Source organism: Methylobacterium sp. Leaf102, assembly GCF_001422425.1.
Classification (GTDB): domain Bacteria; phylum Pseudomonadota; class Alphaproteobacteria; order Rhizobiales; family Beijerinckiaceae; genus Methylobacterium.
In genome coordinates this window covers 1-209726 of the sequence record NZ_LMMX01000040.1, presented here as the reverse complement: position 1 = coordinate 209726, position 209726 = coordinate 1, and the positions used below count along the sequence as shown (strand labels likewise).

The 209726-nt window shown below is 67.9% G+C and carries 186 protein-coding genes, 3 tRNA genes, 7 pseudogenes and 1 riboswitch; of the genes and pseudogenes, 103 read left to right on the top strand and 93 right to left on the bottom strand.

The window, feature by feature from the left end:
- Window positions 1-559 (top strand): hypothetical protein (locus tag ASF27_RS22930; protein ID WP_210166288.1); only part of this gene is annotated, 559 nt, incomplete at its 5' end.
- Between the two features lie 23 nt (window positions 560-582).
- On the opposite strand, the gene ASF27_RS20725 is transcribed toward ASF27_RS22930, so the two are convergent.
- The 3 genes from ASF27_RS20725 to ASF27_RS20715 form a co-directional block, all read right to left on the bottom strand.
- Window positions 583-2094, bottom strand: coding sequence for a hypothetical protein (locus tag ASF27_RS20725; RefSeq protein ID WP_244481080.1), 1512 nt, complete (start codon window positions 2092-2094; stop codon window positions 583-585).
- 236 nt (window positions 2095-2330) lie between these two features.
- The gene (locus ASF27_RS20720) at window positions 2331-2996 is read right to left on the bottom strand and encodes an ankyrin repeat domain-containing protein (protein WP_056363104.1); all 666 of its coding nucleotides are present in this window, start codon (window positions 2994-2996) and stop codon (window positions 2331-2333) included.
- Between the two features lie 1217 nt (window positions 2997-4213).
- Window positions 4214-5008 carry a hypothetical protein gene (locus ASF27_RS20715; protein WP_056363100.1) on the bottom strand — a complete coding sequence of 265 codons (795 nt, stop codon included), beginning with the start codon at window positions 5006-5008 and terminating at the stop codon, window positions 4214-4216.
- A gap of 282 nt (window positions 5009-5290) precedes the next feature.
- On the opposite strand from ASF27_RS20715, the gene ASF27_RS22535 reads away from it, so the two are divergent.
- On the top strand, window positions 5291-5563 hold the full coding sequence (locus ASF27_RS22535) for a hypothetical protein (protein WP_156467595.1): 273 nt from the start codon (window positions 5291-5293) through the stop codon (window positions 5561-5563).
- 40 nt (window positions 5564-5603) lie between these two features.
- On the opposite strand, the gene ASF27_RS20710 is transcribed toward ASF27_RS22535, so the two are convergent.
- Complete coding sequence (locus ASF27_RS20710) at window positions 5604-5837, bottom strand: hypothetical protein (protein WP_056363097.1); 234 nt, start codon at window positions 5835-5837, stop codon at window positions 5604-5606.
- Window positions 5838-5959: 122 nt separating this feature from the next.
- Entirely contained in the window at window positions 5960-7777 is a 1818-nt protein-coding gene (locus ASF27_RS20705) for a DUF262 domain-containing protein (protein ID WP_056363094.1), read from the bottom strand.
- Window positions 7778-8325: 548 nt separating this feature from the next.
- Here ASF27_RS20705 and ASF27_RS22530 point away from each other — a divergent pair.
- From ASF27_RS22530 to ASF27_RS22525, 3 genes and pseudogenes are all read left to right on the top strand, one after another.
- Window positions 8326-9276 carry a hypothetical protein gene (locus ASF27_RS22530; RefSeq protein ID WP_156467594.1) on the top strand — a complete coding sequence of 317 codons (951 nt, stop codon included), beginning with the start codon at window positions 8326-8328 and terminating at the stop codon, window positions 9274-9276.
- Between the two features lie 142 nt (window positions 9277-9418).
- Window positions 9419-9612 (top strand): annotated as a pseudogene (locus ASF27_RS23320) (helix-turn-helix domain-containing protein); the annotation flags it as partial.
- A 128-nt stretch (window positions 9613-9740) separates the two neighbouring features.
- Window positions 9741-9995, top strand: coding sequence for a hypothetical protein (locus ASF27_RS22525; RefSeq protein WP_156467593.1), 255 nt, complete (start codon window positions 9741-9743; stop codon window positions 9993-9995).
- 72 nt (window positions 9996-10067) lie between these two features.
- Here the strand turns inward: ASF27_RS22525 and ASF27_RS20690 are convergent, their stop codons facing one another.
- The 8 genes from ASF27_RS20690 to ASF27_RS20655 form a co-directional block, all read right to left on the bottom strand.
- A complete protein-coding gene (locus tag ASF27_RS20690) occupies window positions 10068-11612 on the bottom strand; it encodes an E2 ligase fold family C protein (RefSeq protein WP_056363084.1) in 1545 nt (514 codons plus the stop codon).
- A gap of 2 nt (window positions 11613-11614) precedes the next feature.
- Window positions 11615-12034, bottom strand: coding sequence for a Mov34/MPN/PAD-1 family protein (locus ASF27_RS20685; RefSeq protein WP_244481081.1), 420 nt, complete (start codon window positions 12032-12034; stop codon window positions 11615-11617).
- A gap of 65 nt (window positions 12035-12099) precedes the next feature.
- Window positions 12100-12720 carry a putative metal-binding protein gene (locus ASF27_RS20680; RefSeq protein ID WP_056363077.1) on the bottom strand — a complete coding sequence of 207 codons (621 nt, stop codon included), beginning with the start codon at window positions 12718-12720 and terminating at the stop codon, window positions 12100-12102.
- Window positions 12717-13415, bottom strand: coding sequence for a multiubiquitin domain-containing protein (locus ASF27_RS20675; protein ID WP_162238661.1), 699 nt, complete (start codon window positions 13413-13415; stop codon window positions 12717-12719). Before ASF27_RS20675 ends, ASF27_RS20680 begins: the two co-directional genes overlap by 4 nt.
- Window positions 13416-13523: 108 nt before the next feature.
- The gene (locus ASF27_RS20670) at window positions 13524-16886 is read right to left on the bottom strand and encodes an ATP-dependent helicase (RefSeq protein ID WP_056363071.1); all 3363 of its coding nucleotides are present in this window, start codon (window positions 16884-16886) and stop codon (window positions 13524-13526) included.
- Window positions 16887-16890: 4 nt separating this feature from the next.
- Window positions 16891-17490: a hypothetical protein gene (locus tag ASF27_RS20665; protein ID WP_056363068.1), complete on the bottom strand. Its 600-nt coding sequence runs from the start codon at window positions 17488-17490 to the stop codon at window positions 16891-16893.
- Window positions 17487-18143, bottom strand: coding sequence for a hypothetical protein (locus ASF27_RS20660; protein WP_056363065.1), 657 nt, complete (start codon window positions 18141-18143; stop codon window positions 17487-17489). Before ASF27_RS20660 ends, ASF27_RS20665 begins: the two co-directional genes overlap by 4 nt.
- 568 nt (window positions 18144-18711) lie before the next feature.
- Window positions 18712-22440 (bottom strand): vitamin B12-dependent ribonucleotide reductase, encoded by a 3729-nt coding sequence (locus ASF27_RS20655; RefSeq protein WP_056363062.1) that lies wholly within the window; start codon window positions 22438-22440, stop codon window positions 18712-18714.
- A gap of 474 nt (window positions 22441-22914) precedes the next feature.
- Here ASF27_RS20655 and ASF27_RS20650 point away from each other — a divergent pair, with 474 nt between their 5' ends.
- The 3 genes and pseudogenes from ASF27_RS20650 to ASF27_RS23315 all read left to right on the top strand — a co-directional run.
- Window positions 22915-23331: an NADH:ubiquinone oxidoreductase subunit NDUFA12 gene (locus tag ASF27_RS20650; RefSeq protein WP_056363059.1), complete on the top strand. Its 417-nt coding sequence runs from the start codon at window positions 22915-22917 to the stop codon at window positions 23329-23331.
- 157 nt (window positions 23332-23488) lie between these two features.
- Window positions 23489-24109 (top strand): DUF2155 domain-containing protein, encoded by a 621-nt coding sequence (locus ASF27_RS20645; protein ID WP_056363168.1) that lies wholly within the window; start codon window positions 23489-23491, stop codon window positions 24107-24109.
- A 154-nt stretch (window positions 24110-24263) separates the two neighbouring features.
- Window positions 24264-24415 (top strand): annotated as a pseudogene (locus tag ASF27_RS23315) (IS481 family transposase); the annotation flags it as partial.
- Window positions 24416-24495: 80 nt separating this feature from the next.
- On the opposite strand, the pseudogene ASF27_RS23310 reads toward ASF27_RS23315, so the two are convergent.
- The 3 pseudogenes from ASF27_RS23310 to ASF27_RS20635 all read right to left on the bottom strand — a co-directional run.
- Window positions 24496-24927: pseudogene (locus tag ASF27_RS23310) on the bottom strand (IS3 family transposase); the annotation flags it as partial.
- Window position 24928: 1 nt separating this feature from the next.
- Window positions 24929-25329, bottom strand: a pseudogene (locus tag ASF27_RS23305) (transposase); the annotation flags it as partial.
- Between the two features lie 67 nt (window positions 25330-25396).
- Window positions 25397-26020: pseudogene (locus ASF27_RS20635) on the bottom strand (aldehyde dehydrogenase family protein); the annotation flags it as partial.
- Window positions 26021-26374: 354 nt separating this feature from the next.
- Here ASF27_RS20635 and ASF27_RS21895 point away from each other — a divergent pair.
- On the top strand, window positions 26375-29131 hold the full coding sequence (locus ASF27_RS21895; protein WP_082479397.1) for a PAS domain-containing protein: 2757 nt from the start codon (window positions 26375-26377) through the stop codon (window positions 29129-29131).
- Between the two features lie 87 nt (window positions 29132-29218).
- Here the strand turns inward: ASF27_RS21895 and ASF27_RS20620 are convergent, their stop codons facing one another.
- The 3 genes from ASF27_RS20620 to ASF27_RS20610 are packed head-to-tail and all read right to left on the bottom strand — an operon-like array spanning window position 29219 to window position 33665.
- Window positions 29219-31354: a peptidase domain-containing ABC transporter gene (locus ASF27_RS20620; protein ID WP_056265644.1), complete on the bottom strand. Its 2136-nt coding sequence runs from the start codon at window positions 31352-31354 to the stop codon at window positions 29219-29221.
- Entirely contained in the window at window positions 31354-32781 is a 1428-nt protein-coding gene (locus tag ASF27_RS20615; protein ID WP_056363048.1) for an HlyD family efflux transporter periplasmic adaptor subunit, read from the bottom strand. Before ASF27_RS20615 ends, ASF27_RS20620 begins: the two co-directional genes overlap by 1 nt.
- Window positions 32778-33665 carry a hypothetical protein gene (locus ASF27_RS20610; RefSeq protein WP_056174342.1) on the bottom strand — a complete coding sequence of 296 codons (888 nt, stop codon included), beginning with the start codon at window positions 33663-33665 and terminating at the stop codon, window positions 32778-32780. The genes ASF27_RS20615 and ASF27_RS20610 overlap by 4 nt, the downstream gene beginning before the upstream one ends.
- 717 nt (window positions 33666-34382) lie before the next feature.
- Here ASF27_RS20610 and ASF27_RS20600 point away from each other — a divergent pair.
- The 7 genes from ASF27_RS20600 to ASF27_RS20570 all read left to right on the top strand — a co-directional run bounded on the left by ASF27_RS20600 (window position 34383) and on the right by ASF27_RS20570 (window position 42608).
- Window positions 34383-34730 (top strand): acyl carrier protein, encoded by a 348-nt coding sequence (locus ASF27_RS20600; RefSeq protein ID WP_082479396.1) that lies wholly within the window; start codon window positions 34383-34385, stop codon window positions 34728-34730.
- The gene (locus tag ASF27_RS20595) at window positions 34727-35920 is read left to right on the top strand and encodes a beta-ketoacyl-[acyl-carrier-protein] synthase family protein (RefSeq protein ID WP_056265654.1); all 1194 of its coding nucleotides are present in this window, start codon (window positions 34727-34729) and stop codon (window positions 35918-35920) included. The genes ASF27_RS20600 and ASF27_RS20595 overlap by 4 nt, the downstream gene beginning before the upstream one ends.
- A gap of 30 nt (window positions 35921-35950) precedes the next feature.
- Window positions 35951-36475, top strand: a complete 525-nt coding sequence (locus ASF27_RS20590) for a MaoC family dehydratase (RefSeq protein ID WP_056265657.1) — start codon at window positions 35951-35953, stop codon at window positions 36473-36475.
- Window positions 36476-36739: 264 nt separating this feature from the next.
- Entirely contained in the window at window positions 36740-38092 is a 1353-nt protein-coding gene (locus ASF27_RS20585) for a TolC family protein (RefSeq protein WP_056363042.1), read from the top strand.
- A 203-nt stretch (window positions 38093-38295) separates the two neighbouring features.
- Window positions 38296-38721, top strand: a complete 426-nt coding sequence (locus ASF27_RS20580; protein WP_244481079.1) for a hypothetical protein — start codon at window positions 38296-38298, stop codon at window positions 38719-38721.
- A 114-nt stretch (window positions 38722-38835) separates the two neighbouring features.
- Complete coding sequence (locus tag ASF27_RS20575) at window positions 38836-40368, top strand: DUF2252 domain-containing protein (RefSeq protein ID WP_082479395.1); 1533 nt, start codon at window positions 38836-38838, stop codon at window positions 40366-40368.
- Between the two features lie 77 nt (window positions 40369-40445).
- Window positions 40446-42608, top strand: a complete 2163-nt coding sequence (locus tag ASF27_RS20570; RefSeq protein ID WP_056363035.1) for a helicase-related protein — start codon at window positions 40446-40448, stop codon at window positions 42606-42608.
- On the opposite strand, the gene ASF27_RS20565 is transcribed toward ASF27_RS20570, so the two are convergent.
- The 4 genes from ASF27_RS20565 to hemB all read right to left on the bottom strand — a co-directional run bounded on the left by ASF27_RS20565 (window position 42577) and on the right by hemB (window position 45432).
- Window positions 42577-43323, bottom strand: a complete 747-nt coding sequence (locus ASF27_RS20565) for an arginyltransferase (protein ID WP_056174352.1) — start codon at window positions 43321-43323, stop codon at window positions 42577-42579. The two genes, ASF27_RS20570 and ASF27_RS20565, sit on opposite strands and share 32 nt — an antisense overlap.
- Window positions 43324-43430: 107 nt before the next feature.
- The gene (locus tag ASF27_RS20560) at window positions 43431-43856 is read right to left on the bottom strand and encodes an RDD family protein (protein ID WP_244473134.1); all 426 of its coding nucleotides are present in this window, start codon (window positions 43854-43856) and stop codon (window positions 43431-43433) included.
- A gap of 146 nt (window positions 43857-44002) precedes the next feature.
- Complete coding sequence (locus tag ASF27_RS20555) at window positions 44003-44377, bottom strand: hypothetical protein (protein ID WP_056363030.1); 375 nt, start codon at window positions 44375-44377, stop codon at window positions 44003-44005.
- Window positions 44374-45432 (bottom strand): porphobilinogen synthase, encoded by a 1059-nt coding sequence (gene hemB / locus ASF27_RS20550; RefSeq protein WP_056174358.1) that lies wholly within the window; start codon window positions 45430-45432, stop codon window positions 44374-44376. The genes ASF27_RS20555 and hemB overlap by 4 nt, the downstream gene beginning before the upstream one ends.
- A 194-nt stretch (window positions 45433-45626) precedes the next feature.
- Here hemB and ASF27_RS20545 point away from each other — a divergent pair, with 194 nt between their 5' ends.
- The 3 genes from ASF27_RS20545 (at window position 45627) to ASF27_RS20535 (ending at window position 47849) form a co-directional block, all read left to right on the top strand.
- Entirely contained in the window at window positions 45627-46691 is a 1065-nt protein-coding gene (locus ASF27_RS20545) for an enoyl-CoA hydratase/isomerase family protein (RefSeq protein ID WP_056363026.1), read from the top strand.
- Window positions 46692-46704: 13 nt separating this feature from the next.
- A complete protein-coding gene (locus tag ASF27_RS20540; RefSeq protein WP_056174363.1) occupies window positions 46705-47172 on the top strand; it encodes a DUF6163 family protein in 468 nt (155 codons plus the stop codon).
- Window positions 47173-47336: 164 nt separating this feature from the next.
- Complete coding sequence (locus ASF27_RS20535; protein WP_056174365.1) at window positions 47337-47849, top strand: winged helix DNA-binding protein; 513 nt, start codon at window positions 47337-47339, stop codon at window positions 47847-47849.
- A gap of 139 nt (window positions 47850-47988) precedes the next feature.
- On the opposite strand, the gene pqqA (ASF27_RS20530) is transcribed toward ASF27_RS20535, so the two are convergent.
- Together pqqA (ASF27_RS20530) and pqqA (ASF27_RS20525) are read right to left on the bottom strand one after the other, a co-directional pair.
- Complete coding sequence (pqqA, locus tag ASF27_RS20530) at window positions 47989-48078, bottom strand: pyrroloquinoline quinone precursor peptide PqqA (protein ID WP_056092902.1); 90 nt, start codon at window positions 48076-48078, stop codon at window positions 47989-47991.
- Between the two features lie 60 nt (window positions 48079-48138).
- On the bottom strand, window positions 48139-48228 hold the full coding sequence (pqqA, locus tag ASF27_RS20525; protein ID WP_055952695.1) for a pyrroloquinoline quinone precursor peptide PqqA: 90 nt from the start codon (window positions 48226-48228) through the stop codon (window positions 48139-48141).
- 523 nt (window positions 48229-48751) lie between these two features.
- Between pqqA (ASF27_RS20525) and mgtE the strand changes: the two genes are divergently transcribed.
- The 13 genes from mgtE (at window position 48752) to ASF27_RS20460 (ending at window position 60507) form a co-directional block, all read left to right on the top strand.
- On the top strand, window positions 48752-50122 hold the full coding sequence (gene mgtE / locus ASF27_RS20520) for a magnesium transporter (protein ID WP_056306658.1): 1371 nt from the start codon (window positions 48752-48754) through the stop codon (window positions 50120-50122).
- Between the two features lie 241 nt (window positions 50123-50363).
- The gene (petA, locus tag ASF27_RS20515) at window positions 50364-50906 is read left to right on the top strand and encodes a ubiquinol-cytochrome c reductase iron-sulfur subunit (RefSeq protein WP_056174967.1); all 543 of its coding nucleotides are present in this window, start codon (window positions 50364-50366) and stop codon (window positions 50904-50906) included.
- A 48-nt stretch (window positions 50907-50954) separates the two neighbouring features.
- Window positions 50955-52241 carry a cytochrome b N-terminal domain-containing protein gene (locus tag ASF27_RS20510; RefSeq protein WP_056174369.1) on the top strand — a complete coding sequence of 429 codons (1287 nt, stop codon included), beginning with the start codon at window positions 50955-50957 and terminating at the stop codon, window positions 52239-52241.
- Window positions 52242-52263: 22 nt separating this feature from the next.
- Complete coding sequence (locus ASF27_RS20505) at window positions 52264-53160, top strand: cytochrome c1 (protein WP_056306660.1); 897 nt, start codon at window positions 52264-52266, stop codon at window positions 53158-53160.
- A gap of 107 nt (window positions 53161-53267) precedes the next feature.
- A complete protein-coding gene (locus ASF27_RS20500) occupies window positions 53268-54143 on the top strand; it encodes an S-methyl-5'-thioadenosine phosphorylase (protein ID WP_056174373.1) in 876 nt (291 codons plus the stop codon).
- Window positions 54144-54280: 137 nt separating this feature from the next.
- Complete coding sequence (hisB, locus tag ASF27_RS20495) at window positions 54281-54868, top strand: imidazoleglycerol-phosphate dehydratase HisB (RefSeq protein ID WP_056174374.1); 588 nt, start codon at window positions 54281-54283, stop codon at window positions 54866-54868.
- Between the two features lie 28 nt (window positions 54869-54896).
- Window positions 54897-55382 carry a DUF2628 domain-containing protein gene (locus ASF27_RS20490; protein ID WP_056363023.1) on the top strand — a complete coding sequence of 162 codons (486 nt, stop codon included), beginning with the start codon at window positions 54897-54899 and terminating at the stop codon, window positions 55380-55382.
- Window positions 55379-56041, top strand: coding sequence for an imidazole glycerol phosphate synthase subunit HisH (hisH, locus tag ASF27_RS20485; RefSeq protein ID WP_056174379.1), 663 nt, complete (start codon window positions 55379-55381; stop codon window positions 56039-56041). Before ASF27_RS20490 ends, hisH begins: the two co-directional genes overlap by 4 nt.
- Before the next feature lie 47 nt (window positions 56042-56088).
- Window positions 56089-56835 (top strand): 1-(5-phosphoribosyl)-5-[(5-phosphoribosylamino)methylideneamino]imidazole-4-carboxamide isomerase, encoded by a 747-nt coding sequence (gene hisA, locus ASF27_RS20480; RefSeq protein WP_056363161.1) that lies wholly within the window; start codon window positions 56089-56091, stop codon window positions 56833-56835.
- 23 nt (window positions 56836-56858) lie between these two features.
- Complete coding sequence (gene hisF / locus ASF27_RS20475) at window positions 56859-57635, top strand: imidazole glycerol phosphate synthase subunit HisF (protein ID WP_056174381.1); 777 nt, start codon at window positions 56859-56861, stop codon at window positions 57633-57635.
- Between the two features lie 97 nt (window positions 57636-57732).
- Complete coding sequence (locus tag ASF27_RS20470; protein ID WP_056174383.1) at window positions 57733-58056, top strand: phosphoribosyl-ATP diphosphatase; 324 nt, start codon at window positions 57733-57735, stop codon at window positions 58054-58056.
- On the top strand, window positions 58053-59072 hold the full coding sequence (gene coaA, locus ASF27_RS20465) for a type I pantothenate kinase (protein WP_056174385.1): 1020 nt from the start codon (window positions 58053-58055) through the stop codon (window positions 59070-59072). The genes ASF27_RS20470 and coaA overlap by 4 nt, the downstream gene beginning before the upstream one ends.
- Window positions 59073-59247: 175 nt before the next feature.
- Window positions 59248-60507: a hemolysin family protein gene (locus ASF27_RS20460; protein ID WP_056363158.1), complete on the top strand. Its 1260-nt coding sequence runs from the start codon at window positions 59248-59250 to the stop codon at window positions 60505-60507.
- A gap of 12 nt (window positions 60508-60519) precedes the next feature.
- Here the strand turns inward: ASF27_RS20460 and thpR are convergent, their stop codons facing one another.
- Window positions 60520-61062 (bottom strand): RNA 2',3'-cyclic phosphodiesterase, encoded by a 543-nt coding sequence (gene thpR, locus ASF27_RS20455; protein ID WP_056306664.1) that lies wholly within the window; start codon window positions 61060-61062, stop codon window positions 60520-60522.
- A complete protein-coding gene (locus tag ASF27_RS20450) occupies window positions 61062-61691 on the bottom strand; it encodes an arylesterase (RefSeq protein WP_056306751.1) in 630 nt (209 codons plus the stop codon). Before ASF27_RS20450 ends, thpR begins: the two co-directional genes overlap by 1 nt.
- Window positions 61692-61873: 182 nt before the next feature.
- Here ASF27_RS20450 and ASF27_RS20445 point away from each other — a divergent pair, with 182 nt between their 5' ends.
- The 3 genes from ASF27_RS20445 to ASF27_RS20435 all read left to right on the top strand — a co-directional run bounded on the left by ASF27_RS20445 (window position 61874) and on the right by ASF27_RS20435 (window position 66150).
- Entirely contained in the window at window positions 61874-62593 is a 720-nt protein-coding gene (locus tag ASF27_RS20445; RefSeq protein ID WP_056174979.1) for an ABC transporter ATP-binding protein, read from the top strand.
- 2 nt (window positions 62594-62595) lie between these two features.
- A complete protein-coding gene (locus tag ASF27_RS20440; RefSeq protein WP_056363019.1) occupies window positions 62596-65178 on the top strand; it encodes an FtsX-like permease family protein in 2583 nt (860 codons plus the stop codon).
- Between the two features lie 204 nt (window positions 65179-65382).
- The gene (locus tag ASF27_RS20435) at window positions 65383-66150 is read left to right on the top strand and encodes a Bax inhibitor-1/YccA family protein (RefSeq protein WP_056268553.1); all 768 of its coding nucleotides are present in this window, start codon (window positions 65383-65385) and stop codon (window positions 66148-66150) included.
- 74 nt (window positions 66151-66224) lie between these two features.
- Here ASF27_RS20435 and ASF27_RS20430 read toward each other — a convergent pair whose 3' ends face one another.
- Complete coding sequence (locus ASF27_RS20430) at window positions 66225-66599, bottom strand: DUF2794 domain-containing protein (RefSeq protein WP_056363016.1); 375 nt, start codon at window positions 66597-66599, stop codon at window positions 66225-66227.
- A gap of 427 nt (window positions 66600-67026) precedes the next feature.
- Here ASF27_RS20430 and bluB point away from each other — a divergent pair, with 427 nt between their 5' ends.
- Both bluB and ASF27_RS20420 read left to right on the top strand, forming a co-directional pair.
- A complete protein-coding gene (bluB, locus tag ASF27_RS20425; protein WP_056174395.1) occupies window positions 67027-67674 on the top strand; it encodes a 5,6-dimethylbenzimidazole synthase in 648 nt (215 codons plus the stop codon).
- Between the two features lie 186 nt (window positions 67675-67860).
- Window positions 67861-68370 (top strand): L,D-transpeptidase, encoded by a 510-nt coding sequence (locus tag ASF27_RS20420; protein ID WP_056174396.1) that lies wholly within the window; start codon window positions 67861-67863, stop codon window positions 68368-68370.
- A gap of 18 nt (window positions 68371-68388) precedes the next feature.
- On the opposite strand, the gene ASF27_RS20415 is transcribed toward ASF27_RS20420, so the two are convergent.
- The gene (locus tag ASF27_RS20415) at window positions 68389-68616 is read right to left on the bottom strand and encodes a DUF1674 domain-containing protein (protein WP_244481078.1); all 228 of its coding nucleotides are present in this window, start codon (window positions 68614-68616) and stop codon (window positions 68389-68391) included.
- 88 nt (window positions 68617-68704) lie between these two features.
- On the opposite strand from ASF27_RS20415, the gene ASF27_RS20410 reads away from it, so the two are divergent.
- From ASF27_RS20410 to ASF27_RS20395, 4 genes are all read left to right on the top strand, one after another.
- Window positions 68705-70075 (top strand): RsmB/NOP family class I SAM-dependent RNA methyltransferase, encoded by a 1371-nt coding sequence (locus ASF27_RS20410; RefSeq protein WP_056363010.1) that lies wholly within the window; start codon window positions 68705-68707, stop codon window positions 70073-70075.
- 254 nt (window positions 70076-70329) lie between these two features.
- Window positions 70330-71868 carry a DUF4173 domain-containing protein gene (locus ASF27_RS20405; RefSeq protein WP_056363007.1) on the top strand — a complete coding sequence of 513 codons (1539 nt, stop codon included), beginning with the start codon at window positions 70330-70332 and terminating at the stop codon, window positions 71866-71868.
- 38 nt (window positions 71869-71906) lie between these two features.
- Window positions 71907-72608, top strand: a complete 702-nt coding sequence (locus tag ASF27_RS20400; protein ID WP_056363005.1) for a response regulator transcription factor — start codon at window positions 71907-71909, stop codon at window positions 72606-72608.
- Window positions 72605-74215, top strand: coding sequence for a HAMP domain-containing sensor histidine kinase (locus tag ASF27_RS20395; protein WP_244481077.1), 1611 nt, complete (start codon window positions 72605-72607; stop codon window positions 74213-74215). Before ASF27_RS20400 ends, ASF27_RS20395 begins: the two co-directional genes overlap by 4 nt.
- Before the next feature lie 125 nt (window positions 74216-74340).
- Here ASF27_RS20395 and ASF27_RS20390 read toward each other — a convergent pair.
- Window positions 74341-74416: transfer RNA gene (locus ASF27_RS20390), tRNA-Ala, on the bottom strand.
- A gap of 122 nt (window positions 74417-74538) precedes the next feature.
- On the opposite strand from ASF27_RS20390, the gene ASF27_RS20385 reads away from it, so the two are divergent.
- Together ASF27_RS20385 and ASF27_RS20380 are read left to right on the top strand one after the other, a co-directional pair.
- Window positions 74539-74841, top strand: a complete 303-nt coding sequence (locus tag ASF27_RS20385; RefSeq protein ID WP_056174402.1) for a YggT family protein — start codon at window positions 74539-74541, stop codon at window positions 74839-74841.
- 133 nt (window positions 74842-74974) lie between these two features.
- Window positions 74975-76021, top strand: coding sequence for a MaoC family dehydratase (locus ASF27_RS20380; RefSeq protein ID WP_056362999.1), 1047 nt, complete (start codon window positions 74975-74977; stop codon window positions 76019-76021).
- A gap of 15 nt (window positions 76022-76036) precedes the next feature.
- On the opposite strand, the gene ASF27_RS20375 is transcribed toward ASF27_RS20380, so the two are convergent.
- Both ASF27_RS20375 and ASF27_RS20370 read right to left on the bottom strand, forming a co-directional pair.
- Entirely contained in the window at window positions 76037-76840 is an 804-nt protein-coding gene (locus ASF27_RS20375) for a TSUP family transporter (RefSeq protein WP_056174405.1), read from the bottom strand.
- 99 nt (window positions 76841-76939) lie between these two features.
- Window positions 76940-77509, bottom strand: coding sequence for a L,D-transpeptidase (locus tag ASF27_RS20370; RefSeq protein WP_056174407.1), 570 nt, complete (start codon window positions 77507-77509; stop codon window positions 76940-76942).
- Between the two features lie 426 nt (window positions 77510-77935).
- Between ASF27_RS20370 and ASF27_RS20365 the strand changes: the two genes are divergently transcribed.
- The 3 genes from ASF27_RS20365 to ASF27_RS20355 all read left to right on the top strand — a co-directional run bounded on the left by ASF27_RS20365 (window position 77936) and on the right by ASF27_RS20355 (window position 83086).
- Window positions 77936-78226, top strand: coding sequence for a hypothetical protein (locus tag ASF27_RS20365; protein ID WP_156467592.1), 291 nt, complete (start codon window positions 77936-77938; stop codon window positions 78224-78226).
- Between the two features lie 405 nt (window positions 78227-78631).
- Window positions 78632-79918: an efflux RND transporter periplasmic adaptor subunit gene (locus tag ASF27_RS20360; protein WP_244481076.1), complete on the top strand. Its 1287-nt coding sequence runs from the start codon at window positions 78632-78634 to the stop codon at window positions 79916-79918.
- A 3-nt stretch (window positions 79919-79921) separates the two neighbouring features.
- Complete coding sequence (locus ASF27_RS20355; protein WP_056362996.1) at window positions 79922-83086, top strand: multidrug efflux RND transporter permease subunit; 3165 nt, start codon at window positions 79922-79924, stop codon at window positions 83084-83086.
- A gap of 75 nt (window positions 83087-83161) precedes the next feature.
- Here the strand turns inward: ASF27_RS20355 and ASF27_RS20350 are convergent, their stop codons facing one another.
- From ASF27_RS20350 to ASF27_RS20320, 7 genes are all read right to left on the bottom strand, one after another.
- Complete coding sequence (locus ASF27_RS20350) at window positions 83162-83965, bottom strand: succinate dehydrogenase iron-sulfur subunit (RefSeq protein ID WP_056094958.1); 804 nt, start codon at window positions 83963-83965, stop codon at window positions 83162-83164.
- A 64-nt stretch (window positions 83966-84029) separates the two neighbouring features.
- Window positions 84030-85853 (bottom strand): succinate dehydrogenase flavoprotein subunit, encoded by a 1824-nt coding sequence (gene sdhA, locus ASF27_RS20345; RefSeq protein ID WP_056362993.1) that lies wholly within the window; start codon window positions 85851-85853, stop codon window positions 84030-84032.
- 31 nt (window positions 85854-85884) lie between these two features.
- The gene (gene sdhD / locus ASF27_RS20340) at window positions 85885-86289 is read right to left on the bottom strand and encodes a succinate dehydrogenase, hydrophobic membrane anchor protein (protein ID WP_056268519.1); all 405 of its coding nucleotides are present in this window, start codon (window positions 86287-86289) and stop codon (window positions 85885-85887) included.
- A gap of 11 nt (window positions 86290-86300) precedes the next feature.
- A complete protein-coding gene (gene sdhC / locus ASF27_RS20335) occupies window positions 86301-86702 on the bottom strand; it encodes a succinate dehydrogenase, cytochrome b556 subunit (RefSeq protein WP_056268517.1) in 402 nt (133 codons plus the stop codon).
- A 169-nt stretch (window positions 86703-86871) separates the two neighbouring features.
- The gene (locus ASF27_RS20330) at window positions 86872-88191 is read right to left on the bottom strand and encodes an SLC13 family permease (protein WP_056362989.1); all 1320 of its coding nucleotides are present in this window, start codon (window positions 88189-88191) and stop codon (window positions 86872-86874) included.
- 127 nt (window positions 88192-88318) lie between these two features.
- On the bottom strand, window positions 88319-90541 hold the full coding sequence (locus tag ASF27_RS20325; protein ID WP_244481075.1) for a glycosyltransferase family 2 protein: 2223 nt from the start codon (window positions 90539-90541) through the stop codon (window positions 88319-88321).
- 71 nt (window positions 90542-90612) lie between these two features.
- Window positions 90613-91113 carry a hypothetical protein gene (locus ASF27_RS20320; protein WP_056362986.1) on the bottom strand — a complete coding sequence of 167 codons (501 nt, stop codon included), beginning with the start codon at window positions 91111-91113 and terminating at the stop codon, window positions 90613-90615.
- Between the two features lie 195 nt (window positions 91114-91308).
- Here ASF27_RS20320 and argC point away from each other — a divergent pair, with 195 nt between their 5' ends.
- Window positions 91309-92247, top strand: coding sequence for an N-acetyl-gamma-glutamyl-phosphate reductase (argC, locus tag ASF27_RS20315; RefSeq protein ID WP_056362983.1), 939 nt, complete (start codon window positions 91309-91311; stop codon window positions 92245-92247).
- 89 nt (window positions 92248-92336) lie between these two features.
- Window positions 92337-93380 carry a cytochrome c peroxidase gene (locus ASF27_RS20310; protein WP_056362980.1) on the top strand — a complete coding sequence of 348 codons (1044 nt, stop codon included), beginning with the start codon at window positions 92337-92339 and terminating at the stop codon, window positions 93378-93380.
- Window positions 93381-93482: 102 nt separating this feature from the next.
- Here the strand turns inward: ASF27_RS20310 and ASF27_RS22780 are convergent, their stop codons facing one another.
- Window positions 93483-93668: a hypothetical protein gene (locus ASF27_RS22780; protein ID WP_210166289.1), complete on the bottom strand. Its 186-nt coding sequence runs from the start codon at window positions 93666-93668 to the stop codon at window positions 93483-93485.
- 267 nt (window positions 93669-93935) lie between these two features.
- Between ASF27_RS22780 and ASF27_RS20305 the strand changes: the two genes are divergently transcribed.
- Window positions 93936-94973: a hypothetical protein gene (locus ASF27_RS20305; protein ID WP_056362977.1), complete on the top strand. Its 1038-nt coding sequence runs from the start codon at window positions 93936-93938 to the stop codon at window positions 94971-94973.
- A gap of 61 nt (window positions 94974-95034) precedes the next feature.
- Here ASF27_RS20305 and ASF27_RS20300 read toward each other — a convergent pair whose 3' ends face one another.
- Window positions 95035-95331 (bottom strand): hypothetical protein, encoded by a 297-nt coding sequence (locus tag ASF27_RS20300; protein ID WP_244473128.1) that lies wholly within the window; start codon window positions 95329-95331, stop codon window positions 95035-95037.
- 327 nt (window positions 95332-95658) lie between these two features.
- Here ASF27_RS20300 and ASF27_RS20295 point away from each other — a divergent pair, with 327 nt between their 5' ends.
- Window positions 95659-98451, top strand: a complete 2793-nt coding sequence (locus ASF27_RS20295) for an EAL domain-containing protein (protein WP_056362974.1) — start codon at window positions 95659-95661, stop codon at window positions 98449-98451.
- A gap of 16 nt (window positions 98452-98467) precedes the next feature.
- Window positions 98468-100474: a matrixin family metalloprotease gene (locus tag ASF27_RS20290; protein WP_056362971.1), complete on the top strand. Its 2007-nt coding sequence runs from the start codon at window positions 98468-98470 to the stop codon at window positions 100472-100474.
- A gap of 59 nt (window positions 100475-100533) precedes the next feature.
- On the opposite strand, the gene ASF27_RS20285 is transcribed toward ASF27_RS20290, so the two are convergent.
- Window positions 100534-101373, bottom strand: a complete 840-nt coding sequence (locus ASF27_RS20285) for a glycosyltransferase family 2 protein (RefSeq protein ID WP_056362968.1) — start codon at window positions 101371-101373, stop codon at window positions 100534-100536.
- 326 nt (window positions 101374-101699) lie between these two features.
- Here ASF27_RS20285 and ASF27_RS21890 point away from each other — a divergent pair, with 326 nt between their 5' ends.
- The 3 genes from ASF27_RS21890 to ASF27_RS21885 all read left to right on the top strand — a co-directional run bounded on the left by ASF27_RS21890 (window position 101700) and on the right by ASF27_RS21885 (window position 104815).
- Window positions 101700-102830, top strand: a complete 1131-nt coding sequence (locus ASF27_RS21890) for a glycosyltransferase family 61 protein (protein WP_082479401.1) — start codon at window positions 101700-101702, stop codon at window positions 102828-102830.
- 111 nt (window positions 102831-102941) lie between these two features.
- Window positions 102942-103826, top strand: a complete 885-nt coding sequence (locus ASF27_RS22520; protein ID WP_156467591.1) for an acyltransferase — start codon at window positions 102942-102944, stop codon at window positions 103824-103826.
- Between the two features lie 299 nt (window positions 103827-104125).
- Window positions 104126-104815 (top strand): class I SAM-dependent methyltransferase, encoded by a 690-nt coding sequence (locus tag ASF27_RS21885; protein ID WP_244473843.1) that lies wholly within the window; start codon window positions 104126-104128, stop codon window positions 104813-104815.
- A gap of 14 nt (window positions 104816-104829) precedes the next feature.
- Here the strand turns inward: ASF27_RS21885 and ASF27_RS20280 are convergent.
- A tRNA-Thr gene (locus ASF27_RS20280) sits at window positions 104830-104905 on the bottom strand.
- 220 nt (window positions 104906-105125) lie between these two features.
- Here ASF27_RS20280 and ASF27_RS20275 point away from each other — a divergent pair.
- The 3 genes from ASF27_RS20275 to ASF27_RS20265 are packed head-to-tail and all read left to right on the top strand — an operon-like array spanning window position 105126 to window position 106716.
- Complete coding sequence (locus tag ASF27_RS20275; RefSeq protein WP_056362964.1) at window positions 105126-105593, top strand: TerB family tellurite resistance protein; 468 nt, start codon at window positions 105126-105128, stop codon at window positions 105591-105593.
- Between the two features lie 14 nt (window positions 105594-105607).
- A complete protein-coding gene (locus tag ASF27_RS20270; protein WP_056268499.1) occupies window positions 105608-106003 on the top strand; it encodes a CidA/LrgA family protein in 396 nt (131 codons plus the stop codon).
- Window positions 106000-106716: an LrgB family protein gene (locus tag ASF27_RS20265; RefSeq protein ID WP_056362961.1), complete on the top strand. Its 717-nt coding sequence runs from the start codon at window positions 106000-106002 to the stop codon at window positions 106714-106716. The genes ASF27_RS20270 and ASF27_RS20265 overlap by 4 nt, the downstream gene beginning before the upstream one ends.
- 7 nt (window positions 106717-106723) lie before the next feature.
- Here the strand turns inward: ASF27_RS20265 and ASF27_RS20260 are convergent, their stop codons facing one another.
- Window positions 106724-108826 (bottom strand): ABC transporter ATP-binding protein/permease, encoded by a 2103-nt coding sequence (locus ASF27_RS20260; RefSeq protein WP_056363148.1) that lies wholly within the window; start codon window positions 108824-108826, stop codon window positions 106724-106726.
- A gap of 133 nt (window positions 108827-108959) precedes the next feature.
- Window positions 108960-109298, bottom strand: coding sequence for a hypothetical protein (locus ASF27_RS20255; RefSeq protein ID WP_056362958.1), 339 nt, complete (start codon window positions 109296-109298; stop codon window positions 108960-108962).
- 132 nt (window positions 109299-109430) lie between these two features.
- On the opposite strand from ASF27_RS20255, the gene ASF27_RS20250 reads away from it, so the two are divergent.
- The gene (locus ASF27_RS20250) at window positions 109431-110063 is read left to right on the top strand and encodes a 2OG-Fe(II) oxygenase (RefSeq protein ID WP_056174444.1); all 633 of its coding nucleotides are present in this window, start codon (window positions 109431-109433) and stop codon (window positions 110061-110063) included.
- A gap of 262 nt (window positions 110064-110325) precedes the next feature.
- Here the strand turns inward: ASF27_RS20250 and groL are convergent, their stop codons facing one another.
- Window positions 110326-111981 carry a chaperonin GroEL gene (gene groL, locus ASF27_RS20245; protein ID WP_056362955.1) on the bottom strand — a complete coding sequence of 552 codons (1656 nt, stop codon included), beginning with the start codon at window positions 111979-111981 and terminating at the stop codon, window positions 110326-110328.
- A gap of 99 nt (window positions 111982-112080) precedes the next feature.
- Entirely contained in the window at window positions 112081-112368 is a 288-nt protein-coding gene (groES, locus tag ASF27_RS20240) for a co-chaperone GroES (protein ID WP_056094907.1), read from the bottom strand.
- Window positions 112369-112581: 213 nt separating this feature from the next.
- On the opposite strand from groES, the gene ASF27_RS20235 reads away from it, so the two are divergent.
- The 4 genes from ASF27_RS20235 (at window position 112582) to ASF27_RS20220 (ending at window position 117997) form a co-directional block, all read left to right on the top strand.
- Entirely contained in the window at window positions 112582-113592 is a 1011-nt protein-coding gene (locus ASF27_RS20235; RefSeq protein WP_056174448.1) for a magnesium transporter CorA family protein, read from the top strand.
- Between the two features lie 103 nt (window positions 113593-113695).
- Window positions 113696-115186 (top strand): lipopolysaccharide biosynthesis protein, encoded by a 1491-nt coding sequence (locus tag ASF27_RS20230; RefSeq protein ID WP_056362951.1) that lies wholly within the window; start codon window positions 113696-113698, stop codon window positions 115184-115186.
- Window positions 115187-115245: 59 nt separating this feature from the next.
- Window positions 115246-116448 (top strand): FAD-binding protein, encoded by a 1203-nt coding sequence (locus ASF27_RS20225; protein WP_056362948.1) that lies wholly within the window; start codon window positions 115246-115248, stop codon window positions 116446-116448.
- 193 nt (window positions 116449-116641) lie between these two features.
- Window positions 116642-117997 (top strand): heterodisulfide reductase-related iron-sulfur binding cluster, encoded by a 1356-nt coding sequence (locus ASF27_RS20220; RefSeq protein WP_056362945.1) that lies wholly within the window; start codon window positions 116642-116644, stop codon window positions 117995-117997.
- A gap of 9 nt (window positions 117998-118006) precedes the next feature.
- Here ASF27_RS20220 and ASF27_RS20215 read toward each other — a convergent pair whose 3' ends face one another.
- Window positions 118007-118975 (bottom strand): MBL fold metallo-hydrolase, encoded by a 969-nt coding sequence (locus ASF27_RS20215; protein WP_082479400.1) that lies wholly within the window; start codon window positions 118973-118975, stop codon window positions 118007-118009.
- Window positions 118976-119066: 91 nt separating this feature from the next.
- On the opposite strand from ASF27_RS20215, the gene ASF27_RS20210 reads away from it, so the two are divergent.
- Complete coding sequence (locus ASF27_RS20210) at window positions 119067-119825, top strand: AraC family transcriptional regulator (protein WP_056362942.1); 759 nt, start codon at window positions 119067-119069, stop codon at window positions 119823-119825.
- A 5-nt stretch (window positions 119826-119830) separates the two neighbouring features.
- Here ASF27_RS20210 and ASF27_RS20205 read toward each other — a convergent pair whose 3' ends face one another.
- The 3 genes from ASF27_RS20205 to fumC are packed head-to-tail and all read right to left on the bottom strand — an operon-like array spanning window position 119831 to window position 121696.
- The gene (locus tag ASF27_RS20205; RefSeq protein WP_056362940.1) at window positions 119831-120055 is read right to left on the bottom strand and encodes a ribbon-helix-helix domain-containing protein; all 225 of its coding nucleotides are present in this window, start codon (window positions 120053-120055) and stop codon (window positions 119831-119833) included.
- Window positions 120056-120068: 13 nt separating this feature from the next.
- Window positions 120069-120257 (bottom strand): DUF4169 family protein, encoded by a 189-nt coding sequence (locus ASF27_RS20200; protein WP_056362937.1) that lies wholly within the window; start codon window positions 120255-120257, stop codon window positions 120069-120071.
- Window positions 120258-120268: 11 nt separating this feature from the next.
- Window positions 120269-121696 (bottom strand): class II fumarate hydratase, encoded by a 1428-nt coding sequence (gene fumC, locus ASF27_RS20195; protein WP_056362934.1) that lies wholly within the window; start codon window positions 121694-121696, stop codon window positions 120269-120271.
- A 139-nt stretch (window positions 121697-121835) separates the two neighbouring features.
- On the opposite strand from fumC, the gene ASF27_RS20190 reads away from it, so the two are divergent.
- Window positions 121836-123233 (top strand): cytochrome P450, encoded by a 1398-nt coding sequence (locus tag ASF27_RS20190; RefSeq protein WP_056362930.1) that lies wholly within the window; start codon window positions 121836-121838, stop codon window positions 123231-123233.
- A 57-nt stretch (window positions 123234-123290) separates the two neighbouring features.
- On the opposite strand, the gene ASF27_RS20185 is transcribed toward ASF27_RS20190, so the two are convergent.
- Window positions 123291-123965, bottom strand: coding sequence for a ClpXP protease specificity-enhancing factor SspB (locus tag ASF27_RS20185; RefSeq protein WP_056174465.1), 675 nt, complete (start codon window positions 123963-123965; stop codon window positions 123291-123293).
- Window positions 123966-124265: 300 nt separating this feature from the next.
- On the opposite strand from ASF27_RS20185, the gene ASF27_RS20180 reads away from it, so the two are divergent.
- The 6 genes from ASF27_RS20180 to ASF27_RS20155 all read left to right on the top strand — a co-directional run bounded on the left by ASF27_RS20180 (window position 124266) and on the right by ASF27_RS20155 (window position 130601).
- Window positions 124266-125075: a CPBP family intramembrane glutamic endopeptidase gene (locus ASF27_RS20180; RefSeq protein ID WP_244481074.1), complete on the top strand. Its 810-nt coding sequence runs from the start codon at window positions 124266-124268 to the stop codon at window positions 125073-125075.
- Between the two features lie 90 nt (window positions 125076-125165).
- On the top strand, window positions 125166-125960 hold the full coding sequence (locus ASF27_RS20175) for a thymidylate synthase (protein ID WP_056362926.1): 795 nt from the start codon (window positions 125166-125168) through the stop codon (window positions 125958-125960).
- Entirely contained in the window at window positions 125960-126457 is a 498-nt protein-coding gene (locus ASF27_RS20170; protein ID WP_056174469.1) for a dihydrofolate reductase, read from the top strand. The genes ASF27_RS20175 and ASF27_RS20170 overlap by 1 nt, the downstream gene beginning before the upstream one ends.
- Window positions 126458-126824: 367 nt before the next feature.
- Window positions 126825-127985: an FtsH protease activity modulator HflK gene (gene hflK, locus ASF27_RS20165; protein ID WP_056174470.1), complete on the top strand. Its 1161-nt coding sequence runs from the start codon at window positions 126825-126827 to the stop codon at window positions 127983-127985.
- On the top strand, window positions 127982-128929 hold the full coding sequence (locus ASF27_RS20160) for a protease modulator HflC (protein WP_056174472.1): 948 nt from the start codon (window positions 127982-127984) through the stop codon (window positions 128927-128929). The genes hflK and ASF27_RS20160 overlap by 4 nt, the downstream gene beginning before the upstream one ends.
- Window positions 128930-129065: 136 nt before the next feature.
- On the top strand, window positions 129066-130601 hold the full coding sequence (locus ASF27_RS20155; RefSeq protein ID WP_082479388.1) for a DegQ family serine endoprotease: 1536 nt from the start codon (window positions 129066-129068) through the stop codon (window positions 130599-130601).
- Window positions 130602-130659: 58 nt separating this feature from the next.
- On the opposite strand, the gene serB is transcribed toward ASF27_RS20155, so the two are convergent.
- On the bottom strand, window positions 130660-131556 hold the full coding sequence (gene serB / locus ASF27_RS20150) for a phosphoserine phosphatase SerB (protein ID WP_056362923.1): 897 nt from the start codon (window positions 131554-131556) through the stop codon (window positions 130660-130662).
- A gap of 17 nt (window positions 131557-131573) precedes the next feature.
- On the opposite strand from serB, the gene miaA reads away from it, so the two are divergent.
- Window positions 131574-132536 (top strand): tRNA (adenosine(37)-N6)-dimethylallyltransferase MiaA, encoded by a 963-nt coding sequence (gene miaA, locus ASF27_RS20145; RefSeq protein ID WP_056362921.1) that lies wholly within the window; start codon window positions 131574-131576, stop codon window positions 132534-132536.
- On the opposite strand, the gene ASF27_RS20140 is transcribed toward miaA, so the two are convergent.
- Window positions 132514-133380: an NAD(P)-dependent oxidoreductase gene (locus ASF27_RS20140; RefSeq protein WP_056362918.1), complete on the bottom strand. Its 867-nt coding sequence runs from the start codon at window positions 133378-133380 to the stop codon at window positions 132514-132516. The genes miaA and ASF27_RS20140 overlap by 23 nt on opposite strands.
- A gap of 77 nt (window positions 133381-133457) precedes the next feature.
- Window positions 133458-134600, bottom strand: coding sequence for a GTP 3',8-cyclase MoaA (gene moaA, locus ASF27_RS20135; protein WP_244474396.1), 1143 nt, complete (start codon window positions 134598-134600; stop codon window positions 133458-133460).
- A gap of 96 nt (window positions 134601-134696) precedes the next feature.
- Here moaA and ASF27_RS20130 point away from each other — a divergent pair, with 96 nt between their 5' ends.
- The 7 genes from ASF27_RS20130 to ASF27_RS20100 all read left to right on the top strand — a co-directional run bounded on the left by ASF27_RS20130 (window position 134697) and on the right by ASF27_RS20100 (window position 140387).
- The gene (locus tag ASF27_RS20130; protein ID WP_056174480.1) at window positions 134697-135188 is read left to right on the top strand and encodes a DUF971 domain-containing protein; all 492 of its coding nucleotides are present in this window, start codon (window positions 134697-134699) and stop codon (window positions 135186-135188) included.
- A 24-nt stretch (window positions 135189-135212) separates the two neighbouring features.
- The gene (locus ASF27_RS20125) at window positions 135213-136589 is read left to right on the top strand and encodes an MATE family efflux transporter (protein WP_056363135.1); all 1377 of its coding nucleotides are present in this window, start codon (window positions 135213-135215) and stop codon (window positions 136587-136589) included.
- A gap of 198 nt (window positions 136590-136787) precedes the next feature.
- Window positions 136788-137360, top strand: coding sequence for an iron transporter (locus ASF27_RS20120; RefSeq protein ID WP_244481073.1), 573 nt, complete (start codon window positions 136788-136790; stop codon window positions 137358-137360).
- Window positions 137361-137371: 11 nt separating this feature from the next.
- Window positions 137372-137704: a cupredoxin domain-containing protein gene (locus ASF27_RS20115; RefSeq protein WP_056363128.1), complete on the top strand. Its 333-nt coding sequence runs from the start codon at window positions 137372-137374 to the stop codon at window positions 137702-137704.
- Window positions 137705-137733: 29 nt separating this feature from the next.
- Window positions 137734-139134 carry a 4Fe-4S binding protein gene (locus tag ASF27_RS20110; protein WP_056363126.1) on the top strand — a complete coding sequence of 467 codons (1401 nt, stop codon included), beginning with the start codon at window positions 137734-137736 and terminating at the stop codon, window positions 139132-139134.
- A gap of 40 nt (window positions 139135-139174) precedes the next feature.
- The gene (locus ASF27_RS20105) at window positions 139175-139999 is read left to right on the top strand and encodes an FTR1 family protein (protein WP_056362915.1); all 825 of its coding nucleotides are present in this window, start codon (window positions 139175-139177) and stop codon (window positions 139997-139999) included.
- Window positions 140000-140015: 16 nt separating this feature from the next.
- On the top strand, window positions 140016-140387 hold the full coding sequence (locus ASF27_RS20100) for a tRNA-binding protein (RefSeq protein ID WP_056362913.1): 372 nt from the start codon (window positions 140016-140018) through the stop codon (window positions 140385-140387).
- A 1-nt stretch (window position 140388) separates the two neighbouring features.
- Here ASF27_RS20100 and ASF27_RS20095 read toward each other — a convergent pair whose 3' ends face one another.
- Entirely contained in the window at window positions 140389-140724 is a 336-nt protein-coding gene (locus ASF27_RS20095) for a DUF167 domain-containing protein (protein WP_056362910.1), read from the bottom strand.
- Window positions 140721-141110, bottom strand: a complete 390-nt coding sequence (locus ASF27_RS20090; RefSeq protein WP_056268459.1) for a tautomerase family protein — start codon at window positions 141108-141110, stop codon at window positions 140721-140723. Before ASF27_RS20090 ends, ASF27_RS20095 begins: the two co-directional genes overlap by 4 nt.
- Before the next feature lie 202 nt (window positions 141111-141312).
- Here ASF27_RS20090 and ASF27_RS20085 point away from each other — a divergent pair, with 202 nt between their 5' ends.
- On the top strand, window positions 141313-142197 hold the full coding sequence (locus tag ASF27_RS20085; protein ID WP_056174490.1) for a CoA ester lyase: 885 nt from the start codon (window positions 141313-141315) through the stop codon (window positions 142195-142197).
- A gap of 25 nt (window positions 142198-142222) precedes the next feature.
- Here the strand turns inward: ASF27_RS20085 and ASF27_RS20080 are convergent, their stop codons facing one another.
- Complete coding sequence (locus tag ASF27_RS20080) at window positions 142223-142528, bottom strand: hypothetical protein (RefSeq protein ID WP_056362906.1); 306 nt, start codon at window positions 142526-142528, stop codon at window positions 142223-142225.
- Window positions 142525-144822, bottom strand: a complete 2298-nt coding sequence (locus ASF27_RS20075) for an FdhF/YdeP family oxidoreductase (protein WP_056362903.1) — start codon at window positions 144820-144822, stop codon at window positions 142525-142527. The genes ASF27_RS20080 and ASF27_RS20075 overlap by 4 nt, the downstream gene beginning before the upstream one ends.
- A 237-nt stretch (window positions 144823-145059) precedes the next feature.
- Here ASF27_RS20075 and ASF27_RS20070 point away from each other — a divergent pair, with 237 nt between their 5' ends.
- Complete coding sequence (locus ASF27_RS20070; protein ID WP_056268452.1) at window positions 145060-145350, top strand: hypothetical protein; 291 nt, start codon at window positions 145060-145062, stop codon at window positions 145348-145350.
- Here the strand turns inward: ASF27_RS20070 and ASF27_RS20065 are convergent.
- Both ASF27_RS20065 and ASF27_RS20060 read right to left on the bottom strand, forming a co-directional pair.
- Complete coding sequence (locus ASF27_RS20065) at window positions 145347-146426, bottom strand: quinone-dependent dihydroorotate dehydrogenase (protein WP_056362898.1); 1080 nt, start codon at window positions 146424-146426, stop codon at window positions 145347-145349. The genes ASF27_RS20070 and ASF27_RS20065 overlap by 4 nt on opposite strands.
- Window positions 146423-146776 carry a DUF952 domain-containing protein gene (locus ASF27_RS20060; RefSeq protein WP_056362895.1) on the bottom strand — a complete coding sequence of 118 codons (354 nt, stop codon included), beginning with the start codon at window positions 146774-146776 and terminating at the stop codon, window positions 146423-146425. The genes ASF27_RS20065 and ASF27_RS20060 overlap by 4 nt, the downstream gene beginning before the upstream one ends.
- A gap of 211 nt (window positions 146777-146987) precedes the next feature.
- On the opposite strand from ASF27_RS20060, the gene ASF27_RS20055 reads away from it, so the two are divergent.
- The 4 genes from ASF27_RS20055 (at window position 146988) to ASF27_RS20040 (ending at window position 152884) form a co-directional block, all read left to right on the top strand.
- Entirely contained in the window at window positions 146988-147620 is a 633-nt protein-coding gene (locus ASF27_RS20055; RefSeq protein ID WP_056174501.1) for a helix-turn-helix transcriptional regulator, read from the top strand.
- 170 nt (window positions 147621-147790) lie between these two features.
- Window positions 147791-148906 (top strand): ATP-binding protein, encoded by a 1116-nt coding sequence (locus ASF27_RS20050; protein WP_056362892.1) that lies wholly within the window; start codon window positions 147791-147793, stop codon window positions 148904-148906.
- A 112-nt stretch (window positions 148907-149018) separates the two neighbouring features.
- On the top strand, window positions 149019-150038 hold the full coding sequence (locus ASF27_RS20045; RefSeq protein WP_056362889.1) for a TIM44-like domain-containing protein: 1020 nt from the start codon (window positions 149019-149021) through the stop codon (window positions 150036-150038).
- Between the two features lie 527 nt (window positions 150039-150565).
- Window positions 150566-152884, top strand: a complete 2319-nt coding sequence (locus ASF27_RS20040) for an EAL domain-containing protein (protein ID WP_244481072.1) — start codon at window positions 150566-150568, stop codon at window positions 152882-152884.
- A gap of 35 nt (window positions 152885-152919) precedes the next feature.
- Here ASF27_RS20040 and rsmA read toward each other — a convergent pair whose 3' ends face one another.
- From rsmA to lptF, 5 genes are all read right to left on the bottom strand, one after another.
- Window positions 152920-153795, bottom strand: a complete 876-nt coding sequence (gene rsmA / locus ASF27_RS20035) for a 16S rRNA (adenine(1518)-N(6)/adenine(1519)-N(6))-dimethyltransferase RsmA (protein ID WP_056362885.1) — start codon at window positions 153793-153795, stop codon at window positions 152920-152922.
- Window positions 153792-154814, bottom strand: coding sequence for a 4-hydroxythreonine-4-phosphate dehydrogenase PdxA (gene pdxA / locus ASF27_RS20030; protein WP_056362883.1), 1023 nt, complete (start codon window positions 154812-154814; stop codon window positions 153792-153794). Before pdxA ends, rsmA begins: the two co-directional genes overlap by 4 nt.
- A gap of 72 nt (window positions 154815-154886) precedes the next feature.
- Window positions 154887-157589: an LPS-assembly protein LptD gene (locus ASF27_RS20025; RefSeq protein WP_056362880.1), complete on the bottom strand. Its 2703-nt coding sequence runs from the start codon at window positions 157587-157589 to the stop codon at window positions 154887-154889.
- Window positions 157589-158683, bottom strand: a complete 1095-nt coding sequence (lptG, locus tag ASF27_RS20020; protein ID WP_056268429.1) for an LPS export ABC transporter permease LptG — start codon at window positions 158681-158683, stop codon at window positions 157589-157591. The genes ASF27_RS20025 and lptG overlap by 1 nt, the downstream gene beginning before the upstream one ends.
- Before the next feature lie 3 nt (window positions 158684-158686).
- On the bottom strand, window positions 158687-159832 hold the full coding sequence (gene lptF, locus ASF27_RS20015) for an LPS export ABC transporter permease LptF (protein ID WP_056306728.1): 1146 nt from the start codon (window positions 159830-159832) through the stop codon (window positions 158687-158689).
- A gap of 272 nt (window positions 159833-160104) precedes the next feature.
- Here lptF and ASF27_RS20010 point away from each other — a divergent pair, with 272 nt between their 5' ends.
- The 4 genes from ASF27_RS20010 (at window position 160105) to msrP (ending at window position 165179) form a co-directional block, all read left to right on the top strand.
- Window positions 160105-161598 carry a leucyl aminopeptidase gene (locus ASF27_RS20010; RefSeq protein ID WP_056362878.1) on the top strand — a complete coding sequence of 498 codons (1494 nt, stop codon included), beginning with the start codon at window positions 160105-160107 and terminating at the stop codon, window positions 161596-161598.
- Entirely contained in the window at window positions 161595-162311 is a 717-nt protein-coding gene (locus tag ASF27_RS20005) for a hypothetical protein (RefSeq protein ID WP_056362875.1), read from the top strand. Before ASF27_RS20010 ends, ASF27_RS20005 begins: the two co-directional genes overlap by 4 nt.
- Window positions 162312-162396: 85 nt before the next feature.
- Window positions 162397-164106, top strand: coding sequence for an AMP-binding protein (locus tag ASF27_RS20000; RefSeq protein WP_244481071.1), 1710 nt, complete (start codon window positions 162397-162399; stop codon window positions 164104-164106).
- A gap of 122 nt (window positions 164107-164228) precedes the next feature.
- Window positions 164229-165179 carry a protein-methionine-sulfoxide reductase catalytic subunit MsrP gene (msrP, locus tag ASF27_RS19995; RefSeq protein WP_056174521.1) on the top strand — a complete coding sequence of 317 codons (951 nt, stop codon included), beginning with the start codon at window positions 164229-164231 and terminating at the stop codon, window positions 165177-165179.
- A gap of 19 nt (window positions 165180-165198) precedes the next feature.
- On the opposite strand, the gene ASF27_RS19990 is transcribed toward msrP, so the two are convergent.
- The 6 genes from ASF27_RS19990 to carB form a co-directional block, all read right to left on the bottom strand.
- Window positions 165199-166089: a LysR family transcriptional regulator gene (locus tag ASF27_RS19990; RefSeq protein WP_056175021.1), complete on the bottom strand. Its 891-nt coding sequence runs from the start codon at window positions 166087-166089 to the stop codon at window positions 165199-165201.
- 206 nt (window positions 166090-166295) lie between these two features.
- Complete coding sequence (gene trxB, locus ASF27_RS19985; protein ID WP_056174523.1) at window positions 166296-167270, bottom strand: thioredoxin-disulfide reductase; 975 nt, start codon at window positions 167268-167270, stop codon at window positions 166296-166298.
- A 14-nt stretch (window positions 167271-167284) separates the two neighbouring features.
- The gene (locus tag ASF27_RS19980) at window positions 167285-168319 is read right to left on the bottom strand and encodes a mitochondrial fission ELM1 family protein (RefSeq protein WP_056174525.1); all 1035 of its coding nucleotides are present in this window, start codon (window positions 168317-168319) and stop codon (window positions 167285-167287) included.
- A gap of 60 nt (window positions 168320-168379) precedes the next feature.
- Entirely contained in the window at window positions 168380-168892 is a 513-nt protein-coding gene (locus ASF27_RS19975) for a hypothetical protein (protein ID WP_244473847.1), read from the bottom strand.
- Window positions 168893-168900: 8 nt separating this feature from the next.
- Window positions 168901-169377: a transcription elongation factor GreA gene (gene greA, locus ASF27_RS19970; RefSeq protein ID WP_187272944.1), complete on the bottom strand. Its 477-nt coding sequence runs from the start codon at window positions 169375-169377 to the stop codon at window positions 168901-168903.
- A 126-nt stretch (window positions 169378-169503) separates the two neighbouring features.
- Window positions 169504-172989, bottom strand: coding sequence for a carbamoyl-phosphate synthase large subunit (carB, locus tag ASF27_RS19965; protein ID WP_056362870.1), 3486 nt, complete (start codon window positions 172987-172989; stop codon window positions 169504-169506).
- 381 nt (window positions 172990-173370) lie between these two features.
- On the opposite strand from carB, the pseudogene ASF27_RS19960 reads away from it, so the two are divergent.
- A pseudogene (locus ASF27_RS19960) lies at window positions 173371-173747 on the top strand (pseudoazurin).
- A 51-nt stretch (window positions 173748-173798) separates the two neighbouring features.
- Here the strand turns inward: ASF27_RS19960 and ASF27_RS19955 are convergent.
- Complete coding sequence (locus ASF27_RS19955) at window positions 173799-174176, bottom strand: hypothetical protein (RefSeq protein ID WP_056174531.1); 378 nt, start codon at window positions 174174-174176, stop codon at window positions 173799-173801.
- Window positions 174177-174367: 191 nt separating this feature from the next.
- Window positions 174368-175615 (bottom strand): glutamine-hydrolyzing carbamoyl-phosphate synthase small subunit, encoded by a 1248-nt coding sequence (gene carA, locus ASF27_RS19950; protein ID WP_056362867.1) that lies wholly within the window; start codon window positions 175613-175615, stop codon window positions 174368-174370.
- A 203-nt stretch (window positions 175616-175818) separates the two neighbouring features.
- On the opposite strand from carA, the gene ASF27_RS19945 reads away from it, so the two are divergent.
- The 3 genes from ASF27_RS19945 (at window position 175819) to rpoD (ending at window position 180485) form a co-directional block, all read left to right on the top strand.
- Window positions 175819-176280 carry a GatB/YqeY domain-containing protein gene (locus ASF27_RS19945; RefSeq protein WP_056174535.1) on the top strand — a complete coding sequence of 154 codons (462 nt, stop codon included), beginning with the start codon at window positions 175819-175821 and terminating at the stop codon, window positions 176278-176280.
- 80 nt (window positions 176281-176360) lie between these two features.
- Window positions 176361-178286 (top strand): DNA primase, encoded by a 1926-nt coding sequence (gene dnaG, locus ASF27_RS19940; RefSeq protein WP_056362864.1) that lies wholly within the window; start codon window positions 176361-176363, stop codon window positions 178284-178286.
- A gap of 198 nt (window positions 178287-178484) precedes the next feature.
- A complete protein-coding gene (rpoD, locus tag ASF27_RS19935; protein ID WP_056174540.1) occupies window positions 178485-180485 on the top strand; it encodes an RNA polymerase sigma factor RpoD in 2001 nt (666 codons plus the stop codon).
- A gap of 103 nt (window positions 180486-180588) precedes the next feature.
- On the opposite strand, the gene ASF27_RS19930 is transcribed toward rpoD, so the two are convergent.
- The gene (locus ASF27_RS19930; RefSeq protein ID WP_056362861.1) at window positions 180589-181725 is read right to left on the bottom strand and encodes a hypothetical protein; all 1137 of its coding nucleotides are present in this window, start codon (window positions 181723-181725) and stop codon (window positions 180589-180591) included.
- A gap of 304 nt (window positions 181726-182029) precedes the next feature.
- On the opposite strand from ASF27_RS19930, the gene ASF27_RS19925 reads away from it, so the two are divergent.
- The 5 genes from ASF27_RS19925 (at window position 182030) to ASF27_RS19905 (ending at window position 186364) form a co-directional block, all read left to right on the top strand.
- On the top strand, window positions 182030-183280 hold the full coding sequence (locus tag ASF27_RS19925) for an adenylate/guanylate cyclase domain-containing protein (RefSeq protein WP_056362859.1): 1251 nt from the start codon (window positions 182030-182032) through the stop codon (window positions 183278-183280).
- Window positions 183281-183327: 47 nt separating this feature from the next.
- Window positions 183328-183457, top strand: a riboswitch (TPP riboswitch).
- Window positions 183458-183533: 76 nt separating this feature from the next.
- Window positions 183534-184742 carry a glycine oxidase ThiO gene (thiO, locus tag ASF27_RS19920; RefSeq protein WP_056362855.1) on the top strand — a complete coding sequence of 403 codons (1209 nt, stop codon included), beginning with the start codon at window positions 183534-183536 and terminating at the stop codon, window positions 184740-184742.
- The gene (gene thiS / locus ASF27_RS19915) at window positions 184739-184951 is read left to right on the top strand and encodes a sulfur carrier protein ThiS (RefSeq protein ID WP_056174546.1); all 213 of its coding nucleotides are present in this window, start codon (window positions 184739-184741) and stop codon (window positions 184949-184951) included. Before thiO ends, thiS begins: the two co-directional genes overlap by 4 nt.
- A gap of 4 nt (window positions 184952-184955) precedes the next feature.
- Window positions 184956-185735, top strand: a complete 780-nt coding sequence (locus tag ASF27_RS19910) for a thiazole synthase (RefSeq protein WP_056174548.1) — start codon at window positions 184956-184958, stop codon at window positions 185733-185735.
- On the top strand, window positions 185732-186364 hold the full coding sequence (locus ASF27_RS19905; RefSeq protein ID WP_056362852.1) for a thiamine phosphate synthase: 633 nt from the start codon (window positions 185732-185734) through the stop codon (window positions 186362-186364). The genes ASF27_RS19910 and ASF27_RS19905 overlap by 4 nt, the downstream gene beginning before the upstream one ends.
- Window positions 186365-186431: 67 nt before the next feature.
- On the opposite strand, the gene ASF27_RS19900 is transcribed toward ASF27_RS19905, so the two are convergent.
- From ASF27_RS19900 to map, 6 genes are all read right to left on the bottom strand, one after another.
- Complete coding sequence (locus ASF27_RS19900) at window positions 186432-187187, bottom strand: hypothetical protein (protein WP_056174552.1); 756 nt, start codon at window positions 187185-187187, stop codon at window positions 186432-186434.
- Between the two features lie 37 nt (window positions 187188-187224).
- A complete protein-coding gene (locus ASF27_RS19895) occupies window positions 187225-188052 on the bottom strand; it encodes a transglutaminase family protein (protein WP_056268596.1) in 828 nt (275 codons plus the stop codon).
- 143 nt (window positions 188053-188195) lie between these two features.
- Window positions 188196-189140, bottom strand: coding sequence for an alpha-E domain-containing protein (locus ASF27_RS19890; RefSeq protein ID WP_056174553.1), 945 nt, complete (start codon window positions 189138-189140; stop codon window positions 188196-188198).
- Window positions 189141-189267: 127 nt separating this feature from the next.
- Complete coding sequence (locus ASF27_RS19885) at window positions 189268-190722, bottom strand: circularly permuted type 2 ATP-grasp protein (RefSeq protein ID WP_056174555.1); 1455 nt, start codon at window positions 190720-190722, stop codon at window positions 189268-189270.
- Between the two features lie 180 nt (window positions 190723-190902).
- A complete protein-coding gene (gene radC / locus ASF27_RS19880; protein WP_056268593.1) occupies window positions 190903-191610 on the bottom strand; it encodes a DNA repair protein RadC in 708 nt (235 codons plus the stop codon).
- A 39-nt stretch (window positions 191611-191649) separates the two neighbouring features.
- Window positions 191650-192480, bottom strand: coding sequence for a type I methionyl aminopeptidase (map, locus tag ASF27_RS19875; RefSeq protein WP_056362848.1), 831 nt, complete (start codon window positions 192478-192480; stop codon window positions 191650-191652).
- A gap of 223 nt (window positions 192481-192703) precedes the next feature.
- Here map and ASF27_RS19870 point away from each other — a divergent pair, with 223 nt between their 5' ends.
- The 3 genes from ASF27_RS19870 (at window position 192704) to ASF27_RS19860 (ending at window position 194290) form a co-directional block, all read left to right on the top strand.
- On the top strand, window positions 192704-192958 hold the full coding sequence (locus ASF27_RS19870) for a zinc-finger domain-containing protein (protein WP_056362846.1): 255 nt from the start codon (window positions 192704-192706) through the stop codon (window positions 192956-192958).
- Window positions 192959-192963: 5 nt separating this feature from the next.
- Window positions 192964-194151 (top strand): FAD-dependent monooxygenase, encoded by a 1188-nt coding sequence (locus ASF27_RS19865; RefSeq protein WP_056268590.1) that lies wholly within the window; start codon window positions 192964-192966, stop codon window positions 194149-194151.
- 52 nt (window positions 194152-194203) lie between these two features.
- A tRNA-Leu gene (locus ASF27_RS19860) sits at window positions 194204-194290 on the top strand.
- Window positions 194291-194530: 240 nt separating this feature from the next.
- Here ASF27_RS19860 and ASF27_RS19855 read toward each other — a convergent pair.
- From ASF27_RS19855 to ASF27_RS19830, 7 genes are all read right to left on the bottom strand, one after another.
- Window positions 194531-195400 carry a DUF4336 domain-containing protein gene (locus ASF27_RS19855; protein WP_347379642.1) on the bottom strand — a complete coding sequence of 290 codons (870 nt, stop codon included), beginning with the start codon at window positions 195398-195400 and terminating at the stop codon, window positions 194531-194533.
- A gap of 94 nt (window positions 195401-195494) precedes the next feature.
- Window positions 195495-196394 (bottom strand): WecB/TagA/CpsF family glycosyltransferase, encoded by a 900-nt coding sequence (locus ASF27_RS19850; protein WP_244481070.1) that lies wholly within the window; start codon window positions 196392-196394, stop codon window positions 195495-195497.
- An 11-nt stretch (window positions 196395-196405) separates the two neighbouring features.
- Entirely contained in the window at window positions 196406-197893 is a 1488-nt protein-coding gene (locus ASF27_RS19845) for a GumC family protein (RefSeq protein ID WP_162238660.1), read from the bottom strand.
- 268 nt (window positions 197894-198161) lie between these two features.
- Window positions 198162-198986, bottom strand: coding sequence for a polysaccharide deacetylase family protein (locus ASF27_RS19840; RefSeq protein ID WP_056303339.1), 825 nt, complete (start codon window positions 198984-198986; stop codon window positions 198162-198164).
- A gap of 4 nt (window positions 198987-198990) precedes the next feature.
- On the bottom strand, window positions 198991-199140 hold the full coding sequence (locus ASF27_RS22615) for a hypothetical protein (RefSeq protein ID WP_162238659.1): 150 nt from the start codon (window positions 199138-199140) through the stop codon (window positions 198991-198993).
- A gap of 200 nt (window positions 199141-199340) precedes the next feature.
- A complete protein-coding gene (locus ASF27_RS19835; RefSeq protein WP_056362841.1) occupies window positions 199341-200297 on the bottom strand; it encodes a DUF6492 family protein in 957 nt (318 codons plus the stop codon).
- Window positions 200298-200374: 77 nt separating this feature from the next.
- Window positions 200375-201736, bottom strand: coding sequence for an oligosaccharide flippase family protein (locus ASF27_RS19830; protein WP_056174568.1), 1362 nt, complete (start codon window positions 201734-201736; stop codon window positions 200375-200377).
- A gap of 248 nt (window positions 201737-201984) precedes the next feature.
- On the opposite strand from ASF27_RS19830, the gene ASF27_RS19825 reads away from it, so the two are divergent.
- The 3 genes from ASF27_RS19825 to ASF27_RS19815 are packed head-to-tail and all read left to right on the top strand — an operon-like array spanning window position 201985 to window position 205414.
- Window positions 201985-203046 carry an endo-1,4-beta-xylanase gene (locus ASF27_RS19825; RefSeq protein ID WP_244481069.1) on the top strand — a complete coding sequence of 354 codons (1062 nt, stop codon included), beginning with the start codon at window positions 201985-201987 and terminating at the stop codon, window positions 203044-203046.
- Window positions 203043-203999, top strand: a complete 957-nt coding sequence (locus tag ASF27_RS19820) for a glycosyltransferase (RefSeq protein WP_244481068.1) — start codon at window positions 203043-203045, stop codon at window positions 203997-203999. Before ASF27_RS19825 ends, ASF27_RS19820 begins: the two co-directional genes overlap by 4 nt.
- Window positions 203996-205414, top strand: a complete 1419-nt coding sequence (locus tag ASF27_RS19815) for an O-antigen ligase (RefSeq protein WP_244481067.1) — start codon at window positions 203996-203998, stop codon at window positions 205412-205414. The genes ASF27_RS19820 and ASF27_RS19815 overlap by 4 nt, the downstream gene beginning before the upstream one ends.
- Window positions 205415-205529: 115 nt before the next feature.
- Here ASF27_RS19815 and ASF27_RS19810 read toward each other — a convergent pair whose 3' ends face one another.
- From ASF27_RS19810 to ASF27_RS19800, 5 genes and pseudogenes are all read right to left on the bottom strand, one after another.
- Window positions 205530-206717 (bottom strand): glycosyltransferase, encoded by a 1188-nt coding sequence (locus ASF27_RS19810; RefSeq protein ID WP_244481066.1) that lies wholly within the window; start codon window positions 206715-206717, stop codon window positions 205530-205532.
- 54 nt (window positions 206718-206771) lie between these two features.
- Window positions 206772-207725, bottom strand: coding sequence for a hypothetical protein (locus ASF27_RS19805; protein WP_244481065.1), 954 nt, complete (start codon window positions 207723-207725; stop codon window positions 206772-206774).
- A 544-nt stretch (window positions 207726-208269) separates the two neighbouring features.
- Entirely contained in the window at window positions 208270-208482 is a 213-nt protein-coding gene (locus ASF27_RS22515) for a hypothetical protein (protein WP_156398821.1), read from the bottom strand.
- 308 nt (window positions 208483-208790) lie between these two features.
- A pseudogene (locus ASF27_RS23300) lies at window positions 208791-208886 on the bottom strand (IS5/IS1182 family transposase); the annotation flags it as partial.
- Window positions 208887-208896: 10 nt separating this feature from the next.
- A complete protein-coding gene (locus ASF27_RS19800; RefSeq protein ID WP_056362832.1) occupies window positions 208897-209706 on the bottom strand; it encodes an IS5 family transposase in 810 nt (269 codons plus the stop codon).
- Window positions 209707-209726: the final 20 nt, after the last annotated feature.

Sequence of the window (209726 nt, the reverse complement as noted above, 5' to 3'; positions counted from 1 at the left end):
CGCCTGTCACCCTCCCGGATCTGGCCTTCCGGCTACCCATGGCCGCCACCATGCAGTAGCCTTCCAATTGGCTCGGTCCAAAATACCGGTCAGGTCACGTGAGGTAGCGCTCACTGGCTGCCTCGATGACGGGCTGACACCGACAGACTGGTATGTCACCCTCAATCAGCGCGTCTTTTTCTGGCCTTTGCGCACTAGATTGCGGGGACTGCTCGAGGCACGGGCATATCGAAAAGATGTTCAGACCGTCCTGACCCTCGACACGCGCAGCATCGTCGACGCCTACGCGGACGTGATCCAGCTGAGCCCGATCAACAGCGGCGCGACGATCATGAGCATTGCCCGACGGGGCAATCACACCTTCGCGCCGATCGCGGAATTTCCGCTTGAGCCTCACAGACGCCGTCAGGGCCATAAACAGTCCGTCGCCGAGGTCGTGATCCCGGACCGCGTCGTACCCATCCTCGATCACGTTCTGACCGTGCACCGGATCAAAGCGGACGAGGTTCTAGAAGAACTTTGGCGAAGCCCGCGGGCGCAGCCCGACGATGGTCCGTGAACGCCGTTCGGCTGTCCTGAGGTTCAGGCCGGCTGCCGTTTGACGATCTGCGTCGGCACCCCTGCCTTACGCAAAAGATCGGCAATATGGCTCGTAGCGTTGACGACACCAAGGAGCCGCAACCCGGTATTCGGCGGTAGCGAGGCCAAGTGCTGACGAAGCTCGTGCAGCGGAGTCTGCGCGTCGAGTTCCATCCAGTTCTGAGCCTCTCCAGGGACGAGAGCGTCCGGCAGCGATACGGTTGCACCGACGTGTAGCTGCACGATCCAAAGACGTACGCCGTCGTACACCCATTCGAAGCGCACCGGACCCAGGAGCCGTTCGGCCTGCGCATAAGCTGTGGTGACGGCATCCCGCACCGTCTGAGGCAGCATTTCGGGCAGTTGCTCGCCCAGCATCAGACGATCGCCCTCACCGGCCAAGCCTTCGACGACGAGAGTGCCGTCTCCGCCTACGATCGCGGCTCCGGAGTAGCGGGCCGGAACTGCATCCTGCCGCAGGACCGACATGATGCGATCGCCGTTTGGATCTTCCTCAGCGAGAAGGCGGTAGGGATCGCGCCAGCCTTTGAAAGTCGAATAGCGTCCGGGTTCGGGCTCAGTCGGGCAGGTCCGGATCCAGACCTCTGTCTCGCCTGTCCGCGTACCGAACGAGAATGGCGGCACGCGCCGGCCGATGACGGTGGTCCACGGCACCAGAAGGCCGGCCTCGTGAGCGACGAGTAGGCCGAACGCTTTGTCGCCGATCAGACGGCTGAACCGGTTCGGCCAATGTAGCGACGGCTTCGCCGCGCTGGTATGGTCGTCCTCATATTCCCAGACGAGCGTGTGATCCTGACGCCAGCCGCGGCGTTCAGGATGGATGCTGAACTCGAGCCGTCCGGCACCGGCATCGAGCGCCGGAGCAAAGCCGTAAACGGTCTGCAGCAGGGAGCGGCCCCACGCGAGAGGCAGTGACGCTACACCTGGCTTCTCGACGCAACGCGGTGTATCGTCTGGGGCAAATTCGATCATGTCACTCAGGACGACCCCTGAGACACCGCCGTCGTGAATGTCGATGGTCTCGTTCGCGATGACATAAAGCCCCTCGCCCGCAAGACCTTCGGCGGCCTCAAGCGCGGCGTCCGCGTCGGTGAGTCCATACAGGAAGGTCCGGCTCCGCGGACTGTCCGGCGTGTAGCTGCGCAGATTGATGCTTCGCGCTGGGCTGCGCTCGAGTAGGACGCGCAACGCTGTTGCAACGTCGGGAAAGGGATAATCGGCTGCAAAGCCCGCGACCCGCGAGTAGGCCACGTCCAACGACCCTTGGGGTGTGGGAACGAAGCTCACGAACTGGGCGACGTTACCGCCCCGGTCGGCCAGAGCAATCAGAGCCTTATCTTTGCGTAGGCCTTCCGTAGCGACGGCGGGCGTCGGCGACGGGCTTTTTGAAGGAGCCATCGAGACACTCTCGTTCTGCTGCCCGTCACATGCTGCGTCAGCGGGATGCCAGTCTTTGGCTAGGTCCTCACGTGGACGCTGAGACAGGGTATCCATGATCGAGTCCAAATCAGGTCGGGGTGGGAACGAGAATCGCCAAGACGGTGCCGTCCGAAGCTTAACATTTCGGCGGAGGCACCGCAGAGGGTTCGCCTATGGTGACGGCTGCGCTGGTTAGCATCCCGCAATCCGCAGGCCTCACTGCGATCCTGGCGTCGATGTCAGTGGATCAGCAGGATTCTGCCCCGGTTGCTCGATGGCGCGTCGGTACGGGGTCACCCCGCGCATACTATTTACACGAAGCCTTCCTCAACTAATCGGCTGCCGCTCGACGTGATCTCGTGCCTCTGCCCCGAGCCGCCGACGACGCGGGACCAGCTCGTTGAGATGAGAAGCGCATCGACGCCATCGGAGCGAAGCTCGTGGGCAAAGCCGCCGTACATTCCCGGTACGGCGAACCAGATCGGCTCCTCCCCGGCCGGCATTTCCAGCAGGGGCGCAAGCTCGGGCAGCCTGAGGCGAGCGCGGTCAACGAGATCGGCCGCACGCCCGCGGATTACGTCGTGGAAATGCGCCTGGATCGTCGCTAGCACGCCGGCAGGAACGCGCCGCCGCAGAACCGGGCGCAGAGCGGCGACCGCTCTGGTGTTCCCGCATCGCTCGGCGACATCGACTGCTCGCTCGCCGCGGGCATTCTGCAACATGCGCCATGCACCGAGGCGGACGAGCTCCTCGCAGACAGCGTCTGGCGCATTCCCATGTGCTGCCTGGTGGAGAGGGGCAAACAGGGACGAACCGCCCGGGCGGGTCGTGTTGATCAAGGCAGGATGCTCGCGCAGGATCCCCAACACCGTAGGCCAGTCATAAATCTTCGCGGCGTCAGCAAGCTGGTGGCGAATGGCAGTGCCGCCCTCGCTGACCGTACCACTTTGGGTGATGCCGTCCCAGACCTGTCCCAAGTGTCGATGCCCCCGTCGCTGCAGCGTACCCGATGCGGACCCCGTCTCGCCACGCGGCTTTCGTCATCCATGTTTCAGCACAAATCGAGCACCTGCCATAGGCCCCAAGCGGGTGTGGAGCATTTCCTTGTCGCAACCGCTAAAATTCGAGAGACTATACGAGACGCGAATTTAGATTTTTCGTGGAAAAGTTCCTCATGCCGAGGAGCTACCCATGTTCGTGCGTTTTCTGATCGGTCTCACCACGGTCGCGTTGTGCACGCTACCGTTCCCGGCGGACGCAAGAGCTGGCCGGGGTGGTGGATCCCTTGGCTCGGTTCCCGTCCGAGGCTACGTCACACAGCGGGGTACATACGTCGCTCCCCACGTGCGGACCCGACCAGACGGCATTCGCACGAACAACCTTTCTTACCGCGATGGCGGTGTCATCGGGCTCGGTGCCGCCGGCGCTGCCGTCACGCTCCGTGGCGTTCACAAGGCCGATGTCTCCAGGTCGGGATCAAACGCGGTTCCGGGTCCCATCGCCTTAGCCAATGGCGAGGATGCCGAACGCGAACACGGGCCGTGGTGCCCGGCGAGCCAGCGGGTTGGCTCCGGCGTTGGGTTTTGCCTGATCAATTAGCGTAGCGGCGCGTTTGAAGGTGTGGAGGCGCGCGCGAGCAGCCACTCAGGATGCCGTACAGCCGGACGAGCATACCGACATCAGCCCGAGGCGCGAGCATCAGGGCACGGTCGCAATGAGGGCTCGACCCAATGCAAGGTCGCGTCCTTCATCGGCGTCCCTGTCATTCGTATCCGGATGCCGGCAACGGTCACGACCACGCCGCATGATTCTATGGCGTCGACGGCCGGTATCCCCGCTGGCTGGGCTACACGCTGGGCTGCCGGATTGTCGGGGATTGGCCGGAAACTGAGGCAGAGATCGGCGGCAATACCTGGATCGCTGCTCCAGCGCACGAGGTCCTTGAGGCAGCCCGCGGGCGCACGTTGTCAAACCTCTGATGCATTTCCCGGAGGGGTCGCGCACAACCAAACCCAGCCGCCTGGTTCACCATGATCGCTTCAAATAAAAGGAGAATCGCAACCTTTAGCGCTGGGAGCGATCCGTTCGATGCGTCCGGTTGGTCTCGAGGCGAACACAGAAGGCGGATGTCGACCTTGACACGCCGATCTTTGCGCGGATCGACGTGCCAAAGCCGGCGTCCTGAGGTAGCCGCTTACAGGCAGAAGCTACCGCGATCGCCGAAACAGAGCGGAGGAACCTCCAGCGCCGCGACTGTGTCGAGACGCTTTTTTCGGCAGGCGAAGAACTTGTCGGTGGCGACTTGAAGCCAGACCCCCTTCTGGCGCTCAAGCCAACTCGTCGCACAAGCTTCTCCAGCCATCAGGCCAGCGTTTGAGCAGCGGATCCAGCGGTCCGCATCAGCTGTCGGCCACAGAGCGACATGGATCGACAGCTCGTCCCAGCCGGCGTCCGAGACCGAGGCAATGGCCGGGATGTCTCCGATTGTGAAGCGGTAGACGTGGGTCGGCCCGAAGCCCCGCTCATCGGATCCAACTGCATCCGGCCAGCGGTTATCTCCTGGTCGGATCGTGAAGAGCCGTTGCGCGATGCCAGCATTGATGGCGGCGACCAGTAGATTGCGCCAGCCCCGATCGCGTTTTGATCGGTATCTCACCGTGTCCCAGCGGGAGGACCGAGTCCGGAAGATACCGTTCTCCGGCTGGTGATGCTGGCGCGCAAACTGGTCGGTGATGATTTTGGTGTCCGTGACCGAGGTGCCGGTGAGTTGGTTCAATCTGGAGGCAAAGGCTTCCTCGTTCAGGAGGATATGGTCGGGATCACTCTCACTGGTCTCCGTGATGCGAGCGAGGAGTGAAGCCTGTGTGCGAAACCCGAGACCTGCAGCCAGGGCTTCGCTTAGGTGAGATGAGCCGCAGGCTGGGAAGCTCGGGGCCAGGGCGCGTTTCATCGTGCGCAGACCATGCTGCGTGAGTGCAATGGCTGTCATGGGTCGATCCTTGCCCGTTACGGGTCGATGTCCGTCGATTACGCATCGACCCCGCAGCGGAGGATCGAGCAAGCAACATATGTCCACTTTGACCCGACGGCAGGTCTGGCGAGACGGCCAGAACGAATGCTGATTGCTTCGCTTCAGCCCGACAAGTGCCCAAGCACGCAATTCACAGCAGATCTCCGCAAGGATCCATCATTTTTCCTGAGCCATACACTGCTTGATCGGTACGGGTGGCGTCATGCGGCCTAAAGCGGCTTTCAGAGCCATCGGACAGCCATGCAGTCGCTCAATGGCGGCCGCGAAGGCGGCGCAGCGATCGGTCTCCCACGCCAGGGGACACGACCCCTCGCCATCCCCGATCCCGCTGTCATTGAGGCTCACCACGGCAATCGGACCGTCATCGCGGGCCGATATGGTACCGTGTTCCGGAACGCCTTCACGGTCGTCTGCCCCGTCGCGCCGGAACGCATCCGCTCGGTGAGGTCGCCACCAGAGCGCTTCGCGGTTCCGCAAGCGGAGTTCTCCTTGAGCGACATGATCCGGCGTTGAGACGATCCCGGGCCGGTTAGCGCTGTCCGGTGGGCGCGGGTCAAGCAACCTGCACGATTTCCGCGGCCGCGATCAGGTTGACCTGTCCGCTCCGCTCGCCGCGCATGCGCAGCAGGAACCCGCGCCGCAGGTAGGCGACGACCTCGTCCTCGCGCACGGCGATCTGGTTGGCGGCGTGGTGCTTGACCTTGCCGAGGGCCGGATCGGCCACTCGCAGGAGGCCGTCGCGGAAGCGGTGCGGCACGAAGCGCTCGCCGTCCGCAGCGATGCGCACGAGGTCTCCCGGTCCGCACGCCGTACCCGGCAGTGCGACGAGCGCAGGTTGCGGCGAGCTCGGTGGGTCAGTTCGTGCGATGGCAGCGGTGATGCCGGGGGTGGTCTCGGCATCACCGCTGATCAGTTTCCCGCCGCACTCCCGGTCGTGGTGACGGGTGCGGGCGGCACGATGCCGGCCGGATCGAGGTCGAGCCCCCGCAGGCGCTGCCGGATCAGCTCCTCGCGCGCGGCGACGAACTCTGGCAGCGCGCCCACCTGCCAGAGCGCCGGATCCCTCGGGATCAGGTGCCGGTCGAGGAACGTCCCATCGCGGGTGCGCAGCCACTGCTCGAACGGCAGGTTGCTCTTCTCGAGGTTCTCGCGCGCGAGCAGCAGCTCCAGGTTCCCGAGCCGGTTCACGCTGTCGAGGATGCGTTGGATCAGCGGCTCCGACAGGTTCTGCGCCATCAGCGCCTTCCGGTCGGCGAGCGAGCGCGGGATGATGTGGTCGACGTGGTGCGGCGTCGAACCCCAGGCCTGCGTGTCGTAGAGGAGCGACAGCGCCAGGAAGCAGGTGCGCTTCCCGTAGCCGACGTCGAGGACACCCTCGATATTGTTGTCGTCGAAGGCGATCGCCCGCCCGCGCGAGGCGAGACCCTGCACGAGGGCGCGGTGGGGGAAGTCCCGCCCGTCCTTCAGCGCCTCCTGCAGGATCGCGCGCGCCGCGCCGATCGTCCGGTCGGAGCTGCCGCCGAACACGCCGTTCAGCAGGCTGCCGAGCAGCCACCGGTGGATATGCCGGGCGTTTGCCGCCTCGAACGGCGTCGTGCCGTCCAGGCTGCCGCCGCCGACCCCGTGGAGGTAGTAGGCGATCGGCAGGAGCGCGTTGAGCGACGTCAGCGTCTCCCCGTCGATGCCTAAGCGGTTCACGAGCCGCAGCGTCGCCTCGAGGCTCGCTTTGATGCGCGTCCAGTTTGCCTCGATGCGGGCGAGGTTGGAGGTCGTGAAGTTGGCAACCTTGTAGCGCTGGTCCAGGTCGCAGAGCACGAGGCAGGACTTCATCACGAAGTCCTTGTCGAGCCGGTTTTTCGCGCCGAGCCCCTCGTTGAGGTGGTCGACGAAGCCGTAGATCTCCTGGCGGGCGCTGACGCCCTGCCACTGCGCGGTGATCATCGACAGGAGGAGGTCGGACTTACTCAGCTTCGTTCCGCCGTCGTTGGCGCGGATGAAGATGTCGAGCACGCGGTCGTAGGACTGGTCCTTCTCCGTGTAGTAGGCGATGACCCCGTCCTTCCACACCATGCGGTAGAGCCGGTCGAGGGTCTTCTCGACGATCCTGCCCTGCGCCTTCGTGGACGCGTCGGGCAGGGCATCGACCACCTCGTCCCTCAAGCGATCGAAGGCATCGTCGCCGATGCAGTCGAGGATGCGCCCGACCTTGAACCAGTGGTGCCGTGCGTCGCTCTTTGGCTCGGTCTCGAAGAAGCGCAGGCCGTAGGTGATGCCGAGGTCCTCGTCGTCGGACACCTCGTCGTCGACCGCAGGGTCCTTGAGGAGGTCTAGGTAGAGGCGCTGCCTGCTCCAGGCGTCGGGGTTGTGCCGCCGGCCGTACCTGGTGCGCACCGAGTACGTGCCGCGCAGGCCGATGAGCAGCGAGGTCAGGCGCTGCTGCCCGTCGAGCACGAGCTTGACGTCGCGCCCATCGGGCTCGGCCATCTCGTTGTGGGTGTCGCCGTGGCGGAAGTTCTCGATGAACTTGTAGATCTCCCAGTCGGCCCGGCGTTCGGGCCGGATCTCCCAGAACAGGAAGGAGGAGATCGGGTAGCCCTTCAGGAGGGAGTCGAACAGGGCGACGATCTGCTCGGGCTGCCAGACGTACGGTCGCTGTATGGCCGGCAGGAAGTAGCTGCGGTTGATGTCGTCGAGCACGCGGCCGATGGTGGACGAGACGTAGGACATGGCAGGAGGGTACGTTCCATGCGGAGCTGCGCCATGGGTGCCAAGGTTCGTGCATCGCGTCCATCGGACATCGCCGATTCAAGGTCCGTGTGGCTTTCCGGTAGTGCCTGAATCGGAGAGCCGAGTGCAGGTCGATTGCCCGCGCTAAAATCCAGGACGACAGGGTTGGGTGGGTCTGAGACGGTCCGCATCCGCGTGGCAAGACGCTGAAGCGAAGATCTCTTCCTCTCCCTGCCGTGATCCTCTCAGTCCTCTGGCGGTGAGCTCGGATATCGCCGTGCTGGGGGAAATGCGCACCGCAGGCCGCTCCAGGGACAGCAAGTGGCGTTCAAGTGTAGTCGAGGACAGATCGAAGAACGCTCGCGCTCCCACACATCGAAAGGCGGTTGAATCGAAGGTGCAGGATCGCTCGGGTCGGATGGGGTTGTCTCGGGCGAGCACGCGACGCACGGTGCTCGTCGACCTTGAGGCAGAGCCGGGACGCGATCATGCAACTAGTAACCGATCAGTCCCGATGCGATGCTGCTTTCCGGCATTGGGCCGACACGTTGACCGCCAATGCCAAGCAAGTCGATGATGGTTGGCATATCGAGGGAAGTGGCGTTTATTTCACCAACTACGGACATGGGCAGCCGGGGGAAATCACCAACCAGATCATGCTGGGATACGACCCGGATACCGGTTCGTCCGCAGTAAAGATCGTGACGCCCAAGGGCCCAAGGGCGGACAAGGGGCCAACCACGGTGCTTGCCGTCGACGACGACGGACGATCGCACCTCCTCCGGGAAGGCCGCCTGCAACCCAACAAGATATCGGGCTTCATCAAGGACCATTTCGAGGAACTGACCGGATTGCGGCCGAGCCCTCTGACCGTCGATGGAGCTGATTCCGAGAGACGCTATTACGTGGTCGCCAGTTTAAGTTCGGACCCAAAGACGATCCTGACACAAACGGCTGCTTTCGCGAATGCCTGCATGCAGGCTCGAAGCCTTGCTGACGGCAGAACGTCACCCGGCCCTGATCCGATCGGCAATCGGAAGAGACCGACCTATGGTGCAGACGAAAAAGGCTCGATTGTAACTTATGAGGTTACTGGCGGATTGAAAGAAGTCGTCAAACTGCAGGGCTATGTCTACGAAGAAATCAAAAAGATCATCGGCGTCGATCTCACAAAGCCAGCAGAAGGCGGATATTGCGTCGATGGCATGATCGGACCGGCGAACTTGCTGATCGAGATCAAGACGGGCACGTCTGCGCAGTGCATCTACGAGGCTGTCGGGCAGCTCCTCCTCTACCCCAGACTGACCAGTATCAAAACCTGCCCGGCGCAAGCGCTCCTCATACCGGAGAGTCCCACCCTCAATCCCAAGTTGAGTGCAGCGGTCACGAATCTGGGCATTCTGATTTTTACATACGGCGTCAAACAGGGAAAGAACAAGCCCAATATCGTCTTATCGCGAGCATTCGTTGAGCGATGCTTGGAGTATTGTCCGAAATAACAAGCCAAAATCATGAAATCTTTATTCTAGTGAAGTGATCCGGACGGAGGATTCTCGCTGACAGCGAGCCATGCGAGTCTAGGCGATGGCTTAGACAGTATGCGTTCTCCTAAATGCAACCGACACGGCACGGCTAGCTGCGATCGCCAAGTACCGCTCCTGTCCCATCAAGCACATCCAGCGCGCCCGCAGAGTTCTGCTTTGGGCCGAGCGCCTGAGTGTCGAGGATGTCGCCCGACGGGCGGGCGTCAGCCGCCGGCCGTGTGGCGCTGCCAGCAGCGCTACGCCGAGGCGGGTGTCGAGGGCCTGCTACGCGACAAGACGCGCCCGCCCGGTACGATGCCCCACCCGGGTCGTTCGCAAGCACAGCGAGCAGGTGGGTCTGCAAGTCGTACACGGCCGGTGGGACCGCCGCGGGAAGCCGATCGCGATGCGCGACATCGAACCTGCACGCGTGGCAGGTGTTGCCGGACAGCATCTGCGACCCACATCGGGTTGCGGACGGCGGCGTCACGGTTGGCACCCTGTTCACCGAGATCTGCAACATGACGCCCGCAACGGTCGCGCGCGTCTCCGAGGCTCTCGTCGGGTTGCGCGCGGCGAAAGGGGTGCAAATCTACACCCCCAACGGCAAGGAGAGGCCGCGGAGCCTGGGCTGCGACTGGGGCGATGTGATCCTCCCCGCCGTGCAGCGGTCTATGTTCAGCCCGTACACGTGATCGCGTCTCCGCGGCAGCTTCGAGTCCGGTCCGTTTCGTCCGGCAACACCCGCACGACCTCCACCGGTAGACTCACCCCGCTGAACGGTGGGCAGATGAGTACTTGGCCTCAAAAGCAGCCCTGAAGTCAGCATCTCCGCAGATGCAGCGGCCGGTGGTATCGCGCGCGTGTGGGTCGGCAAGGTGGGTGCCGAGGCGTTTGAGCAAATTGATGCGCGTGGCGACCGTTGGCTCATCGGGTTCGCCCCGGGCATGCTTCACGAGGTCGGCAGCGAGCATGATTCCGGCGAGCGCCGACTGGAACGCCATCGGTACCGTGGCTCCGACCGGCCGTCTGCCATCGGTCAGTTGGAACACCACGCCGCCGCACAGGGCGTGCTGATAGAAGCTTCGCAATGGCTGCCCCGCGAAGGGTCGTAGTGGATTAGGTGGAACGCCCAGCGCTGCGGCGATCCGCTCGACGAAAACTTCAGTCACGGGTTCAGAGGTCTGCAGCATCCGGCGCACCTCCGGCTGCGCCTCGGGCATACCCAGTTCCTCAGCGATGCGATCATCCTCGTCTTTCACCGCGCCGGCGGGGAGATAGAGGCAGGAGAGGCAGGGCTTGCCGTTCGCGAACCCGTGGCGTGAGACGCCAAGGTCGCCCTCCTGGGTCCAGGCGTTGACGATCCACCGGGGAAGGGCACCCTGGACCGCGACGCGGTCGCGCGCCGTGTCCAGGGCGACGGCAACCCGATCCAGTCGCCAGTCGTCCCGCGCGGCGAGATACTCGGCCCACGTCGCGCGGTGAGGTGCCACGCGCAGCCCCGGGCGAGCCAGCACGCTGGCGGCGACTTCGACCTTCGCGCGTTCGACGTCGGTCTGCACCGCCATTGCGTAGCGCTGCAGGTTCGACAGGTCGACGGCCTCGTGGTCGACCAGATGCAGCGTTCCAGTCAGGGCGGGCAGTCGGGCGAGCGCCCACACGGCCCCGTTGCCGATGGCCCCGAGGCCGACGAGATGTGCCTCGCCCAGGTCGACGGGGCCGACCTCGCAGCCCGCGGCCCCCGGCGCGGCCGGGCGGTAATCGCGCAGGTCAAGGGCGATCTCTCCGTCAAGGCCCCCGCCAGGGATCTGGTCGGCGAACACGGCCCGAAACACGTTCGCGGCCGCTATGCAGGCCGCGCCCCCCGCACCGAACGGGTTAGCGCTAGGCCCGCACCCGACCGGGGCGGTCGGGGAGAAACGCGCGATCCAGCCGTCCGACCCCGCGAACAGCGCCCGGCCCGGGATGGCCAACGCGGTGCGGCCGACGCAGACGGTGACGCTCGCCCGCCCGACATCGCTCCCCAAATCGATGGCGGGGTTGATCGCTCGCGCGAGGCCGGACAGCTCGGCGACGCGTTCGGCGGCGTTGCCGTCAAGGGCGTGGATCATGAGAATCGGGTACAGGCGGGCGAGCAGGCGGACCGTAAGGTCGAGCAGGGCCGCGCCTTCCTGCGAGCGCGCGGCCTCCCCGTCGAAGGCGAGACCGACGACTTGCGCCCGAAGCCGCTCCGAGAAGGCGGCCGTGCCGAAGCCCGCCAGGACCTGCGAAGCGGCGGTGGCGGCGCGGTCGAAGAAGTTTGCGAGGGCCATGATCAACCCGTGATGGTGATGAGTTGCGCCAGCGCGCCCGCGGGGACCCGCGCCCAATGGGCGCGGGCGTCGAGCCGGTAGGCGGCGGTGTCGGCGAGCGCGAACGGGCGGGCCGCGTAGTTGGGCACGACGAGTGACAGGCTGCCGATTGCGGTTGCGATCGCGAAGGCGTCGTCGGTGTCCGAGTGGTAGGCCCGGCCCGGGTGGCTGTGGACCTGCCCCAGGAGGACGAGCTTCTCGCGGTGGAGCCGGACGTTGATGCGGTGGAGTTCGTCCGGGCCGATGCAGACGCAGACGCCGTCGTCAGTGCGGACGTGGCGCTGGGCTGGGACCCAGGTCTCCTCGACCGCGAACCGCTCGCCGTCCTGGCGGCCTACCCAAAGAGCCAGCCCTTCATGGCCAGTGCGGCCGACCAAGCGCATGTGCTCCTGGGCCGCGTCCGCGCATGCCCGGGGGAGCGAGACCGCCCGCACCGCCGCGAGCCCGCTCATTCTGGGACGCGTTCGAGGTTTAACCCCATCCCGATTGCCGGCATCTGCGCGACCAGCTGGTAGTGCTCGATCGGGTTGACCCCGTGGCTCCAGATCGTGTCGAGGATGAAGGCCAAGGAGCCTTCGCCAGAGCGGCGGTGCAGAAGCCATGCGTCACCTGTGTGCGCGGGGTTGTCGTGGTATTCTCGGACGCGGGGCAGGCACAGGAATGGCGGGTCGTCGGGCGAGTTGAACTGCATCAAGTCCGTCGGCGTCATCTGGCCCATCTGCATGAGCTGGAGGTACATCTCCTTTGGCATCCCCGGCGGCATCGGTGGCCGGCGCAGCATGTTGATGCTGAGCTCGCTCGCCTTGATCGGCGCGCGGGTGAAAGGGTCGACAAAGCGCACCGACAGCGGCTGGACGTCATAATCAGTGAAATCGACGACCACGCAGGCGACGATGGGTGACGGGCGCAGCTTGGGGGTTGCGAACATCACGCATACCTCGGGGAACTCAGCGTCGAGCAGGATCTGGCCGCGCTTGCGGTAGGTCCCGTCCAGGGCCCGATAGGCGGTGACCTCCCGCGCGAACTTCGCGCGGGAGACCGCGGGGTCGACGGTCTGCGGGCCGCTCACCCGGCGACCCCTGCCTTGAGGCTCAACCAAACGAGGTCGCCATCGTGCAGCCCGACGCCAGCGACGGTCTGCGTCAGGTCGTACGGGGTGCCGTGCTCGTCTTTAAGCTGCCACTCGTCCTCGGGCCGTCCGACGTTCTCGGACTTCCGCAGCGCCTCGGTGCGGACCTGCGTGAGCGGTGTGGCCGGAAGGACCTCGAGCGCGATCTCGGTGCCGTTGACGACCACCTTGAGGGTGATGTCGCGGGCGGCGGGGGGCCGCCGCTCTACCGCTTGAAAGTGCTCGACCCCCTCCCGCGCGAGGTCGAACATCTCGTGATCGGCCACGCGGACGTCGTCGGCCCCGGGCAGGACGAGGTACACATCGAAGGCGGCGGGATCGACACCGGCGAGCGTCTTCAGGACAACGCCCGTGATCCGGCGGACGGGCCACTCCTGATCCTGCCCGTTGATGAAAAAGCGGTAGAGGGTGTCGCTGCGGCAAACCAGGAACCGCTCGACACCGTGGTGGCGCAGGTCGAAGGTCTCGTCGAGCCGCAGCGGCTCCAGCGCGTTGTCCGGCAACAGGGCGAGGGCGGCGTATTCGTCGACGGGGTGCTTGCCTGCCGCCTTGATGATCTGCCGCCCCGTGGGTACCGGGTCCGTGAGGCGGACCTCGGTGAAGTTCAGGTTCTCGTCGCCGATCTGGACCGCCACGCGGTCCTCTCCGTGTCCGTGCATCGCACTCTCGCCGCCCGTGGGCGGCCCTGCGGCCGCCCTTCTGATCCCTCCAGCGCGGCCGGGGACGGCGATTCGGTAGTCGGGCTAAAAAGAATCTTCGGCGGTGCAGACGAAGTAGAACCGGCAGGTGGGACAATCCCCCGAAGGGGTCGGCGGGAAGCGACCGGCCCCAATCCCGGCGATGGCATCGGCGTACGCGGCGAGGCCCGCGCCGCCCTGGTCCGGGTCGATGTCCACCGCCTCGGGGGTGGCCGGGTAGACCGCCTGTAGCCTGACCGTGCGGTCGGGGTGAGCCTGACGGAGTGCCTCGCCCAGGAGCTCCCAGATCGCTTTCTGCGCCTCGCTCTTCGACTTGCGTCCCGTCCGGTAGACCTGCGCTACGATGCTCCCGTCTGGGCGTTCCACGACGCGGTCCGCGCGCACGCCGATCGTGCCGCCTGCGGTGGCGGCATGCCACCGTCGGTCTACAGCCCGACCACCGTCGTCGAGCAGCGCGAGGGCGTTCTCGACCATGGTCTCGGCGGCGGCGCGGTAGACCGGCTCGAAACCGTGGTCGACGGGCCCGCGCTCGGCCCAGACCTCGGTGAGGCGCTGGCGAGCTGCGGCCGGATCCACGGCCTCGCCCCCGGCTTGCTGGGTGGAGATCCAGTCGATGGTCGCCCGCACGCACCGGTGGAACGCGAGGTAGGCCCCGGCCGCGCTCCGGTCGCCGAGGTCATCCAGCACCTCGTAGCGGTAGCGCGCCGGGCACTTCGTCCAGATCAGCAGGTCGCGCCCGTCGTGGGCGTCCACGGGTACGACGGCCACAACCTCGACAGGCCGCGTCCCCGGGGCGACCGTCGGCGCGGCCCGTAGCTTCGGCAGCCGCGCCCCGAGGCCCTTGAGGTACTTCGACGGGTTGCAGGTCGCCTTCGCCGTATAGCGCTTGGCGCTCGTAATCGAGAGGACGTCCCGCGCCCGCGACAGGGCGACGAAGAAGAGGCACTCCTCTTCGGCGTCGTGGTCAGTCGGACCAATCGCGAGATGCTCCATTCCGGCCGGGGCGGGGCAGCGCACACTCTGGCGTTTGCCCGGCACGTAGCGCGTGGCCACTTGAGGCAGGTGCACGGCCTCGAACTCCAAGCCCTTGGCCGCGTGCACGGTCATCATGCGCACCGCGGGGATTCCGTCGGCCTCCGGCGGCACGACGCGGAACGCGCGATCGTCGTCGAGGCGCTCGATGCGGCGGATCCGCTCCAGGAACGCGCGCCGCCCGCCCCGCCCGCCGGTGGCGTCGGCGTGCTCGCGGGCGAACTTGAGCAGTTGGTAGATCGCGACGAGGCACTGCTGTGACCGGACGCTCGGGTCTTCGACGAAGCGCCGGAGATAGCCGCTACCCTCGAACAGGTAGCCCACAAGCATACGCCAGGCCGTCGTACCCCGGTTGACCCCCGTGAGCTGACCGGCCAGCCGAATCAGGCCCGCGCGACCCGCATCCGTGAACCCCTCGATCGCCTCGGCCCGCGCGCACACCGCGAGGATATCCTGGCGCGCGGCGTCCGCCTCCCGGATCGCTACGAGCGCGTCCGCGCGCGTCGCGCCATACTCCGGCAGCTGCGCCACGCGGATCAGCCCGGCCGCGTCCGCGTCGGCCCCGAGCGACACGACGGAGAGCAGGTCCCGAATCTCCGGCCGCTCGAACAGGTCGCCGAGGTAGAGGATCGGGACGTCGAACTCCTGGAGCAGCCGGCCGAACCGGGCGAGGCACAGGTGGGTCCGCGCCAGGATGGCCTGCCGGTCGTAGGGGATTTCCTCGGCCTTGAACCGTTCGATCTGGTCGCGCACTGCGTAGGCTTCCGAGCGCAGATCCTCGGCCTGCAGATGGTCGACGTACCCCACCGCCCCCCGGTGGGGATGCCATTCGACCGGTGGCTTGGGGGCCGCAGCGATGTCCCGCCCGTAGTGTTCGAACAGCTTCACCACCGCCTCGCCCGAGCGGTAGTTCGTGGTGAGCGAACGGCTCTGCCCGTCCGGGTAGCGGGACGCGAAGCCAGCCGCGTTGGCCGGGGCCGCGCCGCGGAACCGGTAGATCGATTGCCGCGGGTCGGCCACGGCCCAGACGCGCCGCCCGTCGACCGCAATCTGGTCCAGCAGCGCGGTGCCGGCCGCGTTCACGTCCTGGTACTCGTCCACGAGGATCCACCGGTGGCGGTCCCGGACGGTCGCCCTCGCCCCTGCATGGTCGGCGAGGACCCTGGCCGCCTTGCCGACGAGGTCGCCGAAGTCGACCGCGCCCCTGGCATCGAGCGCCTCTTGGTACGCCGTGTAGACGCCGCCGACCTCGACCGCCTTCTCGGCCGCCTCGACGGCCTCCTGTGTCTCGGCCGCAGCCAGCGCCGCCTCGGCCGCCGCAAGGTACGCGGCTGGGCCGACCATCTCGTCCTTCGCGCGCGAGATCGCCCGGAGGATCGGGCGCAGCTCGAGCGTCGGATCCCACAGATTCTGAAAATGCCGGAGCTTGAGGTCCGGCAGTATATCTTCGAGCAGGCCAAGCCCGTGCGCCTCGTCGAGGACGTCGAAGTCGGCGCGCAGCCCCGCCTGCGCCGCATACAGGCGCAGGATCTCCAGGCCGAACGCGTGGAAGGTGCCGATCCACATCTGCGCGGCCGCGGCCGCGTCGAGGCGCTCGACCCGCTCGCGCATCTCCGCAGCCGCCTTGTTCGAGAAGGTGAGCGCGAGGATCTCCCACGGCTGAACGCCGATGCCGAGGAGGTACTCGATCCGCCCCACGAGCGTGCGCGTCTTACCGGTGCCCGGCCCGGCGTCGAGGATGAGGGGCCGCTCGTCCCATTCCGCGGCGGCCCGCTGGTCCGGGTCGAGCGGGATCGCCGGCGGCGGTTCCTCTGCCGCGCCGGGGGCAGGCAACGGCGGCAGCAGCAATGCCCGGATCGCCTGCATCGTCACGAACGGCAGTGGAAGCCCGACCTCTCCCGCGATCTGCGAGGGCGTCTGCCGGTCGCGCACCAGGCGCTGGCGCAGCAGGTCGGCCGGCAGCAGAAACTCCTGTGCGAATACGTCGGCCTGTGTCTCGCGCCGCTCGCGCGGCGAGTAGGCAACGATCCGCTCCACCCCGGTCTCGAATGCCTGGCCGCCGAAACCGGGCTCGGCTGTGCGCACGAGGGATTGTCGCTCGTCGTGCAGGTGGAAGTGCCCGATCTCGTGCGCGGTGACGACGGTGCGCCATCCCGCGTCGAGGCCCACGGCGAGGCGGACGAACCCATCGCCCCGCTCAAGGACGCCGACTACCTCGGGGCCGTACACGGCTCCAGGTTCGAGCGTATCGACCTCGAGGTCGGCCAGTTCGAGCGCCGCCGCGACGAGCGCTGCCGCCGTCCCATCGACCGCGCGCGCGGCGGCGTCGGCGTGCACCTGCCGGGCGATGACCCGGATGCCGCGCCAAGCGTCCACCCGCCTACGCCTCGTCCGCGAGCCAGAACGCCTTGCGGTCCTCCGGCATACTCGACGCGCGAATCGCTTCCTCCCAGGTCCGCGCCCGCCCCGTCGTGGGGAGGTCGGACGCCTTGAACGCCGCCGTTATGGTGCGGGGCTGAGAGTTCTCTAAGACGGCCTCGAACCACGCGCGGGCGCATCCGAGGCGTTCGGCACCCAAGCGCCGGAATCGCGGCTTGATCGTCGATGGGACGATCTGCCCGGTGCTGATGTCGGCGATGATTGATCGTGCGATGCCAAGTGTGCCGGCGAAGGTCCGCACGTCTGTATGGTGCTGATCGAGGGCTCCGCGCAGATCCGGCACGTCGACGGGGTCCGCACGCTCGGCCGCGCGGCGGGCCGCGTTGCGGACCTTGCCCACATAGTCACGCACGGCGGGCTTGGCGACATGTGGAAGCCCTCCGTGGTCGAGATCGAGGATCTCCAGCGCCTCGGCCCGGATTGCGTCGGCAAAGTGCGGATAGCGCGTCGTCCAGGCTCGGATCAACTCCGGGGTGACTGCCTCGACCGCTTCGTGGAAGCGGATCAGCACGTCCTCCAGGTCCTCAGGGCGTTTGCTCATGGCGTGCGACCGAGTTCATGGGCGATGCGCTCCCTCGCGCGATCGACCCATTCTTTCGCAGTCTTCGGCGTGATATTCAGCATTCCGGCGATGCTCTTGTCCGCCTTTGAGCTAAAGTCAAACCCTTGGCGAAACAGCTTGAACGCCAAGCGATGCTTTTCCGGCAGCTGGGCGAGGACCGACTGGATCATGGCCTCGTCCTCCGGCCCAAGCGACGATCCATCGATGGGATCGACCGGCTGGCCCTCGGCGTCGCAGACGGCGGGCTGTTCGATGTCACGGCGAACCTTACCCCGGCGAATTTTGTCGATAAGGCGGTGCTGCAGCTTGCCGCGAAACGACTGCTCGAAGCCAGCCCCGTCCGCCGAGCTCGGGTCGAGGACGGCCTCGACCATCGCGTCCACGACGTCGCCGACCGGATCTTCGCCGCCGTGCCGCAGGCCGGCTCCCGCGAGGGCGCGGAGGACGCGTTCGGCCCGCTCCGCGAGATGGATAACCAGGTCGCCGCGGAGGCGCTCATGCCTCCGCGGGTGAAGCCGACGGCAACCGGCCACGATCTGCCGCGGGTCCTGCCTCGCCAGGCCGCCGCGCTCGACGATCCCCGTCCAAAACTCACGCAGTCGCTCCTGCGATACACCGATGTCGGCGTTCATACGTGCCCTCGTCATGCGAGAGCCTGCCCCGGTAGCGCAGGGGCCGGCTACGATCCGGTAGCGGCGGCGCTGGAAAAAACAGCGCCGCAGCGGCGAGACCTCGAACCCAAGGTCCGAAGAGAGCGGCCCGAAACGCTGGCCAGTACAGGTTGATCTCTGCGGGGTTTGCGCCCCCGCAAGCAGTATGAACGATCCGCCTGACAGACGGTGGGGTCATCGGGGCTCCTTCTCCGGCCCCGCGATACAAGTCTGCCCCGGAATCGATGCGGCAGACAGACCGCTGAGTCTGCCCGCCGATCACCGTTCGACGTAACCTATTCTACTGATGGCCGGGCGAGCGTCGCCCAGGCCTCTCTCAATCGCGCTTTCCCACTACTATGGTTCGTTCGAACACCAACTTAGCGTCCGAGGACTAATACTATCTGTCGCCGGACACTTACAATGCTTCGAAATGACCCCGACTATGGTTCCGTAGGTCAATTCTATGGTTCGCTTCACATTAATAGTCAGAAACACCGCGAAAAACGAAATGTTATGCTGCTCGTCATGAGTCATGTCCGTCACGACGTCACGAGCAACCCGTGGTCGAGCCGCACGTGTCGCATTTGAGGCAGGTTCCGTTTCGCACGAGGGTGAAGTTCGCGCATTCGGGGCAGGCCTCGCCGACATAACCCTTCATTTTCGCCTCCGCGCGGCGGTCGGAGACCGTACGCTCGGGTTTGGCGAAGGGTAGTGCCTCGACCAATGTCTCTGCGATGCCGGCCGGGATCGGTTCGGACTTCAACGCCGTGGCACCGCGCATTGCATGGACCACGCCGCCTGCCGGAGTTGTGACGCCGGCCGAGGACGCTCCCACCCCGACCGCGCCGCCGGCCGGACCGCCCTGGATCAGGGTGAGCCGATCGGCCGATCCACGCAGGAGGCCACGGGAGACCACGTTGGCCGCGACGGCGTCGGGCTTGTCGCCGCGCGCACCCTCGCCCTCGCCCTTGCCCATGACCGTGTTGCCGATCTCGGACGGGTCGACATGGGCGAGATCCATGCGGCCGAGATACGAGATGGCGAGCTCGCGGAAGACGTAGTCGAGGATCGAAGTGGCGTTCTTGATGGCGTCGTTACCCTGCACGAAGCCCGCCGGCTCGAATCGGGTGAAGGTGAAGGCGTCGACGTATTCTTCCATGGGCACGCCGTACTGGAGGCCGATGGAGATCGCGATGGCGAAATTGTTCATCAACGAGCGGAAGGCGGCGCCCTCCTTGTGCATGTCGATGAAGATCTCTCCGATGCGGCCGTCATGATACTCGCCAGTGCGCAGATAGACCTTGTGGCCGCCGACCACCGCCTTCTGGGTGTAGCCCTTGCGACGGTCGGGCAGCTTTTCGCGCGACCGGATGCGCTCGACGCGCTCGATGACCCGCTCGACGATCTTCTCCGCGAGCTGCGCCGCCTTCGCCGTAGCCGGCTGGGCGACGAGCGCTTCGATCACCTCCTCGGCATCCTCCTCCTCGTCGGCGATGAGCGCCGAGTTCAGGGGCTGGGACAGCTTGGAACCGTCGCGGTAGAGGGCGTTGGCCTTCAGCGCTAGGGTCCAGGACAGCTTGTACGCGTTCTTGCAATCCTCGACGGTGGCGTCGTTCGGCATGTTGATGGTCTTGGAGATGGCGCCCGAGATGAAGGGCTGCGCCGCCGCCATCATGCGGATGTGGCTCTCCACGGAGAGGTAGCGCTTGCCGATGCGGCCGCACGGGTTGGCGCAATCGAACACGGCGTAGTGCTCGATCTTGAGGAACGGGGCGCCCTCCAGGGTCATGGCACCGCAGATATGGGTGTTGGCCGCCTCGATGTCCTTCTTCGAATAGCCGAGGAACGGCAGGATCTCGAAGGTCGGGTCGGAGAGCTTATCAGCCGGGACCTCGAGCACGTCCGTGAGAAAAGCGTCGCCCAGCGTCCAACGGTTGAACACGAACTTGATGTCGAAGGCCTGCTTCAGCCCCGCCTCTATGGCCGAGAGCTTCTCGTCGGTGAAGCCCTTGGCGCGCAAGCTGCCCGGGTTGATGGCCGGGGCCTGGCCCATGGAGCCGTGGCCGACGGCGTAGGCCTCGATCTCGGCAATCTCGGATTCGCGGTAGCCCAGGGTCCGCAAGGCGTCCGGCACGGCGCGGTTGATGATCTTGAAGTAGCCGCCGCCGGCGAGCTTCTTGAACTTCACGAGGGCGAAGTCGGGCTCGATGCCTGTCGTGTCGCAATCCATGACGAGGCCGATGGTGCCGGTGGGCGCGATCACGGTCGCCTGCGCGTTCCGATACCCATGCTCCTCGCCGAGCTTGAGGGCGCGGTCCCAGGCGTGGCGGGCACGCTCCGCAAGATCGGCTTGGGGGATGTTGGCGAGATCCAGGGGCACCGGGGCGATCGACAGGAACTCGTAGCCCTCGGCCTCGCCGTAGGCGGCGCGGCGATGGTTGCGGATCACCTTGAGCATGGCGTCGGCGTTCTCCTCGTAGGCCGGGAAGGCCCCGAGTTCGCCGGCCATCTCGGCCGAGGTCGCGTAGGATACACCCGTCATGATTGCGGTGAGCGACCCGGCGAGCGCCCGGCCCTTATCAGAGTCGTAGGGCAGGCCCATGCTCATCAGCAGGCCGCCGATATTGGCGTAGCCCAGACCCAGCGTCCGATAGCGGAACGAGAGCTCGGCGATTTCCTTCGAGGGGAACTGCGCCATCATCACGGAGATCTCGAGGACCACCGTCCAGAGGCGGTTGAGATGCTCGAAGGCGGCAACGTCGAAGTGGTTCGTGGCGCGGTCGTACATCGTCAGCAGGTTGGCCGAGGCCAGGTTGCAGGCGGTGTCGTCGAGGAACATGTACTCCGAGCACGGGTTCGAGGCGCGGATGCGCCCGCCCGCCGGGCAGGTGTGCCAGTCGTTCATGGTGGTGTTGAAGTGCAGGCCTGGGTCGGCGGAGGCCCAGGCGGCTTCGCCGATCTTGTCCCACAGCTCACGCGCCGGCAGGGTTTTCGTGGTCTTTCCCGTCGTGCGGGCCTTCAACTCCCAAGGGGCATCCGCTTCAACCGCGCGCAAAAAGTCGTCGGTGAGGGAGACGGAGTTGTTCGAGTTCTGGCCGGCCACCGTGAGGTAGGCCTCCGAGTCCCAATCGGTGTCGTAGACGGGGAACTCGATCTTGGTGAAGCCTTGGCGGGCGAACTGGATCACCCGCTTGGTGTAGGAATCCGGCACCATGTCCTTGCGGGCGGCCTTCACGGCCTTCTTCAGGACCGGGTTGCGCTCGGGATCGAAGCAGGCGTCGCCCTCGGCCTCGCACTGGGTGCAGGCCTTCATGACCGCGGTGAGGTGCTTGGAGACGATCTTGGAGCCGGTCACCAAGGCGGCGACCTTCTGCTCCTCCTTCACCTTCCAGTCGATGTAGGTCTCGATATCCGGGTGGTCGATGTCGACGATGACCATCTTGGCCGCGCGCCGCGTGGTGCCGCCGGACTTGATGGCGCCGGCCGCCCGGTCGCCGATCTTCAGGAACGACATCAGGCCCGACGACTTGCCGCCGCCGCCGAGCTTCTCGTTCTCGCCGCGCAGCATGGAGAAGTTCGAGCCGGTGCCGGAGCCGTACTTGAACAAGCGGGCTTCGCGGACCCACAGGTCCATGATCCCGCCCTCGTTGACGAGGTCGTCCTGCACGCCCTGGATGAAGCAGGCGTGCGGCTGCGGATGCTCGTAAGACGAGGCGGATTTCGTCAGCTCACCGGTGCGATAATCAACGTAATAATGACCCTGCGCCGGACCATCGATGCCGTAGGCCCAATGCAGTCCGGTGTTGAACCATTGCGGGGAGTTCGGCGCCACCATCTGGCGGGCGAGCATGAAGCGCAGCTCGTCGAGGAACGCGGAGGCGTCGTCTTCGCTGGTGAAGTAGCCGCCCTTCCAGCCCCAATAGGTCCAGCAGCCGGCGAGGCGATCGAAGACCTGCGTCGACGACACTTCCGAGACGTAGCGCTCGGCCTCGGGCACCTCGGTCAAAGCCGCCTCGTCGGCCACGGAACGCCATAGGAAGGACGGGACGTCGTTCTCCTCGACCTTTTTCAGGCGAGCCGGCACGCCAGCCTTGCGGAAGTACTTTTGAGCCAGCACGTCGCTGGCGACCTGGCTCCAGCTCTCGGGCACCTCGATGCCCTCCAGGCGGAACACCACCGAGCCGTCCGGATTGCGGATCTCGCTCAGGGTCTTGCGGAATGGAATCGTGGCGTAGGGGGATTGCCCGGCCGTGGTGAGGCGACGCTCGAACCGCATGAAACCTGTCTCCCGCCAAGCGCGCGATGGCGCCAGGGTTGTGATGCTGGGCTGGCGAGGACAAGCGACCGCGAACGCCCGCGCCACGCTGTTCAAACCAGACAAAATCGATGAACCGCCGAGGGACCGGATCGCTTCGGCGACATCCGAAAGCTAGCGCGTCGAGGACCCTCACGTCAACAACTTGTGTGCGTCGGCTATGTTCCTGACTAGATGTTGTGTCGGCGCCCTAAATCCTGTGGATATCCGCGGCTTTCGGATAAGTGCTCTTTGGCGCTCGCGGAATCGCCGCGAGGATTCTGATGGCGCACAGGTTGGGACGAGCCGGGCCGGGCATACGCAATGGTTAACGCCGCCGGGGTGTGACAATCCGGGCGCAGGCGGGTACCCCGACTGGACTTGGGGGCAGCGCCTCACCATAGTCCCGCGCGAATGACGGACCGGCGGCCCCCAAGGCCCTTTCAGGCGAACGCGATGGCTCTCAAGGACACGCTCCTGCGGATTTTCACCTGGTGGAACGGGCAGACCATGTCGCTTGCCCTCTACACGGCACGCAAAGGGCAGTTCGTCGGCACGGACGAAGGCGGCAACACCTATTACCGGGCGCTTGGGCCCCTCATCGACCGGTCGGTGGGGCCGGAGCGGCGATGGGTGGTCTATAACGGCTACGCCGACGCCTCGAAGGTGCCCCCCGGCTGGCGCTCGTGGCTGTGCCACAACGCCGACGTACCGCCGAGCGAGGAATCCTACACCCCGCGCGAGTGGCAGAAGCCCCACGTGGAGAACCTTACGGGCACCCTCGGCGCCTACCGCCCCAAGGGGTCTCAGCTCAGCACGGGCCAGCGCCCGGCGGCGACGGGCGATTACGCACCCTGGAATCCGGGCGCGTGAGCTTCGGGCCGGACACGGCCCTTTTTCCACCAATGTTGCACGCTTAACCGCGGGTCGCGTCGTCATCGCCTCGTGGCGCGCCGTCACAAGGGAGCGAGCCGTGAGCCGCAGCACCGCACGCGTTTCGCGATCCGGCCTCCTCGCCGCGCTCTTCGCCATTCCGGCCCTGACCTTCTCCGCGCTCCCGGCCGGGGCCGACAAGATCAAGAACCCGACCGCGGTGTTCTCGGGCCTCGACAAAATCACCGGCCGCATCGTGTCGTTCGAGGTGGCGGTGGACGAGACCGTGCAGTTCGGCGCGCTCCAGCTCACCCCGCGCGTCTGCTACAGCCGGCCGCCGACGGAAAGCCCGAAGACCACGGGCTTCCTCGAGGTCGACGAGGTCACCCTCGACAGCAAGTACCGCCGCATCTTCACCGGCTGGATGTTTGCGGCGAGCCCCGGCCTGCACGCCATCGAGCACCCGATCTACGACGTCTGGCTCGTGGATTGTAAAGGCGGCTCCGACGTGATCGCCGAGGCGAAGGAGCAGGAGGATACGCCAGTTCTGGCGTCGAAACCTGAAAAATCCCGGCGCCAGCGCGGTGGTCAGGACGCGACGCGGACGGCCCAGCAGGTCAACCCCAACGGTCAGGTGGACGTCGAAGCGCCGCGCGGCGTGCCGGTCCAGCCGAAGCAGAAGCCCTCGCGAAAGTTCTTCCCATCGAACGAAGGCCCGGCACCGGCCCCCCCGTCGTCGCCGCCGCCACAGAACCTGTTCGACGCACTGTTCCGGTAGGGTGAGACGGAATGGCGTGAGGGACCGCCCCCTCCACCGGAGCGCGAACGCTGCATCCTATTCGAACGGGCGGACAGCTCACTGCGTGCGGTTCGGAAGGTCTTTGATCCCGCGATTTGGCGATACGGTCGAGCACCCTATCGCGAGGGATAGGCTGTGGGGGCGGGTTTTCGATGGAAGCGCCACCGCCACGGCGGCAGTCCGCCGCGCGATTCAGACACGTGCAGAGAGCGTAAGGGCGCTGGCGCGGCGCAAAGACGTCTGCCCGATGACGGTGCTGCGCGGCGCAAACGGACGAGCACAGCCCTCGCGGCGCCAGTGATCCTCCCCCGTTTCGACGGGCGTGGGTTTAGCTCGCGTTCCGCCCGGCCTGCTCGGGTGTGGTCGGTGATGTCCGCCAGCCAGACCGTGTTGGGCAGGGCAGCCGAGAAGAGCTGCTTCAGGAGGTCGGGTGCGACCGGCAGATCGTGACGGCTGTCGGTCGTGCAGGGCCGGAACCGATGCCCAGCCAGGGCCCGGATGCCTTGGCGGCGCATGAGGCGCTCCACGAGTCCGCGACTGGCTGTTCGGCCCTCCGCGCGCAGCGCGGCATGCACCCGAGGTGAGCCGTAGCGCCTATGATGCCCGGCATGGATACGCTGGACGTCGGCCAAGAGCTGACGGTTCGACGCTGACCGGGCGCTCTCGGGGCGTGACCGCCAGCCGTAGTCGCCGCTGGGAGAGACTTCGAGCACGCGGCACATGAGACGCACCGGCCAGGTGCTCGCATGCTGCTCGATGAAGGCAAACGTCACTTGGGCATCTGCGCGAAGATGCCGNAGAGACTTCGAGCACGCGGCACATGAGACGCACCGGCCAGGTGCTCGCATGCTGCTCGATGAAGGCAAACGTCACTTGGGCATCTGCGCGAAGATGCCGATCGCTTTTTCTAGGACGTCGCGCTCCATGCGCGTCCGGTCGAGTTCACGCCGCAGACGGGCGATCTCAGCGGCTTGGTCGGAGGGGGACGCCACCGGGCTCGCAGGCGCGGCTCCCGGTGACCCTGCTCTCCGCGGTGGTGGGGAGCCACCCATCAGCGCCGAGCGCCACAGCCTCAGCATCGAGGGTTGGGTCCAGAACTCGGCTGCGATCTGCATCTGCGGCCGGCCGCTGCTGTCCAGCAGGGCCACCGCCGCGCGTTTGAACTCGGGGGTGAACTCGCGTCTCGTCTTGGCCCTCAAACACCTTCCCGGCCCGCAAGGAGCGTATCAAAGGTGTCCGTGAAAGCGGGGGAGGATCAAACTCGGTCTCCTTGTCGCCGTGGACGACGGAGAACACACCGTCCGGCAAGCCCACCTCCTTGAGCCAGGCGGCGACCAGGAGAGCCGGTGAGGGATCGCGCTCGGAGGGCTTCAGCACGAAGCAATTGCCGCAGGCGAGCGCCACCGGGAACATCCACATCGGTACCATGACGGGGAAGTTGAACGGGGTGATGCCGGCGACCACGCCGAGGGGCTGGCGCAGGGAATGACTGTCGACGCGGGTGCCGACATTCTCCGTCACTTCGCCCTTGAGGAGCTGTGGCGCTGCGGTGGCGAACTCGACCACTTCGAGCCCGCGCTGGATCTCGCCCTTGGCGTCGGACAACACCTTGCCGTGCTCTGCGGTGATGAGGGCCGCGAGCTCGTCGATGCGCTCCTCGGCGATGCGCAGGAATGCGTTGAGGATGCGCGCCCGGCGAAGCGGCGTGGTATGGGCCCAGTCGCGGGCGACCGCCTTCGCGGCCGCCACCGCATCGTTCACATCCGCCGCGTCGGCCAGCGCGACCCGGCCGGTCTCCTCGCCGGTGGCGGGATTGTAGACGGGGGCGGTTCGCGTACCGGTGCCGGGAACGGTCCGGCCGCCGACGAAGTGGTGGATTGCGGTGGGCATGGCTGTCTGGTGTCCTGTTTCTGGGAGATCCGCGAACCGGCGGATCGAGAGCAAAGGGAATGCCTTCGACGGAACGTCGCGACACCCGCGTCAGAAAATGTTCATGTCCCTGCGCGGCCGCGGGGCAGGCCGCGTGCCGAAGACGGTTGCCACGGACCGAAACGGGTGGCGGTGGTTTCCGCTCGTGGGCGTGCCGAGCTTTCCCGCCCCCGATGGCTACCGCCGCGAGGCGGCGGAATTCACCCCGGGCGATTCCAAGCGGCGGCGTCGCCAGAATGTCATGGCTCGCATCATCGCCGGTAATCGTGCCGGACGCCCTCGCCCATAACACAATCACCGGCTAACCCGGTCCGCATGCAGGCCCTATCCCTTCCGGACCCCGAAACCTTGTCCCGCGGGCAGCTCGAAGCCGAAGTGCGCCTGCTGCGTGCCCAGTCGGGCTCGCTCGCACAGATGTTCGAGCAGGCCCCGAGCTTCATCGCCCTGCTCAGTGGCCCGGAGCACCGCTTCACCCTCACCAACGCCGCCTATCAGCGGGCCATCGACCACCGCGACGTGGTCGGTCGCACGGTGGCCGAGGCCTTGCCGGACGCCGCGGCGCAGGGCTACGTCGATCTCCTCGACGACGTGTTCCGCACCGGCCGGATACACAAGGCGACGGGCGCGCGGTTCGATGTCCAGGCCACGGCCGACGGTCCGGTCAACGAACGCTACCTCGACTTCGTCTACCAGCCGATCACCGACGCGCAGGGCACCGTCGTCGGCATCTTCGTCGAGGGGCACGACGTCACCGAGCGCACCTTGGCGGAGACCGCCTTGCGGGCGAGCGAGGCGCGCTACCGGACCCTGTTCGAGAGCATCGAGGTCGGCTTCTGCATCGTCGCGATGAAGTTCGCGGGCACCCACGCCGTCGATTACCGAATCGTCGAAGCCAATCCCGCCTTCGTTCGGCAGACGGGGGCCGATGTCGCCGGCCGGTGGGTGAGCGAGTTCGCCCCCGACCTGGAACGCCACTGGTTCGACACCTACGGCCGCGTCGCCCTCACGGGTGAACCAGCGCATTTCGAGCATTACGCGGACGTGTTCGGGCGCTGGTTCGACGTGCGCGCCCTGCGGACCGGCGATCCGGCCGCACACCACGTCGCCATCTTCTTCTCCGACATCACGGAGCGCCGGAACGTCGAGACCCGCGCGGAAGCCGGTGAACGCGAATTACGTCTCATCACCGACGCGCTGCCGGTCCTGATCTCCTTCATCGGCGCGGACCACGTCTATCGCTTCGCCAACCGGGCATACGAAGACTGGTTCTCGATGCCGGCGGGGGACGTGGTCGGACGGGACGTCAGGGACCTCCTCGGACCGGACGCCTATGCCACCCGCAAGCCCTACATGGACCGGGCGCTGGGCGGCGAATCGGTGACCTTCGAACTCGACTGGCCGCAACGCGACGGGCGGCATCGCGTCGCCGAGATCCGCTACCTGCCGCGGTGGGACCCGGCCGGCACCGTCGACGGTTTCCACGTGTTCGTGCACGACGTGACCGCACGCAAGCAGACGGAATCCGAACTCGCGCGCCAGGTCGCGCTGCGGACCGCGGAGCGCGATCAGGTCTGGCAGGCCTCCTCGGACCTGCTCTGCGTCGCCACCCTCGACGGGTACTTCGTCAGCCTCAACCCGGCCTGGCCACGGACGCTGGGATGGAGCGAGGCCGAGATGAAGGCGCGCCCGTTCCTCGACTTCGTGCATCCGGACGACGTGGCATCCACCCTCGCGGCGGCAGCCGGCTTGGCGCGCGGCGAGCCGCAACTCACCTTCGAGAATCGCTACCGCCACCGGGACGGCACGGACGTGTGGCTGTCCTGGAACGCGGTGCCGCGCGACGGCCTGATCTACGCCTCCGTGCGCGACGTGTCCGAGGCCAAACGTCAGGCCGAGATCCTGGAACGAACCGAGGAGGCTCTCCGGCAATCGCAGAAGATGGAGGCGGTCGGCCAACTCACCGGCGGCTTGGCACACGACTTCAACAACCTGCTCGCAGGTATCTCCGGCTCCCTGGAGCTGATGCAGACCCGGATGGCACAGGGGCGGCTCACCGAGGTCGATCGGTACATGACGGTGGCGCAGGGAGCCGCCAAGCGCGCCGCCGCGCTCACCCACCGGCTCCTCGCCTTCTCCCGGCGCCAGACCCTCGACCCGAAGCCAACGAGCGTGAACCGTCTCGTCAACGACATGGAGGAACTCGTCCGGCGCACGGTCGGCCCCGCGATCCAACTCGAGGTCGTGGGTCTCGCGGGCCTATGGCCGGCGCTGATCGACCCGGGCCAGTTGGAGAATGCGTTGCTCAACCTGTGCATCAACGCCCGGGACGCGATGCCGGACGGCGGCCGCATCACCATCGAGACCGCCAATAAATGGATGGACGAGGCCGGGGCCCGCCAGCACGACATGCCGCCGGGTCAGTATCTCAGCGTCTGCGTGACGGACACCGGAAGCGGCATGTCCGCCGACCTCATGGCCAAGGTGTTCGAACCCTTCTTCACCACCAAGCCCATGGGGGAGGGCACCGGGCTCGGCCTGTCGATGGTGTACGGCTTCGCCCGCCAGTCCGGCGGACAGGTCCGGCTCTATTCGGAGGTCGGACAGGGCACGACGGTCTGCCTCTACCTGCCGCGCCACTACGGTGAGGCCGACGAGGCCGACGTCACGCGACGCCCCCCCGAAGTCGAGCGTGCGGGCCAGGGCGAGACCGTGCTGATCGTCGACGACGAGCCGTCGGTGCGCATGCTGGTCACGGAGGTGCTGGAAGATCTCGGCTACACCGCCATCGAGGCCGGCGACAGCATCGCCGGTCTGAAGATCCTGCAGTCGGATGTCCGGATCGACCTGCTGGTGACGGATGTCGGGCTACCGGGTGGCATGAACGGGCGCCAGATGGCGGACGCGGCCCGTGATCGGCGGCCCGACCTGAAGGTGCTGTTCATCACCGGCTACGCCGAGAACGCGGTCCTGGGAAACGGATACCTTCGCCCGGGAATGCAGGTTTTGACAAAGCCGTTCGTACTGGAGACGCTTGCGTCCCGCATCAGGGATCTCATCGCCAGGACCGTCTGACCCCGGGCATTTCGCGATGCCATGCGCAGCACCCGCCGGAGATTCCATTGGGTCCCCGAGGGGGGCAAGCCGTGCGGGCGTTCGGCGTCACGCCGCCCGCTTCAACCCATCGATCTGCTGCAGCCGCCCGTCCTTCACCTGCAGGATGCGGTCGGCGAACGGCAGCAGGTGAGCGCTGTGGGTCACGAAGACCTTCGACACCGGGATCGCCATCAGGGCGCGGATCAGGGCCTCTTCCGACACGGGATCGAGGTTGGCCGTGACCTCGTCGAGGAGGAGCAGCCGGGGCTGGCGGCACAAGGCGCGGGCGAGGATGAGCCGTCGGCGCTGGCCGGTGGAGAGCAGGGGGCTCTCGTCGGAGAGGAGCGTGGCGAAGCCCTGGGGGAGGGACTGGATCTCCTCCAGCAGCCCCACCACCGACAGCGCGGCCTTCATCTGCTTGTGGGTGACGTCGGGCGAGAACAGGGACAGGTTCTCGATCACGGTGCCGGCAAGCACGCGGTCGTCGGCGAAGACGCAGCCGATATTGGCGCGATACTCGTGGATGCCGAACTCCTCCAGGGGGCTGCCATCCACCATCATCCGGCCGGTCGCACGGACGTTCAGGCTGGACAGGACCTTGAGCAGGGACGACTTCCCGCAGCCCGACGGCCCCACGATGGCGATGGTCTCGGGCTTGTCGATGCGGATGGTCAGATCGAACGGTTCGATGAGCGGCCGGCCGCGGCGGCCGAACTGGATCGACACCTCCTCGAGGCTGACGCTGCGCCGGATCAGGCGGTCGATGCGCAGGCCGGCGCTCGCCGGCTCCGGGCTCTCGTTCAGCACGTCGTCCAGGCGGGCGAAGTGGACCCGCATCACCGAAATCTGCAGCAGGCTCATGATCAGAGTGTTCATGGCGGTGAAGAACGACGCCCGCAGGGCGAAGAACGCGTACAGCACACCCACCGACAGGGTACTCTTCATCACCTCGGTCACGCCCATGAACAGGGTCGCGACGGTGCCGAGCATGAAGATCAGGTGAAGGAACAGATCCGCGTCGATGGAGAGCTTTTTCGCGCGGTAGCCGTAATTGGCGAACCGCGTGAAGTTCTCCAGCCATTTCAAGCCGAAGAAGTTCGTGGTGTTGCCGACCTTGAGGGCGCGGATCTGGGCGAGGCCGTCGAGCAGGCGGGCCTGCTCCTCGGAGCGAGATTCGAGGGTGAGCGCCGTGCTGCGGGCGATACCCGGATAGGTGGCGAAGCGCACGAGGATGGCGGCCGCCAGGGTCACCACGGAAGCGAACGCCATACTGGGCGAGTAGTAGTACATCATCCCGACGAGCAGGATCGACATCGTCCCGTCGGCGATGGACGAGACGAAACCGCCGACGAGGAAAGTCTTGATCTGGTCCACCGACGAGACGCGGGTGACGAAGTCTCCGGGATGCCGGGCCTCGAAGAACGTCATCGGCAGGCGAAAGGCGTGGGAGACGATGTTGCGGGTGAAGTGAATCTCGAACAGCGTCGCTGAGCGCAGGGCCACGAGGTCGCGAAGCCAGCGCGACAGGGCGTCGAGGGCGCTGAAGAGGATGAGGCCGATGACCACGACGGTGAGGAGGTCGAGGTCGTATTGCGGGATCACGCTGTCGACGGCGGTCTGCAGGAAGATAGGCGTCGCCAGGGCGAACAGGGTCGCGGAGAACGACAGCACCGTGATGAGGGCCAGGGTGTGCTCGATGCCCCGACACGAGCGCAGGACCGCCCAGAACAGGGACTTTCGCGACGTCTTCACCGCCTCGAAATCGACCCGCCGCTCGAACTCGAGGGCGATGCCGCCGAAATGGTGCTCCATGTCCTCGCGGGCGTAGAGCCGCTCGCCGAAGGCCGGATCGTGAACGTGGAACGTGCCGCGCACCACCTTCTCGAGCACCACGAAGTGGTTGCCGTTCCAGTGCAGGATCGCCGGGCAGGCGAGCTTCGACAACTCGCCGGTGTTGGAAATGGCCAAGCCCTGCGCGTCGAGCCCGATCTGGCCGGCGACTTCGACGATCTCCGCGAACGTCATGCCCTCCTGCGACGGCGGGAACAGCGCACGCAGGTAGGGCAGGTCGATGTCGTGGCGGTGCGCGTTGGCGACCATCGCCAGGCAGGCGAGCCCGCATTCCATGGTTTCGTTCTGCAGAACGGTCCGGACGGCGCGTTTGCGCTCGCCGAACCCGCCGAACACCGATTGGCCGAACATCAGCGTCCCCTCAAGGCTCGGATCGGATCGAGGACCCAATCGAGCAGGCGGCGGCGCTCCACCACGATATCGGCCGAAAGAGTCGAGCCGATCTTCACGGGAATGCGCTCGCCATAGGCGTCCACGTCGGGCCGGTCGGGCCGGATCTCGATGCGGTAGGCGGATTGGCGCTCCACCGGTCGCGGATCCAGGCCGATATCGGGCTTGTCCTCGCCCGCGAGGCCGCGCACGGCGGCGGTGGAGATGTAGGTGATGGTCCCGTGCTGGATGCCGAAGGTCTTGAACGGGAAGGCATCGTACTTGATGATCACCCGCTGACCGACCTTGGTGAGGCCGACGGCGCGGGCCGGGGCCTCGACGACGACGAGGGGGGCGGCGTTCGGCTCGCCGGTGGCGGCCACGAACTGGCCGGGCTTGACCGAATCCCCGACTTTGGCGGCGAGCGCCAGCACGGCGCCCGCGCTCTGGGCCTGAACCTCGACGGCGGTCTCCGTGCGCAGCATCGCGAGCCGGCTGTCGGTGGATTCGATCTGGTTCTGGGCGCTCGCCTTCTGCGACACCTTGGTGGCGACGAGGAGGTCGAACTCGCGGCGCCGCTCCGAATCCTGGCGCTGCACTTCGAGGCGCTTCAGGCGCAGGTCGGAGAGCTGGCGCTCCAGGTCGAAGGTGCCGCGCTCGTGCGATTCGAGCATGTCGCGGGTGGCGTAGCCGTCGCGCATGTAGGCGGCGATCCGGCGCACCACGGCGCGGCTCTTCTCCGTCGCGGCGGCATGGCGCTGCGCCTGCTCGGCGAGGCCGGCATAGAACACCTCCTGGTCGGCCGCGATCTGCGCCTGCTGCTTCGTCGCGCGGGCAATGAACGCGTCGGCCCGCTCCACCTCGTCCTGCAGGCCCTTGCGGGAGAGTTGGAGGTTGCGCATCTCGGCCTCCACGGCCGATTCCCCACCGGAACTCGCAGAGCCGATGCGCAGGGCGTAGACTGCTTGGCCCGCTTTCACGGGATCGCCCTGGTTGAGGAAGATCCTGGTGATCACGCCGGCCCGGGGCGCATCGAGGCGGGCGAAACCGCCCGTGGCCGCGACCGTGCCCCGCACGGTTTCGGTCTGGGCGAAGTGACCGAACCACAGGCCGCCGATCACCGTGCACACCGTCAGCGCCACGAGCCCCGTCGCCAGAGTCGCGGTTCGGTTCTGACGCAGATCGATGGTCTGGACGATGCGGGGATTCTGGACGATGCCGGGCATCGGCCCGTCATCGGGATTCCCGGAGGTCTCCTCCGGCTGTGCCTCCGGCGGATCATCGTCGACGGGACGCGCATCGGACTCGGCCCGGACCATATGGCGGGCGGCAGCGGCCTCGACGCTCCGAGCCGGGGATTGCGTCGTGTCGTCCTCGGGTGGGCCGGCCCGGGTCACGTCGAAGGTCATGCCTGTCCGCCCTCGTGGAGAAACTCGTGCAGGCGCGGCCACATGAACCATTGGGCGGGGGCCGTCAGCACCGAGGTCTCGATGTGGCGGCGAACCAGACTCGTCACCCGTGCCTTGGTCTCCGGACCGCTATCGGCGACCTCGAAGGGCTGACCGCAACGAACCGTGTCGCCGGCGCAATCCGACGTGATGGAGAGCGGCAGGACCGCCGCCTCCGTCAGGCGGGCGAGGCTGTCGATGCCCATGGCGAGGCGGATCGGTCGGCCGAACAGGGTGGTCTCGACGGGTCCACCGTAGCTCGCCGGCAGGTCGACGAACGACACGATGACGGACCCGGTGCGGGCGAACCGGATCGCATCGATGTAATCCTGCTTGTCGCGGACGTTCAGGAACCGCATCTCCATGCCCATCTCGGAGATGCGCTGCATGACGCGGGTCTCGACGGCGCGGTCCTCGCGCGCCCGCAGGATCAGCATCCGCCGATCGCGGAAGAAGTCGTGGATCAGGCGAGCGAAGGGCAGGGCGAAGCAGCCCATGTGGAGCGGCGCCAGGATCACCGGCTTCCCGCTCGACGCCACCCGGCGGATGAGCTCCGGATCGGCGAACCGCACCGATTGCCAGTCGGCGACGATGTCGGCGTGCGAGCGGGTCACCAGGGACAGCCACTCGAGGCCGTAGAGGTCGTCCGAAAACGCGGTTTCGGCATCGAGGCGACTGGCTTCGGCCCGGGGCAGGCGCAAGGTCTGGCGTAGGATCGGCGCGACGCCGCGTGCGGGCAGCCGGCGCGTCACCCGCTGGGCGAGCCACAGGGTCCGAAGGGCGCGGCGGCGCAGCCTCAGCGGCAGGGCGGCGACCCGCAACTGTAGAGGGGTGACGTCGTTCATCGCCGGGTCCAGTCCATCCACGGGCAATAGACTGATTTGCGTTGACAGTTCTTTAAGTGCGAACGCCGCCCGGGCATCCCAGGCGGCGTTCCATCAATATTCGTGATCGAGGCTTCGGCGGCGAGGCCCGATTTGATCCCGATCGAGACCGGTCCGAGCCGCCCTTACGAGCAGTCTGCGCCCTTGGACGGCGGGCAGTTCGGGGCCGGGGCCGGCTTGCAGTCGACGGGCTTGGTACCGCCGGAGACCTTCTTGAGATCAGTGAGAGCGAGCTTCTTCATGGGATGCATGTCCTGAATGAGAGGGTAGCGAAGTCAGTCGACCGGGCGGTCCGGCGAGTCGGCTTACGAGCAGTCTGCGCCCTTGGACGGCGGGCAGTTCGGGGCCGGGGCCGGCTTGCAGTCGACGGGCTTGGTACCGCCGGAGACCTTCTTGAGATCGGCGAGATTGAGCTTCTTCATGGGGCTACTCCAGATCGAACCCGGCCTGACCTTGAGGCTGCCGGCTGGCTGCTGTTCAGCCATGGACAAACCGTACCCAGCACCCGGGGCCGCATCAATGCAGTCAAACTACGGTGCCGGGCCAATGGTTACCACCCGAGACTATTTCCGGAATTTACCATCAAGAGGGATAGATTTTGTAGAATACGAACCGCGACTTGCGGATTGAATGACCGGATTGATATTTGAGCCTCCTTCAGAGTTGCGAGGCCCACCAATGGTAACGCAGTCATCCACCCCCGCCGCTGCCCAAGACGAGATCGAGACCACCCTGCTCGAAATCTTCCGCACCCATTTGAAGACCGAAGGAACAGGTTGGGACGCCAACACCACCATGGCGGAAGCTCAGGTCGACTCCTTCGATCTGGTCGAATTGGTCTTCGAGATCGAGGACCGGTTCGGAATCGAAGTCAGCTTCAACGCCAATTCGGGCGAGACCGGTACGCTCACCGTCGGACACGTCGCCGAGATGATCCGGGCCGGACTGGCGGCGAAGAAATCCCAGGCCGCCAAATCCACCACCGCCGCCGACATCGCTCCGATGTCCAAGGTCCAGCTGGCGTGACCGCCGTCGTGGTCTCGGGCCTCGGGGTCGCGGCCCCCGGCGGGCTCGATACGGAAACGTTCTGGACGAGCCTCGTCTCGGGACAGAACGTGTTCTCGGCGAGCCGTGCCCTGCCGGATTCGGGGATCGTGGTCGCGCAGATCGACGAGACCGCGGATTTCTCCCGCCTGCCGCTCGCCTCGCAGGCGGCCTGCGACCGCAGCGCGATCCTCGCCGTCGCCGCCGCACAGGCCGCGATGGCGGACGCGAAGCTGAGCCTCGACGCGGTGGCGCCGGAACGCGTCGCCGTCATCCTCGGCAATGGCGGCGGCGGCCTGACCAGCCTCGACGCGCAATACTCGCGCCTGTTCAAGGACGGCAAGCGCCCGCACCCGTTTTCCGTGGTGCGGGCGATGACGAGTTCTTCGGCGAGTTGGGTCTCCCTCGCCTTCGGCGCCAAGGGACCGTGCTTCGTCATCGCCAGTGCCTGCGCGTCGGCAACCCACGCCATTGGGCTCGCGGCGCAGATGATCCGCGCCGGCATCGTCGACATCGCCATCACGGGCGGGACAGAGGCGCCGCTGTCGCACGGCACCCTGATGGCCTGGGATGCCATGAAGATCATGAGCCGGACCCGGTGCCGCCCGTTCTCGCGTGACCGCGACGGCCTCGTCGTCGGGGAGGGAGCGGGGATCCTCGTTCTGGAGCGCGCCGACCACGCCCGTGCGCGGGGGATCACCCGATCGGTCGCGCTCGCGGGTTTCGCCTCCAACGCCGATGCGGGCGACATCGTCGCGCCGACCGTCGATGGAATGGCCCGAGCCATGCGCTCCGCCCTCGCGGATGCCGGCCTCGCGCCAGACGACGTCGCCTACATCAACGCCCACGGAACGGGCACGCGCGCCAACGATCTCACCGAAGGCAACGCCATGGCGGACGTGTTCGGGCCGGGGCGCATCCCGCCGGTCTCGTCGACCAAAGGCGCCACAGGACACGCCCTCGGTGCGGCCGGGGCCCTGGAGGCCGTCGCCACGATCCTGGCCATGGAACGCGGGATCGCGCCGCCGACGGCGAACCTCGTCGAACTCGACCCGGCGCTGGATTTCGACGCCATCCCATGTGTGGCCCGGCCGATGCCCATCCCCGTCGCCATGTCGAATTCCTTCGCCTTCGGAGGTCTCAACGCCAGCCTGATCTTCCGGACGGCCTGAGCCTTTCGCCCGCCATCGGACCAGACAGCCATGAACGCGCACGTGACTCCGCCGGAAACGCTTTCACCCGACCCTGCGGCCTACCTCGACGCCCTGAGGGCGCGGGTCAAAACAACCATCGGCACCTCCGACTGGGTGGTGATCGACCAGACGCGGATCGACCGGTTCGCCGAGGCGACGGGGGATTTCCAGTTCGTCCATGTCGATCCCGTCCGGGCCGCCGCAGAGACGCCGTTCGGCGGCACCATTGCGCATGGCTACCTGACCCTCGCCATGGTGGGGACGTTCGCGGCGGCGGCACTTCCACCCCATCCGGCGGTGCGCCTCATGGTCAACCTCGGTGCCGACAAGGTTCGCCTGCTGGCCCCCGTCCGGGTCGACCACGCGATTCGCGGCGTGTTCACCCTCGCGGGTGTCAGCGTCCTACCGGAGGGGAGGGCCGCCCTGCGGATCACGGTCGCCATCGAGTGCCGGCCGCCGGGTCCCTCTGCGGCCGATCCGGTATTCGCACTGACCGCCGACCTGTCCATCATGCTGATACTCAACGAGGCGTGATGGACAGTCGAAAAATCATCTTGTCCACTTGTCGACCGGACAAGACTTCAGCCCGACCACCGGTAGAAAACCGCTTCTGCGCGGGGACAATTTCTAGAACGAAATTACTTTTTTATCTTTCACAGTATGATTTTCATAAAAAGACTTAGTTGATTATCTTGACTGGATTACGCGCCTGTGAACGGTATGAGTTTCATCGCCGGTTAACCTTGACGGTCTATTCACGACCGACACGCAGCGCATGTCGGGCGACTGGATTTCCACATGGATCGGACGGAGCGGGCAGGGGCGAACGGCGGCCCGTGCGGCACCCTTGGTGGCGGGGTCCGCCGCTCAGTGCGGTACGCCGTGCTCGGCGTTCTGCTCCTCGCCGGTCCGGCGCCCGCGGAAACCCTCGACACATCGATGCACTGGGCCCTGCGCGACAGCTACGACCGCAAGGCCGACGATGCGCGTCAGGCAGCGGCGGAGGCCCGGGTTCTCGGCGGCTACGAAGCCTTCCTGCCGACGGCGGCCTACGTCGTCACCCACCGCCTCGACAGCAACATCCGGTACTCGCCGGACTTCACCAGCACGCCCGAAGCGCCCATCGGGATCGACACGGTGCCGCGGCGCCAGCCCGAGGTCGAGGCGTTCCAGCTTTCCCTGCCCCTGTTCGACGGCCTGCGACGCTACCACGATCTGGAATCCGCACGAAGCGCTGCCGCCGCCGGCCGGGAGCTCCAGAACGACAAGACCCAGCAGATCCTGTACGACACGGCGAGCGCGTATCTCGCCGTCCTGCGTGACCGCACCATCCTGCGTCTGCGCCAAGTCGCCATCGCGGACGTGGCAAAGGTCGCCAAGAGCGTCGCCGTGAAGCTCGAGGTCCACGACGCCACCCTGGCGGACTCGGCCCTGGCCGAATCGCGGGTCACCGCCGCCATCGCTGCGCACGAACAGGCGAAAGCCAACCTGCTTGCCTCGGAACTCGCCCTGGCGCGCCTCGCCGGTCCGACGGCGAACCCGTCGGGCCTGCCTCGCATCCCGAGCGCGTTGCTGCCCCGGTCCCTCGATGAGTTGCGCGACACCCTGCTGCAGACGAATCCGCGGCTGCTCGCTGCCCGTCTCAACGCGGATTCGGCTGCCTCCAGCGCCAAGGTCGCCTATGCGCGCTTCTCGCCGCAACTGAACTTCGTCTTCGCGCATACGCGCCAGGGCGCCGTCTCGAACTATCCCTACAAGGTCCGTGATACGTCGGCGATGCTGCAGGCGCGCATCCCGATCTACGACCCCGGTGAATTCGCCGACGTGGCGCGCGGCCACGCCCTCGCCGATCAGAGGTCCTTCGAAGCCCTCGATCTCGAGCGGACCGTCCTCACCCAGGCCTCCACCGCCTTCGTCCAGCGCACCTCGTTGATCGTCCAGACGAAGCTTGCGGCCAAACGCGTGCGCAGAATCGAGGACGCCGTGCTCGGCCGGAAAATGGAGCTCCGCCTCGGCTCCATGACCATCGTCGATCTGTTGAACACCCTGGCGGAATTGACCGAAGCCAATGTCGCCAAGATCAACATCGAATTCGAGCGCGACAGGATCACGTATTCCCTCGCCTCCGCCATGAACCGGCTTCGGGTTTAGCGACTGCGGGCGCGAGACGCGCGGGCGCAGGATTCGCGCCGCAGAACCTGGGCCACGCGGCCCCGGCGGAGAGGCGTCGCCAGAGAGGGCCGGGCTCTTCCGGCGCGTGGACCTCGGTGTATCCTCGCTCGGCGGACGAAGCGGAGCCGGGAGATCGAATGCGGGGGCGCGAGCAGGTCGGGACGGGTCGTTCGGTCCGACGCGTGACACGGGAGTTGCGCCGCCTGGAGGCGCTGGCGGCCCGCCGGCGCCTGCGGGTCCGACTCCTGCGCGGCCTGCGCGGCACCCTCGGGACGGGAGCGACCCTCGTGGCCCTGGTCAAGTTCAAGCTCGGGGCCTCCCTTGGTCTCAAGGTCGCGCTTGCCGTCCTCGTGGGAATCGGCCTCGCCTGGCCCTTCCTCGTCTTGGCGGTCCTGACCCTCATCGGCTTGGTTCTGGCCCTTGTCAGCGTCTTCGAGGGTGGTCATGCCGGGTCCCTCGATTGCCCCGATGGCTCGGGCTGCGAACGCCGGGAGAAGCGTGCCGAACGGCTCAAGCATCTCATCGCGACGCGAAGGGAATGGCTCGACGCTCAGGCCGTGCCGCCGACACCACCCTGGTCTGTGCCGTCGAAGCGATACCCCTACTGATGCGACATCGCGGACGGCCGCCCATACGGATTGCGGCCGCGCTTTAATCCCCCTGGGGGCAACGATGTGCCGAGGCTCCGGTTGTCCTCGGCACAGCGAGTACGGGTTGCGAACATGGAACGGTCGAACGACTTCATCGAGCGGCATCACCCGCAGGCCGAAGCCTTCGCAGGGCCCGAAGTCCGGGCGGCGGAAGAGCGCGTGCCCGACGCGGAAGTGGCCGAGGATGTCGTCCTCGAACCCCTGGCCGACTACCCCCGGATCGATCTGCGCGGTGCCGGCGAGCCCTGGGAGAAGCGTCGTGCCGCCGGCAAGGTCCTGCGGGATAACGTGCCGCACGAGAGCCATGCACCGCTCTTCCTCCCGGAGAATCGGCCCGATCCCGTGGCCCTCATCGAGGCCGCGCACGAGGGGCGCCAGCCCCATCTCGTCCCCTTGCGCGTGGCGCGCATGGCGAGCTCGCCGTTCGCCTTCCTGCGCGGGGCCGCGCACGTGATGGCCTGGGATCTCGCCCAGTCGCCTCGCAGCGGCATCATGGTGGCGATGAACGGCGACGCCCACATCTCGAATTTCGGTCTGTTCGGCACGCCCCAGCGCGACGTGGTGCTCGACCTCAACGATTTCGACGAAGTCACCATCGGCCCGTGGGAATGGGACCTGAAGCGCCTCGTCGCCAGCATCGAGGTGGCGGCCCGCGGCGATCACGTGGCCCCGGCCGAGCGCCGCGCCGCGGTCGTGGCGGCGGTGGGCGGGTACCAGCACACCATGACGGAATTGGCGCCCCAGGGCCCCCTCGACGTCTGGCAGCACGCCGCACGCGCCGACAACCTCGACTTCTCGGGCATCCGCATCGACGGCGAATCGCAGGGTGTCGTGCGCAAGGCCGTGGAGAAAGCCCGCAAGCGCACCAACCAGACCCTGCTCGCACGGGTCGGCGAGCGCCGCGTCGATGGCGGCTGGCGGTTCCGCGAGGACCCGCCGATCCTCACCCGCGTCGACGACGAGACCCGCGAGGCGATCATCAGCGGGCTCGAGCACTACGCAGACACCCTACCGCGCGAGCGCCGGTTCATGCTGAGCCGCTACCACGTGGTCGACGTCGCCCACCGGGTGGTGGGCGTCGGCAGCGTCGGCACACGCGCCTACGTGGCCCTGCTGTGCGGCAACTCGGACCAGGACGTGCTCTTTCTGCAGGTGAAGGAGGCCGTGCGCCCGGCGCATGCCCCCTACTTGCCCGGCATGCCCGAGCCCTATGCCAGCCACGAGGGCGAGCGCGTGATCTACGGCCAGCGCCTGCTCCAGGCGGTGGGCGACCCATTGCTCGGCTGGACCAGTATCGCCGACCGGCCGTTCTACGTGCGGCAGATGAAGAACATGAAGGGCGAGATTCCGGTGTCGTGCATGACCGGTCAGCCGCTCCTGTACTTCTCCTGGGCCTACGGCGCGCTCCTCGCCCGCGCCCATGCCCGGACTGGGGATGCCGCCGCCATCGCGGGTTATTGCGGCAAGGACCGCCACGCCGACCTGCGCGAGGCCTTGGCCGACTGGGCCAGCGCCTACGGCGAGCGCAACCAGGCCGACTACGAGACTTTTCTCGCGGCCATCGCGGACGGCCGCCTCGAGGCGGCACCCGATCCGCATCTGTGACGATCCGTCGGGCCTTAGCGGTGGGCGGGGCGGCACGGAGCGCTTGATTCTCGGGCGCCCCGCCGGAAGGGTGGAGCATGGCGCGCCGCATTCACCGGACCACTGACTTTCTCGCCGACGCCCTGCACAGGCTCGGCATCGCGGCGGGCGCCGTGGACCGGGAGGCTCTGCGCGAGCGCCTCGGCCTGCCCGAACGCGGCGGCGTCTGCGAAGACGCGGCCGTCGCCCATGCTCTCCAGGCGTCCGATGCGCGCCGGACCTTCGCCCGCGAAGGCGTGCCGCGCCTGACTCAGGCGATCCCGGCCCTGCGCGCGGAGGCTGATCCGGACGGAGCCCTGCGCTGGCGGATACGGGTGTTGTGCCCGCTCCTCGACGACAACCGCCTGGATCTGCGAATCGACACGGCGCCGGATGCCGCGGCCGCCGAGATCCTCGACGAGATGGCCCTCGGGAACGATCCGGATTGGGCGCTCGACACCCTGCGCGCACGGGTGACCCAGGTCGCCGGCCGTACCCGAGGGGCACTGAACCGGACCATCCTGCGCCTGCGCGACCAGATCCGCGCCGACATGACGGAGACCGGGGCCGACGCCGTCACCTACATCGCCCATCTCGACCGGTCCCTGCGCTCGCGGGTCTTCGCCGATGGGCCAGATGTGGCGTCCCACATCCTCGACACCCTGAAGGTCGTGCGGGCCCGCGGGCGGGTGGTGGCGCAGGAAGCCTCCGGGACCCGGCGCCTGCGCGACCGGGCGGGCTTCGGCTCCTACATCGACAAGTTCGCCGCCGCCCGGCGTCTCGGCCGCCGCATCGTCTTCCACATGGGGCCGACGAATTCCGGCAAGACCTACGCGGCCCTGGAGGCTCTCGCGAAAGCCGCAACCGGTACCTACCTCGCACCCCTCCGGCTCCTGGCCCTGGAGAATTACGAGGCCCTCGCGGCGCGCGGCCTGCGCGCCGGCATGGTGACGGGCGAAGAGATCCTGGGTGAATCCGACCCGACCCACACGGCACGCACCATCGAGACCGCGGATCTCCGCCGGCCCATCGAAGTGGCGGTGATCGATGAGATCCAGATGCTGTCCGACCCCGACCGTGGCTGGGCCTGGACGAACGCCCTGTTCGGCATCCCCGCCCGCCTCGTCATCGTCTGCGGCGCTGAAGACGCCCTCTCGGCCGTGCGCCGAGCGGCGGAGGCGGCCGGCGAATCCCTCGACGTGGTCACCTTCACGCGCAAGACGCCGCTGGTCGCCCTCGACGCGCCCGTACCCCTGGAAGCCGTCGAACCGGGTGACGCCGTCGTGGCGTTCTCGCGCCGGGCCGTGCACGAGAACCGGGAGATCCTAGTGGCCGCCGGGCGGTCCGTCGCGACCATCTACGGCGCCCTGTCGCCGGAGGTGCGCCGCGCCGAGGCCGGGCGCTTTCGCGATGGCGAGGCCGAGGTGCTGGTCACCACGGACGCCATCGGGATGGGCCTCAACCTCGGCCCCCTGAAGCGCGTGATCTTCGCGTCCGTTCGCAAGTGGGACGGCACCGAGGAGCGTGCTCTGACCAACGCCGAGATCCGCCAGATCGCCGGCCGCGCCGGCCGCTTCGGCCATCAGGAGGCGGGCTACGTCGCCGCCACCGACGAGGACGGCCTCGGACCGATCCGCGATGCCCTGTCGGGAGCGCCGACGGCCCCGGCCGCCGACACCCGCTTCTTCGTGCGGCCGGATCTCGCCGCCATCGAAGCCGCGGCCAGCGAACTCGGCACCGATTCCCTGAGCGCCGTGATGGCGCATTTCTCCCGCGCGACGTTCTACGACGGTTCGCCGTTCCAGCCCTCGGCGTTCGAAGAGTTCCTGGGCGCGGCCGAGGCGGTGGATCGCGCCGCACTCCCGATCCGCGAGAAGTTTGCCTTCGCGGTGACGCCCATAGACCGGCGCGACCCCATCGCCGTGGGGGTCGTCGAGCGCTGGGTTCAGGCCCGAACCTTGAACGCCACGGTGCCGGCCCTGCGTGCCGACCCACATGGGGACCTCGCCTATCAGGAACGCACCGTGCGGCTCGCCAGCGCCTACCTGTGGCTCGCCCGGCGCTTTCCCGAGACCTTCGATGATGGTGCCGCCATGCGCGGCGTGCGCGAGCGTGCGAATGCGTCCATCGAGCGGACATTGCGGGAGACGGCGACCTTGAAGGTTACGCAGCGCGCGCAGAACAAGGCGCTCAGTCCACTCGCTGCCAGCCAGGGCCGGTGAGGCGTTCCTGGGGCAGGAACTTCGCCTTGTAGTCCATCTTGCGCGAGCCCTCGACCCAGTAGCCGAGGTAGAGGTAGGGCAGGCCGAGGTCCCGGGCGCGGCGGATGTGGTCGAGGATCATGAAGGTGCCCAGCGACCGCGGCGCCTCCTGCGGATCGTAGAACGAGTAGACCATCGACAGACCGTCGGAGAGCACGTCCGTGAGACAGAGGGCGACGGTGGGGCCGATGCCGCGCCCGTTGATCGCCGTGTCGGGCCCGCGTCGGCGATAGGCCACCAGGTGGGTGTCGACGTGGCTGTCCTCGATCATCATGGCGTAGTCGAGGACGGTCATGTCCACCATGCCTCCATCGCCGTGACGGGCATCGAGGTAGCGCCGAAACAGAGCGTATTGCTCGGACGCCGGGCGATTCGGCTCCGGGGTCCCAACGAGGTCGGCGTTGCGCTGGAGAATGCGGCGCTGGCTCGCCGAGGGGGTGAAATCGTCCACCACCACCCGAACCGAGATACAGGCGCGGCAGGTCTCGCAGGCCGGGCGATAGGCGATGGTCTGCGAGCGACGGAAGCCGCCCTGGGTCAGGATTTCATTGAGATCGCGGGCGCGGCGCCCGACGAGGTGCGTGAACACCTTCCGTTCCTCCTGCCCCGGCAGGTAGGGGCAGGCGGACGGCGCCGTCAGGTAGAATTGCGGTGTGTCGCGGGAATGACTCGTCACGCTGTGGGTCGCTCGCGGCCTCGCGGCGCGTCATGCGCCCCGAACGTCGAGTGTATCGACAACATCCGCCGGCTCAACACCCGGAAACGCTCCCGCGCGGAATTTCCTCAGGCCGGACGCACCACGGCGAGGCCGAGGAGGATGTCGTGGCCGAGCCGGCGGTCGGGACGTACCAGACCGATGACGATGTCGAGGGCCCAGAGCAGAAAGGTCGAGATCGCCACGTAGAACAGCAGGGCATGGATCGCCGCCGTGATCATATCCACCCGCGTGCCCGTCTGGTTGACCACGCGCAGGCCCATCATCCGCATGCCCCAGGTGCCCTGGCCGGCGCCGCCGACCGTCACGGCGCTGTAGAGGATGCCGCTCGCCGGCAGCACCGCGAACAAGGTCCAGCCGAGGCCGAACGTGAGGGCGCCCACGACGGTGATCAGGAGGGTCAGGAGGGCCGTGAACCCGAAGATGAACAGGATGTCGAGCAGGTAGGCGACCGCGCGTGCGCCGAGGCTCGCCCTCACCACGGGCAGAGCCATGGGTGAGCCATAGGGGGTCTCGGGGCGGGTGGCGTAACCGGTGGGGGAGTCAAGCATGAGGCGCTCCTCGGGCGGGGCGGCGTTCGGTGATTTCCAAGTGGGCGCGGGACTACCGAATCTCAAGATCAACCGGTCCGAGAGACGCGTCAGGGAGCCGACGCCCCTGGATCGGCGGCGGCGGCCTCCGGCGTGTTCAAGTAATACTGCTTCAGCAGGTAGAGCGCCGCGCCGTTCAGGGGTCCATGCTCGGTGATGACGGTCAGGAGTTCGGCCCCCTGTCCGAAGCCGCACACGATCCAGCGCTGGCGCGCGGCCTGGGTGGCCTGCCCGGTGACGGCGTAATCGACCCGGAGATCGGCGTGCGTCGGCCCGCTGCCGACCCGCAGGATCTTCGGAACGGTGCCCTGTGGCGCCAGGGCCGGGACCGCCCGGCGGCAGAGGGTAGCCCGCTGCCGGTCGACGGAACTCTCGCAGGCCGCGAGAAGAGCGAGAGCGGCGAGTCCGAAGCCGACCCGTCTCACGCCCCGGCGCGGAGCCGCTCGGCCACGCGGGGCGCGTAATACGTCAGCACGCCATCGGCACCCGCGCGCTTGAACGCCAGCAGGCTCTCGACCATGGCGCGCTCGCCGTCGAGCCAGCCGTTGCGGGCCGCAGCCTCGATCATCGCGTACTCGCCCGACACCTGATAGGCGAAGGTGGGCACCCCGAATTCGTCCTTCACCCGCCGGATGATGTCTAGGTAGGGCAGACCGGGCTTCACCATCACCGAATCGGCCCCCTCCGCAAGATCGAGGGCGACCTCGCGTAGCGCCTCGGACGAGTTGCCCGGATCCATCTGGTAGGTACGCTTGTCGCCGATCAGGGCCGCCTGGGTGCCGATGGCATCACGGAAGGGGCCGTAGAAGGCGGAGGCGTATTTCGCCGCGTAGGCCATGATCTGAACATCGCGGAATCCCGCCCGGTCGAGACCGGCCCGGATGGCGCCGACGCGCCCGTCCATCATGTCGGACGGTGCGATGATGTCCGCCCCCGCCTCCGCTTGGATCAGGCTTTGCTCGACGAGCAGCGCCACGGTCTCGTCGTTGAGGATGGCGCCGTCCTGCAGCAGGCCGTCGTGACCGTGGCTTGTGTAGGGATCGAGGGCGACATCGGTCATCAGGCCGAGCTCGGGCACCGCCTTCTTGACCGCCCGCACCGCCCGGCACACGAGGTTGTCCCGGTTGAGGGATTCGGACCCCGTGGGGTCGCGCAGGCTCGGCTCGGTATAGGGGAAGAACGAGATCGCCGGGATGCCGAGCCGCGCGGCCCCCTCGGCCGCGCGCACGATCTCGTCGACGCTGAGCCGCTCGACGCCCGGCATCGACGCGATGGGCTCGCGCCGGCCGGAGCCTTCGATGACGAAGAGCGGCCAGATCAGGTCGTCCACCGTGAGGGTATGTTCGCGCACGAGGCGGCGCGACCACGCGGCCTTGCGGTTGCGGCGCGGGCGCTGGGTGATGCCGAGGCCCGTGGGGCGGGCGCTCTCCGCCGCGGCTTCGACGGCGAGGGGACGCGGGGTCGGCAATTCGTCGGGCATGGGCTTTGGAACTCGGGCTTTGCAACTCGCGGCGTCGCCGGAACGCGGGGTCAGCCGGACTACCACATCCGCAAAAGCCTTCGAAACCCGGCCCATTGCCACAAGCGCGATCGGCACGCGGTTTCACCCGGCGATTGACGCACAGGGCCGAAACTCCGTTAAAGCGACCCGACCGGAAACAGAGAAGGCGGACGATGGCGGGCGAAGGCGAGGCGGACATTCTGTTCGAGCGGCACGGGGCGGTAGGCCTCGTGACCCTGAATCGACCGCGCGCCCTCAATGCCCTGACGCTCGACATGATCCGGGCGATGCATGCGCAGTTGAGCGTCTGGGAGACCGACGACGCCGTCACCAGGATCGTCCTGCGCGGCGCCGGCAAACGCGCTTTCTGTGCCGGCGGCGACGTACGCGCCGTCTACACCTCCGCCAAAGCCGGGGGACACACGGAGGTCGATGCCTTCTGGCACGGCGAGTACGGCCTCGACGGCTTCATCCAATCCTACCCGAAGCCCATCGTCTCCCTCATCGGGGGACTCGTCATGGGCGGCGGCAACGGGCTTTCCGTCCATGGCAGCCACCGGGTCGCTTCGGACGGGTACGGCTTCGCCATGCCGGAAGTCGGCATCGGCTTCTTCCCCGATGTCGGCATGACCTACGTTCTGCCGCGCCTGCCCGGCCGGACCGGAACCTATCTCGCGCTCACCGGAGCGACCATCGGGGCTGGCGACGCCCTCGCCCTCGGCCTCGCCACCCACCATGTCCGCGCGGACGGGTTCGATGCCATCGTGTCAGCGCTCGGCGAGGGAGACAGTATCGATGCGGTCCTCGAGGCGCACGCGGATGCGCCGCCTCCCACGGGACCGATGGTCGCCGAGCGCGCCCTCATCGACGCCTGCTTTGGCGAACCGAGCGTGGCCGATATCCTCGCCCGTCTCGACGGTGCGGCGGCACAGGGCTCGACCTTCGCGGCGGACACTGCCGCTGTGCTACGGAGCCGTTCCCCCACCAGCCTGTGCATCGCCCATGCGCAGATGCGGCGCGGCGCGACCCTGAGCTTTGCCGAGTGCATCGCCGCGGAGACCCGGCTGGCCGCGTTCCTGATGCACGGACACGACTTCTTCGAAGGCGTACGCGCTGCTCTCATCGACAAGGACGGCGCGCCGGCCTGGCAGCCGGCCAGCCTCGACGCCGTCGATCACGCGGCCATCGCGCGCGCGTTCGACCCTACCGGCGGCCCTGCGCCGCGAACCGAACCATAGGGACAGACCGGCCGTGCGGAGCTTGACGAAGGTAGGCGCGACGCGGGATGGCCGTGGGCGCGCGAGCGAGGTCGGCGGCGACCGGATCGAGCGTTCGCCGCGCCCGCACCAGACCGGATGGGACGTGGTGCTGGTGTGGTTCATGCGCTTGACCGCCCTGGTCTGGCTCGCAAAGGCGGTGGCGACCTGGGCGTCGATCCTCGACGTGCTGCCGGGCGCGCGGCCCTTCGAGGCCGAGCCGGTGACCCGCCAGACGGTGATCGTCTACTTCGCCGTCATCGACGCCATGGCGGCGGTGGGCCTGTGGCTGACGAGCGCGTGGGGCGGCGTGGTGTGGCTGCTCGCGGCCAGCAGTGCCCTGACGCTCGCAATCCTCACACCGCATCTACTGCCGATGTCGGTGCCTTATCTTGGACTTCAGGCAAGCATCGTGGTGATCTACTTCATCTTGTCCTGGCTGGCCGCGCGGGAAATCCGGTAAACGAGACCTTACGACAATCACTTCATCTTGCATTTACCGACAGAGGTAAATCGCAAATTCATCCTATCGCTTAAACCGTCTTTCATCCGTGGCGCCTAGGTTGGGTTCATGAGCGGTGGCAACGAACACCGGCCCTGCAACCCAAACATCTGACGAGGCCCGCGATGAAGTCCCAGGCAGCCAAGGTTATCGACACCAATACTGCTTCCGAAGCCGGCTCCGTCCACGGCTCGTACCTCGAAGCCCTCCACCTCGTCGAGCGCCTGCACCGCCGCCTCCTCGACGTGATCAAGGACGAGTTCGAGCGCCGCGATCGTGAGGACGTCAACAGCGTCCAGGCCCTGTTGCTCTATAACATCGGCGACAAGGAGCTCACCGCGAGCGAGCTGCGCACCAAGGGCTACTACCTCGGCTCCAACGTCTCCTACAACGTCAAGAAGCTCGTCGAAGCCGGCTACCTCCACCATGCCCGCTCGACCACGGACCGCCGCTCCGTCCGCATCAGCCTGACCGACAAGGGCCGGCAGATCCACGACATCATCCAGAGCCTCTACGACAAGCACGCCCGCACCATTCAGCCCATCGGCGGCATCTCGGACGACGATTTCGGCCGGATGAACGTGGCTCTGAGCCGGCTCGAGCGTTTCTGGACCGACCAGATCCGCTACCGCCTCTAGGCGAGACCCCGCGGACGCTGCAAGAGACACGAAAAGGCCCGGACCGCATACGGTCCGGGCCTTTTCGTCATGGCGTCCGACGCAATGAAAAAGGGGTGCCGCTTTCTCGAGCGGCACCCCCTTCCGGGCGACGACCTTCTTAGTTGAAGGTGTCGATCTCGGCGGACTCGTAACTGGTGACTTCCATGCCGACGCAGATTTCCTGGACGATGGGGGCAGACCACTTCATGGTGTTTCTCCTAGTTGAGGTTGGGCGGGTTTAGCTGACACCCCGAGGGGCGCCGATCCCTCAGTTGAAGGGATCGATTTCTGCCGACTCGTAGCTGGTGACTTCCATGCCGACGCAGATCTCTTGAACGACGGGGGCGGACCACTTCATGGCTGAACTCCTTCGTGTTCGACGCCCTTGATATGCCGTTACATTGGGCGCAATACAAGTGGGCGCTACACTTATATTTCTCATAGATCGAGACCGGGAGCCCTGGGATCGCCCAGCCCGCCGGCGAAGCGGCAGCCCCGGCGATATGGTGCCACAATGATGCGCGTCCCTGTCCGCGATCCGCGGCCAAATCGCATCGCAACCGGTTCCGGTGAGATTGTATCTCGGTCGAAAGTGTTGGAGCGCTTGGCATCTTCGGCTTGACGGCTGGGGCTCGCGGGCGCACTCACGCGCCGCCCACCGGTCGTGCCGGGACGCGCGACTCATCGCATCCCGGCCGAGCCGATCGGGCACCCCTTCAAGCCAGCCAATGCCCAGCGACACTCCACGACGATCTTCCGCGCCCTGCGCGGCCGCGAGCGGGGTCTCCCCAGAATCCTGAACGGGATCCGGGGCGGCTCACCGACCCCGGTCGTCCAGGGCTGTGTGCCCTTGGCCGTGCGCCCCCGCGCGAGGTGAGCCCATGAACGCGATCCTTTTCGCTCCACCCAACGTCGACCCCTCGGTGCTCGCCGCCCGCCTGTCCGACGAGCGCGCGCCCGACATCGTCGAGGCCCTGAACGAAGAGGCGCCCGAAGTCGCCGCCGCGATTCTGTTGGGGCTGCCGCACGACCGCGCCGTCGAGGTTCTCGATCAACCCGAACTCGACTGCGCCGCCGACATCGTCGAGATGCTGCCGCGCGACCGCGTCGCCTCCTACCTCTCGGGCATGTCGGCCGACCGCATCACCGACATCTTCCGCGAGATCGAGGAGCCCGGACGCTCGGACCTGCGCGCGCGTCTCGACGCAGAGACGCGCGGCGCCGTCGACCGCCTCAGTGCCTACGGCGAGGAGAGCGTCGGCTCGCTGATGACCACCGAATTCGTCACCGTGCCGGGCGACTGGACGATCGGGCAGACCCTCGACCACGTCCGCCACGTCGAGAAGACCCGCGAGACCATCTACGCGATCTTCGTCCTCGATCCGCGCACCCGCGCCCTGACCAAAGCGGTGCCCCTGCGCCGTCTCATCTCGGGCGATCCGCAGGACAATGTGCTGTCCGTCGCCCCTGATCGGCGCCCACTCGCGGTCTCACCAACGGCAAGCCGCGAAGAGGCGGCCCGCCTGATCTCCAAATACGATCTGCTCGCGCTACCCGTCATCGACGCGGTGGGCCACCTTATCGGCATCGTCACCGTGGACGACATGATCGACGCCATGGTCGAGAAGCAGACACAGGACGTGCAGCGCTTCGGCGGCATGGAAGCCCTGCCCGAGCCCTACATGGATATCGGCTTCTTCACGATGATCCGGAAACGGGCCGGCTGGCTCTGTGCCCTGTTCCTCGGCGAGATGATGACCGCCACCGCCATGCAGGGCTTCGAGGGCGAACTCGAGAAGGCCATCGTCCTGACCCTGTTCATCCCCCTCATCATGAGTTCGGGCGGCAATTCGGGCAGTCAGGCGACCTCGCTCCTCATCCGCGCGCTGGCTCTCCGTGAGATCCGCCTGCGCGACTGGTGGCGGGTGGCGGCCCGCGAGTTGCCGACGGGCCTCGTCCTCGGGGCGATCCTCGGCCTCATCGGTATCGTCCGAATCGTCGTGTGGCAGAAGACCGGCCTTTACGATTACGGCGTGCATTGGCCCCTCGTGGCCGCCACCGTCGGCGCGGCGCTGGTCGGCATCGTCACTTTCGGATCGCTGACGGGCTCGATGCTGCCGTTCCTGCTCCAGCGCCTCGGCTTCGACCCGGCGACGGCCTCCGCCCCCTTCGTCGCCACCCTCGTGGATGTGACCGGACTGGTCATCTACTTCTCGATGGCGATGCTGATCCTTAAGGGCACGCTTCTGTGACAAATCCCGTCCGGTGAACTTCCGGTGACGCGGGGTCGCATTGCAAAAAATTGCCGGAGGGTGCTTGCCTCCGGCGGGCTGACTTTCCTTCGAAAGCCTCTAATGTCCCGGCCGGCCAGGGTCCGCTCAACGGGCGGTGGCCGCACCCGTATCCTTGCTCGGAGTCCGACACTTGGCGAACCACTCGGCGACCCCCTTGGCGAACCCCTCGGCGAACCCGGTCGTCAATGCCGACGGGACCGTGCCGGGGACGGACGGCACGCGGCGCGACTTCATGTTCCTCGCCACCGGCGCGGCCCTTGCCGTCGGCGCCGGCGCCCTGGCCTGGCCCTTCGTCGCCTCCATGGCGCCCGATGCCGAGACCATCGCGGCCGGCGCCCCCCTCGAAGTCGACCTGTCGCCGATCCAGGAGGGCCAGATCGTCAACGTATTCTGGCGCGGCAAGCTCATCTTCGTGCGTCACCGGACGGAGAAGGAGATCAAGGAGGCCGCCGCCGTGCCGATGGCCGATCTCATCGATCCGCAGGCCGACGCCGCTCGAGTCAAGGAGGGTCACGCCAAGTGGCTCGTGGTCTACGGCAACTGCACTCATCTGGGTTGCGTGCCGATCGGCCATCAGGGCCAGTACGAGGGCTGGTCGTGCCCCTGCCACGGGTCCCTCTACGACACCTCCGGCCGCGTTCGCCGCGGTCCCGCTCCGACGAACCTGCCGGTCCCGCCCTACGCCTTCGAGACGGACGCAAAGATCCGGATCGGCGAAGAGGGTGGCAAGGCTGCGGCCTGAGGAAGGGCGACGGAATTTCATGCAACAGTTTTCGAAGCGGGTAGCCCCATGAGCGCACACGCCAACACCTACGTTCCGAAGAGCCGCGTGGCGAAGTGGTTCGAATCGCGGCTCCCCTTGGTCGGGCTGGTGCATTCGTCGTTCGTTGCCTTCCCGGTGCCGCGCAACCTCAACTATTTCTGGACCTTCGGCGCGATCCTCATCGCCATGCTGATGTCGCAGATCGTCACCGGCATCTGGCTGGCGATGCACTACGATCCGTCGGCCGCCAACGCCTTCAATTCCGTCGAGCACATCATGCGTGACGTGAATTACGGCTGGCTCCTGCGCTACATGCACGCCAACGGCGCGTCGATGTTCTTCGTCGCGGTCTACATCCACATGTTCCGGGCGCTGTACTACGGCTCGTACAAGGCCCCGCGCGAGATCCTCTACATCCTCGGCGTGATCATCTATCTGCTGATGATGGCCACCGCCTTCCTCGGCTACACCCTGCCGTGGGGCCAGATGAGCTTCTGGGGCGCCACCGTCATCACCAGCATCCTCGGCGCGATTCCGATCGTCGGCGAGACGGTGCAGAGCCTGCTCTGGGGCGGCTACTCGGTCGGTAGCCCGACCCTCAACCGCTTCTTCTCACTGCACTACCTGCTGCCGTTCATGATCCTCGGCGTCGTCGTGCTCCACGTCTGGGCGCTGCATGTCACCGGACAGAACAATCCCGCCGGCATCCCGATCAAGTCGAGCAAGGATGCGGTCCCGTTCACGCCCTACGCCACCGTGAAGGATGTGTTCGCCACCGTGGTGTTCGGCATCTTCTTCGCCTACTGGATCTTCTACCAGCCGAACTACCTCGGCCACGCCGACAACTACGTCCCGGCCAACGCCGCCGTGACCCCGGCCCACATCGTGCCGGAATGGTACTTCCTGCCGTTCTACGCGATCCTGCGCGCGGTGCCGGACAAGCTCGGCGGCGTGATCCTGATGTTCAGCGCGGTGATCATCCTGGCCTTCGCGCCGTGGCTCGACACCTCGCGGGTGCGCTCGGCCAATTACCGTCCGATCTACCGTCAGTTCTTCTGGCTGTTCGTGGTGGTCACGATCCTGCTCGGCTGGCTCGGCGCCAAGCCGCCGGAGGGTGGCTACGTCATCGCCGCACGCCTGTGTACGGCCTACTACTTCCTCCACTTCCTCGTCGTGATGCCCCTCGTCGGCCTCTTCGAGACACCCGACCGACTGCCGGACTCGATCCTCGAGAGCGTCACCGGTCCGGGCAAGCAGGTCTCCGGGTCCGGCATGCCGGCCGGGGCCACGGCCGCACCGTCGTCCAAGGGTTGAGGGCAGGGGACTTTTGAGAACCATGAAAACGACCCGCCTCCTCGCCGCGACCCTCGTCGCGGCCACCCTCGGCATCACCATGGCTTCGGCGGAAGAGGAGCATGGCGCTCCGCAGCCGCCGCGTCAGACGTGGAGCTTCGCCGGCATGTTCGGCCGGTTCGATCAGGCGCAGTTGCAGCGCGGCTTCCAGGTCTACCGTGAAGTCTGTTCGAGCTGCCACGGCATGAGCCTCGTACGGTTCCGCAACCTCGCGGAGCCGGGCGGACCGGGCTTCAGCGCCAGCCAGGTCAAGGCGCTGGCGGCTGAGTACAAGGTCAAGGAACAGAACGATTCCGGTGAGGATGCCGAGCGCCCCGCCCGGGCCGCCGATGCCTTCCCGTCGCCGTTCCCCAACGAGAAGGCGGCCGCGGCCGCCAATGGCGGCAAGGCGCCGCCGGATTTCTCGGTGCTCGCCAAGGCCCGCACCTTCGAGCGCGGCTTCCCGAAGTTCCTCACCGATGCTCTGCCCGTCGTCGGCTACACCGAACACGGCGTCGACTACATCCATGCCGTGCTCGACGGCTACGAGGACCCGCCGGCCGGCAAGGAAGTTCCGGCGGGCACGTACTACAACAAGTACTATCCTGGACATCTCATCGCGATGCCGAAGCCGTTAAGCGACGGGCAGGTCACCTACGCGAAGAACGAAAAGGGCGAGCCGGTGGTACCCGAGACGGTCAGCCAGTACGCCACGGACGTCGCCGCGTTCATGGCCTGGACCGCCGAGCCGCACATGATGGCGCGCAAGGCACTGGGTCTACGGGTGATCCTGTTCCTTATCGTGCTTTCCGGCCTGCTCTACTACGTCAAAAAGAAGATCTGGGCGAAGGTCGGCGGCGAGGTTCACGGCCTCCAGCCGGAACTGCACAAGACCTACTAGCCACGCGCGCCGACCGGGGCTCGACACGAGCCTCGTTCCCACCGAAACACCACAGCGCCGGCGTCCCCCTGGGGGGCGACCGGCGCTCGCTGTATGGAGCCATGAGAATGTCGCAAGCGGTACTCGGCGTGATGGGCGGGTCCGGGGTCTATGATCTGCCGGGTCTGGAAGACGTGCGCGAAGAGGCGGTGCAATCCCCCTGGGGCGAGCCCTCTGATGCGCTCCGCATCGGCCGGATCGGCGAGACCCAGGTGGTGTTCCTCGCCCGCCACGGACGCGGCCACCGCCTGTCGCCCTCCGGCATCAACTACCGCGCCAACATCGACGCCATGAAGCGCGCCGGCGTCACCGACCTCGTGTCGCTCTCGGCCTGCGGCTCGTTCCGCAGCGAACTCCACCCGGGGTTGTTCGTCCTGGTCGACCAGTTCGTCGACCGTACCCATGGCCGCGCGTCCTCGTTCTTCGGTAACGGCTGCGTCGCCCACGTGTCCCTGGCCCACCCCGTCGGCCCGGCCTTGCAGAACCGCATCGCGGAGGCGGCGCAGGCGGAAGAGATCGCGGTCCATCGCGGCGGTACCTACGTCTGCATGGAAGGCCCGCAATTCTCGTCCTACGCCGAATCCACCACCTACAAGGCGCAGGGCTACGACGTGATCGGCATGACCAACATGCCGGAAGCCAAGCTCGCTCGTGAGGCGGAGATCACCTATGCGACCATCGCCATGGTGACGGATTTTGACTGCTGGCATCCGAGCCATGATGCCGTGGACGTCGCTGCCGTGGTCGCCGTCGCGCGTGCCAACGCGGACAAGGCCGCCCGCCTCGTCGCGCGGCTCGCCCGCGACTTTCCACAGGAGCGCGAGGCCTGCCCCATGGGCTCCGACCATGCCCTCGACGGAGCCATCATGACCGCACCGGCCCAGCGCGATCCGGCCCTGCTCGCCAAACTCGACGCCGTCGCGGGCCGGGTATTGAACGGCTGATCCGCCCTCGGGTCCGGGGCGCATTCGATCGAATCGCCCGATGAATCGCGAGCCCGCTCCCTTCACAGGCGGGCCTCGTTGGCTCTAGAAGGCGGGTTCGTTCCCAAGATCCGACGTCACAAGAGCAAATTTCAGGCATGCGCGCCGCCAGTATCGACCGCCGCACGGCGGAGACCGACGTCCACGTCGCGGTCAATCTCGACGGGACCGGCCGCGCCACCATCGCGACGGGCGTCGGCTTTCTCGATCACATGCTAGAATTGCTGGCGCGCCACGCCCTGTTCGACATCGAGGTCCGTGTGACGGGCGACCTCCATGTCGACCAGCACCACACCACCGAGGATGCCGGCATCGCCCTCGGACAGGCCTTCGCCCAGGCGCTCGCCGACAAGCGCGGCATCGCGCGCTACGCGGACATCCACCTGCCCATGGACGAAGCGCTGACACGGGTCGCCGTGGACATCTCCGGGCGGCCGTTCCTCGTCTTCCGCACCGCCTTCCGGGTCGAGAAGATCGGCCAGTTCGACACCGAACTCGTGCGTGAGTGGTTCCAGGCCTTCGCCATGAATGCCGGCATCACCCTCCACATCGAAACGCTGTACGGCGACAACGCCCATCACATCGCCGAAAGCTGCTTCAAGGGTCTGGCCCGCGCCTTGCGGCAGGCCGTCTCCATCGATCCGCGCGAGGGCGGCCGCGTCCCCTCGACCAAGGGCTCGCTCTGACCGGTCAGGTCGCAGGAGAGGACACGCCATGCGCACCTACACGCTGCACCTCGACCGGGACGCCCAGACGGGTGACGCCCATGGTCTCGAGCGCGCGCATCTCGTGCCCGATGGCTTGTCGTGGACGGCCTTCGCCTTCGGACCGCTGTGGTTCCTGTTTCATCGGCTGTGGCTCGCGGCGCTCGGCGTCTTGGCCCTCCTCGTCGCCACGGCCTATCTCGGCCGCATGGCCGCCCTGAACCCATTCGCCGGACTCCTGGTCACCCTGCTGGTGCTGCTTCTGATCGGGCTGGAAGCCTCGTCCCTCCGTCGCTGGACCTACGCCCGCCGGGGCCGACCCGTACGTGACGCCGTCCTGGCCGCAAGCCTGGAAGAGGCCGAGATGAAGGCCGCGAACCGTTGGTTCGACGGTGTCGTCCCGCCGCGTCCGGCGCCGGTCCCTTACGCGAACGCCACCTCCCGCCCGAGCGAGGTCGCCATCGGGATGTTCCCCACGAGTGAGGGCCGGCGGTGAGCGGACAAACCGTCGCGATCATCGATTACGGCTCGGGCAACCTGCATTCGGCGGCGAAGGCCTTCGAACGCGCCGCCCGAGAAGCTGGCCTCGACGACACCCGCATCGTGTTGACCTCGCAAGCCGAGATCGTCGCGGGCGCCGATCGCGTCGTGCTGCCGGGCGTGGGCGCCTATGCCGATTGCCGCGCCGGCCTCGACGCCGTGCCGGGCATGGTCGATGCCATGACACATGCGGCCAAGGTCCGCGCCCGACCGTTCCTCGGTATATGCGTCGGCATGCAGCTCTTGGCGACACGGGGGCTCGAATACGCCACCACGCCCGGGCTCGATTGGATCTCCGGCGATGTCGGCCCGATCCGCCCGTCCGATCCGGCGCTGAAGGTGCCGCACATGGGTTGGAACACCTTGGCGCCCGACCGCGACCACCCCCTGCTATCCGGCATTCCCCTCGGTGAGAACGGCCTGCACGCCTATTTCGTCCACAGCTTCGCATTGCATCCGGCGCAGGCGTCCGACACCGTCGCCCACAGTGATTACGGCGGCCCGGTGACCGCCATGGTGGCACGGGACAACATCGCCGGCACCCAGTTCCATCCCGAGAAGAGCCAGCACCTCGGCCTTGCCCTGCTGGCGAACTTTCTGGCGTGGCGTCCCTGATCGGGGACCGCCCTCATCCACCGAACGATTCGAAAGCGAACCGACGCGTGATCCTGTTTCCGGCCATCGATCTCAAGGAAGGGCGCTGCGTTCGCCTCGTACAGGGCGACATGGCCCAGGCCATCGTGTTCAGCGACGATCCGGCCGCCCAGGCGGCCGTCTTCGAGGAGCAGGGTTTCCCATGGCTCCACGTGGTCGACCTCGACGGGGCGTTCGCCGGCGCGCCGATGAACGCCGACGCCGTGGATGCGATCCTCGCCCGGACCAAGCTGCCTGTGCAACTCGGCGGCGGCATCCGCGAAATGAAGACCCTGGAGGCCTGGCTCGCCAAGGGCGTCAGCCGGGTCATCATCGGAACGGCGGCCGTGCGCGATCCCGCTTTCGTCCATGAGGCGGCCCGGCTCTATCCGGGCAGGATCGCCGTCGGCATCGACGCCAAGGACGGCCGCGTCGCCGTCGAGGGGTGGGCCACCACCTCCAGCATGACCGCGGAGGAACTCGGGCGCCGGTTCGAGGATGCCGGCGTCGCGGCGCTCATCTACACGGACATCGCCCGCGACGGCATCCTCAAGGGCCTCAACATCGAGATGACCCTCGGGCTTGCCCGCGCCGTAACGATTCCGGTGATCGCCTCCGGAGGCCTCGCCTCCATCGACGATGTCCACCGCATCCTTGAGCCGGATTGCGCCCTGCTCGCGGGGGCCATCACCGGCCGTGCGCTCTACGACGGCCGGATCGACCCGCGCGAGGCCCTGGCCGCCATCGCGAAGGCCAAGGGAAAATCGGCGGCCTGACCGCACCGTCAGGAGGGACGCCCATGCTCAAGACCCGCATCATCCCCTGCCTCGACGTCAAGGACGGCCGGGTGGTGAAGGGCGTGCAGTTCCTCGAACTGCGCGACGCCGGCGATCCCGTCGAAGCGGCGAAGGCCTATGATGCGGCCGGAGCCGACGAGCTCTGCTTCCTCGACATCACCGCGAGCCACGAGGATCGGGGCACGCTCCTCGACGTCGTCAGCCGCACGGCCGAAGCCTGCTTCATGCCCCTCACCGTCGGCGGCGGCATCCGCACGGTGACCGACATCCGCACCCTGCTGCTGGCCGGGGCCGACAAAGTCTCCATCAACACGGCCGCCGTCAACGACCCCGATTTCGTCGCACGCGGGGCGGAAAAATTCGGCAGCCAGTGCATCGTCGTCGCTATCGACGCCAAGCGTACGTCGGCTCCAGGCGAACCCGACGCCTGGCAGATCTTCACCCATGGCGGCCGCAAGCCCACGGGGCTCGACGCCATCGCGTTCGCCCGCACGGTGACGGCCCTCGGGGCCGGCGAACTCCTGGTCACCTCCATGGACCGCGATGGGATGCGCTCGGGCTACGATCTCGCCCTGACCCGTGCCATCGCGGATGCCGTGAGCGTGCCGGTGATCGCGTCCGGCGGCGTCGGCAGCCTCGACGACCTCGTGGCCGGAGTGCGCGACGGCCATGCCAGCGCGGTCCTGGCCGCTTCGATCTTCCATTTCGGGCAGCACAGCGTCGGTGAGGCCAAGGCTCATATGGCGGCGGCAGGTCTTTCCATGCGCCGCGACGCTTGACGCGAGGCCTGGAAGCGGCTCTTGCCGCATGATCAGGAATGCAACCGCCCGCCGTCGCGTGGAACGATAAGTCCGGCCCGCCGGAATCCAGGACCGTATGACCCAGTTCACCCTCGCCGATCTGGACGCCCTCGTCGCGGCCCGCGCCGCGGCCCCGGCCGACCAATCCTACACCGCCAAGCTCCTCGCTGGCGGGCCGGCCAAGCCCGCCAAGAAACTCGGCGAGGAAGCCGTCGAGGCGGCCATCGCTGCGGTGCAGGGCGACCACGCCGGTCTCGTGAGCGAGGCGGCGGACGTGCTCTATCACCTCGTCGTGCTGCTGCGGGCCGGTGGCGTTGCCCTCGACGAAGTCATGGCCGAGCTGGAACGGCGCACCGCACAGAGCGGGATCGCCGAGAAGGCGGCCCGGAGGCACACGTGAGCGAGAATGCTGCCGTGGGGCCCTCGCCGGAGCGTGATCCGGCCGTTGGGCAGGACCCCGTCACCGGCTTCGGTCCCGAGCGGCTCTCGCCCTACCGCCTCTTCACCCGCGAGGAATGGGCTCAGCTGCGCGCGGACACGCCCCTCACACTCACCGCCGAGGACGTGACCCGCCTGCAATCCCTCAACGATCCGATCTCGGTGGAGGAGGTCGAGGCGATCTACCTGCCGCTGTCGCGCCTGCTCTCCCTCTACGTCGCGGCGACGCAAGGCCTGTTCAAGGCGACCCAGCGCTTCCTCATGGCCGAGCGCGAGGCCAAGGTCCCGTACATCATCGGGGTCGCCGGTTCGGTCGCGGTCGGCAAGTCCACCACCGCCCGGGTGCTGAAAGCCCTGCTGGCACGCTGGCCCAATACGCCGAAGGTCGACCTCATCACCACCGACGGCTTCCTGCTGCCCAACGCCGAGCTGAAGGCCATGGGCGCCATGGAGCGCAAGGGCTTCCCGGAGAGCTACGACACCGCAGCACTCCTGCGCTTCCTCACGGATATCAAGGCGGGCAAGAAACGTGTCGCCGCCCCGCTCTACTCCCACCTCGTCTATGACGTCGTACCGGGCGAGGAACGGGTTGTGGAATCCCCCGACATCCTCATCGTCGAGGGCCTGAACGTCCTCCAACCGGCGCGCCTGCCCCGCGACGGCACCGCGATTCCGTTCGTCTCCGACTTCTTCGACTTCTCGATCTACCTCGACGGCCACGAGGACGACCTCCACCGCTGGTACGTCAACCGCTTCCTGCGCCTACGCCAGACCGCGTTCCGCGATCCACTGTCCTACTTCCGGCGCTACGCCGAGGTTACGGAGGCCGAAGCCCTGGAGATCGCCGACAATCTCTGGACGACCATCAATTTGCCGAATCTCCGCGACAATATCCTTCCGACCCGCCAGCGTGCGAGCCTGATCCTCGCCAAGGGCGCCAGCCACCGCATCGAGACCGTGGCACTGCGCCGCCTGTAGGGTCGGCACCCGGGGGGAGCTACCGTGCCTCATATTGCTGCGGGTGGACTGTCCGGGGCGATTGGCCCCGTGCGGCACAACTGTTAGATCTCCCGCCACGACCCGAGCGGTGGAGACGACGATTTCCGATCAAGTGTGGGCAACCGGCCTCGGCCTTGTTGCCGTCCTCGTCCTCGTGCTGGCCAACGGGTTCTTCGTGGCCGCCGAGTTCGCCCTCGTTTCCGTCCGCAGGAGCAGGGTGACTGAACTGGTCACCGAGCGCCGGACCAACGCCACCGCCCTGCAGCGCGCCACCGATCAGCTCGATGCGCATCTGGCCGCGACGCAGCTCGGCATCACCATATCGTCCCTGGCGCTCGGCTGGGTCGGCGAGCCGGCGTTGGCCCACCTCATCGAACCCGCTCTGTTCTGGCTGCCGGACTCCGTAAGCGCGGTGGCCGCCCACACCATCGCGGTCGCGATCTCGTTCGTCATCATCACCGCGCTGCACATCGTTCTCGGCGAACTCGCTCCGAAGAGCCTCGCCCTTCAGCGCAGCGAGCGCACGGCGCTGGCCGTGGTGCGGCCCCTCAGCCTGTTCCTGTTCATCTTCCGTCCGGCGATCCTGTCCCTCAACGGGCTCGGCAACGGCGTCGTGCGCCTGTGCGGCCTCAAGGCCGGGCATGGCGAGGGGTCGCTGCATTCGACGGCGGAACTGAACCTCCTGATCCAGGCGAGCCAGGAGGCGGGCCTCATCCGCGAGGCGCAGCAGGAGGCGGTGGAGCGCATCTTCTCCATCGGCGAGCGCAAGGTGCGGGACATCATCACCCCCCGTCACGAGGTCGAATGGGTCGATGCCGACGACGACCGCGAGGCGATCCTGAAGGCCGTGCGCGAGTGCGACCACGCCCAGATCGTGGTCAGCCGAACGCAGGTCGACGAGATCGTCGGTGTGGTGCGCAAGCAGGACCTCCTCAATCAGGTTCTCGATGGGAACGCCATCGACGTTCTGGCCGCGACCCAGCCGCCCATCGTGGTGCACGAGAGCCTGTCGATCCTGGCGGTCCTGGAGATCTTCCAGGCCCAGCCCGTCCGCATGGCCATCGTGGTGGACGAGTACGGCAGCCTGGAGGGCATCGTCACGCAGACCGACCTCCTGGAGGCCATCGCGGGCGACATCCCGGAGATCGGCGACGAGCCGGCGGTGGTCGAGCGCGAGGACGGCTCGCTCCTCATCGACGGGATGATGCCGGCAGGGCAGGCTTTCGAGCGGCTTGCCTTCGCCGAACACCCGGACACAGAGGATTTCGCCACCCTGGCGGGCTTCGTGATCTTCCAGCTCGGGCGCATTCCGTCGGCCGGCGATCATTTCGAAGCCCATGGCTGGCGATTCGAAGTGGTCGACATGGATGGCCGACGCATCGATAAGGTGCTGGCGACACCCCGCCCGGCCTGACCGGCCGGACGGTCATCCGTCGAGGGGGTAGGCCGCCTCGACGAGGTAGGGTCCGCCGCCCTTGGAGGCGCGGGCCGAGAACAGAGCCACCCGCTTCACGGTGAAGCGAAGGGGCGGGAAACCGCCCGTTTCCGTCAGATACTGTGCCACCGCGAACGCATCCGCCTGCCGGTTGAGGCGAGCCAATGTCACGTGTGGCGTAAACCGCCGGGTGTCGGGCGCGGCATCCGCATCCCGGGCGATTCGTTCATGCTCGGCCTGAAGTTCAGCAAGGTCCGGATTCGCTGCGACATTCGCCAGGATCGAACGGGGTTTCGCGCCCCCGAACACCCCGAGCCCATCGAGGACGAGATCGAGGGGCGGGCGCGCCCGGGCTTCGACGAGGCCATCGTGGTAGGCTTCCGCCACGGTCTCGTCCACGTCGCCGAGGAACCGGAGGGTGATGTGATAGTCGCCCGGCTCGATCCAGCGTGAGCCCGGCAGGGCGGCGCGCCGCAGGGCCAGCGTTTCGGCGATGTCGGCCGGGATTTCCAGACCGGTGAACAGCCGCGGCATCAGCGGCCCGCGGCCTGTACCCGGTCGAGAAAGGTCTCGACGCTCGGCAGGATGCCGGTGACGATGGTCTCGACACCCTTCGCGTTGGGGTGGAGCTTGTCCTCAAGGTTGTAGGCCTTGTCGCCGGCGATGCCGGCAAGGAAGAACGGGTAAAGGACGAGACCGTGATCCCGGGCGAGGTCCGGATAGATCGCGTCGAAGCGCGCGACGTAGTCCGGCCCGAGATTCGGCGAGGCCCGCATGCCCGCGAGCATCACCGGAATGTTGCGCGCCTTCAGCCGCGTGATGATGGTCTCCAGGGCCTTGCGGGTCACGGCCGGGTCGGTGCCGCGCAGCATGTCGTTGGCGCCGAGCTCCAGGATCACCCCATCGGTTCCGTCGGGCACGGACCAGTCGAGGCGATCGAGACCGCCCGTGGTGGTGTCGCCGGAGACCCCCGCATTGGCGACGGTGACGGCGCGGCCCTTGGCCTGCAACGCCCGCTCCAGCACGGCGGGGAACGCGGCCGAGCCGGGCAGCCGGTACCCTGCCGTGAGACTGTCGCCGAACGCCACGAGAGTGACGGGCCGCTCGGCCGGGGCGGTCCGTGCCGGGGCTCCAGCCAGTCCGAGTGCGGCAAAGAGTGTCATCAGGACGACCTGCAGAGGGCGGATATGGCGCCGCGCGACCCAACGGACCATATCGGCGAAACGTGACCGCTCGGCTCCGGGAGCCATTTCGGTGGTACGTGACAATGAGCACCGACGCATTCCGGCTGAACCTCGACCCTGACGCTTTCGACCCCAACTCCCTACAGATCGGTTTCCCATCGATGTCCGGCAAGGCCGACCCCGTCCGCGACCCGCACGCCATCGCCCATGCCATTTCACTGGCTGACCTCGATCTCAGCCTCGGACGCGGCGCGGCGCGCGTCCATGTCCTGCGCGGCATCTCCCTCGATGTCGCAAAGGGCGAGGCGGTGGGCCTCGTCGGTCCCTCGGGTTCCGGCAAGTCGACCCTTCTCATGGTGATGGCGGGCCTCGAACGGCCGGATTCCGGCTCCATCGTGGTGGAGGGCACCGATCTCGGACGGCTCGACGAGGACGCCCTGGCGCGGTTTCGCGGCCGGCGCATCGGCATCGTGTTCCAGGCCTTCCACCTCGTTCCCACCATGACGGCCCTGGAGAACGTGGCCCTGCCCCTCGAACTGGCCGACAAGCCGGACGCCCATGCACGCGCCAAGGCCGAACTCGAGGCGGTCGGCCTTGGCCACCGGCTTCACCATTACCCGGCGCAGCTCTCGGGCGGCGAGCAGCAGCGCGTCGCCATTGCCCGCGCCATCGCGCCGGACCCCGCGATCCTCGTCGCCGACGAACCCACGGGCAACCTCGACGAGGCGACCGGCCGCCAGATCGTCGACCTGCTGTTCGCCCTGAAGCGCGACCGGGGCGCCACCCTGGTCCTCGTCACCCACGATCCGGGCCTGGCCCGACTGTGCGACCGGACCGTGAGCCTGCGCTCCGGCCGGGTCGAAGCGGCCCTGGCGGCCTGACCATGCACGGAACCCTCGTCCCCGCGCAGCCCGCGAAGCGCAATTCCGGCTTGGCCTTTCCTCTGACCCTGCGGCTCGCACTGCGCGAATTGCGTGGCGGTCTCGCGGGCTTTGCCGTGTTCCTCGCCTGTATCGCGCTCGGTGTCGCCGCCATCGCGGGCGTCGCCTCCATCGCCCGGTCTCTCACGGACGGGCTCGGGCGCGAGGGCGCGCGGATCCTCGGCGGGGATCTGACCTACAGCTTGATCAACCGCGAGGCGACGCCGGCCGAGCGCGACGCGTTGACAGCGCAGGGCCGCGTCAGCGTGGTGACGACGCTGCGGGCCATGGCGCTCGCCGGCGACAAGGGCGCGGCGTTGGTCGAACTCAAGGCCGTCGACGACGACTACCCGGCCACCGGGGAACTCGTCACAGATCCAGTCGCTCCCCTGGCCAGCCTGGTGGCCCAGGGGGAGGGGGCCTACGGCGCCGTGGTCGATCCGGTGCTGCTCACCCGCCTCGACCTCAAGATCGGCGACCGTATCACCGTGGCGGGAACGCCCATCGTGCTCCGTGCGACCCTGATTTCCGAGCCGGACCGCATCGCCAACGGTATCGGCTTCGGCCCCCGGATGCTGGTCTCCCGCGCGGCCCTCGATGCCACGGGCCTGATCCAGCCAGGCAGCCTCAACCGGTGGAGCTACCGCCTTCAGTTGCCGGACGCGAGCGATGCCGACATCGAGCGCCGGGCCGCCGCCATCGCGGCCGCCGCGCCCGAGGCCGGCTGGGAGATGCGGGCGCGGTCCAACGCCGATCCGCGTTTCGCCAAGAGCATCGAGCGCTTCACCCAGTTCCTCACCCTGGTGGGCCTCACCGCCCTCATCGTCGGCGGTGTCGGTGTCGCCAACGCGGTGGCGGCCTTCGTCGAGCGCAAGCGCGGTTCCATCGCCACCCTGAAGAGCGTCGGTGCGCCGGGCGGGCAGGTGGTCGCCCTGTACCTAACCCAGGTGATGCTCATCGCCGGCCTCGGCACAGCCATCGGCCTCGGCCTCGGCGCGGGTCTGCCTTTCGTCATCGATGCCCTGTTCCACACGTCCTTGCCACTGCCCCTCAACCCCACTCTGGCGCCGGGCGAACTCGTGCTCGCGGCCGCCTATGGTCTGCTGACCGCACTCGCCTTCGCGATCCTGCCCCTGGGTCGCGCCCACGATATCCCGGTCTCCGGGCTGTTCCGCGACGTGGTCGATCCCGGCTCGGTGAAGACACGCCGGCGTTACAAGCTGATCCTCGCTGCGGCCCTCGCGGGACTCGTCGGGCTGGCACTCGCCACGGCCTTCGACCGGCGCCTCGCCCTCATCTTCATCGCCGCGGCCGCCATCGCCTTCGGCCTCCTTCGCATCGTCGCCTTCGGGCTGATGGCGCTGGCCCGCCGCCTGCCGCGCCCGCGCTCGGCCGCGCCCCGGATGGCGCTCGCCAACCTGCACCGGCCCGGCGCGCTCACGCCCGCCATCGTCCTGTCCCTCGGACTCGGGGTGACGCTGCTCGTCACCCTGAGCCTCATCGACGCCAACGTCCGCAACACCCTCAGCAACTCTTTGCCGGCGCGGGCCCCGAACCTGTTCTTCCTCGACATCCCGGCAGCCGATTCGGAGGGTTTCCACGCCTTCCTCGGAACCCAGGCACCGGGGGCCAAGATCGAGCGCGTGCCGATGATGCGCGGGCGCATCACCGCCATCGACGGCGTCCCCGCCGCATCGCTCAAGCCGCCGGAGGACGCCGCCTGGGTCCTCGACGGCGACCGGGGCATCACCTACGCGGAGGATATCCCGGAAGGCTCCCGCCTCGTCGCCGGAACCTGGTGGAATGCCGAGGACGCCCGCACGCCGCTGGTCTCTTTCGACGCCGAACTCGCCCGCAGCCTCAACCTCGCCGTCGGCGGCACCGTCACGGTCAACGTGTTGGGCCGGACCCTGACGGCCAAGGTCGCGAACCTGCGCAAGGTCGAGTGGCGGTCCCTCGGTATCAACTTCGTGATGGTGTTCTCGCCCGGCACCTTCCGGGGCGCGCCGCACTCGGACCTCGCCACCCTCACCCTGGCGACCGGACCGGACATGAAGACCGAGGCAATCATCCTGCGCGATGTCGCGCGCGCCTACCCGTCGGTGACCAGCATCCGGGTCAAGGAGGCCCTGGAGGCGGTCAACGATGTCGTGGGCAAGCTCGTGCTCGCCATTCGCGGCGCCAGCGGCATCGCCGTGGTGGCGAGCCTGTTCGTCCTCGCTGGCGCCCTCGCGGCCGGCCACCGCGCCCGGCTCTACGACGCCGTCGTCCTGAAGACCCTCGGTGCCACCCGCGGGCGCCTGCTCGCCGCCTACACTCTGGAATACGGAGCGCTCGGTTTCGCCACCGCCGTGTTCGGGCTGCTGGCCGGTACGCTCGCCGGTTGGGTCATCGTCACCCGGGTGATGAAGCTCGAATTCACCCTCGACCTTACGGGCGCGCTCGTCGCGGCCGCACTCGCCGTGGTGTTCGCCGTCGTGCTCGGGCTTGCCGGCACCTGGCGCATCCTCGGGCAGAAGCCGGCGCCCTACCTACGACAGTTCTGACGAGCTTGGTTTTAATCCCGAAAAACGCAAATAAAATCAGCCCCCCGGGGGTCGAGATTCCCACGGGTGAAGCTCAGCCGGCCTCTTGTGCGAAGCGGGAGGACGGAACATATTTGTGTCCGAGGCACTCATGGTGCCAGAGGTCCCGTGCGTGAGCCTCCTTCCTGAAATCACACGCTGAGAGAGCTTCCAAAGGAAACTCCCATGGCATTCGACAACAGCCCCTTTCGGGTCGGCGCCCAGCCGACAGGGTATGCCGGCACCCAGGTCGATATCGACCAGGGCCTGCGTACCTTCATGCTCGGCGTCTACAACAACATGGTCATCGGCCTCGGGATCTCCGGTCTCGTGGCGCTCGGCCTCAACATGGCCGCCGTCGCGCAGACGGCGACGGGCCGCGTAGCCCTGACCCCGTTCGGTCAGCTTCTCTACACGAGCCCGCTCAAGTGGGTGATCATGCTGGCGCCCCTCGCCTTCATCTTCATCTTCTCCATGCGTATGGACCGCATGTCGGCGGCCTCCGCCCGCATGACCTTCTTCGCTTTCGCGGCGGTGATGGGGGCGTCCATGTCGTCGCTGCTTCTCGTCTTCACGGGCGCCAGCGTTGTGCGGGTTTTCTTCATCACGGCGGCCACCTTCGGCGGACTCAGCCTCTACGGCTACACGACGAAGCGTAGCCTGTCGGGCATGGGCTCGTTCCTGATCATGGGCCTCATCGGCCTGATCATCGCGTCGGTGGTCAACATCTTCATGGCCTCGTCGGCCCTGCAGTTCGCGATCTCGGTGCTCGGCGTGCTGATCTTCGCAGGCCTCACCGCCTACGACACGCAGAAGCTCAAGGAGATGTTCCTTTACAGCGGCCTCGACGCCGAGGGTGCTGCCAAGATGTCCGTTAACGGCGCCCTGACCCTGTACCTGGACTTCATCAACATGTTCCAGATGCTGCTCTCGCTGCTCGGCGACCGCCGCTAAGTCGAATGGACCGAGCATAAGAAAGGCCCCGGCGGGTAACCGCCGGGGCCTTTTTGTTGCGGGCCTCCAGCCCCCTATACGGCGCGCAGGGGCGGTTCCAGCACGGCGAGCACGCGGGCGAGGTCCTGGCCGCGCTTCAAAACCAGCTCGGACGCCGACAACACCGCGTAGGCGCCCTGGCGCCGGGCGAGCTTGGGGTCCTTCTCGACCCGATAGAGGGGCATCTCGGAGCTGCGCCGGTAGATCGAGAACACCGCCTTGTCGCGCTGGAAGTCGAGGGCGTAGTCGCGCCACTCGCCCGCCGACACCATGCGGCCGTAGAGATTGAACAGCACGCGCAACTCCGCCCGGTCGAACGCAATCTGAGGAGGGACGGGCGCCGAGGGAAAAGGGATGACCCGGGCCGCAGGCTCGGACGATCTGGGTTCGGCGCTTGTCCGCTCGCTCATCGTCGCTCCTGTTTCCGGCTGGCCCAAACCCCGATGATGGTCCTGCGTCGGTGCTCCCGCAAGAGTCGCGGCGCCATCATCGGAGTGCGGGTAAACCGGCAGAGCGGACGGGACGCGACGTCACGCCCGATGCCATGCCGAACTTGCCGCAGTACGGTGCGCCGGCGCACCACCACCATTCCGCCGTGAAGATGCCCTGCCCATGCCGCGTTGGAAGGGCAGACCTGTTGCCGAACCTCGTCGCATCCGCCGGTCGACGCGGTACCCGAAACTTACGCTCCCCAGCGCTCGGGTACCGCCCGACCTCCGCGAATCGACACTCCAGAGGTTTCGAGACCCAAGGACTTCAGGCCGCCTCTCCGGAGCGCGGCCTTTTTTTCGCCCGTCCCCCCGTTGCCCGGTCTATGACGGACCCACGCACTCTGCCGTGGGACGATCGGTCGTGGTCCAGTTCGATGCCGATTTCCGTCAGACCCTCGCGGACCTGTTCGCGTGGCGCCGCGACGTGCGCCGCTTCCGAACCGATCCGGTGGACGACGCCGTCCTGCGCCGCTGCCTCGATCTCGCGGCCCTGAGCCCGTCGGTTGGCAACAGTCAGCCCTGGCGGTTCGTCCGGGTGGCGGACCCGGCCCGGCGCGGAGCCGTTACGGCGAGCTTCGAGCGCTGCAACGCGGCGGCGGCGACGGACTACGCCGCCGAGCGGCGCGACGCCTATATCCGCCTCAAACTCGCCGGGCTCACCGAAGCGCCGGTGCACCTCGCGGTATTCTGCGACGAGGGAACCGAGACAGGCCACGGCCTCGGCCGGGCCACCATGCCCGAGATGCTGCGCTACTCGGTGGTGAGCGCCGTGCAGACGTTCTGGCTCGCCGCTCGCGCCCACGGCCTCGGGGTGGGATGGGTGTCGATCCTGGAACCCGAAACCGTGTGTACGGTCCTCGACGTGCCCTGCGCCTGGCACCTCGTCGCCTACTTGTGCGTCGGGTTCCCCGTCGAAGAGCATGCCGATCCCGAACTCGTCCGCCACGGCTGGCAGGATCGGATCGCGACGGCGGCGGATCTTATCGAGCGCTGAATTCGTCAAGGTTGATCGAACCTTGCGAGAGCCCGTTGCTTCGCGTCGAAACGGCAGGAACGATCCTTTACCGTGACGGCAAGTCCTTCGCAGTTATCCCCCAGCGCTGGCAGGCGTTAAGCGGAACGGCAACCTTGGCCGTCGATTGTCGTCGTCAGCAAAGTCAAGCTGACGGGGACGAGATTCATGATCGGATTCGAAAAGGTTGTATTCGGGGTGCTGGCCGTGGCCGGTGCACTCGCGGCGATGCCGGCCGCGGCAAGGGAAGTCGTGGCGTTCGACGAAGGCATGAGTCCCGGCACCGTCGTGGTCCGCACGGCCGAGCGCCGGCTCTACCTCGTCAACGGCGACGGGACGGCGATCCGCTACCCCGTGGCCGTGGGCAAGCCGGGCAAGCAATGGACCGGCGCGCGCCAAATCGACGGCAAGTACGTGGAGCCGGCCTGGTCGCCGCCCCGCGAGGTCAAGCGCGACAACCCGCGCCTGCCCGATGTCATCGCCGGCGGCTCGCCCCACAACCCCATGGGTTCGGCGGCCCTGACCCTCTCGGGCGGGGAGTACGCCATCCACGGCACCAACCGGCCGAACTCCATCGGCTCCTACGCCTCGTATGGCTGCATCCGCATGTACAATCAGGACGTGGTCGATCTCTACAGCCGCGTTTCCGTCGGTACGCCGGTCTACGTGGTTCGCTGATCCGGCCTTCCGGATCGCTTAGAAGTCGACCGCGATGCCCTTGATCTCCCAATCGTCGTAGCGAACCGGCTCCAGACCGCCGCGGCCCTGGCGCTCGCGCGCGGCGGCGATCTCGGCGGCTCGCGCGTCGATGTCCTTCCGACGCGCTTCGGCCTCGGCCAGGGCCCGGCGAGCGGCGGGGGAGAGGGGCTGGCGCGGCGCCGGATTCGGGGTTTCCGGCTCTCCCTGCATCGGCAAAACTGGCATCACGACTTGCATCTCGGCGGTGAGGGGTGAAAGGGCTGTCTCGAAGATACCCGGCCGGGCCGGGCACCGTGTTGGGAAAGTGGGACTCATGGCGATACGCCGCAATGCGGAGGGGCCGACGACGGCCATCGATCGCACCGTCGCGGGCCTCGCCGCCCGGCAAGTCGCCCACGGCGCCGTGGCCGATCTCCTGGCGAACACCCACGCCTTCGCCCTCGAGGACGCCCTGGCACAGGCCGGGCGCCACGCCGAACTCGATGCCGCCGACACGGCCCTGGCCCGGGCCATCGCCACCGCCACCTTCCGGCGCCTCGGCTTCCTGCGGGCGATCCTCGCCGCGCGTCTGTCGCAGGGCCTGCCGGAGGACCAGCCGCGCCTCGTTGCCCTGCTGGCGACGGGGGCGGCCCAGATCCTCGACCTCAACGTGCCGGACCACGCCGCCGTCGATCTCGGCGTCCGCATCGCCAAGGGCGACCCGCAACTCCTGCACCTGTCCGGCCTCGTGAACGCGGTCCTGCGCCGGATCGTGCGCGAGCGCGCCGAGATCCAGGCCGAGATGAGCGATCCCCTGGCGCAGAACACGCCGGCCTGGCTCGCCGGCCGTTGGCGGGACGCCTACGGCGAGGACACGGCGCGGGCCATCGCCGCCGCCCATCTGGCGGGCGCGTCCCTCGACATCACCGTGAAAGGCGCGGCGGCCGAATGGGCGGACCGCCTCGGCGGCGTCGTGCTGCCGACGGGCAGCGTGCGCCTGCACGATATCCGCTCCCCCGTCGCCGACCTGCCCGGCTACGCCGAGGGCGCGTGGTGGGTGCAGGATGCCGCGGCGGCGATTCCCGCTCGGCTCCTCGCCGTGAAATCCGGCGAGCGGGTGGCGGATCTCTGCGCCGCGCCGGGGGGCAAGACCGCGCAGCTCGCCGCAGCCGGTGCGGACGTGGTCGCCGTCGACCGGTCCGTCCCCCGCCTGGAACGCCTGCGCGAAAACCTCAGGCGCCTTGGCTTGGAGGCGGAGATTCGCGTCGGCAACGCCCTCGAAGTGGACGAGCCGGGTGGGTTCGACGCCGTGCTGCTCGACGCGCCGTGTTCGGCGACCGGCACCCTGCGCCGGCACCCGGACGTGGCTTGGACCAAGGCCGGCAACGACATCCTGCGCCTTGCCGCCCTGCAGCGCCGCCTGTTCGACCGGGCTGCGATGCTGGTGAAGCCCGGCGGCCGGATCGTCTACTGCACCTGCTCCCTGGAGCCGGAGGAGGGTGAGCGCCAGGTACGGGATTTCCTCAAGCGCACCGACGAGTTCGAGCGCGTGCCTGTCACCCCTGAAGAACTCGGCGGCTTGTCCGAGCCCATCGACGCCCAGGGCGACCTGCGCACGCTGCCCTCGCACCTCGATGGCACCACCCCCGAGCAGCGGGGGGGCCTCGACGGCTTTTTCGCGACACGTCTGCGCCGGAAGATCTAACGGAGGCCTACGGCGCTTGCGAGAGTGTGTCGTCGCGCCAGCGGGCCGGGCACGATCTGCAGAGATTCTGCACGCGATTCCTGATCGGCTGCACAGGCTGACCCTCGGGGCTGCACCGTACCGGTTCAGCTTGCGCAGATGAGCACGAACGGGTCCGATCCCGGCGGCCCGGTCGTCCGGATCGCCGGGGCTGGCGCGGCGGCTCTGTCGTGGGAGCGCCAGCCCCGCGGCGGCTCCCACCGGGAATCCTGCCCATGGCTGAGATACGCTCGCCCACCTCGTCCGTCCCCGACATCCTCTGGGCCGATGCACCCCCCGCCGTGGCGCATCCGGCCCCGAAGCTCCTCCTCGCCGCCCTCGTCGCAATCGTCGGCGACCAGCTGCTCTATGAGCGCAACCTCGGCATCTCCGTCGCGCTCTTTCTCGGACTGCTCGGCCTCGCCGTGGCGGTTGCCAATCCTTTGCGCGCCTCGCTGCGCGACCGGTGCGGCGCCATCCTGATCCTGCTTGCCGGGTTGCTGCCTCTCGTCGAGGGTGTCGGGCTCCTGTCGGTCACGTCCGGCATCTTCGGAACGGCGCTGTTCGCTGCGGGGATACGAGGCGCATTCAGCCAGGGCGTCCGATCCGCAGGGCTGACGGTCGGGAATCTCCTCGTGGTCGGGCCGTTCCGCCTCATTCCGGATCTCGCCACGATTTCGCAGCGGATCCCGCTGCGGCGCCTGACGGAGCGCCTCCAGGCCTCGCTGTTGGGCTGGCTCGTGCCGCTGCTGCTCTGCTGCCTCTTCGCGAGCCTGTTCGCCTCGGCCAACCCGATCATCGACGCGTGGCTGGCGGACCTGGAATGGTCGATCCCCGCCGCCGACCTCGATACGCTGCGCCTGCTTGCCTGGGGTATCCTGCTCTCGGTGGCGTGGGCCTTCGTCACCGCCCGCCGCGTCATGGCTCGTGGACAGGGGCCTGGAAATTTCGTCCCGGCTTTGCCCCCGACGGTTGCGACGGGTCTAAACCGGTGGATCGACGTGTCCCTCGTCCTGCGCAGCCTGATCCTGTTCAACCTGCTGTTCGCCCTCCAGAGCGGCCTCGACCTCGCCTACCTCTGGGGCGGCGTCGCCCTACCGTCCGGCATCACCTACGCGTCCTATGCCCATCGCGGGGCCTACCCGCTGATTCTCACGGCGCTGCTCGCCGCCGGCTTCGTCCTCGTGGCCCTCCGTCCGGGCGGTCCCGGCGAGGGGTCCCGCACGATCCGCGGCCTGGTCTATCTCTGGATCGGACAGAACGTGCTGCTCGTGGTCTCGGCGCTCCTGCGCCTCGACCTCTACGTCGCGACCTACTCGCTCACCCTGCCGCGCGCCGCCGCCTTCGTGTGGATGGGGCTGGTCGGGGCCGGGCTGATCCTCATCCTCGCCCGCATCGCCCTGCGTCGCACGAACACCTGGCTGATCGCCGCCAATGGCCTGATCCTGGCCGCGACCCTCTACGCCTGCGCCTTCGTCAACGTCGCCGGGTTCGTCGCCGACTACAACCTCGCTCACAGCCGACGGGCGGGAACGCCGTTCGACGCGTACTACGCCTTGAGCCTCGGTCCCCAGGCGATCCCGGCCGTCGACCGCTGGCTCGTGGATGAGACAACGCGGCAGAACGGTGTGGTCGCCTGGCGCAACGAACTCGCAGCGGCACAGATCGGCCGGATGGCGGATTGGCGCGCCTGGACGTTCCGCGACGGACGCCTCCTGGGCTATCTACAGGGGCACCGGTACGCCCCCACCCCCGGGGGCGCCGGCACGCCGTGATACGCGACCGAAGCGACCCGGCTGAAATGAGTGAGGCGATGGCCCCCAGTATTCTCGTCGTCGACGACGACCCCCACATCCGCGAGGTGATCTGCTTCGCCCTCGGCAAGGCGGGGCACGTGACGCGGGTCGCGGGCGACGGGGAGGAGGCCCTCGCCCGGATCGCCGAGGACGCGCCTCGCCTCGTCGTCCTCGATGTCGGGCTGCCTGGGATCGACGGCCTCGAAGTGTGCCGGCGCGTCCGCCGGACCTCGGAGGTCCCGATCCTGTTCCTGTCATCCCGGGACGAAGAGATCGACCGGGTGCTCGGCCTCGAGATCGGGGGCGACGATTACGTCACCAAGCCCTTCAGCCCACGCGAACTCGTGGCCCGGGTCGGGATCATCCTGCGCCGGATGGAGCAGCGCCCGATCGCGGCAACGAAGCCGGACGTCCTACGGCAGGGCGGCCTCGTGCTGGACCCGCCGCGCCGCGCCGCCGCTTTCGCCGGAGCGGCCGTGCAGCTGACGGCGGTGGAATTCGCGATCCTGCGGGGTCTCGCGGTCCGGCCCGGAATCGTCCTCACCCGCGATCAGCTCATGGACGCGGCCCATGGCGGACGCGTCCACGTCTCGGACCGGACCATCGACAGCCACGTCCGCAACATCCGGGCGAAGCTCGCCGTCGCCGGATGCTCCGACGCCGTCGAGACCGTACACGGCGTCGGTTTCCGGCTCGGCCCGTGCAGGCCCCCGTCGTGAGCGCACGCCGTGGCTCCCGGAAATGGCGACCGACCCTCGGCCTCGTCGTCCTGACGATGCTGGCGACCGTCGCGGCGCTGCCGCTCCTCGGCCTGTCTTTCGTGCGCCTCTACGAGAACCAACTGGTACGCCAGACCGAGGGCGAATTGATCGCCCAGAGCGCCGTGGTGGCCGCCTTCGTCGCCCGTGACCTCGAAACCGATCCGGCCCGGGCCGATCTGCTCGGCGCCGCGGCACCGGACGCATCGCTCCCGATCATCGAGCCGGCCCTCGACCTCACCGTCGACCACAGCCTCGACAGGCGGCCCGACGCCCAGGAGGCCGCGAAGGCCGCGAGTCCCGCCGCCCTGGCCCTCGGCGAGCGGCTCGCCCCCGTGCTGGCGCGGGTGAAGGCGACAACCCTCGCGGGCTTCCGGATCGTCGACCGGGACGGGACGATCATCGCGGGCGGCGATGAAGTCGGCCGCTCCCTCGCCGGGGTCGAGGAAGTCGCCGATGCCCTGCGGGGCCGCTTCCGAGCCGTGTTGCGCGCCCGCGTCTCGAAGCACGCCGTGCCGCCACTCTACTCCCTCAGCCGCGGCACCAGCGTGCGGGTGTTCACTGCGCTGCCGATCCTCGTGGATGGCCGCGTCGCCGGAGCCGTCTACGCCTCGCGGACGCCGAACAACGTCATGCGCCAGCTCTACGGAGAGGGGGGCAAGGTCGCGACGGCCGTGCTCGTGGTGCTGGTGGCCACCCTCGGCATCGCCCTCGTCTTCACCCGCGCCATCGCCCGGCCGATCCACGCGCTGGTGGCCCGCGCCGTCGCGCTCGGTCAGGGCGCGCCCGTCGACCCGGAGCCCGATGCGCGGTTCGGGACGCGGGAGATCGCGCTCCTCGGACACAGTCTCGACGCCATGGCCTTGCAGTTGCGGGAGCGATCCGACTACGTCGCGACCTTCGCGAGCCACGTCTCCCACGAATTGAAGACGCCGCTGACGGCGATCCGGGGAGCGGCCGAACTCCTGCGGGACGATGGCCTCGAGCCCGGCGCAGCCATGAGCGCGGCGGAGCGGAGGCGCTTCCTCGACAACATCGTCGCCGACACGGCGCGGCTGTCCGCCCTGCTGGGGCGGCTGCGCGAACTCGCCCGCGCGGAGCGTCCGGGGGCCGTCGGCATCGCGTCTCTCGCCGCAATCGTGTCGGACCTTCGCCGCAGGTTTCCCGATCTCGATGTTCGAACCGAGAATGCCGACGCGTGGACTCTGGGCCTGTCCGACGAGAAGGCCGGCATCGTGTTCGGGCATCTGGCCGACAACGCCACTCGTCACGGTGCGGCTGTGCTGCAGATCACCGCCAGGGCCACGGCCGGGCATCTGCACGTCCATGTCGTCGACGACGGCACGGGCATCGCCGAGCGGGATCGGGCGCGGGTGCTCGAGCCGTTCTTCACCACCCGCCGCGTGGAGGGCGGCACCGGCATGGGCCTGGGTATCGTCCAGGCGGTCCTGCGCGCCCAGGGCGGCACCCTCGAACTCGCGGCGGCCGGTGGCGTGTCGAGCCTCGGCGGCGCCCGGTTCGAGATCACCCTGCCCCTGGCGAGGGAGGGTGAAACGGAGCACGCGTGAGCGGCGACCATCACAGGATTGTTGGGGATCTGGTCCGGATACCACCCTGGTCCCGTCGGGACCCACTCAGGGCGATGGACCTGATAAACTCTTGACCTCACACACCAATTCCAAGCGGGAAGTGGTGGTGGAGCTGAGCGGGATCGAACCGCTGACCTCCGCAGTGCGATTGCGGCGCTCTCCCATCTGAGCTACAGCCCCGTTCCGGGGTGCGGGCCTTTTAGGCGTGCGCACGCCGGCCTGTCAATTCCGGAAATCCTGCTGCTTTGCGTGCGCGTGACCCGTGCCCGGGGCGCTGGACCACGAGGACATCGATCCCGCGCATGAATGCCTTCATCTGGCTCTTCGACACCGTCGTCCAGCTCTACATCTACGTGCTCATCGCCAGCGCCGTCCTGAGTTGGCTGGTGGCGTTCAACGTCGTGAACGTCCGCAATCCCATCGTCTCCCAGATCGGCGAAGTGCTCTACCGGCTCACCGAGCCGGTGCTGCGGCCGATCCGCAACATCCTGCCGAACCTCGGCGGCGTCGACCTGTCGCCCATCGTGCTGGTGCTGCTGCTTCTGTTCGCAAGCCGCCTGCTCCACGAATTCGTGCCGGTGCAGCCCACGGTCTACGTGCGCTGAGCGCTCCATCTACCGGGCCGTCTCGTGTCGGTGAGCCGCCGTGGGACAGCCCGGATCTCCGATGCCTCGCGGAGGCGCGCCCGCCAACCTGCGCGCCCTCCCGCGAACCCCGATGCGAGGACGATTCGCGCCCATGAAGACCAATCCTGGCCGCTTCTTCGAGGATTATCGCCTCGGCGAGACCATCCGCCATGCCACGCCCCGCACGGTCACCACCGGCGACGTGGCCCTGTACACGGCGCTCTATGGACCGCGTTTCGCCGTGCAGGCGTCCGACGCCTTTGCCAAAGCGCTGGGCTATCCCCAGAGCCCGCTGGACGACCTGCTCACCTTCCACGTGGTGTTCGGCAAGACCGTCCCGGACATCTCGCTCAACGCGCTGGCGAACCTCGGCTACGCCGAGGGTGGTTTCCGCCGGCCGGTCTATCCGGGCGAGACCCTCTCGACGGTCTCGGAGGTGATCGGTCTCAAGGAGAGCTCCAACCGCCAGACGGGAGTCGTCTACGTCCGCTCCACCGGATCGGACGCCAACGGCGAGACCGTGCTGAGCTATTGCCGCTGGGTGCTCGTGAAGAAGCGCGACCCCGAGGCGAAGATCGAGCAGGAGCACGTGCCGACCTTCGCCAAGGTGGTGAACCCGGCCGACCTCGCCGGCGCCCTGCCGCTCCTCGATGTCGGCGCCTACGATCTCGAACTCGCCGGCTCGCCGCACCGCTTCGGCGACTACGTGGCGGGTGAGAAGATCGACCACGTCGACGGCATGACCGTGGAGGAGGCCGAGCACCAGATCGCCACGCGCCTCTACCAGAACACCGCCAAGGTGCATTTCGACGGGTACGCGGCGAAGGACACCCGCTTCGGCCGCCGGCTCATCTATGGCGGGGTGGTCATCTCGCTGGCCCGTGCGCTCAGCTTCAACGGCCTGGGCAACGCCTTCGCGCTCGCGGGCATCAATGCCGGACGCCACGTCGCTCCGCTGTTCGCCGGAGACACGGTCTACGCCTGGAGCGAGGTGCTGGAGACGGCCGAACTGCCGGGCCGGTCCGATGTCGGCCTCCTGCGCCTACGCACGGTGGCGACGAAGAACCAGCCGTGCGGCGCACACCCGGACAAGGCCGGTGAAGGCTACGATCCGTCGGTCATCCTCGACCTCGACTACTGGGCGTTCATGCCCCGCTGACATTTGCCCCGGTGATCAGGGGCCGACGAAGAGACGGACCACGGCGTGCCGAAGCGGGTTCGCCGGGTCGGAGAGCAGGCGGATCGCCATGGCGCATGCGATGGTGACCAGCAGCGGGCGGATGAGGCGCGCCCCGAGGCGGATGGCGAGGCGAGCGCCGATCTGCGCCCCCAGGATCGCGCCCACGGCCATGACGAGGCCGATCGCCCAGACAACGTGCCCCCCGAGCGCGAACAGGGCGAGGCTGCCGAGGTTGCTCGCCGCGTTGGCGAGCTTGGTGTGGGCTGTCGCCCGCACCACGCCGAGCCCCAGCAGGGTCACGAACCCGATCATGTAGAACGCGCCCGCACCGGGCCCGAACACCCCGTCGTAGAAGCCCACCGCCGGCGCCCAGGTCAGGGCGAACAGTGCCGGCGTCATCCGTGCCGTGGCGTCCTCGGCACTCATGCGCCGGGCCGTGGCGAAGTACACGGCGATGCCGATGAGCAGGATCGGCACGCCGGCATCGAGGACGGGGCGCGGCAGCAGGCTGACGCAAAGGGCACCGGCAATGGACGCGATCCCGGCCGAGACGGCGATCTTCCAGGCTGCCGGCCAATGGATCAGGCCGCGCCGCGCGAATGCCACGGTGGACGAAACCGCACCGGCCGAGCCCTGGAGCTTGTTCGTCGCGATGGCGCTCACCGGATCGAGGCCGGCCAGCAGAAGCGTCGGGAGGGTGAGAAGCCCGCCACCGCCCGCGATGGCGTCGACGCAGCCCGCCGCGACCGCCACGGCGAACAGGCCCGCCAGCAGGCCGGGATCGACACCGAAGATCATAGGCCCTCTGGCGGTTGGATCAGATCAAGCCGACCAGAGGCGGGCAGGGGAAGTCGGGCGGTGCGCGCGAGCTCGCGGCGCGCAACGGCCCGGAGGGGGTCAGTTGCGGACGACGACCTTGGTGCCGACCTTCACCCGGTCGTAGAGGTCGACGACGTCCTTGTTGGTCATGCGGATGCAGCCCGACGAGACCGCGGCGCCCATGGTCTCGGGTTCGTTCGATCCGTGGATGCGGTAGAGCGTGGAACCGAGATACATGGCGCGAGCCCCGAGCGGGTTGTCCTGGCCGCCGGCCATGAAGCGTGGCAGGTCCGGCCGGCGCGCCAGCATCTGGGCCGGGGGGCGCCAATCCGGCCATTCCTTCTTCGCGGTGACGGCCTTCTGGCCGGACCAGGAGAAGCCTTGGCGCCCGACGCCGACGCCGTAGCGCACGGCCTGCCCACCGGGGAGCACGTAGAACAGGCGCCGCTGGCTCGTCGAGACCACGACCGTGCCGGGCTTCTCCGCGCCCTTCCACGCCACCGTCTCGCGCGGGATCGCCTGCTCGCGGAAGATGTTCATGAAATCGGCGATGGGGCCGCTGTCGAACGGGTTGCCGGCCTGGGCACCGGGCGCCGTCGCGAGGGTGAGGGCGATCGCGAAAGCGGATGCGGCGAAGCGCGTCTGCATGATGTGGTCCTTCAGCCGAGGCGAGCCCCGTGCCTGCGCGGCGCCGGGTCCGATGGGCAGTTGGTCGAACGGGGGGCCGTGAATCCTCGGATTCGCGATCCCCGAAATCGAAGGGCCGAGCCTTGGCCGCCCGGGATGGACCGGTCAACGGGCGCGAGACCGATGGGGATACCCCTGTGTGATCCCGGCAACGCCCAAGGGACTGCCTCCACCGGGATGGGAGCGAAAGCGCGGAGGACGGCAGAATGCCGCAGGAACTTGTCACGCGCTCCGTGAAACACCAGTCTTGGTGGTGTGAGAGGTTCCGCACAGCACCCGAAGTCGCCCGTGGGCGCAGACGAGACGCGCTCCCGCGGGCGCGCCCTTGGGTCGCTGCCCGGTCGGAATTGGCTCTCTGCCCTGCCGTGCCTTCTCCATCTCATGGTGATGCTTCTGATCTCCTGGCCGTCCGTGACGGACCCGGGACCGAAGATGCCGGCGGCGTCCTTCGCAGAGCACTCCGCGTACGCTTCCGGCGACAGCGCGGCCTCCTCCGACGTTCCGAAGGTGGTACGGGTCGGCAATGACGCCGACGACCTGCGCGAGGACCTTGTAGTGGCCAGCCCCCGGCTGCTGCCGATTTCGCACGCCTCGGCGGCGGTTGCTCTCACTGGCGCCGGCAAGCCGGATACCCGCGACGATCATCCACCGGACCGGCCTCCAAGGCTTGGCGCCTGAGACTATCGCACGAAGCGATCGCCGCATCGGGGGCCGGTCGAAAGAGCCGGCGTCGATCGTGAGCTTCGTCGGGCGCGTCGAGCTGGTCACGCCTTCACGGTTTCTTGTGTCGTGTGCTCCAGGCTAGCGGCCGAGGCGAGGTCCGTCCCGATTGTTGGGTTGTCGTCGGATCGCCAAGATCGTCCGTCAGACAGCCCTGATGACAGCCAAGCCGTCCGGCCCTCCGCCGCTGTTCCCATCGATGCCCTGCGCATCTCTCCGTCCGGGCGTGCTCTCCGTGGCCCGGCGCTTGCCGCGCGATCCCTCCGTTCCACGGGGCGGGCCGGCGTGGTCCTTTGAACACAGCGAGAGCGGTCCGCCCCTGGCGGCCGCCCATCGACCGAATTCCGCAGGAGCGAAGTGATCGTGACGTCCCCCTCCCTACGCGTGTTCTGGGCTCGGCCGGCTTCCGTTGCCGTCGGCATCGTCCTCGTCACCCTGTCGGCTTGCAATCAGAAGCAGCAGGCGGCAGCGCCGGTGCCCGTCCCGCCGCCGGAGGTGAGCATCGTCACCGTGCGCGAGCAACCGATTCCCTACGTGCGGGATCTTCCCGGTCGCGTCGCGCCCATGCGGATCGCCGAGGTGCGCTCGCGGGTCTCGGGCCTCGTCATCAAGCGGACCTTCGAGCAGGGCAGCTTGGTCAAGGAAGGCGACATTCTCTACAAGATCGACCCGGCACCGTTCGAGGTGGAATTGCAGAGTGCCGAGGCGGTGCTCGCGCGCACGGAGGCCGCTCAGGTCCTGGCCGGCCAGCAGGCCGACCGCCTGGAGCAGCTCCTGACGCGCCAGACCGCGAGCCAGGCCCAGTACGACAGCGCCTACGCGGCCCTGAAGCAGGCCGAGGCCGAAGTCGCAGGCGCCAAGGCCGCTCGCAACCGGGCACGGCTGAACCTCGGCTACACCGATGTCCGCGCTCCGATCTCGGGCCGCATCGGCCGGGCCCTCCTCACGGAGGGAACCCTGGTGGAGCAGGGCGCCACCTCGAACCTCGCGACCATCCAGCAGCTCGATCCGATCTACGTCGACATCACCCAGTCGGTGGGCGAGCTGAACAAGCTGCGCCGGGATCTCGCCAGCGGCGAGCTTTCGCGCCTGTCCGGCGATACCGCCAACGTGCACCTCATCATGGACGACGGGTCGCTCTACGGTTCGGCGGGCCGGCTCCTGTTCTCGGACGTCACCGCCGATCCGAGCACCGGGCAGGTGACCCTGCGCGTTCAGTTCCCGAACCCGCACGACGAGTTGTTCCCCGGCATGTACGTGCGCGCCCGCATCAAGCAAGGCATCGATTCCGACGCCCTGGCCGTTCCGCAGCAGGCGATCCAGCGCACCAGCGACGGCAAGCCCGAGGTCTGGGTGGTGCGCGAGGACGACAAGGTCATGCTGCAGCCCATCGAGGTCGGTCCCGTGGTCGACAGCCAGTGGATCGTTCGCGAGGGTCTGAAGGTCGGTGACCGCGTGGTCGTCGAGGGCGTGCAGAAGATCTCCGCCGGCCAGCAAGTGAAGACCGTCGAACTCCATCCGGTCTCAGCGGATACGACGCCGAAGCCCCGCGACACCGATGTGGTCGAGCCGGCTCCGAAGGTGGACGCGAGAGCGGAGATGAAGCAGGAGGCCAAGCCTACGCCCCGCTCCGCCGCGCAGGTGCGCTGACCCATGGCGCGTTTCTTCATCGACCGGCCGGTCTTCGCCTGGGTCGTCGCCCTGTTCATCATCCTGGGCGGCGTGCTCTCGATCCCAATGCTGCCGGTGGCGCAGTACCCGGTGATCGCGCCCCCCTCCATCGCCCTGTCGACGGCTTTCCCGGGCGCGTCGGTGGAGAGTCTCTACACCGGCACGACGCGGCTCATCGAGGATGAGCTCAACGGCGCCGCCAACATCATGAGCTTCGAATCCACCACGGATTCGTTCGGCTCCATCAACATCACGGCGACCTTCCAGCCGGGCACGGACCCGGCGCTCGCCTCCGTCGAGGTGCAGAACCGCCTCAAGCGCGTCGAGGCGCGTCTGCCGGCGGAGGTGCGCCAGCAGGGCATCCTCGTCGAGGAAGCCTCGGCCGCGACCCTGAACATCATCACCCTCATCTCCACCGACGGGAAGATGGACGAGATCGGGCTCGGCGACTTCCTGATCCGCAACGTCATCAACGAGATCCGGCGCGTGCCGGGGGTCGGACGCGCGACGCTCTACTCGACGGAGCGGTCGCTTCGCGTCTGGGTCGATCCCGACAAGCTGCGCGGCCTGTCGCTCAGCCCCGACGACGTGGCCGACGCCATCCGCGCCCAGAACGTCCAGATCGCCTCGGGCGCCGTCGGCGCCCAGCCGAGCCCGGTGAAGAACGCCGTGTTCGCCCCGATCATTGTCAAGGGCCAGCTCAACACCGTCGAGGATTTCGGCGCCATCGTCCTGCGGGCGAATTCCGACGGCTCGAACGTGCGCCTGCGCGACGTCTCGCGGATCGAACTCGGCGGCGACGCCTACCAGTTCTCCACGCGCCTCAACGGCGGCGAGGCAGCCGGCATCTCGGTGACCCTGGCCCCCGACGGCAACGCCCTCGAGACCGCCCAGGCGATCCGCGCCAAGATGGAGGAGCTGTCGCAGTTCTTCCCGCCCGGCCTGAAGTGGGACATTCCCTACGACATCACCCCGGCGGTGCAGGCCTCGATCAAGAAGGTCCTGATGACCCTCGTGGAGGCGGTGATCCTCGTCTTCGTGGTGATGTTCCTGTTCCTGCAGAACATCCGCTACACCCTGATCCCCACCATCGTCGTGCCCATCGCCCTCTTGGGAACGGTGACGGTGATGCTGCTCGCCGGCTTCTCCATCAACGTGCTGACCATGTTCGGCATGGTGCTGGCCATCGGCATCCTCGTCGACGACGCCATCGTGGTGGTGGAGAACGTCGAGCGCATCATGAACGAGGAGGGGCTGCCGCCGAAGGAAGCCACCGCTAAGGCCATGGAGCAGATCACCGGCGCCATCATCGGCATCACCCTGGTGCTGGTGGCCGTGTTCATCCCCATGGCGTTCTTCCCCGGTTCGGTGGGCATCATCTACCGGCAGTTCTCCATCGCCATGGTGACCTCCATCGGCTTTTCGGCGCTGCTGGCCCTATCCCTGACCCCGGCCCTATGCGCGACCCTGCTGAAGCCCGTCGAGAAGGGCCATGCCCACGCCAAGGGTGGGTTCTTCGGCTGGTTCAATCGCATCGTCGACCGGGAGACCGCCCGCTACGGACGCGGCGTCGCCTGGTTCATCAAGGCGTCCGGCCGGATCATGGTGGTCTACCTCGCCCTGCTGGCGGGCGTGGCCTTCGCCTTCATGCGCCTGCCCGAAGGCTTCCTGCCCATCGAGGATCAGGGCTTCTTCACCGTCGACATCCAGACGCCCCCGGGCGCTTCGTTCAACCGCACGCAGACCGCGGTCCGCAAGGTCGAGGAACATCTGCTGGCCCAGCCGGGCGTCGCCACGGTGACGATGCTCAACGGCTTTTCGTTCTCGGGCCAGGGTGCGAACCTGAGTCAGGCCTTCGTCACCCTGAAGCCGTGGAGCGAGCGCGACGCGTCGAGTTCCGCCGCTGCCCTCGTGGCGGGCACGAACACGGCGCTCGCCGGCTACCGCGACGCCATCGTCGACGCCCAGGAGCCGCCCCCGGTGGACAACCTCGGCAACGCGGCGGGCTTCTCGTTCCGCCTGCAGGACCGGGCGCAGCGGGGCTACTCCGCCCTCACGGCGGCGGAAGCCCAGCTCCTGTCGCTCGCCAGGAAGAGCCCGATCCTCCAGAAGATGAAGATCGAGGGTCTGCCGCCGGCGCCCCAGGCGGAACTGATCATCGACCGGGAGAAGGCCGCCGCCCTCGGAGTGAAGTTCGAGGACATCAATACGACGATCCAGGTCAACCTCGGTTCGGTCTACACCAACGACTTCCCGAACCAGGGCAAGATGCAGCGCGTCTACGTCCAGGCGGAGCAGCTCCAGCGCATGCAGGCCACCGACCTCCTGAGCTATGCCGTGAAGAATGCGCAGGGGGCGATGGTGCCGATGTCCTCCTTCGCCGATCTGAAGTGGGGCATGGGACCGAGCCAGATCGTCGGCTTCAACGGCTACCAGTCCGTGCGCATCACCGGCGAGCCGAACCCGGGCTACACCTCGGGCGATGCCATCGCCGAGATGGAACGCCTGATGCAGCAGCTGCCCAAGGGCTTCGGCTACACCTGGACCGGGCAATCGCTCCAGGAGAAGCTCGCCGGCAGCCAGGCGAGCCTGCTCCTCGCCCTGTCGGTGATCATCGTGTTCCTGTGCCTCGCCGCCCTGTACGAGAGCTGGACGATCCCGCTCTCCGTGCTCCTCGTGATCCCGCTCGGCGTGATCGGGTCCGTGGCGGCGGTGTATCTCCGGGGGCTCCCCAACGACGTCTACTTCAAGATCGGCCTCATCACGATCATCGGACTGTCCGCGAAGAACGCGATCCTCATCGTGGAATTCGCCAAAGACCTGTGGAAGCCTGGCAAGAGCCTCGTCGATGCCACCATCGAGGCTTCGACCCTGCGGTTCCGCCCCATCGTGATGACGTCGCTCGCGTTCATCCTCGGCGTGGTGCCGCTCGCAATCGCCACCGGTGCCGCCTCGAAGAGCCAGCAGGCCATCGGCACGGGCGTGCTGGGCGGCATGATCTCGGCGACCATCCTGGCGGTGCTGTTCGTGCCGGTGTTCTTCGTCGTCGTGATGCGCCTGTTCCGGCGCAAGGACGCGACGGAGGGCATCCAGCCCGAAACCAAGGTCGCCGCCCCCGTGGCGCATCATCCCGCGCCGGCCGAATAGGCCGGCCGGCCCACGAAAAAGGGGCGCGCGGTTCACACCGCGCGCCCCTTTTTCGTTTGGTTCGGTCGGAAGTCCTCAGACTTCGCGGGCGACCATCATCTTCTTGATCTCGGCGATCGCCTTGGCCGGGTTCAGGCTTTTCGGGCAGGCGTTGGCGCAGTTCATGATCGTGTGGCAGCGGTACAGGCGGAACGGGTCGTGCAGAGCGTCGAGGCGCTCGCCGGTGTTCTCGTCACGGCTGTCGATCAGCCAGCGGTAGGCCTGGAGCAGGGCGGCCGGGCCGAGGAAGCGGTCGCCGTTCCACCAATAGCTCGGGCACGAGGTGGTGCAGCAGGCGCAGAGGATGCATTCGTAGAGGCCATCGAGCTGGGCCCGGTCCTCCGGGGTCTGCTTCCACTCGCCTTCCGGCGCCGGGGTCTCGGTCTGGAGCCAGGGTTCGATGGAGGCGTGCTGGGCAAAAAAATTCGTAAGGTCGGGGACGAGGTCCTTCAGCACCGGCATGTGCGGCAGCGGGTAGATCCGCACCGCGCCGGTCTTCTTGCCCTTCGCGTGCTCCTGGCACTCGTCGATGCCCATGGTGCAGGCGAGCGCGTTCTGGCCCTCGATGTTCATGGCGCAGGAGCCGCAGATGCCCTCGCGGCAGGAGCGGCGGAACACCAGGGTCGAGTCGACCTTGCTCTTGATCCACAGCAGGGCGTCGAGGACCATCGGTCCGCAATCGTCGCGATCGACCTGATAGACGTCGACGCGCGGGTTCTTCCCGTCATCCGGGTTCCAGCGATAGATCCGGAATTCCTGCAGGTTGTTGGCGCCGACCGGACGGGGCCAAGTCTTGCCCTCGGTCATCTGAGAGTTCTTGGGAAGATTGAACTGAGCCATGATTTGGCGTGCCTAATTCCGTCTCAAGAGAATCATCATCGAAAGCAAGTCTGCGACTGCTTCCTCAATACACACGCGCCTTCGGCTCGATGTACTGGATCTCGTTCGACATGGTGTAGGTGTGGACCGGACGATAATCGATGCTGACCTGCTTGGACGTGTCGTCCATCCAGGCGAGTGTGTGCTTCATCCACTCCTTGTCATCGCGGTCGGGGAAGTCCTCACGGGCGTGGGCGCCGCGGCTCTCCTTGCGGTTGGCCGCCGATTCCATGGTGACGACGGCCTGGCCAATGAGGTTGTCGAATTCCAGGGTCTCGAGCAGATCGGTATTCCAGATCAGCGAGCGATCGTTGACGTGAATGTCGGCGAGGCCGGAGGCGACCTTGTGGATGAGGGCCTTGCCCTCTTCCAGAACTTCGCCCGTGCGGAACACCGCGCAGTTGTTCTGCATGGTCTTCTGCATCTCGGCGCGCAGCTCCGAGGTCGGGGTTCCGCCATCGGCATAACGGAACCGGTCGAGGCGGCTCAGGGCCTTGTCGGCGGAGTCCTTCGGCAGATCCATCTGGCGGTGGCCCGGCTCGACGATCTCGGCACAACGGAGACCGGCGGCCCGGCCGAACACCACGAGGTCGATGAGTGAGTTGGAGCCGAGTCGGTTGGCGCCGTGCACCGAGACGCAGGCCGCCTCGCCGAGCGCCATCAAACCCGGCACCACCGTGTCGGGGTTGCCGTTCTTCAGGGTCAGCACCTCGCCATGATAGTTCGTCGGGATGCCGCCCATGTTGTAGTGCACCGTCGGCAGCACCGGGATCGGCTCCTTGGTGACGTCGACGCCCGCGAAGATCTTGGCGGATTCCGAGATGCCCGGAAGGCGCTGGTGAAGAATCGCCGGGTCGAGGTGGTCGAGGTGCAGGTAGATGTGATCGTTGCCCTTGCCGACGCCGCGACCGGCCCGGATCTCCATGGTCATGGACCGTGAGACCACGTCGCGGGAGGCCAGGTCCTTCGCCGAGGGGGCGTAGCGCTCCATGAAGCGCTCACCCTCGGAATTCGTCAGATAGCCGCCCTCGCCGCGCGCGCCCTCGGTGATGAGGCAGCCGGCGCCGTAGATACCCGTGGGGTGGAACTGCACGAACTCCATGTCCTGCAGGGGCAGGCCGGCGCGCAGCACCATGGCGTTGCCATCGCCCGTGCAGGTGTGGGCGGAGGTGGCCGAGAAGTAGGAGCGGCCGTAGCCGCCCGTGGCCAGGATCGTCTGCTGGGCACGGAAGCGGTGGATCTCGCCGGTGGCCTGGTCGATGGCGATGACGCCGAGGCAGCGACCGTCCTCATCCATGATGAGATCGAGGGCGAAGTACTCGATGAAGAAGTTGGTGTTGTTCTTCACCGCCTGCCCGTAGAGCGTATGCAGCATGGCGTGGCCGGTGCGGTCGGCGGCGGCGCAGGTGCGCTGGGCGGTGCCCTTGCCGTAATCGGTGGTCATGCCGCCGAAGGGTCGCTGATAGATTTTTCCTTCTTCAGTTCTGGAGAAAGGCACGCCCCAATGCTCGAGTTCGTAGACCGCCGCGGGGGCGTTGCGCACGAGGTACTCGATGGCGTCCTGGTCGCCGAGCCAGTCGGACCCTTTCACGGTGTCGTACATGTGCCAGCGCCAATCGTCCGGACCCATGTTGCCCAGCGACGCCGAGATGCCGCCCTGCGCCGCCACCGTGTGCGAGCGGGTCGGGAACACCTTTGAGATACAGGCCGTACGCAGGCCCGCCTGGCTGCAGCCGACCGTGGCGCGCAGGCCCGCGCCGCCGGCTCCGACGATGACCACGTCGAAGGTGTGGTCGTTGATCGTGTAGGCGGGCGCGCCGTTCGATCCGTTCGATCCGTTGCTGGCCATGGACGATGTCCTTATCGGTTTACGGATGCGGTCAGACGAGGCGGGCGAGGCTCACGCGCAGAATCGCGTAGAGGCAGGCCACCGCGACGGCGACGGCATAGGTGGTGTTGGCGAACAGGGCCGCGAACTTCAGGCCCTTGTCGTGGACGTAATCCTCGATGACGACCTGCATGCCGATGCGCATGTGCAGCGTCACCGAGATCACGCCGCCGATGAGGATGAGGGCCGCGGCCGGATGCGACACGAGGGCGACGGCCTCGGGGTAGGGCCGCCCGGCCATCAGGGCGATGATGACGATGAAGCCGATCATCAGGGGCACGTTGGCGGCGGCGGTGACGCGCTGCTGCCACCAGTGTCCGGCCCCGTGCCCGGAGGCGCCGAGCCCCTTCACGCGGGAGCGGGCGGTGCGGAGCGAGGTCTTTGCGGTCTCGGCCATGGGTTCGGTCCTCAGCGCACGAGAAGGGCGACGGCCCAGATCGCCACGGTGGCGATCACGGAAGCGATGAGGGTTCCGCGCGCCAGCCACATCCGCCGCTCGCGGTCGAACCCGTGGCCGACATCCCACACGAAGTGGCGCAGGCCCCCGAGCATGTGGTGCATCAGGATCCAGGTGTAGACGAACAGGACGAGCTTCCCGATGAGGGAGCCGAAGAACCACGCCACCCAGCCGTAGGCCGCCGGGCCGGACGCCAGGGCTACGAGCCAGATCGCCACGAGGGCGGTGCCGCCGTACAGCGCCGTGCCGGTGATGCGGTGGAACACCGACATCGCCATGGTCCAGGTCCAGCGGTAGATCTGGAGATGGGGCGAGAGGGGCGCTGTGACCGTGGGTCGGACGGTGGGAGCCATCGTGTTCCGAATTCCTCGATGGTGGGTTGAGGCGCCGCCTTGGCGCTGCAGTGCAAAAAGATTTTGGATCGTCTCTAATCTGCCCGCGGCCCGGCGCCAATCCGCAACCCGCGACGGCGGAACGGGAGTGGCGACATTGTCCTCGGATCGTAAGTCGGGCGCGAAGCCCTCATGGCAACCTCCCGAGGGCCCGCCACCAGAGGTAATCCAGCGGTGCGACGATGAGCAGCGATACAACCCCGAGCGTAAGGGTCAGCTTCGTCGCGGCGCGCAGGGGCACCCGGCCGAGATCCATCGCCACCACGATGGGCGGTGCCTGGTACGGCAGGAACAGGGTCGCGTAGCCGATCACCTGGATCATCACCACGCTGTAGAGATCGAGGCCGCTGACGCGCGACATCTCGCCGGCCAGAGCGGTGTAGAGGGCCGGTGCGCCGTTGGCCGTGACCACCAGGGCCAGAGCCGCGCTGATGCCGGTCAGGATGCCGAAATTGTAAGCGGGCGCGTCGGGCGCCAGGGGCGCGACGGCCAGGAGCGCGTGGCCGAGGCTGTCTCCAAGGCCGGTGGCATTCACCGTGGCGACGAGACCGAGCAGCGCCGCGACGTAGAAGCAGGTGCGCAGGTTCACGGAAGCGAAGGCTTCGGCCGGCATCACGCCGATCCGCGGCATCAGGCAGATCACCGCCGCCGTGAGACCGATCCAGGCCGGCGCGATGTGGTGCAGGCTGTCCGTGACCCAGAAGCCGAGGGTGGCGAGGAGAATGACGGCGAGGCGTCGCGCCTCCGGCGTCATCGGTGCGACGGCGAGGGCACCGGCATCCACGGCCGTGAGCCGATCCGGAAACAGCCGAACGATACAGGCGACCAGGATCGCGCCCTTTACCAGGGCCAGCACCGGGGCGTGCAGGAGGAGGTAGGGCAGGTAGGCGAGGTGCAGGCCGTATTGGGCCTCGGCCGTCCCGGCCATGACGAGGTTCGGCACGTTGGCCGGCAGGATCGCGGCGGACAGGATCGGCGTCGCGACGCCGACGGCCAGAACCGCGCCGTGGCGTCCGGGCCGCCCGGGGCCGAGGCCGTAGGCATCGCACAGCCCGAGCACCACCGGGACCAGCAGGGCGACGCGTCCGAGATTGGACGGCATGACGAACGCGATCCCGAAGGCGAGCGCCACGAGGCCTGCGATAAAGCCGGTGTAGGATCCCGACAGATGTCCCGAGAGGCTTCGCGCCAGACGATCCCCGAGGCCGGTACGGGTCATGGCGAGGCCCACCACCATGCCGCCAAGCACGAGCCAGAACGCGGAGGAGGCGAAGCCCGAGAACACCACGTTCGGGGGCGCCAGGCGAAACAGCATCGCCAAGGCGAAGAACAGCAGGGCGGTGACGATCTCGGCCACGCGACCGGTGGCCCATAGGCCCATGCAGATCACGAGCAGGGCGCCGGTCAGCCAGACCGTCGCATCGCCCCCCAGGGTGTGAAGTATCTGCATGCCGAACTTCCGATGGCGGGACGCACGCCACGCGTCGCCAGCCGGCGAACAGAACCGCGAATTAGACTGGTTCGCAATTCGGGAGTCAGGCACCGATCCTTCGCGTGCCGCGAAGGCTCAGATGCGTTCAGAACCGTGTCGGGTCGAGTTCGAAGGTCGGCGGCAGCGCCTCGAACCACGGGCTGTAGAACGGATCCTGCGGGATCTTTCTCGCCCAGCGGGCGCGAAACCGTTCGTGCTCGGTTGGATCGACGGTGCGGGCGCGGTTGCGGCTCTCGTAATGGTAGAGTTCGGCCTGAGCGCAGTACACGATCCGCCGGCCCTGCTCCCACAGGCGAAGGCACAGATCGATGTCGTTGTAATTGACGGCGTAGGCCTCATCGAAGCCGCCGAGCCCCGCGAACGCATCCTGCCGCACCATCAGGCACGCGCCCGTCACCGCGAGGTAGTTGCGGTTGCCCACCGTCGAGAAGAAGTGCCCGGGATCGTCGCCGGGGTAACCGCGACGGACATGGTCGGGCGTGGCGTCGACGATGGAAACGCCGGCGTGCTGGATCTCGCCGGTCTCGAACAGCAGCTTCGGTCCCACCGCGCCGACGCCGTCAATCTGGAGCAGCGTCAGCATCGCTTCGATCCAGTCGGGGGTGATCACCGCGACGTCGTCGTTGAGAAACACGAGGATTTCCCCCGTGGCGACGCTGGCCCCGAGGTTCATCTTCGCCGCGACGTTGAAGCCGGGCTCCGCGTAGGTGATCCGCCGCGCGTCGTACCGCTGCAGGGCCGACAGGGTCGCGGGGCGAAGGTCGCCGTTGTCCACGACCACGATTTCGATGTCGCCGTAGGTGCTCGTTCGGCGGATGCTGGCGAGACATTCGGCCAGGAGATCCACGCTGCGGCCGCCGACGGTACTGTCGCGCCCGGCGCTCGGGATCACGAGGGAGACGCGCGGCGTGCCGACGATCTTGCGGCGCAGGAAAAAGCAGCCGGCATAGGGGGAGGGGCGGACGTGATCGAGGGTGCCGGTGCGGCGCGCCCGGTCTTCGAGACCGCGCACGGCCGCCGCGATGACGTAGTCCTTGTTGTCCATGGTCTGGGCGGTGGAGCCCGGAATGGCGCGCCAATGGTAGAGCATCTTCGACACATGGCGGACGTTTCGGACGTGTTCGGTGTAGCGCAGTGCGAAGTCGTAATCCTGGGCGCCGTTGCACTCGTCGCGGAACCCGCCGATGCGCCCGACGATGTCCATGCGGTAGAGGGCGAGGTGTGCCGTGTACATGCACGCCTCCAGGGCCTCGGGCGACCAGTCGGGCTTGAAGAAGGGATCGTAGCGGACGCCCTCGACGGAGATCTTGTCCTCGTCGGAGTAGAGGAAGTCCACGCTCGGGTCCTCGTTGAGGACGCGGACGAACTCGTAGAGCGCGTTGTCGGGGATCGCGTCGTCGTGGTCCATGAGCGTCATGTACGCGCCCGTCGCCAGGGCCATGGCGTCGTTGGAGGCCGCCGCGATGCGCCCGTTGTGCCGGCGCCGGTGGAGCTTGATCCTGGGATCGGCGTCGGCGAAGGCCTGCAGCATCGGCCAGACGTGCGCGCTCGGCGAATTGTCGTCGCAGAGGCAGAGTTCCCAGTTCTCGTAGGCCTGCGCCCGCACGGAGGCGATGGCGGCCTCGAGCCAGACCTTCGGTGTGTCGTAGACCGGCATGACGATGGAGATGCGTGGTGCGAACCCGAACCCGGTGACGGCCGCCCGCATGGCGGGCACGGACAGGCGGCTCGGCGTCTCGACCGCCTCGATCCAGGCGGCGTAGGAGGCCGGCACCGGGCGCGGCTTCGCGCTGTCGAGGAAATCGCGCCACAGGGCACGGGCCGGGCGGCGCCGGATCAGTTCCGCGACGCGGGCGACGAGGCGGGGGAGGGGACGCTCGGCGGCCGGCAGACGGGCCACGAGACGCCGGATGATCTCCGCGTAGGCGGCCGGCACGCCGAGGTGGTCGAAGGTCACATGGCCGAGGGTGAATCCGCCGGCCCCGCTCAGGGGGTCGAGACGCAGGCCGCGCACCCGGCGCGGCAGCCGCACGAGGTTGTCGATCCCGGCCTCGCCCCGCTCGAGGGGAATGGTCAGGCTTTCCCGAAATCCCTTGCCGTCGTCGACATAGAGGAGCGGCACGAGCTTGGTACGGCCCAGCGGAGCGAGGTCGGCCCGGATGCGGACCCAACCGCCGCGATGGCGACGCCGGCCGGCGGGGGGCAGGATGCGAAAGTAAGGGTCCGAGCCGACAGCACGCCACGCCCCGGCCGCGTCGGACACGATCTGATGGACGGGGTCGAGGCGGCAGCGCACCGGTCGCGACACGTGAGGAGCCTTTCCGCGGGCGATGAAATCGCCCGTGGTCTAGGCGCCGCATCCCGGTACGGCAATCGGGCTCAGGCGTGGAGCGCCCGCGCGAGTTCGTCCTTCGACATCTTGGAGCGACCGGGGATGTTCTTGTCCCGGGCCTTTGCGAGGAGATCGGCCTTGGTGTGCCCGCCCGCGTCACGCGCCGTCGCGGCCTTCTTCGCCACGTCGGCGGGCTGCTTCGAGTGCTGCCGGCCTTTGGCCGAGTCCGCGCGCTTCTTCTCCGTCGACCGGGCGTACTCGCCGTACGACAGCTTTTCCCGGGCCGCCTTCGGCAGGTAGCGCTCGCCGGTCTCGCCGCTCTTCCTGCCGGATTTCGTGTCCCAATCCTCCTCGGTCCACTCCTTGAGATGGTTGTCCGACGATTTCTTGCCGGCATAGCCGCCGCCGGCGTCCTTGTAGGCTTTCGTTGCGGCCTGAGCCTTGCGGGCCGACCATTGGCCCGGCTTGCCGCCCTTGTCGGATTCGGTGACCTCTTTCTTCACCTTCTCCCACAGGGCGGGATCGGTCTTCTTGGCGGTGGCGGACATGGTCGCATTCCGAATGACTGGATTCCGAAAACCAACTGGATGGGCAGCCTTGCGTTCCGTGCAGGGCAGCGCATCCACAACTGTCATGAATCCGTCCTTTGGTCCGGCGATAGCATCGCCTCGACAAGGCGGCCGCCAAGTCGCATCACGCGTGGCGACGGACCGGACGGACCGACGGTGAGGAACGAGACGGCAATGAGCGAGCGCGGCGCAGAGCACAAACCCACGGTCTTCATCGACGGCGAGGCTGGCACCACCGGTCTCGGCATCCGCGAACGCCTGGAGCGCGAGGGCCGCGTCGCCCTGAAGAGCATTCCGCACGAGAGCCGGAAGGACATCGCCGTCAAGCGCGCGCTGATGGAAGCCGTCGACCTCGTCGTGCTGTGCCTGCCCGACGACGCCGCGCGCGAGACCGTGGCGCTGGCCGATGCCATGCCGAGCGGCGGACCGCGCATCCTCGATGCCAGTACCGCCCACCGGGTCGATCCGGCCTGGGCCTACGGGTTTGCCGAACTCACCCCCGACCAGCCTGCGCTGATCCGGCGATCCCGCCGGGTGGCGAATCCCGGCTGTTATCCCACGGGCGCCATCGCGCTGATTCGGCCCCTGGTGGAGGCCGGACTGATTCCCTCCGACACGCCCCTGAGCATTAACGCGGTCAGCGGCTACAGCGGCGGCGGCAAGGGCATGATCGAGACCTACGAGGCGGGGGAGGGCGCGCCGTTCCAGCTCTACGGACTCGGCTTCGCGCACAAGCACCTGCCGGAGACGCAACGCTACGGTGGACTGACCCGGCGGCCGATCTTCATTCCGTCCGTCGGCAATTTCCGCCAGGGCATGCTGGTGAGCATCCCGCTCCACCTCGACACGATCCCCGGCAAGCCGCGGGCGGCTGCCCTCGAGGCGGCGCTTCAAACCTACTACGCCGGATCCGACTTGGTCACGGTGATCCCAGGGCCTCATGCCGAACGCCTGGAGCCGGAAGACCTCAACGACACCGATCGTCTCGAATTGCGAGTGTTCGGCGCCGAAGCCCATGGACACGCGGTCCTCGTCGCGCGCCTCGACAATCTCGGCAAGGGTGCGTCCGGTGCCGCGGTCCAGAACATCGGGCTGATGCTGGGGCTCGACTGAGATCGGCCCCCGAGACAACGGCTGGCGGCCAACCGGAGACGTTTTGTTTACTTCCGCGCGGTAGCCTGTCGCGGGCTCAGGAGATTCCAATGCGTTGGAAGGTCGGCGGTGCCTGCGCGGTCGCGGCGCTGGCCGCCTATATGGTGAATCAGGCAACGGGCACAATTCCCGTGCCGGCCCAGGCCGTTGCGGCCCCGGCGGATGCGCGCGCTGCGTTCCAGACCCGGGAGGCAGTGGTTTTCCCCGCCTTCAATCCGTACAGCCCCGAGAAGGCTGCCCTCGGCCAGCGCCTGTTCTTCGATCCGATGCTGTCCGGCGCCGGATCGATGTCCTGCGCCTCGTGTCACGATCCGCAGAAGGCGTGGGGCGAGAACCGGCCGCGCGGGATCGGCGAGGTCGGCATGCCGATGAAGCTGCGGACGCCGACCCTGCTGCACGTGGCGACGGCGCCAATTCTCGGTTGGGACGGAAAATTCCGCTCCCTGGAGAACGTCACGTTCACGCCGATCAGTTCGCCCGTGGTGATGAATTTGCCTGAAAGCGTCCTGATCCAGCGCCTGCGCGGCGACGCCGGTTACGTACAGGACTTCGCAGCGGCCTTCCCCAATGGGGCGATCACCCGCGCCACCATCGAGCAGGCCCTGGCCACCTATCAGCGCACGATCCAGCCTGGCCTCTCGGCCTTCGATCGCTGGATCGCCGGGGATGCGCGCGCGATCTCGCTCCGGGCCCAGGACGGGTTCCGGCTCTTCACCGGCAAGGCGCGCTGCGCCGAGTGCCATAGCGGGTCGGCTTTCACCGATGCATCGTTCCACGATATCGGCGTCGGTCAGGGTGAGGATATCGGACGCGGCGCCTTCTTTCCGTCGTCGCGCATGCTGCGCTATGCCTTCAAGACGCCGACCCTCCGGGATGTCGCCATCCGCGCGCCCTATATGCACGACGGCTCGGTGGCGACCCTCGAAGCTGTGATCGACCTCTACGACCGCGGCGGCATCGATCGGCCGAGCCGGGCGGCCGATGTTCGGCCCCTCAACCTGACGGCGTCCGAAAAGGCCGATCTGCTCGCCTTCCTCAAGACGCTGACGAGCACCGGCCCGGCACCGAAGCTCGAGCCTGCCCCCCGCAACTGATCCGCCCGCCGTGGATCGATCCCACGAGCCTCGCGTCGGCCCATCGGGTACGACCATGCCTGTGTGAGCGCTCGCCGGCGGGAGAGCATGAGTGAGCGTGCGTCAGCGCGCGAGCGGCAGACCCGATCCGATCAGAACGAGGCCCGCGAGCAACAAGCGACCGCCCCACAGTTCGTAATGGTCCGTCCGGGCGGGCGTCCGGGTGGACGCGTAGGACAGGGCTCCCCCGGCGAACAGGCTCGCGGCACTCAGGATGGCGATCATCGGCAGGGGGTCTCCGGCGGTCACGACCCCGACACGCTGAACCAGGGCCGGTTACCGAACCTTAACGGCCAAGCTCCGTTCCCAAAAGCATCGTCACGAATGGTTTCCGAGTCACCCCGGAACGTTTGCCGATTTTCCATCGAATACCGGCGGCGGCGTTAACCAATGGGTCATGTTTGTTAACAAAATCCTTCCACCCTCCATCGAAACTACGTAAGTTCGCTCCTGCCGGGGCCGACCTCCCCCGTGCCCTTCCTTAACTTCCCATATTGTTCGCAAGGGTGTTTCTCCATGCGTATTGCGAGTGCACGGTTGCCGCGCCCGGCAGCCTGGACGGCTGCATTTTGTTTGAGTCTGACGGGCGTCGGCGCGGCCGAGGCGCACGTGAAGTGGTTCTGTGCCTACGACGTCGTCGGAGCACCGCGCGGTCTCGAGACGGTTCTGTGCGAGAATTTCGAGAAGCTCGCGGCTCTCTCCATCCTCGCCCTCGTGGTGGGGGGCCTGTTCGAGGGCACCGTTCTCGGCGCGGCCCTGACCCGTTCCCTCGACCGGGTCACGACCTGGGCGCGAGCGAACACCGAATTGATGTTCCGGGCGGTGGGCGGTGGGTTCTTCGTTGCCCTCTGGGCCCTGGGCGGCATCATTCTGACGCCGGAACTCACGACCACGAATCCGATGCTGTCTTGGCTGCAACTAGCCATCGCGGTGGGTTTCCTGTGGCGCGCCACCCTGCCGTTCTCGGCCGCCGGCATTGTCGCCCTGTTCGTCATCGCGGCGAGCCAGTACGGCGCGTTCCACCTCGCCGATTATCCGGTCTTCCTCGGGTTCGCGGCCTATCTCGCCCTCACGGCCTTTCAGCGCGATCTGTTCGGCCTGCGCCCCCTCGACGTCCTGCGCTACGCCGCCGCCATCACCCTGATGTGGGCGTCCGTCGAGAAGTGGGCCTATCCCCACTGGACCTTCCCGCTCTTCATCGAGCACCCGGCCATGACCATGGGTTTCGACGGCGAGTTCTTCATGAAGGCCGCCGGCGCGGTGGAATTCGTCCTCGCCTTCGCGCTGATCTGCACACCCCTCGTGCGCCGGATTTCCGCGATCCTGCTGGCCGCGGCCTTCGTCTCGGCGATCTTCGAGTTCGGCAAGATCGACGCCATCGGGCACGCCCCGATCATCGTCGCCATGGTCGCCATCGCCGCCGACAACGTGACCGCCCCCCAACGCCTGCGCAACCTGGTGATCATGCCGGTGGGCTATGCCGCTGCCCTCGCGGGTTTCATCGGACTCTATTACGGCGCCCACGCCGTCCTCTACGGATCAACCATCCTCTGAAGCACTGACTCTGCCCGAACGACATCGTGCCGGCGCCTTTCCTCAGGCGTCGGTGTCGGCGTCAATCGACCTGAACCGTGAGTTTCATCTTCGGATGGATGCCGCATAGAACCGCAAAGGTTCCGGCGACGGGAAACACGATCCTGGCCTTCTCGCCGGGCTCCTGGTCGCCGGAGTCGAAGGTGAACTCGGGCGAATCGACATAAGCGTGATGGAGTAGGTCGGCGTCGTCGTTGAGGACTTGTACGGTCTCGCCGCGCTTGATCACGAGGGCGGCCGGCTGGAAGGCGCGCCCCTTCTGCGACACCTCATGGACGCGCGCACCGATGGCCGTGACCGTGATCGCAGTCGTGCCCACGACGACCATCGGCATTATTGCAGCCAAGCGAAGCAGTGCGTGCATAAGGTCTCCGATCAAGCAGGCGGCAAACCGCTAGAAAAAACGGGCATTGGGAAGTGGAAAATGAAGCAGCACACTCCCACGGGGGCGGTAAAAACGCGGTTAAGAATTTAAGCGAAACGGATCTTCGCAAGGTGACCTTAACCTGTGGCTGCCAGACCTTCAGTCTCCATGCCGAGACTCGTAACTTCGGCGACCGGAAACCTGTCGATGAGTCCCCCTACGAACGCTTCTGCTCACCGGCGCGTCCGGTCGCCCCGGGCCGCATTCGAACGCGTCGGGCAGATGCTCGGGACCATCCGTGGCCGCATCACCGTCGCGTTCATCATCACCAGTACGATCACGGCGGTCCTCGGCCTGTCCGCCGCGTCCAGTATCCGGCGCGCGGACGAACTGGTCACCCGGACCTTCGACAACTCGCTCATGTCGATCAACTATGCACGCGCCGCCGCCGCGGACTTCGCCGGGATGCGTGCTGCGGATGCGCGCCGCTGGACGACAACCGATGTCGCCATGCGCAACGCCCTTAATCAGCGCGTCGCCGCCCTTCGACAATCCTACACGGAAAGCCTCGAGATCGCCGTGGACCGGGCCCAGTCGGTCCGCGCGAGCCGGGCCGCCGTCGCGGTGGCGGGCGCCGTCGAGGAATGGCTCGACGCGCGCCTGAAACTCTCGGACGGTCCGGGACAGACGATGGCTTGGGCGACCCTCGATCGGCACGCCGTGGCGGCGGAAGAGAACTTCGATCTCCTCATCAACTACACCGCCGGCGATGGCTTCACCTATCGGCAGGAGGCCCGGGCCGTCGTCGCGCGCGAGACGATGCTCAACCTCATCGGGACCTTCATCGCCATCCTGTTGTCCGGGACGGTCTCCTATGCCTTGGGCCGTCGCATCATCCGTCCCCTCGCCGACGCATCCCAGGTCGCATCCCGCATCGCGGCGGGCGATCTCAGCGGTGCCATTCCCGCCGGCAGCGCCGACGAGGTCGGTCGTCTCCTCGCCTCCATGGGCGTGATGCGCGACAACATCCGAAGCGCCATGGAGCAGGAGGTCGCCCAGCGCCTGACCGCCGAAGCCCATCTCGCCGATGCGCTCGAAACCTCGAAGGAGGGGATCGTGGTGGTCGATGCGGACGGGCGCGTCACCCTCACCAACGGTCAAGCGGAATCGTATCTCGGCGTCGCGCCCGGTTCGCTCCCGCCCGGCACAACCGTAGCGCAGCTCGCCGCGGCATCCCCGGACCCGGCCAACCTCGCCCGCGCCTTGCTGCATCCCTCAGACGAGCACGGCGAGCACCGCCTCGGCGACGGCCGCTGGCTGCGGATCGGCCGAAGCCGGACCCTGGACGGCGGATTCATGGCCGTACTCAGCGACATCACCCTGCTCAAGGATCAGGAATCCCGCCTCGTCTCGACGAACCTACGTCTGGATACGGCTCTCGACAACATGTCGCATGGCCTGTGCATGTTCGACGCGCACGGGCGGCTGACGGTGGTCAACCGCCGCTATTGCGAGATCTTCGATCTGCCGCAGGATGCCGCGATCCTCGGCCTCCGGCACGAGGCCCTCGTCGCCCTGGGCGGCGTCGCCGCCCTCGGTCAGGAAAGCGCACTGAGCAGCGAGGTCGGGACGATCCGGGGGAGGGATCTGAAGCATCTCAAGAACGGCCGGATCATCGCGATCTCGCACAAGGCCGTCGCCGGCGGCGGGATCGTTGCGACCTACGAGGATGTGACCGAGCGTCGTCAGGCGGAAGCGCGCATCGCCTTCATGGCCCGTCACGATGTGCTAACAGGCCTGCCGAACCGTTCGGTCTTCGTCGAACGCATCGACGAAGCCCTGGCCCATCTCGGACGCGGCAGCCGATTCTCCGTGCTCTGCCTCGACCTCGACCGGTTCAAGGAGGTCAACGATACTCTCGGGCATCCGGTGGGCGACGCGCTTCTGCGTGCCGTCGCCGAGCGCTTGAGCGCCTGCGTGCGCGAGGTCGACACGGTGGCGCGCCTCGGCGGCGACGAGTTCGCCATCATCCTCTGCGACATCCGTCGCCCGGACGATGCGACGATCCTTGCCCGCCGCATCGTCGAGGTGCTCAGCGCACCCTACACCCTCGACGGGCATCAGGTCAGCGTCGGCGTCAGCATCGGCATCTGCTTCGCACCGGGCGACGGCACCACCTGCGACAAGCTCCTGAAGAACGCCGATGTCGCCCTGTACCGCGCCAAGGCCGATGGCCGAGGGACGTGGCGGTTCTTCGAGATCGACATGGACATCCGCCTCCAGGCGCGGCGGGCCCTCGAACTCGACTTGCGCGAAGCCCTGGCCAACGGCGAGTTCCAGCTGCATTACCAGCCGATCTACGATTTCCGGGCCGGGCGCATCGGCGGGTTCGAAGCCCTGGTGCGCTGGATCCATCCGACGCGTGGCCTCGTCTCGCCGGGCGAATTCATCACGATCGCCGAGGAGATCGGGCTCATCGTGCCGCTCGGCGCCTGGTGCCTGAAGACCGCCTGCGAGGAGGCCATGCGCTGGCCCGACGGCATCAAGGTCGCGGTCAACGTCTCGGCGGTGCAGTTCCGCGACGAGATCGTCGTCGCCTCCGTGCGCGAGGCTCTGACCGCGAGCCGGCTTCCCCCGGCGCGCCTCGAACTCGAGATCACCGAATCGGTCCTGCTGAAGGACAACGTCGCGACGTTGGCGACCCTGCACGCCCTGCGCCGCCTCGGCGTGCGCATCGCCATGGACGATTTCGGGACCGGCTACTCGTCCCTGAGCTACCTGCGCAGTTTCCCCTTCGACAAGATCAAGATCGACCAGTCCTTCGTGCGCGACATCACGCCCGATTCCGATTCCGGCCTTATTGTGCGGGCAGTGATCGGGCTCGGCGCGAGTCTCGGCATGCGCACGACCGGCGAAGGCATCGAAACGCAGACGCAGTTCGATCGCCTCAAGGCTGAAGGGTGCGACGAGGGACAGGGTTACCTCATCGCCAAGCCCGGCCCGGCCGCCACCGTGCCCGAGGTGATTGCGCGATGGTCGGATACACGCTCGCGCTCCGCTCGGGCCGTGGCCTGAGGCGAGACGGGACGAGATGGCGAACTATGTGCTCGAAGGGCCGAAATTCGGCTCGCCCACCCTCGGGACGACGGGCGGGACGGTGACCTGGGCGGTGGATGCCACCGTGCCCGCCGCCTTCGTCGAGACGCTGACCCGGGCCTTCGCGGACTGGTCGGCCTACGCCAACATCCGGTTCACCCAAGTCGCCTCCGTGGCGAGCGCCACCATCGACGTCGGCTTTGCCGCCATCGACGGTCTGTCCAACGTTCTCGGCGACGCGAACTACAGCTTTCGCGGGCCCCAGATGCTCTCGGCCGCGATCCGCTTCGACAGCGGCGAGGGGTGGCACGCCAGCGGAAGCGGCGTCGTCAGTCAGAGCAACGTGAGCTTCTTCGTCGTCGCGGTCCACGAGATCGGCCACGCCATCGGGCTCGGCCACTCCGACGCGACGCCGTCGATCATGAACACCTACGTGAACCGCACGGTCGCGGACCTGCAGGCCTCCGACATCGACGGCATTCGGGCACTCTACGGCCCGGCGGGCCGGGTCTTCGACGGGACCGCGTCCATGACGGTTGCCCGCGACGAGCCCGTCACCCTGGCGGTGAGCCCCGGAAGCTTCGTCGCCGCCACTGAGGCGGGCGGCGCGGTGACCCTGACCTTCGCGGAGGGCCGGACCCTCACGGTGGGCGGCACGAGCCTCGTCCCGGCGGGCTTGGCCGGCCTCGCCTTCGCCGACGGCGACGTGCGCGTCGGCGGCGATGGGGTCGCGGTGAGCAGCGGCAAGGCGAATGCCCTGATCCTCGGTGGCGCCGGCGGCGGATCGATCAGCAACGTCGTCGATCCGGCCCTGGCGCCCGGCACGCACATCCTCTTCGGCGGCTGCGGCTTTGCCGACCCGAACGACGGGGCCGACACCATCACGTTCGGCGGCAAGGGCTCTTGGGGGGTCTTCGGAAATGCCGGGGCCGACAGCCTGCAGCAGGGCTCGGCCGCCTTCGATGCGCAGAGCTACGTCTCGGTCTTCGGCGGGCGCGACGACGACACCCTCCGCGTCGCCGACACCCGCAACCTCGACGCCAAGATGGCGATCTACGGCGGCGAGGGCACCGACACGATCCGGGTCTTCAACACCGGGGCCGACGCCGCCACCGCCATCTTCGGCGGGCAGGGCGCGGCCGACCCCACGGACGCGGCCGACACCATCGCGTTCGCGGGCGGCGGCCGCGTCACGATCTTCGGCAATGGCGGCGACGATTCCATCACCGTCGGGACGGGCGCCGACCTCGACACCACCACCGTGGCGGCGGTCTACGGCGGCGCCGGAACCGACACCCTCGTGTACGATGCCGGCCAGACCCGGACCGTGGCCTCCCTGTTCGGCGGTGAGGGCGGCGACGGGATCCGGGTTCACAACACCGGCACCACGGTGATCTACGGCGACACCGCCGCCGCCGACCCGGCCGGCGGCAACGACACCATCGTATTCACGGGTTCGGGCACCGTGACGGTCTACGCCACCGGCGGCGACGACACCGTGGCGGTTTCGGTGGAGCGCGCCGACGCGGCCAACGCCTTCGCCATCCACGGCGGCTCCGGCAACGACAGCCTCAGCCTCGCGGCCGCCGCGCCCGGCAGCCTCGCGCAGGGGAGCTTCACCCTCGCGACAGGCGCCGGCGCCGATACCGTCACGCTGCGCACGGACGTAAGTGCCGGCACGAGCGCCACCGTGACGATCACCGACTTCACCCTCGGCGAAGACCGCCTCGCCCTCATCGGTGCCGGCGCGGCCGGCCCCCTGCACGTATCCCTGGCGATACCGGACTCCCTCCAGGACGCCCTCGGCCGCGCCGCCGCAGCGGCGTCGTCCGACGGCGCGAGCGCCAACGGTTTTGGGGTGGTCGTCTATGATGGGGACGCGTATCTCGTGCACAACGTTGCCGCGGACACGCGCTTCACCGTATCGGTCGATCAGGTGATCCGCCTGATCGGGGTGACGGACCTGCCGGGGCTGGCAGGCTCGACGAGTATCGCGGCGTGATCTGATCCGCCTCCGTTAGCCGACTGAGGTTGGCGGGGCCGGATCACCGGCTCCGGCTTTCAGACTGGCAGATCGGCCTGAACAGTCCTGGCGCGCGCCATGATCTCGCGAACAGCGGGCGCGAAACGTAGCGCGCTGTCATCGAAGACTTCATTACGATCGTGCGCCGCGAACATGCTCTGGAAGCGTTGCTCGGAGGCCAACTTCTCATCGTCGACTCCAAAGTAACCCCGTCCCGCTTTCACCCGATACTCCGCTGCCGAGCGTGTATGGTAATGGTTGATCCGCAGGCGGGTGTGACTCGCCGTCTTGTGCTCGAAAAAGCCGTAGGGCGGATCGAGATGGAGAGGACACTTCGCGTCGTCGACCATTCCGGCAGCCGGCGCCACGAGATGGGAGGAGTAGACCTTGACGATCTTCGCCGCGCGGACGACGCTCTTGATATGCCGGTTGAATGTAAAGTTGTCTTCCGCCCGGCGCTGATAGGCCTCGATCACGAGCCCCGGTTGGCCCTCGATATGCCCTGACGAACCGTAGATGTGCCAATGCACGCCGATCCCATCGACATCCGGCATCGCCGCCAGCGTCTCGCGCAAGTCCATTCCGTCAGTGGGGTACAGGAACTCATCGGCATCGATGAAAGCCAGCCACTCGGTGCGGTCGCGGTATCGGGTGGCCACATGCTCGTACATCGCCACCTGCGTGCCGGGGCCGGGCCAATCGATCAGATCGACCTTGTCGGCCGCCCCAAACCCCCGGATTATGTCCGCGGTCCCATCCGTGCTGCCGTTGTCGATGATCACCAACCGATCGAAGCCCGCCGCAATGTGGAAGGCCATCCACTCATGGATGATGGGCGCCTCATCCTTTACGGTGCAGCAGGCGGTGAGGTAATCCATCGAGCAGGCTCCGAAGGCGCCCTTATGGCGCTCAATCCAGTACGCCGACCATAGCCCGCACTTGGCCGATTGTCAGGCCTTGAAAGACGCTTCGCTTAGATAAAGCTGGGTCGCAAAGAGCTGATAAATGTGATCCCGCATGAGATCGAAAGCTTAAAGGAGATATTTTTTTATTTTCGAAGTTGATACGCTCCTTGCAGAAAAAACTCGTCGATGACCACAGAAAGCATGTTTGGGTCCGCTATGTAACTTCCTCCTTACCCGCCAATCAATTATCATAGGCAATCAGCGACGCCTTTCTACGTAGTTTGAAAGTTTTCCATACGATGTCCGCCTTAAGTAAATGCAGCGCCATTCACGGCAATATTTTCTACTCTGCAATAAATCCTCTTGCGGTTGCCTTCGAAAACGCGCTCGTTTCTCCAAGAAACCCGTTAATTTCATTTGACGACGACCATAAATGGGGCGTCTATACGAGTAGTGGCGCCAATATATCATTAGCAGCTTACCGTCGAGGCCCCCATCAAGATAGAGTTGGACAATCACAGACGATCAATTTGGCCGCCGAATCAACTGTCAATACCGGTGAATGTATACATATCTACATCGGTCCACAAATATTTCACCATGGGCATTTTTTATTAACAAGTCTATCTAGACTTTGGCCTTTATTAAAAATTCCGCATAGAAATTTCAAGCTGATTTATCATGGTGATCATGACATAAAAACAATTTGCGATCACATACCAATTGCAAATGCAACCCTAAAAGCGTTTGGCCTAAGTCCAGAACATTTCATTCGACCTATAACACCAACCGTCTTTGAGCAGCTATTCATTCCAGCGCCGAGCTTTGAAGAAACAAATAGTGCTCATCAAATTCATAGTGATGTGGGTACAAAAATTGGCAAATTTCTCAAATCTGGCCAGTCACTTCGAGCATTCATGCGTCCAGTCATGCTGTCAAAAACAAAATTAGCGTCTGGTGTTGGGAGATTTTCGAATGAAGATGAAATCACCAATGTTCTTTCGCGAAAAGGCGTAGAAATTATTTATCCAGAAACTCTTTCATTAGCCGAACAAATAAATGTTTTTGAAACGGCGCCTGCGGTAGTATCCTATGCAGGGTCAGCGTTACACACATCCTTATTAACTGAAAAATCCGCAACAATTATTGGTTTGAATTTAGGTGAAGTTATGGGATCGAGCCAAATTCTAGTCGATGCTCTTAAAGGAAACAATGCCGAATATTTTTATCCAACTCATACGAGGAAATCTTTCTCCGGGACGACCTTCGCCGCAACGCTACGGGTGGATGATCCGATCGGTGTCGCAGACGCAATTTTGCGCGAAATTGATCTGAAAACTAATTGGCGAGCGCGTTTGAAAAATTTCAATCGTAAACTCGATCCATTAAAAAGCCTGGCTTACCCAGGCGTTCAATCTTTATGGCCATGAATTTGTCTTCGAGTTAGAACATGAGAAGCAGGATCGCAAACCAGGAAGACTGCTAAACGACCAAATAGCAGTCGCAAGCTCGTTGAACAAAGAGGATGTGAGGTTGTTAAAGTGAAAGTCGAAGACGTTATCAAACGCCATACAAAAGTAAAAATGATTGGATCTCCGGGATTTCCCCTCCCATTGGGAGAGTACGTTGAGTACTCATCAGAAAAAACCGAAGATCTTGAAGCGTTGAGATCCCTCGGGATCAATGTTTCTGGATCTGGCGGTCACAACACTGTATGGGTAGAGAGCGGCTTTCGAACAAGTTCGTTTGAAATAGGGTTTCACAGTAATTCTGAAAATTACATCGTCATTGGGTCAGGATTCACCCTTGGCGGCAGGATAGATTTTCTGTGCAATCGGAGCACTGCCTTTATTGGAGGCGGAAATGTGCAGCGTATCACTATACTATGCGATGGAAGCGATTCTGTATTCTACTGTGGACCAAACTCGTATATTGGCGACATGACGTGTTGGATTCAGGGACAGTACCGAACTTTATCGATTGGAGAAGATTGTATGTTTGGATGGAAGATAGCCATCCGAACTGGTGACTTTCACGGAATGTATGATTTAGAAACAAAAAAAATACTTAACCCCCCCGATGATACAACTATAGGGCCACATGTATGGCTTACAAACAGTATTCAAATCATGAAGGGAATTACCATTGGTTCTGGCGCCGTGATAGGTGCGGGGTCGATTGTAACAAAAAACATTGCGGGATCATGCCTCGCTGCCGGATCTCCGGTGAAAATACTACGCCGGAACATTGGCTGGTCGCGTGATGCAAACCCGTCGCCTGATTATATGGCCGAGCTTGGATCCCGCCTATACATGGTTACTGCAAAACAGAGTGAAACGACTAAGTTAGCTCGTCCGCTTGGCGTAACAAAGATTATTGCTGCTTTGAAGAAACTTGCTTTTTTTAGAAAAACAGACGTGGCCTAAAATCACTTATTGCTATATCAGACCTATCAAACTAAATAAATTTTACTAATAACAAGAATGATATAAAATACCACGCAAAAGTAAGCTGTCCAATATTCTCAGACAGAAATTTCATATGAAATAAGTCAACACACATTTTCTTCATAAGCACGCGCTTGAACGCGCTCATGCAGCAACCGTTAAACGGTAAATTTTCGAAGGCAAGCGAGGTTGCCTTATCATTCAAAATCGACTGAGATGTCGGACAGTCGCAACGATATGCGGCAGGTTCTGTGAATTGTCTATTTCAAGGAAACTTCATGTCCGAAAAGCCGGCAAATATGCGTCAGCATTTAATCGATACTCTTTGGCGTGGCCAGGATCCATTCGCTGGTTTTCCTCGGCGTCTGTATGCAGATACACCTAACGAGTTGGCTCATGGTCCGCATCCCTATCTCTTGGAAGCTATCGACAACGCCAAGCCAACGGTTGCAGTTGAAATCGGCGTCTGGAAGGGCGCTTCCTCAATCGCAATGGCAAAACGTATGAAGGAGATTGGACTAGTTGGCGGAGTAATGCTGTCTATTGATACTTGGCTCGGTGCCTGGGATCACTGGTTCAACGACGATTGGTATCCTGGACTTGCTTTTGAGCATGGGCAGCCCATGCTTATGCGAACTTTTATGGCAAACGTTCTAGCAACAAATACCGAGGACGTGATTCTTCCGATTCCACTCGATAGCGTCAATGCAAATGAAGTTTTTCGGCGCTCAAATCTTCAGGTAGATGTCATCCATATTGATGGCGGCCATGATTATCGAGCTGTGATGTCCGATCTGGAGGCTTGGTGGCCATTAGTACGCCCCGGCGGTTGGGTAGTCGGAGACGACTACGTTCACGACGGAAACTGGCCCGGGGTACGGCAAGCCTTCGATGAATTCTACGAAAAGAGGGGGTTGTTTCCATTTGAGCACGGCGGCGCCAAATGTCGAATACAAAAGCCAGTTTGAAAAAAAGAAATTAGTGGTGCCGCAAGAGGGATTCGAACCCCCGACCCCCTCATTACGAATGAGGTGCTCTACCAGCTGAGCTATTGCGGCACGAGGCGGTGCGGACCTGAGGGCCGGCGCGGCGTCGTTGAGAGGGGTCATATCCGGCCGGTCCCGGATTGGCAAGACGCTCCGTCCCGCATGGCGCATTGCGCCGCGACGCGATGCAGGGGTGCCACGGTGGGGCGGCATCGTCGTCCGGGGGAGCGGCGTTGCTTGACGGGGGCGGAGGCGACCTCGAAGGGTGGCGCATCGTGTCCGAAGGATCGTCATGTCGCTCATCGCCCGCCTGCGTGCCTATGCCGCCGACGCCTTCGGGCTCGGGCAGCCCGCCGATGCCGCGGAAGGGGCCGACGAGCGCCTCGCGGCCATCGCCCTCCTCGTCCATGTCGCGCGCGCCGATGGCATCCTGGCCCCGGAGGAAACCGAGCGCCTCGCGCATCTCGTCGAAGGGCGCTTCGCGCAGACGCGGGCCGAGGCACAAGCCCTGATCGCGCGGGCGGCCGCCTTCGACGCCCAGACCCGGGACATGGCGGCCCTGGTGGAGATGATCGGCCACGAGGCCGGTCGGGAACAGAAGGCGCGCCTCCTTGCCATGGCGTGGTCGGTGGCCGGGGCGGATGGCGACGTCCACGAGTTCGAGGAGGCCCTGGTCTGGCGTCTCGGCGGGCTCCTCGGGATCGACGAGGCCGGCATCGTGCACGCCCGCGCCGGCGATCCCCTGGCGACCGTTCCGTAGCACCGGGTCCGCCCATGATCATCGGTCTGACGCTGATCCTCGCGGCGCAGCTTCTCGGCGAGGCCCTGGCCCGCGCCTCCGGAATCCCGGTGCCGGGGCCGGTGATCGGGATGGCGCTGCTCCTGGTGTTCCTCGTGGTGCGCGACCGCTACGCCCGTGCCGCCGCCCGTATCCTGCCGCCGCCCCTTGTGAACGGGCAGCTCGAGGGGGCGGGGCGCGGCCTTCTCGCCAACCTCTCCCTCATGTTCGTGCCGGCGGGTGCCGGCATCGTCGGGCGGCTCGATGTGCTCGCGGTGCACGGGGCGGCGCTCGCCGTCATCGTGGTGGTCTCGACCGTGACGACGCTCGCGGCGACGGCCCTCACCTTCGTCGCCGTGTCGCGCTGGCTGCGCGCGGGCGAGGGGGCATGACCGGCGATTTCGCCGTCTGGGTCTACCTGTCGCGCACCCCGCTCCTGTGGCTCACCGTGACCCTGGTCGCCTACGCGGTCGCCGACCGGATCGCCACGGCGACGAACCGCCACCCGCTGGCGAACCCGGTGCTGGTCGCCATCGCGATCACGGCCGCGGTGCTGGAGGTGACGCGCACGCCCTACGCGTCGTACTTCGAGGGCGCGCAGTTCGTGCATTTCCTCCTCGGGCCGGCCACCGTCGCACTGGCGTTCCCGCTCTACGAGTACCGCGCCACGGTCCTGCGGGCGCTCGCGCCGATGCTGGCCGCCCTCGTCGTCGGCTCCGTGGTCGCCCTGTCGTCGGCCCTCACCCTCGGGCATCTCCTCGGGGTGCCGCGCGACGTCATCGTGTCCCTGGCGCCGAAATCCGTAACCACCGGCGTCGCAATGGGTATCGCCCAGACCCTCGGCGGCGATCCGACGCTCGCCGCCGTCATCGTCATGCTCACCGGCATGACGGGGGGCATCCTGGTCACGCCCCTCATGAACATCCTGCGCATCCGCGACATGCGGGCGCGGGGCTTCGCGGCCGGCCTCGCCGCCCACGGCGTCGGCACGGCCCGCGCCTTCCAGGTCGATGTGGTTGCGGGCGCCTTCGCGGGCATCGCGCTTGGGCTCAACGCCTTCCTCACGGCGATGCTCGCGCCCATCGCCGTGAGTTTCCTGCGGTAGGTTCGACTTACCCGGCCGCCACGGGCGTCGGTACGAAGCGTCCGTCGGGGCCGGGCTTCATGTCGATGCGCCGGTCGTGCAGGACGTGCAGGGTCGAGCGGTGGCCGATGGAGACGATGGTGGTCTCCGGGAGGCGCTCGCGCAGCATGCGGTACAGGGCGGCCTCGCTCGGCTCGTCGAGGGCGGCGGTGGACTCGTCGAGGAACAGCCACTGGGGTTTCGCCAGCACCGCGCGGGCGATGGCCAGGCGCTGCTGCTCGCCGCCCGAAAGGCGCTGGTCCCAGGCATCGACCTCGTCGAGGCGGTCGGCCAGCTGCGGCAGCTGCGCCGCCACCAGGGCCTCGCGGATCGCCTCGTCCGAGAACTGGTCGGTGGTGGCCGGATAGACCACTGCGCCCCGCAGGGTACCGAGCGGAATGTAGGGCCGCTGCGGCAGCACCAGGGCCGACTGACCCGGCGGCACCGCGATGCGCCCCTTGCCGAACGGCCAGATGCCGGCGATGGCCCGGAACAGGGTCGACTTGCCGGAGCCCGACGGACCGGTGACCAGGGTGGCGCCGCCCCGCGTGAGGGTGAACCGATCGGCACTGACGATCTCGCGGCCGTCCGGCAGGGCGAGGGTGATGTTCTCGGCAGTGACGTCGCGGCCCGAGGCGTCGGACTGGGCCAGACCGTAGCCGGCGCCCGCCATGGCCTCGGCCTTGGTCATCGCCCGCTTGAACGACGACAGGCGGTTGGTGTTGGCCTTGTAGGCCGCGATGGTGGTGTAGGCGCTGATGAAGAACGACAGCGACGACTGCACGTTGCTGAAGGCGTTCACGGTCTGCTGCAGGGCGCCGAAGCTGAGCTTCTTCGCGAAGTACGAGGGTGCGGCGATGACGAGCGGCACCATGGTGCTCGCCTGGGAATAGCCGAACGAGAAGGCGATGAGCTTGATGCGCCGGAAGATGATCTGCACGTAGTTCGCGATGATCTCGTCGAACAGCGACCGGAGGCGCACGGTCTCGGCGCGCTCGCCGCGCAGGAGCGCGATCTGCTCGCCGTAGATGCGGCTGCGGGCGAGCGAGAACCGGAAATCCGCCTCCACCCGCTCCTGGCGGAAATCGAGGCCGATGAGCGGGCGGCCGATGAGGTGGGCGAGCCAGGTGCCGACGACCGCGTAGGTGATCACGGCCCAGACGAGGAAGCCCGGCACCACCGTGTCGGTGAACGGCAGCACGAAATCCCGCGACAGGGTCCACAGGATGACCATGAACGAGACGAGCTGGGCCGCCTGCGACAGCAGCCGGATCGACAGGCTCGCCGTCTGCGAGATGAAGGCGTTGACGTCGGCCTGGATGCGCTGATCCGGGTTGTCGGCGTGCTCGTCCGTGAAGGGAATGCGGTAATGCGTGCCGTCCCCGAGCCAGCGCTGGTAGAAGCTCCGGGTCAGCCACGTGCGCCAGCGGATGTGCAGGGACTGGTCGACGAACAGGTCGAACATGCCGATGCAGACGTTGAGGATCGCGAGGGGCACGAAGACCCACAGGATCTGGTACCAGAAAACGTCGAGATTGTATTCCTGGATCGCGTTGTAGAGATCGCGGTACCAGAAGTTGAACCGCAAGGTCAGGGCGACATCGGCGAAGCTGACGAAGATCGACAGCGCGACGAGGCGCTGACCGATCTTGCCCTCCGTCCGGCCGAACCAGCGGAACAGGCCGATCTCGCGGGTCGGCTCGTCACGGTTCGCGAAGTAGGGATCGGCAATGAGGGTGATCGCCCGAATCGGCTTCAGGTGCGAGATGCCGAGCACGATGGCGGCGAACACCACGGCACCCGTGGCGGCGAAGGCCGGCGGCAGCAGGGCGGCGAGCGTCGGGGGCAGCGCGCCCAAGGCCGCCAGCAGCTTGGCCCCGGAGAACAGGAGATAGCCGACGCCGTAGACCGAGATGAAGATCTTCAGGTAGGCCGAGATCTTGCCGGAGGCGAGCAGGATGCCCGCCATGGCGAGCCCGCTCAGGGACACGTAGAGGGGCGGTGCGGCGTCGCCGGGAAATGCCAGCAGGACGAGGGCGAACAGCGCCGTCACGGCGGCTTGCAGGCCGAGGCCCGTCCTCAATACGGCCACGTGCGTCTTCTCCCCGTGCTGATCGTCGAGGCACCGCTTCCGCGGCATGCCGGAGCCCGGGAGTGACGGCGGGTCGTGGCGAGATCGTGGCCGGACGGGTGCCTGAGCGGACGAAAATCCTGGCCCGCGTGTTCTATTGCCAATCCCAGTCGCCGTAGCCCGGCTCGCGGCAGCGATAGCCGATGGGGCATTCCGGGTTGTCGCGGGTCGGCATGAAGCGCAGGTCGGCGATCTCCGAGAGCTCGCAGAAGCTGCGGTCGCGCACGAAGCGCTGGAAGGTCTGGTTACCGGTGTCGAGGAGGATCGCCCCCTGGCGCTTCACCAGCGCCATGGCGTCGGCGCAGGCCATGCGGGCGGTCGTCCCGGTGGTCTGGGCGCTCGCCGGCGTCGCCAGGACGACGCAGAGGGCGAGGGCGAAACATCTCGTCACGATGGCGGGGCGCCGTTCCGGTGATTTGCTGAGCCCAAGCATGGCAGTTTCCGCCGGGCGCGAAAAGGGCCGCGCCCCGTCTTGCCGTCCGGTTGCCGCAATCGGGCGCTCTATCCACCGCTGTTGCGCCGGAGCGCGCGCCGATCATCGGACGGAACGGGTACAGAGGCAGCCATGTCGGGACTTTCGATCCTCAACCTCGAAGCCGTGCGCGCCGCGCCCGTGTCGCGCGAGCCCTACACGTTCTTCCTCGGCAACGACGTCCTCGACCGCGCGGCCATCGACGAAATCCGGCAGGACTTCCCGGCGATTGCCAAGCCGGGTTACCTCACCGTGGACGAGGTGGCGCTCAAGGGCCGGTTCAAGGCGCTCATCGACGAATTGGAGAGCGACGAGTTCTCCCGCATCATGGGCGAGAAGTTCGGTATCGACCTCGTCTCGTGCCCGCGCCTCACCACCATCATGAAGAAGAGCCAGCCGAAATACGGATCGATCCACACCGACGGGCCGTCGAAGGTGATGACGATGCTGATCTACATGAACGATGCCTGGGACGCGCCCGCCGCCGGGCGCCTGCGGGTGCTCTACGACGGCCGGAACTACGAACCCTTCGCCGTCGAGGTGCCGCCCACCATGGGCACGATGTTCGCCTTCCTGCGGTCCGACAATTCCTGGCACGGCCACGAGCCGTTCGAGGGCGAACGCCGGGTGGTACAGGTCGCCTGGGTCAAGGACGCGGCCGAACTCGAGCGCAAGAAGAAGCGCAACCGGACGGCGCAGTTCCTGAAGGGCATCTTTGGGCGCTGAAACCCGGGCGGCCGGACACCGGTCGCATCGGACATCGTCTTCCTGGCTCGGACCGCTTCAGGGCGATCCGGGCCATTTTCATGGGTAGGGGGGATCGGCGATACGACAGCCGACGTCGCCCCGCGATCGCCATGCTCCCGGCGTGGACGCGGAGTGGCGACGCCCGAGACTGCCGAGGGCGTGTCCCACGCTCTCGGCCACGAAAAAGGGGCCGCCTCTCGGCGACCCCCTCTATCAAGTTCGGCTCAAGACGCTCGGACTTTTAGAAGTCCATGCCGCCCATGCCGCCGCCCATGCCGCCGCCGCCCGGCATACCGCCGCCGGCGCTGTCCTTCTTCGGAGCATCGGCGATCATGGCTTCCGTGGTCACCAGCAGGCCGGCGATGGAGGAGGCATCCTGCAGGGCGGTCCGCACGACCTTGGCCGGGTCGACGATGCCGGCCTGGATCATGTCCACGTACTCTTCGGTCTGGGCGTTGAAGCCGTAGGTGATCGAAGAGGTGTTGTCGGTGATCTTGCCGACGACGATGGAGCCTTCGACGCCGGAGTTGGCGGCGATCTGACGGATCGGCGCCTCGAGGGCCTTCAGCACGATCTTGATGCCGGCCTGGACGTCCGGGTTGTCGCTCTTGAGGGCGCGGACGGCCTCGCGGGCGCGGAGGAGGGCGGTGCCGCCGCCCGGGACGATGCCCTCTTCCACCGCAGCGCGGGTGGCGTTGAGCGCGTCGTCGACGCGGTCCTTCTTCTCCTTGACCTCGACCTCGGTCGCGCCGCCGACGCGGATGACCGCGACGCCGCCGGCGAGCTTGGCCAGACGCTCCTGGAGCTTCTCACGGTCGTAGTCCGAGGTGGTCTCCTCGATCTGCGCCTTGATCTGGGCGACGCGGGCCTCGATGTCCGACTTCTCGCCGAGACCGTCGATGATCGTGGTGGTCTCCTTCTCGATGCGGATGCGCTTGGCGCGGCCGAGCATCGGCAGGGTGACGTTCTCGAGCTTGATGCCGAGGTCCTCGGCGATCATCTGACCCTGGGTCAGGATCGCGATGTCCTCGAGCATGGCCTTGCGGCGATCGCCGAAGCCCGGAGCCTTGACAGCCGCGACCTTGAGGCCGCCGCGCAGCTTGTTCACCACGAGGGTGGCGAGCGCCTCGCCCTCGATGTCCTCGGCGATGATGACGAGGGGCTTGCCCGTCTGCACCACGGCCTCGAGAACCGGCAGCATCGCCTGGAGCGACGAGAGCTTCTTCTCGTGGATGAGGATGTAGGGGTCCTCGAGCTCGGCGACCATCTTCTCCGCGTTCGTGATGAAGTACGGGGAGAGGTAGCCGCGGTCGAACTGCATGCCCTCGACGACGTCGAGCTCGGTCTCGGCTGTCTTGGCCTCCTCGACGGTGATGACACCCTCGTTGCCGACCTTCTGCATGGCGTGGGCGATCATCTCGCCGATTTCCTTGTCGCCATTGGCCGAGATGGTGCCGACCTGGGCGACTTCCTCGGACGAGGCGACCTTCTTGGCGCGGCCCGTGATGTCCTTCACGGCGGCGGTGGTGGCGAGGTCGATGCCGCGCTTCAGGTCCATCGGGTTCATGCCGGCGGCGACGTACTTGGCGCCTTCACGGACGATGGCCTGGGCCAGGACGGTGGCGGTGGTGGTGCCGTCGCCCGCGATGTCGTTGGTCTTCGAGGCCACTTCGCGCACCATCTGGGCGCCCATGTTCTCGAACTTGTCGGCGAGCTCGATCTCCTTGGCGACGGTGACGCCGTCCTTGGTGATGCGGGGAGCGCCGAAGCTCTTCTCGATGACGACGTTACGACCCTTGGGGCCGAGGGTCACCTTCACTGCGTCGGCCAGGATATCGACGCCGCGCAGCATCTTCTCGCGGGCGTCGGAGCCGAAACGGACTTCTTTCGCTGCCATGTTCAAATCCTCATGCGGTGGGAAGCCCCGAGGCGCTCAGAGTAGAAGCGCGCTCAAAGGGCTCGGGTAGGGGGACGAAGGAAGAGGGCAGATCACCGTTCAGGCGACGACGCCCATGATGTCGGATTCCTTCATGATCAGGAGATCTTGACCGTCGATCTTGACCTCGGTGCCGGACCACTTGCCGAACAGCACGCGATCGCCGGCCTTGACGTCGAGGGGATTGATGCGGCCGGCCTCGTCGCGGGCGCCGGGGCCGACGGCGACGATCTCGCCCTCTTGCGGCTTCTCCTTGGCGGTGTCGGGGATGATGATGCCCCCCTTGGTCTTCTCTTCGCCTTCGATACGGCGAACGACGACACGGTCGTGCAGCGGACGGAACTTCATGAGCTGCCCTCTTGCTCTAAATTCATGGATGGCGTTGATGCGGCGCGGCAGCGCGCTCAACCCAGGCCGTTAGCACTCTCGATCGGTGAGTGCCAACGATGCCGCGGAGGTAGGCGCATGCCTTGCGTGAGTCAAGACTGTCGCAGGTCGGCGCGACGGTTGCGCGACGGCAATTCTCTCCCGATCCGCTCCGCCACGGACCAATCATCCCCGATGATCAGCCTTCATGGACCACAGGGTGCGGTCGGGTCCCCCGCCACCGACGGCGCCGGACCGATGCCTGCCGCCACGGTGTGGATCGACCTCGACGACCCGAGTGCCGAGGAGGCGCAGCGCATCGAGGACGCGACGGGCATCCGCGTCCCATCGCGAAAAGCCCTCAGCGAGGTGGAGAATTCGAGCCGGCTGCGGCGTCTCAAGAACGGCTTCTCGCTGTCGACGCCGATGATCACCTTCGACAAGGTCGATTCGTTGTTGAAGCCCCTGGGGTTCGTCCTGACCAAGGACCACCTCGTAACCGTGCGGTTCCACGATCTGCGCGCGTTCGCGGAGGTGAAGAAGCGCATCGCCGAGGGCGACGGCCCGTCCACCACGAGCACGGAGATCTTCCTCCTGCTCATGGAGGAGTTGGTCGACAGCCTCGCCGATTCCCTGGAGGACATGGGCGCCGATCTCGATGCCCTCTCGACCCGGATCTTCGACTTCGACGTGCGGGGCGGCGCGCCCGCCAGCGACGACAAGCTCAAGACCCAGACGCCGCGACGGCGCGATCTGGCGCTCCGCCGGATCCTGCGCGGCATCGGCCGGCGCGGCAAGGCGCTCGGCAAGATCCGGTCCAGCCTGCTGGGTCTCGAACGCATCGTCCCCTTCGTCGCAAACGAGTGCGAGCACCTGCTCGGCGCCGAGCAGGTGCCGCGCTTCGAGGCCGTGCGACGGGACATCGCCTCCCTCGACGAGTTCGAGATCCGTCAATCGGAGAACGTCCAGTTCCTCCTCGACGCCACCCTCGGCCTCATCAACATGGAGCAGAACAACACCTTCCGGGTGCTGACCGTGGTCTCGGTCGTGGGCATTCCGCCGACCCTCGTGACCTCACTCTACGGCATGAATTTCAAGCACATGCCCGAACTCGATTGGGCCTACGGATATCCCTACGGCCTCGCCCTCGTGGTTCTCAGCGCCCTCGTGCCGATCGTGTTCTTCCGCATGCGGGGGTGGTTCTGAGGATCGTCACGCCGGGCGGTTGACGGATTCTTTGCGCACCTCCGCTTAGGGTCCAGCCAAAGGCGCGAGCGCCCCGCTCGGCGCAAGGCTGCCCGTTCCCGCCATGGCCGTGATCTGCGCCTTCGTCCTCAACGCCGGGCTGAACTTCGTGCTCGGCCTGCTCATCGCGAAGCTGCTGGGCCCGGCGGATTTCGGTCTGTTCGCGCTGGCCACCGCCGGCGCCATCGTGGCCAACACGGTGCTGTTCGAATGGCTGCGCCTGTCGGCGACGCGGTTCTACTCGGCCCGCGTCCGCGATCAGGAGCCGTGGATCCGCCAGGGTCTCGACCGGGCCTACGTCGTACTCGGCGCCGGGCTCCTCGCCGCCGCCCTGGTCTGCGCCGGATTCGGCGTGGAGGCGGGGCCCGAGAGCCGCGCGGCCATCACGGCGGGCGCGGGCGTGGCCGCCCTCGGGATCGGAGTGTTCGACTACCACGCGGCGCTCGCCCGCGCCCGCTTCGACGGTGGCCTCTACTTCCGGCTGGTGGCGATCAAGAACGCCTTGGCCTTCGTGCTCATGGCCGGCACGGCGTGGCTCCTGCCCCAGCCGGCCTGGGTGCTCGCCGCGGCGGGCCTGAGCCAGTTCCTCGCCGCCGCGATCCTATGGCGGCCCATGCGCGATCCCGTGAGCCCGCGCCTGCGCGTGCGCCTCGCCGAGACCTGGCGGCTGTTCCTCGCCTACGGCCTGCCCTTGATCGCCGCCAACGCCATCTATCAGCTGCTGCCGTTCCTCAATCGCGGCACCATCGCGGCCCAGGCCGGGCTGGCCGAGGCCGGCTACTTCGCCCTCGCGGCCGACGTCACCACGCGCAGCATCGGCACGCTGGGCACCGCCCTCGACCTCCTGCTGTTCCAGCTCGCCGTGCGCGTCGAGGAGGAGGAGGGCCGCGCGGCCGCCGAGGCCCAGGTCGGGCGCAACGTCGGCGTGGTGGTCGCCCTGCTGCTGCCCTGCGCCGTCGGGTTCTGGGCGATCCTTCCCGCCCTCCAGGCCCTGGTGGTGCCGGAGGCCTATCGCGGCCCATTCGCGAGCTATGCCGGGCTGATGATCCCGGGCTTCTTCTGCCTCGCGATGATGAACTTCGCCCTCAATCCGATCTTCCAGATCCGCCGCAGGACCCTGCCGGTGATCGCCGCCGCCCTGGTGGGCCTCGCCGTCGACGCCCTCGGCCTGTGGCTGCTGCCGCCGCTCATGGGACCGGAAGGCATCGCGGCGGCGCAGACGGCGGGTCTCGCCGCCGCCACCGGGTTCCTGGCGCTCCGGGCGCTCACGGGGCCGGAGCGCCTGCGCCTGCCGTGGCGCGATCTCCTGATGGCCGGTATCGCCTGTGCGGCCATGGCCCTGTGCCTCGTACCCCTGCGCCATCTCGAGCCCGTGCGGGCCCTCGCGGTCAGCCTGCCCCTCGGCTTCCTCGTCGTCGGAGGGTTCACCTGGGTCCTGGACATCGCCGGCCTGCGCACCCTCATCGCAGCCCGCTTGGCGGCGCGGCGCGCAGGACCGTCGAAAGCGGGAACCGGACGCACCGGACCGGATGCAATCGCGAACGATTCTCATTAGGATCGGAGCACAAAACACGAAGACGGACCGGGCGCGCCGCCCGGCCAGGGCGGGAAACAATGCGGTCATACGAGCCTCACGACGCGGATGCGGCGGCGGACATCGTCCGCGCGGCCGCCGACCGGACGGAGCGCCTGCGCCTCGTCGGCGGCGGCACCAAGGCCGGGATCGGCCGCCCGGCCGGGAATCCCGCATCCGAGGACGAGGCGACGCTGTCCACCGCCGGATTGTCGGGCATCACCCTCTACGAACCGGCCGAGATGGTGGTCTCGGCGCTCGCCGGCACACCGCTCGCCGAGGTGCAGGCCCTGCTCGCCGGGCGCGGCCAGATGCTGCCCTTCGAGCCCATGGACCATCGCGGCCTGTTGGGGACGCACGGCACGCCAAGCTTCGGCGCGGTGGCATCCACGAACAATTCCGGCCCCCGCCGGATCAATGCCGGGGCGGCCCGCGACAGCCTCATCGGCGTGCGCTTCGTCAACGGACGCGGCGAGATCATCAAGTCCGGCGGTCGGGTGATGAAGAACGTCACCGGCCTCGATCTCGTGAAGCTCGTGGCCGGCGCCTGGGGCACCCTCGGGCTGCTCACGGAGGTCACCTTCAAGGTGCTGCCGGTGCAGGAGCGAGTGTCGACCCTGGTGTTCGCAGGCCTCGACGATGACCGGGCCGTCGCCGCCCTCTCGGCCGCCCTCGGCTCGCCGTTCGAGCTCACCGGCGCCGCCCACCTGCCGGCCGGTATCGGCGGCCCCGAAGCCCGCACCGCCATGCGGGTCGAGGGGTTTTCGGATTCGGTCGCCTATCGGCTCGGTGAACTGACGAAGCTGCTCAAGCGCTTCGGTGCGCCCGAGATCGTCGAGGGCGACACCGGCACCGCCCTGTGGACCGGTATCCGCGACGCCGCCCCCCTGGCCGAGCCGGCGGATGCCGCCATCTGGCGTCTCTCCACCGCCCCGACCTGCGGCCCCGCCCTGGCAGCCGCCATCGCGGCGGAGCGCGACGCGCGGTGGTTCTACGATTGGGGCGGCGGCCTGATCTGGCTCGCGACCGCGGCCGAGGGCGATGCCGGGGCCGCGACCGTGCGGGCGGCGGTGAAGGCGCAGGGCGGCCACGCCACCCTGGTACGCGCGCCCGACGCCGTGCGCGCCGCCGTGCCGGTGTTCGAGCCCCTGTCCGAGCCGCTGATGCGGATCACGGCGGGTCTCAAGGCGGCGCACGACCCAATGGGCGTGTTCAATCCGGGCCGGATGTACGCGGAGATCTGACGTCGCCGCGACATTCTTACCCGCAGGCATCGGCCTTGGGTTCCGGCTATCAAAAACCGGCCTGCCAGTGTTTGGAGCGATTCCAAAGGCTCGGCAGACCCTCCGTTCCGCTCTAAGGTACGGGCGAAGACGACGGGGCCGCCATGCCGATGGTGTGAAGCGGCACCGCGATGGGTGGATTCAGGAACACGCCGTGCAGACCAGTTTCAGCCTGACGCAGCTCGCCGATCCCGCCATGGCGGCCTCGGAAAAGATCCTGCGGACCTGCGTCCATTGCGGTTTCTGCACCGCCACCTGCCCGACCTACCTGCTGCTGGGCGACGAGCTCGACAGTCCGCGCGGCCGCATCTACCTCATCAAAGACATGCTGGAGGGCAACAAGCCCGCCGTGCCGGAGGTGGTCAAGCACATCGACCGCTGCCTGTCGTGCCTGTCCTGCATGACGACCTGCCCCTCGGGTGTGCACTACATGCACCTCGTCGATCACGCCCGCGCGCATATCGAGGAAACCTACACCCGTCCCTTCGGGGACCGGGCGCTCCGGGCGGTGCTGGCCTTCGTGCTGCCCTATCCCAACCGTTTCCGACTGGCTTTGCTCGGCGCCAAGCTCGGGAGCCCGTTCCGCCCCCTGGTGGCGCGGGTGCCCGGCCTCGGCAACCGGCTTGCCGCCATGCTGGATCTCGCCCCGGCCGAATTGCCGAACCGCAACCGCACCGACCGGCCCGGCACCTTTCCGGCTGAGACCCGTGCGCTGGAGGCCAGCGCCGCCCTTCAGGGCACCACGGCCCCGGCCCGCACGGGCCGCGTCGCGCTGCTGCGCGGCTGCGCCCAGAGCGTCCTGCGGCCCGACTTCAACGAGGCGGCGATCCGGCTGCTGACCCGCCACGGCGTCGAGGTGGTGCAGGCCAAGGGGGAGGGCTGCTGCGGCGCGCTCACCCACCACATGGGCAAGGCGGACGCGTCCCATGCCCAGGCGAAACGCACCATCGACGCCTGGATCGCCGAAATGGACGGCGCCGGCCTCGACGCCATCGTGGTCACGGCGTCGGGCTGCGGCACCACCATCAAGGATTACGGCTTCATGTTCCGCGACGACCCGGCCTACGCCGAGAAGGCCGCGCGGGTTTCAGGGATCGCCAAGGACGTGACCGAGTACATGGCCGGTCTCGGCCTGATGCCGACGCTCATCGAGAGCGACCTCGTGGTCGCCTACCACTCCGCCTGCTCGATGCAGCACGGCCAGGGCATCCGCACGGAGCCGAAGAACCTCCTGAAGCGTGCGGGCTTCGCCGTGAAGGACGTACCCGAGGGGCATATCTGCTGCGGCTCGGCCGGCACCTACAACATCCTCCAGCCCGAGATCGCCGGCCGCCTCCGGGACCGCAAGGTCGCCAACATCGAGCGCCTGCGCCCCGACGTCATCGCCACGGGCAACATCGGCTGCGCGACGCAAATCGGGAAGGGCACCGCCATCCCCATCGTCCACACGGTGGAGTTGCTCGACTGGGCCACGGGGGGCCCGAAGCCGGCGGCGCTGGCGTCGGCCTGACGCCCCGGCTCACGGATCGAGTTGGTCGGTGAGGGGGATCCAGCGATAGCCGCTCCCCTGCCGCACCACGTAGCCGAGCGACGGGAAGGCGGCGTGATAGGCCGACACGAGGATCCCGTCCGTGGCGGCCATGTCGTAGATGTGCCGGCGCGTGGCGGCCCCTTGCGCCTTGTCCATGTCGAAGACGGCGTGCCACTCCGGGTGGGCCAGGGACGCGACCTCGTGGTGGGCGCAATCCCCCCAGACCAGCATGCGCTGGCCGGCGCTCTCCAGATGGAAGGCGAGATGTCCCGGCGTATGCCCGAAGGCCGCGAGGGCGGTGATCCCAGGCGCCACCGCATCGCCGGGTTTCACGAAGCGGGTGCGGTCGGCGAGGGGAAGCAGGTGGCTGCGAAACACCCGGGCCGATCGGGCCTCGTTGCTCTCCACCGGCGCCGATAGGCGCGCCCCGTCGCGCCAGAACGAATCTTCGGTGGCACCGACCACGTAGCGCGCCCGCGTGAAGACCGGTCGCCCGTCCTCCATGAGGCCGCCGATGTGGTCGGTGTGGCAGTGGGTCAGCACGACGACGTCGATGGTGTCCGGTGCGAGGCCGGCGCGGGCCAGAAGGTGGGCGAGTTGCCCGCCGGCGGGCCTGGGCACGAACCCGACCGCGCCGTTGCCGGTATCGAACAGGATGGTTTCACGGCCGGTCTGCACCAGGGTGGGGGTGAAGCCGGGCTTGAACCGGTTCGGACGCAGGCGATTCTCCCGCATCAGGGCCTCGACCGCGGCTTGCGGGCGATCCTCCCCGACGATGGGCCAGGGGCCGTCGATCGTCGCGCTCGCATCGAGCAGTGTCGTCACCGTGAAATGCCCGAGCCGGATCCGGTGAATCACGGACTGGGCATCCTCCGGGCAAACCTGCGCTGTGGCGGAGCCGGGCAGCGCCAACGCGAGGGTGGCGGCCGCGAGACTGCGGCGGGTGAGATCGGTCATGATGGGCATTCCCCCGCCGGGCCCAATGCGCCAGGATGTTCCCGGGTCGCCGGCTGCAGGGCAGGGCTAGCATCGTGACGGAGGGCGGCGCTTGAACGAACCTGCTACGCTCGGCCCGCTCTGGCACGTGGAGGGCCCGCAGACGTTCTTCGCCGGGCCGCTCGCCCACAATGCCAGCCACCAGCACGGCGCGCCGGTCTATCTCGCGGGGCTCTACGGTCGCTTCCGGATCCGCTTCCCGGACACGGACTGGATCACCTGCCGAACCGCCTTCGTGCCGGCCGGCCTGGCGCACGAACTCGATTGCGGCGGCGACCCCCTGGCGGTGCTCTACCTCGAACCCGAGGTGTCGCCGCAGGCCCTGACGGGTCTAATGCGGGGCGCATGCTCCATCGCGGGCGCTCGCGTCGGGGCAGGCGGCGAGATCAACGCCCTGCGGGGCCTCTACGAGGATCGCGAAGCCTGCGCCTGGGCCGGCGAGGCTCTGGCCGATCTCGCACGGTTCTCCCTCCAGCGTGCCGACGAGACCCTGGACCGCCGCATCGCCACAATCGTCTCGCGCCTCGGGACCCACCCGCATCCCGAGCTGTCGGCCGGCACGCTGGCGTGCTCCGTGGGCCTGTCCTCGTCGCGGCTGCAGCACCTGTTCACCCAAGAGATCGGCGTGCCGTTCCGGCGCTACCGCGCCTGGCTCCGCATGCGGCGGGCCATCGCCACCATCGTGGCGGGTGCGAACTTCACGGGCGCCGCCCACGCGGCGGGCTTCGCCGATCAGGCCCACTTCGCCAATGCCTTTCGCCGAACGTTCGGGGCGCCGGCCTCGCGCAGCCTCCTGGGCGTTCGCCGCTGAGCGGCTCAGGCGGGCGCGGACGTACGCAATGCCGCCAGCACGAACACCCGGATCGCGGACGACAGGTTCTGCCCGTCCCGGCCCGCATCGATCTCGCCGATCAAGGCTTGCACCGACTTGCCACGCGCTTCGGCGATCTCCCGCAGGGCGTCCCAGAACGGGTCCTCCAGGGACACGCTGGTGCGGTGCCCGGCGATCATCACCGAGCGCTTGGTGATGCCGCCGGTCACGGGGTGCGCCCCTTCACTCCGAGTCCGGCCCCATGAGCTTGTGGCCCTCGTGGCGCGAGACCTCGATGGCCTTCTTGGCGTCCGCCAGGGTCCTGGCCTTCTTCGGGCGGCCGAAGGCGATGCGGTTGTCCGCCGCCTTCGCCTCCTTCTCGGACCGCGCCTTCGCCTTGCGGACGTCGCGCAGGTTGATGATCTCCGCCATGCGCGTCCCCGTCAGTCGGCGCTGGGCGCCAGCATGGTCTCCGGGCGCACCACGCGCTCGAACTCCTCTTGCGTGACGTAGCCGAGCCGCAGGGCCTCCTCCTTCAGGGTGGTGCCGTTCTTGTGCGCGGTCTTCGCGATCTCGGCGGCCTTGTCGTAGCCGATGGAGGGGGCGAGCGCCGTCACCAGCATCAGCGACCGGCTCATGAGGTCGGCGATGCGGTCTTCGTTGGCCTTGATGCCCACCACGCAATTGTCGGCGAAGCTCACGGCCGCGTCGGCGAGGAGCCGGACCGACTGCAGCACCGCGTTGGCGATGACGGGCTTGAACACGTTCAACTCGAAATGGCCCTGGCTGCCGGCGAAGCTCACGGTGGTGCCGTTGCCGATCACCTGGGCGCAGACCATGGTCAGCGCCTCGCACTGGGTCGGATTGACCTTGCCGGGCATGATCGAGGAGCCGGGCTCGTTCTCGGGCAGCGACAGCTCACCGAGGCCGGAGCGCGGTCCGGACGCCAGCAGGCGGATGTCCTGCGCGATCTTGAACAGGCCGGCGGCGAGCGCCGACAGCGCCCCTTGGGTGAACACCAGGGCGTCGTGGGTGGCCAACGCCTCGAACTTGTTCTCGGCCGAGGTGAACGGCAGGCCCGTCAGCTCGGCGACCTTGGCGGCGAACTTCTCCGCGAAATCAGGGTGCGCGTTGAGGCCGGTGCCGACCGCGGTGCCGCCCTGGGCCAGGGCCAGCACGCCCGGTACGGTCGCCTGGACGCGGGCGCTGCCCAAAGCCACCTGCGCGACGTACCCCGAAAATTCCTGACCGAGGGACACCGGCGTCGCGTCCTGCAGGTGGGTGCGGCCGATCTTGACGATGTCGGCGAAGGCCGTCGCCTTGGCGTCGAGGGCGTCGTGCAGGTGCTTCAGGGCCGGCATCAGCCGGTCGTTGATCTCGCGCGACACCGCGATGTGCATGGCGGTGGGGAACACGTCGTTGGACGACTGGCCCCGGTTGCAATGGTCGTTGGGGTGCACCGGCGACTTGCCGCCGCGCTTAGCCCCCAGCAACTCGTTGGCGAGGCTGGCGATCACCTCGTTGGCATTCATGTTGGACTGGGTGCCGGACCCCGTCTGCCACACCACCAGGGGGAATTCCTGGTCGTGCTCGCCCGCGACGACCTCGGCGGCCGACGCCGCGATGGCCTGGGCGACCTTCGGGTCGAGGCCGCCGAGATCCTGGTTCACCAGGGCGGCGGCCTGCTTGACGAGGCCGAGCGCGTGGACGAGGGGCGCCGGCATCCGCTCGGTGCCGATCTTGAAGTTCTGGATCGAGCGCTGGGTCTGAGCCCCCCAGTAGCGATGCGCCGGAACCTCGATAGGGCCGAACGTGTCGGATTCCGTGCGGGTGGCGGGGGTCTCTTCGCTGTGCGTCTCGGTCGGCGACATCGTGGCCTCTTCGTGTGGCTGCGGCGCACCCTACTTAGACCGGGCGGGTCGAAACCGCGATGGTGCCGCGTGACGGTGCCGTGGATGTCTCAACGCTTTTCGAGCGACCGGCCCCGGACCGAGGATCGATGACACGCCGATGATGGATGCCGCCGCCCCGTGCCCGCCCGACGCCCCCGCGCGCTTCCGCCCGGCCGTGCCGCGCCCCCTGCGCCGGCCCATGGGCCTCCTCGCCTTCCTGAAGGCAGCGCGGGCCAACCCGATCACCACCTGGCTCGACGACCATTTCGAGAAGCCCGTGATGGCCGGTGACGGCGCCATGGGCCGCGTCACCGTGGTGAGCGACCCGGCGCTGATCCGCTATCTCTACGTCGAGAACGCCGCCAACTACCGCAAGGACGACCTGCAGCGCCGGGTGCTGGCGCCGGGCCTCGGCAACGGCCTGCTGACGGCTGAGGACGAGGAGTGGAAGCTTCAGCGCCGCACCCTGGCGCCGATCTTCTCCGCCCGCCACGTGCTCGGCTTCGCCGAACCCATGAACGCGGCCGGCGCTCGCATCGCCCGGCGGCTCGCGCGCCGGGACGGGACCACCATCGACGCCGCCCTGGAGATGACCCGCGTCACCCTCGACGTGCTGGAGCGGACGATCTTCACCCAAGGCCTCGCGAGCGACCCGGATGCGTTGGGCCGGGCGATCACGCGGTTTCTCGAAGCCGTCGGGCCCATCGATCCCCTCGACGTGTTCGGGATCCCGAGCTTCGTGCCGCGCATCGGGCGCCTGCGGGCACGCCCCGCCGTGCGGTTCTTCGCCGAGGTGGTGGACGCGCTCATCGACAAGCGCCGCGCCCTCATCGCGGCCGATCGTGCGCCGGCGGACCTCCTGACCCTGCTGCTGAAGGCGCAGGACCCGGAGACCGGTAAGGGCCTGACGGACCTCGAAGTGAAGGCCAACATCGTCACGTTCATCGCGGCCGGCCACGAAACCACCGCCAATGCCCTGACCTGGGCGCTCTACTGCCTGTCACAGGACGACGGTGCGCGGGCGCGAATCGAGGCCGAGGTCGATGCCGTGCCGGCGGGCGAGGGGTTCGATGCCGAGGCGCTGCCCTTCACCAAGGCCGTCATGGAGGAGACCATGCGACTGTTCCCGCCGGTGCCGTTCCTCAGCCGCCAGGCCATCGCGGAGGATCGCATCGGTCGGGTGAAGATCCCCCGGGGTTCCCTCGTGATGGTGGCACCCTACGTGCTTCACCGTCACCGCTCCTTGTGGGACGATCCCGCCGCGTTCGTGCCGGATCGGTTCCTCGGCGAGGCCCGCAAGGACATCCCGCGCTTCGCCTACCTGCCGTTCGGGGCCGGGCCGCGCGTCTGCATCGGCCAGAGCTTCTCCGTGCAGGAAGCGGTGATCGTCCTCGCCCACATCGTCCGGGCCGTGCGCCTGCGGATGGCGGCGGATCACCCGCCGGTCACGCCTCTGCATCGGGTCACCCTGCGGCCGGAGCATGGCCTTCGCATGGGCGTGGAACGGCGAGCCTGAACGCGGCACCGACAGAGGGGAAAACACCGGCCTCCGAAAGGCCGGTGTTCCGGTGGTTCAGCTCTTCTTACGGAACGCGTCGAGGCTGACGACCTCGGCGCTGGCCTCGGTGCCCTCACCCTCGGCCTTCTTCGAAGCGGACGCCTTGCCGACGGACAGCTTGGCGGCGGGCTTGTCGGCTTCGTCCGCGTCCTTGTCGCTCTGCGCCGGCGCGGTGGCGGGACCGATCTTCGGCACGCTGGAGCCGATGGCCGCCAAACCCGTGCCCTTGGGCTTCAGCTCGCTCGGCTCGGAAGCGGCGCCGCGCGGGGCGGTCTTGCCGGTGGCGAGCGGTGTGACGTCGTCGTCGACGGCCTCGACGGCCTCCTCCATGCCCTCGGTCAGGTCGAACTTCAGGCCGAACTGGACGGAGGGGTCGAAGAAGCCCGAGAGCGCGTCGAACGGCACCAGTAGACGCTCAGGCACGCCCGAGAACGACAGCCCGACCTCGAAGGTGTGCTCGTTGACGCCCAGATCCCAGAACTGGTGCTGGAGCACGATGGTCATGTCCTGCGGGTACTTCTCGCGCAGGCGCTGCGACATCCGCACGCCGGGCGCTTCCGTCCGGAAGGACACGTAGAAATGATGCTCGCCCGCGAGCCCGTCCCGGGCCGCGTCGGTGAGCACCTTGCGCACGACGCCGCGCAGGGCGTCCTGCACCAGAAGATCGTAACGGATCAGATCGTCTGCCATCTGCGGTCGCTTATACCCGGTGCCTGGCCGCCGTCGCGCGCCCAAAGGCGCACCGGGGTCGGATGAAAATCGAGCGGAGCGCCGTTGCCGGGTCACTCCGATAATGCCTGTACGGCCTCGACCTTCCGCTGGAACCCGGACCCTGTCCAGACCGCATGCGATGCGTCCAAAGGCCCATGGTTCTGATGGAAGGTGCCGGGTACCGTCGCGCGGTCGGAACGCCCCTCCGACACGGGGACCACGGCGCGCCATCGCTGACGCGTCGTCTGTCCCCTGAACATAGAGAGAGTCAGGCCGCTTTTGAAGCCCGATCCGCGCGTCCTCGCCGAACCCGACGACCCGGCCGCCATCGGGCGGTGGCCGGCGATCGGGCGGGCCGGGCTCGCGATCGCCGCCATGGTGCTGTGGGTCGCCTTCCTCCTCAGTGCCGCGAGCGTGATCGCCCTGGTGATCGTCCGGGTCGGCGCCGATTGGATCGACGGGCTCGATCCGTTCTCGGCCGCCGGACGCGGTCCCCTGCGCCCGCGCCAGTTCGCCGTCCGGGCCCTCGCCCTCGATGCGGTCCGCCAGGGCATCCTCGCCCTCCTCGTTCTGGCCGCCGCCCGCTGGGCAGCCGGCCCCGACTGGCGCCGGATCCTGGCCCTGTCGGCCCCGCGCGATGCGCGCCTGCCGCGGCGGACCTTCGGGTGGCTCCTCGTCGCCTGGCCCATCGTCCATATCACCTGGGTCACGGGGACCGGGGCGATGTTCGGCGCGCCGGTGGCCCGCCACGCCACCCTGTCGCCGTCCCTGCTCGCCGTGGGCATCGTCCTGTGGCTCGCCACCGTGGTGGTGTTGGCGCCCGTGGCGGAGGAACTGCTGATGCGGGGCTTCGTCTTCGCCCGCGGTCTGACCCGCGCCGGTCCGGTCCTCACCATCCTCACCACCGCCGGGCTGTTCGCGGGTGCGCACATCAACGGTTTCGGCCTCGCCCGGCCGATCTCGCTCCTGCCGCTGGCGCTGATACTCGGCTGGCTGCGCTGGCGTGGCGGCCGGCTGTGGCCGTGCATCCTCCTCCACGCCTGGAGCAACCTCGCCATGATCGCCTGGGTGCTCTGGCCCGAGGGATGAGGATCGTTAGGGACAATCCGCGCGGACGGCGTGGATGATCTCGCCTCGACGACCGGGACCCGTTATTCGAGAGCCACAGTCGGAGCCGCGATGCACGCTTATCACCAGCTTCTCCAGCGCATCCTCGACGAGGGCGTCCGCAAGGACGACCGCACGGGCACCGGAACCCTTTCGGTGTTCGGCCACCAGATGCGGTTCGGTCTCGCGGACGGCTTCCCCCTGGTGACGACGAAGCAGCTGCACCTGCGCTCCATCATCCACGAATTGCTGTGGTTCCTCACGGGCGACACCAACGTGCGGGCGCTTCAGGCCAATGGCGTCACCATCTGGGACGAGTGGGCCGATGCGCAGGGCGACCTCGGTCCAGTCTACGGCCGGCAATGGCGGTCCTGGGCCAAACCCGACGGGGGCAGCGTCGACCAGATCGCCTGGGTGCTCGACGAAATCCGCCGCAACCCGGATTCGCGCCGCCTCGTCGTCTCGGCCTGGAACCCGGCGGACCTCGACCGGATGGCGCTGGCGCCCTGCCACTGCCTGTTCCAGTTCTACGTCGCGGAGGGGCGGCTCTCGTGCCAGCTCTATCAGCGCTCGGCCGACGTGTTCCTCGGTGTCCCGTTCAACATCGCCAGCTACGCCCTGCTGACCGCGATGATCGCCCGGGTCACGGGATTGGAGCCCGGCGACTTCATCCATACGCTGGGCGACGCCCACCTCTACGTGAACCACCTCGATCAGGCCCGCCTGCAGCTCACCCGCGAGGAACGCCCCCTGCCACGCCTCGTGCTGAACCCGGAGGTGACCAGCCTGTTCGATTTCCGCTTCGACGACATCGCCATCGAAGGCTATGCGCCGCACCCCGCCATTCGTGCGCCGGTGGCGGTCTGATGGCGCGGCCCCGCATCACCCTCCTGGCCGCGGTCGCGGAAAACGGTGTCATCGGCCGCGACAACGCCTTGATCTGGCGCCTGCGCAGCGACCTTCAGCGGTTCAAGGCGCTCACCCTCGGCAAGCCCGTGGTGATGGGCCGCAAGACCTACGAGTCCATCGGCCGCCCACTGCCGGGCCGGCGCATCCTGGTGCTCACCCGCGATCCGGGCTTCACCGCACCCGGCATCGAAACCGTGGGGAGCTGGGAGGAGGCCGTGGACGCCGCCGTCCCGGCCGGGGAACTGATGGTGGCCGGGGGCGGCGAGATCTACCGGCTCGCCCTGCCGCAGGCCGACCGCATCCACCTGACGGAAGTCGCCCTGGCGCCGGAGGGCGACACGGTGTTTCCGCCCTTCGACCGCGCCGCCTTTCGCGAGACCCTGCGCGAGGCGCATCCGACGGGCACGCACGACGCCTGCGCCTTCAGCTTCGTCGATCTGGAACGGATCGCGTGAAGCCGGCGGACCGGATCTCGCCCCGCAAAGGCCCGCGATCCCAGACCCCGAGCCCCGCGACCCCGAGCCTCGCGACCCGCGACCCAATGCGCAAAGGTTCCCCCGGCGGTTGTCTTTCGGATCGGCGATGCCCAAGTGCCGTAGAGGTCCGTAACGGCATCGTTCGACCGCCTTCGGTCCAACCTTGACAGGACGGCGGGCGGGCTCGCAGGTGGTGCGGGTCGATCGGGGCCGTCCGACACTCCTGTCCACGCGATGGAGTAGAGTTCGCGCTGGGTGACAGTGTGAACGAACGGCGCGAGTGGGCTTCGTGCCCGGTGAGCTTTGTGCGGCGAACACGCTGCTGGAACGGGAGATATCGGCGAGCATGCCTTGGAGCAATCAGAGCGGCGGCGGTAGCGGCAACGGGGGAGGGCCCTGGGGCCGGGGCAGCGGCGGCAATGGCGGCGGGGGTGGCCCGTGGGGAAGCGGCGGCGGGGGCGGCGGCGGCAAGACGCCCCAGGACCTCGAGGAGTTGCTCCGGCGCGGCCAGGATCGCCTGCGCGGCGTGTTGCCGGGTGGTTCGATGGGTGGCGGACGCGGCATTCTCATCGCGGCCGGACTCGTTGCAGCGGCATGGCTCGTCACGGGCTTTTACACGGTGGCCCCACAGCAGGTCGGCATCGAAACCATGTTCGGGCGCTATACCGGCACCACCGGTCAGGGCCTGAACTACGTATTTCCCTATCCCATCGGGGCCGTGACCAAGCCGAATGTCGGACAGGTCAACAGCATTCAGATCGGTTACCGGGCCGGCCCGCAGGGTCGCAGCACCGATAAGGCCGACGAGAGCCTGATGCTCACCGGCGACGAGAACATCGTCGACCTCGACTTCGAGGTGCAGTGGCGGATCAATCCGCTGAAAGCGTCGGACTTCGTGTTCAATCTCGAAAACCCCGAAGGCACCATCAAGGCCATCGCGGAAAGCGCCATGCGCGAAGTCATCGGCCGCCGCAACATCCAGGCGATCCTGACGAACGAGCAGTCGAGCGTCGCCCAGGAGGTCAAGGAGCTGACCCAGAAGGCGCTGGACGAGTACGGCGCCGGCGTCCGCATCGAAGTGGTCCAGCTCGTCGCCGTGAACCCGCCGCCGGAAGTGCGTCCCGCCTTCATCGACGTCAACGCCGCCCAGCAGGACGCCGAGCGCGCCCAGAACGAGGCCCGCACCTACGCGAGCCGCGAGTTGCCGCAGGCCAAGGGTAAGGCCGCGCAGATCGTACAGGCCGCCGAGGCCTACAAGACCCAGGCCACCGCCGAGGCGACCGGTCAGGCCGCCCGCTTCCAGCAGGTCTACGATTCCTACAAGGTCGCCCCGGTTATCAGCCGCGAGCGCATCTTCCTCGAAACGATGGAGCGGGTCCTGGGCTCGGTGAACAAGGTGATCATCGATCAGAACGGCACCGGCGTGAACAATGCCGGCGCCGGCGTCGTCCCCGTCCTGCCGCTCACCGAGTTCGGCGCCCGTAGCACCGGTGGAGCCGCACGATGAACAACCCCGCAATCCGCACCGGCCTCATGATCGCGGCGGCGGCCGTCTTCGTCCTGCTCTACGCCTCGGTCTTCACCGTGGGCCAGATGCAGCAGGCTCTCGTCCTTCAGTTCGGCCGCGTGCGCGCCGTCCTGAACCAGACCGGCACCGACAAGCCGGGCCTGTATTTCAAGGTGCCGTTCTTCGACAACGTCGTCCTGTTCGACAAGCGGGTCCTCGACCTCGACCTGCCCGTACAGACCCTCCTGACGGCCGATCGCCAGAACCTCGAAGTGGACGCCTTCGCCCGCTACCGGATCATCGATCCGCTGAAGTTCTACCAGTCCGCCAACAACATCCTGCGCGCCAACACCCTGCTCGCCAGCTTCACCAACTCGGCCCTGCGCAACGTGCTCGCCCGCTCGACCCGGGACGCCATCGTGCGGACCCAGCGTTCGGACCTGATGAACCAGATCCAGGGCGACGTGAACCGGCAGGCCAAGGAGCTCGGCGTCGAAATCGTGGATCTGCGCATGACCCGCGTGGATCTGCCGGCGCAGAACAGCACGGCCGTCTATCGGCGCATGACGACGGAGCGCAACCGCGAGGCCGCCGACATCCGCGCCAACGGCGACCAGATCGCCGCGACCATCAAGGCCAAGGCCGACCGCGACGTGACCGTGCTGATCTCCGAAGCCAACCAGACCTCCGAGACCCTGCGCGGCCAGGGCGACGCCGACAAGAACCGCATCCTCGCCGCCGCCTACGGCAAGGACGCCGACTTCTTCAGCTTCTACCGGTCGATGCAGGCCTACGAGACCGGGCTGAAGGGCTCCGACACCCGCCTCGTGATCTCGCCGTCCTCGGACTTCTTCCGCTACTTCAGCGATCCGCAGGGGCGGTCCCCGGCCACCGCCGCGCGTGGTGCGACCGATGCGGGCGCGACGGGTTCGGTCGGGCGCTGAGCCTGCCGATCTCTCGTCGAAGAACGATCAAGCGGCCGGCACCTCAGTGCCGGCCGTTTTCGCAAGGGCACAAGCCCCCTTGATCGTCGGGTCTGGGGGACGATCTAAGAGCAACGTTTCAGCCAAGAGGTCGATCATGGATTCCGTCGCGCGCGCTGCTCCCGCGCCCCGCCTGCGAGCGCTGCGCCGCTCCCTGTGCTCGGTCCTCGTCGCCGTCAGCCTGGCGAGCCCGCTCGGCGTCAGCGGCCTGTCCCAACCCGCCTATGCCAAGGGCCCCGAATCCCTGGCCGACCTCGCCGACCAGGTGACGGACGCCGTGGTGAACATTTCGGCCTCCACCACCGTCGAGGCCCGGCCCAACACCCGCAGCGGCCCGCAACTCCCGCCCGGAACCCCGTTCGAGGACCTGTTCGAGGAGTTCTTCAGCAAGCGCGGCGGTCGCGGTGGCGGCGGTGGTGACGGAGAGGCGCCGCGCCAGCAATCGCGCAAGTCGAACTCGCTCGGCTCCGGCTTCATCATCGACGCGTCCGGCATCGTGGTGACGAACAACCACGTCATCGGCGACGCCAACGACATCCAGGTGATCCTGCACAACGGCACCAAGTTGAAGGCCGAGATCATCGGCAAGGACCCGAAGATCGATCTCGCGGTACTCCGGGTGAAGCCCGATGCCGACAAGCCCCTGAAGGCCGTGCCTTTCGGTGATTCCGAGAAGATGCGGCCGGGCGACTGGGTCATCGCCATCGGCAACCCGTTCGGCCTCGGCGGCTCGGTCTCGGCCGGCATCGTCTCGGCGCGCGGACGCAACATCGAGTCCGGTCCGTACGACAATTACATCCAGACCGACGCCGCCATCAACAAGGGCAATTCCGGCGGACCGCTGTTCAACATGAACGGCGAGGTCATCGGCATCAACACGGCGATCCTGTCGCCCACGGGCGGCTCCGTCGGCATCGGCTTCGCCGTGCCCTCGGCCACGGCGTCCCAGGTCATCGATCAGCTGCGGGAGTTCGGCGAGGTCCGGCGCGGCTGGCTCGGGGTGCGCATCCAGAACGTGGACGACGCCACCGCGGAGGCCCTCGGCCTCAAGGGCGGCGCCCGCGGCGCCCTCATCGCCGGCGTCGACGAGAAGGGACCGGCGAAGGTCTCGGGCCTCGAAGTCGGCGACGTGATCACCAAGTTCAACGGCACGGCGGTGAAGTCGTCGAGCGATCTGCCGCGCATCGTCGCCGCGACCCCCGTCGGCAAGATCGTCGAGGTGATCGTGGTGCGCAAGGGCGCCGAGACGACGAAGTCCGTCACCCTCGGCCGCCTGGAGGACAACGAGAAGCCGCAGCTCGCCAATGCCCGCCAGCCCGAGGCCGAGAGCGCCGTGCGTCAGGCGCTCGGACTGAACCTCTCGAACCTCACCGACGATCTGCGCCGCCGCTACGGCATCAAGGACAGCCTCAAGGGCGTCGTCGTGATGCGGGTCGATCCGAATTCGACCGCCGCCGACAAGCAGATCAAGCCCGGCGAACTCATCGTCGAGGTCGGTCAGGAGCCGGTGAACAGTCCGGCCGAGGTGACGAAGCGCGTCGAGCAGCTGCGCAAGGAGAACCGCAAGTCGGTCCTCCTCATGGTGGCGAGCGCGTCCGGCGACGTTCGCTTCGTGGCCCTCGGCCTCGAATAACCCTCGACGCGGCAAGCCCTCCGAGAGAGGCCGTCGTCCCCCCGGACGGCGGCCTTTTTCAGTTCACGAACTCGCTCGCACCATACCCTTGCAGGTACAGGAGGGCGGTGAGATCGCCGTGGTCGATGCGGACATGAGCCGCGGCCGCGACGGCGGGCTTCGCCCGGAACGCGACCCCGAGCCCCGCCTCGCCAAGCATGTCGAGGTCGTTTGCGCCGTCCCCCACGGCCAGGGTTTCGGCCGGGTCGAGGCCGAAGCGGCTGCGCAAGTTGATGAGGGTGGCCCGCTTCGTCGCCTTGTCGACGATGGGCTCTTGGACGGAACCCGTGAGCCGGCCGTCCGCGACACCGAGCGTCGTCGCATGGGCCTCGTCGAACCCGATTTTTTCCGAGATCGGCCCGGTGAACAGGGTGAAGCCGCCGGAGACGAGGCAGGTGTGGGTGCCGTGCGCCTTGCACGTCTGCACCAGGGTCCGGGCGCCGGGCATGAGGGTGATGCGTTCGGCGATCAGGCTGTCGATGACACCGACCGGCAGATCCCGCAGGAGCGCGACCCGCTCGCGCAGGGCCGGAGCGAAGTCGATCTCCCCCCGCATGGCCCGTTCGGTGATGGCCGACACCTGATCCCGCAGGCCCACGGTGTCGGCGAGTTCGTCGATGCATTCCTGCTGGATCATGGTGGAATCCATGTCCGCGAGGAACAGGCGCTTGCGCCGGTGCGGGCCGGCGGGCAGGACCGCGACGTCGAAGGGCTCGGACGCGAAGGCCGCACGCAGGCGCCGGGCGAGGGCGGGCGCATCGGCGGCGGCACCCGGCACCAGCACCTCGGCGGCGACCTCACCGTGGAGGATGCGCGGCTGATGTTCCGTGCGCAGCACCCGGCGGGTCTCGGCCAGGACCGCATCGGTGATGGCGGGACGCGCCGCGTTTGCTATCAGGATCGCGACGAGGGACATCAGGGAGCTTCCACGCCTTGCCGCCGGTCACGGACACAGCACACGCGCACGGCCGGCCGGCGGCCATCCTCATCGCAGGGCCGACCGCCTCCGGCAAGTCGGGCCTCGCCACCGCCCTGGCGCGCCGGTTCCGGGGCGTGGTGATCAACACCGATTCCATGCAGGTCTATGGCGATCTCAGGCGCCTCTCGGCCCGGCCGAGCGAGGCGGAGGCGGCCCTGGCGCCCCACCGCCTCTACGGCCATGTCGATGGCGCGACCAACTATTCGGCCGGACATTTCGCCAGGGAGGCGGCCGCGCTTTTCCGTGCGGTGCGGGCGGAGGGCCGCCTGCCGATCTTCGTCGGCGGCACCGGACTGTACTTCCGCGCCCTGGAAGAGGGGTTGTCGGAGTTGCCGGCCGTGCCCGACGCCGTGCGGACCGCGATCCGTGCCGAAGCCGAGGGCCGGGCAACCGAGGCCCTGCACGCGGATCTCGCCGCCCGCGATCCCGGCGGCGCCGAGGCCCTGCGGCCGAGCGACCGGGCCCGGATCATGCGGGCCCTCGAGATCCTCGCCGCCACGGGAAAACCCATCGCCAGCTTCCAGGGCAGCCGGACGCCCGGTCCCCTCGCGGGGCTGCCGCTGCTGAAGCTGTTCCTCGCCCCCGAACGCGCGGCGCTCCGCGCGGCCATCGACGCCCGGTTCGCCGCGATGCTCGCGGACGGCGCCCTCGACGAGGTCGCGGCCCTGCGAGAACGCCGCCTCGACCCGCTCCTACCGATCATGCGTGCTCACGGCGTACCGGGCCTGATCGCCCACCTCGACGGGGTCATCGACCGGGCCGAGGCGATCCGGCGCGGACAAGCCGACACGAGGCGCTACGCCAAGCGTCAGTTCACCTGGTTCCGCCACCAGATGGGACCGGACTGGGAATGGACCGCCCCGGAGGCGGCCCAAACCCACGCCGAGGCGCGGCTTACTTTTCCAGACGGGCGATGAGGCTCGACGTGTCCCAACGGTTGCCGCCCATGCCCTGGACGTCAGCGTAGAACTGGTCCACCAGGGCCGTCACCGGCAGCTTCGCGCCGTTGCGGCGCGCCTCGGCCAGCAGGATGCCGAGATCCTTGCGCATCCAGTCCACGGCGAAGCCGAAATCGAATTTCTCCGCGTTCATGGTCCGGCCGCGATTCTCCATCTGCCAAGAGCCGGCGGCGCCCTTGGAGATCACGTCGAGGACGGCGTCGACGTCGAGTTCGGCGCGCTTGGCGAAGTGGATCGCCTCCGACAGCCCCTGCACCACGCCCGCGATGGCGATCTGATTGACCATCTTGGTGAGTTGGCCCGAGCCCGACGGGCCCATGAGGCGGCTCGCCTTGGCAAAGCACAGGATCGCGGCCTCGACGCTGGCGTAGGTCGCGGCGTCGCCGCCGCACATCACCGTGAGGGCCGCGTTCTCGGCTCCCGCCTGACCGCCGGACACGGGAGCGTCGATGAAATGAAGGCCGGCGGCGCTGGCGATCTCGGCGAGTTCACCGGCGACTTCGGCGGAGGCCGTGGTGTGGTCGACGAAGACCGCGCCCTTCGTCATGCCGGCGAACGCGCCGTCGTTGCCGAGGGTCACGCCGCGCAGGTCGTCGTCGTTGCCGACGCAGGCGAAGACCACCTCCTGGCCCTCGGCAGCCTGACGCGGGGTCGGCGCCGCCGCGCCGCCATGGGCCTTCACCCAGGCTTCCGCCTTCGATGCCGTCCGGTTGTAGACGGTGACGTGGTGGCCGTGCCGGGCGAGGTGCCCCGCCATCGGGCCGCCCATCACACCGAGGCCCAGGAACGCGACCTTCGCCATCAACCGTCTCCACCGTTCGAACGCACGCTGGACGGGGGTCTAAGTGGGCGGGGGCGAGGGGTCAAACCCCTCTGTCTTCAGCCGCCGGTGACGCTCATGTGGCGCGGCACCGCCGCCGGGCGGGCCCGCTCGATGACGAAGTCGTGGCCCTTCGGCTTGCGTGCGATGGCATCCACCACAGCCTGCGTGACGAGGGCATCGTCCGGAGAGGCACGGAGCGCCGCGCGCAGATCCGCCGCGTCCTCCTGGCCGAGACACATGTAGAGCTGACCGGTGCAGGTCAGGCGTACGCGGTTGCAGCTCTCGCAGAAATTATGGGTGAGGGGCGTGATGAAGCCGAGGCGCCCACCGGTCTCCTCCACGCGCACGTAGCGCGCCGGACCACCGGTGCGGTCCGGCAGGGGGGTCAGGGTGTAGCGATTCTCGAGGCGCGCGCGGGCCACCGACAGGGGCAGGAACTGATCGGTGCGGTCGCCCTCGATCTCGCCCAGCGGCATGACCTCGATCAGGGTCATGTCCATGCCGTCGCCGTGCGCCCAGGCGATCATATCGGCGATCTCGTCCTCATTGACGCCCTTGAGCGCCACGGCGTTGATCTTGACCTTGATGCCGGCGCGCCGGGCCGTCGCGATGCCGTCGAGCACCACCTTGAGATCGCCGCGACGGGTCACGGCCTTGAACTTGGCGGGGTCGAGGGTGTCGAGGGAGACGTTGACGCGCTTGACCCCGAGGTCGGCGAGTTCGGGCGCGAAGCGGCCGAGCTGCGTTCCGTTCGTAGTCATGGTCAGCTCCTCCAGCGCGCCCGTGCCGAGATGGCGGGACAGGCGGCGGAACAGATGCATGATGTCACGCCGCACCAGGGGCTCGCCCCCGGTGATGCGCAGCTTCCTCACCCCGCGCCCGATGAACACCGCGCACAGGCGATCGAGCTCCTCGAGGCTGAGAAGGTCGCGTTTCGGCAAGAAGCTCATGTCGTCGGACATGCAGTAGACGCAGCGAAGGTCGCAGCGATCCGTGACCGAAATGCGCAGGTAAGTGATCGCCCGCTGGAACGGGTCGATCAAGGGCGCGGGCGCGGACAAGGGCGCAGACGCAGGCTTGGACAAGGGCGCGGGGACAGGCGTCACGGGCGCGTCGTCGGTGCGTGGACCCCACATGCGAAACTCTGAACCCTGGTCTGGGGAAGGCACTGGCGTTTGGTCGCGTGACGAACCTAGCATGAAGAAGCATATGAGGTCTTGCACCCGCGCGGGCAAGCGCGCACCGGGGCGACGTGTCCGCACGTGGAACCACCCCCTCCACAAGGAGACTGCCACATGGACCAGCAGACCCCCGATCAACGAACCCCCGCCCCCGCTCCGGCCGCACTGGAGCGCTGGCCGACGGAGATCCGGCTGTCGGGCGACAAGCGCAGCCTCATCGTCGCCTTCGAGGATGGCGGGCGCTTCACCCTGCCGGCGGAATACCTGCGGGTGTCGAGCCCGTCGGCCGAGGTCCAGGGCCACTCCCCGGCGGAGCGCAAGGTGATCGGCGGCAAGCGCGAGGTCGCGATCCTCAAGGTCGAGCCCATCGGCAACTACGCCGTGAAGCTTACCTTCGACGACATGCACGACACCGGCCTGTTCGGCTGGGGCTACCTCTACGACCTCGGCCGTGAATACCGGAACCGCTGGGCCACCTACCTGTCGGAGCTGGACGAGCGAGGCCTGACGCGCGATCCCGCCATGCGGCCGGCGAAGAAGCCGGCCGGGACTCCGACGGAGAGTTCGGGTGGCGGCAGTTGCGGCACCGGGTGCGGCTGTCATTGAGGGCATATCGATGAGGGCATGCCGATGAGCGTCCGCGGAGCCCATCCCGCACCCGCCACGAACCGGCGCGTCCTGTCCCTCGCCCTGCCGATGACGGTCGCCAACGTCACGACGCCGCTCCTCGGCTTCGTCGGTGCGGCGGTGATCGGGCGGCTCGGCGATGCGGCCCTGCTCGGCGCCATGGCGCTCGGCGCCGTGATCTTCGACGCGATCTTCTGGTCGTTCGGCTCCCTGCGCATGGCGACCGCCGGCCTGACGGCGCAGGCGGTGGGCGCCCGCGACGGCGCGGAGGTCGACCGCACCCTGGCGCGGGCGCTCGCCGCAGGTCTCCTCGTCGGCCTCGTCATCGTGATCCTGCAGGGGCCCATCGGGCAGGGCGCCTTCGCCATCAGCGGCGCGAGCCCGGCGGTGATCGCCGGCCTGTCGGACTATTTCCATATCCGCATCTTCGCGGCGCCCTTCACCCTGGCGAACTACGCCATCCTGGGGTCCGTGCTCGGCCGCGGCCGTACGGATCTCGGGCTCGTGCTCCAGATGGCCATCAACCTCGTCAACATCGCCCTGACCCTCGCCCTCGTGCTCGGCGCGGGCATGAGCGTCGCGGGCGCGGGCCTCGCCACCCTGGTGGCCGAGGCGGTTGGAACCGGGCTGGGGCTCCTCGTCCTCGCCCGACTCGGCTCCTATCCGTTCGGCGTGCCATGGCGGATCGTCGCCGATCCCCTGGCGCTCGCCCGGATGCTCAGCGTCAACGCCGACGTCATGATCCGCACCCTTCTGCTCGTCGCCTGCATCGCGGCGTTCTCGGCCCTCGGCGCACGCTCCGGCGACGTGGTGCTCGCCGCCAACGCCGTCCTGTGGAATCTCTTCATGATCGGCGGCTTCTTCCTCGACGGCTTCGCCACCGCCGCCGAGACCCTGTGCGGACAGGCCGTGGGCGCCCGTGACCAGGCGGGCTTCCGCCGCGCCGCGCGCCTGAGCCTCGCCTGGTGCCTCGCCTTCGGGGCCGCCATCGCGGGCCTGTTCCTCGTGACGGGTGGGGCTTTCATCGACGCGGTGACGACGAACCCCGAGGTCCGCGAGACGGCGCGGGCCTACCTCGTCCCGGCGGCCCTGGCGCCCCTCGTCGCCGCGCTCCCCTTCGCCTTCGACGGCATCTACATCGGCGCCACCTGGACCCGCGCCATGCGCAACCTGATGATCGGGGCCAGCGTCACCTATGGCTTCGCCCTGCTGGCGTTCCACGCGCTGGATCTCGGCAATGCCGGCCTGTGGGCCGCTTTCCTGCTGCTGCTGGGCGGCCGTGGCGTCGGTCAGGCCCTGGCCTATCCGGGCCTGACGGCGCGAACGTTTTCCCCAGCGGTCGAGCCGGGACTGCCCGCGCCCGTACGACAGGTTGCGTGACCGTAATCGCCCCTCGGGCTGAAAGACCAGGAACCAATAGATCGGACGCGAGCACCCGCTTTGTTTCGAAAAGGTCCAACCACCATCGAATTAGAATGATTCCGATGTGACAATGTGACGAAGAAGCCTCTTTGCTTGCTTGTGCGGCTGGTCTACGCGCTCGATACCCTGCGCGAAGCTCCGATGTGCGAGAGATCCATGACCGCCCGCTCCATCACCGCCCGATGCTTGCCGTCCATCCTCGTCGCCGGCTTCCTCGCCGCCGGTGCGGTCCTTCCCGCTCACGCGAAGGAGACGCCCATCGGTCCGCACGTGATCCAGAACGGGCTCGAAGTCGCCGCCGTCTACCTCCAGCCCATCGAGATGGACCCGCCGGACATGATGCGCGCCGCCGCACAATCCGACTTGCATCTCGAAGCCGACATCCGCGCCGCCAAGGACAACCGCAACGGCTTCGCCGAGGGGGACTGGGTGCCTTCGCTCGCCGTCTCGTTCGAGCTGACGAAGCTCGACGGCGAGGCCGCCACGGGGCCGAAGGTGTCCGGCACCCTCATGCCCATGGTGGCCAACGACGGCCCGCATTACGGCGACAACGTCAAGCTGTCCGGGCCCGGCCGCTACCGCCTCAAGCTCACGGTGGCGCCCCCCGGGGCCGGTCAGCATTTCGGCCGCCACGTCGACAAGGAGACCGGGGTCGCCGAATGGTTCAAGCCGTTCGACCTGATCCAGGACTTCACCTTCGCGGGCATCGGCAAGAAGGGCGCGTACTGACCGTGGCCCGGCTGCCGAACCTTCTCGCCGCCGCAGCGGCGGCCGCCACCCTCGCGCTCGGGCAGCCGGCCCGCGCCGAGGACCTGCCGGTCATCAAGGTCGAGATGCGCGACGGGGCGATCATCCCCGAAATCATCGAGGTGCCGGCCAACACCCGGTTCAAGCTCGAGATCACCAACACGGGCAAGACCCCCGTCGAGTTCGAGAGCACCGAACTGAAGCGCGAGAAGGCGCTCGCCGCCGGCGCCACCTCGTCCATCGTGTTCCGCACCATCGATCCCGGTCGCTACGACGTGTTCGACGACTTCCACCCGGATTCCAAAGCCACTCTCGTGGCGAAGTAGGCAGCGAAACGGACCGAATGGCGAACCCCATGGCGGCATCGGCCTCCATTTCACCGGGCGAGGCCTGGGTCGATGCCAAGCTGGCCGGCCTCGGCCAGTGGCTCCAGCGCAACGGCGGCATCATCCGCACGATCCAATGGGTCGTCGTGGCGATCTACCTCGTCCTCGTCGCGGTCCCGGCCTTCCTGCCGCTCCCTGGACGCACGGCGCACCTGTGGAACGACCTCACGGTGTTCGCCCAGTTCGCGTTCTGGGGCATCTGGTGGCCGTTCGTGCTGGTCAGCATGGTGGTGGTCGGGCGCGCGTGGTGCGGCATCCTCTGCCCCGAAGGCGCCCTCACGGAATTCGCCAGCCGGTGGAGCCTCGGCCGCGCCGTGCCGCGCTGGCTCACCTGGGGCGGCTGGCCGTTCGTGGCGTTCGCCGGCACCACGGTCTACGGCCAGATGGTCAGCGTCTACGGCTACCCGAAACCGGTATTGGCCGTGCTCGGCGGTTCCACGGTGGCGGCCATCGCCGTCGGCCTGCTCTACGGCCGCAACAAGCGGGTGTGGTGCCGCTACCTCTGCCCCGTCAACGGCGTCTTCGCGGTCCTGGCCAAGCTCGCCCCCGTGAGCTTCCAGGTCGATCACGCGGCCTGGAGCGCATCGCCGAAGCCGAAGGGCGAGAGCTTCAACTGCGCGCCCCTGGTCCCGGTAAAGACCATGAACGGCGCCGGGGCCTGCCACATGTGCGGACGCTGCAGCGGCTATCGCGGGGCCGTGCGCCTCGCCCGGCGGTCGCCTATCCACGAGATCGTCAACGTCGCCGGCAACGAGCCGAGCCTCGACCAGACCGCCCTTATCCTGTTCGGCATGATGGGCCTCGCGGTGGGCGCGTTCCAGTGGTCGTCGAGCCCGTGGTTCATCGACGTCAAGCAATGGCTCGCCACGATCCTGATCGAGCGCGGCATCTCCTGGCCCCTGGAGACGACACTGCCGTGGTTCGTCCTCACCAACTACCCCGAGCACAACGACGTGCTCAGCCTCCTCGACGGCGTGCTGCTGCTCGCCTACATCGTCGCCTCGGCCCTCATCCTCGGATCGTCCCTGTCGGGCTTCGTGGCCCTCGGCACCCGCGCCCTCGGGGCGTGGTCGACCCAGCGGTTCCACCACCTCACCCAGACGCTGATACCGGTCGCCGGCTGCGGCGTCTTCCTCGGCCTCTCGGCCCTCACCGTGACGTTCCTGCGCGGCGACGGTCTCGTCATCCCCTATGTCTCCGAATTGCGCGGCGGTCTCCTCCTCGGCAGCAGCCTGTGGAGCACCTGGCTCGCCTGGCGGGTGTCGGGGCTCTACGCGGCCGGGGCGCGCCGGATCGCCGCCACCCTCGCCATCGCGGCGGCCTGCGGCCTCTCGGTGTTCGGCTGGGTGCTGCTGTTCTGGATCTGGTAACCCGCGCGGCCCTTCGGCGCGCACACAAGGATATCCGCGCATGATCGGCGCTTTCGTCATCGCCTTCCGCGAGGTCATCGAGGCCGGCCTCATCGTCGGCATCGTGCTCGCCGCGACACGCGGGATCAGTGGGCGCGGCCGCTGGATCGCCCTGGGTATCGTCGGGGGACTGGCGGGCGCCGCCCTCATCGCGCTGTTCGCGGAAAAAATCTCCGACGCCTTCGAGGGTGCCGGCCAGGACATCCTCAACGCCGCCGTGCTCATCGTCGCCGTGCTGATGCTGATCTGGCACAACACCTGGATGAGCAAGCACGGTCGCGAACTCGCCGGGGAGCTGCGCGCGGCCGGCGACAGGGTCCGCACCGGACAGACTACGGCGGCCGCCCTGGCCCTCGTGGTCGGCGCCGCGATCCTGCGCGAGGGCGCCGAGCTCGTGCTGTTCCTCTACGGCCTCGTCGCATCCGGCACCTCCGGGATCGATATCCAGCTCGGGGCGCTCGCAGGCGTCGCGGCCGGTGCCGCCCTGTCGGGGGTGAGCTATTTCGGTCTCGCCGCCATCCCGACCCGCTACGTCTTCTCGGTGACGAGCGCGCTGATCATCTTCCTCGCCGCCGGCCTCGCCTCGCAGGCCGCTCAGTTCCTGGTGAACGCGGGCGTCGTCACCGTTCTCGATCGCCCCCTGTGGAACACCACCGCGATCCTGCGGGAGGACAGCCTCGCGGGCCGCGTGCTCCACGCCCTCGTGGGCTACACCGACCGGCCGAGCGTCCTCCAGGGCCTCGTCTACCTCGGCACCATCCTGGTCATGGTCGCCCTGATGCAATGGTCGTCGGCGGACAAGCGCCGGCAGGTCCGCACGGCCTGAGGCGCGCGAGGTCGTCATGCACGTCAGCCCCACGCCCGACGCCCCGGCGGCCGAGACCATCGCGTTCGACGCGTTCCTCGCCGTGGATATCCGGGTCGGCACCATCGTGTCGGCCGAGCCGTTCCCGGAGGCTCACAAAGCCGCCCTGAAGCTCGTCATCGATTTCGGCGGCAGCATCGGCCGGAAGCGGTCGAGCGCCCAGATCACCGAGCATTACCGGGCCGAGGACCTGCCCGGCCGTCAGGTCGCCGCCGTGGTGAATTTTCCGCCCCGGCAGATCGGGCCGTTCCGGTCCGAGGTGCTGACCCTGGGCTTTCCCGACGCCGACGGGGCGGTGGTGTTGTTCGCGCCGGACAAACCCGTGCCGAACGGCGGGCGCCTGTTCTGACTTATCGGCGCAGGGGCGCGGCCGCGATCCACTCGCCGATGCGGCCGCTCAGAACGACGGGATCGCCCGCGAGCGCCACCACCTTCCGACGAGCCGTCTCGCCCGAGACGATGCGGATCTCGCTGCGCCGCAGCTCCAGGACCTCGGCAAGGTAGCCGATCAAGGCCGCGTTGGCGGCGCCCTCCACCGGCGGGGCAGCGACGCGCAGCTGCACGGCAATCCGTCTGTCAGCCCCGGCGACGAGACCGTCGAGGCCGGACCGCGCGGCGCGGGGGGTGAGCCGGACGGCGAGGCGCACGCCGTCCGCATGGGCGGTATAGGGGAGGGCCGGCGTCACAGCTCGCCCGTGAGGAACTGCGCCCGGCCGTGGCCGAACGACCAATCGGCGTCGCTGTTGACCATGCAGGACACCATCACGTCGGCCGGAGCGATGCCGCAGGCGGCCTCCAACTTCTCCGTGAGCAGGCGATAGAAATCCTGCTTCATCTCCTGCGAACGCGGGCGGGTGAACACCTGCACCACCACCACGTCCTTCGTGCGCGGGATGCCGAGGCCGGTATCCTCGACGATCATCCGCGACGGCTTGTGCTCGGTGACGATCTGGTAGCGGTCGCCGGCCGGCACCCGGAAGGCTTCCAGCATGGCCTCGTGGGCCGCATCGAGCAGGGTCTTCAGCTCGGCCTCGGTACGGCCTTCGATGAGATCGAAGCGGATCAACGGCATGGCACTCTCACTCTTCGGGATCGACGAGCCGCGGCAGAACGGCTGCCTTGCTTGGTTTCGTCGGCGACGTCGGGCGAGATCATAGCAGTCCCTGTCCGCCCGCGTCCCGATTCGGGGAAGGAACTGCCATTCGCGGGGCCGTGCGGGGTGCCCAGGCGCCGATGTTGCATTAAGGTGCGCGGCGATTTCACAGGAACCCGCGATGTCCGACCTCCGCCTCCGCCGCAGCGTGCTGTATATGCCCGGTTCGAACCAGCGTGCTTTGGAAAAGGCCCGGACCCTCGCCGCCGATTCGCTCATCCTCGACCTCGAGGACGCGGTGGCGCCCGACGCCAAGGAACTCGCGCGCGAGCAGGTCTGCGCGGCGGTCAAGGAAGGCGGCTACGGCAAACGCGAGATCGTCATCCGGGTCAACGCGCCCCAGACGCCCTGGGGTGAATCCGACCTCAAGGCGGCGATCCAGGCCCGACCCGACGCGATCCTGATGCCGAAGGTCTCCTCGCCCGCCGTGCTGGAGAGCATCGCCAACCACCTCGAAGCCCTGGAGGCGCCCGACAGCATCGCCGTCTGGGCCATGATCGAGACTCCGGCGGCCATCCTCAACATTCAGGACATCGCGAAAGCCCGGCGCGACCGGCGCACCCGGCTCACCGGTTTCGTGCTCGGCACCAACGATCTCGCCAAGGACACCTGGGCCCAACTCGTGCCCGGCCGCGTGCCGATGCTGCCGTGGATGATGTTCACCCTCGCGGCCGCCCGCGCCGAGGGTCTGATCATCCTCGACGGCGTCTGGAACGACATCGGCGATGTGGACGGCTGCCGCGCCGAGTGCCAGCAGGCGCGCGACCTCGGCTTCGACGGCAAGACCCTGATCCACCCCAACCAGATCGAGCCGGCCAACACCTGCTTCGCCCCCACGGAGGAGGAGGTGCGCCGCGCCCGCATCGTCATCGAGGCGTTCGACAAGCCCGAGAACCTGAAGCGCGGCGCCATCAAGATCGAGGGCCGCATGTACGAGCGGCAGCATATCGGCATGGCCCGCCGGGCGGTGAACTGGTCGGAGGCCATCGCGGCCAAGGGGCAGTAGGGGCGCCTCGCGACGGCCGGGCCACTCAACCGTGAAGGTGGTCGAGGAGCGCCCGGCCCGCTTCGGTGACCGCGTAGTGTGTGCGCTGGGTGCGGGGGGCGCGCTCGATCACCGTCAGCAGCGCCGCCTCGCCGACCAGGACTTCGACGGCCCGCAGCACGAGGGCATGCTCGACGCCGAACACGCGCGAAAAGCTGCGGCTGTCGGCGGCGAGGGCGAGGTGCAGGGCCGCGAGCACGCCCGCTTCCAGGGTCGAGAGCCCAGGCTGCAGGGCGGCGATGGAATCCGTCACCGCCAGGAAGGTTTCGGCGTCGGCCGGGGGTTCGCTCACGCGGCGGCCGGCGCGCGGAGGTGGACGAGCACCGACTTCGAGGTCGGCGTGTCGCTGCCCTCGCCGAAGGTCGAGAGCGGCACGAGGACGTTGAGCTCAGGGTAATAGCCCGCGAGCGAGCCGCGCGGCATGTCGAAGGGCACGAGGCGGAAGCTCTCCGCCACCCGGGTCACGCCGTCGTCGTGGTTGCCGACGATATCGACCCGGTCGCCCATGCGCGCGCGGATCTCCGCGAGGTCGTCGGGATGGGCGAAGACCACCCGGCGTTCGCCGTAGACGCCGCGATAGCGGTCGTCGAGGCCGTAGATGGTGGTGTTGTACTGGTCGTGGCTGCGGAAGGTCTGCAGCACGAAGGTGCCGGGCGTCGTGCTGGCGCGCTGGTGCTCCGTCGTCTCCGGCAGCACGTCGGCCGAGAAGTTGGCGAGCCCCGTCTCGGTCTCGAAGTTGCACTCGGCGGCGAGGTTTCGGAGCATGAAGCCGCGCGGACGCCGCACCCGGACGTTGTAGCCCGCGAACCCCGGGATCGTGCGTTCGATGAGATCGCGGATCCGGTCGTAATCCTCCGTGAGCGACGCCCAGTCGACCCGCTCCGAACCGACGGTCGCCGCCGCCATGCCGGCGATGATGGCGATCTCGGACAGGAGCTCCTTCGAGGCCGGCTTGTTGATGCCGCCCGAGCCGTGGACCATGCTCATGGAATCCTCGACCGTCACGATCTGGGTCTTGCCCCGGGCGTTGCGGTCGATCTCCGTGCGGCCGAGGCACGGCAGCAGGTAGGCGACGCGGCCCGGCACGAGGTGCGAGTGGTTGAGCTTCGTCGCGATGTGGACGGTGAGCTCGCAGGATGCGAGGGCCCTGGCGACGAGGGCCGTGTCCGGCGTGGCGCGGGCGAAGTTGCCGCCGAGCCCGATGAACGCCTTCGACGAGCCGTCCAGCATGGCGCCGATGGCGCCGATGACGTTGTGGCCGTGACGGCGCGGCGCGGTGAAGCCGAACGTGGTCTCCAGGGCGTCGAGGAGGGCGGCGGAGGGCTTTTCGTTGATGCCCACCGTGCGGTCGCCCTGCACGTTGGAATGGCCGCGCACGGGGCACAGGCCGGTGCCGGGCCGCCCGACATGGCCGCGCAGGAACAGCACGTTGGCGAGTTCGCGAACCGTTGCGACGGAATGGCGGTGCTGGGTCACGCCCATGGCCCAGGTGCAGATCACCTTGTCGGCCCCGAGATAGACCTGCGCCGCGACCTCGATGTCGGCACGGGACAGGCCGGACTGATCCTCGATGGCCTGCCAGGTGGTGGCGTCGACGACGGCCCGGTATGCGTCGAGCCCGGCGGTGTGATGGGCGAGGAATGCGCGGTCGAGGACGGACGGCTTGCCGGCGTCGAGCGCCGCATCGTCGGCGGCGAACACCGCCTTGGCGATGCCACGGAAGGCCGCCATGTCGCCGCCGAGGCGCGGCTGGTAATAGTGGCTCGCCACGGGCGCGCTCGCGCCGCGCAGCATCTCGACGGTGTTCTGCGGATCGGCGAAGCGCTCGAGGCCGCGCTCGCGCACGGGGTTGAACACCACCACGCGGGTGCCGCGCTGGGCGGCCTTGCGCAGGTCGCCGAGCATGCGCGGATGGTTGGTGCCGGGGTTCTGGCCAACGACGAAGATCGCGTCGGCCTTCTCGAAATCTTCCAGCAGCACGGTGCCCTTGCCGATGCCGATGGCCGCCTGGAGGGCGATGCCGCTGGCCTCGTGGCACATGTTCGAGCAGTCGGGGAAGTTGTTGGTGCCGTAATGCCGGGCGAACAGCTGGTAGAGATACGCGGCCTCGTTGGATGCGCGGCCGGAGGTGTAGAACTCGGCCCGATCGGGTTGGTCGAGGGCGTTGAGAGCAGCGCCGATGGCCGCGAAGGCCTCGGGCCAGGTGGTCGGCACGTAGCGGTCGCTGGTGGCGTCGTAGCGCATGGGATGGGTGAGCCGGCCCTCGCCCTCGAGGGCGTAGTCGGTCCAGCCGCGCAGCTCGCTCACGGTGTGCTTGGCGAAGAACTTCGGCGGGGTGCGCTTGTCGGTGGCTTCCCAAGACACCGCCTTGACGCCGTTCTCGCAGAACTCGAACGAGGAGCCGTGCGCCGGGTCACCCCAGGCGCAGCCCGGACAATCGAACCCATCGGGCTGGTTGGCCTTCAGCATGGCGCGGGCGCCCGAGAGCGGTGCGCGGCTGCCGAGGAGATGCTTGCCACAGCTTTTCAGCGCACCCCAGCCGCCGGCGGCGGACGAACGCTTGGGAGACGCGACCGGGTGATCCATGGACGATCCTGATGGGAAAGCTTCTGAGGTCGTAGCGACCTGCTTGCGTGAGGGACTACCGCACCGCACAGCGGCGCCTCAATCGGTCAAAAACGCAGGCCAGTCATGCGCTTGCACCGGGAAAGGTTTTACCCGGCTGGGTTTCGCCCGGGTTAAGGCACTGCGCTGCCGCACGCAGGTGGGGTATGCGTCGGCGAGGGGGCCTGCGGGCCTGGAACGGGCGAGGAGATCACCAGGATGCGAACCCCCGTACGGGTCAGCGCGGCCGTCGTCGTGGGCATCGCCGTCGCCGTCGCGATGATGGCGCACGATCGCCAGATGGACGCCGAATGGGCGATCTCGCCGGCGCAGATCGCGGACGCGCGAGGGGCGGGCAAGCCCGGCGTCGAGACCGCCCCGGGCCGGTTCGCGCGCCAGCCCGTGGCGAGCGAGGGCGCCGACCTCCTGCCGGTGAAATGGGGGCTGATCGGCCTGTTCGCCGCCTGCGTGGTCCTGGCCGGAACCGGCCGGCGGCGGTCGCGTCCCTAACCCGGCAGAGCCGCGAGAGCTTCGGCGTCCCGTCCGACGAACCCGGCCAAGCTGCCCGCGCCCTCGGCCGCCATCCGGGCGACGAGGCCGGCCTTGATCGACCCGATCAGGGCCGGCCCCTGATAGACCAGGGCGGAGTAGAGTTGGAGCAGGCTCGCACCCGCCAGGATCTTGGTCCAGGCCGCCTCGGCCGAATCGATGCCGCCGACACCCACGAGGGGGATCCGGCCGCCGACGCGCAGGTAGGTCTGCGCGAGCAGCCGCGTCGCGGGCTTGAACAGGGGTCGGCCGGAAAGGCCGCCGGTCTCGCGGGCGAGCGCCGTCTCGGCGAGGGTCGCGGGTCGCGCGATGGTGGTGTTGGAGACGACGAGGGCCTGCACGCCACGCTTCAGGGCGGTGGCCGTCATGGCGTCGAGGGCCGCGAGGGTGATGTCGGGGGCGATCTTGAGCAGGATCGCCGTACCGGGATGGACCGCGTCGCGGGCTTCCACAACCCGCGCCAGCAGGTCGTCGAGGAAGGCCTCGCCCTGAAGGTCGCGCAGGCCCGGGGTGTTGGGGGACGACACGTTGACGGTGACGAAATCGACGAGGGGCGCGAGGGCGCGGGTGCAGGCGACATAATCGGCGAGGCGGTCCGTCGCCTCCTTGTTGGCCCCGATGTTGACGCCGATCCGGCCGGGCTTGTCCCGCCGGGCCGCGAGCCGGCGACGCACCGTGTCGAGGCCTTCGCTGTTGAGGCCGAACCGATTGATCACGGCACCGTCGGCCTTCAGGCGAAACACGCGCGGGGTGGGATTGCCCGCCTGCGCCTTCGGCACCACGCCGCCGACCTCGACGAAACCGAAGCCGAGGCCGAGGAGCGCGTCGGGCACCTGGGCGCCCTTGTCGTAGCCGGCGGCGAGGCCGACGGGGTTGGGGAAACTGCGGCCGAGGATCTCCACGGCGAGGCGTAGATCGTCGGGCGGCGGGCGGCGCGGCGGCAGCAGGGACAGGCCCCGGATCGTGAGGTTGTGGGCCGCCTCGGCATCGAGGCTGTGCAGCAGGGGTTTGGCGAGGGGAAACAGCGCGCCGATCATGCGGCGTCTCCGAAACGTTCCGGGAAGACGTGGTTGCCGTCGGGTCCGACCGGCAGGTCGTGGACCGCCCGCACGGCCCCGAGTGGGAGGTCGCCGTAGAGGTGCGGGAACAGGTCGCCGCCGCGCGAGGGCTCGAAGCGGAGTGCCGCCCCCAGGGCCTCGGTGTCGACGGCGACGAGTAGGAGGTCGTGCACGCCGGAGAAATGCCGGGCCGCCGTCTCGGCCGCCTGGGGCGCGGTGGAGAAGTGGATGAAGCCGTCGGCGACGTCCACGGGCGCGCCGGTGAAACGTCCTTGCGCCTCCGCCGTCGCCCAGAGATCGCGCGGGCAGATCTTGTAGACGAGGGGCATCGGGTCTCCTTCGCGCGAGGGTCGCTCGCGTCCGGCGATAGAGCGCAGGCCGGTCCGCCGCAACCGAATCCGCTCGGCCGCCCCGATCCTTCGGCGGCTCGCGGGCGGGGCGAAACCCGCCGGGGACCATGCCGTTGCTTTCTGGGTATTTTAGTTCTACTTTCCTACACGTAGGCTGAGCGTCTTACACACTTTCCGTCGCGAGCCTCTCATGCTGTCGCACGAGCAGATCTGGACCGCCATCGATCGATTGGCCGAGCGCCACGGCTTCTCGGCCTCCGGCCTCGCACGCCGTGCCGGCCTCGACGCGACGAGCTTCAACCGCTCGAAGCGCATCGGCCCGGATGGGCGCAAGCGCTGGCCCTCCACCGAATCCATCGCCAAGGTCCTGACCGCCACGGGCGCCAGCCTCGACGAGTTCCTGCGCCTCATCGAAGTCCGGACCGGACCGACCCGATCGATGATCCCCCTCGTGGGCATGACCCAGGCGGGGTCCGGACGGCTCTTCACCGACGAGGGCATGCCCACCGGCGGTCCCGGCTGGGAGGAGATCGAGTTTCCCGATCTCGCCGACGACCGGGCCTTCGCCCTGGAAGTGCAGGGCGATTCCATGGCGCCGCTTTACCGCGACGGCGACGTGCTCATCGTCTCGCCCTCCGCCAGCGTACGCAAGGGCGACCGCGTCGTGGTGCGCCTGAGCGCAGGTGAAGTCCTGGCCAAGGAACTCAAGCGCCGCACCGCCCGCACCATCGAACTCGTGTCGCTCAATCCGGACCATGCTGACCGGGTCGTCAACGTGGCCGAGATCGCCTGGATCGGCCGGGTGATGTGGGTGCGGCAGTAGCGGCCTGGACGAAGCTTTGCCGCTCCGCCGGATCGGTTTATGCCTGAGATCCCGAAGGCGGAACGTGCCTCGCGGAACGCCCGGTCACCCGCGGTTCTCGTGTCGAACCCAGATGGGCCGAGGGCGTTTCGTGAAGAGGCGCCGAGACGCCTCGCACGCGCGGACAGGCCATGGCATCGCCCCCACCGGACGATCAGGCGCCGAACGACCGGCCGGATGCGGCCCCGCAGGCCTACCTCGCGGCGTCGCGGGTGCCGGCACTGCTCGTCGAGGCCGGCCCGGACGGCGAACGGATCGTCTTCGCCAACCCGGCGTTCCTGACGCTCACCGGCTACGGCGCCGAGGCGGTGACCGGCCGCAGCACCCATTTCCTCCTCGGACCGGATACGGACCGGGCGGCGCGGATCGCCCTCGCGACGGCGCTCACCGATACGCCGCCCGAGGGCGTCGAGCTCCTGGCCTACACCCGCGCCGGAGCCGCGTTTTGGGCGCAGATCCTGGTGGCGCCGGTGCCCGGCACCGATCGGCGGCTCGTCCAGATCGTCGACGTCTCCCGCCGTCGCGATGCCGAAGGGGCCCTCAGCCTGTCGCGCCAGCGCGAGGCGCTCGGCCTCCTCACCAACAGCGTGGCGCACGAGTTCAACAATTTCCTCCAGATCCTCATCGGCTACATCGACGGCCTGAAACGGCGTCTGAGCGACCGCGACGAGCCCTTCATCCAGCGCGCCATCCTGCGCTCCACGGATGCGGCGGAGCGGGCGACGATCCTGACACGCCAGCTCCTCGCGTTCTCGCGTCGGATCGCCCCGGACGTCCGGCCCGTGGACCTCAACGCCCTGATCACCGAGTTCGGCGCACGCATGGGTCCGAGTCTGCCGGTGCGGATCAGCCTCGACGTCCGCACCACGCCGGGCCTCGCCTGCGGCCTGAGCAACCCGCGCCAGGTGGAACTCGCCCTCAACCACATCGTGGCCAACGCGTGCGAGGCGATGCCGGGAGCGGGCCGCATCACCATCGCGACCTTCGCGGTACCGGTGGGGGATCGCGCCCTGCAGCGCCCCGGGGACGGTGCCGTCGGCATCACGGTGACGGATACCGGCCACGGCATGTCGCCCGAGATGGCGGCGCGCGCGCTCGCTCCGTTCATCACCAGCCGTGAGGCCGGGCGCGGCACCGGCCTCGCCATCGTCCATGGTCTGGTCAAGCGCCAGAACGGCACGGTGAACCTCGAGAGCAAGCCCGGCGAAGGCACCGTGGTCCGCCTCGTCTTCCCGGCCGTGGCTTGAGGACGGAAAAAAAGCGCGGGGCGAGATGGACTAAAACCGCGCCTCGCCCGTCACCATATAGTGACTGGCGCTTCCGCCAGACTCTCAAACGAACCGCATCAGGGGCGAATCCATGCTCACCACCCCCACGCGCCGCAAGCGCGCGGCCACCATCCTCACGCTCGCCGCCGCGCTGGCACTGGCGGCGCCCTTGGCGGAGGCACGTCCGGGCGGCAGCAGCGGCGGCATGGGTTCGCGCGGCTCGCGCACTCACGATGCCCCCTCGGCCACCACCACGGCCCCCTCGACCGCAGCGCCGATCCAGCGCACGCAGACCCAGCCCGGTCCAGCCATGGGCAATCCCGGCATGAACCCGGCTGCGGCCCAGCGCCCGCGCTTCGGTGGCGGCTTCATGGCGGGCCTTCTCGGCGCCGGCCTCCTCGGCGCGCTCCTCGGCAGCGGCTTCTCGGGCGGGCTCGGCGGCATCGCGTCGTTCATCGGCCTCCTGCTCCAGGTCGGCCTCCTCGTTCTCATCGTCTCCTTCGCCGTGCGTTGGTTCCGCCGTCGCCAGGCGAGTCCGGCCGCGGCCGGTCACGCTCGCTCGGACCTGAGCGGAAACGGTGCGAACGGGACCGGCATGGGTGGGACCGGCATGGGCGGTGGCCTCGGCGGCAATGCCGGCCGCGGCCCCGTGGGTGGCGCCCTCGGCGGAATGGGTCGCGGTCCTGCGCCCGTGCAGCCGGTGCAGGCGCGTCCGGTCCAGATCGGACCGGGTGACTTCGAGAGCTTCGAGATCGCCCTGAACGGGGTTCAGGACGCCTACGGCCGTGAGGACGTGCCCGCCCTGCGCAACCTCGCGACCCCCGAGATGGCCGGCTACTTCGTCGAGGAGCTCCGCGCCAACGAAGCGAAGGGTGTCGTCAACCGCATCTCCGACGTGAAGCTCCTTCAGGGCGACCTGTCGGAATCGTGGGGCGAGGGCAACGCCGAGTACGCCACCGTGGCCATGCGCTACGCCATCAAGGACGTCACCCTGGACCGTCGCACCAACCGCGTCGTCGAGACTGGCGCACCCGAGGCCGTGGAGCTCTGGACCTTCGTGCGCGAGCGCGGCGGTCGCTGGGTACTCTCGGCGATCCAGCAGGGTCACTGAAGCCTTCACCATCCGAATGAAAAGCGAGGGCCGCCCGGGAAACCAGGCGGCCCTTTTTGTTTGGATCGATGGGTCCCGGACACCGAATGGGTACGTTGGTCCATCGTCGTCGCATCACGCTTTGACGGACGCACAAGACTTGCAGGATCTCATTGTGGATTTAATATCCAGGTCAATACTCGCGAATTGCTGATTCCTTAATGCCCAAATTTTGGCGGGCCTCGATATTTGCGTCGCGACGCTAAAACCGACAAATAAAAACAAGACATTTGTAATTTGTACCAAGCCCTATAGGCTAAAAGCAAACATATAAATTCGTTAACCATCCTATTAAGCCACGGGTTTGTGAGGGAACGCCGTTTCGACTTGGAAATAATTATCGCAGATCAAGAAAGGACGCAGCTGGAACTCGCTTGGTCATCGCAATGCTGACAACTCAAGGTTGCATATTCCACGAGCATGACTATCGCCTCGTCGGATTGTCCGCCGTCATTTGTATCCTCGGTTGTTTTGCTGCGACGACGACGATGGCTCAGGTGGAACTGTCGGGTCAGCGCGCCTTCTCGCGCTGGATGCTCGCCTCGGCGGCCGTCTTCGGCTGTAGCGTGTGGTCGCTGCACTTCGTCGCCATGCTGGCGTTCACACCCGCGACCGAGATCGCCTACGAACTCGGCCTTACGGGCGCGTCGATCCTGGTGTGCGTCCTCGGAACCTTGCTCGCGCTCCTCGTGCGGCACCGCCTGCTCGGCACCCCCATGGCCGCAGTGCTCCCCGGAACGATCCTGGGTCTGAGCGTCGCCGGCATGCATTACCTCGGCGTCAGTGCGATGCGGGCCTCCAGCCTCGTCGTGCTCGATCCTTCCTACGTCATCACCTCGGTGGCGCTCAGCGTGGGGTTCGGGATCGTTGCCCTGACCCGAGCCCGGGCGCTTCTCAGCCTCGCGCGGCGCGTCGAGGTGGCGATCTGGCTCACCCTCGCGATCTGTGGCCTACACTTCACCGGTATGGCCGCCGTGTCGATCATCCCCCTGGAGCCCCTGGAGGGGGCCGACCTTCTTCTCGGGTCGACGCAGCTCGGCTTCGCGGTCGGGTCCATCAGCCTGCTCGTCCTCGTCGCCGGCCTGACGGCCCTGCTGCTGCAGCAGCACCTGTCGCGTCGCAACCTCGACGAGATCAGCCGGATGCGGTTGCTCAGCAACCTGGCCTACGAGGTCCTGCTCATTCATCGTGACGGAAAGGTACTTGAGGTCAACAGCGCCGGAACGCGCCTGTTCGGCATGCCGGTCGAGGACATCATCGGCAAGCCGGTCCTCGATCTCTTCTCCCGGTCCGACGCCCCAGCCCTGATCCGGCGCGCGACCCGGCGGTTGGAGGACCTGCATCCCGAGGAGTTCGAGGCGCGTACGGGGGCGGGCGTCCTCGTTCCCGTGGAACTGTCGTGCCGCATCATCGAGTTCGGCGGTCGACCGGCGACCGCGGTCGCCCTGCGCGATCTCACGGCGCTCAGGCGTGACGAAGCCCGCATCCGTCACCTCGCCCTGCACGATGCCCTGACGGATCTGCCCAACCGCTACCTGATGGAGCAGCGCATCGATCACGCGATCGCGACCGCTGCACAGGTCGGGAGCGGTCTGGCGGTGCTCTATCTCGACCTCGATCGTTTCAAGCCGATCAACGACCTGTACGGACATGCGGCGGGCGACGAGCTGCTGGTTCAGGTGTCCCGGCGTCTCCTCGGCGAGCTGCGCCCGACCGACACCCTCGCGCGGATCGGCGGTGACGAGTTCATCGTCGTCCTACCCCAGGCGGCGACGCCGGCGCATGTCTCGGAGGTGGCGACCCAGCTCCTCGCCGAACTCGCCCGGCCGTTCCGGATCGATAGCCACACCGTCGAGATCGGTGTCTCGGTAGGCATCGCGCTCTACCCGGACGACGGCACCACGGTGGAGAGCCTGCTGCGCGCCGCCGATACGGCACTGTATCGGGTGAAGGACGAGGGACGCGGTGGCCTGCGCTTCTTCGAAGCGTCCATGGATGCGCAGCTCCACGCCCGGCGCACCCTCGAGCACGAACTGAGCGGCGCAATCGCCCGCGACGAGTTGCAGCTGTTCTACCAGCCCATCGTGAACGCCCGCACCGGCGAGATCGAGACCTTCGAAGCCCTGATCCGCTGGCAGCACCCGGAGCGCGGCCTCGTCTCACCGGCCGAATTCATTCCCCTGGCCGAGCAGGCCGACCTCATCGCGTCGATCGGGCGGTGGGTGATCGACACGGCCTGCGCCACGGCGGCGACCTGGCCGAAAGCGTGGCGCGTCGCCGTCAACGTCTCTCCGAGCCAGTTCCGGCAATCGGACGTGCCGGCCATCGTCGCCGCGGCCCTCGCCCGGAATGCCCTCGACGCGAGCCGCCTCGTCGTCGAGATCACCGAGAGCGTCTTCATTCAGGACGCCACGAACGCGGTGGACGTGCTCTCGCGCCTGCGCCAGCAGGGCGTCCGCCTGGCCCTCGACGATTTCGGATCGGGCTATTCGAGCCTGAGCTACCTGCAACAGTTCAAGTTCGACAAGATCAAGATCGACCAGTCCTTCGTGCGCCGGCTCGGGCAGGACGCCGACACCCTGACGATCATCGGCGCCATCGTGAATCTCGGGCACAACCTCGGCCTCCACGTCACCGTCGAGGGGGTGGAGACGGCCGATCAGCTCGAAATTCTGCGGGGCCTCGGCTGCGACCAGATGCAGGGCTACCTGTTCGCGCGGCCATCCCCCACGATCACCGGCCGGGAGCTGGAACAGGCCCGTTTGCGCGCGATGTTCGCGGAGACGTTCGTCAGGGCGCGCGCCTGAACGGCGTGCGCCGGCGGGACTACACGCCCGCGGGACTAGGTGCCCGACGCCAGGGCCTGCGCCATGGCGACGAACCCGGCCACCGGCACCTCCTCGGCCCGCGCGGTCTCGGGAATGCCCGCGGCCGCCAGCAGGAGTGCGGGATCGGGGGTCGCGGCCTTGAGGCTCTGGCGCAGCATCTTCCGGCGCTGGCCGAAGGCCGCGCGGGTGACGCGCTCCAGGGTCTCGACGGCGCAGGGCAGGGGGGAGGACCTGGGCGTCAGCCGCACCACGCTCGACGTCACCTTGGGCGGTGGCACGAAGGCGGACGGGGCGACGTCGAACAGGATGTGGGCTTCCGTGCGCCAGCCGCACAGGACGCCCAGGCGACCGTAATTCGCGCGGTCGGATTCGTCCGCCACGATGCGCTCGGCGACCTCGCGCTGGAACATCAGGGTGAGGCTGTCCCACCACGGCGGCCACACCGGCGCGGTGAGCCAGCCCGTCAGCAGGGGCGTTCCGATATTGTAGGGAAGGTTGGCGACGATCCGCACGGGCCCGGTGCCCAGACCCGCTCCAATGAGGGGCACGGGATCGAAGGTGAGGGCGTCGGCATCCACCACGTCGAGGCGGCCCGGGTAATGCGCGGCGATCTCGGCCAGCGCCGGCAGGGCGCGCGGATCGCGCTCGACGGCGATCACCCGGGCGGCGCCGGCACTCAGGAGCGCGCGGGTGAGGCCGCCGGGGCCGGGGCCGATCTCCACCACGGTGACGCCCTCGAGGGGGCCGGCCGACCGGGCGATGCGACCCGTGAGATTGAGATCGAACAGGAAGTTCTGGCCGAGCGCCTTCTTCGGCTCCAGGCCGTGCGCGCGCACGACGTCGCGCAGGGGCGGCAAGCCGTCGTCGGCGCGGTGGTCGATATCGCTCATGACTTGGGGCTTTTCGCGAGGCGGGCGGCGAGGCGCAGGGCCGCCATCAGGCTGTCCGGACGGGCGATGCCCCTTCCGGCGATGTCGAAGGCGGTGCCGTGGTCCGGCGAGGTCCGGATGAACGGCAATCCCAGGGTCACGTTGACCCCGTCGTCGAACGCGATGGTCTTGATCGGGATCAGGGCCTGGTCGTGGGTCGGGGTCAGGGCCACGTCGTAGGTCGCTCGCGCCCGCGGGTGGAACAGGGTGTCGGCCGGGAGCGGACCGCGGATGTCGATGCCCTCGCCCTGGAGTTGCGCCACCGCCGGCTCCAGCACGTCGCGATCTTCCAGGCCCATGGTGCCGTTCTCGCCCGCGTGCGGGTTGAGGCCCGACAGGACGAGGCGGGGGTTCGCGAGGCCGAAGCGATGGCGCAGGTCGTGGGCGACGATGCGGGCGGTGGCGACGACGAGCTCCCGCGTGAGCAGTTCGGGGACCCGGCGCAGGGCCACGTGGATGGTCACCGGCACCACCGCGAGGGTCTCGCTCCACAGCATCATCACCGGAAGCGGCACCGCCTCGCCGGGCTCGACGCTCAGCGCCGCGAGGAACTCGGTATGCCCCGGATGGGCGAAGCCGACCTGGGTCAGGACGTACTTGGCGATGGGGTTGGTCACGAGCGCCGTGGCGATCCCGGCGCGCACCAGGGCGACGCCCGCGGTGATGGATTCGAGGGTCGCGCCGGCGTTGGCCGAGTCCGGACGGCCCGCCACGGCGCCGATGCGGGCGCCGCTCGGCAGGGGCATCACCGGGAGCGCGCGGGGAAACACCTCGGTGGCGTAATCCGGGCCGACCTCCGCGATGGGGATCGAGAACCCGAGTTCGCTCGCGCGCCGCTCGACGAAATCCGGGTCGCCGATGAGGAAGAACGGCGGCAGACCGGGGCTTTCGTCGCGGTCCCGCCAAGCCATCAGGGCGAGTTCCGGCCCGATCCCGGCCGGATCGCCGAGGGTGAGGGCGATCGGTTGGTGATCGGTCACGCGGCGGTCCGTCCTTGCGCTGTCATACCGACCGCGTCGCAGGTCGGGGCCGACAAGGCAAGGCGGCCGGGCTCACCGGATGGTGGCGATCCCGTCGGACGTGGTGGCGGTGCCGAGGTTCTGGCGCAGGTCCGCCTCGCCGAGGGTCTTGAGTTCGACGCGCAGCAGCACCGTGCGGTTGCGCTCCGCCGTGCCCAGCGCCGTGGCGATGGGCGAAACGATGTAGTTCAGGGACACCGTGGTGCACTCGTCCTGATAGCCGGCCCCGAGGCTGATGCCCGAGAGGTAGGACTTGCCGGGATTCACGTAGATCGGCGACGGGCCGACGGGGTTCTGCAGATAGGCGGTGTAGGCGTCGGCGAAGTTGTCGCGCACGTCGAGGTAGTGGCTGAGGTCCACCAGGGCCGAGCCGGTGACGAACCAGTTCGGCGTCACATGGTAGGTGGCGGACGCGGTCACGCCCTCGCGCCGATGTACGAAGCCGAGGGCCGGCTGGGCCTCGTAGTAGGAATAGAACACCGACAGGTCGAGGGGCAGGAACGGGGCGAAGCGGGCCGTCACGCCCGTCTCGAACCGGTTGACGGCAAAATCCCGCTGGTCGAACCGCGCCCGCGAAATGAAGCTGATGTTCTGGTTCGGCGAGAGCTGGAACCGGCCGACGAAGTCGGACCGGCGGTTCTCCAGGCCCGAATCGAGGCCCACATTGGCGATGTCGCCGCGGCGGAACGAGTTGACGCCGGCGATCTGGATCGACTCGCCGAACATCACGTTCGCGTACCAGCCGGCGGGCGTGACAACGGAATATTGCCCGCCGATGTTGGTCCGCAGGCCGCCCTCGACCCGGTCGTACCCTGAGAACTTGTCCCACTGGAACAGGGAGGTGTCGTCGAAGACGAGGCTCTGCGCGTCCTCGTTGGGCAGGCGGCCGATGCGGGTCTCGCTCGGACGGGCGATGACCTGGACGATGGGCTCCAGGGTGTGGACGCCCAGCGGCCCGAAATTCGAGACGAACGGGTAGCGGTAATCGAGGCCGATGGCCGGCATCACCCGGCCGGAAATGTCGGAATCCTGGGTCGTCAGGTTCTGCGCCAGGGCGTTCTGGTAGCCGGAATTACGCGGGTCGACGAAGAACGCGTCGGTGCGCAGGTAGGCGAACGGCGTGAACACCTGACCGGCGTCGTCGATGAAGGTCCGGCGCCAGGACACCTGCGCCGAGGCGCGGGTCGTCGTGCCGGCCAGGCCGCGGATCAGGCAGGTGCTGCGGGTGAAGGTCAGGCAGGTCTCGTAGAGCGGGAAGCTCTGGCCGTTGGCGCTCGGGCTCAGCAGGTACGCGCCCGTGCGGGGAATGCCCTGGAAGTCCGTGGCCTCGCGGGTCAGGCTGGTGATGTTGGATTCGAATCGGACCTCGCCGCCGAGCGGGGCCGGCCCGTTGATGCGCTTGTCGTAGTCGATGACCGGCGCAACGATGGGCTGTTCCTTCTGCCAGTCGAAGCTCGACAGGCCCTTGAAGTAGTAGCCCCGCGCCTCGAACCACGAGCGGTCGCCCTGTCCGATGAGGTAGGCCGTCGAGACCGCCTCGCGGAAATAGTCCGTCGTGATGCTCTGGTTGCGGATGCGGTAGTTGTCCAGGAACCACTTGTCGGTGACGCCGACGAGGTCCCAGCCCGTGCGCCAGCGGTCGTTGATGTAGAACTGGCCCTTCGACTCGACGGCGCCGCGGAAATCGCGGTCCCCGGCGCCCAGCGGCCCGGGCAGGAACGCGCTCGGCGTCGTCTGGAAGATGCCCGAGAGACGCAGGTTGTATGAACCCGTCTCGAGGCGCTGGCGGAACTCGGCCTGGCCCAGCACACCCTGGTTGCTGAGGAAAGCCGGCGACAGGGTCAGGTCGTAATCCGGCGCGAGATTGAAGAAGTACGGCACGGCGAGGCCGCTGCCGAGCGCCGTGGACGAAATGAAACGCGGCGTGAGGAAGCCGGATTTGCGCTTCACGCTCGGATCGGCCGTCTCGAAATACGGCAGGTAGGCGAGCGGGATGCCGGCGATCTCGAGGGTCGATTCCTCGAACGCGATGGTATGGGTCTCGTTGTTGTGGATGATCTTGGTGGCGCGGATCTGCCACAGCGGCGGCGTCTCCGGGTTGTTCTTGCACGGCTCGCAGGCCGTGTAGGTGCCGTACTCGAAGCTCGTCCGGTCGCCCTCGATCCGCTCGGCGCGGGGCGCCGAGAACCGGGTGCGGACGGGCTGGCCCTTCACCTCGATGGTCTGCTGGATGCGCAGCGCGTCGATGAAGCCGTTCTTGAAGTCGTCCGTCAGCTCCATCTTCGCGCCGGTCAGCACCGCCCCGGTCTCGTCGGTGAGGCGGACGTTGCCCTCGGCGAAGACCCGGCTGGTGTTGCGGTCGTAGAGGACGCGGTCGGCCTGCAGGGTGCGCGGACCGTAATGCAGCTCGGCGTTGCCGCGCGCCGCGACGGTGTTCTTGTCGTTGTCGTAGACGAGCTCGGCCGCCTCCACGAGAAGGCGCTCGGCCGGCTTGTTCGAGGCGGGCTTGCCCGAAGCCGGCTTCGCCTTGGCGTCCGTCGTCTTGGCGTCCGTCGTCTTGGCGTCCGTCGTCTTGGCGTCCGTTTGCGCAGCCGGACGGGCATCGGCCGCGGTGGAGACCACGGCCGGGAGCAGCGCCAGCAGACCGGCGGCGAGTGCGATGTCGGCGACCTTACGCAACGCGAGTCCCAACTCCTGCCACGACCCCACCCCGTTTCCCGATCCGGAGATCAGCATCAGCCGTCCTCCTGGTAGAGAAGCGTGAGCGTACCGAGAAGACTTCCTACCACAGCCGGGAACCACGCCGCCACCGCCGGCGTCACGATCCCGGACGCACCCAGTCCCTCGAGGAGCTGCCGGGCGACGTAGAGCGCGAACCCGGCCGCCACGCCGCCGAGCACGAGCTTTCCCACGCCACCAAAGCGGAAGAACCTTAAGGAAACGCTGGCCGCCACGAGCACCATGGCGACGAAGAGAACGGGGCGCGCCATGAGCACGTCATACTGGAGACGGTAGCGCGTGGCATCCAACCCCGCCCGCTCGTTGCGTGCGATGGTCTCGGGAAGTTGCCAGAAAGGCACAGATTCCGGGGGTGTGAAGCGCTGGCGCACCTGTCCGGGGTCGAGGGTGGAGGCGATGAGATATGTGGAAAAGCCCTCCGGCGGCGCGTCCGGGGTGAGGAGGCGGGCCTCCTGCAGCTCCCAGTACCCGTCGTGGAGGATCGCCCGCGCGGCATCGATCTCCGACACGAACGCCCCGGCCTCGTCGAAGGTGTAGGCCGAGACGCCCGCCAGCGTCGTGGTGCCCTCGATGGCCGTCTCGGCCCGCAGGATCGCCTGCCCGTCGACGCTGCGCTGGCGGATCCAGATGTCCTTGCCCGAACCCGCCTTGGTGGAGCGCGCGAAGATCTTCGCCTCGATCTCGGTGGAGCGCTGCTTCAGCAGGGCCGAGACCGGATTGTAGACGCCCACCGTGAAGGCCCCGATGGCGAGCGCCACGAACAGGCCGGGCTGGAGGAACTGCCACGCCGAGATCCCGGCGGCCCGCGCCACCACGAGTTCCAACTTGCGCGAGAGCTGCAGCAGCGAGGCCATCGATCCGAACAGGATCGCGAAGGGCAGCACGCCCTCGGCCACCGCCGGGGTGCGGAACAGGGCGAGCTGGGCCATCAACCCCGTGGACGCGCCCTCGGCGTCGCCGGCGCGGCGCAGGAGCTCGACGAAATCGAGGGTGTAGACCAGGGTGAAGACCGTGAGGAACACGCCCAGGATGGTGCGCAGGAACCGCAGCGCGAAGTAGCGCCCGAGGGTGAGGCCGATGAGTGCGCTCACGGCTCAGGCCCGTCCGAGGCGTCGGCGGCGCAGCAGCCCGGCGAGGCGCGCGTTCCAGGCCCGGACCGCGGGCCCGTGGAAGATCACGACGCTGGACAGCGCGATGGCCAGCAGCGGCACGGCGTAGATCGCCACGACGGCGCCCTGGCTGCGGGTGGCGGCACTGGTGGCGGCGAACCCTGCGATGCGCAGCACCACCACCGCCAGCACCGCTCCGGCGACGGCGAGCCCCCGGCCCTGGCGGGTGGTGCGGGGATCGCCGAGCGCCGCGAAGGCGATGAAGGTGAGCGCCAGCGGGTAGAGCCACGACGACAGGCGGTCGTGCAGCTCGGAGCGGAAGCGGCCCTTCTGGAGCTGGTAGTAGCCCTCCGCCCGATCGGGAAAGAACAGCTGCGTCGTCGAGCGCTCGCGCGGCTTGTAGGTCACCTCCGAATCCGGAGGCGTGAAGGCGGCCAGATCCACGGTGTAGCGCTCGAAGGTGATGATCGAGGAGTCGCGCGAATCCTTCTGCTGCCGGTGCACGCTGCCCTTCTCCAGGGCGAGGTAGCTCTGGCCGCCGTAATCCACCGCCTGGCCGCGCTCGGCGAGGTAGACCACGCTTTTTCCCGCCTCGCGCTTGTCCTGGATGAAGATGCCGAGCAGCGATCCGCCCGGTCCACGCTCGCGGAAATGGAAGGTGATGCCGCTGTCGAGGCTGGTGAACTGGCCTTCCTTGACCACGTTGGCGATGAAGTCGCCCCGCACCCGGGTGAGCACGTCGCGCAGTTCCTGGAACGAGGACGGCATCACCTGGATCGTCAGGAACGCCACGGCGAAGCTGACGGCGAGGCCGAGGGTAAGGAACGGGCGCAGGATGCGGCGTGGCTTCATCCCCGCCGCCGACATGACGATGAGCTCGGAATCGCCGTTGAGCTTGTTCAAGGCGTAGACCACGGCGATGAACAGGGCCACCGGCGAGATCACGGTGACCAGGGTCGGCAGGGACAGGCCGGTGATGAGGAAGAAGATCACCAGGGTCTGGCCCTTGGCGGTGATGAGGTCGAGTTCCCGCAGGGCCTGCGTCACCCAGATCGTACCCGTGAGGCCGACGAGGCAGGCGAGGAAGGCTCCGAACGCGATTCGGAAGATGTAGCGCTCGATCTGCGTCATCGGTTCTCGCGGACGGATCTCCCGGGGGACGTTTGGCCGGGTCACCGATGCGGCGACCCGCCGATGTAGCGCAGGCCCGCAGGTCGCGTCGAGCCACCCCTGAAGCGCACCAAACCGGGCGGTTTGACGGCGTTTTCCGCCGCCGCGCCATCGCGTTGCGTTCTGACGCTCGTCGGGTACACAGGAAACCGATCCGGCGCCGCCCGTCCTTCGCGTGCCGCGCCGCACACACTCGACGCGCGACCTTGGCGCGCCCATGGAAAGCTGCAGGCATGGCGGACGGTATCACGATCGCATTCGGGGCCCTCGGACCGGTGGGCCGGGGCGACCTCGTCGTCTTCGTCGGCGACGATCTCGCCCTCGCACCCGAGGTAGCCCAGGCCGTCGGGCGCGGTGCCGCCGACCTGGTCGTCCGCGCCGCCGCGAGCGAGCGCTTCAAGGGCAAGTCCCTCTCGGCCCTCACCCTGCCGGCCCCCGCCGGCCTCGACGTGGACCGCCTGGTGGTGGTCGGCCTCGGCTCCGAGAAGGACCGGGCCAAGCTCGACTGGCCGGCGCTCGGCGGCTTTGCCGCCAGCAAGGTCACGGGCCGCACCGCCACCCTGGCGCTGGTGCTCCCGGGCGTGACGGTGACGCCCGAGAACGCCGCCGACATCGCGCTGGGCGCCCGCCTGCGTCACTACAGCTTCGACCGCTACAAGACCAAGAAGAAGCCCGAGGGCGAGGAGACCCGCGGCACGACGCTCACCCTCATGGTGACCGATCCGGCCGCCGCCGAGGCCGCCGTCAGGACCACCGATGCGGTGGCCGAGGGCGTGATCCTGGCGCGTGAACTCGTCAACGAGCCGCCGAACGTCCTCTTCCCGGCGGAGTTCGCCCGCCGCGCCGAGGACCTGACGAAGCTCGGCGTCGAGGTCGAGGTGCTCGGCCCCGGCAAGCTCGAAGCCCTCGGCATGGGCGCGCTCCTCGCCGTGGCCCGCGGCTCGGTGCGCGAGCCCCGCGTGGTGATCATGCGCTGGAACGGCGGAGCGGCGGACGAGGCCCCCATCGCCCTCGTCGGCAAGGGCGTGTGCTTCGATTCCGGCGGCATCTCCATCAAGGGGGCGGCCGGCATGGAGGATATGAAGGGCGACATGGGGGGTGCGGCCTGCGTCGTCGGCACCCTGCACGCCCTGGCGTCCCGCAAGGCGAAGGTGAACGTGGTCGGTGCCATCGGCATCGTGGAGAACATGCCCGACGGCGACGCCTTCCGCCCCGGCGACATCGTCACCTCCATGTCGGGCCAGACCATCGAGATCATCAACACCGACGCGGAGGGACGCCTCGTGCTCGCCGACGTGGTCTGGCACGTCCAGGGCGCCTACAAGCCGAAGTTCATCATCGACCTCGCCACCCTCACGGGCGCGATCATCGTGGCGCTCGGCCAGGACATCGCCGGCCTGTTCTCCACCGACGACGACCTCGCCGCCAAGCTCACCGCCGCCGGCGAGGCGACCGGCGAGGCCGTATGGCGGATGCCGCTGATCCCGGCCTACGACAAGGCCATCGACTCTAAGTTCGCCGACATGAAGAACACCGGTGGTCGCCACGGGGGTGCGGCCACTGCCGCGTCCTTCATCAAGCGCTACACCAACGACGTGCCGTGGGCGCATCTCGACATCGCGGGCGTCGCCATGTCGTCCTCGTCGTCGGAGATCAACCGGAGCTGGGGTGCGGGCTGGGGCGTGCGCCTCCTCGATCGCCTCGTGCGCGACAACTACGAGGCGTGAGCCGCGTATCCGCCGCCGCCTGGGCGCTGGCCCCGGCGGCGGCCGCGATCCTCGGCGTGGGCCTGGCCTGGGCGACGGGGTTCAGCCAGCGCATGGTCCTGCCGGGGGTGGTCGAGGCGCGATTCTACGGCTTCTTCCTCGACCGGTACCCGCTGTTCGCCGCCGCCATCCTGTACGGGCTCGCCGCCCTCCTCGTGACGATGATCCGGCCGGGGCCGGGCCGACCCGTCCGGCGCCTCGCCGGCGGCGCGGTCGCGGTCGCGATGCTGCTCGTCGCCGGCCTGTATCCGACCTTCGGCGGCCCGACCCTGCGGTCGGGCTTCGCCACGGGCGGCGTCGCCTTCCTCAACGGGCAGACCATGACGGTGGCCTACGGCCTCGGCGCGGCCTCGGCCGCGTTCGTGTTCGGCCTCGCCCTCGGTTTCGGCGGCCTGCTCATGGCCGGCACTGTCCGAAGGGGTGGAGGCTGGGGCCGATGGCTCCTGGCGGCGGGCGGGCGCGTGCTGGTGCGATACCTGTCGCTCTGGTTCGCCCTCGCGGTACTCGGTCTCGCCCACACCGCCGGGCTCGGCGCCTGGCCGCGCCGCCCGCTCACGGGCGGGGAGGCGGCCCTCGCCGCCGCCCTCGTCCTCCTCGCCTTCCTGCCCCATTCGGCGCTCGCCTGGCTCGACAACCGGGCGCGCCATCGGCCACCATCCGGCGCGGTGGCTTGATCCGGGCCGGCAAATCCGAAAAGATGGTTCAGATGTGAACGAAAGCGGCACCAAGCCGCTGCGCCACATCACAGGGAGGTTCGCAATGCCCCAGGATCGGGTGGCCCCTCGTCGTGGCGCCGAGCGTCCGTGGCTGTCCGCCTACCCGCAGGGAATGCCGGCGGAGATCGACGTGGCGGCCCTCGGCACCCTCGTCGACCTGTTCGAGGACACCCTGCGGCGCCATCCCGACCGGCCGGCGGTGCAGTGCTTCGGCTCCCGCATCACCTACGGCGCGCTCGGCGAATCCGCGCGGGCGGTGGCGGCGTGGCTCGCGGCGCAGGGCTACGGCAAGGGCGACCGCATCGCGATCATGATGCCCAACGTGCCGGCCTACCCGGTGGCGATCCTTGGGGTGTTGCTCGCCGGCTGCACCGTCGTCAACGTCAACCCGCTGTACACGCCGCGCGAACTTACCGCGCAGCTCGCCGATTCCGGCGCGCGCGCCCTCTTCGTCCTCGAGAATTTCGCCCACACGGTGGAGACGTCCCTTGCCGAGGTAAGCCTGGAGCGCATCGTCGTCGCCGGGCCGGGCGACGGCCTCGGCCTCAAGGGGCGGGCCATCGGCTGGGCCAGCCGCACCCTGAAGAAAGCGGTGCCGGCCTATGCCCTGCCGCCCGAGCGGACGGTCCGGTTCGAGCAGGTCCAGCGCCTCGGCCGGACCCTGCCGCGCCCGGTCGTCGCCCTCGCTCCCGACGACCTCGCCTTCCTGCAATACACCGGCGGCACCACGGGGGTCGCCAAGGCGGCGATGCTGACCCACCGCAACATCGTCGCCAACGTCGCCCAGTGCCAGACCTGGTTCTGCATCGACGGCGACGACGGCCACGAGCGGGTGATGATCACGGCCCTGCCGCTCTACCACATCTTCGCCCTGACCTGCTGTTTCTTCCTGTTCGTGAAGCTCGGCGGGTCCTGTCTGCTGATCCCGAACCCGCGCGACGCCGACGGCTTCGTGAAGACCCTCAAGGGCAACCGCTTCACCCACCTCTCCGGGGTCAACACCCTGTTCAACCTGCTGGTGAATCATCCGGGCATCGGGGCGGTGAATTTCGGCCACATCGATTTCGTCATCGCCGGCGGCATGGCGGTGCAGGCCCCCGTGGCGGCCAAGTGGAAGACCATCACCGGCACCACCATCGTCGAGGGCTACGGCCTGTCCGAGACTTCGCCCGTGGTCTGCGTGAACCCGCCGAGCCTCGTCGAATGGTCCGGCACCATCGGCTTCCCGCTTCCGTCGACGGACGTCGCCATCCGCACCGTGGACGGGCGGAGCGCCGGCCCCGGCGAGCCCGGCGAATTGTGCGTGCGCGGGCCCCAGGTCATGGCCGGCTACTGGAAGCGCCCCGACGAGACCGCGCGGGCCACCACGCCGGACGGATACTTCCGCACGGGCGACGTCGCGGTGTTCGAGCCCGACGGGCAGGTCCGCATCGTCGACCGGATGAAGGACATGATCCTGGTCTCGGGGTTCAACGTCTACCCCAACGAGATCGAGGAGGTGCTGGCCGGCCATCCCGGCGTCCTCGAATGCGCCGTGGTGGGCGCGCGCCATGACGAGACCGGCGAGATGGTGGTGGCCCACGTCGTCCGGCGAACCGACGAGACCACGCCCGATCTCCTGCGGGCCTTCGCCCGGACCCAGCTCACGGGCTACAAGGTGCCGCGCCGGGTGGTGTTCCACGAGGCCCTGCCGAAGACCAATGTCGGCAAGGTCCTGCGCCGGGCCCTGCGCGACGATCCGCCCGCTTCGTGAGATCGCGCCGCGTGTAACCAAACGGGCCGCCGGTCCGTATGGTGGGCATCGGGCGGATGCCGAGAATCGACGCCGGGCGTCGAAGTGAAGCGTTCCGGCCGGCATCTGCGAAGGAGCCTCACATGCACATCAAGCGTCCGCGCGGCTGGGAAATCCCGGAGCACCTCGCGACCCCCGAGAGCGTCTTCCTCGACCGCCGCGCCCTGCTCGGCGCCGGGGCCGGTCTGGCCGCATCGGCGCTCCTGGGCGCCCGCGGTGCACACGCCGCCGCCGAGCCCGGCCTGTACCCGGCGCCCCGCAACGAGGCCTACGCCCTCGACCGCGCCGTCACGGCGGAGAAGTACAGCGGCGACTACAACAACTTCTACGAATTCGGCATGTCGAAGAGCGTGCTGCCGGCGGCCAACGCCCTCAAGACCAAGCCCTGGACCATCAAGATCGACGGCCTCGTCGAGAAGCCGTTCGAGATCGGCTTCGAGGACCTCCTGCGCAAGGTGACCCTGGAGGAGCGGCTCTACCGCCACCGCTGCGTCGAGGCGTGGTCCATGGCCGTGCCGTGGACGGGGTTTCCCCTCTCGAAGCTGGTGGCGCTCGCCAAACCCGCCTCGGGTGCGAAGTACATCCAGATGCAGACCTTCCTCGACCCCGCCATGGCGCCGGGCCAGCGCTCGTTCCTGTACCCCTGGCCGTACATCGAGGGGCTGACCATGGCGGAGGCGGCCAACGACCTCGCCTTCGTGGTCACGGGCATCTACGGCAAGGCCCTGCCGAACCAGTTCGGCGCGCCGATCCGCCTCGCGGTGCCGTGGAAGTACGGCTTCAAGTCGGTGAAATCGATCACCAAGATCTCGTTCGTCGCCGAGCGGCCCAAGACCTTCTGGGAAGGCCTGCAATCGGCCGAATACGGCTTCTGGGCCAACGTCAATCCGGCCGTCTCGCACCCGCGCTGGAGCCAGGCGACGGAGCGGGTGCTGGGCACCGACCAGCGCGTGCCGACCCTGATCTACAACGGCTACGGCGAGCAGGTCGCGGGTCTCTACAAGGGCCTGGAGAAGGAACGCCTGTTCGTGTGACGGGGCCCAGGCGCGGCGCTCAGTAGATCCAGCGCTGCGCCTTGGCCACGAGGAAGTCCCGGAACGCCTGCACGCGGGCGACGGTGCGCATCTCCTCCGCGTAGACGAGGTAGCTCTCCATGTGCGGCATCTCGCTGTCGCGCATGACCTGGACGAGGCCGGTCCCGCTCTCCACGGCGTAGTCGGGCAGGATGCCGATGCCGGCGCCCGTCTCCATGGCCTGCTGCAGGGCCGTGATGTTGTTCACCGTGAAGTGGATCGGCCGGCGCTCCTGGCCCTCGCGCCCGACGGTGGCGAGCCAGTGGGTGGCGAGCAGGTAGGACGGCTCGTTGCCGCCGAACGAGATCAGCCGGTGGTTGTCGAGGTCGGCGATGCTCTTGGGCTCGCCGAAGCGCTTGACGTAGTCGGCCGCCGCGTAGGCGTGGTAATGCACCGTGAACAGCCGGCGCTGGATCAGGTCGGGCTGGGCCGGCCGCCGCATGCGGATCGCGACGTCGGCCTCCCGCATGGCGAGGTCGAGTTCCTCGTTGGTGAGGATCATCTCGACGCGGACGTCGGGGTAGAGGTCGAGGAACTCGGCCACGCGCTGGGCGAGCCACGAGGTGCCGAGCCCCACGGTGGTGGTCACCTTGAGGTCGCCGGACGGGCGCTCGCTGGTTTCGACGAGGCGCGCGCGGGTGTTCTCCAGGCGCAGCTTCATGTCCCGCGCGGCGCGGAACAGCAGGTCGCCCTGCTCGGTGAGGATCAGCCCCCTGGCATGGCGGTGGAACAGAGGTGCCTTCAACTCGCGCTCGAGGGCGCTGATCTGGCGGCTGACGGCCGATTGGCTCAGGCCGATGTCGTCGCCGGCGCGCGTGAAGCTGCCGGCCTCGGCGACGTTGAGGAAGATGCGGATCTTGTCCCAGTCCACGGCGTCCACTCCCGTACGCACCCCGGTGCCGTCCCGTTCGCCGTTGCCGGCCCGGACCCTGACACGCGCCGCACGGATGCCCACGGATCACAGTGTGGGTCGTCCATGCGAGAAGCGCCGACGGCCCATGCCGTCAGCGCTCAGGTTAGGACTTCGATCTTGCGATTGTGTTGCGGCCGGGCGCAAGCCGCGGCGGACAAAAATCGCTATTCGGCCGCAGCTTGCTGTGGGGTCTCGCCGACTTCGAGGGCGGCGATGAACTTTTCGGCGTCGAGGGCCGCCATGCAGCCCATGCCGGCCGCCGTGATCGCCTGGCGGTAGATGTCGTCGGTGACGTCGCCGGCGGCATAGACGCCGGGAATCGCCGTGTGGGTCGTCCCCGGCTTGGTCTCGATGTAGCCGCCGTCGCGCATGGCGAGCTGACCCTCGAAGATCGCCGTCGCGGGCTGGTGCCCGATGGCGATGAACACGCCGTCGGTCTTGCGTTCGACGATCTCGCCCGAGCGCACGTCCTTGAGGCGCAGGTGCGTCACCGACGGGGGCTTCTGCGTGCCGCAGACTTCCTCGACGGCGTGGTGCCACAGCACCTCGACGTTGGGATGCTTGAACAGGCGCTCCTGCAGGATGCGCTCGGCCCGGAACTCGCCCCTGCGGTGGACCACCGTCACCTTGGAGGCGAGGTTGGCGAGATAGAGCGCCTCCTCCACGGCGGTGTTGCCGCCGCCGACCACCACGACCTCCTTGCCCCGGAAGAAGAAGCCGTCGCAGGTGGCGCAGGCCGAGACGCCGAAGCCCTGGAACGCCGCTTCGGAGGGCAGGCCGAGCCACTTCGCCTGGGCGCCCGTGGCGATGACGAGGGCGTCGCACGAGTAGGTTTCGCCGGAATCGGCTTCCAGCCGGAACGGCCGGACCTTGAGATCGACCTTGGTGATGTACTCGGACACGATTCTGGTGCCGACATGCTCGGCCTGGGCGCGCATCTGCTCCATGAGCCACGGCCCCTGGATCGCTTGCGCGAAGCCCGGATAGTTCTCCACATCCGTGGTGATCATGAGCTGGCCGCCGGGCTGGAAGCCGGAGATCATCAGGGGCTCGACCATGGCGCGTGCGGCGTAGATGGCGGCGGTGTAGCCGGCCGGCCCCGAGCCGATGATGACGAGCTTGGAATGGGTGTGCGCCATCGGATTCGTCTCCTTCAGGATGGGTCGGCGGAGGCCAGGCGCGCGACATGCGCATCGTAGGCCCGCGCCATCGCCTGCGCGATGGCCGGCGTCGCGTCGAGGGGTTCGTAGCGCAAGGTCTCCAAACGACCGATGAAGGGCTTCAACGCGCCCGCCATGGCGAGGCCCGCGAACAGCCGCCTGTGACGGATATAGGTCTTCGGCAGGTCGAACAGGAGGACCGGGGCGCCCGTGCTCACGGCCTCGCCGACCATGTTCGCCGAATCCGACGTGACCACGATGGACTCGGCGAGCGCCAGCATGGCGACGTAGGGGTTCTCGCCCGTCCCGTCCCAGAAGAACCCGCCCTTGGCCGCGACCAGGGCCTCGAGGGCGTCGCGCAGGTCCGGCGGGGTGCGGCGCGAGACCGTCAACATCAGCGAGCAGCCGCCCTCCGAGAGCTTGGTCAGATCGCGCACGAGGCGGCGCATGTCGGCGTTGCGGTAGGTGAGATGCCGGCTGTCGCCGCCGATGAGCACGGCGATGCGCGGCCAGGGCAAGCCGGCGAGGCGCGGATCGGGCCGGGCGCGCGCGGCGGCGAGGCGCTTGGCGGACACCTGATGCGGCGCGGTGAGGGTGGTGAAGACGTTCTCCCCCCGCAGGTCGTCGTAATCCGGCACCCAAACGAAGTTGGCGGTCTGCGGTCCCGTGCGCGGGTCCTTGAGGAACGCCGTGAAGGTTCGTCCCCCCGAGGCTTCGCGGACGGCCCGCAGGTACGGTACCGACCGCCGACCCGAGGCGACGAGGATGTCGGGCAGCGGCCCCGACAGGGCGCCGCGCGCCCGGCCCGGCCGATCGCCCGGGTCCACCGGCCCCCACGGCGCCATCCAGCCGAAGGGCGGGCGCGGCGTGATGCGCCGGGTCTCGAAGGCGAGGCCGAGGGTCTCGGCGAGGCCGAGGCACTGGTTCTCGTCGCCGGCCTTGCCGTCGGTGACGATCCAGGTCCTAGCCTGGGCGATCTCGCGCGGAGGGGAGGGGGTCGTTGCCGGACGGCCGGACGGTGCATGCATCCGGGACGCTTTCGCCATCGGCGCCGCCACGTCAATCCCGCCGGTCGGTTCGCCCGACGATCACTGCGACGGCAGGGCCCGCCGAAGCCAGCCGGCGTAATGCGCCGCGATGGCGGTCACCCGCCGACGCTCCGATTCGGGATCGTACCAGGCCCCGCCGGAACTCGCCGGGACGACGGACAGCTGGGGATGCCGGGCCAGCACCTCGCCACGGCGACCGACGAGGAGAGCCTCCCCGTCGAGATAGTCGGAATCCATGCTGCCGCCGAAGCCGCTCCGGCCCTGGTTGCCGACATAGGGATTCATCGACAGGCTGCGCAGGCGCACCACCAGGGTCGGGCCGCGCCCACCGGAAACATCGGCGAACTCGGCACGCAGGGCCTGGGTGAGATCGTCCTGAAGCGCCCGGGCGCGGGGTCCGTCCCCCTGGGCGAGGAGGGGTCCGACATCGACGCGGATGCCGGACAGCCGCTCGCCCCCGAGGCTCGGCAGACCCTGGGCCGAAGCCGGGGCGGCGAGGGAGAGGAGGCCGAGAAGGCCTCCCGTCCCGGCCCAGCGCAACAGGCGGCGCACGACGACGCTCAGGCGCCGTACTGGACGGCGACGACCTCGTAGGACTTGCCGCCGCCGGGCGTCGTCACTTCGACGGTGTCGCCCACACCTTTGCCGATGAGGGCGCGGGCAATGGGTGAGGTGATGGACACGAGGCCCGAGCGCACGTCGGCCTCTGGCTCGCCGACGAGCTGGTAGGTCTTTTCTTCCTCGGTGTCCTCGTCGACGAGCTTCACCGTGGCGCCGAACTTGATCTTGGTCCCGGAGAGCTTGGTGACGTCGATCACCTCGGCGCGCGCGATCATGCTCTCGAGTTCCATGACGCGGCCCTCGTTGTGGGACTGCGCTTCCTTGGCGGCATGGTACTCGGCGTTCTCCGACAGGTCGCCGAGGGCTCGTGCCTCGGAGATCGCCTGGATGATGCGCTGGCGCTCCACCTGCTGGCGGTGCTTCAACTCCTGCTCCAGCGCCGCGTAGCCGCGCACCGTCATCGGAACCTTGTCTATGGTCATCGTCTCGCGCCACAATGAAGAGGCCCGAAGGGAGCGCGATCGCTCCCCCCGGGCCAGAATAAGATCGTCCAGAACCTAATGCGTCGCGGCCGTGACGCAAGTCACCCGCAACGCGATGATTCAGGCCGCGAAGTATTCCTGCAAAGCGCGGACTTGGAGATCGCCTTCCAGATAGGCCTTGATCCCCTCGGCCGCCGCCATCGCACCCGCGAGAGTGGTGTAGTACGGCACTTTATGCAAGAGGGCCGCGCGGCGGAGCGAGCGGGAGTCGGAGAGCGCACCCGCCCCCTCGGTGGTGTTGAACACGAGCTGGATGTCGCCGTTCTTGATGGAATCGACCACGTGCGGCCGGCCTTCCAGAACCTTGTTCACCCGCTCCGTCTGCACGCCCTGTTCCGTGAGATAGCGCTGGGTGCCGCTGGTGGCGATGATGGTGAAGCCGAGTTCCGCGAGCAGGCGAATCGCCGGCAGGATCCGGGCCTTGTCGGCATCGCGCACGGAGACGAACACCGCCCCGCCCTTCGGCACCTGGGTGCCTGAGCCGAGCTGGCTTTTCGCGAAGGCGACGCCGAAGCTCGAATCGAGGCCGATGACCTCGCCGGTGGAGCGCATCTCGGGGCCGAGCAGCACGTCGACGCCGGGGAAGCGCGCGAACGGGAACACCGCTTCCTTGACGGCGATGTGATCGAGCACCTTCGCCTTGAGGCCGAAGCTCGCGAGCGGCTCGCCGGCCATGACGCGGGCGGCGATCTTGGCGATGGGCTCGCCGATCACCTTCGCCACGAACGGCACCGTGCGCGAGGCGCGGGGGTTCACCTCCAGCACGTAGATGGCGCCGTCCTTGATGGCGTACTGCACGTTCATCAGGCCGCCGACCCGCAGAGCCAGAGCCATGGCCTTCGTCTGGCGCTCCAGCTCGGCGATGGTCTCGGGCGAGAGCGAGCGCGACGGCAGCGAGCAGGCCGAATCGCCCGAATGGATGCCCGCCTCCTCGATGTGCTCCATGATGCCGGCAATGAACACGTCCGTGCCGTCGCAGATGGCATCGACGTCGATCTCGGTGGCGTCCGACAGGTAGCGGTCGAACAGGAGCGGGTTCTTGCCCAGCACCGTGTTGATCTGCCCCGTCTTGTCGTTGGGGTAGCGCGCCTTGACGTCGGAGGGGATCAGGCTCGGCAGGGTGTCGAGGAGATAATCCGCGAACTGGGTCTCGTCGCGGATGATCGCCATTGCACGCCCGCCGAGCACGTAGCTCGGCCGCACCACGAAGGGCAGGCCGAGATCGGCGGCGATCAGGCGGCTTTGCTCGACCGAATAGGCGATGCCGTTCTTCGGCTGCTTCATCCCGAGCTTGTCGAGGAGGCGCTTGAACTGGTCGCGGTCCTCGGCGAGGTCGATGGCGTCGGGCGAAGTGCCGAGGATCGGCACCCCGGCGGCCTCCAGGGCGCGGGCGAGCTTGAGCGGGGTCTGGCCGCCGAACTGCACGATGACGCCGTGCAGCGTCCCGGCCTGACGCTCGGTCTCGATGATCTCAAGCACGTCCTCCTCGGTCAGGGGCTCGAAGTAGAGCCGGTCGGAGGTGTCGTAATCCGTCGAGACCGTCTCGGGGTTGCAGTTGACCATGATGGTCTCGTAGCCGGCCTGGGTCAGCGCGAAGCAGGCGTGACAGCAGCAATAGTCGAACTCGATGCCCTGGCCGATGCGGTTCGGGCCACCGCCGAGGATGATGACCTTCTTGGCCTCCGTCGGCTGGGCCTCGTCGACGACCGTCCCGGCGAAGGGCGCGACATAGGTCGAGTACATGTAGGCAGTGGGCGCCTTGAACTCGGCCGCGCAAGTGTCGATGCGCTTGAACACCGGGCGGACGCCCAGCGCCCGGCGGTTCCTGCGCACAGACTCCTCGTCGGTCTTCGCCAGCACGGCGAGGCGCGCGTCGGAGAAGCCGGCGGCCTTGAGCTGGCGCAGCGCTCCCGGCGTCGTCGGGATGCCGTGCGCCTTGACCCGGTTTTCGAGGTCGATGATCGCCTGGAGTTGCTCCAGGAACCACGGATCGATCTTGCACGAGGCGTGGACCTCCGCGTGGCTGACGCCGAGGCGCAGGGCCTGGCCGACCTTGAGGAGCCGGTCCGGGGTCGGGGTGCCGAGGGCCGCCTTGATGGCGTTGTGGTCGTCGCCCTTGCCGAGGCCTTCGATCTCGATCTCGTCGAGGCCGGTGAGGCCGGTCTCGAGGGAGCGCAGGGCCTTCTGCAGGGATTCGGCGAAGCACCGGCCGATGGCCATGGCCTCGCCCACCGACTTCATGGCGGTGGTGAGCGTCGGCTCGGCGCCGGGGAACTTCTCGAAGGCGAAGCGCGGAATCTTGGTGACGACGTAGTCGATGGTCGGCTCGAACGAAGCCGGGGTCGCCCCGCCCGTGATGTCGTTTGCGATCTCGTCGAGGGTGTAGCCGACGGCGAGCTTGGCCGCGACCTTGGCGATGGGAAAGCCCGTGGCCTTCGACGCGAGCGCCGATGAGCGCGAGACGCGCGGGTTCATCTCGATGACGATCATCCGGCCGGTGGCCGGGTCGATGGCGAACTGGACGTTGGAGCCGCCGGTCTCGACGCCGATCTCGCGAAGCACCGCGAGCGACGCGTCGCGCATCACCTGATATTCCTTGTCGGTCAGCGTCAGCGCCGGCGCGACGGTGATGGAATCGCCCGTGTGGACGCCCATCGGGTCGATGTTCTCGATGGAGCAGACGATGATGCAGTTGTCGTTCCTGTCGCGAACGACCTCCATCTCGTACTCCTTCCAGCCGAGCACGCTCTCCTCGATCAGGACCTCGTTTGTGGGCGAGGCATCGATGCCGCGCTCGACGATGTCGAGGAACTCCTCTCGGTTGTAGGCGATGCCGCCACCCGTGCCGCCCATGGTGAAGGACGGCCGGATGATCGCCGGCAGGCCGACATCGGCGAGCGCGATGAGCGCTTGCCCGATGGCGTGCTCGCCGTAGCGCTTGCGCCGATCGGATTCGCCCCGGTGCCAGGTCTTCTCGAACGCGGCCAGCGCGGGCGCGCGGGCGTCGCCCTCGGTGGCGGTCTCGATCCGGGCGATCTCGGCGAGGTACTTCTCGCGGTCGACCTTCTTGGCCGCCGACGCGTTGGCCACCGCCGATTTCGGCGTCTCCAGGCCGATCTTGGTCATGGCGTCGCGAAACAGCTGGCGGTCCTCGGCCTTGTCGATGGCCTCGGCGGTGGCGCCGATCATCTGGACGTCGAACTTTTCGAGGATGCCCATCTTCTTGAGGGACAGGGCGCAGTTCAGCGCGGTCTGGCCGCCCATGGTCGGCAGCAGGGCGAAGCCCCCCGGCACCACGTGACGCTCCTTCTCGATGATCTTGGCGACGATCTCCGGGGTGATCGGCTCGACATAGGTGGCGTCGGCCATGTCCGGGTCGGTCATGATCGTGGCCGGGTTCGAATTGACCAGCACGATCCGGTAGCCCTCCTCGCGGAGCGCCTTGCAGGCTTGGGTGCCGGAATAGTCGAACTCGCACGCCTGTCCGATGACGATCGGGCCCGCACCGATGATGAGGATCGTGGAGAGATCGGTGCGTTTCGGCATCGGGGGCCCTGGCTTGCGGGCACGCGCCCAGGCACACGCGGCGCCACCATCGGGGGCTGCCGTGTGCGGGCGCGAGCGGCGTGGATTGTCGTTAGGCTTCGCGTCTACACGCCGCCGCCCGGTTTTGGAAGGGCGGAGCGGTGGGCGCCGTCAGCCATACGCAGGAACCATGCCCACCGCCGGCCCCCAAAATCTTCTTAAGAATAGAACTCTTTGAATTCTTAAGTATCGGCGACTTTGCCTGACATTGTGCGTTGCTATATTTGCGCAAGATCGACGAAATGCGTCGATATTATTCAGAATCATTCGAGGAAACGCATTACGAAGCTCACCCTGCTCGCCGGAACGGTCACCCTGTGCACGACCCTCGGCACGGCCGCGATGGCGGCCGAGTTCACGGTCAAGACCCTCGACAGCGGCGCGGACGACATGATGGTGTTCGAGCCCACCCTGGTGAAGCTGGCGGCGGGCGACAGCATCCGCTTCGCCTCAACGGACAAGGGGTATAACGCCGAGCTGATCAAGGGCATGGCGCCCGAGGGCGCGGCGACGTTCAAGACCGTGGTCGGCAAGGAGGAGGTGGTGACCTTCGACAAGCCGGGCGTCTACGGCATCAAGTGCGCGCCGCACTACATCATGGGGATGATCGGCCTGGTGGTGGGGGGGACCAGCCGGCGAACCTCGACGCCGCCAAGGCCGTCCCCCACAGCAAGATCGCCACGAAGCGGTTCGAGCCGCTGTTCGCGAAGGTGCAATAGGCACGCTCGCGGGCCGGAGGTGATCGTCCGCCTCCGGCAGGTTCGCTGAACTTAAAGGCCGGCGTAGAGGGCGGCGACCGCCCGGTCGATGGACAGGGTGAACACCCCGAAGGCCACGACGGCGGCGGCGGCGAATTCCAGGGCGGCGCTGGATAGCGTCTGGCTGCGGCGCAGGAGTTCGCGGCCGAAGAACAGGCTCACCCAGGCGATGGTGAGAACCGCCGGCAGGACGAATAGGAAGGACAGGGTGCTCTCGACGCGGTCGAGCCCGGCGGCGGGGTCGATGAGGGCCCGGATGTTGCGCACCCACGGCGCGTAGCAGGCCGCGTACAGGGTGGTCATCCAAGACAGGCCGACACCGACGCCGAGATGGAAGGTGAAGAGGCGATGCAGGCGCGAGAAGTCGTCGCGCGCGTCGTCGAAGGTCATGTGGAGATCCCCGCCATCGGTCCGGTTCGGGCCCGCGCGACGAAGCTTCGAGCGTCGTCCTTAGCGGGCCGTTAATGGGGCGGGGATGCCCGGCAATGCCGGACATTTTGTGACGCGCTCCGGTCCATATCGGGGCAGGTGGCTCGCACAGACCGGACTGGAGCGACCCCCGACGCGGCCGGCCGCCGACCTCACTCCGCCACGGCGTGGAGCGTCTCGGGCTTGCCCGCCCGCATCAGGGCGACGAAGCGCTCGAACAGGTAGTGGCTGTCGCGCGGCCCCGGCGAGGCCTCGGGGTGATGCTGCACCGAGAAGGCCGGGCGGTCGGTGAGCGAAAGGCCGCAATTCGAGCCGTCGAACAGCGACACGTGGGTCTCCACCGCGGTTGCCGGCAGGCTCCCCGGATCGACGGCGAAGCCGTGGTTCATCGACACGATCTCGACCTTGCCGGTGGTCTTGTCCTTCACCGGATGGTTGGCGCCGTGGTGGCCTTGCGCCATCTTCACCGTGCGGCCGCCGAGCGCCAGGCCCATGAGCTGGTGCCCGAGGCAGATGCCGAAGGTCGGCACCTTCTCGGACAGGAGTTCGCGGATCACCGGCACGGCGTATTCGCCCGTCGCCGCCGGGTCGCCGGGGCCGTTCGACAGGAACACCCCGTCGGGCTTCATCGCCATGATCTCGGCCGCACTCGTGGTGGCGGGCACCACGGTGACGTCGCAGCCGGCTTGCGCCAGCAGGCGCAGGATGTTGCGCTTCACGCCGTAATCGATGGCCACGACCTTCAGGCCCTGGCCGGCCGGGCGATCGCCGTAGCCGGTCTTCACGCCCCAGGTGGTCTGCGACCAGGCGGAGGTCTCGCGGCTGGTCACCGGCGGCACGAGGTCGAGGCCCTCCATGGGGGCCAAGGCGGCGGCGCGCGCCTTCAGCGCCTCGCGGTCGAAGCTGCCGTCCGGAGCGTTGGCGATGACGGCGTTGGGCATGCCATGGTCGCGGATCAGGGCGGTGAGCGCGCGGGTGTCCACCCCGGTGATGCCCACGATGCCGCGCGCCTTCAGCCAGGCGTCGAGGTGGCTCGACGAGCGCCAGCTCGACGGGTTGGTCACCGCCGAGGCGATGACGGCGCCGCGCACGCCCGAGGCCGGGGCGGCGTCGAGGCTCTCCAGATCCTCGTCGTTGGTACCGGTGTTGCCGATATGGGGAAACGTGAAGGTGACGATCTGTCCGGCATAGGACGGGTCGGTCAGGATCTCCTGATAGCCGGTCATCGCCGTGTTGAAGCAGACCTCGCCGTCGGCGGCCCCGGTCTGGCCGATGCCGAACCCTTCGAGGATCGTGCCGTCGGCGAGAACCAGGAGGGCGGTGGCGACGGGCTCGGCCCAGGGGGCCGGGGAGGGTGCGGGGGTGGCGGGGTGCGCGCGGGCGCCTTCATCTTGCAGCATCGGCGTGATCTCGCTTATGTCCGGCCGATCCCGGCGCCGTGCGACACGGCGCATGCCGTGCGACACGGCACACGCGGGTGGCTTGTCGTGCGGCGCTCATACCGAGCGGGCGGCGATGGGGTCAATGTGGCCCCACGCACCCACCGGCTCAAGGCGCGCGATCCACTCAGCAATTCACAGACCAGCCCGATCAGGAGACTTCCATGCTGCGCGCCCGCCTCACCACCGAGATGAAAGAGGCCATGAAGGCCGGCGACAAGGCGAAACTCGCCACCGTGCGGATGATCCAGGCCGCCCTGAAGGACAAGGACATCGAGGCGCGAGGGCTGGGCAAGGAACAGCCCACCGACGAGGAGATCCTCGCGCTCCTCCAGAAGATGATCAAGCAGCGCAACGAATCGGCCGGCGTCTACGATCAGGGCGGCCGCCCGGAACTCGCCGAGAACGAGCGCGCCGAGGCCGCGATCATTGCCGGGTACCTGCCCCAGCAGATGGACGAGGCCGAGACCCGTGCCGCCATCGAGGCCGCCGTCGCCGAGACGGGCGCAGCCGGCCCCAAGGACATGGGCAAGGTCATCGCGTCCCTGAAGGCGGCCTATGCCGGCCGGATGGATTTCGGCAAGGCGAGCGGGCTGGTGAAAGAGGTGCTGAACGCCAAGGCGTGAGGCGAGGCGGCAGGCCGCGACGCTCGGCGTTCGGGACTCCTTAAGGCCCTTCGGCTAGACTGGGCGGCCGCAGAGGTCCCATGCGCTATCCGCCCCACATCCTCGAAGAGATCCGCGCGCGCCTGCCCGCCTCCGACGTGGTCGGGCGCCGCGTCCGGCTGAAGAAGGCGGGGCGCGAGTGGCGCGGCCTGTCGCCGTTCAACGCCGAGAAATCGCCGTCGTTCTACGTCAACGATCAGAAGCAGTTCTACCACTGCTTCTCGAGCGGAAAACACGGCGACGTGTTCACCTTCCTGATGGAGACGGAAGGGCTGAGCTTTCCCGAGGCCGTCGAGCGCCTGGCCTCGGAGGCCGGCGTCAGCCTGCCGACCCCGAGTGCCGACACCCGGGAAATGGAGACGAAGCGCGCCGGCGCCCTCGAAATCATGGAGATGGCGGCCGCGTTCTACGAGGCGCAGCTCGCGGGGAGCGCCGGGATCGAGGCCCGGGCCTATCTCGACCGGCGCCAGCTCGGACTCGACACCCGCGCGCGGTTCCGCCTCGGCTACGCGCCGAACGACCGCTACGCCCTTCGCGATCATCTGGCCGCCAAGGAGGTGTCCAAGGAAATGATGGCCGAGCTCGGCCTGCTCGTGACCGGCGACGACATCAAGGTGCCGTACGACAAGTTTCGCGACCGGGTGATGTTTCCCATCACCGATTCGCGCGGACGCGTCATCGCCTTCGGCGGCCGGGCGATGCAGAAGGACGCCAAGGCGAAGTACATGAACTCGCCGGAGACGCCGCTCTTCCACAAGGGCCAGCTCCTCTACAACCTGCACGGCGCGCGGAAGGCCGCCCACGATCGCGGCACCATCATCGCCGTCGAGGGCTACGTCGACGTCATCGCCATGACGCTGGCGGGCCACCCCAACGCGGTTGCCGGCCTCGGCACCGCGCTGACGGAGGAGCAGGTCGCGCTGCTGTGGCGCCACGGCGACGAGCCGATCCTGTGCTTCGACGGCGACGGCGCCGGTCAGCGCGCCGCCTTTCGGGCGCTGGACGTCGCCCTGCCGGGCCTGACGCCGGGCAAATCCCTGCGCTTCGCCATGCTGCCCGAGGGGCAGGACCCCGACGACCTCCTGCGCTCCGAGGGCAAGGCCGCCATCGACCGGGTGCTGGAGGGCGCGCGCCCCCTGGTGGAAGTGCTGTGGTCGCGGGCGACCGAGGGCGCGCCCCTCGACACGCCCGAGCGCCGGGCAGGCCTCGCCAAGACCCTGCGCGAGATGGTGGCGGGCATCCGCGACGAGACCGTGCGGGGGTTCTACCGCGACGAGATCGAGGGCCGCCTGCGCGCGCTCTCACCCCAGTCGAACCAGGGCCGACGCGGCCCGTGGGAGCCCCGACAGGGCGGCGGCGGGGGCCGGCCGGCCTACCAGCGGACCCCGCGCCCGGGCGATCCGCCGCCGTCGCCGCGCATCACCACCAAGTTCAACCCGCTCTATGCGGGCGAGACCAACGCCGCCGGCCCCGTGGCGTTTCGCGACCGCGAGGCGATGATCGTCTCGAGCCTCCTCGTCCACCCGGAACTCCTCGGCATCGAGGCGGAGGATCTCGCCGAACTCGAACTCGGCGATTCCGACGCGCAGGCCCTGCGCTCGCTGCTCCTCGACAGCCACGCCGATGCCGGACAGCCCGGCGTCGAGGTCCTGGAGGCCCGCCTGCGGCGCACCGGACTGGTCGAGGCGTCGGAACGACTGGCCACTCATGTGCGCCCCGGGGACCGATGGACCCTTGACGCGCATGCTGATCCCGTGCGTCTCGAAGACGCATTGCGTCAGGCCGTGATCTTGCACCGCAAGTCCGGCGCGCTAAATAGCGAACTTCGCTTGGCGGAACACGCCCTGGCCGAGGACTTCACGGAGGCGAACTTCGCTTGGCTGTGTGACGTGAAGCAACGTATGGCCGTGGTCGCCGGAGCGGAGGCGGAGGAGGACGGGTCCGACGCCGATGCGGCAGCGGGCTAGGCCTTCGAAGGAACGGAATTCTCGCGCCGAAGGCGGCGCATGGTTAACAATCGGTCAAGCGTCTCGCTTGCATACCGGGATCTGAGATCGACGCGGGCGCTTTTCGGCGTTCCGCACACCATATGCATTGCAACGTCGTAGACGCGGAGTGAGCCACACACTCCCGCGCGACATTGCCACGACAACCATAGGCGGACCATGGCGACGAAGGCAACGGAACGGGACGAGACGGATGCTGCCCCCGAGGCACAGACGGACGGGCCGCTTCTCGATCTGACGGATGCCTCCGTCAAGCGGATGGTGAAGCTCGCCAAGAAGCGCGGCTACATCACCTACGAGGAGATCAACGAGGTCCTGCCCGACGGCCAGTCCGATCCCGACCAGATCGAGGACGTGCTGTCCCAGCTCTCCGAGATGGGCATCAACGTCGTCGAGGCGGAGGAGACCGAGGAGACCGCCGGCGAGACCAAGGCCAACGGCGAGGCCGGCGAGGACGAGGACGGCGCGGAGGGGACCGAGGTCGCCGAGATCGCGCCGACCAAGGCCCCGGCCGTGCGCGAGACCACGACAAAGGAGCCCACCGACCGCACGGACGATCCCGTGCGGATGTACCTGCGCGAGATGGGCTCCGTGGAGCTGCTGTCGCGCGAGGGCGAAATCGCCATCGCCAAGCGCATCGAGGCGGGCCGCGAGGCGATGATCGCCGGCCTGTGCGAGAGCCCGCTGACCTTCCAGGCCATCATCATCTGGCGCGACGAACTCGTCGACGGCCGGGTGCTCCTGCGCGAGATCATCGACCTAGAAGCCACCTACGCGGGTCCCGACGCCAAGAACGCGATGCAGATCGCGGAAGGCGGCGAGGAAGCCGAGGAGACCGAGGCCGAAACCCCGGCGGCGCCCGAGGGCGACGACGAGGACGACATGGAGAACAACGTCTCCCTGGCGGCCATGGAGACCGAGATCAAGCCGCGCGTCCTCGAGACGTTCGACAACATCGCGAACAACTACAAGAAGCTGCGCAAGCTGCAGAGCGAGCACGCCGAGGTGAAGGCCTCGGGCGGGACCCTGACGGAGGCGCAGGCCGCCAAGCGCGACGAGTTGAAGGACATCGTCGTCACCGACGTGAAGTCCCTCTCGCTCAACGCCAACCGCATCGAGGCCCTGGTCGAGCAGCTCTACGACATCAACAAGCGCCTCATCTCGCATGAGGGCCGCCTGATGCGCTACGCCGAGACCCACGGCGTCGCCCGCGACGAGTTCCTGCGCCACTACCAGGGCTGGGAGCTCGACCCGAACTGGATGGAGCGCGTCGGCAGCCTCGGTGGCCGCGGCTGGAAGAACCTCGTCGAGAAGGGCCAGAAGGAGGTCGTGCGCCTGCGCGAGCAGATCCTCACCCTCGCCTCCGAGACCGGTCTCGAAATCGGCGAGTACCGCAAGATCGTCAATATGGTCCAGAAGGGCGAGCGCGAAGCCCGTCAGGCCAAGAAGGAGATGATCGAAGCGAACCTCCGCCTCGTGATCTCGATCGCCAAGAAGTACACCAACCGCGGCCTGCAGTTCCTCGACCTGATCCAGGAGGGCAACATCGGTTTGATGAAGGCGGTGGACAAGTTCGAGTACCGTCGCGGCTACAAGTTCTCGACCTACGCCACCTGGTGGATTCGCCAGGCGATCACCCGCTCCATCGCCGATCAGGCGCGTACCATCCGCATCCCGGTGCACATGATCGAGACGATCAACAAGATCGTCCGCACCTCGCGCCAGATGCTGCACGAGATCGGCCGCGAGCCGACCCCCGAGGAACTGGCCGAGAAATTGGCCATGCCCCTGGAGAAGGTGCGCAAGGTCCTGAAGATCGCCAAGGAGCCGATCTCCCTCGAAACCCCCATCGGCGACGAGGAGGACAGCCACCTCGGCGACTTCATCGAGGACAAGAACGTCGTCCTGCCCATCGACGCGGCGATCCAGAGCAATCTGCGCGAGACCACGACGCGCGTCCTTGCCTCGCTGACCCCGCGCGAGGAGCGCGTATTGCGCATGCGCTTCGGCATCGGCATGAACACCGATCACACCCTCGAGGAGGTCGGCCAGCAATTCTCGGTGACCCGCGAGCGCATTCGCCAGATCGAGGCCAAGGCCCTGCGCAAGCTCAAGCACCCGAGCCGGTCGCGCAAACTGCGCAGCTTCCTCGACAACTGAAGTCGTAAAAAGGCGGCCCGGTAGGCCGCCTTTTTCGATTCAATGCATCGCCGTACGTTCAGTCAGCGGCCTTCGGCATGTTGCGCCAAGTCGAACTGTCTCGTCATGCTTTCCGGATGTAACTGATGGCGGCGACCACTCCGCCACGCGGTTCGTTCACCGAGGATTGCAGGAAGTAACCGTCCTTAGTGACTTGCATCGATACTTTCCGGGCATCGTAGAGTCCGCGGAAAACGCTTTCTGGCGTCACGTCGCCGATAATGTCCATGTTTGTTCCATTGTCATTCGTATAGGGGCTCGCGAAGAACAGGGCTATCCGCTTCTTTGTCACCGAGGTGCTGAAAACCATGACGCCCTCGGCGCCGCGTAGCCCGAATTTCTTGTCCGAAAAATAGATCCCGGCGGAAATGAAATTGTCCGGGTCGTCCTTGCCGAAGATGGTGCGATGATTGACCTGCACTTCGGGTGAACTCAAGCCCGACGGATGGTCGGCCATGAAGCTCTTCATGTCGCCATGCGCCATGTAGAGATCGCCTTGGTTGGCACCGGTCAGACCATCGCGCCACTTGTTAACCGTCAGGTTCTCGTCCGTATCGTTCATGACGATTCCGAGGACCTTCTTCGGGTTTTCCAGAAACAGGAACAGGAGCAAACCGACGAGTGCGAAGACGATGACCGAGATGGCAGTCTTCATGCCGAGGCCGGCGATTCCCGCTCGTGCAGCACCGAGGAACGTCGTCCCACCAGCACGATAGGCGTCGATAGCGAGCTTCGTGGCTGCGAGACCGACGCTGAGCACGCCGCCGCCGATGATTTCACCGGCCGCCTGCCCGGGCGTCTTCGCGTTCGAGGCGTTCTCGAACCGCTTCGTCAGCATATAGACATAATCTTTGACGTCGTTCCCCCTGTAACTCAGGATTGTGGGGACGTCCGTGGGTACGATCGTGAAGTTGGGCTCGATGTCCACGTCACTCGCGAGCATCGCGTCCAGGAGCGCGTCTTCGGCTTCGCGGTTGGGGCTGCCCTGATGCCAATCCTCAAGGTAGCCCTCACGCTTCGCCTTATCGAAGATCGCATCGAGCAGTGCCCCGGCGGCACGCTTCTTCTTCTCGGCATATGGGAGATGCGAACGAAGGATAGGTGCGAGGTCGACGTTGAACTGCTTTCGCAGATTGCCGATGACCTCCTCGGCGAACGCAACTTCAGAGAGTTCGAGTAAACGGCTTTCCAATCGAATCATCACACGCTTCCTTACGTTGAGGTTGCGTTATCGAGATGCAGTACAACCTGAAAGAAAACAATCTCAGATTTCATTTCACGTGAGGATTCGACACCGTCGTGATTCGAGGCCTTTCGGGATCGTGCCCATCTCCCCCACCGGAGGTCCTGGGGGAGGCGAGGCGCGGAATTCGAATGGAATTGCAACCGGGGTCCGCAGATTTCACGTTGATCCAACCATCGTTTCCCGGTTGATGGCGGTTCGGAGAGCCGCGCAAAGCGAGCGTCCGGTTGCCGAAGGGCGATCCTTGACCCAACTAGGCCATATGCTCGATCGAGGTCCGCCCCAGTCGCCGCCCACCGCCGAAGCCGACGGATCGGAAGCGAACGACGTTCCGTTCGGCGCCCTGCAGCAATGCGTGGCCCTGCGCGACTGGCTGCTGAGCGAGGGGGCCCGGATGCCCAACGCCGAGGACCTCCTGGCGGGGTTGGCCGAGCGGCTCATCGACCTCGGGGTGCCGGTGGACCGGGCGACCACGGCCATCGACGCCCTGCATTCCGAATATTCCGGCGTCGGCCGTTTCTGGACCCGCGAATCGGGCTCGACGGTGCGGCTGTTCCCCCACGGCGACGCCTCCGACAAGGCCTACCGCGAGAGCCCGTTCCAGACGGTCCACGAGACCGGGGAGTGGCTGATCCTCGATCTTTCCGAGACGCCGTCCGACGCCTACGCGGTGATCCCCGACCTGAAGGCCGAGGGCTACCGCCACTACATCGTGGCGCCGCTGTTCTTCACCAACGGCACCCGCAACGGCATCACGTTCGCCACACGCAGCGAGGATGGATTTCGCGATGAAGACGTGGCGATCCTGCGCTTCGTCATCCCGACGCTCGCCGCCGTGATGGAGATGCGCAGCATCAACAAGCAGCTCGACCACGTGCTGCGGATCTATGTCGGCGACGAACCGCACAAGGCGATCCTGGCCGGCTCGATCCGGCGCGGCCACGTCCAGCGCATCCGCTCGGCGATCCTGTTCGCCGACATGCGCGACTACACCCGCATCTCCGCCGAGATGACCCCGGAAGAAGCGGTGGACCTTCTCAACATCTTCTTCGACTGCCTCGTGCCGGCCATCGAGCGCGAGGGCGGCGAGGTGCTGAAGTACCTCGGCGACGGCCTGCTGGCGATCTTTCGCGAGCGGGGCGACGACCTCGGCGGGGCGGCCAAGGGGGCGTTGACGGCGGCCCAGAGCGCGCTCGCGGCCATCGACGAGGCGAACGGCCTCGGGCGCTTCGCCCAGCCCGTGGCGGCCGGCATCGCGCTCCATCATGGCGAGGCCGCCTACGGCAATGTCGGCTCGGGCGCGCGCCTCGACTTCACGGTCATCGGCCGCGACGTGAACCTCGCGAGCCGCCTCGCCCGCCTCAACAGGACGCTCGGCGAGCCCCTGCTGATGTCAAAGCCCTTCGTGGATTTCCTCTGGGGCGATCCGGTCTCCCTCGGCACCCACGCCCTCGACGGGTTCGCCGAGCCCATGGGGGTGTTCCGCCCCGGACGGCCGGCCGCGACGGTGTGACGAGGCGCGCGGGGTGTTGACCGGAGCGTCGTTGCGGCCCACATCGGTGGTGTTCCAGGGAGATCCCCGGCAAGGGGCTGAGAAACCGATGAGCGGCCTGCGTGCGGGCGGCGGCGCGGAAATCCTTCGAACCTGAACCGGTTCATACCGGCGTAGGGATTGGACCGCCGTGTTTGCCCGCCCGAGTTCGGCGGGCTTCGCTCAGAAGCGCACCGGCCCCACACCCCCTGCGTCCGTCGCGGAGGTTGTCCAGGTGCTCGTTCCCAGCCGACCCATCGATCTCAGGCGCTCACCCGCCGCCGCCCGGGCGCAATCCGCCCTGCCGGCCCGCTGCGATGTCGCCATCGTCGGCGGCGGCCTCATCGGCCTGTCCATCGCCTGGCGCCTCGCGGAACGCGGACGCGCCGTTACCGTCGTCGAGCGCGAGACCGTCGGCGCGGGGGCGAGCCTCGCTGCCACCGGCATGCTGGCGCCGGCCGCCGAGCACGAGCCCGGCTCCGACCAGCTGCTGCCCTTGGCCCTGGTGAGCCTGTCGCGCTGGCCGGGGTTTCGCGACGCCCTGCAGGCGGCGTCGGGCGTCGACATCGACTACCGGGAGGAGGGCACCCTGGTGCTCGCCATCGGCCGCGACGAGGTCGAGCGCCTGCGCTTTCGCCACGACCTGCAGGTCCGCTCGGGCCTCGAGGCCACGTGGCTGTCCGGGCCGCAGGTGAGGGCCCGCGAGCCGGCCCTGCGCCCGGCCGTCACCGCCGGCCTCTACTGTCCCCACGATCATCAGGTCGATCCGAGCCGGGTCATGGCCGCCCTGGTGCGGGCCTGCACGGCCGCGGGCGTCACCATCGTGGAGAATTGCTCCGTCGAAGCCCTGGACTGGGCGGGCGACCGGGTCACGGGGCTCCTGACCGGCCAGGGCCGGCTCGCGGCCGAGACCGTGATCCTCGCCGCCGGCGCCTGGAGCGGGCAGACCGGGCTGCTCCCCGATGCCCTGGCCCTGCCGGTGCGTCCCCTGAAGGGCCAGTCGCTGGCGCTGCGCACCACCGCCCGCACCGGAACCCTCACCCACATGGTCTGGACCGAGCAGGTCCACATGGCCCCGAAGAGCGACGGCCACCTCATCGTCGGGGCGACGGTGGAGGATTGCGGCTTCACCCCCGGCGTCACGGCGGGCGGCCTCTACGCCCTGTTGGAAGGGGCGCGCCGCGTCCTGCCCGGCATCGAGGAGATGGCCGTCGAGGCCGTGTGGAGCGGCTACCGCCCGACCTCCGACGACGACGCGCCGATCATCGACACCCTGGCCCCCGGCCTCGTCGCGGCGACGGGCCACCACCGCAACGGCTACCTCCTGGCGCCCGCCACCGCCGACGCCGTCGCGGCCCTGCTGACGGACGGCGCCGTGCCGGACTACGCCAGCGCCTTCGGCCGCGCCCGCTTCGCCCCGGCCGAGACGAAGGCGCGCGCATGAAACTCATCCTCAACGGCCGGCCCCACGAGAGCGCGGCGCGCGACCTCGACGCCCTGTTCCGGATCGAGGCCGAGGAGACCGGGATCGAGAGCCCACAGGGCATCGCCATCGCCCTCAACGGCGCGGTTATCCGCCGCCGGGACTGGGAAACGACGCAACTCGAAGAGGGCGACCGCGTCGAGATCGTCCGCGCCATGCAGGGAGGCTGAAACCATGACCGAACCCCACGACGATCCCCTCGTCATCGCCGGCATCACCCTGGGCTCGCGCCTGTTCATCGGCACGGCGGGCTATCCCACCCAATCCATCATGGCCGAATCCGTGGCGGCGTCGGGCGCCGAGGTGGTGACCGCCTCGATCCGCCGGGTCTCGCTCCAGGGCCACGGCTCGGACACGGTCAGCAAGCTCAAGGGCTACCGCTTCCTGCCCAACACCGCCGGCTGCGAGACGGCGCGCGACGCCATCATGACCGCCGAACTCGCCCGCGAGGCCCTCGACACGACGTGGATCAAGGTCGAGGTCATCGGCGACCGCGAGACCCTGTACCCGGACGTCGCCGAATTGCTGGAGGCCTGCCGCCACCTCGTGGAGGACGGCTTCACGGTGCTGCCCTATTGCAACGACGATCCGGTGGTGTGCCAGCGCCTGGCCGACATCGGCTGCGCCGCCGTGATGCCCATGGGCTCGCTCATCGGCTCCGGCATGGGTGTGGCGAACCCGGCCAACCTCGAACTGATCTGTCGGCGCTCGCCCGTGCCCGTCATCGTCGATGCCGGCATCGGCACGGCGTCGGACGCCGTCATCGCCATGGAGCTCGGGGCCGCCGGCTGCCTCCTCAACACGGCGGTGGCGAAGGCCGACGACCCCGTACGCATGGCCCGCGCCATGGGCCACGCCGTCGCGGCCGGCCGCCTCGCGCACCGCGCCGGCCGCATTCCTCGGCGCGGCCGGGCCGAACCGTCGAGCCCGCAGCTCGGCCTCGTCGGCTCATGAGGCCGCTGCCGTCGCCGCTCCTCGTGGTGACGGACCGGACCCTGGTCCCCGGTGGAGAGCAGGACCTCGTCGCCCGGATCGACGCGCTTCTCGCGGGCGGCGCCCGCTGGGTCTGGTTTCGCGAGCGCGACCTAGCGCCGGCCCCGCGCGAAACCCTGGCGCGCACGCTGCTGGAGCGGGTGCGCGCCCGGGGCGGTGTCCTGAGCATCGGCGCAAGCGCGGCCCTCGCGGCGGGTCTCGGGGCGGACGGCGTCCACCTGCCCGGCGGGGCGACACCGGCCGATTTCGCGGCGGCGCGGGGTCGGTTGCCCGACGGCTTGATCGGAGTCTCGGCCCATTCGATCGGGGAGGTCGAGGCGGCTGCGCGGCATGGCGCGGACTACGCCACCCTGAGCCCGATCTTCGCGACGTCGAGCAAGCCCGGCTACGGCCCGGCCCTGGGGCCGGAGGCCATGCGGGCGGCGAAAGCGTGCGGGCTGCCGGTCATCGCCCTCGGGGGTATCATGGGCGAGAGGGTCAGGCCCTGCCGGGCGGCAGGGGCCGCCGGGATCGCCGTCATGGGCGGCCTGATGCGCAGCCGCGACCCGGCGGGCGACGTGGGCGCTTTGCTCGGAGCCTGGAAGACCTGACGCGTCGGGGAGCGTCTCCCACCCCCTCGTGGAGGAGGGCCGAACGCGATGCGAAACTCGAAAAAATCTACTTCGGGTCGGCGGCCGGGCCGTAGGGCGGACGCGGGATCGCCCGGTGAGCGGCGCGCAGGGCCGCCGACCAGCGTTCGCGCAGATCGTGGAAGTAGCCTTCGCCCGCCTCGATGCGGTGGTTGACCTCGAGGGTGAGGGCGTCGCGGCGGACCAGGGCGATGTCGATGGGCAAGCCGACGCCGAGGTTGGACCGCATGGTCGAATCCATCGAGACGAGGCCGACCTTGAGGGCGTCGTAGAGATCGGTCTCGTACTTCACCGCCCGGTCGAGGATCGGCTTGCCGTACTTGTGCTCGCCGATCTGCAGGAACGGCGCGTCGCCGCTGCATTCGATGAAATTGCCGGCGGCGTAGATGAGGTACAGCTTCATCGGGTCGGTGCCGATCTGGCCGCCGAACAGCAGCGAAACGGAGAAGCGCAGGTTCGCCGCCTCGAACCCGGCCTTCTCGATCTCGCGCACCCGGCGGATGGCGCGGCCGACGAGCTGGGCGGCCTGGAACATGGTCGGCGCCTCGACGAGCTTCATCTTGGCCTCGCCGGCATCGCCCTCGACGCCCTCGGAGAGCAGGCTCAGGACCGACTGGGTGATGGAGAGGTTGCCGGCGGACGCGAGCATCATCACCCGCTCGCCCGGCACGTTGAAGTGGTGGAGCTTGCGGTAGGTGGAGATGTCGTCGAGGCCCGCGTTGGTGCGGGTATCGGCGATCATCACCAAGCCGTCCTCGACCAGGACACCGACGCAGTAGGTCATCGTTTCAGCTTTCTTCGTGCCCGAACGCCCCGTATCGTCAGGACTGGACCGTCGCCTGTGCTTGCTCGACGCGGAGCTTCACGTCGAGGGTTTCCGTACCGCCACCCATGCGGCTGCCGCGGATCGGAGCCGCGCCGAGGTAGTCGAGCCCCACGGCGACGCGGATATGCGCCTCCGTGGTGGCGATGCCGTGGGCGGGGTCGAAGCCGACCCAGCCGAGGTTCGGCACCAGGGACTCGACCCAGGAATGACCCGCCTCCTGGTCGACCATGCCGTCGTCCCGGTGGAAGTAGCCCGAGACGTAGCGGGTCGGGATCTCGAGGTGGCGTGCCGCGGCGATGAAGATGTGCGTCAGATCCTGGCAGACGCCCTTCGCCTGCTCGAACGACTGCGCCGCCGTGGTGCTGGCGCTGGTCGGGCCGGGCTCGAACACCACCTTGTCGTGCACGGCGGCGAGCAGGCGGTGGAGGCAGGGCAGGGGCGAGGCGTCGCCCGCCTCCCGGACCGCGCGGGCGAAGGCCTGGATCGGCTCGCTCGCCAGGGCGAGATCGGAATCGCGCAGGTAGAACTCGTCGGGCAGTCGCTCGACGGTGCCGCGCACCACGCCGTGCATCTCGTTGGTGTCGACCTCGCCGGTGACCCGGATGGTGAGGGATTCGGCCGGCTCGTCGGCGGTGAACCAGTGCACCACGTTGCCGAAGCCGTCCTCGCGCTCGCTGATCCGGCCGTCGATGGACGGCTCGATGCGCCAGCGCCGGACATATTGGCCGTCATGGTCGCGCGGCCGCAGGCGCAGGACCTGGATCAGGTTCCGGGCGGGATGCTCGTAGGTGTAGTTGGTCTCATGAAAGACGCGGATTCGCATGAGGGCGGCCTTTGCGCGGGTCCGGGCAGAGCCCGCCACCCCTAAGCATCATTCCCCGACGTGTCACACGGTTCGAGGCGAACCGGGATGCGTCGACGGATTTCGAGGCGGGTGTCACGTGGGCGGCGCCACGTGACGCCTGCTCAGACGAGATATTGCTCGATCACCGCCGCGCCGAGGCGGTTGTTCTCGGCGATGAACGCCGTGACGAACTCGTGCAGGCCCGAGGTGAAGATCCGGTCGATGTTCTCGCCCTCCAGCCGCGCCAGGGTGTTGCTGGCGAAACGTTGGCTGGCCCCGCGCCGCCCGTAGGCGTCGGCGATGAGGTCGAGGTGTTCCACGAGCATGCCGTAGCAGTTGTGCAGCGAGCGCGGCATCTGGCGGTTGAGGATGAGGAGATCGGCCACCAACAGGGGCTTCACGCTCTCGCGGTAGACCCAGTGATAGGCGTTGAAGGCCGAGACCTCGCGCAGGATCGTGGTCCACTGGAAGTAGTCGAGGCTGCCGCCGACGCGCTCGGTGGCGGGCAGGAGGATCCGGTACTTCACGTCGAGGATGCGGGCGGTGTTGTCGGCCCGCTCGATGGCGGTGCCGAGGCGAGTGAACCAGTAGGCGTCGTTGCGCAGCATGGTGCGGTAGGCCGAACCGTCGAAGGCCAGGGACACGCCCTTCACCCATTCGAGGAAGCGGGAGAACTCGTCGCGGTTGAGGTCGCGCCCCTCGTAGTTGCGCAGCTCCAGCCAGGCGCCGTTGATGGCGTCCCACATCTCGGTGGTCAGGGCCGTGCGGACGCTGCGGGCGTTCTCGCGCGCCGTCTCGATGCAGGAGCGGATCGAGGACGGGTTGTGCGGACTGAAGGCGAGGAAGTCGCAGACCGTGGCCTCGGTGACGCCGTCGTAGAGCGGCTTGAACACTTCCGGATCGCCGGCCGACGCCAGGGCCGAGGCCCATTCGTTGGTCTCGCCGCCACCGTAACTCGACGGCAGGGCCGCGAGCCGATGCGCCGCGTCGAGGATGCGGGCGACGAACTCGGCCCGCTCGACGTAGCGCGAGAGCCAGTACAGGTTGTCTGCGGTCCGGGAGAGCATGGGCTTCCGTTGAGGCGCGGCCACCCGCGACGCGCGCGGGAACCGTTGGGCTGAAGGGACTATGCGGAGGCGATGACGGGTTGGGAAGCGCGCAGGACCCGTGCCGCATTCGGACGGGAGGGGATTGTCAGGCGTCGAGGACCCAGGTGTCCTTGGTGCCGCCGCCCTGGCTCGAATTGACCACGAGGGACCCTTCCTTCAGGGCGACGCGGGTGAGGCCGCCGGGCACGATGCGGATCTCGTCGGAGCCGCACAGCACGAACGGGCGCAGGTCGACGTGGCGCGGCGCGACCCCGGAGGCGACGAAGGTCGGGCAGGTGGAGAGGGCGAGGGTCGGTTGGGCGATGAAGCCGTCGGGTGCGTGCTTCAGCTTGCGCCCGAACTCCTCGATCTCGCGCTTCGTCGCGTGCGGGCCGACGAGCATGCCGTAGCCGCCCGAGCCGTTGACCTCCTTCACCACGAGGTCCTTGAGGTTGTCCATGACGTAGGCGAACGCCTCCTTCTCGCGGCAGCGATAGGTCGGCACGTTGTGCAGGATCGGCTCCTCGCCGGTGAAGAACCGCACGATCTCGGGCATGTAGCTGTAGACCGCCTTGTCGTCGGCGATGCCGGTGCCGACGGCGTTGGCCAGCGTCACGGTCCCGCGCTCGTAGGCGTTCATGAGGCCGGGCACGCCGAGCACCGAGTCGGGGCGGAACACCAGGGGGTCGAGGAAGTCGTCGTCGAGGCGGCGGTAGAGCACGTCGACCCGGCGCGGCCCCTCGGTGGTGCGCATGTAGACCACGTCGTCCTTGGTGAAGAGGTCGGAGGCCTCCACCAGATCGACGCCGAGCTTGTCGGCGAGGAACGAGTGTTCGTAGAACGCCGAATTGTAGCGGCCGGGCGTCAGCAGGGCGACGGTGGGGTCCCGCGTCGCGGTGGACGGCGCCAGGGATCGCAGGGTCGCCAGCAGGGCGTCGGGATAGTTCTCCACGGGGGCCACGCGGTGGCGTGAGAACAGCTCCGGGAACAGCCGCAGCATCACCTCGCGGTTCTCCAGCATGTAGGAGACGCCGGACGGCGTGCGGGCGTTGTCCTCCAGCACGAAGAAGTCGTTCTCGCCGGTGCGGACGATGTCGATGCCGGCGATGTGGACGTAGAGGTCGTGCGGCACTTTGAAGGCGCGCATCTCCATCCGGTAGTGCGGGTTGCGGTAGACGAGATCGGCCGGGATGATGCCGGCCTTGATGCATTCCTGGGCGCCGTAGATGTCCTTCAGGAACGCGTTGATGGCGGTGACGCGCTGCTTGAGGCCGCGTTCGAGGAAGCTCCACTCCGGCTTGGTGATCACCCGGGGGATGATGTCGAACGGGATCAGCCGCTCGGTGGATTCGTTGGCGCCGTAGACCGCGAAGGTGATGCCGATGCGGCGGAACAGCATCTCCGCCTGGCTGCGACGGGTGTTGAAATGCTCCGGCGGCGTGGTGTCGAGCCACGATTTCAGGCTGTTGTACGCCTCGCGCACGGCCGCATCGTTGAGCGTCCCTTCCTTCAGGATCCCGTCCGGGAACCCGGTCATCTCGTCGAACGCAGCGAGCGCCATGTGCGCCTCCCCTTAAACGCCAAGTTCCAGGCAAGAGGCGCGCCAGGGGCGGACCGACCGGCCGTTCGAGGTCTCGACGGACCCCTTCGAGGGTACGCTAACACGCGGAACGCGAGGCGGCACGGTGTCTCTCACGAAACGTGAAGGCGTCGAGGGCCGGATGTTTCGCGGGGGTGACGGTCAGATCAGCTTCAGGCCCTTGAAGCTCGCGTGGCCCTCGCGCCCGAGGATCACGTGGTCGTGAACCACGATCCCGAGGGGATCGAGCACGCCGACGATGTCGCGGGTCATGCGGATGTCCGCCGCCGACGGGGTCGGGTCGCCGGAGGGATGGTTGTGAGCGAGGATGATGGCGGTGGCGGAGAGTTCCAGGGCGCGCCGCGCCACCTCGCGGGGATAGACCGGCGTGTGGTCGACGGTGCCGCGCCCCTGGACCTCGTCGGCGAGGAGGTGGTTGCGCCGGTCGAGGAACAGCACACGGAACTGCTCGCGCGCCGCGAACGCCATGGTGGCCCGGCAATATTCGAGCACGGCGCTCCACGACGACAGCAGCGGCCGGGCCGCGATGGCGCCCCGCGCCAGCCGATGGCCCGCCGCTTCGATGAGCTTCAGGTCGGCGATGACCCCGGCGCCGATGCCTTCGATTTCGGCAAGCCGGGCCGGTTCGGCCGAGATCACCTCGGCGAAGCTGCCGAACCGGCGGATCAGCGCCTTCGCCAGGGGCTTCACGTCGCGCCGGGGAATGGCGCGAAACAAGGCAAGTTCGAGGAGCTCGTAATCCGGCAGCGCGTCGGCGCCCCCTTGGGCGAAGCGGGCGCGCAGGCGGTCGCGGTGCCCGAGGTAATGCGGCTCGGCCGCCTCGGTCCCGGTCGCCTCGCCGGCCGGCAGGGGAGGGTCGGACGGTCGGCGGGCGCTCACGGGACCGGCTCAGGCCGCCGGATTGACCGGCTGGTGCAGGCCCTTCGGCGAGAAGGTGAAGATCTCGGCCCCCGTCTCCGTCACCGCCACCGTGTGCTCGAACTGGGCCGAGAGCGAGCGGTCCCGCGTCACCGCCGTCCACCCGTCGGACAGCACCTTCACGGCGGGGCGGCCGAGGTTGATCATCGGCTCCACGGTGAAGAACTGGCCGGGCTTGAACGTCACGTCGTAGCTCGGCTCGGCGTAGTGCAGGATGGTGGGCGCGTCGTGGTAGGTGCGCCCCAGCCCGTGGCCGCAGAAGTCGCGCACCACGGAGCAGCGCTCGGCCTCGGCATAGCTCTGGATCGCCCGGCCGATATCCGTGGTCGAGCCGCCGGGCTTGATCGCCGCGATGCCGCGCATGAGGCATTCGTGGGTGATCTCGCACAGGCGCTGGGCCTTGCGCGACACCTCGCCGACATAGGCCATGCGGCTCGAATCGCCGTGCCAGCCGTCGACGATGAGGCAGATGTCGAGGTTGACGATGTCGCCCTCGCGCAGGGGCTTGTCGTTGGGAATGCCGTGGCAGACCACGTGGTTGATCGAGGTGCAGATCGATTTCGGGTAGCCGCGGTACAGCAGGGAGGCCGGGTAGGCGCCGTGGTCCATGGCGAAGGTGTAGGCGAGGTCGTCGAGGGCCTCCGTGGTCACGCCCGGCGCCACGGCCTGCATCAGCACGTCGAGGGCTTCCGCCGTCAGGCGCCCGGCCTTGCGCATGCCCGCGAACCCCTCCGGCCCGTGGATGGGCGGCTCGGGCGAACGTCGTCCGGTCTCGGAGACGGCCTGATCGTTCTGCGTCATGGGCGGGCGTTTCGTGGCTGGCCGGGAAAGATCCTCTGTACGACCCCGCGCTCGCGAGGCCAACCCTTGCGCGAGGCCAACCCTTGCGCGAGGCCAACCCCGCCGCGAAGGAAGACCGGCATTCGGGCCGGGCTAGGCGCCGGGCCGGGGAGGGGCTAGACACCGTGTCTCCACGAACGGGCGCCCGGACGGGTTTCGACGGGCCGGCAGGCAGGACGGGACGATGGCTGACAAGGCGGTGCCGCACTTCCACAACGACCTCGGGGTCGCGGTGATCCATGTCGGGTCGCGGGAGTTCATGTGCATCGGCGCGCGCCCGCCCTTCGACCATCCGCACGTGTTCCTCGACATGGGCACGGACGACGAGATCATCTGCCAATACTGCTCGACGCTCTATCGCCACCGTCCGGGCCTGAAGGCCGGTACCGCCGACCCGGCGGCCTGCGTGTGGGACGAACGGACCCCGGCCGCCGCCTGAGCGCCGTGTCCTCCGTCGGTCCGAGTCGGATCGCCATCGTCGGCGCCGGGATCGGCGGCCTCACGGCGGCCCTCGCCCTGGACGCGGCCGGCCACGAGGTCACCCTCGTGGAGCGCCGCACCGGATTCAGCGAGGTCGGCGCCGGCCTCCAGCTCTCGCCCAACGCCAGCCGCGTGCTCATCGGCCTCGGCCTCGGAGCGGCCCTGCGCCGGGCCGCGAGCGAGCCGCCGGGCGTGGTGGTGCGGGCGCTCGCGGACGGGCGCCAGCTCGGCGCGATCCCCCTCGGCCCCGCGCATCGTGAAAGTTTCGGCGCGCCCTACTACGTGATCCATCGGGCCGATCTGCAGACCCTGCTCCTCGATGCCGTGCGGGGTCGTGCCGGTATCCGCCTGCTCATGGGCCGCGACGTCACCGGCCTCGTCGAGACCCGGGACGGCGTCAGCCTTACCCTGGAAAGCCACCAGGGCGCCCGCTCCGAGACCTACGTGGCCGACCTCGCGGTGGGCGCAGACGGGGTGCGCTCGCGCCTGCGCGGCCACCTCGACGCGGTTCCCCTGCGCCCGTGGCGCGCCGCCGCCTGGCGGGCCCTGGTGCCGCGCGAGGCGGTACCGCCCGAACTCGCCGCCGACGCCACCGGGCTGTGGCTCGGCCGCGACCGCCACGTGGTGCACTATCCGATCCGCGGCGGCAGCCACCTCAACGTCGTCGCCGTGGTGCCCGAGCGCGCCGGGACCGACGATTGGGGCCAGCTCGGCGAACCGGCGGTCCTGCGCGCCCGCTTTCCCGATGCGGCGCCTGCGCTGGCCGCGCTCCTCGGCGTGCCGGATTCGTGGCTGGTGTGGTCGCTCGTCGACCGTCCGCCGGCCAAGCCTCTGGCGCGCGGACGCGTCGCGCTCCTGGGCGATGCCGGCCATCCGATCCTGCCGTTCCTGGCGCAGGGCGCGGCGCTCGCCATCGAGGATGCGGCGATCCTGGCGGCCTGCCTCGGCACGGCCCCGGTGCCGGAGGCGCTCGCCGCCTACGCCAAGGCGCGCCGGGCCCGGGTGCGCAAGGTCCGCGCGGCGGCCCGCGCCAACGGCCGCAGCTACCATGCCGGTCCCCTCGTCGGCCGCGTGCGCAACATGGTGATGCGCCGCCTCGGTCCCGCCGGCATGACCCGCCGCTACCGCTGGCTCTACGGCTGGACGCCGTGAGGGCGAATGCCTTGATCTCGGACGCCCGCCCCGCTACCGCAGGAACCGGTATGCGGACGTGGCGAAACCGGTAGACGCACGAGACTTAAAATCTTGCGGCCGCAAGGCTGTGCGGGTTCGAGTCCCGCCGTCCGCACCATTTCGTAGACATCGTGACAGCCACTCTGGGAAGCCAGGCTCACGCAGGTCGCGGGACGATGACGTCCGACGATCCTTGTTTAGACGGAGACCTCAGGGTCGTACGAGCGTCCAAACGCGAAGTTGATCCGTGCTTGTCCTGCGGGCGGCGCGACGACGTTCCACGCATCGCCATCGCGCGTCGGAAACATGCGTGGGGTGTCGGGTGGGCGAACGGGCGTCGTCGGGGCGGTCGCCCATCTCAGCGACGCCTGCGGTCCGCATAGACCAGCGCGGCGATCATCCCGACGACGGCGACGCTCGCCAGGACCGTGGAGATCCTCGGTGCGGGGCTATGCACGGCGGGGGAGACAGAGGTCCGCGCCGGGCCGCTCGCTTGCCCGAGGGCCCATCGCAGTGAACGCCGCAAATCCCCTGCCGCGTCGTGGCGGAACCACTGCCCGTGCGCGAAGATCACCCGGTCCGGTTCGAAGGCCACGAGCCGCTGGGCGGCCCGCGCCACCGCGCGGCGGTTCGCGCCGAGAAGCAGCCTGAGGTAGAGCGGCGCCCGGCCATCCGGCGCCACGATCCCCAGGGCATGGGCGAGGGGGCGCACCGGGATCGGGAGTAGATCGGCCTCCAGGTTGATCACGAGGTCGGTCAGAAGCAGCGTCCGGCTCGGACGGTGGAACAAGCAGATCTCCCGGAACACCGGCCCGGCGACCAGGACCTGGTCGATTTCGCCCGCCCAGACACGGGGTGGGAAGTTCGACAGATCGGCATCGATCCGGACGCCGGAGCGGCGAACCTGGCCCCGGTCCCGGAGGCCGGGCACTGCCCAGGTGATGGCGTTGGGGCACGCCGCCTGCCAGTTTTGAAGGAACATCCAGTGGCCGACGCTCGGGGCGACGAGATGTCCGATGCGCCCGAGCCGTTCCAAGGCGCGCTGGAGGAGCGGATCGTGGGGAACCGGCGAATGCAGCAGCAGCTCACCGCCTGCGAGGCGCAGCACCGTCATGCGGATCGGCAGCGGCATGCCCCCCGGATGGACGGGCGGCGCGTCGACGATCCAGACGCCTTCGGCGACCTGTTTGGGCGTGTTCAGCGGCGGATAGCTGATTTCGTGCGCCACGCCTCAAGACTCCCGTCGACGTTCCCGGTCCCGAAGAAACGTGGGCTCGCGCCGATGGCTCCGCCAAGCGGCGAAACCCGGCAACGAAACCCGGTCAGGGAACGCGCCCGAGGCTCGGTATGCGGGCGATCACGGCGCGATACAGGCCCGTGCGCGCCCGCAGGAACGGCCGGCTGTGCGCGATCATCAGGAAGATCGCGTGCGGGTTCGTGGTGACGTAGCGCCAGAAAAGCCGCGACGGCTCCTCCTTGATTCGCCAGAGCCATTCCAGGCTCCAGCGCTGCATCCAGTGTGGCGCGCGCGTGCGGCTCCCCGACAGGAAGTTGAACAGCCCCCCGGAGGTCTTGATCATCCCGACATGGATGAGCAGCGGGCTGAACTCGTAGACGAAAAGCTGCTCGCGCGGCACCCCGAGGGCGAGCCAGAGGATGTCCGGCCTGAGGGCGTCGATCTCGCGGACCTTGTTGCGGAGCGCTTCGCCATGGAGATACCCGTGCGAATGTCCGACGATGCGGATGCCGGGATGGCGACGCCGGACGTTCTCGACGGCGCGTTGGTTCTCAGCCTCGCTCGATCCGAACAGGTAGAAGGTCAGGTTCCGGCGGATCGCGCCCTCGGCGACGCTGTGGAAGAGATCCGTCGTCGCCACCCGCTCCGGGAGGGCATGCGTCCCGATGAAGCGGGACGCCACCACCATGGGCTGGCCGTCGGCATTGACGAGATCGGCCTGCGCCATGATGCGGGCGAAGTCGCGATCCCGGGCGAAGCGCGACAGGACCTCGCCGTTGGCCGAGGTCAGAAAAAGCGGAAGGTTCGGGCGCGGGCGTCCCTCGGCGGCGGTGAGCATCAGCTCGGCCGTTTCCGCCATGCTGAGGACGGCGATCGGCATGCCGCCCAGGGGGGTCGTCTGCACTGCTTTCATGGGATCCGTCGCCAGATCCGCTGGTGCGTCGTCGGACAAACCGGGGGCCGGGCCGGTTGCGTACTGTGCCACGGGATCGGATCTCACGGGTGACCTCCGACCGCAGCGGACAGCCGCTTCGTACCGGTGTCGGTGATCGCCCGCGCCGTCGGCGGACGCTGCCGCGCGGCCGTGATCGCGTCGAGCGTACCCGGTTCGGCCTCGGCGGGCGGGCGCATCTCGCCCTTCAGCCATTCTCCCCCGAGGGTGAGGGCGACGCCGACGAGAAGCCCCGCGACGAGCCCGAACAGCGCGAGGGTGATGGCCGGCGGCGGATAGCTTCGGTAGATCGGCTTGACGGCCTGCGTGATCACGCGGGCATTGCCGACATCGAGGCGGGCCTGCTGGCCGATTTCCCGCGCGCGCAGCAGGAATGCCTCGTAGACCGCGCGGCTGGCTTCGACCTCGCGGTCGAGTTCGCGCAGCCGGATCGATGCCTGGGCGAGGCCCACCGTGTTGCCCTTGGCCGCGTCGAAGCTCCTCTCCAAGGCGGTCACCGTCGCGAGGGCGCGGGCGAGATCGGTGCGGGCAGCCTGTCCGTATCGCGTGATCTCCTGTTCGATGAGCTGGCGCGACAGCCGGATCTGCGAGGCGATGGAGGTGACCTGGGGGTGACGGGGCCCGAGGTCGTTGGCGAGTTCGGCCTGCTTGCGCGAGAGTTCGGCATACTGGGCACGCAGGGCGGCGATGGCCGGGGAGGCGAGGGCGGCTTCCGTCGCGCCGGCGTCGATGCGGGCTTCCTTCATGCGCTGGACCCCGTCGACGCGGGCCTGGGCGTCGGCGGCACGCACGCGGGCTCCGGCGAGCTGGGCGTTGAGCTGCGTCAGCTGCTGGTCGGTCACCAGCACGTCGCGGGTGCCGATCAGGCCGTTCTCGGCCTTGTAGGCCTGGACCCGGCTCTCGGCCCGGTTGACGTCCTCGCGCAGCTCCACGAGCCGGGCCGAGAGGCCGGCGGTGGCGCGGTTGGCCGCCTCGGCCCGGTTCGCGGCGCCCACGGCCAGGTAGGACTCGACCACGGCGTTCGCGATCAGGGCCGCCTTGGCGGCCTCGCGCGACGTGGCCTCGACGTCGACGATGAAGGTCTTGCCGGTGCGACGCACGGCGATGCGCTTCGTCAGGGCAGCGAGGGCGGGCGTGGCCCCGGTCTCCGCTTCCGGAGGGAGCGGGGAAGACAGCCCGAGGCCCTCGATCAGAGATCCGAACAAGCCGGGTGCCTTGCTGGTCCCACCGAATTCGGGATCGGCCTCGAGATCGAGCTTCTCGACGACACGGCCGAGCACGCTGCTCGACGTGATCACCTGTGCCTGGCTCTCGACGATGGTGAGGAACCCGGCGGAATCCTGCCCGACCGTCGTCAATTCCTTGTCCATGAGGCGCAGTTCGCGCGGGTCGATGTAGATCTGCGCCACCGCGGTGAAGCGGGGCGTCGCCGCCTTGCCGACCGCGAAGGCGAGCAGGGCGCAGACCAGAGCGCAGCCGGCGATCGCCAACGCCCTCCGGCGCAGCAGGGCGTAGACGTGACGGACGGACAACGGACGGCCACCTGCGTTGCCGGCTTGGCTTCGCAGCGCAGGCCGGCGGTCGCTCGGATGATCTTCGTCGTAGACCAGCATCGAAGGGCTCCGTCGAGACCGGCCGCGGAACATGTCCCGCACCGGATTGCCGGTGTCATTCCCGGACCGATCCGACCCATTCCGGGACGGAAGCCGTTCTCGGGGGATGTCTCACCGAAGAGATCGCAACCGGCGCACCATCGGATGGAAGGAAGGCGGCAGGCCCGACCATCGTACCTCGGGCCGGTTAACGGGTCGGGTGCGTGGGGCGCGGGGATCGGTCGGCGGGCGAAGGGGCGGGGAGGGCGCGGCGCAACCCCTCCGCGACGGTGACGCAGGGGATGCCGCGAGCCGCGGCGAGGCGCAGGGCTGCCGAGAGGAGGCCCGGCGTGCATCCGTAGGGACTGGGACGGTCGACGACGTCGTGTCCGTAGAAGATCAGCCAGGCACGGCGGGCCAGAGCCGCATCCATCAACCCGGCGATCCGCGCCGGATCGGTCCAGACCTCCATGAGCGGGTTCGCGCGCAGGAACTGCAGGTCCGTGCGACCGACGTTGAGGCCCGGCACGATGCCCCGGCTCGAGCGGTAGAGGCCCGCCAGGGTACGCTTGGCCGTCACCGATCCGAATCCGTAGGGGAACGCGAAGCTCTCCAGGGGCAGGCCCGGCACGGTGGCCCGCAGCCGATCGCGGTTGCGGCGGGATTCGGCGACGAGCGCGGCGCGGTCCAGGCCCGGCACGAAGGCGTGACCGTAGGTGTGGCTGCCGATCTCATGGCCGTTCGTGTGTAAAGCCGCGATCTCGGCGTCGTCCGCCACGGTCCAGTACCGGTCACGCTGGCCTATCAGCCCGCCCGAGATGTAGTAGGTGCCCTTGGCGCCATGGTCGTCGAGCATCGCCGCCCCGGTGGTGCAGGCGCAGGTCGGGGCGTCGTCGAAGGTGAAGCTCACCAGCGGCGTATCTGGGGCGACCAGGGCCGGGGCCGTCCGCAGATGCCGTGCAAGGCGCTGCTGCAGACGCGTGCGCACGCTGGCGACGGGTTCGACGGTCCCATCGGGCAGAACCGAAAGCATGGCGCTAGACCGCCGCATGCGGACCGCCCTGCCTGCGCAGGACGAAATCGTCATCGCCGTATCGCGCATTCGTCGGATTCAGGATTTCGGTATCGAAGGAGAGGTCACAGGCGGCAAGTCGTGCTTCGCCTGCCGCCGCCATGATTTGATTCACCGTCCCCTCCGTCGTCGTACAAAGCCTGCCCTGGAATGGGACGACTCCAGGGCCGCAGCGTCCCGTTCCGGACAGATGCCCCACCGTCATTCTTTCCAACGGGGTAGTCATACCCTAAAGGTGCCCAACGGGATTATGCACGACTCGTGGGATAGTTTTACAACTCTCTTTTCTCTGTGACTGATTCAGGGATATTTTACTCACACTTCGACGTTGTTATGCTTAATATCGTTCTGTTTTTCCGTCGCCTCGGCATAGAACGTACTCAGTGCCGCTCGAATCGTCGCAACCGGTGTCGAGCCGAACGACTGTATACAGAACGCCCGCTCGCGCGGGGTCGAAGTCCGCAGCATTGCGAGGATGTCGGGAAGGCTCAGTTCATCGGCTTCCCAGTGGGTCCGCGTGAAACTCTCGTGCGTGACCGCGTGGCGCGATCCGGCGATGGCCGACGCCGCGACGAAGGCGCCGTAGATCATGTACTCCGAGAAATCCCGGTCCCGGCACATGGCCGCCACCCAATCGCGGCCCGACACCGTCTCGATCCGGGCGGTCATGTCCCGAACGGTGGCCTGATCCCAGACGATGATCTGATCGATGTAGTCGTTGGCGGGCAAGGCGGGCACCGGCGTCGCCAGGAGGCGGGCGGCGGTGGCGACCCACAGCTTGTGCCGCGGCCGATCCTGCGTGACCCCGCCGACATGGACATGGAACGGCGTCGGGTTCGGATGCGCGATCCGGCCGAGGTCGAAATCCTTGAAGAAGCAGACATCGGAATCGATGATGCAGAAGCGTGCCTCAGGGAGCGAGCGTGCGGCCTCGATCTTCACGAATTGTTGGACGTGCCAGCCACTGACCGGCCGACCGTGGAGGGACCACCAGTAGCGGCGCCCGCGCCAGCGCAGGCCGAAGATCGGCCGCAGCCAGGAGGGCATGAACTGCGATTTGGGCAGGATCTGCCGATCGGCGCGGGCACAGGGCGCGAAGAGCTGCAGGTCCTCGTCATCGACGATGACGTAGTGCCGGCCGCGTCGCGGCATATGACGGTCGATGCTGTCGAAGAGCACGGTGCAGCGATCGAGATCCCCGCGGTGGCTGATGGTGATCAAGCCGACCGATTCGGGCCGTCCGGGAATGGCGACTTCGCCTTGGTCGCGCATATGTGCCTCCGTCGAACCCGCCCTGCAACCTCGGGCTGGCCCCGTCTCGGAGACCGGGGGCCTCCTGCTCGCGATCATCATGCGGCGTTCCGAGTCAACAAGCCGTACACGGCGAGGAACGAGAGCCCGTAAATCAGCGCGGAGGCCGCATTCAGCCCCAGGGTCCAGGATTCGGGGGCCGGGAACAGGGTGATGAGGGCCGCAACAGAGAGGGCCTTGATCAGCACGAGGGTGCCGGTGATGGCCGCGCGCAGGCCGAGATTGCCGAAGCCGAACAGCAGTTCGCTGTGGAACTCAAGAAGGTTGCGCACCGCCGGTACCACGAGGACGACCGTGAGCATTCCGTAGGCGGCCGAGACGTTGGTCCCGAGAATGTTCGGCCAGATCGACAATAGGGCGATGAGGGCGAGGAGGCCGCCGGTGGAAATGCCGGCGATCACCACCTCGATCCGCATGCTCTCCCGCAGCAGGGCCTTGGTGACCCGACCGGCCTGAATGAGCTTGCGCGAGTACATCATGTACATCGGACGTAGCGGCACCGCGGTGAGATCGATGAGCCGGATGGTGATGGCGTAGATGCCGGCCATGCGCTCGCCCGCCAGGGACAGGATGATGATCTTGTCGATCTCACCCTGGGAGAGGAACAGGAAGTGCGACAGGGTATAGTACAGCCCGTCGCGGAGCTTGCCCCGCACCAGCTTGGGCCGCAGGCGCATCCGGACGCGCGGATGGAAAACCACCACCAGCACGACGACGGCGACGAGGTTGCCGACGAGATAGTACAGGCTCCACCTCTCGGCATCGCCGCCGCCCATGGCCCAGAACGCCACCGCCGCGGCGGCGCGAAAGCCGACCGGCAGCGACACCAGGGTCGAGGCGGCCCCGAATCGGCCCAGACCGCTGTTGACCTGGACGAGGAGCTCGATCTCGCGCCACAGGGCGATCTCGACCACGATGATCGCGAGATAGCCCGGCAGCGCGATCACCTCGCGGAAGAGCACGAGGTAGAGCAGGCCCGCCAGCGCCAGCATGATCGGCAGGGCGAGGGCGGAGCAGGCGTAATAGGCGGCGAGATAGCCGCCGAGGGACGAACGCCGTCGGGCCGCCGCGCGCATCACCGCGGATTGGAAACCGAAGCCGGCGAGGCATCCGATCAGAACGCCCGCCGCCGAGACGGTGGCGAACACTCCCATGTCGGCGAGACTGAGGGTGTTGGCGAGCAGGAAGAAGTACAGCACCTGCAGGACGAGACGGCCGCCGGAGCCCGCCAGCAGCTGGAAGTAGCCGAGAACGGCACCCCGGTGCGTCGCGAACCGGGACAGTGCGCGACGTCCAGATCCGGGACCCTGCCCCGGAATGGGATTTTGTCCCGGGATGGGACGGCCAGGCGGTACGGCGGGCCCGGCCAGTGTCGGATTGTGAGACAGGGTGGCGGTCATGGGCCGGGTGTCCGCAGGCGCCGTGCCAGGATATCTCTGCTCCGATCGAGCGCGTGCCGGGTACCGCGGGGAGGGGTGGCCGCCCCGGCTCGACATTCCCCGCCTGATTTCCCCCGCCTGATTTCCCCCGCCTGAATTCCCCGGCCTGAATTCCCCGGCACGACGTCTCGGACCCGAACTTGCAGTTCCGTCGGCTTGGAAGCCACCGAGGTTTCACGATGACACAGTTCGGTCCCACACGGCGGACGATGATCGCTGGCGCATTGGCCGGATCGGGCCTGCTCGCCCGCGATCCGTCGGCCCGTGCGGCCCCGGGGGGGCCAGCCCGCATCGAATCGGTGCGCGCCACCTACGGGGCCGCCGTACGGGGCGATGCGCTGGCGAACGACCCGGCCTATGCCCAGGCCCTCGCCGAGCGGTGCCGCCTGATCGTGCCGGAAGGCAGCTTGAAATGGCCGGTGATCCGACCGAACCGCGATACCTTCGACTTCGCCGATGCCGACCGCATCGCGGCGTTCGCGAGCCGCCTCGGTATCGGACTGCGCGGGCACACCCTCGCCTGGTACGGCGCCATGCCGGCCTGGACCGACGCGATCACCTCCCGGGCCGAGGCCGAGCGGGTGCTGACGCAGCACATCGAGAGGGTGGTCTCGCGCTACGCCGGACTGATCACCTCCTGGGACGTGGTGAACGAGGCGGTTCCGGACGACCCCGCCGCGGCCGGCGACCTGCGCCCCTTCGTCTGGAGCAACACTTTGGGGGCGGATTACATCCCCATCGCGTTCCGCGCCGCCGCCGCGGCCGATCCGGCCGCCCGCCTCGTCCTCAACGAGTACGATCTTGAATACGTCGGGGCGCGCTTCGAGAGCCGGCGCGCCGCCCTGCTGCGAATCGCGCGCCGCCTGGTCGAGTCCGGCGTGCCGCTCCACGCCATCGGTCTCCAGGCGCACCTCTTCGCCGATCGCCGGATCGACCGGGACGGACTGCAAGCTTTTCTTCGTGAGATCCGTGCCATGAACCTCGATGTTCTCGTGACGGAGCTCGACGTGATCGACGCCAGCCTTCCCGGCGACGTGGAAACCCGCGACCGGCGCGTGGCCGAGACGGCCCGGACGTTCCTCGCCGCGGTGCACGAGGTCGTGCCGCCGAGCGCGATCCTCACCTGGGGCATCAGCGACCGCTACACCTGGGTGCCGACCTACTTCACCCGGTCCGACGGATTGCCGAACCGGCCGCTCCCCCTCGACGCGAGCATGCGGCCGAAGCCCTTGATGGCCGTCCTCGAAGACTTCACCCGGAGTGCCGCGTGAGCCCGAACCGCGCCGTGGATGCCGCCATCGACATCGTCGTGTGCGTTCCGACCTTCCGTCGCCCGGACTGGCTCGCACGGACCCTCGATTCCCTGGTCGCGCAGACCACCCATCGCCCCTTCGCCGTCGTCGTCGTCGAGAACGACGCCGGGGCGCGGCAGGGGGCTGACGTGGCGGAGGCGTACTTCGCGTCCGGCCGCCTGCGCGGGCTCGCTCTGGTCGAACACGCGCAAGGCAATTGCCACGCGATCAACGCGGCCTTCGGCACCGCCCTCGGGGCCTACCCGGCCGCCCGGTTCTTTCTGATGATCGACGACGACGAATGGGCCGAGCCGACCTGGCTCGAAGCCATGGTGGCGACCGCCGAGCGCACCGGCGCGGGCGTCGTCGGCGGTCCGGTCATGCCGCAGATCGCGCAGGGCGGCCCGCCCGCCCTCGCGCGCCATCCAGCCTTTCGCCCGGCCTTCGACACCAGCGGCCCGGTCCCTGTGATCTACGGCAGCGGCAACTGCCTGATCGCCCGCTCGACTTTCGTGCGGCTCGGGCTGCCGGCCTTCGACGTCGCCTACAATTTCCTCGGTGGCGGCGACACCGACTTCTTCATGCGGGCCCGGCGAGCCGGTATCCAATTCCAATGGGAGCAGGGGGCCGTGATCAGCGAGACCGTCCCCGTCGCCCGTACGACCTTGCGATGGCTCGCGGCGCGGGGCCTCCGAATCGGTGCGATCAACTACAGGATCGACCGCAAGCACAGGCTGGGCGGGATCGGAGGCGTCGTCATCGCGATGAAATCCGCGGTGATCCTGAGCCTTTCGGTGGGGCGTAGCCTTCGCATCCTCGCCAAGACCCGCCAGCTGACCTTCGCACTTCATCCCATTGCCGTTGCGGTGGGGCGATGCCTCGCCAGCATCGGCATCGAGCCTCAGCCCTATCGCGCGGCCACGCCCAAATGAACGTTACGCGGCCCGCATTCGGCCAGCGTGACGCGTCCGAGGGGCGCCGCGGGAGCGACGCTCACCACGCCCGGGCCGATGCGGCCGTGCCCGGCGAGGCGGCGGTGTCGGCGTCCGACATGGCCAAGCACCTGCACGAGCGCGTCGCGAATCTCTCCGTGCCGCGCCTGCTCCGCCAAACGGTGTTCCTGGCGACGCTCCTGCTCGCCTGGATCACGCTGAAGCCGTTCGCGGACCTGTCGCGCCTCGACGCGGCGGACCTCGTGACCGGGCAGGAGACCGTCACCTACGCCACCTACGGCCTCCTGGCCCTCGCGGGCTTCCTGCTCGTGGTACGCGACCACGGCCGGGCACTGGCCTCGCTGGTCCTGCCGACGCACGTCGCCCTCGTCGGTTGGCTGGCCCTGAGCGTGATCCTGTCCCAGGATCCCACCACCTCGATGAAACGATTGGCGCTGACCGCGGCGGTGATGCTGCTGACCGCGAGCCTTCCGCTCCTGGCGCAGACCCGGGCGGAGTTCCGCACGCTCCTGGCCGTCGCGACCCTCGGCCTCCTCACGGTCTGCTACGTCGGATTGGTGGTCGCCCCCGATCTCGCGATCCACCAGCCGCGCGACCTCATGGAACCCGCCCTCGTCGGCAACTGGCGCGGCGCCTTCGGCCACAAGAACGCCGCGGCCGCCGTGATGGCGATGTTGCTGTTCGTCGGCCTCGCGGTGATGCGGACCGGAGGGCGCGTCTCCGGTCTCGCGATCCTCGGCCTTGCCTGCGTGTTCCTGGTGGGCTCGGAGGGCAAGAGCGCCTTCGCGCTCAGCCTCCTGGTGTTCGTGCTGACCGGGGCCTTCGCGGCGATTCGGAGCTTTCGCGGGCGCCTGCTGATCACGGTCGGACCGATCGTGCTGATGAACCTGTTCACCGTCGGGACGGTGATGAGCGATGCCATCGCGTCGATCGTTGGCGCATTGCCCATCGACGCGACCTTCACGGGCCGGACGGACATCTGGCGGTTCGTTATCGAGAGTATCGCTGCGCGCCCCATCGCCGGCCACGGCTTCGCGGCATTCTGGGGTACCCAGACCCTGCGCGACCTCTCGGACGACGGCGCCACCTGGGCCGGGTACGCCAGCCACAGCCACAACGGCTACCTCGACACCACCCTGACCCTCGGCGCCATCGGCCTCGTGCTTCTAGTGCTGGTCTTCGTGATCGGCCCGCTGCGCAACTATCACCGGCTGCAGACGGAAACCGGAAATGCCGGGCCGTTCGCCACGATGTTCCTGCAGATCTGGTTGTTCGGGCTACTGCTCTCGACCATGGAGAGCTTCTTCTTCGATCGGGGCGACCCGATCTGGCTCATGTTCCTGTTCGCGGTGTTCGGGCTTCACTATCTGGCCCGCTTCCGAACGCGCCGGTGAACGCGGAGCCGGCGCCAGCCGGGTCCTTGGATATCAGGATCCCGCGATCCCAAGATTCCAACACGATGCTAAGCCAGGCGTCCTCGCGGCCGGTCTCGTCGTAGGGCCCTGAGCATCAGGTCTCCGGCGCGCCGAGCCGCCGGCGGCCACGGTCCGGCATTCGCGCCCGCAGGCCGTCCGCCGCGTCCCGGAACCAGGCGGCGCGGTCGATCTCCGGCAATCGGGTCGGACGGGCGCGCGCCCCGAGCACCGCCTCCGCGTAGGCCTCCGCCGGCGCCCCGCGCGGGACAGGCAGGATCGCGCCCGCCGCGAGGAGTTCACGGTAGCGGGGATGATGATCGAACTCGTCGGCGCGCATCGGTGCCGTGACGACCACGGGCCGGCCGGCCTGGACGCAGGCGAGCACGCTGGCGCGCCGCGCCGTCAGCCCCTCGGGCAGGACGTACGCGAAGGCGTCGACGGTCTCGAACAGGCCGAACAGTTCCTCCGCCGAGGCGACGTAGCCCGAGACGACGACCGCGTCCTCCAGCCCGAGTGCGGCGACCTTGGCATCGAAGACGCCCTCGATGCCGTCCGAGGCCTTGATGAAGGATCCGATGAACACGAGGAGGGGGTCTTCGCCCCGCGCCGCGAGGGCCGCCGCGATGTCGAGGACCGCCTCCGGCTGCTTGCCCGGGTAGATCGAACCGAAATGGCCGAGGACGACGCGGCCCGCCCGCCGGGCGGCGAGGAGGCGCTGGCGCAGGGGGCTGTCGGCGATGCCGGCCGGGCGGCTCAGGTTCGGCGGCACCGGCATCAGGGCGGCGCGCCGCGCCAGGAACCCCACGAGGGGATCGGCGGCGAGCTCCTCGCGCACCTGCGGCGAGACGAGGAAGATCGTGTCGGACAGGAGCAGCAGCGGCCGGAGCACCAGGCGGCGCAGCCGGTGCAGTCCGGCCCATTCGTGCAGGATCGTGAGGCAGGCGCGCCGGCGCAGCTTGGCCAGGGCGTAGACCGCAAGGGGCCCGAACAAGGCCCGCTTCCAGGCGACGACGGGGAAATTCGCCACCACCGCATCCGCGCGGCCGATGGCGGCCCAGGTTTCGGCGAGTCGGAACTGGCGGGGCTCGATGGTCAGAGCGTTGTGCACGCCGGGCTCGGCCGCCCGCAGCGTGTCGAGGAGAAGCTGGCTGAAATCACCGATGCCGCAGGGCGGGTGTCCCGCTCCGAGCAGGTGCAGGCTCGCGACCGGTGTGGCCGACCGATGGGGCACAGGCTCGGAAGATGCCGCGAAGGCACCGGCGGGCGACGGAGGCAGGGTCACGGATCGCTCGCGGTTGGGGGTTGGAACCGTGCCCGATGGGGCGGGGGGCCGCGCTCACGCGCCGAACAGCACGCGCTCGGTGTAGCTCAGGTCGCCGATCGGAACGGGGTGCGGCCCGCGGGCGTAGCGGGGTTCGCGCCCGTGAAGGTAGCGGCCGACCACGCCCGGCAGCGGCCCGTTGGCATCGAGCATCACGAACAGGACGCCGTGCCGAAGCAACAGATACCGCCCGATCGCGCCGAGCCATGCCGCCAGCGTATCCGGCTCGGGTGCGAAGACGATCTGATAACATGCCAGGGTCGGGCTCGCGGACCAGCGTGGCACGGCCTTGATTCGATGCGGCTGCAGGACGACGGCCCGCGCCGTCGTGGCGTCGCGGCACACGAGGACGAGGGAGCCGTAGCCGGCATGGTCCAGTGCGAGTCCGCGCTCCCGGGGCGACAGGATTCCCGCATGGCCCTCGGAGAAGAGCTCCACCCGTTGCCCCCGCTGCGGGCGGCTCAGGCTGGGCACCGCCAGCAGCTGCCCGCGCACGAAGGCCCGGAAGCCGCGCGCCTCGTGGATCGCACGCGTGTGCACGGACGCGGAGATGTTGAGATAGGTCACGGACTTGTCCTGCATCGCCCGCCCGTCGAGGAGCGTCGCCGCCGCGCGGAACTTCGGATCGACGTACCAGCTCGACAGGTTGCAGCGCAGGTGGGAGCCGGTGGCATCGGCGATGCGCGTGTAGAGCGTCAGCAGCACGCCGACCGCCACCCCGTCGTGATCGAGGAGATACCCGTAGCGCGGAACCCCGTCCGGCACGCCCCGCGCGACGTGACGGGTGAGGCCGTCGCGCCAGTACGCCTGCGTCCGTTCGGGAAAGCCGGCCGCGAGCAAACCGACCACGGTGTCGAGATCGGTTTCCTCGATGGGACGGCAGCGCAGGGCACCCGGACGCGGCGCCACTGGTACGGAACCCGCGCCCGGACCCGGCGCGGGTTCCGATTCCGGGGAGGACGAAGTCATGGCCGTGCTTCCTTTTCGAAAGGATCTGCCACGTTGGATGATCCTCCCTTAGAATACCGGTCGCTAACACTTGGTTAGGGCGGGCGTCGCGCCGATGGCGGCGTCATACCCGGCCAAGCCAACTGGAACGCCCCGGACCCGAAGGCAGCGCGGGACCGGTCCGGGCCCTTGGCGAAGCGGTTCGATCGGACGGAGACCCTGCCTATCGAAGGTTTGCGGCGGCCCCTATCGCCGATCGCGGCAAACTCTCCCGGCGTTCCAGCCCGCGATCATTGAATTCGGACACCGCGCGGACGTGTCGGACCGTCAACGAGCGGTCCGACGGTGCAGCCTTCGCGGAGGTGGCTTGAGGGGGGCAGCGAACGATCAGGGGGAATGCCGCATGGGCGGTCCGCGGCGCAACGCCGGCCACGATGGGATCGTGCGCGATCATGGGAGGCGTTGGCCGAGACCTGTTTACCTCATCGTCACCGGGATATCCTTGCGTGCCCAACCGAGTACCCAGGCCAAATTCCGAATATCCGGTGGAACGCCTGGAAAGCTGTCAGGATGCATCCGTGTGCGTGTCGACGAAAAATCCCTGATCTTCTTCGATGAGAATGGGCAGGACATACGTTTCGATCACACGATCGGCGGCTTCAATGACTAGAAAAATCAAAACCGAGACCAACGAAGCAACGGATAGAACGATAAGAAGACAAACCAATGAAAAACTTGCTTTGATTCCCCAGGCATGAGCGCGGCTGTCCTGGTTCATTTTTTCGGCACCTGCCACAGGAAATATTCGTCGCGTCGAAATGCTCACATTTTTATGCTCGAAACAACATCGCATTTAGAGGAATTTTCTACTTAGGCCAGGATACCCACAGCGCGCCATCGTACGCCTTTCGGTGAAGACTATACTTCCGGGCGTCAGCCTTGAAAGAAAAAACAAATAGTCGTCATCGAGTGGACAAACACCGTGCAGGGTGGGCCAGACACGATCGTGTCTCAGTGCCGTCAGGTTCGATAGGCGTTGTAAAGCGAACGTATTCGTACCCTTGCGTCAGACGCCTTTAGAGGCTGTTATGAACCGCTTGCCAGTTGAGCGGCCTGTTTGAGCATGAGGCAGACGAAGGCGACGATGTGGAGATCGGCGAGTGTGCTGGGATAGCGCTCGTANTAGAGGCTGTTATGAACCGCTTGCCAGTTGAGCGGCCTGTTTGAGCATGAGGCAGACGAAGGCGACGATGTGGAGATCGGCGAGTGTGCTGGGATAGCGCTCGTAATCCTTGACGAGGCGGCGGAAGCGCGTCGCCCAGGCGAAGGAACGCTCCACGACCCAGCGGCGCGGCAGGAGGATGAAGCCGCGCTTGGCCTCCGGGAGTTTGACGACCTCCAGTTCGAGGCCTTGCTCGCGGGCAGCCTTGGCTGGCTTTTCCCCGGTATAGCCCTGGTCGACATAGGCCAGATCGACGCTATCCCCGGTGGCGGCCTGCACGGCCTCGGCCAGATGCCCGACCTGGGCACGGTCGTCGACATCGGCGGGGGTGACGTGCAAGGCCAGGAGATGGCCCAAGGTGTCGACGGCCAGATGGACCTTCGAGCCCTTTTTGCGCTTGGCCCCATCGTAGCCGGCCCGCTCGCCACTCTCGGGCGTCGAGCGAAGGGTCCGACTGTCGAGGATGGCTGCGCTTGGCTCAGGAGAACGCCCGGAAGCTAAGCGCAGGAGCGCACGCAGATCGTCGGCCAGTTGCTCGAAGCAGCCTGCCGCCAGCCAGCGCTGCGCCTGCTGATAGACGGCTTCCCAGGGCGGGAGGTCGTGGGGCATCCACCGCCAGGGTGCACCCGTCTTCACCACGTAGCGCAATCCGTTGAACGCCTCGCGAAGTGAATACTCGCGCTGCCCCGCATCCTCGCGCAGCAGCGTCAGGTACGGCGCGACCAGCGCCCATTCATCATCGGAAACATCGGACGGGTAGGCTTGGCGCGAAGAGGTCATGCCTCCTCATCTGRATTCCA

What these genes read in the sequence shown, in the direction of transcription:
- ASF27_RS20085 (WP_056174490.1), top strand. Translation starts at nt 141,313, where the DNA reads ATGTCCGACCTCCGCCTCCGCCGCAGCGTGCTGTATATGCCCGGTTCG.
- ASF27_RS20600 (WP_082479396.1), top strand. Translation starts at nt 34,383, where the DNA reads ATGGTAACGCAGTCATCCACCCCCGCCGCTGCCCAAGACGAGATCGAG.
- ASF27_RS20330 (WP_056362989.1), bottom strand. Translation starts at nt 88,191, where the DNA reads ATGCAGATACTTCACACCCTGGGGGGCGATGCGACGGTCTGGCTGACC.
- ASF27_RS20055 (WP_056174501.1), top strand. Translation starts at nt 146,988, where the DNA reads ATGCTGTCGCACGAGCAGATCTGGACCGCCATCGATCGATTGGCCGAG.
- ASF27_RS20400 (WP_056363005.1), top strand. Translation starts at nt 71,907, where the DNA reads ATGGCCCCCAGTATTCTCGTCGTCGACGACGACCCCCACATCCGCGAG.
- fumC (WP_056362934.1), bottom strand. Translation starts at nt 121,696, where the DNA reads ATGTCGCCGACCGAGACGCACAGCGAAGAGACCCCCGCCACCCGCACG.
- serB (WP_056362923.1), bottom strand. Translation starts at nt 131,556, where the DNA reads ATGTCCCTCGTCGCGATCCTGATAGCAAACGCGGCGCGTCCCGCCATC.
- ASF27_RS20385 (WP_056174402.1), top strand. Translation starts at nt 74,539, where the DNA reads ATGAATGCCTTCATCTGGCTCTTCGACACCGTCGTCCAGCTCTACATC.
- ASF27_RS19890 (WP_056174553.1), bottom strand. Translation starts at nt 189,140, where the DNA reads ATGCTCTCCCGGACCGCAGACAACCTGTACTGGCTCTCGCGCTACGTC.
- ASF27_RS20230 (WP_056362951.1), top strand. Translation starts at nt 113,696, where the DNA reads ATGGCCGTGATCTGCGCCTTCGTCCTCAACGCCGGGCTGAACTTCGTG.
- sdhD (WP_056268519.1), bottom strand. Translation starts at nt 86,289, where the DNA reads ATGGCCGAGACCGCAAAGACCTCGCTCCGCACCGCCCGCTCCCGCGTG.
- ASF27_RS20310 (WP_056362980.1), top strand. Translation starts at nt 92,337, where the DNA reads ATGCGTTGGAAGGTCGGCGGTGCCTGCGCGGTCGCGGCGCTGGCCGCC.
- ASF27_RS20250 (WP_056174444.1), top strand. Translation starts at nt 109,431, where the DNA reads ATGTCGGGACTTTCGATCCTCAACCTCGAAGCCGTGCGCGCCGCGCCC.
- ASF27_RS20040 (WP_244481072.1), top strand. Translation starts at nt 150,566, where the DNA reads ATGGCTCAGGTGGAACTGTCGGGTCAGCGCGCCTTCTCGCGCTGGATG.
- carA (WP_056362867.1), bottom strand. Translation starts at nt 175,615, where the DNA reads ATGCTGCAAGATGAAGGCGCCCGCGCGCACCCCGCCACCCCCGCACCC.
- ASF27_RS20650 (WP_056363059.1), top strand. Translation starts at nt 22,915, where the DNA reads ATGGCTCTCAAGGACACGCTCCTGCGGATTTTCACCTGGTGGAACGGG.
- ASF27_RS21885 (WP_244473843.1), top strand. Translation starts at nt 104,126, where the DNA reads ATGTCCGAAAAGCCGGCAAATATGCGTCAGCATTTAATCGATACTCTT.
- ASF27_RS20065 (WP_056362898.1), bottom strand. Translation starts at nt 146,426, where the DNA reads ATGATCGGCGCGCTGTTTCCCCTCGCCAAACCCCTGCTGCACAGCCTC.
- ASF27_RS20405 (WP_056363007.1), top strand. Translation starts at nt 70,330, where the DNA reads ATGGCTGAGATACGCTCGCCCACCTCGTCCGTCCCCGACATCCTCTGG.
- ASF27_RS20450 (WP_056306751.1), bottom strand. Translation starts at nt 61,691, where the DNA reads ATGACACTCTTTGCCGCACTCGGACTGGCTGGAGCCCCGGCACGGACC.
- hisF (WP_056174381.1), top strand. Translation starts at nt 56,859, where the DNA reads ATGCTCAAGACCCGCATCATCCCCTGCCTCGACGTCAAGGACGGCCGG.
- ASF27_RS20350 (WP_056094958.1), bottom strand. Translation starts at nt 83,965, where the DNA reads ATGGCTCAGTTCAATCTTCCCAAGAACTCTCAGATGACCGAGGGCAAG.
- ASF27_RS20265 (WP_056362961.1), top strand. Translation starts at nt 106,000, where the DNA reads ATGACCGGCGATTTCGCCGTCTGGGTCTACCTGTCGCGCACCCCGCTC.
- map (WP_056362848.1), bottom strand. Translation starts at nt 192,480, where the DNA reads ATGACGCAGAACGATCAGGCCGTCTCCGAGACCGGACGACGTTCGCCC.
- ASF27_RS20380 (WP_056362999.1), top strand. Translation starts at nt 74,975, where the DNA reads ATGAAGACCAATCCTGGCCGCTTCTTCGAGGATTATCGCCTCGGCGAG.
- ASF27_RS20270 (WP_056268499.1), top strand. Translation starts at nt 105,608, where the DNA reads ATGATCATCGGTCTGACGCTGATCCTCGCGGCGCAGCTTCTCGGCGAG.
- ASF27_RS20560 (WP_244473134.1), bottom strand. Translation starts at nt 43,856, where the DNA reads ATGGCTCTGCCCGTGGTGAGGGCGAGCCTCGGCGCACGCGCGGTCGCC.
- ASF27_RS20070 (WP_056268452.1), top strand. Translation starts at nt 145,060, where the DNA reads ATGCGAACCCCCGTACGGGTCAGCGCGGCCGTCGTCGTGGGCATCGCC.
- ASF27_RS20415 (WP_244481078.1), bottom strand. Translation starts at nt 68,616, where the DNA reads ATGCCAGTTTTGCCGATGCAGGGAGAGCCGGAAACCCCGAATCCGGCG.
- ASF27_RS20690 (WP_056363084.1), bottom strand. Translation starts at nt 11,612, where the DNA reads ATGGCCCTCGCAAACTTCTTCGACCGCGCCGCCACCGCCGCTTCGCAG.
- ASF27_RS20715 (WP_056363100.1), bottom strand. Translation starts at nt 5,008, where the DNA reads ATGACAGCCATTGCACTCACGCAGCATGGTCTGCGCACGATGAAACGC.
- dnaG (WP_056362864.1), top strand. Translation starts at nt 176,361, where the DNA reads ATGCGCTATCCGCCCCACATCCTCGAAGAGATCCGCGCGCGCCTGCCC.
- thiS (WP_056174546.1), top strand. Translation starts at nt 184,739, where the DNA reads ATGAAACTCATCCTCAACGGCCGGCCCCACGAGAGCGCGGCGCGCGAC.
- ASF27_RS20215 (WP_082479400.1), bottom strand. Translation starts at nt 118,975, where the DNA reads ATGACCGATCTCACCCGCCGCAGTCTCGCGGCCGCCACCCTCGCGTTG.
- ASF27_RS20185 (WP_056174465.1), bottom strand. Translation starts at nt 123,965, where the DNA reads ATGGCAGACGATCTGATCCGTTACGATCTTCTGGTGCAGGACGCCCTG.
- ASF27_RS20170 (WP_056174469.1), top strand. Translation starts at nt 125,960, where the DNA reads ATGGCGCGGCCCCGCATCACCCTCCTGGCCGCGGTCGCGGAAAACGGT.
- ASF27_RS20045 (WP_056362889.1), top strand. Translation starts at nt 149,019, where the DNA reads ATGCTCACCACCCCCACGCGCCGCAAGCGCGCGGCCACCATCCTCACG.
- ASF27_RS20120 (WP_244481073.1), top strand. Translation starts at nt 136,788, where the DNA reads ATGACCGCCCGCTCCATCACCGCCCGATGCTTGCCGTCCATCCTCGTC.
- ASF27_RS20000 (WP_244481071.1), top strand. Translation starts at nt 162,397, where the DNA reads ATGCCCCAGGATCGGGTGGCCCCTCGTCGTGGCGCCGAGCGTCCGTGG.
- ASF27_RS20620 (WP_056265644.1), bottom strand. Translation starts at nt 31,354, where the DNA reads ATGTTCGGCCAATCGGTGTTCGGCGGGTTCGGCGAGCGCAAACGCGCC.
- ASF27_RS19895 (WP_056268596.1), bottom strand. Translation starts at nt 188,052, where the DNA reads ATGCGAATCCGCGTCTTTCATGAGACCAACTACACCTACGAGCATCCC.
- ASF27_RS20420 (WP_056174396.1), top strand. Translation starts at nt 67,861, where the DNA reads ATGATCGGATTCGAAAAGGTTGTATTCGGGGTGCTGGCCGTGGCCGGT.
- ASF27_RS20575 (WP_082479395.1), top strand. Translation starts at nt 38,836, where the DNA reads ATGGAACGGTCGAACGACTTCATCGAGCGGCATCACCCGCAGGCCGAA.
- groES (WP_056094907.1), bottom strand. Translation starts at nt 112,368, where the DNA reads ATGAAGTTCCGTCCGCTGCACGACCGTGTCGTCGTTCGCCGTATCGAA.
- ASF27_RS19945 (WP_056174535.1), top strand. Translation starts at nt 175,819, where the DNA reads ATGCTGCGCGCCCGCCTCACCACCGAGATGAAAGAGGCCATGAAGGCC.
- ASF27_RS19815 (WP_244481067.1), top strand. Translation starts at nt 203,996, where the DNA reads ATGAACGTTACGCGGCCCGCATTCGGCCAGCGTGACGCGTCCGAGGGG.
- ASF27_RS20175 (WP_056362926.1), top strand. Translation starts at nt 125,166, where the DNA reads ATGCACGCTTATCACCAGCTTCTCCAGCGCATCCTCGACGAGGGCGTC.
- ASF27_RS20105 (WP_056362915.1), top strand. Translation starts at nt 139,175, where the DNA reads ATGATCGGCGCTTTCGTCATCGCCTTCCGCGAGGTCATCGAGGCCGGC.
- pqqA (WP_056092902.1), bottom strand. Translation starts at nt 48,078, where the DNA reads ATGAAGTGGTCTGCCCCCATCGTCCAGGAAATCTGCGTCGGCATGGAA.
- lptF (WP_056306728.1), bottom strand. Translation starts at nt 159,832, where the DNA reads ATGACGCAGATCGAGCGCTACATCTTCCGAATCGCGTTCGGAGCCTTC.
- ASF27_RS20190 (WP_056362930.1), top strand. Translation starts at nt 121,836, where the DNA reads ATGATGGATGCCGCCGCCCCGTGCCCGCCCGACGCCCCCGCGCGCTTC.
- ASF27_RS19930 (WP_056362861.1), bottom strand. Translation starts at nt 181,725, where the DNA reads ATGATTCGATTGGAAAGCCGTTTACTCGAACTCTCTGAAGTTGCGTTC.
- ASF27_RS20665 (WP_056363068.1), bottom strand. Translation starts at nt 17,490, where the DNA reads ATGAGCAAACGCCCTGAGGACCTGGAGGACGTGCTGATCCGCTTCCAC.
- ASF27_RS20025 (WP_056362880.1), bottom strand. Translation starts at nt 157,589, where the DNA reads ATGCTGATCTCCGGATCGGGAAACGGGGTGGGGTCGTGGCAGGAGTTG.
- rpoD (WP_056174540.1), top strand. Translation starts at nt 178,485, where the DNA reads ATGGCGACGAAGGCAACGGAACGGGACGAGACGGATGCTGCCCCCGAG.
- ASF27_RS20060 (WP_056362895.1), bottom strand. Translation starts at nt 146,776, where the DNA reads ATGCCCCTCGTCTACAAGATCTGCCCGCGCGATCTCTGGGCGACGGCG.
- ASF27_RS19980 (WP_056174525.1), bottom strand. Translation starts at nt 168,319, where the DNA reads ATGCATGCACCGTCCGGCCGTCCGGCAACGACCCCCTCCCCTCCGCGC.
- ASF27_RS20705 (WP_056363094.1), bottom strand. Translation starts at nt 7,777, where the DNA reads ATGTCCTACGTCTCGTCCACCATCGGCCGCGTGCTCGACGACATCAAC.
- ASF27_RS19905 (WP_056362852.1), top strand. Translation starts at nt 185,732, where the DNA reads ATGAGGCCGCTGCCGTCGCCGCTCCTCGTGGTGACGGACCGGACCCTG.
- ASF27_RS22515 (WP_156398821.1), bottom strand. Translation starts at nt 208,482, where the DNA reads ATGAACCAGGACAGCCGCGCTCATGCCTGGGGAATCAAAGCAAGTTTT.
- ASF27_RS20435 (WP_056268553.1), top strand. Translation starts at nt 65,383, where the DNA reads ATGGCATTCGACAACAGCCCCTTTCGGGTCGGCGCCCAGCCGACAGGG.
- ASF27_RS19825 (WP_244481069.1), top strand. Translation starts at nt 201,985, where the DNA reads ATGATCGCTGGCGCATTGGCCGGATCGGGCCTGCTCGCCCGCGATCCG.
- ASF27_RS20225 (WP_056362948.1), top strand. Translation starts at nt 115,246, where the DNA reads ATGCGGTCATACGAGCCTCACGACGCGGATGCGGCGGCGGACATCGTC.
- ASF27_RS20355 (WP_056362996.1), top strand. Translation starts at nt 79,922, where the DNA reads ATGGCGCGTTTCTTCATCGACCGGCCGGTCTTCGCCTGGGTCGTCGCC.
- moaA (WP_244474396.1), bottom strand. Translation starts at nt 134,600, where the DNA reads ATGCTAGGTTCGTCACGCGACCAAACGCCAGTGCCTTCCCCAGACCAG.
- ASF27_RS20725 (WP_244481080.1), bottom strand. Translation starts at nt 2,094, where the DNA reads ATGGATACCCTGTCTCAGCGTCCACGTGAGGACCTAGCCAAAGACTGG.
- ASF27_RS19885 (WP_056174555.1), bottom strand. Translation starts at nt 190,722, where the DNA reads ATGGCGCTCGCTGCGTTCGACGAGATGACCGGGTTCCCGGACGGGATC.
- ASF27_RS20090 (WP_056268459.1), bottom strand. Translation starts at nt 141,110, where the DNA reads ATGCCGTTGATCCGCTTCGATCTCATCGAAGGCCGTACCGAGGCCGAG.
- ASF27_RS19955 (WP_056174531.1), bottom strand. Translation starts at nt 174,176, where the DNA reads ATGACCTTCGACGACGCGCGCGACGACTTCTCGCGCCTGCATCGCCTC.
- ASF27_RS19840 (WP_056303339.1), bottom strand. Translation starts at nt 198,986, where the DNA reads ATGCTTTCGGTTCTGCCCGATGGGACCGTCGAACCCGTCGCCAGCGTG.
- hemB (WP_056174358.1), bottom strand. Translation starts at nt 45,432, where the DNA reads ATGCCCGACGAATTGCCGACCCCGCGTCCCCTCGCCGTCGAAGCCGCG.
- ASF27_RS20590 (WP_056265657.1), top strand. Translation starts at nt 35,951, where the DNA reads ATGAACGCGCACGTGACTCCGCCGGAAACGCTTTCACCCGACCCTGCG.
- ASF27_RS20155 (WP_082479388.1), top strand. Translation starts at nt 129,066, where the DNA reads ATGGATTCCGTCGCGCGCGCTGCTCCCGCGCCCCGCCTGCGAGCGCTG.
- sdhA (WP_056362993.1), bottom strand. Translation starts at nt 85,853, where the DNA reads ATGGCCAGCAACGGATCGAACGGATCGAACGGCGCGCCCGCCTACACG.
- ASF27_RS20130 (WP_056174480.1), top strand. Translation starts at nt 134,697, where the DNA reads ATGGACCAGCAGACCCCCGATCAACGAACCCCCGCCCCCGCTCCGGCC.
- ASF27_RS20285 (WP_056362968.1), bottom strand. Translation starts at nt 101,373, where the DNA reads ATGGATTACCTCACCGCCTGCTGCACCGTAAAGGATGAGGCGCCCATC.
- ASF27_RS20570 (WP_056363035.1), top strand. Translation starts at nt 40,446, where the DNA reads ATGGCGCGCCGCATTCACCGGACCACTGACTTTCTCGCCGACGCCCTG.
- rsmA (WP_056362885.1), bottom strand. Translation starts at nt 153,795, where the DNA reads ATGAGCGATATCGACCACCGCGCCGACGACGGCTTGCCGCCCCTGCGC.
- ASF27_RS20510 (WP_056174369.1), top strand. Translation starts at nt 50,955, where the DNA reads ATGAGCGCACACGCCAACACCTACGTTCCGAAGAGCCGCGTGGCGAAG.
- ASF27_RS20160 (WP_056174472.1), top strand. Translation starts at nt 127,982, where the DNA reads ATGAACAACCCCGCAATCCGCACCGGCCTCATGATCGCGGCGGCGGCC.
- mgtE (WP_056306658.1), top strand. Translation starts at nt 48,752, where the DNA reads ATGAACGCGATCCTTTTCGCTCCACCCAACGTCGACCCCTCGGTGCTC.
- groL (WP_056362955.1), bottom strand. Translation starts at nt 111,981, where the DNA reads ATGGCAGCGAAAGAAGTCCGTTTCGGCTCCGACGCCCGCGAGAAGATG.
- msrP (WP_056174521.1), top strand. Translation starts at nt 164,229, where the DNA reads ATGCACATCAAGCGTCCGCGCGGCTGGGAAATCCCGGAGCACCTCGCG.
- ASF27_RS20610 (WP_056174342.1), bottom strand. Translation starts at nt 33,665, where the DNA reads ATGAACGACGTCACCCCTCTACAGTTGCGGGTCGCCGCCCTGCCGCTG.
- ASF27_RS20445 (WP_056174979.1), top strand. Translation starts at nt 61,874, where the DNA reads ATGTCCGGCAAGGCCGACCCCGTCCGCGACCCGCACGCCATCGCCCAT.
- ASF27_RS20075 (WP_056362903.1), bottom strand. Translation starts at nt 144,822, where the DNA reads ATGGATCACCCGGTCGCGTCTCCCAAGCGTTCGTCCGCCGCCGGCGGC.
- hflK (WP_056174470.1), top strand. Translation starts at nt 126,825, where the DNA reads ATGCCTTGGAGCAATCAGAGCGGCGGCGGTAGCGGCAACGGGGGAGGG.
- ASF27_RS20295 (WP_056362974.1), top strand. Translation starts at nt 95,659, where the DNA reads ATGCTCGGGACCATCCGTGGCCGCATCACCGTCGCGTTCATCATCACC.
- ASF27_RS19900 (WP_056174552.1), bottom strand. Translation starts at nt 187,187, where the DNA reads ATGACCTACTGCGTCGGTGTCCTGGTCGAGGACGGCTTGGTGATGATC.
- ASF27_RS20200 (WP_056362937.1), bottom strand. Translation starts at nt 120,257, where the DNA reads ATGGCGGAGATCATCAACCTGCGCGACGTCCGCAAGGCGAAGGCGCGG.
- ASF27_RS19805 (WP_244481065.1), bottom strand. Translation starts at nt 207,725, where the DNA reads ATGACTTCGTCCTCCCCGGAATCGGAACCCGCGCCGGGTCCGGGCGCG.
- ASF27_RS19830 (WP_056174568.1), bottom strand. Translation starts at nt 201,736, where the DNA reads ATGACCGCCACCCTGTCTCACAATCCGACACTGGCCGGGCCCGCCGTA.
- ASF27_RS20490 (WP_056363023.1), top strand. Translation starts at nt 54,897, where the DNA reads ATGCGCACCTACACGCTGCACCTCGACCGGGACGCCCAGACGGGTGAC.
- ASF27_RS20410 (WP_056363010.1), top strand. Translation starts at nt 68,705, where the DNA reads ATGGCGATACGCCGCAATGCGGAGGGGCCGACGACGGCCATCGATCGC.
- ASF27_RS19835 (WP_056362841.1), bottom strand. Translation starts at nt 200,297, where the DNA reads ATGCGCGACCAAGGCGAAGTCGCCATTCCCGGACGGCCCGAATCGGTC.
- argC (WP_056362983.1), top strand. Translation starts at nt 91,309, where the DNA reads ATGAGCGAGCGCGGCGCAGAGCACAAACCCACGGTCTTCATCGACGGC.
- ASF27_RS20290 (WP_056362971.1), top strand. Translation starts at nt 98,468, where the DNA reads ATGGCGAACTATGTGCTCGAAGGGCCGAAATTCGGCTCGCCCACCCTC.
- ASF27_RS20255 (WP_056362958.1), bottom strand. Translation starts at nt 109,298, where the DNA reads ATGCTTGGGCTCAGCAAATCACCGGAACGGCGCCCCGCCATCGTGACG.
- ASF27_RS20535 (WP_056174365.1), top strand. Translation starts at nt 47,337, where the DNA reads ATGAAGTCCCAGGCAGCCAAGGTTATCGACACCAATACTGCTTCCGAA.
- hisB (WP_056174374.1), top strand. Translation starts at nt 54,281, where the DNA reads ATGCGCGCCGCCAGTATCGACCGCCGCACGGCGGAGACCGACGTCCAC.
- ASF27_RS20370 (WP_056174407.1), bottom strand. Translation starts at nt 77,509, where the DNA reads ATGCAGACGCGCTTCGCCGCATCCGCTTTCGCGATCGCCCTCACCCTC.
- ASF27_RS20320 (WP_056362986.1), bottom strand. Translation starts at nt 91,113, where the DNA reads ATGTCCGCCACCGCCAAGAAGACCGATCCCGCCCTGTGGGAGAAGGTG.
- ASF27_RS19910 (WP_056174548.1), top strand. Translation starts at nt 184,956, where the DNA reads ATGACCGAACCCCACGACGATCCCCTCGTCATCGCCGGCATCACCCTG.
- ASF27_RS20050 (WP_056362892.1), top strand. Translation starts at nt 147,791, where the DNA reads ATGGCATCGCCCCCACCGGACGATCAGGCGCCGAACGACCGGCCGGAT.
- sdhC (WP_056268517.1), bottom strand. Translation starts at nt 86,702, where the DNA reads ATGGCTCCCACCGTCCGACCCACGGTCACAGCGCCCCTCTCGCCCCAT.
- ASF27_RS20375 (WP_056174405.1), bottom strand. Translation starts at nt 76,840, where the DNA reads ATGATCTTCGGTGTCGATCCCGGCCTGCTGGCGGGCCTGTTCGCCGTG.
- ASF27_RS20235 (WP_056174448.1), top strand. Translation starts at nt 112,582, where the DNA reads ATGATCAGCCTTCATGGACCACAGGGTGCGGTCGGGTCCCCCGCCACC.
- ASF27_RS20545 (WP_056363026.1), top strand. Translation starts at nt 45,627, where the DNA reads ATGGCGGGCGAAGGCGAGGCGGACATTCTGTTCGAGCGGCACGGGGCG.
- ASF27_RS20655 (WP_056363062.1), bottom strand. Translation starts at nt 22,440, where the DNA reads ATGCGGTTCGAGCGTCGCCTCACCACGGCCGGGCAATCCCCCTACGCC.
- ASF27_RS20365 (WP_156467592.1), top strand. Translation starts at nt 77,936, where the DNA reads ATGCTTCTGATCTCCTGGCCGTCCGTGACGGACCCGGGACCGAAGATG.
- ASF27_RS20500 (WP_056174373.1), top strand. Translation starts at nt 53,268, where the DNA reads ATGTCGCAAGCGGTACTCGGCGTGATGGGCGGGTCCGGGGTCTATGAT.
- ASF27_RS20275 (WP_056362964.1), top strand. Translation starts at nt 105,126, where the DNA reads ATGTCGCTCATCGCCCGCCTGCGTGCCTATGCCGCCGACGCCTTCGGG.
- ASF27_RS20140 (WP_056362918.1), bottom strand. Translation starts at nt 133,380, where the DNA reads ATGGCGAAGGTCGCGTTCCTGGGCCTCGGTGTGATGGGCGGCCCGATG.
- ASF27_RS20615 (WP_056363048.1), bottom strand. Translation starts at nt 32,781, where the DNA reads ATGACCTTCGACGTGACCCGGGCCGGCCCACCCGAGGACGACACGACG.
- ASF27_RS19870 (WP_056362846.1), top strand. Translation starts at nt 192,704, where the DNA reads ATGGCTGACAAGGCGGTGCCGCACTTCCACAACGACCTCGGGGTCGCG.
- ASF27_RS20125 (WP_056363135.1), top strand. Translation starts at nt 135,213, where the DNA reads ATGAGCGTCCGCGGAGCCCATCCCGCACCCGCCACGAACCGGCGCGTC.
- thpR (WP_056306664.1), bottom strand. Translation starts at nt 61,062, where the DNA reads ATGCCGCGGCTGTTCACCGGTCTGGAAATCCCGGCCGACATCGCCGAA.
- pqqA (WP_055952695.1), bottom strand. Translation starts at nt 48,228, where the DNA reads ATGAAGTGGTCCGCCCCCGTCGTTCAAGAGATCTGCGTCGGCATGGAA.
- ASF27_RS20100 (WP_056362913.1), top strand. Translation starts at nt 140,016, where the DNA reads ATGCACGTCAGCCCCACGCCCGACGCCCCGGCGGCCGAGACCATCGCG.
- ASF27_RS20585 (WP_056363042.1), top strand. Translation starts at nt 36,740, where the DNA reads ATGGATCGGACGGAGCGGGCAGGGGCGAACGGCGGCCCGTGCGGCACC.
- trxB (WP_056174523.1), bottom strand. Translation starts at nt 167,270, where the DNA reads ATGGCGCACACCCATTCCAAGCTCGTCATCATCGGCTCGGGGCCGGCC.
- ASF27_RS21890 (WP_082479401.1), top strand. Translation starts at nt 101,700, where the DNA reads ATGTCCGCCTTAAGTAAATGCAGCGCCATTCACGGCAATATTTTCTAC.
- ASF27_RS20440 (WP_056363019.1), top strand. Translation starts at nt 62,596, where the DNA reads ATGCACGGAACCCTCGTCCCCGCGCAGCCCGCGAAGCGCAATTCCGGC.
- ASF27_RS20110 (WP_056363126.1), top strand. Translation starts at nt 137,734, where the DNA reads ATGGCGGCATCGGCCTCCATTTCACCGGGCGAGGCCTGGGTCGATGCC.
- ASF27_RS21895 (WP_082479397.1), top strand. Translation starts at nt 26,375, where the DNA reads ATGCAGGCCCTATCCCTTCCGGACCCCGAAACCTTGTCCCGCGGGCAG.
- ASF27_RS19800 (WP_056362832.1), bottom strand. Translation starts at nt 209,706, where the DNA reads ATGACCTCTTCGCGCCAAGCCTACCCGTCCGATGTTTCCGATGATGAA.
- carB (WP_056362870.1), bottom strand. Translation starts at nt 172,989, where the DNA reads ATGCCGAAACGCACCGATCTCTCCACGATCCTCATCATCGGTGCGGGC.
- ASF27_RS20505 (WP_056306660.1), top strand. Translation starts at nt 52,264, where the DNA reads ATGAAAACGACCCGCCTCCTCGCCGCGACCCTCGTCGCGGCCACCCTC.
- ASF27_RS22535 (WP_156467595.1), top strand. Translation starts at nt 5,291, where the DNA reads ATGCAGTCGCTCAATGGCGGCCGCGAAGGCGGCGCAGCGATCGGTCTC.
- ASF27_RS20660 (WP_056363065.1), bottom strand. Translation starts at nt 18,143, where the DNA reads ATGAACGCCGACATCGGTGTATCGCAGGAGCGACTGCGTGAGTTTTGG.
- ASF27_RS20470 (WP_056174383.1), top strand. Translation starts at nt 57,733, where the DNA reads ATGACCCAGTTCACCCTCGCCGATCTGGACGCCCTCGTCGCGGCCCGC.
- ASF27_RS20685 (WP_244481081.1), bottom strand. Translation starts at nt 12,034, where the DNA reads ATGCGCTTGGTCGGCCGCACTGGCCATGAAGGGCTGGCTCTTTGGGTA.
- ASF27_RS20010 (WP_056362878.1), top strand. Translation starts at nt 160,105, where the DNA reads ATGGCGGACGGTATCACGATCGCATTCGGGGCCCTCGGACCGGTGGGC.
- ASF27_RS19925 (WP_056362859.1), top strand. Translation starts at nt 182,030, where the DNA reads ATGCTCGATCGAGGTCCGCCCCAGTCGCCGCCCACCGCCGAAGCCGAC.
- ASF27_RS20305 (WP_056362977.1), top strand. Translation starts at nt 93,936, where the DNA reads ATGCGTATTGCGAGTGCACGGTTGCCGCGCCCGGCAGCCTGGACGGCT.
- ASF27_RS20430 (WP_056363016.1), bottom strand. Translation starts at nt 66,599, where the DNA reads ATGAGCGAGCGGACAAGCGCCGAACCCAGATCGTCCGAGCCTGCGGCC.